212 protein-coding genes, 9 pseudogenes and 1 riboswitch (1 of these 222 running past the window's edge) are annotated in these 224,528 nt (G+C 70.9%); of the genes and pseudogenes, 101 read left to right on the top strand and 120 right to left on the bottom strand.

Features of this window, described 5'->3' with window-relative positions; all coding sequences use genetic code 11:
* Together ACWDEW_RS21170 and ACWDEW_RS21165 are read right to left on the bottom strand one after the other, a co-directional pair.
* On the bottom strand, positions 1-878 hold the 5' portion of the coding sequence (locus tag ACWDEW_RS21170; RefSeq protein ID WP_450514496.1) for a permease. The gene continues 298 nt to the left of window position 1, outside the view; only the first 878 of its 1,176 coding nucleotides appear in the window; it begins with the start codon at positions 876-878; the stop codon falls past the left edge of the window.
* A 73-nt stretch (positions 879-951) separates the two neighbouring features.
* Complete coding sequence (locus ACWDEW_RS21165; protein ID WP_450514495.1) at positions 952-1,299, bottom strand: DUF2218 domain-containing protein; 348 nt, start codon at positions 1,297-1,299, stop codon at positions 952-954.
* Between the two features lie 105 nt (positions 1,300-1,404).
* On the opposite strand from ACWDEW_RS21165, the gene ACWDEW_RS21160 reads away from it, so the two are divergent.
* Both ACWDEW_RS21160 and ACWDEW_RS21155 read left to right on the top strand, forming a co-directional pair.
* Positions 1,405-1,986, top strand: a complete 582-nt coding sequence (locus ACWDEW_RS21160) for a TetR/AcrR family transcriptional regulator (RefSeq protein ID WP_450514494.1) — start codon at positions 1,405-1,407, stop codon at positions 1,984-1,986.
* Entirely contained in the window at positions 1,983-2,729 is a 747-nt protein-coding gene (locus ACWDEW_RS21155) for a hypothetical protein (RefSeq protein ID WP_450514493.1), read from the top strand. The genes ACWDEW_RS21160 and ACWDEW_RS21155 overlap by 4 nt, the downstream gene beginning before the upstream one ends.
* Before the next feature lie 28 nt (positions 2,730-2,757).
* On the opposite strand, the gene ACWDEW_RS21150 is transcribed toward ACWDEW_RS21155, so the two are convergent.
* From ACWDEW_RS21150 to ACWDEW_RS21135, 4 genes are all read right to left on the bottom strand, one after another.
* Entirely contained in the window at positions 2,758-4,809 is a 2,052-nt protein-coding gene (locus ACWDEW_RS21150) for a beta-galactosidase (protein WP_450514492.1), read from the bottom strand.
* 135 nt (positions 4,810-4,944) lie between these two features.
* Positions 4,945-6,285, bottom strand: a complete 1,341-nt coding sequence (locus ACWDEW_RS21145) for an ABC transporter substrate-binding protein (RefSeq protein WP_450514491.1) — start codon at positions 6,283-6,285, stop codon at positions 4,945-4,947.
* A gap of 45 nt (positions 6,286-6,330) precedes the next feature.
* Positions 6,331-7,281 carry a carbohydrate ABC transporter permease gene (locus tag ACWDEW_RS21140; RefSeq protein WP_450514490.1) on the bottom strand — a complete coding sequence of 317 codons (951 nt, stop codon included), beginning with the start codon at positions 7,279-7,281 and terminating at the stop codon, positions 6,331-6,333.
* A gap of 2 nt (positions 7,282-7,283) precedes the next feature.
* Complete coding sequence (locus tag ACWDEW_RS21135) at positions 7,284-8,210, bottom strand: carbohydrate ABC transporter permease (protein ID WP_026178769.1); 927 nt, start codon at positions 8,208-8,210, stop codon at positions 7,284-7,286.
* 204 nt (positions 8,211-8,414) lie between these two features.
* Here ACWDEW_RS21135 and ACWDEW_RS21130 point away from each other — a divergent pair, with 204 nt between their 5' ends.
* Positions 8,415-9,503 (top strand): LacI family DNA-binding transcriptional regulator, encoded by a 1,089-nt coding sequence (locus tag ACWDEW_RS21130; protein ID WP_450514489.1) that lies wholly within the window; start codon positions 8,415-8,417, stop codon positions 9,501-9,503.
* 54 nt (positions 9,504-9,557) lie between these two features.
* On the opposite strand, the gene gndA is transcribed toward ACWDEW_RS21130, so the two are convergent.
* Positions 9,558-11,027 (bottom strand): NADP-dependent phosphogluconate dehydrogenase, encoded by a 1,470-nt coding sequence (gene gndA, locus ACWDEW_RS21125; RefSeq protein WP_450514488.1) that lies wholly within the window; start codon positions 11,025-11,027, stop codon positions 9,558-9,560.
* A 177-nt stretch (positions 11,028-11,204) separates the two neighbouring features.
* On the opposite strand from gndA, the gene ACWDEW_RS21120 reads away from it, so the two are divergent.
* Positions 11,205-12,065 (top strand): endonuclease/exonuclease/phosphatase family protein, encoded by an 861-nt coding sequence (locus ACWDEW_RS21120; protein ID WP_450514487.1) that lies wholly within the window; start codon positions 11,205-11,207, stop codon positions 12,063-12,065.
* A gap of 9 nt (positions 12,066-12,074) precedes the next feature.
* Here the strand turns inward: ACWDEW_RS21120 and ACWDEW_RS21115 are convergent, their stop codons facing one another.
* Both ACWDEW_RS21115 and ACWDEW_RS21110 read right to left on the bottom strand, forming a co-directional pair.
* Positions 12,075-12,539 carry a hypothetical protein gene (locus tag ACWDEW_RS21115; RefSeq protein WP_450514486.1) on the bottom strand — a complete coding sequence of 155 codons (465 nt, stop codon included), beginning with the start codon at positions 12,537-12,539 and terminating at the stop codon, positions 12,075-12,077.
* Positions 12,540-12,746: 207 nt separating this feature from the next.
* The gene (locus ACWDEW_RS21110; protein ID WP_450514485.1) at positions 12,747-14,402 is read right to left on the bottom strand and encodes an NlpC/P60 family protein; all 1,656 of its coding nucleotides are present in this window, start codon (positions 14,400-14,402) and stop codon (positions 12,747-12,749) included.
* Positions 14,403-14,455: 53 nt separating this feature from the next.
* Positions 14,456-14,629, bottom strand: a riboswitch (cyclic di-AMP (ydaO/yuaA leader).
* A 334-nt stretch (positions 14,630-14,963) separates the two neighbouring features.
* On the opposite strand from ACWDEW_RS21110, the gene ACWDEW_RS21105 reads away from it, so the two are divergent.
* Entirely contained in the window at positions 14,964-17,054 is a 2,091-nt protein-coding gene (locus ACWDEW_RS21105; protein ID WP_450514484.1) for a DUF1996 domain-containing protein, read from the top strand.
* 84 nt (positions 17,055-17,138) lie between these two features.
* Here the strand turns inward: ACWDEW_RS21105 and ACWDEW_RS21100 are convergent, their stop codons facing one another.
* From ACWDEW_RS21100 to ACWDEW_RS21080, 5 genes are all read right to left on the bottom strand, one after another.
* On the bottom strand, positions 17,139-18,584 hold the full coding sequence (locus ACWDEW_RS21100; RefSeq protein WP_450514483.1) for a glyceraldehyde-3-phosphate dehydrogenase: 1,446 nt from the start codon (positions 18,582-18,584) through the stop codon (positions 17,139-17,141).
* 147 nt (positions 18,585-18,731) lie between these two features.
* Positions 18,732-19,046 (bottom strand): SCO5918 family protein, encoded by a 315-nt coding sequence (locus ACWDEW_RS21095; RefSeq protein WP_450514482.1) that lies wholly within the window; start codon positions 19,044-19,046, stop codon positions 18,732-18,734.
* Positions 19,047-19,108: 62 nt separating this feature from the next.
* A complete protein-coding gene (locus ACWDEW_RS21090; RefSeq protein ID WP_450514481.1) occupies positions 19,109-20,677 on the bottom strand; it encodes a DEAD/DEAH box helicase in 1,569 nt (522 codons plus the stop codon).
* A 180-nt stretch (positions 20,678-20,857) separates the two neighbouring features.
* Entirely contained in the window at positions 20,858-21,061 is a 204-nt protein-coding gene (locus tag ACWDEW_RS21085) for a cold-shock protein (RefSeq protein WP_019056860.1), read from the bottom strand.
* A 253-nt stretch (positions 21,062-21,314) separates the two neighbouring features.
* On the bottom strand, positions 21,315-29,135 hold the full coding sequence (locus ACWDEW_RS21080) for an SDR family NAD(P)-dependent oxidoreductase (protein WP_450514480.1): 7,821 nt from the start codon (positions 29,133-29,135) through the stop codon (positions 21,315-21,317).
* An 83-nt stretch (positions 29,136-29,218) separates the two neighbouring features.
* Here ACWDEW_RS21080 and ACWDEW_RS21075 point away from each other — a divergent pair, with 83 nt between their 5' ends.
* The 6 genes and pseudogenes from ACWDEW_RS21075 (at position 29,219) to ACWDEW_RS21050 (ending at position 33,759) form a co-directional block, all read left to right on the top strand.
* A complete protein-coding gene (locus tag ACWDEW_RS21075) occupies positions 29,219-29,656 on the top strand; it encodes a hypothetical protein (RefSeq protein ID WP_450514479.1) in 438 nt (145 codons plus the stop codon).
* 180 nt (positions 29,657-29,836) lie between these two features.
* Positions 29,837-30,157 (top strand): annotated as a pseudogene (locus tag ACWDEW_RS21070) (alpha/beta fold hydrolase); the annotation flags it as partial.
* Between the two features lie 38 nt (positions 30,158-30,195).
* Positions 30,196-30,789, top strand: a complete 594-nt coding sequence (locus ACWDEW_RS21065) for a cupin domain-containing protein (RefSeq protein ID WP_450514478.1) — start codon at positions 30,196-30,198, stop codon at positions 30,787-30,789.
* Entirely contained in the window at positions 30,768-31,013 is a 246-nt protein-coding gene (locus ACWDEW_RS21060) for a RidA family protein (RefSeq protein WP_450514477.1), read from the top strand. The genes ACWDEW_RS21065 and ACWDEW_RS21060 overlap by 22 nt, the downstream gene beginning before the upstream one ends.
* 245 nt (positions 31,014-31,258) lie before the next feature.
* Positions 31,259-33,028, top strand: coding sequence for a sensor histidine kinase (locus ACWDEW_RS21055; protein WP_450514476.1), 1,770 nt, complete (start codon positions 31,259-31,261; stop codon positions 33,026-33,028).
* Complete coding sequence (locus tag ACWDEW_RS21050; protein WP_450514475.1) at positions 33,025-33,759, top strand: response regulator transcription factor; 735 nt, start codon at positions 33,025-33,027, stop codon at positions 33,757-33,759. Before ACWDEW_RS21055 ends, ACWDEW_RS21050 begins: the two co-directional genes overlap by 4 nt.
* A gap of 2 nt (positions 33,760-33,761) precedes the next feature.
* On the opposite strand, the gene ACWDEW_RS21045 is transcribed toward ACWDEW_RS21050, so the two are convergent.
* A complete protein-coding gene (locus tag ACWDEW_RS21045; RefSeq protein ID WP_450514474.1) occupies positions 33,762-34,139 on the bottom strand; it encodes a response regulator in 378 nt (125 codons plus the stop codon).
* A gap of 149 nt (positions 34,140-34,288) precedes the next feature.
* Between ACWDEW_RS21045 and ACWDEW_RS21040 the strand changes: the two genes are divergently transcribed.
* On the top strand, positions 34,289-35,545 hold the full coding sequence (locus ACWDEW_RS21040) for a hypothetical protein (RefSeq protein WP_450514473.1): 1,257 nt from the start codon (positions 34,289-34,291) through the stop codon (positions 35,543-35,545).
* Between the two features lie 99 nt (positions 35,546-35,644).
* Here the strand turns inward: ACWDEW_RS21040 and ACWDEW_RS21035 are convergent, their stop codons facing one another.
* Together ACWDEW_RS21035 and ACWDEW_RS21030 are read right to left on the bottom strand one after the other, a co-directional pair.
* Entirely contained in the window at positions 35,645-37,828 is a 2,184-nt protein-coding gene (locus ACWDEW_RS21035; protein ID WP_450514472.1) for an MMPL family transporter, read from the bottom strand.
* A gap of 214 nt (positions 37,829-38,042) precedes the next feature.
* On the bottom strand, positions 38,043-38,789 hold the full coding sequence (locus tag ACWDEW_RS21030) for an SDR family NAD(P)-dependent oxidoreductase (RefSeq protein ID WP_450514471.1): 747 nt from the start codon (positions 38,787-38,789) through the stop codon (positions 38,043-38,045).
* On the opposite strand from ACWDEW_RS21030, the gene ACWDEW_RS21025 reads away from it, so the two are divergent.
* On the top strand, positions 38,770-39,138 hold the full coding sequence (locus ACWDEW_RS21025; RefSeq protein WP_450514470.1) for a hypothetical protein: 369 nt from the start codon (positions 38,770-38,772) through the stop codon (positions 39,136-39,138). The genes ACWDEW_RS21030 and ACWDEW_RS21025 overlap by 20 nt on opposite strands.
* A gap of 60 nt (positions 39,139-39,198) precedes the next feature.
* Here the strand turns inward: ACWDEW_RS21025 and ACWDEW_RS21020 are convergent, their stop codons facing one another.
* The 4 genes from ACWDEW_RS21020 to ACWDEW_RS21005 all read right to left on the bottom strand — a co-directional run bounded on the left by ACWDEW_RS21020 (position 39,199) and on the right by ACWDEW_RS21005 (position 42,524).
* Positions 39,199-40,242, bottom strand: a complete 1,044-nt coding sequence (locus ACWDEW_RS21020; RefSeq protein WP_450514469.1) for a glycoside hydrolase family 5 protein — start codon at positions 40,240-40,242, stop codon at positions 39,199-39,201.
* A 254-nt stretch (positions 40,243-40,496) separates the two neighbouring features.
* Positions 40,497-41,324: an SAM-dependent methyltransferase gene (locus ACWDEW_RS21015; RefSeq protein ID WP_450514468.1), complete on the bottom strand. Its 828-nt coding sequence runs from the start codon at positions 41,322-41,324 to the stop codon at positions 40,497-40,499.
* Positions 41,325-41,409: 85 nt separating this feature from the next.
* Positions 41,410-41,661 carry a DUF397 domain-containing protein gene (locus tag ACWDEW_RS21010; RefSeq protein ID WP_093631185.1) on the bottom strand — a complete coding sequence of 84 codons (252 nt, stop codon included), beginning with the start codon at positions 41,659-41,661 and terminating at the stop codon, positions 41,410-41,412.
* A complete protein-coding gene (locus ACWDEW_RS21005) occupies positions 41,658-42,524 on the bottom strand; it encodes a helix-turn-helix domain-containing protein (protein ID WP_450514467.1) in 867 nt (288 codons plus the stop codon). The genes ACWDEW_RS21010 and ACWDEW_RS21005 overlap by 4 nt, the downstream gene beginning before the upstream one ends.
* Before the next feature lie 240 nt (positions 42,525-42,764).
* On the opposite strand from ACWDEW_RS21005, the gene ACWDEW_RS21000 reads away from it, so the two are divergent.
* Complete coding sequence (locus ACWDEW_RS21000; RefSeq protein WP_450514466.1) at positions 42,765-43,211, top strand: ATP-binding protein; 447 nt, start codon at positions 42,765-42,767, stop codon at positions 43,209-43,211.
* Between the two features lie 39 nt (positions 43,212-43,250).
* Here the strand turns inward: ACWDEW_RS21000 and ACWDEW_RS20995 are convergent, their stop codons facing one another.
* On the bottom strand, positions 43,251-44,699 hold the full coding sequence (locus tag ACWDEW_RS20995) for a PP2C family protein-serine/threonine phosphatase (RefSeq protein ID WP_450514465.1): 1,449 nt from the start codon (positions 44,697-44,699) through the stop codon (positions 43,251-43,253).
* A gap of 41 nt (positions 44,700-44,740) precedes the next feature.
* On the opposite strand from ACWDEW_RS20995, the gene ACWDEW_RS20990 reads away from it, so the two are divergent.
* The 4 genes from ACWDEW_RS20990 (at position 44,741) to ACWDEW_RS20975 (ending at position 48,047) form a co-directional block, all read left to right on the top strand.
* A complete protein-coding gene (locus tag ACWDEW_RS20990; RefSeq protein WP_450514464.1) occupies positions 44,741-45,553 on the top strand; it encodes an SAM-dependent methyltransferase in 813 nt (270 codons plus the stop codon).
* 132 nt (positions 45,554-45,685) lie between these two features.
* Positions 45,686-46,564: a SigB/SigF/SigG family RNA polymerase sigma factor gene (locus ACWDEW_RS20985; protein WP_450514463.1), complete on the top strand. Its 879-nt coding sequence runs from the start codon at positions 45,686-45,688 to the stop codon at positions 46,562-46,564.
* A 141-nt stretch (positions 46,565-46,705) separates the two neighbouring features.
* Entirely contained in the window at positions 46,706-47,281 is a 576-nt protein-coding gene (locus ACWDEW_RS20980) for a hypothetical protein (RefSeq protein WP_450514462.1), read from the top strand.
* Positions 47,282-47,399: 118 nt separating this feature from the next.
* Positions 47,400-48,047, top strand: a complete 648-nt coding sequence (locus tag ACWDEW_RS20975; RefSeq protein WP_450514461.1) for a TetR/AcrR family transcriptional regulator — start codon at positions 47,400-47,402, stop codon at positions 48,045-48,047.
* A 34-nt stretch (positions 48,048-48,081) separates the two neighbouring features.
* Here ACWDEW_RS20975 and ACWDEW_RS20970 read toward each other — a convergent pair whose 3' ends face one another.
* Positions 48,082-48,870, bottom strand: coding sequence for an LmeA family phospholipid-binding protein (locus tag ACWDEW_RS20970; protein WP_450514460.1), 789 nt, complete (start codon positions 48,868-48,870; stop codon positions 48,082-48,084).
* Positions 48,871-48,880: 10 nt separating this feature from the next.
* Positions 48,881-49,486 carry a TetR/AcrR family transcriptional regulator gene (locus tag ACWDEW_RS20965; RefSeq protein ID WP_450514459.1) on the bottom strand — a complete coding sequence of 202 codons (606 nt, stop codon included), beginning with the start codon at positions 49,484-49,486 and terminating at the stop codon, positions 48,881-48,883.
* Between the two features lie 111 nt (positions 49,487-49,597).
* Between ACWDEW_RS20965 and ACWDEW_RS20960 the strand changes: the two genes are divergently transcribed.
* From ACWDEW_RS20960 to ACWDEW_RS20950, 3 genes and pseudogenes are all read left to right on the top strand, one after another.
* The gene (locus tag ACWDEW_RS20960) at positions 49,598-51,208 is read left to right on the top strand and encodes an MFS transporter (RefSeq protein WP_450514458.1); all 1,611 of its coding nucleotides are present in this window, start codon (positions 49,598-49,600) and stop codon (positions 51,206-51,208) included.
* A gap of 73 nt (positions 51,209-51,281) precedes the next feature.
* Positions 51,282-51,407 (top strand): annotated as a pseudogene (locus ACWDEW_RS20955) (VOC family protein); the annotation flags it as partial.
* A gap of 31 nt (positions 51,408-51,438) precedes the next feature.
* Positions 51,439-52,563: a lysylphosphatidylglycerol synthase transmembrane domain-containing protein gene (locus tag ACWDEW_RS20950; RefSeq protein WP_450514457.1), complete on the top strand. Its 1,125-nt coding sequence runs from the start codon at positions 51,439-51,441 to the stop codon at positions 52,561-52,563.
* Here the strand turns inward: ACWDEW_RS20950 and ACWDEW_RS20945 are convergent.
* From ACWDEW_RS20945 to mhpD, 5 genes are all read right to left on the bottom strand, one after another.
* On the bottom strand, positions 52,560-53,786 hold the full coding sequence (locus tag ACWDEW_RS20945; RefSeq protein WP_450514456.1) for a carbohydrate binding domain-containing protein: 1,227 nt from the start codon (positions 53,784-53,786) through the stop codon (positions 52,560-52,562). The two genes, ACWDEW_RS20950 and ACWDEW_RS20945, sit on opposite strands and share 4 nt — an antisense overlap.
* On the bottom strand, positions 53,774-54,265 hold the full coding sequence (locus ACWDEW_RS20940; protein ID WP_450514455.1) for a hypothetical protein: 492 nt from the start codon (positions 54,263-54,265) through the stop codon (positions 53,774-53,776). Before ACWDEW_RS20940 ends, ACWDEW_RS20945 begins: the two co-directional genes overlap by 13 nt.
* A 204-nt stretch (positions 54,266-54,469) precedes the next feature.
* Entirely contained in the window at positions 54,470-55,492 is a 1,023-nt protein-coding gene (dmpG, locus tag ACWDEW_RS20935; RefSeq protein WP_450514454.1) for a 4-hydroxy-2-oxovalerate aldolase, read from the bottom strand.
* Positions 55,489-56,424: an acetaldehyde dehydrogenase (acetylating) gene (locus ACWDEW_RS20930; RefSeq protein ID WP_450514453.1), complete on the bottom strand. Its 936-nt coding sequence runs from the start codon at positions 56,422-56,424 to the stop codon at positions 55,489-55,491. The genes dmpG and ACWDEW_RS20930 overlap by 4 nt, the downstream gene beginning before the upstream one ends.
* Complete coding sequence (gene mhpD / locus ACWDEW_RS20925; protein ID WP_450514452.1) at positions 56,421-57,254, bottom strand: 2-keto-4-pentenoate hydratase; 834 nt, start codon at positions 57,252-57,254, stop codon at positions 56,421-56,423. The genes ACWDEW_RS20930 and mhpD overlap by 4 nt, the downstream gene beginning before the upstream one ends.
* A gap of 104 nt (positions 57,255-57,358) precedes the next feature.
* On the opposite strand from mhpD, the gene ACWDEW_RS20920 reads away from it, so the two are divergent.
* Positions 57,359-58,102 carry an IclR family transcriptional regulator gene (locus ACWDEW_RS20920; protein WP_450514524.1) on the top strand — a complete coding sequence of 248 codons (744 nt, stop codon included), beginning with the start codon at positions 57,359-57,361 and terminating at the stop codon, positions 58,100-58,102.
* 131 nt (positions 58,103-58,233) lie between these two features.
* Positions 58,234-59,742, top strand: a complete 1,509-nt coding sequence (locus tag ACWDEW_RS20915; protein WP_450514451.1) for a hypothetical protein — start codon at positions 58,234-58,236, stop codon at positions 59,740-59,742.
* A gap of 15 nt (positions 59,743-59,757) precedes the next feature.
* On the opposite strand, the gene ACWDEW_RS20910 is transcribed toward ACWDEW_RS20915, so the two are convergent.
* Complete coding sequence (locus ACWDEW_RS20910) at positions 59,758-60,783, bottom strand: Lrp/AsnC family transcriptional regulator (protein ID WP_450514450.1); 1,026 nt, start codon at positions 60,781-60,783, stop codon at positions 59,758-59,760.
* A 112-nt stretch (positions 60,784-60,895) separates the two neighbouring features.
* Between ACWDEW_RS20910 and ACWDEW_RS20905 the strand changes: the two genes are divergently transcribed.
* From ACWDEW_RS20905 to ACWDEW_RS20895, 3 genes are all read left to right on the top strand, one after another.
* Positions 60,896-62,455 (top strand): AbgT family transporter, encoded by a 1,560-nt coding sequence (locus tag ACWDEW_RS20905; RefSeq protein ID WP_450514449.1) that lies wholly within the window; start codon positions 60,896-60,898, stop codon positions 62,453-62,455.
* Between the two features lie 48 nt (positions 62,456-62,503).
* Positions 62,504-63,691 (top strand): M20 family metallopeptidase, encoded by a 1,188-nt coding sequence (locus ACWDEW_RS20900; RefSeq protein ID WP_450514448.1) that lies wholly within the window; start codon positions 62,504-62,506, stop codon positions 63,689-63,691.
* Positions 63,692-63,758: 67 nt separating this feature from the next.
* The gene (locus ACWDEW_RS20895; protein ID WP_450514447.1) at positions 63,759-64,493 is read left to right on the top strand and encodes a hypothetical protein; all 735 of its coding nucleotides are present in this window, start codon (positions 63,759-63,761) and stop codon (positions 64,491-64,493) included.
* Between the two features lie 99 nt (positions 64,494-64,592).
* Here the strand turns inward: ACWDEW_RS20895 and ACWDEW_RS20890 are convergent, their stop codons facing one another.
* Complete coding sequence (locus ACWDEW_RS20890; protein ID WP_450514446.1) at positions 64,593-65,810, bottom strand: chitinase; 1,218 nt, start codon at positions 65,808-65,810, stop codon at positions 64,593-64,595.
* Positions 65,811-66,045: 235 nt separating this feature from the next.
* On the opposite strand from ACWDEW_RS20890, the gene ACWDEW_RS20885 reads away from it, so the two are divergent.
* The 4 genes from ACWDEW_RS20885 (at position 66,046) to ACWDEW_RS20870 (ending at position 71,730) form a co-directional block, all read left to right on the top strand.
* Positions 66,046-69,420, top strand: a complete 3,375-nt coding sequence (locus tag ACWDEW_RS20885; protein ID WP_450514523.1) for a pyruvate carboxylase — start codon at positions 66,046-66,048, stop codon at positions 69,418-69,420.
* 102 nt (positions 69,421-69,522) lie between these two features.
* Positions 69,523-70,122, top strand: coding sequence for a cysteine hydrolase family protein (locus tag ACWDEW_RS20880; RefSeq protein ID WP_450514445.1), 600 nt, complete (start codon positions 69,523-69,525; stop codon positions 70,120-70,122).
* 10 nt (positions 70,123-70,132) lie between these two features.
* Positions 70,133-71,119, top strand: a complete 987-nt coding sequence (locus tag ACWDEW_RS20875; protein ID WP_450514444.1) for a GlxA family transcriptional regulator — start codon at positions 70,133-70,135, stop codon at positions 71,117-71,119.
* Positions 71,116-71,730, top strand: coding sequence for a DinB family protein (locus ACWDEW_RS20870; RefSeq protein ID WP_450514443.1), 615 nt, complete (start codon positions 71,116-71,118; stop codon positions 71,728-71,730). Before ACWDEW_RS20875 ends, ACWDEW_RS20870 begins: the two co-directional genes overlap by 4 nt.
* A gap of 3 nt (positions 71,731-71,733) precedes the next feature.
* On the opposite strand, the gene ACWDEW_RS20865 is transcribed toward ACWDEW_RS20870, so the two are convergent.
* Both ACWDEW_RS20865 and ACWDEW_RS20860 read right to left on the bottom strand, forming a co-directional pair.
* Positions 71,734-71,919 (bottom strand): hypothetical protein, encoded by a 186-nt coding sequence (locus ACWDEW_RS20865; protein WP_450514442.1) that lies wholly within the window; start codon positions 71,917-71,919, stop codon positions 71,734-71,736.
* Positions 71,920-72,399: 480 nt separating this feature from the next.
* Positions 72,400-73,143: a dienelactone hydrolase family protein gene (locus ACWDEW_RS20860; RefSeq protein WP_450514441.1), complete on the bottom strand. Its 744-nt coding sequence runs from the start codon at positions 73,141-73,143 to the stop codon at positions 72,400-72,402.
* Between the two features lie 360 nt (positions 73,144-73,503).
* On the opposite strand from ACWDEW_RS20860, the gene ACWDEW_RS20855 reads away from it, so the two are divergent.
* Positions 73,504-73,956, top strand: coding sequence for a MarR family winged helix-turn-helix transcriptional regulator (locus ACWDEW_RS20855; protein WP_450514440.1), 453 nt, complete (start codon positions 73,504-73,506; stop codon positions 73,954-73,956).
* Between the two features lie 25 nt (positions 73,957-73,981).
* Here ACWDEW_RS20855 and ACWDEW_RS20850 read toward each other — a convergent pair whose 3' ends face one another.
* Positions 73,982-74,395 carry an HdeD family acid-resistance protein gene (locus ACWDEW_RS20850; RefSeq protein ID WP_450514439.1) on the bottom strand — a complete coding sequence of 138 codons (414 nt, stop codon included), beginning with the start codon at positions 74,393-74,395 and terminating at the stop codon, positions 73,982-73,984.
* 101 nt (positions 74,396-74,496) lie between these two features.
* Between ACWDEW_RS20850 and ACWDEW_RS20845 the strand changes: the two genes are divergently transcribed.
* The gene (locus ACWDEW_RS20845) at positions 74,497-74,670 is read left to right on the top strand and encodes a helix-turn-helix domain-containing protein (protein ID WP_450514438.1); all 174 of its coding nucleotides are present in this window, start codon (positions 74,497-74,499) and stop codon (positions 74,668-74,670) included.
* A 41-nt stretch (positions 74,671-74,711) separates the two neighbouring features.
* Here the strand turns inward: ACWDEW_RS20845 and ACWDEW_RS20840 are convergent, their stop codons facing one another.
* Entirely contained in the window at positions 74,712-75,707 is a 996-nt protein-coding gene (locus ACWDEW_RS20840; protein ID WP_450514437.1) for a phospholipase D-like domain-containing protein, read from the bottom strand.
* Positions 75,708-75,992: 285 nt separating this feature from the next.
* Here ACWDEW_RS20840 and lpdA point away from each other — a divergent pair, with 285 nt between their 5' ends.
* Complete coding sequence (lpdA, locus tag ACWDEW_RS20835; RefSeq protein ID WP_450514436.1) at positions 75,993-77,414, top strand: dihydrolipoyl dehydrogenase; 1,422 nt, start codon at positions 75,993-75,995, stop codon at positions 77,412-77,414.
* A 108-nt stretch (positions 77,415-77,522) separates the two neighbouring features.
* Here lpdA and ACWDEW_RS20830 read toward each other — a convergent pair whose 3' ends face one another.
* A complete protein-coding gene (locus ACWDEW_RS20830) occupies positions 77,523-77,717 on the bottom strand; it encodes a hypothetical protein (RefSeq protein ID WP_450514435.1) in 195 nt (64 codons plus the stop codon).
* A 239-nt stretch (positions 77,718-77,956) separates the two neighbouring features.
* On the opposite strand from ACWDEW_RS20830, the gene ACWDEW_RS20825 reads away from it, so the two are divergent.
* A complete protein-coding gene (locus tag ACWDEW_RS20825; RefSeq protein ID WP_450514434.1) occupies positions 77,957-78,409 on the top strand; it encodes an SDR family NAD(P)-dependent oxidoreductase in 453 nt (150 codons plus the stop codon).
* A gap of 31 nt (positions 78,410-78,440) precedes the next feature.
* Here ACWDEW_RS20825 and ACWDEW_RS20820 read toward each other — a convergent pair.
* Positions 78,441-78,770 (bottom strand): annotated as a pseudogene (locus tag ACWDEW_RS20820) (SDR family NAD(P)-dependent oxidoreductase); the annotation flags it as partial.
* 131 nt (positions 78,771-78,901) lie between these two features.
* Positions 78,902-79,033, bottom strand: coding sequence for a hypothetical protein (locus tag ACWDEW_RS20815; RefSeq protein ID WP_450514433.1), 132 nt, complete (start codon positions 79,031-79,033; stop codon positions 78,902-78,904).
* A gap of 70 nt (positions 79,034-79,103) precedes the next feature.
* On the opposite strand from ACWDEW_RS20815, the gene ACWDEW_RS20810 reads away from it, so the two are divergent.
* The 3 genes from ACWDEW_RS20810 (at position 79,104) to ACWDEW_RS20800 (ending at position 81,296) form a co-directional block, all read left to right on the top strand.
* Complete coding sequence (locus tag ACWDEW_RS20810; RefSeq protein ID WP_450514432.1) at positions 79,104-80,075, top strand: threonine ammonia-lyase; 972 nt, start codon at positions 79,104-79,106, stop codon at positions 80,073-80,075.
* Between the two features lie 251 nt (positions 80,076-80,326).
* Complete coding sequence (locus tag ACWDEW_RS20805; protein WP_450514431.1) at positions 80,327-80,551, top strand: hypothetical protein; 225 nt, start codon at positions 80,327-80,329, stop codon at positions 80,549-80,551.
* A 187-nt stretch (positions 80,552-80,738) separates the two neighbouring features.
* Positions 80,739-81,296 carry an RICIN domain-containing protein gene (locus ACWDEW_RS20800; protein WP_450514430.1) on the top strand — a complete coding sequence of 186 codons (558 nt, stop codon included), beginning with the start codon at positions 80,739-80,741 and terminating at the stop codon, positions 81,294-81,296.
* Between the two features lie 342 nt (positions 81,297-81,638).
* Here ACWDEW_RS20800 and ACWDEW_RS20795 read toward each other — a convergent pair whose 3' ends face one another.
* On the bottom strand, positions 81,639-82,241 hold the full coding sequence (locus ACWDEW_RS20795) for a TetR/AcrR family transcriptional regulator (RefSeq protein ID WP_450514429.1): 603 nt from the start codon (positions 82,239-82,241) through the stop codon (positions 81,639-81,641).
* 72 nt (positions 82,242-82,313) lie between these two features.
* On the opposite strand from ACWDEW_RS20795, the gene ACWDEW_RS20790 reads away from it, so the two are divergent.
* From ACWDEW_RS20790 to ACWDEW_RS20780, 3 genes are all read left to right on the top strand, one after another.
* Complete coding sequence (locus tag ACWDEW_RS20790; RefSeq protein ID WP_450514428.1) at positions 82,314-83,147, top strand: class I SAM-dependent methyltransferase; 834 nt, start codon at positions 82,314-82,316, stop codon at positions 83,145-83,147.
* 172 nt (positions 83,148-83,319) lie between these two features.
* On the top strand, positions 83,320-84,717 hold the full coding sequence (locus tag ACWDEW_RS20785; protein ID WP_450514427.1) for a condensation domain-containing protein: 1,398 nt from the start codon (positions 83,320-83,322) through the stop codon (positions 84,715-84,717).
* A gap of 341 nt (positions 84,718-85,058) precedes the next feature.
* Positions 85,059-85,640, top strand: coding sequence for a hypothetical protein (locus tag ACWDEW_RS20780; protein ID WP_450514426.1), 582 nt, complete (start codon positions 85,059-85,061; stop codon positions 85,638-85,640).
* A 99-nt stretch (positions 85,641-85,739) separates the two neighbouring features.
* Here the strand turns inward: ACWDEW_RS20780 and ACWDEW_RS20775 are convergent, their stop codons facing one another.
* Positions 85,740-86,675: an ADP-ribosylglycohydrolase family protein gene (locus ACWDEW_RS20775; protein ID WP_450514425.1), complete on the bottom strand. Its 936-nt coding sequence runs from the start codon at positions 86,673-86,675 to the stop codon at positions 85,740-85,742.
* A gap of 56 nt (positions 86,676-86,731) precedes the next feature.
* Between ACWDEW_RS20775 and ACWDEW_RS20770 the strand changes: the two genes are divergently transcribed.
* A complete protein-coding gene (locus ACWDEW_RS20770) occupies positions 86,732-87,253 on the top strand; it encodes an adenylate kinase (protein WP_450514424.1) in 522 nt (173 codons plus the stop codon).
* Between the two features lie 4 nt (positions 87,254-87,257).
* Here the strand turns inward: ACWDEW_RS20770 and ACWDEW_RS20765 are convergent, their stop codons facing one another.
* From ACWDEW_RS20765 to ACWDEW_RS20715, 11 genes are all read right to left on the bottom strand, one after another.
* Positions 87,258-88,433, bottom strand: coding sequence for an acyl-CoA dehydrogenase family protein (locus ACWDEW_RS20765; protein ID WP_450514423.1), 1,176 nt, complete (start codon positions 88,431-88,433; stop codon positions 87,258-87,260).
* 53 nt (positions 88,434-88,486) lie between these two features.
* Complete coding sequence (locus ACWDEW_RS20760; protein WP_450514422.1) at positions 88,487-89,584, bottom strand: MSMEG_0565 family glycosyltransferase; 1,098 nt, start codon at positions 89,582-89,584, stop codon at positions 88,487-88,489.
* The gene (locus ACWDEW_RS20755; protein ID WP_450514421.1) at positions 89,581-90,417 is read right to left on the bottom strand and encodes a carbon-nitrogen hydrolase family protein; all 837 of its coding nucleotides are present in this window, start codon (positions 90,415-90,417) and stop codon (positions 89,581-89,583) included. The genes ACWDEW_RS20760 and ACWDEW_RS20755 overlap by 4 nt, the downstream gene beginning before the upstream one ends.
* A complete protein-coding gene (locus ACWDEW_RS20750; protein WP_450514420.1) occupies positions 90,414-91,262 on the bottom strand; it encodes a carbon-nitrogen hydrolase family protein in 849 nt (282 codons plus the stop codon). The genes ACWDEW_RS20755 and ACWDEW_RS20750 overlap by 4 nt, the downstream gene beginning before the upstream one ends.
* Positions 91,259-92,689: an MSMEG_0567/sll0787 family protein gene (locus ACWDEW_RS20745; protein ID WP_450514522.1), complete on the bottom strand. Its 1,431-nt coding sequence runs from the start codon at positions 92,687-92,689 to the stop codon at positions 91,259-91,261. Before ACWDEW_RS20745 ends, ACWDEW_RS20750 begins: the two co-directional genes overlap by 4 nt.
* A gap of 5 nt (positions 92,690-92,694) precedes the next feature.
* On the bottom strand, positions 92,695-93,777 hold the full coding sequence (locus ACWDEW_RS20740) for an MSMEG_0568 family radical SAM protein (RefSeq protein ID WP_450514419.1): 1,083 nt from the start codon (positions 93,775-93,777) through the stop codon (positions 92,695-92,697).
* Positions 93,778-93,787: 10 nt separating this feature from the next.
* Positions 93,788-94,309, bottom strand: coding sequence for an MSMEG_0572/Sll0783 family nitrogen starvation response protein (locus ACWDEW_RS20735; RefSeq protein WP_450514418.1), 522 nt, complete (start codon positions 94,307-94,309; stop codon positions 93,788-93,790).
* A 41-nt stretch (positions 94,310-94,350) separates the two neighbouring features.
* The gene (locus ACWDEW_RS20730) at positions 94,351-95,166 is read right to left on the bottom strand and encodes an amidohydrolase family protein (RefSeq protein WP_450514417.1); all 816 of its coding nucleotides are present in this window, start codon (positions 95,164-95,166) and stop codon (positions 94,351-94,353) included.
* 14 nt (positions 95,167-95,180) lie between these two features.
* The gene (locus ACWDEW_RS20725) at positions 95,181-96,497 is read right to left on the bottom strand and encodes an MSMEG_0569 family flavin-dependent oxidoreductase (protein ID WP_450514416.1); all 1,317 of its coding nucleotides are present in this window, start codon (positions 96,495-96,497) and stop codon (positions 95,181-95,183) included.
* Positions 96,494-96,664: a hypothetical protein gene (locus ACWDEW_RS20720; RefSeq protein ID WP_450514415.1), complete on the bottom strand. Its 171-nt coding sequence runs from the start codon at positions 96,662-96,664 to the stop codon at positions 96,494-96,496. The genes ACWDEW_RS20725 and ACWDEW_RS20720 overlap by 4 nt, the downstream gene beginning before the upstream one ends.
* 144 nt (positions 96,665-96,808) lie before the next feature.
* Entirely contained in the window at positions 96,809-97,300 is a 492-nt protein-coding gene (locus ACWDEW_RS20715) for a hypothetical protein (RefSeq protein ID WP_450514414.1), read from the bottom strand.
* Positions 97,301-97,499: 199 nt separating this feature from the next.
* Between ACWDEW_RS20715 and ACWDEW_RS20710 the strand changes: the two genes are divergently transcribed.
* Positions 97,500-99,647 carry an MMPL family transporter gene (locus ACWDEW_RS20710; RefSeq protein ID WP_450514413.1) on the top strand — a complete coding sequence of 716 codons (2,148 nt, stop codon included), beginning with the start codon at positions 97,500-97,502 and terminating at the stop codon, positions 99,645-99,647.
* 25 nt (positions 99,648-99,672) lie between these two features.
* Here ACWDEW_RS20710 and pepN read toward each other — a convergent pair whose 3' ends face one another.
* Positions 99,673-102,105, bottom strand: a complete 2,433-nt coding sequence (pepN, locus tag ACWDEW_RS20705) for an aminopeptidase N (RefSeq protein WP_450514412.1) — start codon at positions 102,103-102,105, stop codon at positions 99,673-99,675.
* 287 nt (positions 102,106-102,392) lie between these two features.
* Positions 102,393-103,064: an IclR family transcriptional regulator gene (locus ACWDEW_RS20700; RefSeq protein WP_450514411.1), complete on the bottom strand. Its 672-nt coding sequence runs from the start codon at positions 103,062-103,064 to the stop codon at positions 102,393-102,395.
* Between the two features lie 286 nt (positions 103,065-103,350).
* Between ACWDEW_RS20700 and ACWDEW_RS20695 the strand changes: the two genes are divergently transcribed.
* Positions 103,351-106,194: a BTAD domain-containing putative transcriptional regulator gene (locus tag ACWDEW_RS20695; protein ID WP_450514410.1), complete on the top strand. Its 2,844-nt coding sequence runs from the start codon at positions 103,351-103,353 to the stop codon at positions 106,192-106,194.
* Here the strand turns inward: ACWDEW_RS20695 and ACWDEW_RS20690 are convergent.
* Genes ACWDEW_RS20690 through ACWDEW_RS20665 form a run of 6 tightly spaced genes read right to left on the bottom strand, consistent with a single transcriptional unit; the run spans position 106,191 to position 114,121 of the window.
* Entirely contained in the window at positions 106,191-107,162 is a 972-nt protein-coding gene (locus ACWDEW_RS20690) for a PDR/VanB family oxidoreductase (RefSeq protein WP_450514409.1), read from the bottom strand. The genes ACWDEW_RS20695 and ACWDEW_RS20690 overlap by 4 nt on opposite strands.
* Positions 107,152-108,588, bottom strand: a complete 1,437-nt coding sequence (locus ACWDEW_RS20685; RefSeq protein WP_450514408.1) for a glutamine synthetase family protein — start codon at positions 108,586-108,588, stop codon at positions 107,152-107,154. Before ACWDEW_RS20685 ends, ACWDEW_RS20690 begins: the two co-directional genes overlap by 11 nt.
* A gap of 5 nt (positions 108,589-108,593) precedes the next feature.
* Positions 108,594-109,946, bottom strand: coding sequence for a Rieske 2Fe-2S domain-containing protein (locus ACWDEW_RS20680; protein WP_450514407.1), 1,353 nt, complete (start codon positions 109,944-109,946; stop codon positions 108,594-108,596).
* A 34-nt stretch (positions 109,947-109,980) separates the two neighbouring features.
* Positions 109,981-111,927 carry a primary-amine oxidase gene (locus ACWDEW_RS20675; RefSeq protein ID WP_450514406.1) on the bottom strand — a complete coding sequence of 649 codons (1,947 nt, stop codon included), beginning with the start codon at positions 111,925-111,927 and terminating at the stop codon, positions 109,981-109,983.
* Complete coding sequence (locus ACWDEW_RS20670) at positions 111,924-113,471, bottom strand: gamma-glutamyltransferase (protein WP_450514405.1); 1,548 nt, start codon at positions 113,469-113,471, stop codon at positions 111,924-111,926. The genes ACWDEW_RS20675 and ACWDEW_RS20670 overlap by 4 nt, the downstream gene beginning before the upstream one ends.
* Positions 113,468-114,121, bottom strand: coding sequence for a cyclase family protein (locus ACWDEW_RS20665; RefSeq protein WP_450514404.1), 654 nt, complete (start codon positions 114,119-114,121; stop codon positions 113,468-113,470). The genes ACWDEW_RS20670 and ACWDEW_RS20665 overlap by 4 nt, the downstream gene beginning before the upstream one ends.
* A gap of 137 nt (positions 114,122-114,258) precedes the next feature.
* On the opposite strand from ACWDEW_RS20665, the gene ACWDEW_RS20660 reads away from it, so the two are divergent.
* On the top strand, positions 114,259-114,963 hold the full coding sequence (locus ACWDEW_RS20660; protein ID WP_200711997.1) for a GntR family transcriptional regulator: 705 nt from the start codon (positions 114,259-114,261) through the stop codon (positions 114,961-114,963).
* 20 nt (positions 114,964-114,983) lie between these two features.
* Here the strand turns inward: ACWDEW_RS20660 and solA are convergent, their stop codons facing one another.
* From solA to ACWDEW_RS20595, 13 genes are all read right to left on the bottom strand, one after another.
* Positions 114,984-117,617, bottom strand: coding sequence for an N-methyl-L-tryptophan oxidase (solA, locus tag ACWDEW_RS20655; RefSeq protein ID WP_450514403.1), 2,634 nt, complete (start codon positions 117,615-117,617; stop codon positions 114,984-114,986).
* Positions 117,614-119,071 carry an aldehyde dehydrogenase family protein gene (locus tag ACWDEW_RS20650; protein ID WP_450514402.1) on the bottom strand — a complete coding sequence of 486 codons (1,458 nt, stop codon included), beginning with the start codon at positions 119,069-119,071 and terminating at the stop codon, positions 117,614-117,616. The genes solA and ACWDEW_RS20650 overlap by 4 nt, the downstream gene beginning before the upstream one ends.
* A gap of 11 nt (positions 119,072-119,082) precedes the next feature.
* Complete coding sequence (locus ACWDEW_RS20645; protein ID WP_450514401.1) at positions 119,083-119,934, bottom strand: creatininase family protein; 852 nt, start codon at positions 119,932-119,934, stop codon at positions 119,083-119,085.
* Positions 119,935-119,963: 29 nt separating this feature from the next.
* Positions 119,964-120,422, bottom strand: a complete 459-nt coding sequence (locus ACWDEW_RS20640; protein WP_450514400.1) for a cytidine deaminase — start codon at positions 120,420-120,422, stop codon at positions 119,964-119,966.
* On the bottom strand, positions 120,419-121,183 hold the full coding sequence (locus ACWDEW_RS20635; RefSeq protein WP_093631236.1) for an amidohydrolase family protein: 765 nt from the start codon (positions 121,181-121,183) through the stop codon (positions 120,419-120,421). Before ACWDEW_RS20635 ends, ACWDEW_RS20640 begins: the two co-directional genes overlap by 4 nt.
* A gap of 19 nt (positions 121,184-121,202) precedes the next feature.
* Positions 121,203-122,165, bottom strand: coding sequence for an ABC transporter ATP-binding protein (locus tag ACWDEW_RS20630; protein ID WP_450514399.1), 963 nt, complete (start codon positions 122,163-122,165; stop codon positions 121,203-121,205).
* Positions 122,162-123,175 (bottom strand): ABC transporter ATP-binding protein, encoded by a 1,014-nt coding sequence (locus ACWDEW_RS20625; RefSeq protein ID WP_450514398.1) that lies wholly within the window; start codon positions 123,173-123,175, stop codon positions 122,162-122,164. Before ACWDEW_RS20625 ends, ACWDEW_RS20630 begins: the two co-directional genes overlap by 4 nt.
* Positions 123,172-123,861 carry an alpha/beta hydrolase gene (locus tag ACWDEW_RS20620; protein WP_450514397.1) on the bottom strand — a complete coding sequence of 230 codons (690 nt, stop codon included), beginning with the start codon at positions 123,859-123,861 and terminating at the stop codon, positions 123,172-123,174. Before ACWDEW_RS20620 ends, ACWDEW_RS20625 begins: the two co-directional genes overlap by 4 nt.
* Positions 123,862-123,866: 5 nt before the next feature.
* Positions 123,867-124,937 (bottom strand): ABC transporter permease, encoded by a 1,071-nt coding sequence (locus tag ACWDEW_RS20615; RefSeq protein ID WP_450514396.1) that lies wholly within the window; start codon positions 124,935-124,937, stop codon positions 123,867-123,869.
* Complete coding sequence (locus tag ACWDEW_RS20610) at positions 124,934-125,722, bottom strand: ABC transporter permease (protein WP_450514395.1); 789 nt, start codon at positions 125,720-125,722, stop codon at positions 124,934-124,936. Before ACWDEW_RS20610 ends, ACWDEW_RS20615 begins: the two co-directional genes overlap by 4 nt.
* Before the next feature lie 115 nt (positions 125,723-125,837).
* A complete protein-coding gene (locus ACWDEW_RS20605) occupies positions 125,838-127,493 on the bottom strand; it encodes an ABC transporter substrate-binding protein (RefSeq protein WP_450514394.1) in 1,656 nt (551 codons plus the stop codon).
* Between the two features lie 152 nt (positions 127,494-127,645).
* On the bottom strand, positions 127,646-128,449 hold the full coding sequence (locus ACWDEW_RS20600) for an N-acyl homoserine lactonase family protein (protein WP_450514393.1): 804 nt from the start codon (positions 128,447-128,449) through the stop codon (positions 127,646-127,648).
* 167 nt (positions 128,450-128,616) lie between these two features.
* The gene (locus ACWDEW_RS20595; RefSeq protein ID WP_450514392.1) at positions 128,617-129,165 is read right to left on the bottom strand and encodes a CGNR zinc finger domain-containing protein; all 549 of its coding nucleotides are present in this window, start codon (positions 129,163-129,165) and stop codon (positions 128,617-128,619) included.
* Between the two features lie 100 nt (positions 129,166-129,265).
* On the opposite strand from ACWDEW_RS20595, the gene ACWDEW_RS20590 reads away from it, so the two are divergent.
* From ACWDEW_RS20590 to ACWDEW_RS20575, 4 genes are all read left to right on the top strand, one after another.
* Complete coding sequence (locus ACWDEW_RS20590) at positions 129,266-130,498, top strand: MFS transporter (protein WP_450514391.1); 1,233 nt, start codon at positions 129,266-129,268, stop codon at positions 130,496-130,498.
* 125 nt (positions 130,499-130,623) lie between these two features.
* Positions 130,624-133,014, top strand: a complete 2,391-nt coding sequence (locus ACWDEW_RS20585) for an ATP-binding cassette domain-containing protein (RefSeq protein WP_450514390.1) — start codon at positions 130,624-130,626, stop codon at positions 133,012-133,014.
* Positions 133,015-133,412: 398 nt separating this feature from the next.
* Positions 133,413-133,586 (top strand): hypothetical protein, encoded by a 174-nt coding sequence (locus ACWDEW_RS20580; RefSeq protein WP_450514389.1) that lies wholly within the window; start codon positions 133,413-133,415, stop codon positions 133,584-133,586.
* Between the two features lie 471 nt (positions 133,587-134,057).
* Positions 134,058-134,894 (top strand): MHYT domain-containing protein, encoded by an 837-nt coding sequence (locus tag ACWDEW_RS20575; RefSeq protein ID WP_450514388.1) that lies wholly within the window; start codon positions 134,058-134,060, stop codon positions 134,892-134,894.
* A gap of 39 nt (positions 134,895-134,933) precedes the next feature.
* Here ACWDEW_RS20575 and ACWDEW_RS20570 read toward each other — a convergent pair whose 3' ends face one another.
* On the bottom strand, positions 134,934-135,860 hold the full coding sequence (locus ACWDEW_RS20570) for an NAD(P)-dependent oxidoreductase (RefSeq protein ID WP_450514387.1): 927 nt from the start codon (positions 135,858-135,860) through the stop codon (positions 134,934-134,936).
* Between the two features lie 140 nt (positions 135,861-136,000).
* On the opposite strand from ACWDEW_RS20570, the gene ACWDEW_RS20565 reads away from it, so the two are divergent.
* The 6 genes from ACWDEW_RS20565 to ACWDEW_RS20540 all read left to right on the top strand — a co-directional run bounded on the left by ACWDEW_RS20565 (position 136,001) and on the right by ACWDEW_RS20540 (position 139,595).
* On the top strand, positions 136,001-136,606 hold the full coding sequence (locus ACWDEW_RS20565; protein ID WP_450514386.1) for a TetR/AcrR family transcriptional regulator: 606 nt from the start codon (positions 136,001-136,003) through the stop codon (positions 136,604-136,606).
* Positions 136,607-137,180: 574 nt separating this feature from the next.
* A complete protein-coding gene (locus ACWDEW_RS20560) occupies positions 137,181-137,399 on the top strand; it encodes a beta-galactosidase trimerization domain-containing protein (RefSeq protein ID WP_450514385.1) in 219 nt (72 codons plus the stop codon).
* Positions 137,339-137,677, top strand: a complete 339-nt coding sequence (locus ACWDEW_RS20555) for a hypothetical protein (RefSeq protein WP_450514526.1) — start codon at positions 137,339-137,341, stop codon at positions 137,675-137,677. The genes ACWDEW_RS20560 and ACWDEW_RS20555 overlap by 61 nt, the downstream gene beginning before the upstream one ends.
* 18 nt (positions 137,678-137,695) lie before the next feature.
* Positions 137,696-137,836 carry a hypothetical protein gene (locus ACWDEW_RS20550; RefSeq protein WP_450514384.1) on the top strand — a complete coding sequence of 47 codons (141 nt, stop codon included), beginning with the start codon at positions 137,696-137,698 and terminating at the stop codon, positions 137,834-137,836.
* A gap of 295 nt (positions 137,837-138,131) precedes the next feature.
* Positions 138,132-139,052, top strand: coding sequence for a DUF5829 family protein (locus ACWDEW_RS20545; protein WP_450514521.1), 921 nt, complete (start codon positions 138,132-138,134; stop codon positions 139,050-139,052).
* Between the two features lie 42 nt (positions 139,053-139,094).
* Entirely contained in the window at positions 139,095-139,595 is a 501-nt protein-coding gene (locus ACWDEW_RS20540; RefSeq protein ID WP_450514383.1) for a GNAT family N-acetyltransferase, read from the top strand.
* 22 nt (positions 139,596-139,617) lie between these two features.
* On the opposite strand, the gene ACWDEW_RS20535 is transcribed toward ACWDEW_RS20540, so the two are convergent.
* Together ACWDEW_RS20535 and ACWDEW_RS20530 are read right to left on the bottom strand one after the other, a co-directional pair.
* Positions 139,618-141,282, bottom strand: a complete 1,665-nt coding sequence (locus tag ACWDEW_RS20535) for an MFS transporter (RefSeq protein WP_450514520.1) — start codon at positions 141,280-141,282, stop codon at positions 139,618-139,620.
* Positions 141,283-141,449: 167 nt separating this feature from the next.
* Positions 141,450-141,890 carry a MarR family winged helix-turn-helix transcriptional regulator gene (locus ACWDEW_RS20530; RefSeq protein ID WP_450514382.1) on the bottom strand — a complete coding sequence of 147 codons (441 nt, stop codon included), beginning with the start codon at positions 141,888-141,890 and terminating at the stop codon, positions 141,450-141,452.
* A 72-nt stretch (positions 141,891-141,962) separates the two neighbouring features.
* Here ACWDEW_RS20530 and ACWDEW_RS20525 point away from each other — a divergent pair, with 72 nt between their 5' ends.
* From ACWDEW_RS20525 to ACWDEW_RS20515, 3 genes are read left to right on the top strand one after another with little or no spacing between them, the layout of a single operon-like run.
* Positions 141,963-142,862 carry a PfkB family carbohydrate kinase gene (locus ACWDEW_RS20525; protein ID WP_450514381.1) on the top strand — a complete coding sequence of 300 codons (900 nt, stop codon included), beginning with the start codon at positions 141,963-141,965 and terminating at the stop codon, positions 142,860-142,862.
* Between the two features lie 15 nt (positions 142,863-142,877).
* A complete protein-coding gene (locus ACWDEW_RS20520) occupies positions 142,878-143,456 on the top strand; it encodes an N-acetyltransferase family protein (RefSeq protein WP_450514380.1) in 579 nt (192 codons plus the stop codon).
* Positions 143,457-143,499: 43 nt separating this feature from the next.
* Entirely contained in the window at positions 143,500-144,966 is a 1,467-nt protein-coding gene (locus ACWDEW_RS20515; RefSeq protein ID WP_450514379.1) for an FAD-binding protein, read from the top strand.
* A 122-nt stretch (positions 144,967-145,088) separates the two neighbouring features.
* On the opposite strand, the gene ACWDEW_RS20510 is transcribed toward ACWDEW_RS20515, so the two are convergent.
* Together ACWDEW_RS20510 and ACWDEW_RS20505 are read right to left on the bottom strand one after the other, a co-directional pair.
* The gene (locus ACWDEW_RS20510) at positions 145,089-145,658 is read right to left on the bottom strand and encodes a hypothetical protein (RefSeq protein WP_450514378.1); all 570 of its coding nucleotides are present in this window, start codon (positions 145,656-145,658) and stop codon (positions 145,089-145,091) included.
* A 90-nt stretch (positions 145,659-145,748) separates the two neighbouring features.
* Positions 145,749-145,952, bottom strand: a complete 204-nt coding sequence (locus ACWDEW_RS20505; protein ID WP_450514377.1) for a hypothetical protein — start codon at positions 145,950-145,952, stop codon at positions 145,749-145,751.
* A 425-nt stretch (positions 145,953-146,377) separates the two neighbouring features.
* On the opposite strand from ACWDEW_RS20505, the gene ACWDEW_RS20500 reads away from it, so the two are divergent.
* The 6 genes from ACWDEW_RS20500 (at position 146,378) to ACWDEW_RS20475 (ending at position 152,373) form a co-directional block, all read left to right on the top strand.
* Complete coding sequence (locus ACWDEW_RS20500) at positions 146,378-147,151, top strand: cation-transporting P-type ATPase (protein ID WP_450514376.1); 774 nt, start codon at positions 146,378-146,380, stop codon at positions 147,149-147,151.
* A 201-nt stretch (positions 147,152-147,352) separates the two neighbouring features.
* Positions 147,353-149,275, top strand: coding sequence for a phosphatidylglycerol lysyltransferase domain-containing protein (locus tag ACWDEW_RS20495; RefSeq protein ID WP_450514375.1), 1,923 nt, complete (start codon positions 147,353-147,355; stop codon positions 149,273-149,275).
* Positions 149,276-149,469: 194 nt separating this feature from the next.
* Positions 149,470-149,658 (top strand): hypothetical protein, encoded by a 189-nt coding sequence (locus ACWDEW_RS20490; RefSeq protein ID WP_450514374.1) that lies wholly within the window; start codon positions 149,470-149,472, stop codon positions 149,656-149,658.
* A complete protein-coding gene (locus ACWDEW_RS20485; RefSeq protein WP_450514373.1) occupies positions 149,655-150,365 on the top strand; it encodes a cytochrome b N-terminal domain-containing protein in 711 nt (236 codons plus the stop codon). Before ACWDEW_RS20490 ends, ACWDEW_RS20485 begins: the two co-directional genes overlap by 4 nt.
* On the top strand, positions 150,362-151,330 hold the full coding sequence (locus tag ACWDEW_RS20480) for a hypothetical protein (protein WP_450514372.1): 969 nt from the start codon (positions 150,362-150,364) through the stop codon (positions 151,328-151,330). Before ACWDEW_RS20485 ends, ACWDEW_RS20480 begins: the two co-directional genes overlap by 4 nt.
* A gap of 326 nt (positions 151,331-151,656) precedes the next feature.
* A complete protein-coding gene (locus tag ACWDEW_RS20475) occupies positions 151,657-152,373 on the top strand; it encodes a GAF and ANTAR domain-containing protein (protein WP_450514519.1) in 717 nt (238 codons plus the stop codon).
* Between the two features lie 25 nt (positions 152,374-152,398).
* On the opposite strand, the gene ACWDEW_RS20470 is transcribed toward ACWDEW_RS20475, so the two are convergent.
* From ACWDEW_RS20470 to ACWDEW_RS20460, 3 genes are all read right to left on the bottom strand, one after another.
* A complete protein-coding gene (locus ACWDEW_RS20470) occupies positions 152,399-152,605 on the bottom strand; it encodes a DUF2180 family protein (RefSeq protein ID WP_450514371.1) in 207 nt (68 codons plus the stop codon).
* 608 nt (positions 152,606-153,213) lie between these two features.
* The gene (locus tag ACWDEW_RS20465) at positions 153,214-154,065 is read right to left on the bottom strand and encodes a slipin family protein (protein WP_450514370.1); all 852 of its coding nucleotides are present in this window, start codon (positions 154,063-154,065) and stop codon (positions 153,214-153,216) included.
* Positions 154,066-154,279: 214 nt separating this feature from the next.
* A complete protein-coding gene (locus ACWDEW_RS20460) occupies positions 154,280-154,822 on the bottom strand; it encodes a sensor histidine kinase (protein WP_450514369.1) in 543 nt (180 codons plus the stop codon).
* Between the two features lie 788 nt (positions 154,823-155,610).
* Between ACWDEW_RS20460 and ACWDEW_RS20455 the strand changes: the two genes are divergently transcribed.
* The 6 genes from ACWDEW_RS20455 (at position 155,611) to ACWDEW_RS20430 (ending at position 160,773) form a co-directional block, all read left to right on the top strand.
* The gene (locus ACWDEW_RS20455; protein WP_450514368.1) at positions 155,611-156,120 is read left to right on the top strand and encodes a hypothetical protein; all 510 of its coding nucleotides are present in this window, start codon (positions 155,611-155,613) and stop codon (positions 156,118-156,120) included.
* Positions 156,121-156,273: 153 nt separating this feature from the next.
* The gene (locus ACWDEW_RS20450) at positions 156,274-156,564 is read left to right on the top strand and encodes a hypothetical protein (protein ID WP_450514367.1); all 291 of its coding nucleotides are present in this window, start codon (positions 156,274-156,276) and stop codon (positions 156,562-156,564) included.
* A 109-nt stretch (positions 156,565-156,673) separates the two neighbouring features.
* Entirely contained in the window at positions 156,674-157,813 is a 1,140-nt protein-coding gene (locus ACWDEW_RS20445; protein ID WP_450514366.1) for a site-2 protease family protein, read from the top strand.
* Positions 157,814-157,871: 58 nt separating this feature from the next.
* A complete protein-coding gene (locus ACWDEW_RS20440; protein ID WP_450514365.1) occupies positions 157,872-158,333 on the top strand; it encodes an OsmC family protein in 462 nt (153 codons plus the stop codon).
* 262 nt (positions 158,334-158,595) lie between these two features.
* Positions 158,596-159,462 carry a universal stress protein gene (locus ACWDEW_RS20435; protein ID WP_450514364.1) on the top strand — a complete coding sequence of 289 codons (867 nt, stop codon included), beginning with the start codon at positions 158,596-158,598 and terminating at the stop codon, positions 159,460-159,462.
* A gap of 801 nt (positions 159,463-160,263) precedes the next feature.
* Positions 160,264-160,773: an FAD-dependent monooxygenase gene (locus ACWDEW_RS20430; protein ID WP_450514363.1), complete on the top strand. Its 510-nt coding sequence runs from the start codon at positions 160,264-160,266 to the stop codon at positions 160,771-160,773.
* A gap of 43 nt (positions 160,774-160,816) precedes the next feature.
* Here the strand turns inward: ACWDEW_RS20430 and ACWDEW_RS20425 are convergent, their stop codons facing one another.
* Positions 160,817-162,223 (bottom strand): DHA2 family efflux MFS transporter permease subunit, encoded by a 1,407-nt coding sequence (locus ACWDEW_RS20425; RefSeq protein ID WP_450514518.1) that lies wholly within the window; start codon positions 162,221-162,223, stop codon positions 160,817-160,819.
* A 205-nt stretch (positions 162,224-162,428) separates the two neighbouring features.
* On the opposite strand from ACWDEW_RS20425, the gene ACWDEW_RS20420 reads away from it, so the two are divergent.
* Positions 162,429-162,860, top strand: a complete 432-nt coding sequence (locus ACWDEW_RS20420) for a MarR family winged helix-turn-helix transcriptional regulator (protein ID WP_450514362.1) — start codon at positions 162,429-162,431, stop codon at positions 162,858-162,860.
* A gap of 16 nt (positions 162,861-162,876) precedes the next feature.
* On the opposite strand, the pseudogene ACWDEW_RS20415 reads toward ACWDEW_RS20420, so the two are convergent.
* From ACWDEW_RS20415 to ACWDEW_RS20405, 3 genes and pseudogenes are all read right to left on the bottom strand, one after another.
* A pseudogene (locus ACWDEW_RS20415) lies at positions 162,877-163,256 on the bottom strand (fic family toxin-antitoxin system, toxin component).
* Positions 163,253-163,528, bottom strand: a complete 276-nt coding sequence (locus tag ACWDEW_RS20410) for a hypothetical protein (protein ID WP_450514517.1) — start codon at positions 163,526-163,528, stop codon at positions 163,253-163,255. Before ACWDEW_RS20410 ends, ACWDEW_RS20415 begins: the two are co-directional and overlap by 4 nt.
* Entirely contained in the window at positions 163,515-163,883 is a 369-nt protein-coding gene (locus ACWDEW_RS20405; RefSeq protein ID WP_450514361.1) for an NUDIX domain-containing protein, read from the bottom strand. Before ACWDEW_RS20405 ends, ACWDEW_RS20410 begins: the two co-directional genes overlap by 14 nt.
* A 201-nt stretch (positions 163,884-164,084) precedes the next feature.
* Between ACWDEW_RS20405 and ACWDEW_RS20400 the strand changes: the two genes are divergently transcribed.
* The 3 genes from ACWDEW_RS20400 (at position 164,085) to ACWDEW_RS20390 (ending at position 167,349) form a co-directional block, all read left to right on the top strand.
* On the top strand, positions 164,085-164,771 hold the full coding sequence (locus ACWDEW_RS20400; RefSeq protein ID WP_450514360.1) for a response regulator transcription factor: 687 nt from the start codon (positions 164,085-164,087) through the stop codon (positions 164,769-164,771).
* Positions 164,768-166,147 carry a sensor histidine kinase gene (locus ACWDEW_RS20395; RefSeq protein WP_450514359.1) on the top strand — a complete coding sequence of 460 codons (1,380 nt, stop codon included), beginning with the start codon at positions 164,768-164,770 and terminating at the stop codon, positions 166,145-166,147. The genes ACWDEW_RS20400 and ACWDEW_RS20395 overlap by 4 nt, the downstream gene beginning before the upstream one ends.
* Positions 166,148-166,233: 86 nt before the next feature.
* Positions 166,234-167,349, top strand: coding sequence for a TDT family transporter (locus tag ACWDEW_RS20390; RefSeq protein ID WP_450514358.1), 1,116 nt, complete (start codon positions 166,234-166,236; stop codon positions 167,347-167,349).
* Between the two features lie 227 nt (positions 167,350-167,576).
* Here the strand turns inward: ACWDEW_RS20390 and ACWDEW_RS20385 are convergent, their stop codons facing one another.
* From ACWDEW_RS20385 to ACWDEW_RS20355, 7 genes are all read right to left on the bottom strand, one after another.
* Positions 167,577-168,230, bottom strand: coding sequence for a hypothetical protein (locus tag ACWDEW_RS20385; protein ID WP_450514357.1), 654 nt, complete (start codon positions 168,228-168,230; stop codon positions 167,577-167,579).
* A complete protein-coding gene (locus tag ACWDEW_RS20380) occupies positions 168,227-168,733 on the bottom strand; it encodes a hypothetical protein (RefSeq protein WP_450514516.1) in 507 nt (168 codons plus the stop codon). Before ACWDEW_RS20380 ends, ACWDEW_RS20385 begins: the two co-directional genes overlap by 4 nt.
* A gap of 85 nt (positions 168,734-168,818) precedes the next feature.
* Positions 168,819-169,874 (bottom strand): GlxA family transcriptional regulator, encoded by a 1,056-nt coding sequence (locus ACWDEW_RS20375; RefSeq protein WP_450514356.1) that lies wholly within the window; start codon positions 169,872-169,874, stop codon positions 168,819-168,821.
* Positions 169,875-170,058: 184 nt separating this feature from the next.
* Entirely contained in the window at positions 170,059-170,616 is a 558-nt protein-coding gene (locus ACWDEW_RS20370) for a YciI family protein (protein WP_450514355.1), read from the bottom strand.
* A gap of 4 nt (positions 170,617-170,620) precedes the next feature.
* Complete coding sequence (locus tag ACWDEW_RS20365) at positions 170,621-171,577, bottom strand: alpha/beta fold hydrolase (RefSeq protein WP_450514354.1); 957 nt, start codon at positions 171,575-171,577, stop codon at positions 170,621-170,623.
* A 73-nt stretch (positions 171,578-171,650) separates the two neighbouring features.
* Positions 171,651-172,295 (bottom strand): molybdopterin-dependent oxidoreductase, encoded by a 645-nt coding sequence (locus ACWDEW_RS20360; protein ID WP_450514353.1) that lies wholly within the window; start codon positions 172,293-172,295, stop codon positions 171,651-171,653.
* A 167-nt stretch (positions 172,296-172,462) separates the two neighbouring features.
* On the bottom strand, positions 172,463-172,882 hold the full coding sequence (locus ACWDEW_RS20355) for a TOBE domain-containing protein (RefSeq protein WP_450514352.1): 420 nt from the start codon (positions 172,880-172,882) through the stop codon (positions 172,463-172,465).
* Between the two features lie 322 nt (positions 172,883-173,204).
* Here ACWDEW_RS20355 and ACWDEW_RS20350 point away from each other — a divergent pair, with 322 nt between their 5' ends.
* From ACWDEW_RS20350 to ACWDEW_RS20335, 4 genes and pseudogenes are all read left to right on the top strand, one after another.
* The gene (locus ACWDEW_RS20350; RefSeq protein WP_450514351.1) at positions 173,205-174,539 is read left to right on the top strand and encodes a methyltransferase domain-containing protein; all 1,335 of its coding nucleotides are present in this window, start codon (positions 173,205-173,207) and stop codon (positions 174,537-174,539) included.
* Between the two features lie 22 nt (positions 174,540-174,561).
* Positions 174,562-175,251 (top strand): M24 family metallopeptidase, encoded by a 690-nt coding sequence (locus ACWDEW_RS20345; RefSeq protein WP_450514350.1) that lies wholly within the window; start codon positions 174,562-174,564, stop codon positions 175,249-175,251.
* Between the two features lie 13 nt (positions 175,252-175,264).
* Positions 175,265-175,450: pseudogene (locus ACWDEW_RS20340) on the top strand (MOSC N-terminal beta barrel domain-containing protein); the annotation flags it as partial.
* A gap of 314 nt (positions 175,451-175,764) precedes the next feature.
* Complete coding sequence (locus ACWDEW_RS20335; RefSeq protein WP_450514525.1) at positions 175,765-176,256, top strand: hypothetical protein; 492 nt, start codon at positions 175,765-175,767, stop codon at positions 176,254-176,256.
* A 5-nt stretch (positions 176,257-176,261) separates the two neighbouring features.
* Here ACWDEW_RS20335 and ACWDEW_RS20330 read toward each other — a convergent pair whose 3' ends face one another.
* The gene (locus tag ACWDEW_RS20330; RefSeq protein ID WP_450514349.1) at positions 176,262-177,164 is read right to left on the bottom strand and encodes a LysR family transcriptional regulator; all 903 of its coding nucleotides are present in this window, start codon (positions 177,162-177,164) and stop codon (positions 176,262-176,264) included.
* Positions 177,165-177,338: 174 nt separating this feature from the next.
* Here ACWDEW_RS20330 and ACWDEW_RS20325 point away from each other — a divergent pair, with 174 nt between their 5' ends.
* Positions 177,339-178,277 carry a family 2A encapsulin nanocompartment shell protein gene (locus ACWDEW_RS20325; RefSeq protein WP_450514348.1) on the top strand — a complete coding sequence of 313 codons (939 nt, stop codon included), beginning with the start codon at positions 177,339-177,341 and terminating at the stop codon, positions 178,275-178,277.
* A 416-nt stretch (positions 178,278-178,693) separates the two neighbouring features.
* Entirely contained in the window at positions 178,694-180,325 is a 1,632-nt protein-coding gene (locus ACWDEW_RS20320) for a family 2A encapsulin nanocompartment cargo protein cysteine desulfurase (protein ID WP_450514347.1), read from the top strand.
* Positions 180,326-180,512: 187 nt separating this feature from the next.
* Here ACWDEW_RS20320 and ACWDEW_RS20315 read toward each other — a convergent pair.
* Positions 180,513-180,608: pseudogene (locus tag ACWDEW_RS20315) on the bottom strand (LacI family DNA-binding transcriptional regulator); the annotation flags it as partial.
* Positions 180,609-180,663: 55 nt separating this feature from the next.
* Positions 180,664-181,269, bottom strand: coding sequence for a YdcF family protein (locus tag ACWDEW_RS20310; RefSeq protein WP_450514346.1), 606 nt, complete (start codon positions 181,267-181,269; stop codon positions 180,664-180,666).
* 55 nt (positions 181,270-181,324) lie between these two features.
* On the opposite strand from ACWDEW_RS20310, the gene ACWDEW_RS20305 reads away from it, so the two are divergent.
* On the top strand, positions 181,325-181,996 hold the full coding sequence (locus ACWDEW_RS20305) for a class I SAM-dependent methyltransferase (protein WP_450514345.1): 672 nt from the start codon (positions 181,325-181,327) through the stop codon (positions 181,994-181,996).
* Between the two features lie 12 nt (positions 181,997-182,008).
* Here the strand turns inward: ACWDEW_RS20305 and ACWDEW_RS20300 are convergent.
* Positions 182,009-182,974: pseudogene (locus tag ACWDEW_RS20300) on the bottom strand (NAD(P)H-dependent flavin oxidoreductase).
* Positions 182,975-183,049: 75 nt separating this feature from the next.
* Between ACWDEW_RS20300 and ACWDEW_RS20295 the strand changes: the two are divergent.
* From ACWDEW_RS20295 to ACWDEW_RS20280, 4 genes and pseudogenes are all read left to right on the top strand, one after another.
* Entirely contained in the window at positions 183,050-183,481 is a 432-nt protein-coding gene (locus ACWDEW_RS20295; protein ID WP_450514344.1) for an ankyrin repeat domain-containing protein, read from the top strand.
* A 47-nt stretch (positions 183,482-183,528) separates the two neighbouring features.
* On the top strand, positions 183,529-185,886 hold the full coding sequence (locus tag ACWDEW_RS20290; RefSeq protein ID WP_450514343.1) for an FUSC family protein: 2,358 nt from the start codon (positions 183,529-183,531) through the stop codon (positions 185,884-185,886).
* A gap of 181 nt (positions 185,887-186,067) precedes the next feature.
* A pseudogene (locus tag ACWDEW_RS20285) lies at positions 186,068-186,693 on the top strand (MFS transporter); the annotation flags it as partial.
* 37 nt (positions 186,694-186,730) lie between these two features.
* The gene (locus ACWDEW_RS20280) at positions 186,731-187,714 is read left to right on the top strand and encodes an NAD(P)-dependent alcohol dehydrogenase (protein WP_450514342.1); all 984 of its coding nucleotides are present in this window, start codon (positions 186,731-186,733) and stop codon (positions 187,712-187,714) included.
* On the opposite strand, the gene ACWDEW_RS20275 is transcribed toward ACWDEW_RS20280, so the two are convergent.
* Positions 187,689-188,498, bottom strand: a complete 810-nt coding sequence (locus tag ACWDEW_RS20275; RefSeq protein ID WP_450514341.1) for an inositol monophosphatase family protein — start codon at positions 188,496-188,498, stop codon at positions 187,689-187,691. The two genes, ACWDEW_RS20280 and ACWDEW_RS20275, sit on opposite strands and share 26 nt — an antisense overlap.
* Before the next feature lie 192 nt (positions 188,499-188,690).
* On the opposite strand from ACWDEW_RS20275, the gene ACWDEW_RS20270 reads away from it, so the two are divergent.
* Entirely contained in the window at positions 188,691-189,530 is an 840-nt protein-coding gene (locus tag ACWDEW_RS20270; protein ID WP_450514340.1) for a lysozyme, read from the top strand.
* 52 nt (positions 189,531-189,582) lie between these two features.
* Here ACWDEW_RS20270 and ACWDEW_RS20265 read toward each other — a convergent pair whose 3' ends face one another.
* From ACWDEW_RS20265 to ACWDEW_RS20245, 5 genes are all read right to left on the bottom strand, one after another.
* Entirely contained in the window at positions 189,583-191,190 is a 1,608-nt protein-coding gene (locus tag ACWDEW_RS20265) for a sodium/solute symporter (protein ID WP_450514339.1), read from the bottom strand.
* Positions 191,187-191,624: a DUF485 domain-containing protein gene (locus tag ACWDEW_RS20260; protein WP_450514338.1), complete on the bottom strand. Its 438-nt coding sequence runs from the start codon at positions 191,622-191,624 to the stop codon at positions 191,187-191,189. The genes ACWDEW_RS20265 and ACWDEW_RS20260 overlap by 4 nt, the downstream gene beginning before the upstream one ends.
* Positions 191,625-191,909: 285 nt before the next feature.
* A complete protein-coding gene (locus ACWDEW_RS20255) occupies positions 191,910-192,332 on the bottom strand; it encodes a hypothetical protein (protein WP_450514337.1) in 423 nt (140 codons plus the stop codon).
* A gap of 22 nt (positions 192,333-192,354) precedes the next feature.
* Positions 192,355-193,224 (bottom strand): class I SAM-dependent methyltransferase, encoded by an 870-nt coding sequence (locus ACWDEW_RS20250; protein ID WP_450514336.1) that lies wholly within the window; start codon positions 193,222-193,224, stop codon positions 192,355-192,357.
* 20 nt (positions 193,225-193,244) lie between these two features.
* Complete coding sequence (locus ACWDEW_RS20245) at positions 193,245-193,397, bottom strand: hypothetical protein (protein ID WP_450514335.1); 153 nt, start codon at positions 193,395-193,397, stop codon at positions 193,245-193,247.
* A gap of 174 nt (positions 193,398-193,571) precedes the next feature.
* On the opposite strand from ACWDEW_RS20245, the gene ACWDEW_RS20240 reads away from it, so the two are divergent.
* From ACWDEW_RS20240 to ACWDEW_RS20230, 3 genes are all read left to right on the top strand, one after another.
* Positions 193,572-194,939: a rhodanese-like domain-containing protein gene (locus ACWDEW_RS20240; protein WP_450514334.1), complete on the top strand. Its 1,368-nt coding sequence runs from the start codon at positions 193,572-193,574 to the stop codon at positions 194,937-194,939.
* A gap of 69 nt (positions 194,940-195,008) precedes the next feature.
* Complete coding sequence (locus tag ACWDEW_RS20235; RefSeq protein ID WP_450514333.1) at positions 195,009-195,404, top strand: rhodanese-like domain-containing protein; 396 nt, start codon at positions 195,009-195,011, stop codon at positions 195,402-195,404.
* Complete coding sequence (locus ACWDEW_RS20230; protein ID WP_450514332.1) at positions 195,401-196,147, top strand: sulfite exporter TauE/SafE family protein; 747 nt, start codon at positions 195,401-195,403, stop codon at positions 196,145-196,147. Before ACWDEW_RS20235 ends, ACWDEW_RS20230 begins: the two co-directional genes overlap by 4 nt.
* Positions 196,148-196,168: 21 nt before the next feature.
* Here ACWDEW_RS20230 and ACWDEW_RS20225 read toward each other — a convergent pair whose 3' ends face one another.
* Complete coding sequence (locus ACWDEW_RS20225) at positions 196,169-196,456, bottom strand: metal-sensitive transcriptional regulator (RefSeq protein ID WP_101403955.1); 288 nt, start codon at positions 196,454-196,456, stop codon at positions 196,169-196,171.
* 83 nt (positions 196,457-196,539) lie between these two features.
* Here ACWDEW_RS20225 and ACWDEW_RS20220 point away from each other — a divergent pair, with 83 nt between their 5' ends.
* A complete protein-coding gene (locus ACWDEW_RS20220; protein WP_450514331.1) occupies positions 196,540-197,127 on the top strand; it encodes a rhodanese-like domain-containing protein in 588 nt (195 codons plus the stop codon).
* A 47-nt stretch (positions 197,128-197,174) separates the two neighbouring features.
* Here the strand turns inward: ACWDEW_RS20220 and ACWDEW_RS20215 are convergent, their stop codons facing one another.
* From ACWDEW_RS20215 to ACWDEW_RS20205, 3 genes are read right to left on the bottom strand one after another with little or no spacing between them, the layout of a single operon-like run.
* Positions 197,175-197,546: a thioredoxin family protein gene (locus tag ACWDEW_RS20215; protein WP_450514330.1), complete on the bottom strand. Its 372-nt coding sequence runs from the start codon at positions 197,544-197,546 to the stop codon at positions 197,175-197,177.
* Between the two features lie 51 nt (positions 197,547-197,597).
* Positions 197,598-199,292, bottom strand: a complete 1,695-nt coding sequence (locus ACWDEW_RS20210; RefSeq protein WP_450514329.1) for an aminotransferase class V-fold PLP-dependent enzyme — start codon at positions 199,290-199,292, stop codon at positions 197,598-197,600.
* Positions 199,289-199,741: an OsmC family protein gene (locus ACWDEW_RS20205; RefSeq protein WP_450514328.1), complete on the bottom strand. Its 453-nt coding sequence runs from the start codon at positions 199,739-199,741 to the stop codon at positions 199,289-199,291. Before ACWDEW_RS20205 ends, ACWDEW_RS20210 begins: the two co-directional genes overlap by 4 nt.
* A 275-nt stretch (positions 199,742-200,016) precedes the next feature.
* Between ACWDEW_RS20205 and sqr the strand changes: the two genes are divergently transcribed.
* The 4 genes from sqr (at position 200,017) to ACWDEW_RS20185 (ending at position 202,836) form a co-directional block, all read left to right on the top strand.
* Entirely contained in the window at positions 200,017-201,258 is a 1,242-nt protein-coding gene (gene sqr / locus ACWDEW_RS20200) for a type III sulfide quinone reductase, selenoprotein subtype (protein ID WP_450514327.1), read from the top strand.
* Positions 201,259-201,301: 43 nt separating this feature from the next.
* A complete protein-coding gene (locus ACWDEW_RS20195) occupies positions 201,302-201,619 on the top strand; it encodes a TusE/DsrC/DsvC family sulfur relay protein (RefSeq protein WP_262063326.1) in 318 nt (105 codons plus the stop codon).
* Positions 201,620-201,683: 64 nt separating this feature from the next.
* Entirely contained in the window at positions 201,684-202,157 is a 474-nt protein-coding gene (locus tag ACWDEW_RS20190) for a DsrE/DsrF/DrsH-like family protein (RefSeq protein WP_450514326.1), read from the top strand.
* A gap of 1 nt (position 202,158) precedes the next feature.
* Positions 202,159-202,836 carry a PIG-L deacetylase family protein gene (locus ACWDEW_RS20185; RefSeq protein WP_450514325.1) on the top strand — a complete coding sequence of 226 codons (678 nt, stop codon included), beginning with the start codon at positions 202,159-202,161 and terminating at the stop codon, positions 202,834-202,836.
* A 17-nt stretch (positions 202,837-202,853) separates the two neighbouring features.
* Here the strand turns inward: ACWDEW_RS20185 and ACWDEW_RS20180 are convergent, their stop codons facing one another.
* Entirely contained in the window at positions 202,854-203,147 is a 294-nt protein-coding gene (locus tag ACWDEW_RS20180; protein ID WP_450514324.1) for a hypothetical protein, read from the bottom strand.
* Between the two features lie 278 nt (positions 203,148-203,425).
* On the opposite strand from ACWDEW_RS20180, the gene ACWDEW_RS20175 reads away from it, so the two are divergent.
* Positions 203,426-204,103 carry a peroxiredoxin gene (locus ACWDEW_RS20175; protein WP_450514323.1) on the top strand — a complete coding sequence of 226 codons (678 nt, stop codon included), beginning with the start codon at positions 203,426-203,428 and terminating at the stop codon, positions 204,101-204,103.
* 25 nt (positions 204,104-204,128) lie between these two features.
* Here the strand turns inward: ACWDEW_RS20175 and ACWDEW_RS20170 are convergent, their stop codons facing one another.
* The 10 genes from ACWDEW_RS20170 to ACWDEW_RS20125 all read right to left on the bottom strand — a co-directional run bounded on the left by ACWDEW_RS20170 (position 204,129) and on the right by ACWDEW_RS20125 (position 212,163).
* Positions 204,129-204,734 carry a class I SAM-dependent methyltransferase gene (locus tag ACWDEW_RS20170; protein WP_450514322.1) on the bottom strand — a complete coding sequence of 202 codons (606 nt, stop codon included), beginning with the start codon at positions 204,732-204,734 and terminating at the stop codon, positions 204,129-204,131.
* 10 nt (positions 204,735-204,744) lie between these two features.
* The gene (locus ACWDEW_RS20165; RefSeq protein WP_450514321.1) at positions 204,745-204,921 is read right to left on the bottom strand and encodes a hypothetical protein; all 177 of its coding nucleotides are present in this window, start codon (positions 204,919-204,921) and stop codon (positions 204,745-204,747) included.
* Entirely contained in the window at positions 204,918-205,118 is a 201-nt protein-coding gene (locus tag ACWDEW_RS20160) for a three-helix bundle dimerization domain-containing protein (protein WP_450514320.1), read from the bottom strand. Before ACWDEW_RS20160 ends, ACWDEW_RS20165 begins: the two co-directional genes overlap by 4 nt.
* 45 nt (positions 205,119-205,163) lie before the next feature.
* Entirely contained in the window at positions 205,164-206,129 is a 966-nt protein-coding gene (locus ACWDEW_RS20155; protein WP_450514319.1) for a sulfite exporter TauE/SafE family protein, read from the bottom strand.
* Entirely contained in the window at positions 206,126-206,707 is a 582-nt protein-coding gene (locus ACWDEW_RS20150) for a rhodanese-like domain-containing protein (protein WP_450514318.1), read from the bottom strand. Before ACWDEW_RS20150 ends, ACWDEW_RS20155 begins: the two co-directional genes overlap by 4 nt.
* Before the next feature lie 91 nt (positions 206,708-206,798).
* The gene (locus ACWDEW_RS20145; protein WP_450514317.1) at positions 206,799-208,184 is read right to left on the bottom strand and encodes an MBL fold metallo-hydrolase; all 1,386 of its coding nucleotides are present in this window, start codon (positions 208,182-208,184) and stop codon (positions 206,799-206,801) included.
* A 126-nt stretch (positions 208,185-208,310) separates the two neighbouring features.
* Positions 208,311-209,540: an FAD-dependent oxidoreductase gene (locus ACWDEW_RS20140; RefSeq protein ID WP_450514316.1), complete on the bottom strand. Its 1,230-nt coding sequence runs from the start codon at positions 209,538-209,540 to the stop codon at positions 208,311-208,313.
* A gap of 55 nt (positions 209,541-209,595) precedes the next feature.
* Positions 209,596-209,922 carry a rhodanese-like domain-containing protein gene (locus ACWDEW_RS20135; RefSeq protein ID WP_450514315.1) on the bottom strand — a complete coding sequence of 109 codons (327 nt, stop codon included), beginning with the start codon at positions 209,920-209,922 and terminating at the stop codon, positions 209,596-209,598.
* Between the two features lie 68 nt (positions 209,923-209,990).
* Positions 209,991-211,478, bottom strand: a complete 1,488-nt coding sequence (locus tag ACWDEW_RS20130) for a HAMP domain-containing sensor histidine kinase (RefSeq protein WP_450514314.1) — start codon at positions 211,476-211,478, stop codon at positions 209,991-209,993.
* Positions 211,468-212,163, bottom strand: a complete 696-nt coding sequence (locus ACWDEW_RS20125; RefSeq protein ID WP_450514313.1) for a response regulator transcription factor — start codon at positions 212,161-212,163, stop codon at positions 211,468-211,470. Before ACWDEW_RS20125 ends, ACWDEW_RS20130 begins: the two co-directional genes overlap by 11 nt.
* Before the next feature lie 173 nt (positions 212,164-212,336).
* Here ACWDEW_RS20125 and ACWDEW_RS20120 point away from each other — a divergent pair, with 173 nt between their 5' ends.
* The 3 genes from ACWDEW_RS20120 to ACWDEW_RS20110 all read left to right on the top strand — a co-directional run bounded on the left by ACWDEW_RS20120 (position 212,337) and on the right by ACWDEW_RS20110 (position 214,420).
* A complete protein-coding gene (locus ACWDEW_RS20120) occupies positions 212,337-213,017 on the top strand; it encodes a DUF2202 domain-containing protein (RefSeq protein ID WP_450514312.1) in 681 nt (226 codons plus the stop codon).
* Between the two features lie 142 nt (positions 213,018-213,159).
* Positions 213,160-213,306 carry a hypothetical protein gene (locus ACWDEW_RS20115; protein WP_450514311.1) on the top strand — a complete coding sequence of 49 codons (147 nt, stop codon included), beginning with the start codon at positions 213,160-213,162 and terminating at the stop codon, positions 213,304-213,306.
* Between the two features lie 220 nt (positions 213,307-213,526).
* Positions 213,527-214,420, top strand: coding sequence for a universal stress protein (locus ACWDEW_RS20110; RefSeq protein WP_450514310.1), 894 nt, complete (start codon positions 213,527-213,529; stop codon positions 214,418-214,420).
* Here ACWDEW_RS20110 and ACWDEW_RS20105 read toward each other — a convergent pair.
* Both ACWDEW_RS20105 and ACWDEW_RS20100 read right to left on the bottom strand, forming a co-directional pair.
* Positions 214,414-215,580, bottom strand: coding sequence for a cation:proton antiporter (locus ACWDEW_RS20105; RefSeq protein ID WP_450514309.1), 1,167 nt, complete (start codon positions 215,578-215,580; stop codon positions 214,414-214,416). The genes ACWDEW_RS20110 and ACWDEW_RS20105 overlap by 7 nt on opposite strands.
* A gap of 3 nt (positions 215,581-215,583) precedes the next feature.
* The gene (locus ACWDEW_RS20100; RefSeq protein ID WP_450514308.1) at positions 215,584-216,063 is read right to left on the bottom strand and encodes a cation:proton antiporter regulatory subunit; all 480 of its coding nucleotides are present in this window, start codon (positions 216,061-216,063) and stop codon (positions 215,584-215,586) included.
* Positions 216,064-216,349: 286 nt separating this feature from the next.
* On the opposite strand from ACWDEW_RS20100, the gene ACWDEW_RS20095 reads away from it, so the two are divergent.
* The 4 genes from ACWDEW_RS20095 to ACWDEW_RS20080 all read left to right on the top strand — a co-directional run bounded on the left by ACWDEW_RS20095 (position 216,350) and on the right by ACWDEW_RS20080 (position 222,902).
* Positions 216,350-216,784: a universal stress protein gene (locus ACWDEW_RS20095; RefSeq protein ID WP_450514307.1), complete on the top strand. Its 435-nt coding sequence runs from the start codon at positions 216,350-216,352 to the stop codon at positions 216,782-216,784.
* A 2-nt stretch (positions 216,785-216,786) separates the two neighbouring features.
* The gene (locus ACWDEW_RS20090) at positions 216,787-219,519 is read left to right on the top strand and encodes a cation-translocating P-type ATPase (protein WP_450514306.1); all 2,733 of its coding nucleotides are present in this window, start codon (positions 216,787-216,789) and stop codon (positions 219,517-219,519) included.
* Positions 219,520-219,688: 169 nt separating this feature from the next.
* A complete protein-coding gene (locus ACWDEW_RS20085; protein ID WP_450514305.1) occupies positions 219,689-220,438 on the top strand; it encodes an ABC transporter ATP-binding protein in 750 nt (249 codons plus the stop codon).
* A 19-nt stretch (positions 220,439-220,457) separates the two neighbouring features.
* Positions 220,458-222,902, top strand: coding sequence for an ABC transporter permease (locus ACWDEW_RS20080; protein WP_450514304.1), 2,445 nt, complete (start codon positions 220,458-220,460; stop codon positions 222,900-222,902).
* A 253-nt stretch (positions 222,903-223,155) separates the two neighbouring features.
* On the opposite strand, the gene ACWDEW_RS20075 is transcribed toward ACWDEW_RS20080, so the two are convergent.
* Both ACWDEW_RS20075 and ACWDEW_RS20070 read right to left on the bottom strand, forming a co-directional pair.
* Complete coding sequence (locus ACWDEW_RS20075; RefSeq protein ID WP_450514303.1) at positions 223,156-223,446, bottom strand: zinc-ribbon domain-containing protein; 291 nt, start codon at positions 223,444-223,446, stop codon at positions 223,156-223,158.
* A 234-nt stretch (positions 223,447-223,680) separates the two neighbouring features.
* Positions 223,681-223,884 (bottom strand): annotated as a pseudogene (locus tag ACWDEW_RS20070) (MSMEG_1061 family FMN-dependent PPOX-type flavoprotein); the annotation flags it as partial.
* Between the last annotated feature and the right edge of the window lie 644 nt (positions 223,885-224,528).

Below are 224,528 nucleotides of genomic sequence, written 5' to 3'. Positions count from 1 at the left end.
GCGCCGTAGTACTTCCGGTAGATGTTCAGGATCGGCAGGATCAGCAGGTCGGCGTAGATGAAGGCGATCACCCCGCCGAAGCTGATGCCGCCCTTCCAGAGGACCACCGCGAGGGGCACGTTGCCGATCGAGCAGACGAAGGTCGCGATGGCCACCAACGGGCCGACGAGCGGGCCGACCAGCTTCGCGGCGAGGGGGTGATCGGCGAGGAAGAACGTGTGCCAGAAGCTGTCCGGCACCCAGGCGGCGATCGCGCCCGCGATCAGCAGGCCGGCCACCAGGTCGCGCAGGATCGCGGCCCACTCCATCACGAAGATGTGCGAGACGGACGTGTAGCCGTCCCGCGAGAACAGCCGGCGGACGAAACTCCCCTCGCCCCCGATCGACATGTCCATCGCCGCGTGCCCCTCCATGGAGCCGGCCAGCCCGCGCTCCGCCTGCTCCTGCGCCCGGTGCAACAGGCGCTCGCGCAGGAAGAGGCGGAACAGCACCGCGAGCACCACGATCATGATCGGTCCGCCGACGAACTCGGCCGCGGTGAACTGCCAGCCCATCAACAGGGCCAGGATCACGCCGAGTTCGACGACCAGATTGGTGGAGGCGATCTCGAAGGCCATGGCCGCGGTGAAGTCGGCGCCCTTGCGGAACAGGGAACGCGCGAGTGCGACAGCGGCATAGGAGCAGGAGGACGAGGCCGCGCCGAACCCGGCGGACAGCGCCAGTGTGCGCGGCCGGTCGTCACCGAGCAGCCGTACGACAGTCGACCGGCGCACCACCGCCTGCACGACGGCGGACAGCGTGAAGCCGAGGATCAGCGCCCAGGTGACCTCCCAGGTCATCGAACCGGCAATGGACAACGCGTGCCCGATCGCTCCCATGAATCCGCCCCTCTCGGTGTGCGTCTGGCTGGACTATACCCCTAGGGGGTATCCAGCGCACGAAGGGTGGCGGCTACGGCGCCGGCCGCCATACCACCCGCAACGGATCGCGCCTGCTGAACCTGCCGATGTGCGTGGCGACGAGATCCTGAAGTCGCCCCAGGTTCTCCTGGTCCTCGGCCTCGACGCACACGCGCAGCAGGCCGGGGGCGGCCCGGAGGGTGCACTGTCCCCACGGCAGGTGGAGCACCCCGTCGCTGTCCGTCCACTCGACATGGATGTGGTCGGTGGGAACGTCCGGGAGCGCGTGGGCCCGCGGGCGGTGGATCAGGTGACGGCCCTTGTTGTCGAAGTGCTTGCAGAGTTGGACGAGATACCGGCTGGCGCGTTCGGTGGCTATGTGGGTTTCGGCGGTGAGCATCGGTCCCTCGGTTCGCTGTCGGCTGCGGCTCCGACAGGTTTATCGAGACACTCTGTCGCTGTCAATGCAATGCGTCTCGACAGCGGCGCGACGTATGCTTAGGCCGTGCCGAAGCTCTGGAACGACACCATCGACGAGCACCGCCGCGCCGTACGCGACGCGGTGCTGGAGAACACGGCGGTGCTGGTGACCGAGCACGGGCTGCGCTCGGTGACGATGTCGAAGATCGCCGAGGCGAGCGGGATCGGCCGGGCCACGCTCTACAAATACTTCCCGGACGTCGAGTCGATCATGACGGCGTGGCACGAGCAGCAGATCACCGGGCATCTGCGCGAACTCGCCGAACTCCGGGACGGCCCCGGCAGCGCGGGCGAGCGGCTGCGAGCGGTACTTGAGGCCTTCGCGCTCATCCAGCAGCGGCGCCACGGACACGGCCCCGAACTCGGCGCACTGCTGCACCGGGGCGACCACGTCGCCGGCGCCGAGCAGCACCTCCACCGCTTCCTGAGCGAGCTCCTGGCGGAGGGCGTGCGGGCCGGTGACATCCGTGATGACGTCTCCCCGGACGAACTGGCGACCTACTGCCTCCACGCCCTCGCCGCGGCGGGCGTCCTGCCGTCCAGGGCGGCGGCGCGGCGACTCGTCTCGGTCACCCTCTCGGGGCTGCGCCCGACGGCCGCGGAATGACGGGGCTTCCGGATTTCGACGTACTGCTGGCCCGGTTGGCGAGTCAGCGGCAGCTGGACATCGCCGGACTGGCGAGTTCGGCGGCGATCCCGGAACCCGAACTCCGCGCGGTGTACGAGGGAACGGCGCCGAGTCCTGCGCTTCTTCGGAGGCTCGCGCCGGTGTTGCGGCTGCACGCGGCCGACTTGTTCGTGATCGCGGGTCTGCCGATACCGGACGAACTCGCTCCGCTGGATGCGCGGGCGAGAGGATTGGTCGCGGGCCTCGTGACGGACGCTGTTGGCCTGCCTGCGGAGCACAGACGCCAGTTGATCCGGCTTGCGCGTTCGTTGCCGCAGGAGAGCCGCACGGAGCCGGTTCGGACGCCGCCGGTGTACGAACGGTTCAAGCGCGGTCCTGGTGGCGTGCTCATGCGCATGGTCGGCAACCGCAACCTGACCTGGACCGGGATCGCCCATACCTTTCTGAGCCTGACAGGCCGATACTGGTCCGCGGCCACGTACGGAGGAGTGGGCAACGGCCGTAAGGAACTCACGCCCGACCTGCTGACCGACTTCGCGACCGTCCTGGGCGTTCCCGTCGACACCCTCTCGGTCCTCACAGGTGTCGACGTCCCCGACGACCCGCCGCCCCCGAACCCGGCGGCCGTCGACGCGGCCGAACTGATGTGGGACGTCCGGCGCCTGACGGTCGATCAAGTACGTCAGGTCGCCGACGCGGCGCGGGTCGTGCCAGGCGCGTGACCGCTGCGCGCGGTCACGCGCCCCGTCGTCAGTTCGCGGGCCGGCGTACCACCGCCACGTCTCTGGCGGCGAGGACCGGGAAACCGTCCTCGCCCGCGGTGCCGACCAGCAGTTCCCCGGACAGGCCCGTCAACGGCACTGTCCCGTCCGTGCGGTTGACCAGGAACAGGTAGCGGCTGTCGGCGTTCCGGCGCACGGTCAGTTCGACGTCTCCCCTTGCGCCGTCCGGGAGTTCACTGTCGATACCGGCGGGTGCGAGCAACTGGGGGAGGAGGCCCGTGAGGCCGGCGCGGCCCAGCCGGGTGGAGACGTAGGCGGCCGAACCTCCGCCCACCGTACGGCGGGTGACAGCGGGGCGGCCGGTGTACGCGCCGCTGCGGTAGTGGGCGAGCACCTCCACCTCCGGGTCGGTCACCGTGATCCGGTCGGTCCACAGGGAGCCGGTGGCGGCGGTGTCGAGGTCCAGTTCGACCGCGTCGCCGTCGAGCAGCGGGCCGAACTCCTCGATGCGGATGCCCAGCAGGTCGCGCAGGGCGCCAGGGTAGCCGCCGAGCCAGATGTGGTCGTTCTCGTCGACGACACCGGAGAAGTAGGTGGAGACCAGGTGGCCGCCCTGCTCGACGTAGCGCGTGAGCTCCTTGGACAGGGCCGCCGGGATCATGTGCAGGACCGGCGTGATCACCACGTCGTAGCGGTCCAGGGCGGTCTGCGCCGTGACGATGTCGGCCCGCACGCCGAGGTCGAGGAGGGCGGAGTACCAGTCCAGCGCCTCCTGGCGGTAGTCGAGCCGGTCGGTGGGGTGCGAGTCCTGCTCGCTCGCCCACCACGACTCCCAGTCGAAGACGAGGCCGACCCGGGCGGACTCGCGCTCTGCGCCCGCGACGGGGGCCAACGTCCGCAGGGTGCGGCCGAGTTCGGCCACCGCGCGGAAGACCTCGCTGTCGGCACCGGCGTGCGGCACCATCGCGGAGTGGTACTTCTCGGCGCCGGCCGCCGACTGGCGCCACTGGAAGTAGCAGACGGCGTCGGCGCCGTGCGCGACGTGCAGCAGCGAGTCGCGGGCCAGGTCGCCGGGGCGCTTGGCCACGTTGACGGGCTGCCAGTTGACGGCGCTGGTGGAGTGCTCCATCAGGAACCACGGCCGGCCGGCGGAGATGCCGCTGACGAGGTTCGCGGAGAAGGACAGCTCGTCGCGGTCCTGCGAACCGGGCGTCACGTAGTGGTCGTTGGAGACGAAGTCGATCTCGGCGGCCCAGTCGGCGTAGTTCATGCCCTTGGTGTTGCCCATCACCATGAAGTTGGTGGTGATGGGCACGCCCGGGGTGATCTCGCGCAACAGGTCGCGCTCCGCGCGCAGATGCTCCTTGAGCGCGTCGGAGGAGAAGCGCTTGAAGTCGAGCTGCTGGGTCGGGTTCGGGAAGGACGCGGCCAGCCGGGGCGGCAGTATCTGCTCCCAGTCGCTGTACCGCTGCGACCAAAATGCCGTGCCCCAGGCCTGGTTGAGGTTCTCGACGGTCGAGTAACGGGCGCGCAGCCAGTCGCGGAAGGCGCGGGCCGCGTCGTCGGAGTAGTCGTAGACGTTGTGGCAGCCCAGCTCGTTCGAGACGTGCCAGGCCACGAGTGCGGGATGGTTCGCGTACCGCTCGGCCAACTTCCTTACCAGGCGCAGCGCGTGCTCGCGGAAGACCGGCGAGGTGGGGCGCCAGTGCTGGCGGCCGCCCGGCCACAGGGTCTCGCCGGCGGCGGTCACCGGGAGGATCTCCGGGTGTTCCGTGCTGAGCCACGGCGGCGGGGACGCGGTGGCGGTGGCCAGGTCGACGCCGATGCCGCCCGCGTGCAGCAGGTCCATGACCTCGTCGAGCCAGCCGAAGTCCCAGTCGTCCCGGGCCGGTTGGATGCGGGCCCAGGAGAAGATCCCCAGCGAGACGATGTTGACGCCGGCCTCGCGCATCAGCCGGATGTCCTCGTCCCACACCTCGCGAGGCCACTGCTCCGGGTTGTAGTCGGCGCCGTAGGCGAGACGGGGGGTGGCGTCACCGTCCGGTCCGTGCCGCAACTGGGACAGGAGGGTGGAGATCATGGAGGTCCTTCCGGCTACTGCACAGGTGGAACGAGATGCGTGGTGGATTCCGGGCGGGCCGCCGCCGGGCGGATGCTGCTCGGCGGCGGCTCCCGAGGAGGTGCCGGTCGCTTCGGACCGGCTACTTCGAGCGGGTCACTTGTTGACCGTGAAGCCCTGCTCGTTGCCGTACTTGACGGAGGCGTCCTGCCAGCTCTTCAGACCCTGGGCCAGCGTGGTGCCCGAGATGTAGGCCTTGCCGACCGTGTCGTTGAAGATCGAGTTGGCGTACTGCTGGAAGGGCAGGTACGACCAGTCGGAAGCGACCTCGGCCGCGGACTGCGCGAAGATCTGGTTGGCCTTCTGGCCGCCGAAGTACGGGAACTCCTTGTTCAGGAACGCGGAGGACTGGAGTTCCGCCTTGGTCGCCGGGAAGGCGCCCTGGTCGACACGGGTCTGGACACCGGCGCCGGCGTTGGCGTACTCGACGAACGCGTAGGCGAGTTCCTTGTTCTTGCCGAGCGCCGGCAGGGCGAGGGACGAACCGCCGTTCTCCGCGCTGGCCTTGGCACCGGCGGTCCACTGCGGCATCGGGGCCGCGCGCCAGTCGCCGGAGGCACCGGCCACACCGCTGACGAAGTTGGCGGGCATCCAGGCACCGGTGGTCAGGGTGGCGATGGTGCCGTCACCGAGGCCCTTGTACCAGTCGTCGGTCCAGCCGTTGATGGGCGAGACGAGCTTCTCGTCGAGGAGCTTCTGCCAGGTCTCCGTGTACTTCTTCGCGCCCGCATCCTCGAAGTTGACCGTCACCTTGGTGCCGTCGACCTTGTAGGGGCGCGAACCGGCCTGCCACAGCATGCTGGTGGTGAAGCCCGCGTCACCGGCGTCGTTGGCGATGTACGCCTTGGGGTCGGCCTTGTGCAGCTTGCGGGCGGCGTCGACGTACTCGTCCCAGGTGGTCGGGACGGCGATCTTGTACTTGTCGAAGACCTTCTTGTTGTAGAACATCGCCATCGGGCCCGAGTCCATCGGCAGGCCGTAGACCTTGGAGCCGTCGCTCACCGCGTTCCACGGACCGGCCGTGTACTTGGAGGCCAACTTGCTCGCGCCGTACGGCGCCAGGTCGCTGAGCCCCTTCGTCAGGGAGTACTGGCTGAGCGCGAAGTACTCGACCTGGGAGACGTCCGGGACGCCCTTCCCGGCCGCGATCGCGTTCGACAGCGCGGTGTAGTACTTGTCGCCGGACTTGTCGCTGACCAGGTTGATCTTGACCTTGGGGTACTTCTTCTCGAAGTCGGCCGCGACCTTCTTCAGGGTGGGCTCCCAGGCCCAGACCGTGACCGAGCCGCCCTTCTTGAGGGCCGCCTGGATGTCCGAGGCGGAGACAGCCTTGCTGCTGGAGCTGCTGTCGTCCGAACTGCCGCACGCCGTCGCCCCCAGGGAGAGGACGGAGAGGAGGGCGAGGCCGCGCAGCAGGCGGCCGGTGGTTCTGCGCATGGAGGTGCTTCCACTTCTTCGTGGGTGGGACTTCTTGAGGGTGGGTTATTCCTTGACGCTTCCGGCGGCGAGACCGGACTGCCAGTACTTCTGCAGCAGCAGGAACGCCGCGATCAGCGGCGCGATGGTGAGCAGCGAACCGGTGATCACCAGGTTGAAGATCACGTCACCGCCGATCGTCTGCGCCTGCGAGCTCCAGGCGCTCAGACCGAGGGTCAGCGGGTACCAGTTCGGATCCCTGAGCATGATCAGCGGGAGGAAGTAGTTGTTCCAGGTCGCGACCGTGGTGAACAGCAGCACGGTGACGACACCGGGGGCGAGCAGCGGCAGCGAGACCTGGAAGAAGGTGCGGATCTCACCGGCTCCGTCCATCCGGGCGGCTTCGAGGAGTTCGACGGGGATGGCCTCGGTCGCGAAGACCCACATCAGATAGAGGCCGAACGGCGAGATCAGCGAGGGGATGATCACCGCCCAGGGGGTGTCCGTCAGCCCGATCTTGCTGAACATCAGGAAGGTCGGCACCGCGAGGGCCGTGCCGGGGACGGCTACGGCGCCGATGACCACGGCGAAGATCGCGCGCTTCCCGGGGAAGTTGAACTTCGCCAGCGCGTAGCCGCCGAGGATCGCCAGGAAGGTGGCGCCGCCGGCGCCGAGCACGACGTAGAGCAGGGTGTTCAGCAGCCACCGGCCGAAGATGCCGTCGTGGTACGTGAACGTGTCATGGATGTTCGACCAGAGGGCGAAGCGGTGCGCGAACCACAGGCCGTTGGAGTCGGCGAGCCCCGACTGGGTCTTGGTGGCGCTGATGACCAGCCAGATCAGGGGCACCACGGTGTAGACCAGGATCAGACCGGTGAGCACGGTCAGCAGCACGCTGCGCTTGGGGCGACCGGGTGTGTGCTTCTTGCGGGGGGTGCGCAGCCGGGGCGCGCTCCGGGAGCCGCCGCCGGACGGTGCGGGCGCCGACGCCGAGGCGGTGGTGACGGGGGTGCTCATGGTCAGGCTCCCTTGCGCATGCCGCGAAGCTGCACGACATAGGCGATGACCATGGTGATCAGGCCCATGATGATCGCGACCGCCGCGGAGTAGTTGTGCTGCTGGCCGTTGAAGGACAGCGAGTACGTGTAGAAGTTCGGGGTGTAGTCCGTCGTGATCGCGTTGCGTGCCAGCGGTCGCAGGATGCTCGGCTCGTTGAAGAGCTGGAAGCTGCCGATGATCGAGAAGATCGTCGCGATGACCAGCGCGCCGCGGATCGCGGGGAGCTTGATGGCGGTGATGACGCGGAACTGCCCGGCACCGTCGATCTCCGCGGCCTCGTACAGCGAGGTCGGGATGACCCGCAGCGCGGAGTAGAAGATCAGCATGTTGTAGCCGACGAACTCCCAGGTCACGATGTTGCCGATCGACGCCAGCACCAGGTGCGTGGAGAGCGGGTCGGGCAACGTGACGCCGAAGGCGCTGTTGATGTCGCCCACCAGACCGAACTGGGTGCCGTACATGAAGCCCCACATCAGGGTGGCGACCACCGCGGGCACGGCGTACGGCAGGAAGATCGTGATCCGGAAGAAGTCCCGGCCGAAGAGCCGGCCGCTGTCCAGGGCGAGGGCCACGAACAGGGCGATGCCGAGCATGATCGGCACCTGGATCACCAGGAACAGCGAGACCCGCTCCAGCGAGGACCAGAACTGGTCGTCCTGGAAGGCCTGCGTGTAGTTGTCCAGGCCGACGAAGTGGTTTCCGCCGATGAGCTGGTTGCGGTACAGGCTGAGATAGACCGAGTACACGATCGGAGCCAGGAAGACGAAGGCGAAGACCACCGCGAAGGGGCCGATGAAACCCCACCCTGTCCAGGAACGGCGGTCCCGTTTGGCCGATGGCCGGACCGGGGGCCGATTCGCGGCCGCAGGGGGCTGAAGCGTCGTCATGTAGTTCCTCGCTCGTCCATCTCGGAACCGGCGTCACACGCCGTCGCGATGGTTGCGTAAACACCCAGGTCCGAGAGGGTCCCGGGCTGTTATGTTTACGTAAACATCTGATGGCGGCATGTCTACACTGCCCCAATGTCGGTGGTCAAGGGCCGTTTGGTGAAACGTGCCCCAGGCAATCGGATCGATAGGGGAAGGAGACGGGTGGACACAGCGCACGGTGCCTCGGCCGGCACCGAGGAGCCCCGTAGACGTGGCGGGAAACGGTTCGTGCAGCGCGCCCCGAGCGCGTCCATGGCCGATGTGGCACGCCTGGCCGGGGTCTCCTCGCAGACCGTTTCCCGGGTGTCCAACGGTTACGCGGGTGTGAACGAGGAGACCCGGCAACAGGTCCTCGCCGCCATGAAGGAACTGGGCTACCGGCCCAACAGCGCCGCCCGCGCGCTCAAGCGGGGTGAGTTCCGCACGATCGGTGTGATCACGTTCAACCTCTCCACCACGGGCAACATGCGCACCCTGGAGGCGATCGCCACCTCCGCCGCGCACGAGGGCTACGCCGTCACCCTGCTGCCGGTCGCCGTCCCGACCCAGGACGAGGTGCGCGGCGCCTTCTCCCGCCTCGGCGAACTCGCCGTGGACGCCGTCATCGCGATCATGGAGGTCCACCTCCTCGACGCGGCGACCATCTCGCTGCCGCCCCACGTCCAGGTCGTCGTGGCCGACTCCGACGCCGGCGACCGCTACAGCGTCGTCGACACCGACCAGAACGGCGGGGCACGGGCCGCCGTACGCCATCTCCTCGACCTCGGCCATCGCACCGTCTGGCACCTCGCCGGACCCGAGGAGTCCTTCGCAGCCCAGCGCCGCGCCGACGCCTGGCGCGCCGAGCTCACCGACGCGGGACGGCCCGTGCCCCCCGTGGTGCGCGGCGACTGGTCCGCTGAGTCCGGCTACCGCGTGGGACTGGAACTCGCCCAACAGGCCGACTGCACAGCGGTGTTCGCGGCCAACGACCAGATGGCACTCGGTCTCCTGCGGGCCCTGCACGAGCGCGGTCGGCGCATCCCCGAGGACGTCAGCGTGATCGGCTTCGACGACATCCCCGAGGCCGGCTCCTTCCTGCCGCCGCTGACCACCGTCCACCAGGACTTCGCCGAGGTCGGCCGCCTGTGCGTGCAGGGTGTCCTGCGGCGGATGCGGGACCGGGGCGACGAGCACGGCACCACCCTGGTGCCGACCGAACTCGTGGTGCGCGCGAGTACGGCGGCGCCCGCTCTCGCCGTGGACGAGTAGCGGGCGCGAGGACTTCCGGCCCGCCTCAACAGGCGGGCCGGGCAGGTGAGTTGGTCAGGCGGTCGTCTCCGGGCGGCCGGGCCGGGACCAGTGGGTGTGGAAGGTGCCGGAGCGGTCGGTACGCCCGTAGGTGTGGGCGCCGAAGAAGTCGCGCTGGCCCTGGAGCAGGGCGGCCGGCAGACGCTCGGCGCGCAGCGTGTCGTAGTGCGACAGCGCGGCGGAGAACGCCGGGACGGGGATACCTCGACGGGCCGCTGAGGCGACCACCTCGCGCCACGGGACCTGCGCGTCGCCGATCTCCCGCGCGAAGGTCTCCTCGCCCAGCAGGCTGACCAGACCCGGGTCGGCCGTGTAGGCGGCGCGGATCCGGTCGAGGAAGGAGGCGCGGATGATGCAGCCGCCGCGCCAGATCCCGGCGACCGCGGCGAGGTCGATCGACCAGTCGTACTCGGTGGCCGCGTCCTGGATCATCTTCCAGCCCTGGTCGTAGGCGATGACCTTCGAGGCGTACAGCGCCTGTTCCACCTGGGCGGTGAACCGGTCGGCCTCGGTGCGGCTGAGCGGGGGAGTGGTGCCACCGGGCAGCCCGCGGTAGGCCGCGCGCAGGTCCGCCTGGCTGGAGGAGGCGCGGGCGAAGGTGGCCTGGGCGATCGCGGTGACCGGCGAACCCAGCTCCAGCGCGGTCTGCACGGTCCAGCGCCCGGTACCCTTCTGGCCCGCCGCGTCCTTGACGACGTCGACGAACGCCCCGCCGGTCTCCGCGTCCGTGTGGGCGAGGACCTCGGCGGTGATCTCGATCAGGTAGGAGCCGAGCCGTCCCTCGTTCCAGCGGCGGAAGATGTCCGCGATCTCGGCGGGGGTGTAGCCGCCGACCTGGCGCAGCAGGTCGTAGGCCTCGGCGATGAGTTGCATGTCGGCGTACTCGATGCCGTTGTGCACCATCTTCACGAAGTGCCCGGCGCCGTCCGTGCCGATGTGCGTGGAGCAGGGCTCCCCGTCGACCTTCGCGCTGACGGACTCGAACATCGGCCCGAGCACGGCGTACGACTCCGCCGAGCCGCCGGGCATGATCGACGGCCCGTTCAGCGCGCCCTCCTCGCCGCCGGAGACCCCGGCGCCGACGAAGTGCAGGCCCTGTTCGCGCAGGGCGGCCTCGCGGCGGCGGGTGTCGGCGAAGTGCGCGTTGCCGCCGTCGATGATCATGTCGCCGGGCTCCATCAGCGCGGCGAACTCGTCGATGACGGCGTCGGTGGCCGGACCGGCCTGCACCATGATCATCAGCCGGCGGGGGCGTTCGAGGGCGGCCACGAACTCCTGTGCCGTCTCGGCCGGGACGAAGGCACCCTCGTCGCCGTACTCCTTCATCAACTCGTGGGTCCGGTGCGGCGACCGGTTGTGGACGGCGACCGTGTAGCCGTTGCGGGCGAAGTTGCGGGCCAGATTGCGGCCCATCACACCCAGGCCGGTGACGCCGATCTGCGCGGTGGCGTCGGCGGCTGGGCTGTTCGGTGCGGATGCGTTCATGGGGTGCCTGTTCTCCGAGTCGGTGACGTGGCGGGTCGGCGCGGGGCGCCCATGCCCGCTGGTACGTGCGCGATCGCGGATTGACTCGAAATTCCGCGTGATTGGGAGTGATCTTGCCGACCGCCGCACGGCGCGTCCCGCCGGATGCGAAGATCGCTCCCCTGGGAGGGAGCGGCCATGGGTGACATACGGGTACGGTGCGCGACGTTCAACGTGCTGCACGGCCAGCTGATCCGGCCGGACGGCCACCCGGCCGCCGCCCGCCCCGACGACGTCTCGGGACCCCTCGCCGAGGCCGTCGTGTCCCTGGACGTCGACGTACTGGCCCTCCAGGAGGTCGACCGCTTCCAGGAACGCTCCGGCCGCGTCGACCAGGCGGCGGTCGCCGCGGCCGCGCTGGGCGCCCTCGACTGGCGCTACGCGACCGCGCTGCACAGCCGTTTCGTGCCGGGCCGGGGCTGGGTCAACGATCCGGCCGACCCCGCACCGCGCGTCCACGGAACGGAGGCACTGGAGCCCGAAGTCCCGTCCCAGGGCGTCGCGTTGCTCTCCCGCCTGCCGGTCCGCGAGTGGCGGGCCCTACGGCTCTCTCCGGGGCCGTTGGCCGTGCCGCTGAAGGTGGCCGGGCGGACCGCTCCGGTGCTGGCCCGCGATCAGCCCAGGGCCGCCCTGGCCGCCGTACTGGAAGGACCGCGCGGTCCGTTCACCGCCGTGGCCCTCCATCTCTCCTTCGTACCGGGCTGGAACATCCGCCAGCTGCTCACCGTCCGCCGCTGGATCGCCGATCTGCCGCAACCCCAGCTGCTGCTGGGCGACTTCAACCTGATCGGCGCGCTGCCCCGGGTCGCCCTCAACACGACCGCGCGGCACGGCTGGCGGGGCCCGGCCGGGCGGGCGACCTACCCCTCGCACCGCCCGCGTGTCCAGCTCGACCACATCCTGGCGACGGGGCTCGACGTGGATGCGGTGGGGACGGCACACACACCGCGGACGGCGATCTCGGACCATCGGCCGCTGGTGGTGGAACTGTCGCTCTGAGCCGCCGGTTCAGTTCCACAGGGGATAGGTCACGACGTGCGCGAACCTGTCCGGCCTTCCGGCGGTGTACGTCAGGCTGATCCGGCCGTACTGCCGTACCCCCGGATGCCGCTTCCACGTCTGGGCGTTGTCGAGCCAGACCACGACCGGGTACGAGTGGAACTTGCCCGCCGCGCAATAGGGTTTGCAGTCGTTCACCCAGTTGACGCCCGTCGCCGTCGCGGAGTTGGCGTCCCAGTTGGTCCAACGCAGCGACGCCAGGCGGCTGTTGCCGTCGCCGCAGGCGAGCACGAAATCGGCGGGACGCACCTCGGGATGCCAGAGGCAGTCGACCAGCACGGGGACCGCGGGCTGCCGCTGGACGACCGGAGCCGCTTTCACCGTCGCCGGGGCCGCGGACGAGGTGCCCACGGCCGGAGCGAGCAGGGCGGCGGCACAGACCGTGACGAGTCCGACGATGGTGTGTTTGTACATGTCCGCTCCCGGCCGCCTGTTCGTACCCGTCGCTCCGCACCCGCACCGGCGGTGGGCCCGCCCGGCGAGACACGGTCGTCGTCGCTCTTCTCGTTCGACGCTACGACCGTGTCCTGGGTTCCACCACTCGTACAGACCAACGACGCGGGCCGCCGGGAGTGGCGGGGTGCACACGACCGGGGCCGGGAAACCCCGGCCCCGAGCGGCTCAGGCGGGCCGGACGGCGCCCCGGATGGCGGCGGAACCGGCGTAGAAGATCGACTCCTCGCGTATCGGCGTGCCGGGGCTCGGCGCGTGGATCATGAGGCCGTTGCCGGTGTAGAGACCGACGTGGTCGATGCTGTCGTAGAAGAAGATCAGGTCGCCGGCGCGGATGTCCGTGAGGGGGACGAGGGCGCCCGCGCCCGACTGTTCCTGGGCGGTGCGCGGGAGCAGGACGCCCGCTGCCTTCCAGGCGGCCTGGGTGAGGCTGGAGCAGTCGTACGCGTCCGGTCCCGCCGCACCCCACAGGCAGGGCCTGCCGATCTGTGCGCGGGCGAAGGCGAGGGCGGTGGCGGTCTTGCTCTGGGTGCCGGCGTCCGGTGCGGTGACGGCGGCAGGCGCCGGGCTCATGGCCGGGGCCGGCGGGAGTGTGACTTCCGGGGCCATGGCCGGAGGGGCGGAGGGTGCGAGCGTGGGGGCGACGGAGGGGGCCGCGGCGAAGGAGACCTCGGGGGCGGGGGCGGTCGGCTGCCACTCCTGCTGCGGCGGGCGCCAGGACGGTTCCGGTGCGGGTTGCCAGTCGGGCTGGGCCGTGGGCTGCTGGGGGATCAGAGGGATCTGCCCGGTGGACCAAGCAGGTTCCTCCGTCACCGCGGGCATCTGCCCTGTGGAATAGATCTGTTGCTCGGTCACTGCGGGCATCTGCCCGGTGGACCACATCTGTTGCTCGGTCACTGCCGGGAACTGGCCGGTGGACCAAGGCTGTTGCTGGGTCACCGCGGGCATCTGCCCTGTCGCCCAGGTCTGTTGCTCCACCACGGGCATCTGCCCGGTGGACCAAGTGGTCTCCGGGGCGGGCCAGGCCGTCTCCGGGGGCGGCCAGGTGGCGCCCGTCGGCGCGGTCTCGGTGCGCGGTGCGCCGATGGCCGGGAGCAGGTCCAGGCTCGCGGTGAGCGGGTCGAAGGCCGGTGCAGGTGCGGTCGCGAACTGCTGTGGTGCCATGACGCGCGCGGGCGGCATATCCACGGCCGGGGCGGGCGGTACCGGCGGCAGGTCGAGGACGGTCGCCGGAGGCGTCTGCGCCATCTGAGCCTGAGCCATCTGTGCGATCTGGGCGATCTGGGACATCTGCGGCACCTGAGCCTGAGGTGCCTGCGTCTGCGACATCTGCGGCATCACAGGGGACTGCTGTGTCTGCTGTGCGGCGGGAGGCAGGGCGGCGATGGGGGCTGCGGTCAACTCCGCTACGGGTGACGTGAATTGCGGGGCAGTGAGCTCCGGTGCGGCGATTGTCCCCGCGGTCAGTTCGGCCACGGCGCGGCCGGGCTGCGCTTCGAGCGCGAGGCCGGTGCCCTGGGGCTCGGGACGACGTTCGGACCGCTCGGGTCGGGACTCGGCCGGGCGGGCCGGGGTTCTGCCGGGCGGCAGGATCGCCGGTACGGTCGGGCCCAGTTGGGTGCGGGCGCGGTCGAACAGCTGCCGGGTGACGGCTTCGACGGCGGGGTCGGAAGGACGTGACGCGCCGGGGCGGGACTCGACACGCTTGCGCGGTTTCCCGGACATCGCACGCGTGGCGTTGTAGTTTCCGGTGGCCGTCTCGGCCCTGTCGTAAAGGGAGTTGATCCGCCGCTGGACTTCGTCGCGGCTGGGTCGGTCGTCCACGGTGGGGCCACTGCCTCCGGTGCGCGTGCGTCGTTCTGCCGGCATGGCAGACGTGCTCCTTCCGCTTCGCGCCTACCGGGTTAGCTGTCGGGTTCGGGCGTCGATCACGGAAGGTTTGCCCTACGGTCCGTGCCCTGAAGGGCGGTTGGACCGATTCACCCCAAGTTCGGTTGGGTCCCCGGCTCCGGCTGCCGCGAGCGGCACGCCGGACTCGGCGCAAGCCGTGCGGCCCGGCGCCGATCGCCGGAGTAGGTCGTACGGCCTGGACGTCAACTTAGCCAACGTGTGTGCCTCGTGTGAAGGTTGAAGCGCGATATGTCCGATACGTATTTGTGACCTTTACCTCGCCCTGGTGTGTCGAGGGGTCAGAGGCCCGCCGGGGCGGGTGATCCATAAGAGGTCGCTATGAATTTCTGGGACGGTTGAACACATCGGGACCGGGCTCCGTATTGGGTCGGGGGATTTCCATGCCGGAACGAGCCGGGCCGACCGATACGTGTAGGAGCAACTTCCTTGGCACGCAACACGCGCAGACGCCCCACAGGCGCACGACGCGCGACGATGGCAGCAGTCGCCCTGATGCTGGGCGGCGGAGGACTGGTGGCGGCGAACGTCTACGCGTCGGCGTCCGAAGGCGGTTGGGGCGGTGACTCCGCCCAACAAGGTTCTCCGGACGCGGCATCGCGAGGCGCGACGATCGACTGCCCGGACATCGGCACCCAGTTGACGACGGTGCCGGACGGGGCGAAGGCCGACGTCGACAAGGAACTCGCGAATCTGGACCAGCAGATAACCGAGGCCTACCAGAAACTCCGGGACTCGACGGAGTCCATACGGCAGGACGCCTCCTTCGCCGACAACGCGATCATGAATCCGTTGAAGGAGAAGCGGGCGGCGACGATCGGACGGATCGACGACGCCATCGCACGTGTCGGGGACCGCCCGGAGGGGCTCGACGCCCTCGCCGGCTGCACCCTGATCGCGCCCACGAACGAGACGGGCGACCAGGGCGGCAACGGCGACAACCAGAGTGCCAGTGCCAGCGCCAGCGCTTCCGGCCAGGGCGGTCAGGGCGGTCAGGGCCAGCAGACCACCAACGGGCCCGTCGCCTCGGACTACGCGGACATCACCTCCGTACAGCCGAACGTGAACGCTCCGCAGGAGCAGGCGGGCGCCTCCCGCGGCACGTTCGTCACCGCCTGCGGGGTGAACGAGAACGGCCTGTTCAACTCCGACAACGTGATCGTCGCCCCCGGAGTGAGCAACGGCGCCCACCACTTCCACGACTACATCGGCAACCAGTCCAACAACGCCTTCGCCAGCGACCAGGACCTCGCGAACGCCGACACGAGCTGCGAGAACCCGGGCGACAAGTCCACCTACTACTGGCCCGTGCTGCGCCTGCAGAACGGCAAGCAGGAGCGGGACGCCGACAAGCCCGGCGGCGGCACCGAGGGCAACACCGGTGAGATCGTCACGGCCAAGCAGGTCACCCTGACCTTCGAGGGCAACCCGCAGAGCAAGGTCGTCGCGATGCCGCGCCTCCTGCGCATCATCACCGGCGACGCCAAGGCCTTCGTCAACGGCCCGGCCAACGCCAACGCCTCCTGGAGCTGCACCGGGTTCGAGGACCGGCAGCTCAAGGACAAGTACCCGCTGTGCCCGGCGGGCAGCGACGTGGTGCGCACCTTCAAGTTCCAGAGCTGCTGGGACGGCCGCAACATCGACAGCGCCAACCACCGCACCCACGTGGCCTTCGAGGCCGCCGACGGCGCCTGCCCGGCGGGCTTCAAGGCCATCCCGCAGCTGGTGCAGCGGATCGTCTACGCCGTCAACGCGCCGAGCCTCCAGGACGGCGGCAAGACGAGCCCGCTGTTCGCGGTGGACTCCTTCCCCGAGCAGCAGCACAAGCCCGTCACCGACCACGGCGACTTCATCAACGTCTTCTCCGAGAGCCTGATGAACGACATGGTCACCTGCATCAACAGCGGTGAGAAGTGCGGCGCCGGCACGGACAACGACCCGGGAACGGGCGGCGGTTCGGGCTCCGGCGGCGGCACCGGCGGGGACAACGGCTCGGGTACGGCCGGTGGCTCGGGTTCGGGCGGCGGCTCCGGTTCTGACGGCGGTACGGGTCAGCCGCAGGAGTCTCCTACGGCCACAGAATCCGCCACGGCGACGCCCACCGAGACCGCGTCCGACGAGCCGGCCGGAAACGGTGGCGACGGCGGGAGCGGCGGAAACAGCGGCGACAACGCGGGCAGCGGCGACAACGGAGGGACCGGCGGCAACGACGACCAGCCCACCGCCGAGCCCGCGACCAGCGCCCCGGACACCCAGACCACCGACCCCGGAGACCTGACGACCGCCGTGTCGGTCCCCAAGGCCGACACGAAGACCGAAGGGTCCAAGTCGACCGAGGCGCAGGGAAGTTCGGGCAACAATGCCGGCGGTCAGGTCGGCAGTCCGGTGGCGACGCCGCCCGCGTCGTCCTCGGGCGGCGAGAGCTACGCCGCCGTAGGCCCGAACCAGCCGCAGGCACAGGGCGGCCTGGCGGAGACCGGTGCGAACCTGTGGCCGGCGGTGGCCGGCGCGCTGCTGCTCGTCGCCGGATTCGTCGTGCTGTATCGGGGTAAGCGCAGCACTCGCTGACGCCTCGCCCGGCTGCGACCGACAACGGCCCGGCCGCCCATACCGGGGCGGCCGGGCCGTCGTACGTTCAGCGTGTTCCGGTGGTCAGACGGCGGGTGCCGGGTATGTCGGGTACTCGACCCCGGAGACGTGCTGGACGACCCGGACGACCTGGCAGGAGTAGCCGAACTCGTTGTCGTACCAGAGGTAGAGGATGGCGTTGTCGCCGTCGACCTTGGTGGCGCCCGCGTCGATGATCGAGGCGTGGCGGGAGCCCATGAAGTCGCTCGACACGGCGTCGGGGGCGGTGGTGAAGTCGATCTGCCGTTTGAGCGGGGAGGTCAGCGAGACGTCGCGGAGGTGGTCGAGGACCTCGGCGCGGGTGGTCTCGCGGCCGAGCCGCAGGCTGAGGATCGCGATCGAGACGTCCGGCACCGGGACGCGGATCGAGCTGCCGGTGATCGGGGCCTTGAGGTCGGGCAGCGCCTTGGCCACGGCGGACGCGGCACCGGTCTCGGTGATCACCATGTTGAGCGGCGCCGAACGGCCGCGGCGGTCGGCCTTGTGGTAATTGTCCAGCAGGTTCTGGTCGTTGGTGAACGAGTGGACCGTCTCCACGTGCCCGCGCAGCACACCGTACTCGTCGGCCATCGCCTTCAGCGGCGGCACGATCGCGTTGGTGGTGCAGGACGCGCAGGACAGGATCTGCTCGTCCGGCTTGATGGTGTCGTGGTTGACGCCGTGCACGATGTTGGGGACGTCGCCCTTGCCGGGCGCGGTCAGCACGACCTTGTCGATGCCGGGCCGCAGATGCTGCGAAAGGCCTCCCCGGTCACGCCACTTGCCCGTGTTGTCGATGAGGATGGCGTCCTTGATGCCGTACGCCGTGTAGTCGACCTCGGAGGGGTCGCTCGCGTAGATGACCTTGATCTCGTTGCCGTTGGCGATGATCGTGTTGCTCGCCTCGTCGACGGTGATCGTGCCCTGGAACTGGCCGTGGATCGAGTCGCGGCGCAGCAGCGAGGCGCGCTTCACGATGTCCTGGTCCCCGCCCTGGCGTACGACGATGGCGCGCAGCCGCAGTCCGTTGCCCGAGCCGGCCTTCTCGATGAGCAGGCGGGCGACCAGGCGGCCGATGCGGCCGAAGCCGTAGAGCACGACGTCGCGGCCCTCGCGGAAAGCGATCTTGTTGCCGCCGGTGGCACCGGCGACGGCTTCGGCGGTGAACTCCTCGGCGGTCAGGCCGCGTTCGTCGGTGCGGTGGGTGGCGGCGAGCATGCCGATGTCGATCTGGGAGGGACCCAGGTCGAGCGCGGTGAGCGCCCGCAGATACGGCAGGGTCTCGGTGACGGAGAGTTCCTCGCCGTCGATCTGGCGGGCGAACCGGTGGGTCTTGAGGATGCTGACCACCGACTTGTTGACCAGGGAGCGGCTGTGCAGCAGGACGGTGACGTCCCGCTTGCGGTGCAGCTTCCCGATCATCGGGATCATCGACTCCGCGATTTCCTCGCGGTGCTTCCAGTTGGTGAACGAGTCCTCGTTGACAGGCACAGGTTTCTCTTTCGAGCTAGGCGGCGCTCATATGCTAACCCGCTGTTCATCTGCTCGTTCCGAGGGGTCCCTCCTGGGCCGCCGAACGCCGTGAGGGCCCTGCCGACGCGCGTCGGCAGGGCCCTCACGGTGGTACTGCTGTCGTTCCTACGCCTCCTGGGGCGCGCCGGTGCCCAGCAGCGCCGACGCGTTCTCCATCGGGGTGAGGACGTGCACGGGCACCGCCTCCGGCAGGCCGTGGCAGGTGAAGCCGAGCCGGGTCATGGCCCGGATGACCTCGCCGCTGTTGAAGTCGCGCGGGTCCTGCCGGGTGATGACCTGCCCCACCTGCTTGACGGGGTAGCGGCGCCGCCCGATGGTCACGGACTCACCCGTGACCAGTTCGGGCTTGATGCCCTTCATCGTCTCCAGGACTCCCAGCTTGGTGAGATCGAAGGGATACCGGGCGATGACACAACGCATGTTGCCTCACAGAGAGAAGGAGATGCCGTCCGAACAGGCCGCCGAAGAGGCCGAGTTGATCCCTAGGCCGCGGGGCCGAAGGACGAGCGTCGCTGTCCCCTGCCGCTTCCGCCGGCACCGCCGCTGCCGCCGCGTCGGGCCGTGCCGCCGCCGGTCCGGCCCTCGCCGGCCGGACGGCCACGACGGCCGCGCGACGACGAGGAGGAGGGGCTGCGGCGGGGGCGCTCGCGCTGCTCCACGACCGGGGCGGTGATGACGACCGGGACGCCGGAGGGGGCCTGGGCGCCGGTGATCCGGGTCAGCTCTTCCTCGCCCGACCGTACCGAGGTGACCTCGGCGGTCACGCCGGCCATGGTCATCAGGCGGGTGAAGTCACGGCGCTGGTCGGGGGTGACCAGCGTCACGACACTGCCGGACTCGCCCGCACGGGCCGTACGGCCGCCGCGGTGCAGATAGTCCTTGGGGTCGGTGGGCGGGTCGACGTTGACGACCAGGTCCAGGTTGTCGACGTGGATGCCGCGCGCCGCGACGTTGGTCGCCACCAGCGCCGTCACATGCCCGTCCTTGAACTGCGCGAGGGTGCGGGTGCGCTGCGGCTGGGACTTGCCGCCGTGCAGCCCGGCCGCACGGACGCCGTTGTTCAGCAGGTGCTTGACCAGCTTGTCCACCGCGTGCTTGGTGTCCAGGAACATGATGACCCGGCCGTCGCGCGCCGCGATCTCGGTGGTCGCCCGCTGCTTGTCCGTGCCGTGGACGTGCAGGACGTGGTGCTCCATCGTCGTGACCGCGCCCTGGGACGGGTCGACGGAGTGGACGACGGGGTCGGTCAGGTAGCGGCGGACCAGGAGGTCCACATTGCGGTCCAGGGTGGCCGAGAACAGCATCCGCTGGCCGCCCGTCTGCACCTGGTCCAGCAGGCCGGTGACCTGGGGCATGAAGCCCATGTCGGCCATCTGGTCGGCCTCGTCGAGGACGGTGATGGTGACGTTGTCCAGGCGGCAGTCGCCGCGGTCGATCAGGTCCTTGAGCCGTCCCGGCGTCGCGACCACGACCTCCGCGCCACCGCGCAGTGCCCCGGCCTGGCGGCCGATCGACATACCGCCGACGACGGTGGTCATCCGCACACTGACGGCGCGGGCGTACGGGGTGAGCGCGTCGGTGACCTGCTGGGCCAGCTCGCGGGTCGGGACGAGGACGAGTGCGAGCGGCTGACGCGGCTCGGCCCGGCGGCCCGCCGTACGGGCCAGCATCGCGAGGCCGAAGGCGAGGGTCTTGCCGGAGCCGGTACGGCCGCGGCCGAGAACGTCGCGCCCGGCAAGGGAGTTGGGGAGGGTGGTGGCCTGGATCGGGAACGGGACGGTGACGCCCTCGTGGCCGAGCGCGGCCAACAGCTTGGCGGGCATGTCGAGTTCGGCGAACGACTCCACGGCGGGAAGGCCGGGGGTCACCGTCTTCGGCAGCGCGAACTCGCCCTGCAGGGCGACCGGTCGGCCACCGCCGCCCTTGGAGCGGCGCGGGGCACTGGAGCGGTTGCCGGACGGGGCCGCCGAGCGGTAGCCGCCGCTCTTTCCGGATTCCGGATTTCCATTGCGCTTTCGCGAGAAACGGTCATTCGTACGTGCGCGGTTCAAAATGTGGAACCTTCCTTGATGTGGCACGTATCAAGGAATTCCCGCGGTGAATGAACGGCGCAGAGAATCGCAAGAACGAGCCGGTGGCTTCGGCGGAATATCGCCGAAAGCTTGGGAAATGCAGCGAGCTGGGGCCCGCACCCCAAGGTGCGGGCCCCAGCTGCGAAGTTAACGTCGGTGTTACGCAGGAACGATGTTCTCGGCCGTCGGGCCCTTCTGGCCCTGCGCGATGTCGAAGGTCACCTTCTGACCCTCCTGCAGCTCGCGGAAGCCCTGGGCGGCGATGTTCGAGTAGTGGGCGAAGACGTCAGCGCCGCCACCGTCCTGCTCGATGAAGCCGAAACCCTTTTCCGCGTTGAACCACTTCACTGTGCCACTGGCCATTTTGTTCTCCTTCGGGGCGGTCAGCGGAGTCCGCACTGTGCGGGCTCCGTGTCGCCGTGATGATCACCCCGCCGGAAGAAAAACCGGACACACAAAAAAATGCTCCACCGCCTCGGAGGGCGGTGCGGGCATCTGAAGGGTTTGGCAACCACAACTGCAACTGAGATCAATAGTAGCACGGCGCGATCGTGAGTGTGCGGCCGTGAATTCCGTTTCTCATGCCGCGAACACAGATATTCGATCTCCCGTCGGGCTATGCGAGGCCGTCGATCCAGTCGCGGACGGCCTTGGCGGTGGTCGGCGCGTCCTCTTCGAGCACGCTGAGATGAGTGCCGGGGGCATCCGCCGTGTGCCGCACGCCGGGCCAGGACGACCGCCACTGGGGCGGCATGTCCGCCAGTGGAGCGGAGGCCCGGACCAACAGGCTCGGCACCCGCGTGAGTTCGGGCTGCCAGCCGCGGAACATTCGCGTGTACGCGCCCAGCGACAGGAGCGTCAGATCGTCCACCAGTGTGTCGAATCCCTCGCCGGCCGCGAGTGGAATCCGGGCGGGCAGGGACAGCAGCCACGGCTCGGCCTCCCGGTCCGGAGTGATGTGGTACGAGTCGATCAGGACGAGCCCGGCCGGGGGAGCGCCGAGGCCCACCAGGTGGGTGGTGAGCGCGTGGGCGGCCGAACCGCCCATGGAATGGCCGACCACTACGTAGGGGCGATCCCCGAGCTGGTGGCGCACGGTCGCGGCGTGCGACGCGGTCAGCGTCTCCAGGTCCCGTGGCACCGCGTCCCCGTGATCGATCCCGGAGTGCCGCACCTCGAACACGTCCCGCTCGCCCTCGAAGCACGCGGCGAGGCCGGCGTACCAGGGGCGGCCCAGGTTGGAGGCGAAGCCCGGAACGCAGACCAGGGCCGGCCCCCGGGTGCCCGAGGCGAGCCGCAGCGGTGGCAGGGAGTGCCGGGCGGCCTCCTCGGGGCCGAAGGTGGCAGCGCCGATGGACGCGGTCACCAGCAGGTGCATGGCCGATACGACATCGCCGGTTTCGCACACCTGCCGGTACAGGACGGGCAGCGACTGCCCGGCTCCGCGACCGCGCCCACCGGACCGCACCGGTGCCGGGACGCTCGCAGCCGTGGGCCCGTCGGGCAGCGTGCCGCGCAGCTCGCTGTACAGGTGCCCGGCGAGCTGGTCGGTGTCCGGCCAGTCGTAGGCCACGGTGACCGCCAGCGGTGTTCCGGTCAGCAGGCTCAGCCGGTTGCAGAGCATGACCCGCATCAGGGAGTCGAGGCCCAGTTCCGCGAAGTCCCGGTCCACGGCGCCGACTTCCGTGTGTCCGAGCACGGCCGCGACCTCGATACGGACGAGTGACCGCAGGGCGGGCAATCGCTCGGCCGGGGCCAGCGCCGCGAGGCGGTCCCGCCATGATCCTGCGCTGTCGTCCGGCACTCCGCCGCCGCCCGTGCTCGCGGCGGCGGCCGAGGGGCGGCCCGTGCGCAGCAGCCCGCGCAGCGGTGGCGGGACGACCGTCCCGGCCGGGAACGCCCTCGGCGAGCGGTCCAACGGCAGTGGCGCCAGGACCGGTTCGGCGCTGCCCAGCGCGGCGTCGAAGAGCGCGAACGCCTGCTCCGGGGAGACCGCGCGCACCGGACCGTCGTGCGCTCGGCCGCTGCGGGCCGCCATGCCCTCCTCGTCCGCCCACGCGCCCCAGACCAATGACAGTGCGGGCAGGCCCAGCTGGGAGCGGTGGCGCGCGAGCGCGTCCAGGAAGGAGTTCGCCGCCGCGTAGTTGGCCTGCCCCGGATTGCCCAGCAGCCCCGCCGCCGACGAGAACAGCACGAAGCGCGCCAGCGGCAGGTCCTTCGTCGACTCGTGCAAGTGCCAGGCCGAATCGACCTTCGGCCGCAGCACCGCCGCCAGCCGCTCAGGTGTCATGGCCGCCAGCACGCCGTCGTCCAGTACCCCGGCCGCGTGCACTACGGCGGTCAGGTCGGGCCCGAACGCCTTGAGTACGGCGGCGAGTTGCTCCCGCTCGGTGATGTCGCAGGCCACCAGATCCACCTGGGCGCCCGTCTGTTGCAGATCCTCGCGCAACTCCCGTGCGCCCGGAGGCTGTTCACCGCGTCGGCTGAGGAGGACGAGCCGCCGCACACCGTGCCGGTCGACGAGGTGCCGGGCCAGCATCGCCCCCAGGGATCCCGTGCCGCCGGTGATCAGGACGGTGCCCCCGGTGAGCGAGTCCTCGACCTCGGAAGGGGGCGTGGCTGTCAGCCTGGGCACCATCAACACGCCGTCGTGTATCGCGATTTGGGGTTCGCCGGTGGCGAGCGCGATGGGCAGCTGTCGTAGGGACTCCGGGTGGCCGTCCACGTCCACGAGGGTGAGGCGACCGGGGTACTCGGACTGCGCGGTCCGCAGCAGGCCCCAGACCGTTGCGGCGGACAGGTTGGGCGACGGCGCGGCGGCGCCGCGCGTGACCACGGCCAGGCGTCCGGAACCGGCGAGGTGGGTTTGCAGCAACTGCATTGCCCGTACGGCGAGTTGGTGTGTCTCTGTGACCGGGTCCGTGTCCTGGGCGCCGGGAGCGGCCAGGGAGGCGACGATGGTCTCGGGTGTCTCCTCGGACCAGGTCGCCTCGTCGTCGGCGGAGGCGAGGAACGCGGCCAGGCCCAGGTCGTCCGTCTGTGACACCGCCACGGCGGGCACTTCGCCGGAAGCCGGCGCGTTCGTCCAGCGCAGCCGGTACAACTCGGCGGCCGAGGTAGGGCCGATCTCCGGTGCCGGCCGGGTCGTCATCGACTCCAGGCGGGCCACGGGCTTGCCGGTGGGGGTCGCGAGATCGAGGGTGATCGTGTCCGGGCCGGGCCTCGTCATCCGGACGCGCAGTGCCGTCGCGCCCGTGGCGTACAGGGTCAGACCCCGCCAGGCGAACGGCAGCCGGGCCGGGCCGGTGGGCGGTTCGGCGAGCAGACCCGGGTGCAGGGCGGCGTCCAGCAGGGCCGGGTGCAGGACATGGCGCCGGGCGTCCGTGACGGGCAATGGACCGATCTCGGCGAACAGTTCCTCGTCCCGCCGCCACAACGCGGTGACCCCCTGGAACGCCGGACCGTACGCCAACCCGGCCGCGGCCACCCGGTCGTACGCCTCGGACAGGTCCACCCGAGTGGCACCCGTCGGCGGCCACACGGTGAGCGGGACCGCGTCGGCCAGGACGCCCGGCACGGCCGGGCCGAGCCGGCCGGTCGCGTGCTGTGTCCAGGTGCCCAGCGCCCCGGACTCCTCGGGCCGTGCGTACACGTCCGCCGCGCGGCGCCCGGAGTCGTCCGGCTCGCCCAGCACGACCTGGATCTGGACGCCCTCGTCGTCGGGCAGGAACAGCGGGTTCAGCAGGGCGAGTTCTTCCAGAACGGCGAGCCCGCACAGGTCGCCCGCGTGCAGCACGAGGTCGGCGAAGGCCGCGCCCGGCACGAGGGTGTGTCCGCCCACGACGTGGTCCCGCAACCACGGCTGGTCCGCGCCGGACAACCGGCCGCCGCACAGCAGCCGTTCCGTACCCGGCACCGTGACCGCCTGCGTCACCAGCGGGTGCCCGGAACCGGCGGACGCGCCGCTGGTGGTGTCGGGGAGCCAGTAGCGCTGCCGCTGGAAGGGATAGGTCGGCAGGCCGTCCACCCGCCGGGCGCCGCTGCCCGCGTAGACCCCGCGCCAGTCCAACCCCGCGCCGTGCACGTGGAGTTGGCCGAGCGTGTTGAACAGCGTCCGTGACTCGGCGCTGTCCCGTCGGGCCGTCGCGGCGAAGAGGAGCTTCTTGCCGGCCCCGGCGGCCTGGGCCGTGAGATGGGCGTCCGGGCCGACCTCGGCGAACGCGGTCACCCGCCCGTCGTGCGCCAGCCAGTGGACGGCGTCCCCGAACCGCACGGCCTCACGGGCGTGCCGTACCCAGTAGGCGGCCGACCGCAGCTCCTCTCCGATGGCCGGAAGCCCGGTCAGGCCCGACAGCACCGGGATGTCGGGGGCGCCGTAAGCCAACTTGCCCGCGATACGGCCGAATTCGGCGAGCATCGGATCCATCAGTGGGGAGTGGAAGGCGTGGCTGACCCGTAGCCGGACGGTACGGCGGCCCCGTACGGCGAAGCGTTCCGCCAGCGCGAGGACCGGTTCCTCCGCGCCGGAGACGACGACCGCGCGCGGGCCGTTCACGGCCGCGATCGCGACGCCGTCGGGCAGCTCGGCCGTCACCTCCGCCTCGGTTGCGTCGAGCGCCACCATGGCGCCGCCCTCCGGAAGTTCCCGCATCAACCTTCCACGGGCCGCGACCAGTTCGGCGGCGTCGGCCTCGGACAGCACGCCCGCGCAGTGGGCCGCCGCCAGCTCGCCGACCGAGTGCCCGGCCAGGAAGTCCGGCCGTACACCCCAGGAACTGAGCAGTCGGAAGACGGACACCTCGTAGGTGAACAGGGCGGCCTGGGCGAAGTCCGTGCGGTCCAGGAGGGCGGCTTTGTCCGCGTCCCACAGCACCGGGCGCAGAGGGCGTTCCAGGTGGGCGTCGAAGCGGGCGCACAGAGCGTCGAAAGCGGTCGCGAACACCGGGAAGGAGTCGTACAACTCCGCGCCCATGCCGGTGCGTTGGGCGCCCTGGCCGGTGAACAGCAGGGCCAGGCGGGCTGTGGAGGCGGCGGTGTGCGGGGGAGCGGATTCCGTGAGGGCGTCGAGGGCGGTCAGTGTCGCAGCTCGGTCGTGGGTGGTGACGGCGGCTCGGTGGGGGAGTCCGGACCGGCTCGTGGCGTGGGTGAACGCCACGTCCAGCAGGGGGAGTTCGGGGTGCTCGCGGAGGAAGGTCGCGGTGCGTGCGGCCTGTGCTCGGAGGGCGGACGGGGTGGCGGCCGAGAGGAGCAACGGGGGTGTCACCTCGTTGCGCGGGGACGGTGGGGCGTCCGCTTCCGCCTCCTCCAGGATCACATGCGCGTTGGTCCCGCCGATGCCGAACGCCGAGACCGCCGCCCGCCTCGGCCGTCCGGCCTCGGGCGGCCACTCCTCGTCCCGGGTCAGCAGACGTACCGTGCCCGACGACCAGTCCACGTGCGGGGACGGCTCGTCGGAGTGCCGGGTGCGGGGGAGCCGGTCGTGGTGCATCGCCAGCACCGTCTTGATGACGCCACCGACCCCGGCCGCCGCCTGGGTGTGTCCGAGGTTGGACTTCAACGAGCCGAGCCACAGCGGGCGTTGGGCGGGACGGTCCTGGCCGTAGGTGGCAAGGAGCGCGTGTGCCTCGATCGGGTCGCCGAGCGCGGTGCCCGTGCCGTGTGCCTCCACGGTGTCGATGTCGGCCGGGGACAGCCCCGCGTCGGCCAGTGCCGCGTGGATCACCCGTTGCTGTGCGGGGCCGTTGGGCGCGGTGAGACCGTTGGACGCGCCGTCGGAGTTGACGGCCGAGCCGCGCAGCACGGCCAGTACGGGATGGCCGTTGCGGCGCGCGTCCGAGAGCCGTTCAAGCAGGACCAGGCCGACACCCTCGCCCCACGCGGTACCGTCGGCCGCCGCCGAGAAAGGCTTGCAACGGCCGTCCGGAGCCAGCCCGCGCAGTCTGCTGAACGCGATGAACGGTCCGGGCGACGACATGACCGTGACCCCGCCGGCCAGCGCGAGGGAGCACTCCCCGTCGCGCAGGGACCGTACGGCCGAATGCATGGCGACCAGCGACGACGAGCACGCGGTGTCCACGGTCACGGCGGGGCCGCGCAGCCCCAGCGTGTAGGCGATACGGCCGGAGGCCACGCTGCCGGCCGAGCCGAGGGCGAGATGCGCCTCCAACTCGTGGCCGCCGTGGTGCAGTCGGCTCGCGTAGGTGGCGTGCATGACGCCCACGAAGACGCCGGTGTCGCTGTCGCGCAGACCGGCCGGGTCCAGCCCCGCCCGCTCCAGCAGCTCCCAACTCGTCTCCAGGAGCAGCCGTTGCTGGGGGTCGGTGGCCAGGGCCTCGCGGGGTGACATGGCGAAGAAGGCCGCGTCGAAGTCGGCGGCGTCGTGCAGGAAACCGCCCCGTCGGGTGACCGACCTGCCGAGGCGGTCGGGGTCCGGGTCGTACAGGTCGGAAACGTTCCAGCCGCGGTCGGCGGGGAAGTCGGAGGTCGCGTCGGTGCCGTCGGCGACCAGTCGCCACAGGTCCTCCGGGGACTCCACTCCACCCGGATAGCGGCAGGCCATGGCGACGACGGCGATGGGCTCCCCGGGGTCGCCCGCGGAAGTGCGGGCGGGCCCCGGGCGGCTCTCGCCGTGGAGCGCGGCGCGCACCAGGTCCGTCACGGCGGTGGGCGTGGGATGGTCGAACACCAGCGTCGCGGGCAGTGCGAGGCCGGTGGCGGTGCCCAGCCGGTCGCGCAGCAGGACGGCGCCGAGCGAGGTCAACCCCTGCGCGCTGAAGGGTACGTCGGGGTCCAGCTCCGGGACGGGGACGTCGAGGGTCCGTGCCGTCACGTCGAGGACCAGGTCGAGCACGGCGTCGGACGCGGCGGCGAGCCGCTCGCGCAGCGCGGCCGAGGCGGCCGTACGTTCCGCGGCGAGGCGCTCGGGCAACTCCTCGACGAGCACGGCGCGGGCGATCTTCCCCGAAGCGGTGCGGGGAAGGGACGCGGTCGGATAGATCTCGTCCGGCACCTTGAATCCGGACAGCCGCTCCCGGCAGGCGGCGAGCGCGCGCTCCGTGTCGACCCCGTCCGGGCCGGGGACGACGAAGGCCACCGGAACCTCGCCCAGCACATCGTGGCGCCGGCCGACGACAGCGGCGTCGACGATGTCGGGGCGGGCCAGCAACACCCTTTCCACCTCAGGCGGGTTGATGTTCACACCGCCCCGGATGATGAGCTCCTTGACTCTGCCGGTGACATGGAGATGGCCGTTCGCGTCGCGTCGGCCGAGATCCCCGGTGCGGTACCAGCCGTCGGTGAACGCCGCGGCGGTCGCCTCCGGACGGTTGTGATAGCCGGCCATCAGCCCGGGACCGCGCACCCAGATCTCGCCCTCGTCCCCGTCGCCGGCCTCGGCACCGGTGGACGGATCGGTGATCCGGACGTCCAGCAGCAGCAGCGGGAAACCCCGCGCGAGGTCGTCACGCGGGCTGTCCAGCCGCTCGATCGCGATCTTCCCGCAGGTCTCCGTGGAGCCGTATCCGTCGAGCAGCGGAGCGCCCAGGACCCGTTCGGCCTCGGACCGCAACTCGGGCGAACAGGGCGCCCCTCCGCTGACACACACCCGCAGCGACGTGGGCACGGGACGTGCCGTCTCGCGCAGTGACTCCAGCAGGAGCCGGTAGGTGGCGGGCACCCCGCCCAGGACGGTGAACGGCTCTGCGGCCAGCGCCTCGGCGAGGTTCGAGCCCGGTCCGAGGACGCGTGCCGTCGCACCGACCGAGACGACCCCCAGCAGGCACACGGAGTGGCCGAGGGCGTGGAACATCGGCAACGGCCACAGCAGCAGGTCCTGTTGCTCCAGTTCGTACGCCGGTACGTAGGCCTTCGCCACCGACCACAGTGCGGAGCGCTGCGTGGAGACCACGCCCTTGCTCTGCCCGGTGGTGCCCGACGTGTAGTGGATCCAGGCCGGCTCGTCGAGCCCGAGGTCGTCACGGGCGGCCGTACCCGAATCCGTTGCGGCCAGCTCCTCGAAGTCGAGAATGCCGTCGGCCGGTTCCTCCTGTCCGACGACGATCACCCGTCGTACGGAGGCCGGTTGGGCGACCGACTGCTCCGTCACGATCGCGACGGCGCCGCTGTCGTCGAGGAAGTACGCCAACTCCTCCTCCGATGCCGCGGAGTTGAGCAGCACACCGATCGCGCCGGCACGCAGCACGCCGAGCCAGGCCTCGACCAGCTCCACCCGGTTGCCCAGATGGATCCCGACCCGGTCCCCGCGACCCACCCCGAGCCGTACCAGATGGCCTGCCAGCCGGGCGGTGCGCCGCTCCAACTCCCGGTAGGTGACGGCACGCCGGTCGTCCAGATAGGCGGTCTTCTCGCCGATCCGATCCGAGTGCTCCCGCAGAATGCCGGGCAGCGCGCGCGTCAACTCGTCGTCGGAAACGGCCATTTCCACCCCTATGTTAACGAACCCCGAGTGGCAACCGTACGACAGGCGCCCTCCGGAACCCGGGATCGGGCAGGATCAACGGCATGGCGATCTGCGACTACTACTCCGCCGAGAGCGACGAGGCCGCCCTAGGGGTCCTCGACGCACCGGGCGGACCGGATCCGTCGGTCTTCGACGGGCTGTCCCTGAAGGGCGTCGACCCGGTGGTCGTCATGGCGCGGCTCGAAGGCCTCCTCACGGACTGCGCCTACGACGAGGCACGCGCGCGTCCGCGCTCCGGACAACTGCTCTCGGACCCCGAGGCCGAAGCCGCCTTCGTCGTCAGCGTCTCCGACACACTCAGGGACGCGTTGGCCTCGGCAACGGATGACCAACTGGGCCTGGTGGCGGGGCCCTTCGCGGCCGTGGAGGAAGTGGGTCTGCCGCCCGCCGGGGCGCTGGAGCTGCTCCGGCCGCTGTCCGGGCTGGCCCGGCGGGCCGTGGCGGGGAACCGGAGGCTGTACTGCTGGTGGGCCCTCTGACACGACTCGTCGGCCCTACTCCAGTGCGTCGGGCTCTTCCTCCACCACGAGGTCGGCCAGGAGATTGAAGTTGTGCCGCGCCATGTTGGCGTTGCTGAACTGCCGGTGCGCCAGGGTCACTTCTTCCTCTGAGTCTCAGGAGGAGCGGGCTATGGCAACGTTCGTACTCGTACACGGTTCGTGGGGCGGTGGCTGGGTGTGGGACCGGTTGCGTCCCTTGCTGGAGAGCGCCGGTCACCGGGTTCTCACCCCCACCCTGACCGGCCTCGCGGAGCGTCGAGAGCTCTCCTCGCCTGGCGTCGGCCTGGGCGTCCACGCGCGAGACAGCGCCGAACTGCTCGAATCCGGGGGGTGCGGGACGCGATTCTGGTGGGGCACAGCTACGGCGGGATGGTGATCACCGGAGCCGCCGCGCTCGCCCCCGGCCGGATCGGACAGGTGGTCTACGCGGACGCCTTCGCTCCCGTGACCGGCGAGTCGGCGTTCGCGATGCTGCCCTGGCTGCGGCAGGCGTTCGCCGATCTGCCGGGGCCCGCCGAATGGCAGGTGGCACCGATCGCCCCGGGGGGGCGCTCGGCGCGGACGAGGAAGGGACGGCCTGGCTTGACGGCAGTCTGCTGCAGATCGCCCGCGTCCACGGCGTATCCATCAGTGAACTGGTGCAGGAACCCGACCAGGACGACTTCCATCTGGTGCGCGCGCACGAGGCGATGACGCGGGAGGGCCAGGACGGCCGCTACACCGTACTGAGCGGGCCGCGCGAAACGATGTCCGTCATCCGGGTCGAATTGGCGGCCGGCAAACACACCAAGACCGTGCGACATGTCGGCGAGGAATGGCTGCATGTCGTGTCGGGGGCGTTCACTCTCGACATCTCGGGTGTATCGCTGCAACTCAATGCCGGGGACTCGGTGCATTTCGACTCGTCGAAGGAGCATCGTCTCACCAGTAACGACGATGCCGACGCCACCGTACTGATCGCGTCGAGAGCGGCAACCGTGCCGATGCGACACCCCATTCCGGCGTCGCGTCGCAATGAGGCGAACACCCGCTGCGTATTGCGCGGGAACGACGGAACACCCATTCTCCCGGCAAGAGGGAAGGCCTCGCCATGTCTTCGACCATCGCGCTGAATCCCGCTGAACTCCCGCCCCTCACCGGTGTGATCTCCCACGGTTTGGCGGTCCCCGACCTCGGTCTCCTCTACACGTCCGGGCAGGTCGCGTGGGACGCCGAAGGGAAGCTCGTCGGCGGGGGCGACCTGGCCGCGCAGTTCACCAAGGCCTACGAGAACATCGACGCGGTACTGGCCGCCGGAGGTTCGAGCCGCAGCAGAATCATCAAGGAGACCCTGTGACCGACCCGTGCGGGCCGTCCGGCCTGCATTGAGCGGTGACCGAGCTGCTCCGGCGGCTGCGGCGCGCGAGTCTTTCCTTCAGTCAGCCTTGACCACCAAACCCGGTGCCGGATCCGGGAGTCGAGGGTGTGCGCACCGGCCCGCCCTGCGGCCGGAGTGACCCGTATTGCACGGATTCCGCCACAGGAAGCGTTGCTCCCGGCCTACGCTGAGTAGTCGCGTCGGTGGGGGAGGGGGCGGCGTACTTGTCCGGTGCCCTGGGCGTGCGACTGTCGGCCCGGCGTGAGGCCGTCGCGCTGGCCGTGTTCGGCGCGGGGTTCGGGACGTACGTCCTGATCGTGACCGCTCCCGGCCGGTACACCACCACGACCACGATCCCGTTCTCGGGAGCCGTCGGCGGGCTCTACCTGGTGGCCGGACTGCTGGCCCGGCTGCGACGGCCCGGCAACCGGGTCGGGCTGATGATGCTGCTGGTCGGGATCGGCTGGTTCGCGGAGGACCTGCAGATCAGCCTGGACCCGGTCGTGCACACCGTGGGCCTGCTCGTCCGTTCGGCCTCCAGCGGTTTCCTCATCCCGCTGCTGCTTATGTATCCGGACGGCCGGTCGACGTCCCGGACCGACCGCGTGCTCGCCGGTGCCGGATATCTGACGGCCTTCGTGCTGATGCCGCTGAGCGTGCCGTTCTCCACCTCGGTCGTGCCGAACCTGCTGCTGGTGCACCCGGTGGACCGGCTGCGCCAGGCGACCGACGTGGTTCAGTTCGTCATGAGCGGAGCCGTGGTCGCCGCCCTGCTGGCCCACTGGACGACCGCCACCCGCCCGGCCCGCCGCGTCCTCGCTCCGCTCTACGTCGTGGGCCTGGTCGGCGGTCTCGCCTCCGCGCTGGACGGGATGCTCGGGACCGGGCCCTCGTGGACCCACACCCCCCTCATCAACATCGCGCACGTGTCCGTGCTCCTGCTGCCGTTGGCGTTCCTGGCCGGTGTGTGGCGCGTCCGGCTGGGTCGCACCGCCGTGGCCGACCTGCTCCGCCGGATGCCGCTCGCCTCCAGGGAACAACTTCGGGACGCGCTCGCGAAAGCGCTCGGCGACACCTCCGTACAAGTGGGGTTCCCCGCCTCGGACGCGGTCGGCTACGTCGACAGTCGGGGCCGTACGCTCAAGGCGGCACCCGGACAGCAGGTCAGCCCCCTGGAACGGAACGGCCGGCGGGTCGGCGTCCTGCTGCACGACCCGGCACTGCGGGAGGACAGGTACGTGCTGGAGGCGGTCGTCTCGGCCGTGGCGCTCGAACTGGACAACCAACGGCTGGCCGCCGAGGTCCAGGCCCAGCTGGCCGAGGTACGGGCGTCCCGCGCCCGCATCGTCGAAGCGGGCGACGAGCAGCGCCGGCGGATCGAGCACGATCTGCACGACGGCGCGCAGTCCAGGTTCGTCACCGCGCTGGTGACGCTGCGGCTGGCACGCCGACGACTGGACACCCAGCGGGTGCCCGAGCCGACGGCCTCCGCCGAGCTGGCCGAACTCCTTGACCGCATCGCGGAGTTGATGGGCGAGGGCATGGACCAACTGCGCGACCTCGCCCACGGAATCCACCCGGCCGTCCTCAGCGAGACAGGGCTCGTGGCGGCCCTGGAGGCGATCGCCGCCCGGTCCCCCTGCCCGGTCAGGGTCAGTGCGACAGAGGTACCGGAACTGCCACGCCCCCTCGCGGCCACCGCGTACTTCATCGCGGCCGAGGCGGTCACCAACGCCCTGAAACACGCCCACGCCACGACCATCGACATCGACGTACGACACGAGGACGGCATCCTGCGGCTCGCGGTCACCGACGACGGCATCGGCGGTGCCGACCCGGACGGAGGCACCGGGCTGCTCGGGCTGCGGGACCGGGTGGCGGTGTTCGACGGGGAGATGACCGTCAGTAGCGCGCCGGGCCAAGGGACCGTGGTGGCGGCCACGTTGACGACCGGACGGGCCCGGTGTTCCGAGGAGGAGGACGGACGAGGATGACGGATTCGGGACGGACACCGGAGTGGACACCGCGCGGGGAGGGACCGGCGGCCGTACGGCGGACCGGCCCGCTGCGCATCGTGCTCGCCGATGACGAGCGGCTGTTCCGGTCCGCGCTGGCCGCACTGCTGGAGAGCCGGGGGCACCGGATCACCGCCCAGGTCGGCGACGCGGACTCCCTGCGCGCGGCGGTCGCCCGCACCGACCCCGACCTCGCGGTGATCGACATCAGGATGCCGCCGACGAAGCGTCTGGAGGGCCTGCGGGCCGCGGTCGACATCCGGCAGTCCCATCCCGGTGTGGGGATTCTCCTGCTGTCCCAGAGCATTCAGGTAACCCATCTCACCGAACTGACGGGTTCCGGTGTCAGAGGCGTCGGCTATCTCCTCAAGGAGCGGGTCGCCGACGAACACTTCCTCGACACGGTGCGCCGAATCGCCGAAGGGGAGTGCGAGTTCGACCAGGAGGTTCTACGGCTGCTGTTCAACGGCCCTCACCGGCAAGGACGTTTGGCCAGACTCAGCGCCCGGGAACTGGAGGTGCTGAAGCTCATGGCGCAGGGGCTGACCAACCCCGCCATCGCGAGCCACCTCGTGGTCACCGTCAAGACGGTCGAGACCCATGTCGGCAGTGTTTTCAAGCGACTTGGCCTCCCCGACGAGAGCGAGGGCGAGTACCACCGGCGTGTGCTCGCCGTCCTCACGTATCTGCAGTCCGATCGAACCGTGTGACCTCAGCCCTCGTCCGAGTCGTCCGCCGCGATGAAGCGGGAGAGCGCGGCGGCCGACAGCCGTGCCTTCGTGAGGAAGCCGGCCGCCGGGCAGTGGGCGATCCGCCCGCCGAACTCGTCGGCCTCACGCACCGAACAGAGGACCACCACCACTCCTGGCGCCAGCGCGCTCAACTCCCGGGCGGCGGCGAACACATCCTCGCCCGGGAGCCCGAGGTCCAGGAGGACGAGGTCGGGACGGTTCCCCCGGACGATCGCCGTGACGGCCGCCGACGCCGAAGCCGCCTCCGACACGGTGTACTCGCCGTCGACCTCCAACAAGGCCCGTACGGCGGCTCGGTAGCCGGGATCGTCGTCCACGATCAGCACGCTGCGGCCCATGTGCCCATGCTGGCGGACGCTCGGGGCGGTGGCATCAGGGCCAGCACCGAGAACACCGGTCAGGAGACCGGTGGTTGCCCCGAAGACCCCGGCCCGCCGCGAACTCACACTGGTGGGACAGCCCATTGCGGGGTCATCGGGGGGAACGTATGTGGGGTTGTCGGGGGAGGCTGCTCGCGCCGGCGCTGCTCGCGGCGCTGCTGGCCACGGGGTGCAAGGACCCGACAGGGGGTACGACGGTCTCCGTCAAACCCGCTTTCCTGCCGGTGACGTTCACGATCGACTCGTCGGGAAACATCAGCGTCTCCGCCGACGTGTCGATCGTGACCCCGCTGGGTGAGGTGTCGGTGTCGGGACTCCAGCGAGAGCTGGGCAACCCCAGGCCGTATCTCGTGGCGGCCATCCGTCATCTGGAGGGGAGCACGACATCCGGCGCGAACGCGGCCGTGGACCGGACCACGGGGGCGGTCCACTCCGCGTACGCGCCGGATCTCGGGTCCGCCGAGTTCGCCGAGAGCTCGCGCACGGTCTACTCCCTGTACCGGATCGAGTCCAAGGGCCGCCATGTCCGGCCCGCGTTGAACGGGCAGCCCCTCGCCCTGGCGAAGAGCGGCACGATAGTCGTCGACGCCACGGACACCCAGCCCGGCCGGGTGACCCAGCTGCGGATCGCCGACGCCCCGGAGCAGCAGCGTTCGCCGGTGCCGACGAGTACGGCGTCCTCCTGCGCGGGAACCGACGCCATCGGGATCACCCTGCCCGAGGTGTCCGCGGGGGCCGATGTCACCGGCACCGTCACGGAGTTGGCGGCCGACTGTCTTCAGGTCCAGTACGCGGCGGAACCTGCGGACGGGGTGGCGGAGGGCACGGTCGCGCGGGTCGTGATCCCGGTCGACGGCGCGGCCGGCACGGTGCAGTTGCCTCGCGTCGACGAGGGTGCGCCGGGGCCGGGGGACCGGGTGACGGCGAGCCGTCGAACGCCGGCCACGGTGTATGTCGCGGCGTCGGCGCCCTCGCCCTCGGCCTCGCCTTCGCCGAGCGGTAGCGGCGAGACTTCGGGTCAGCCGTCGGTGGGGCCCTCGGTGCCCGGCACCACATCGGTGGAAGGCGCCGCGTACGCGCCCGTCCGCACGAGCCCGGGCACGGCCGGTGAACGGACCAGTCACGTCGAGGCGGGCGGCAACTACTTGGCACTGTGCGTGACGCACGGAGAGACGGTGCAGGCCCACGGCTACACCAGTGACCTGTGGGTCGAGTTGGCCCTCAGCGCCGGTGGCACCGGCTGGGTCACGGCCACCGCGCTCACCGGAGGTCCTGACGGACTCTCGCTCCCGGAGTGCGCCGACACCGGGAGCGGGTCCGGCACTCCGTCGCCGACGGCCTCGGATGCCGTACCGACCGGCTGACGACTGCGAAGTCCGGGGAACTCGGCGTCGCCGTACGGGAGTCGAGCGAGGGCCTGTCCGCCGGATGTCGGTCCGGCGGACAGGCCCTCGGTGTCGTGACTAACCGCGTCGGCCGGCCGGATCGTGGGCGACCGAGTCCTGATCCCCACTGCCGGAGATCTCGGAACCGGTGCCCGGAGCAGGCGTCGCCTCCCGGGCGCGGTCGGCGTGGCCGGGCCACCAGGCCGCGTGGCCGATGAGAGCCGTGAGGCTGGGCGTGAAGAACATCGCCATCACGAACGCGGCGACGGCGATCCCGAAGGAGACGGCGAAACCCATCTCCGTGAGCAGCGCGTTGCCCGCCAGCATCATCGTCGCGAAGGTCGCCGCGAGGATGAAACCGGCCGCCGCGACGGTCGGCCCCGCGTGCCGCAGCGCCATACCCGCCGCCTCACGCGGATCGCGACCCTCGCGGGCCTCCTCGCGCAGCCGGGCGATCATCAGGATGTTGTAGTCCGTACCGATGGCGACCACGAAGAGATACATGATCACCGGGAGCATGAACATCAGCCCAGGGTGCCCCTGCGCGTCCTGGAAGATCCAGACGGTGGCGCCCAGTGTGGCGCCGAAGCCGAGACCCACCGACGCCATGAGGTAGAGCGGCGCGACGACACTGCGCAGCACCAGTCCCAGGATCAGCATGATCAGCAGGGCGGCGACGGGGAAGACGGTCCGGTAGTCGTGGTTGACCGCGGCGTTGATGTCCTTGTAGATCGAGGACATTCCGCCGACCAGGGCCTCCGTACCGTCGGGAGCGGCGGAGTGCGCGACCTCGCGCACCCGGCCCACGGTGTCGATCGCCTTCTCCGTCGAGGCCTCGTACTTCAGCGTCACGGTGAAGTCCGCCGTGGTCCCGCCCTTGTTGACCTGGCTCATCCGGGCGCTCGCGACACCGTCCACGGCCCCGAGCTTCTCGGCGTAGGAGGCGAAGGTGCTGCGGTCGAGCGCCCGGCCGTCGGCGCTGGAGAGATAGACGTCGGTGGGCGCGGCGGCACCCGCCGAGTACGCCTTCTGCATCTCGTCCTGGACGACCATCGACTCCTTGGTCTTCGGCATGGAACCCGAGGCCAGGTCGAAGGTGGCCTTGTAACCGAGGGTGCCGAGCGACAGGGCGACGAGTACGAGGCCGGAGAGCGCGGCGGTCAGCGCGGGACGGCTGCGCACACCGCGGCCGAGCGCGGCGAACCGGGCGTTCTCCGGCTCCCGCTGCCACGACTTGGAAGGCCAGAAGACCTTCGGCCCGATCAGCGAGACCACGGCCGGGATCAGGGTCAGGCCCGCGACCAGGGTGACGCTGACCGCGATCGCCAGCGCCGGACCCATCTGCTTGAGGAAACCCAGCGTGGACAGCACCAGCGCGAGGAACGCGATGATGACCGCGCCGGCCGCCGACGCGATGGCCTCACCGACCCGGGCGACCGCGTTGATCATCGCCTGCTTCGGTTCGTCACCTGCCCGCAGCCGTTCCCGGTAACGGAACATCAGGAACAGGAAGTAGTCCGTGCCCACACCGAACAGCACGACGATCAGGATCGACGAGACGGAACTGTTGGCCTGCAGACCGAACAGCTTGGTGGCGTAGGCGATCAGCCCGTTGGCGATGGCCGCCACCACACCGATCAGCAGCAGGGGCAGGAAAGCGAGGATCGGCGCCCGGAAGATGATCAGGAGCGTCACCAGGATGATGACGAAGGTCCCGATGCCGATCAGCGCCTCGCCGCGCTTGGAGGAGTCCTGCTGATCGAGGGCCTGCGCGGCGGAACCGCCGAGCCTCACCTCCAGGTCTGTGCCCTTGACCAGTTGTTTGACGTCGTCGCGCAGCACCTTGGCGGCGTCCGCCTGGACGGGCTGGCCGGCGTTCTTGCTGTCCATCTGGACCAGGGACATGGTGTACCGGCCGTCTTTGGACGGCTGGCCGGGGACCACCTTCTGTACCTGGTCTATGTGCTTCGCGCCCAGTTCGGTGGTGATGCGGGCGACGTCCTTCTTGTCGGCGGCGGTCAGTGTGCCGCCGTCGGTGCGCTGGTACAGCGCGATGGCGGACGGGGTGAAGGCGCTGGGGAACGCCTTCACCTGCAGATCCGCGGCTTTGATCGATTCGTAGCTCTTGGGCAGGAAGCTGCTCTCGTCACTGTTGGAGGGCAGGCCCGGAGCGGTGGCGACAATCGCCACCGCCGCGATCAGCCACGCGACGATCGTCCAGACGGGATGTCGGACGACCGTATTGCCAATACGTCGGAACATGCGGGAGGTCCTCCTGATGCAGGAAGATCACCGCAGCCCGGGGAGCGGACCCCGGCATCGGCGACCCCGACCGGCCCTCACCCGTTGGCCGGTCGAATGGTTGTCTGTCTTTTTGCCATATCGGTCAGGCGTGAAGATTCATAACACACGCATGGTTGGCGACGCGGGTGAGTTTTCGGGCGGAGCCGGGGTGCGGGACCGACGCCGTGGTGTCCTAGGCTCCGAACGCGAGCTTCGAGACGTCGTCCCACTTCCGCCGTTCGTCCAGCCGTGCCTCGTACTCCTTGGTGACCATGTCCAGGGGTCCCTCCCCGAAGAAGATCCGCAGGGGCGGCTGCTCCGCGTCGACCACGGTGAGGATCGCCGCCCGCGTCGCACTCGGATCGCCGCGCCGTGCGGAGATCCGTGTCATGGCGGCACGGAAGTCGTCGTAGGCGGGCAGGTGTCGGGCCTGTACCGCGGAGGGCCCGGCCCATCCGGTCGCGTACCCGGCGGGTTCGACCAGGGTGACCTTGATGCCGAAGTCCCTCACCTCGGCGGCGAGGCTCGCGGTGAAGCCCTCCAGGACGAACTTGGAGGCGTGGTAGAGGCCGAGGCCGGGCAGTGAGACGACGCCGCCGATGGAGGACACCTGGATGATGTGGCCGGATCCGCGGGCGCGCAGGTGTGGCAGTACCGCCTGGGTGACCCAGAGCGCACCGAACAGAATGACGTCGATCTGCTCGCGGGCCTGCTGCTCGGTCCCCTCCTCGGTCATCCCGAACAGGCCGTAGCCCGCGTTGTTGATGACGACGTCGAGTTTCAGGGGCAGTACCGCGTCGCCGTACTTCGCAACCAGGTCGTCGAACGCGGATTCCGAGCGACTGGTCACGGCGACCTGGTCGCCGCGTTCGAGCGCGGCTTCCGCCCGCTCCAGGCCGAACCCCTTCGAGGCTCCGGTGATGAACCGCGTCTTCGGCATGTACTGGGCGGAGGACGGACGGATCGTCACCTTCGGTCGGGTCAAGGCGGCCGGCATCGAGGCGCTGCGGAAGCACTTCGAGGTCTTTCCCGAGCTGTACGAGAAGGTGGAGGCCCGTGAGCCGTTCTACACGTATCTGGAAGTGGGGGACAGGGTCGTCATCGAGCACGACATCCTGATCCGTACGCGAGACGGCGACCACGCCGTCATCGCCTGGGAGGTCGGTCCTTCGAGTGGGCGACGAGCTCATGGTCGTCGTCACCCAAGTCGATCTTGCACGACGCGGGTTGGCGCTCTCCCCGGCGCACCGGCAGTGAACTTCCGCACCCGGCCGCGCTGTTCGCCATGAGTCGGGTGCCGGGATCCGCCCCCGCGTCGCCCTTTCGCGGAGACGGATCAGGCAGCCGCCTCAGGACTTGACCGGACGCCCCCGACCCCACGCCCAGGCGAGGCGGTCCGCGCCGGACTGGTTGGTCGTGGCCAGCCAGGGGCGGGCCGCGTCGCCGATGAGCTTCTGGATCGAGTACGTGTCGTCCGTGCGCAGGCCGGGCCAGTAGACGGATCCCATGCCGAGCTTGCGGAAGGTGTCGGTGTCGGCCTGGATGAAGTTGACCGAATTGTCGTCGGGAGTGGGCACGTTGTAGTTCAGGCCCGTGGTCATCGGGGCGCCGAACTCGTCGGCCACCGTGCGGTTCGCACAGTCCCCGAGGCGTACCTTGAGGTCGCTCACCCACTGGTCGTAGGTGGCGTAGTCCTTCCAGAAGCCGTAGTGGTGCAGAGAGAGGTACGTGCCCTTCAGGCGCGGGTCGGCGCAGACCGTGGTGACGTGGTCGTTGTAGCCGGCGCCGCTGACGAACACCCGGTTGCGCGGCACACGGGAGTAGGTGTCGAGCCACTTGGCGGCGAGGTCGGCCCACTCGGCGTCGGTGTAGCCGTGCGGCTCGTTCATCGGCTCGAAGTAGACGCGCTGGTTGTGCTGGTAGGCCTTCACCACGGTGTCCCACATGGGCCAGTACGTGGCGGGGTCGTCGATGAAGCCGTCCTTGTTGGCGCCCGTCCCCTCCCAGTAGGAGACGATGACCTTGAAGCCCTGCGCCGTCGCCGCGTCGATGACACCGCGGTACGACTTCCAGTAACTGCCGTTCACCGTGTACGGGTTGATGGGCAGCCGCACCGTGTTGGCGCCGAGGTTGGCGCGGAAGGCCGCGATGACACGGGTCGCCTTGGTGTACGTCTGGGCGTAGGTGTCGGTGAGCGACAGGCCGGACAGGACGACCGGGTCGTCGGCGTAATTGTCGCGCGGGTCGGCCCAGTTGACGCCCTTGAACTGGGAGGTGTTCGTGCTGGGCGCGGCGGAGGCGGGGCTGCCGGCCAGCGTGGTGCCGGTGACCGCGGCGATGGCGACGGCCACGAAGGTGGCCCGCAGACGGGTTCTGGCGGAGTTGGTGCGCATCGACTTGCCCTTTCAGGAATGGCGGCTCGGCGCATGGCGGGGCCAGCGCGCGGCTGAGCGGCCGTTGGAACAGGTACCGGGCGGGACGGGATGTCGGCTCGCCGTCTCCGGACCCGGTGGGCTCGGCGGGAGGGAATGGAGGGAGGGAATGGAGGGGATGTTTACGCAAACATGGCGGCGCCGGAATCGTGGCATCCGGCACCGCCATCGTCAAGGTTTCCCGCACGTAACGTCGTTGGCGTCCTACGACGGCGCTACGGCTTGATGCCCACCCCGGTCCACAGGCTGACCTCGGCGTCCGTGGGCGGCTCCGCCGTTACGGTGTCCTCGTCGGCGGCGTCGGGGCGCCAGCGGTGGCCGACCGCGATGCCGGGGTCCAGCAGGTCGAGTCCGGTGAAGAAGCGGGAGACGTCCTTCTGGGAGCGGAACTGCACGGGTGTCCCGGCGTTGGTGTAGATCGACGTCACCTTCTCCCAGGTGGCGGGGTCGAAGTCGGGCGTGCAGTGGCTGATGGCCAGGGCGCTGCCCGAGGGGAGAACCGACAGCAGGCGCTCCACGAGCCCGTACGGGTCCTGGGAGTCGGTGACGAAGTGCAGGAGGGCGTTGAGGGACAGCGCGACCGGCTGGCCCAGGTCCAGTACCTCGGCCAGTTCCGGGGCGTTGAGCAGCGTCTCGGGGGCGTTGACGTCAGCCTGCACATAGGTGGTGCGGCCCTGCCGGGTGCTGCGCATCAGCCGCTCGGCGTACTTGAGGACCAGCGGGTCGTTGTCGGCATAGACCACCCGGGCCTCGGGGACCACGGACTGGGCGACCTGGTGCAGGTTCGGTTCGGTCGGGATGCCGGTGCCGATGTCGAGCCACTGCCGGATGCCGTGCTCCCGGGCCAGGACACGGGTGGCCCGGTGCATGAACGCACGGTTCTCACGGGCGCAGACGAAGATGGCCGGGTAGGCCGCCGCGACCGTCTCGGCGGCCTGCTTGTCGACCTCGAAGTGGTCCTTGCCGCCCAGGTAGTAGTCGTACATGCGGGCGGAGTGCGGCCTGCTGGTGTCGATGTCCCGCGCGGCGTGGGGGTTGGTCATGCTGTCCCTCTCAAGTGGTGTGCATCGGCGTCTCGGGCAGGTCGCAGCCGGGCCGGCTCCAGTTCCTCACGCCCGTGGTTCTGGTTCAGCCGGCCATCAGATGGTCGGCCAGGCCGCGCTTGACCCCGGCGACGAACGCGGCCATCTCCTGCGGCGTGTAGATCAGCGCGGGGCCTGCGGGATCGGTCGACTGGCGCAACGCGACGCGGCCGTCGGCGAGTTGCTTGGTCTCCACGCACTGACCGCCGTTGGGACCGCTCCAGGGGCATTCCCAGCCCTGCTCGCCGAGGTTCGACGCGGGCATCCCGTTGTAGACCGTGTTGTCGGTGGTGGTCATGAGTACTCCTTGCGCATGCGGTTCAAGAGCGCCTTGCTGTCCGCGGACGAGGTCAGCAGCGACATCCTGTTGTGCGCCTCCAGATGGGCCGCGACGTCGGATCGCTGGTCCAGATACATGGAGGCGGAGAGGATCTCGCTGTAGACGATGTCGGGCAGCTCCGGTTCCTCGAACCGGAAATAGGTGAAGGGTGCGCACGCCCCCACGTGGGCACCCGCCGAGAACGGGACGATGTCGACACTGACGTGGTCCAGTTCCGAGACCTCGAGGAGCCGGTCTATCTGGTCCCGCATGACCGCGGGACCGCCCACCACCCGGTGGAGCACGGCTTCTTCCAGCACCGCCCACAGTGTGGGCGAGTCCGGCCTCTCCAGCAGACTCTGGCGGCGCAGACGTAACTGCACCCGCCGTTCAAGGTCTTCGTCGTTGTCGTTCGGGAAGCCGCCGCTCAGTACGGCACGCGCGTAGTCGTACGTCTGGAGGAGTCCCGTGACGTAGTGGGGTTCATAGGTGCGCAGGGTCTTGGCGCCGGTCTCCAGGCTCACGTAGGCGGTGAACCAGCCGGGCAGCACATCCCGGAAGTCGTGCCACCAGCCGGGCCGGTTGGCGCGCTCGGCGAGGGTGACGAACTCCTCTATCTCCTGCTGCTCGGCGCCGTAGGTCTCCAGCAGCTTCTCGACGTAGAGCGGCTTGAGGCCGACCTCGGCCTTCTCCAGGCGGCGGATGGTCAGGGATGTCACCCGCAGGGCCCTGGCGGCGTCCTCCAGGGACACGCCGGCTTCCTGCCGCCGGTCCTGCAGCCGTCGGCCGAGGATCATGCGCAGGACCGTGGGTGCACCGGCGCCCGAACGAGCTTCGCTCACGCCCAACCTCCTGAGGGACTGTCACCGGCGCCAGTCTGACAGCGACTTGCTGATGCCGCCAGACAGAAATCGGCGTTCTGTAATTATCAGGGAGCCGGTTGCAGCTTGAACTGACCTATGGGCATAGTTACTTGTGTCAGTGATCTAGGCCCCCCGCCGGAACACCCCAACTCCGGCACGCCTGTTGCCGACGACTCGCGTCTCCCGCCTGCGCACGCCCCCGATGGAAGGCGAACCACCGTGTCCCCCCACACGACTCCCTCCCCGCAGCTCTTAGACGTCGCCAGCCCCGACTTGGCGCACTGGCTGGAACTTCCCGCGCACCGCTCCGGCGTCCGGGTCGCCCGCCACGTCATGGGCGCGCAACTGGCCAAGTGGGGCCTGCCCGAGAGCGTGTGCGACGACGCGGTGCTCCTTGTCTCGGAGTTGGCCACCAACGGTGTGTGTCACACCCCCAGCGCGCGGCTTCTGTGCGGGGTCGGGATCGTCGACGACCACTGTCTGCGCATCGAGGTGCACGACCACGACTACACCGGCGGCGGGCTCTCCCGCTGCGAGCCCTGTGTCGACGACGAGAGCGGGCGCGGCCTGTTCATCGTGCAGGCGCTCGCGGACACCTGGGGGGTCGACCGCTCGGCGCTCACCGGCGGCAAGGCCGTGTGGGCCATGCTGCCGACCGGACGCTGATCCAGGACGATGCAGGGGGCGAGGGCGCCCGCGGCCTGTTCAGGTGGTCGCGGGCGTCAACTCGGCCAGCAGCAGCGTGCGGTCGTCGGCTCCGGGCGCCGCGCCGGGGGAGCGGAGCAGCCGCTCGCACAGCGCGGGGAACGCGTCCGTGCCGCCGGAGGGCGCGGGTTCAGTGGCGGCCGTGTCGAGGGCCGCAGCCAGCCGGGCGATCTCCTGGTCGATGTCCGCGTGCCGGGACTCCACCAGCCCGTCGCTGTAGAGCAGGAGCAGGGACGGCTCGGAGACGGTCAGCACCGTGGTCTCGTAGTTGCCGGTGCCGAGTCCCAGCGGCAGTCCCGCACTGGCGAGGATCACTGGTGCGGTCGGCCCTTCGGGTGCGCGCAGCAGTGGGGGAGGGTGCCCGGCGCCGACCAGGGTGCAGGTGTGCGAGGCGGCGTCCCACTCGGCGTAGATGCAGGTGGCGAAGGACGCGCCCGGGGTGTCGTAGGCCAACTCGTCGAGGCGGCGCAAGAGTTCGGCCGGTTCCATGTCGAGCCGGGCCAACGTGCGTACGGCGGTGCGCAGTTGGATCATGGCGACGGCGGAGTCGGGGCCGTGGCCCATCGCGTCGCCGACGACCAGGCCGACCCGGCCGCCGGGGCGGGGCAGCACGTCGAACCAGTCGCCGCCGATGATGTTGGCCTGGCCGGCGGGGAGATAGCCGTGGGCGATACGGCAGCCGGGGAACTGCCGGGCCGGGTCCGGGAGGAGGCTGTTGCGGATGGCGAGCGCGGTGCGTCGCTCGCGTTCGTAGCGGCGCGCGTTGTCCAGGGCCACACAGGCGCGGGCCGCCAGTGACTCCACGGCCACGGCCTCGCCGGGCAGGAACGGTTCGCGCTCCGGACCGCGGGTGCAGGCGACGAAACCGATGACGGAGCCGCGCAGTTGGAGCGGCACCACGAGGAAGGACGTCGTCTTCAGCAGGTCGTCTATGCGCTGCGCGTCCCCGCCCGCGGAGGCCAGCAGCCGCTGCGAGGTGTGCGCGTCCACCCCGTCGAGCACCTGGGTGTGCCCGGTGGCGAGGGCGCGCGCGTACGGCGTCTCGCGCGGGAAGACGATCACCTCACCGACCGGCAGCACACCGTCCCAGGACTCCTGCGCCTCCGTGCCCACCCGCACCGCGAGCCTGCGCGCCTCGATCTGGGCCGGATCGACGGAGGGCGTCGCGTTCTCCTCCCGCACCCACCGCTCCAGCAGATACACCGAGGCCGCGTCGCAGAACCCCGGTGTGAGCGCGTGCACGACATGGGTGCCGGTCAGCCGCAGATCGAGCTCGGAGCCGATCATGTCCGCCGCGGGGGCGAAGACCTGCCTGCGGCGTGGGGGCCCGGCAGGGAGTGCGTCACCGTGGTGACTTCGCGGTTCGTTCCGCAGGGTCGTGCCTTTCCGGGTGGGGACCGGCCGCGTGGCGTGGGGCATGCGGTCTGCCGTGCGTTCGACGGCAATCATATGATGACTCGTCAAGGATCTTCGGGCGAAGAGGAGTTGCAGTGCCGGACAGCGCAGGTCTGCCGCAGGGGATCGATCCGGACAAGGCGAGCGTCGCCCGAATGTACGACGCGATGCTGGGCGGTGAACACAATTTCGCCATAGACCGCGAGGCGTTGGCGGCGTTCACCGCGATCGACCCCCAGGTCCGCACCCTGGCCCGGGCCAACCGCGACTTCCTCGGCCGGGCCGTGCGCTTCCTGGTCGCCTCCGGGGTACGGCAGTTCATCGACCTCGGCTCGGGCATCCCCACCCAGGGCAACGTCCACGAGGTCGCGCAGGCCGTCAGCCCCGGTGCCCGTGTGGTCTACGTCGACAACGACCCGGTGGCCGTCGCGCACAGCACCTCGCTCCTCGCCGACAACCCGGACGCGGACATCGTCGACGGCGACATCAGGCGGCCGGCCGAGGTCCTGTCCGCCCCGCAGGTAAGGAAGTTGATCGACTTCGAGCAGCCGGTCGCCGTCCTGATGATCACGATCCTGCACTTCATCACGCCCGCGGAGGAACCGGCAGGCATCGTCGCCGCGTTCCGCGACGCGCTGCCCGACGGCAGCTGGCTGGCGCTGAGCCACGCGACGAACCAGGACCGCCCGGACACCGCCGCGGCCGTCGGCCGGTTGTACCGCTCCAAGGCCACCTCGCCCGTCACCGCTCGCTCCCACGACGAGATCCTCGGCCTGTTCGACGGCTTCGACCTCGTCGAACCCGGTCTGACCTATGTCCCCCTGTGGCGCCCGGACGACGGGGACGAGATCCCGGAGAACCCGTCGGAGTACTGGGTCTACGCGGGCGTCGGCCGCAAGGGCGCGTGAGCGGTCGGGCCGGGCTGCGCACCGAAAGACAGGCGCCCGCCCCGGATTTGACCGAACGAGGGGGAGTGAGACGGGCGAACCGGGGCAGGGGCCTTTTGACGGAAGTTCGTTCGAACGAATGGGGTGGGCGTTATGGGAGCCGTGACGGCAGCGAAGGCAGCGGCCACGGCAGGGCTGCGGGTGGCGGCCGACGAGTCGCTCCCGTTGATCGCGGAGCCGTCGAAGGTGAGCCCGAAGGACGCGCGTGAGCTGTCGCGCCAGTTCTTCGACCGGCTGACCTCGCTGGAGGAGGGCACCCACGAGTTCCAGTACGTGCGCAACACCCTGATCGAGATGAACCTCTCCCTCGTGCGCTACGCGGCGGCGCGCTTCCGCAGCCGCAGCAACAACGAGATGGAGGACATCGTCCAGGTCGGCACGATCGGACTCATCAAGGCGATCGACCGCTTCGAACTCACCCGCCAGGTCGAGTTCACCTCCTTCGCCGTCCCCTACATCGTCGGTGAGATCAAGCGCTTCTTCCGCGACACCAGCTGGGCCGTCCATGTGCCGCGTCGGCTGCAGGAGGCCCGCGTCGAACTCGCCAAGGCGACCGAGGAACTCCGCTCCCGCCTCGGCCGTACGCCCACCACCCGGGAACTGTCCGAGCTGATGTGCCTGACCGAGGAAGAGGTCATCGAGGCCCGCAAGGCGTCCAACGGCTACACCTCCTCCTCGCTCGACGCCGCGCTCAGCTCCGACGCCGGCGCCGAGGGCGAGACCGTGCTCGCCGACGTCATCGGCGCGGACGACCCGGGTCTCGAACTGGTCGACGACCTCAGCTCCTTGGCCCCCCTGATTGCCCAACTCGACGAGCGGGAGCGGAAGATCATCCACATGCGCTACGTCGAGGAGCGCACCCAGGCCGAGATCGGCGAGGAACTCGGCGTCTCCCAGATGCACGTCTCCCGCCTCATCAGCCGCATGCTCCGGCGGCTGCGCGCGGGGCTGCTCGATCCCGCGGTCGCCTGACGGGCCATCCTGCCCGACAATCCGGCCTGTTGGGTGAAATCGCCCTCGCCGGATCTCCGTTCCGCGGGACTCTCGTACTGTGACCGGTCCGGCACCCAGGGTGCCGGACCGGCCGTGACAGGGTTGCCGGAAGGGGGAGTTGTGGCGTGGCGGAGTGAGGAGTTCGGGGAGTCCCACGAGGGCATCGTGGGGGCGACCCTCGCCGACGGCAGTGAGCCCAAACCCGTGTATCTGGACGTGGGCAGTGGCACCAACGGATTCCAGACGCGTGAGTGGTGGGCGTACAACGGCTGGCTCGGCAGGCCCAAGGCGGCGGCCTGGCGAGCCTCCTGCGCGTGCGGTTGGCGCGGCGAGAGCCATCCCATCGACTGGGACCAGGTGGAGGACCACGACCTGGACGACCTGGACACGTCCGACGCATATGAGGACTGGTGGGAGCACATCAGCGCGGTCGAACGCCGTACGGTCCCGCTGCCGGAGGAACTCTCCGATCTGATGGAGCAGGTGGAGGAGCGGCTCGACGCACTCGCGGAGACGGCGCCGGTGGCCGCGCTGAAGGCGGTGGCCATGCTGGAACGCATGGCCGGCCGGGTCGGCCGGGAGGCCGCGTACGGGGTGCGGGCCGACGACGTGTCGGGCGAGGCGCTCGGCACGGCACTGGGACTCAGCGTGAACAGGGCGCGTTCCCGGCTCGACCGTTACCTTCGGTCCTACTGAGTACCTCGGCCCTACTGGGCGGACGGTCGGGGCGCCGGACGGCCGCCGCCGGGCCGTGCCAGACTGGACGTACCACTGGTCCCCGCTCCGCCGTTCCCGCACTTCACCGAGGTTGTCCGTGACCAAGCCCCCGGCCCGAGTCCCCCAGCGAAGCAACGCGCGCTCCAACCGGGAACGCATCCTGGCCACGGCCCGCCGGGAACTCGGCCGGAATCCCGACATCACCCTGGAGGAACTCGCCCGCGCCTCCGGTGTGGTCCGGCGCACCCTGTTCGGGCACTTCCCCGGCCGGGAGGCGCTGTTGGAGGCGCTGGCGGCGGAGGCCGCGGAGGCGTTGAAGGCCGCGCTGCCCGCCGACCCGGAACCGGCGGAGCCCGAGTCGGCCGACCGGGCGTTCGTGCGCTTCGTCCTGTCGATGTGGACCGTGGGCGACCGCTACCGGCTCCTGCTGGCCCTGGCCCGCCGTGACCTGGGCGTCGAGCGGGTGGCCGAGGTCCTGGCACCGGCCCGCCGCGCCGCCACCACCATCCTGGACCGCGGCCAGCGCGACGGCGTCTTCCACACCCAGCTGCCTCCCGCCGTACTGAGCGCCGGACTTGAGGCGCTGACGATCGCGCTGCTCGAAGAGCTCAACACCGGCGAGCTGGAGGACGACGGCACGCACGCGGCCGTCGCCGCGCTGATCGCGACCGGTGTCCCGGAGAAGCAGGCGCGTGACGTGGTGGACGAGATCGCGGGCGCGGATCGCCCGGCCACGGCCGACTGAGCGCTCGAACACCCTCCTCGTACGGCGAGTCGACTCATGCCGAACCGCTGCCCGCGCTGCCGTCGGACCGGAAGGTGACCGACTCGCCCGACAGCCGGGCGCTGAGCCCGTTCTCCGTCGCGGTGACGGACCGCAGCCGCAGTCCCTCGGGGATGTTCCGCAGCTGTATCGGCCGCTCGAAGACCCTGGTGAGCGCCGCTCGCCCCACTTCGGGCAGCAGGCCGCCGGTGACCTGGAAGTCCTTGAAGGCGATGCGGTTTCCGGACAGTACGGAGACGGTCGCCGCCACGGTGACGGCGGTGCCGGGAGCGAGCAGGACCTGTGCGTGTACCTGGTCGGGACCGGTGCCCCGCGTGATCTCCAGTCCGAGGGCGTCGGACACGTCCCGGTAGGACAGCAGGGCGGTCGCCTGCGCCGAGCGGGCCAGCGCCTCCTTGTCGTCGTCCGACTTCCTCAACCCGGCGAGATGGAGCGAGAGTTGGCTCACCGGCAGCGGGCCGGTGGTGTCGCTCGCCGGTATGTCGTGAGCGGTGATGTCCACGTGCCGCAGGGTGCCGGCGGCCGGCTGGGTCGGTACGGGGAAGCCCCGGACATGGACCTCCGGCACCGAGGGCGTGTGCATGCCCTCCTGGAACGCCCTGGCGGTACGGGACTCGACCCGTGCCGTCGCGAAGCGGTCGACGGCGACGGGCACGACGAGCAGCGCGACCAGCGCGCCGACCGCGACGACGACCGGACGCCGACTCCCGCGGGGCGGTCGCGTGTCGTCGGGCTCGTACGCGCCGTACGTGAAGTCGGCGTATTCGTACGGGTGTTGGTCCATGAGATCTCCTTCAGTCGGACGGTCGCAGATGGTGAACCGCGGCGGCGGCGCAGTCGCGTCCGACGCCCGCGGTGATGAGGGCGGCGATGGCGGCGGCCGTGCCGTCGTCGTTCCAGAGGCCGGAGTTGACGCATTCCAGCAGCGCCAGCATCTGTGCCTCCAGGGCTCGGTTGAGCGGTCCCGGCGGGACGGCGGTGTGGAAGACGCCCTGTTGCTGGCCCTGGGCGAGGATTCCGCTGACGGCCGCGCGGGCCGGGCGCAGGAGCGCGTCGGTCGCGTCGGGGCTCAGGTCGTGGTGGGCGAGTCCGAGGAGTGTGCGGTAGCGGTCGCCGACCGGCCACAGGGCCAGGACGAAGCGGGCCAGCGCGGTCACGGCGTCCGGCGTCGGCGCGTGCGTGTCGGCGCTCGCCCGCCGTACCGCCTCCCCGGCGTCCGCGGCGAGGCCCTGGATGAGCGCGGCCCGCCCGGTGAAGTGCCCGTAGATGGTGCGCCGGGCCACGCCCGCGGCTCCGGCGATGTCGCCGAGGCTGCAGTCGGGGTCGCGGCCCAGTTCACGCAGGGCCGCTTCCAGGATGCGGGCGCGGGTGGCGTGCGCCCTGGCGCTGCTGCGGCTCATCACGTCGACACCTCCTGGAGAGGCCGCCTCTTCCCGGCATAGTTGCACATCGGTGAGCAATAAAATAGCCTGCACATCAGTGAGCAATTAACGCGTCCCCAGGAGTCCCCGATGCCGCTCTTCGTCACCACCCCCGTCGACCGGATGGCCGGGCCCTACGCGCGCCGCTGGTCCGCCCTGATCGTGCTGTGCCTGAGCCTGTTGATCGTCGTCATGGCGAACACCTCGCTGATCGTGGCCGCGCCGGCCATGACCACGGACCTCGGCCTGAGCAGCAGTGATCTGCAGTGGGTCATCGACGGCTACACCGTCCCGTACGCCGCGCTGATGCTCGTCCTGGGCTCGATCGGCGACAAGTACAGCCGCCGCGGCGCCCTCGTCACCGGCCTGGTGGTCTTCGCCGCGGGATCGGTGACGGGCAGCCTCGTCCACGAGACCGGACTCGTCATCGCGGCCCGCGCGATCATGGGGGTGGGCGCGGCCGTGGTCATGCCGGCCACCCTGTCCCTGCTGGTCGCGATCTTCCCGAAGCACGAGCGGGCACGGGCCATCACGGCCTGGACCGCCACCTCGGGCCTCGCTATCGCCGTCGGCCCGCTGGTCGCGGGCTGGCTCCTTGAGGACCACGCCTGGGGCTCCACGTTCCTGATCAACGTCCCCATCGCCGTTCTCGCGGTGCTCGGCGCCCTGGTCCTCGTTCCGCCGTCCAAGGCGGACACGACGTTCCGCATCGACTACGTGGGCGGCCTGCTCTCCATCGTCTCGGTCGGCAGCCTCGTCTACGCCATCATCGAGGGCCCGCACTTCGGCTGGGGCGCGGGACCGGTCACCGCGGCCGTCGTCGCCGCCGTAGGACTGCCCGCCTTCGTGGCCTGGGAGCTGCGCCACCCGCACCCCATGCTCGACGTCCGCAAGTTCGCCCACCGCCCCTTCAGCGGCTCGATGACGGCGGTGCTGTTCTTCTTCTTCGGCACCTTCGGCTCGATCTACTACGCCACGCAGTTCCTGCAGTTCGTCCTCGGCTACGACGCGCTGGAGACCGGCGTACGACTGCTGCCGCTGGCCGGAGCCGTGTTCCTCGGCGCCGCGGTCACCGGACGGCTCACCCCGAAGCTGGGCATGAAGCCGATGGTGGTGACCGGCATGGTGCTCGGCACCGTGGCCGTCCTCCTGCTCACCCAGGTCGACAAGACCTCCACCTACGGCGACTTCCTGCCCACGTTGATGCTGCTCGGCTTCGCGGTCGGACTGAGCGTCTCGCCCGCGACGGACACGATCATGGGTTCCTTCCCGGAGAACGAGCTCGGTGTCGGCGGCGGCGCCAACGACACCGCGCTGGAACTGGGCGGCTCGCTGGGCATCGCCATCCTCGGCTCGCTGCTGGGCACCGTCTACAAGGACGAGCTGACCGACCTGGTCGGCGGCCATCTCCCCGCCGCCGCCCTCGACACCGCCAAGGACTCGGTCGGCGGCGGCCTGGCGGTCGCCCAGGAGATCGCGAGGACCCCGTCCGCCGGACCGCAGCAGGCACAGGCCCTGGTCGACGCCGTGCACGAGGCCTTCGCCCACGGTGTCGCGCAGACCAGCCTGGTCGGCGGGATCATCATGGCCGCCGGCACGCTGATCGTCCTCGCGGTCCTGCCCGGCCGCCGCGCGGGCGGCGAGCCGGAGCCGGAGGCGGCGGAGACCAGTCGCGACCAGGAGCACGCCGACTCGGTCTGAACTCCGGTGCGATGCGGGCCCCTTCGTGCAGCGGGGGCCCGCACGACGGCGTACGCGCGCAACGAACGAACGGGGGCACACTCCGGCCCGCCGGGCCATCGTGCATAAACTGGCACAGTTCCGCCTCGGCGCCCGCTCCCTCGTCCGCTCGGAGAACACCGTCCCCGCACTGAGCGGCGCCGGGATCGCCGACGGTTGAAGCTCACTTCACGAAATCGACGGTCCTGCCTGTGCACGCTCCGGACACCACCGCCATCACCCCCGAACCGGCCGACACGGCATCGCATCGCACCCGACGCTGGGTGCGCCCGGTGGTGATCACGGTCCTGCTCGCGCTGTTCAGCACCGAACTGGTGCTGGGCTGGCCGTCGCTGGCCGCCGCCCTGTCACAGCTGCGCGCACCCCGGCTGAACTGGTTCGCCGTCGCGCTCGTCGCCGAGATTGCCGCCATGGGCTGCTACGCGCGCATGCAGCGCCGGCTGCTGCGCTCGGCCGGAGTGATCGTGCCGATCCAGAAGCACGTCGCCCTGGCCTACGCCGCCCACTCGCTCAGCGTCACGCTGCCCGGCGGACCGGCCTTCTCCACCCACTTCAACTACCAGCAGATGCGCCGCTTCGGAGCCACACCCGCCGTCGCCTCCTGGTGCATCGCGCTCTCCGGCATACTCTCCGCGGCGGCCCTGGCCGTCGTCACCGCGATCTCCGCGATCGCCTCCGACGGCAGCCTGCAGTGGCACAGCCTCGTCACCCTCGGCCTGGCCGTCCTGCTGCTCACCGTCGGCATCCGGCGCATCACCCGCCACCCGGAGAAGGTCGAACCGGCGACCCGGGCCGCGCTCGCCAAGGTCAACAAGCTGCGGCACCTTCCCGAGGCCCAGGGCCTCGACCGGATCCGCAGCTTCGTCGACCAACTCCGCACCGCCCGGCTGCAGCCCCGGCATGCCGTCGCCGCCGCCGTCTTCGCCGTGCTCAACTGGCTGCTCGACGCGGGCTGTCTGTGGCTGTGCTTCCACGCCATAAGCGACACGCAGATCAGCAACGCCCAACTGCTGCTCGCCTTCTGCGCGGGCATGGCCGCCGGCACCCTCACGATCATCCCGGGCGGACTCGGAATCATCGACAGCGCGCTCGTCCTCGGCCTGGTCACGGGTGGCGTGGCGACCAGCACCGCCATCGCGACGGTCGTGCTCTACCGGATCATCAGCTTCGGGTTCATCATCGGCGTCGGCTGGATCACGTGGCTGGTCATCCGCCGCCACAACCGCCGTGAGCCGGCCGTCCCGGTGGGCGCGGACGGTGCCCAGGAGGACAGGGGTCCCCTGGGCACCGGCGCCGATACGTCGGCGAGTCGCTAGCTGAGCGTGAAGTCGTCGGCCGTGACGTTGGACTGGCCGTACCAGCCGTGGACGTAGACGGTGACCGTGCCGCTGCTGCCGGTGGTGAAGGCGACGGACAGCTGGTTCCAGCTCGTGCTGTTGGACCAGGTGCTCGCGGAGGCGCCGCCGCTCACCCCGAGGTAGGCGTACGGTCCCTGGACCCAGGCGGTGAGCGTGTAGCTCTTGTTCGGGGACAGGGTGACGGTCTGGTCGCATTCGCCGGTGGCACTGGCACTCGGCGCGACCTGGAGGCTGTGGCTTCCACTGTGCACGGGACTGGAGACCACCGCGCTGCCGCCCGTGCAGGTCCACGGACTCAGACTGCCGGTCTCGAAGCCCGCGTTGGTCAGCGAGCTTTCGCCGCCTCCTCCAGTGCTGCTGGTGACGGTGAGCGTGTACGTGGCGCTGTGGCTGCCTGTCGCGGCGGTGCCGGTGACGGTGATCGGGTAGTTGCCTGCGGCCACGGACGAGCCGACCGTCGCCGTGAGCGTCGAACTGCCACCGGATGTAACGGAGTTGGGGCTGAACGAGACGCTGACGCCGGAGGGTGCGCCGGAGGCGGAGAGGCTGACGGACTCGGCGCTGCCGGAGGTGACGGCGGTGGAGACGGTAGAGGTCGCCGAACCGCCCTGGGCGACCGAGGCCGAGCCCGGCGACAGGGACACCGAGAAGTCGCTGGTGGTGCCTCCTCCGCCGCCCGTGCCCGTGCCCGTGTAGGGCACGAACGCGTCGGTGAACGCGAGGCTGTTCTGGCTGATCTGACTGCACGTGGGCAGGGAGTTGGCGCTGCCGCCGCACGCCTGGTCCCGGGTGATCGCCCAGAACGCCAGCCGGCCGACGCTGTTCTGCGCGGCGAAGCTCTCCACTGTCTGGGCGTCGGCCGGCGTGAAGGTGGAGCCGTCGTCGTTCTTGCCGATCATCGGGGTGATGCCGAGGTTGGCGTAGGTGTAGCTGGAGTCGACCGACTGCATCTGCGTCAGCGTGGCCCTGGCCGCGGAGACGGCGGCCTGACCCATCTCGGTGCCGGTGCCCGCGTAGTAGTCCATGGCCATGATGTTGAGGACGTCGATCTTGATGCCCGCGGTCTTGGCGGCCTTGACGATGTTGACGCCGTCGCCGGTCAGCCCGCTCGTCAGCACCGGCAGGGTCATGGAGAACTTCAGGTTCGGGTTGGCCGCCTTGAGGTCCTTCATCGCCTGCATCTGGCGGGCCACCGCGGCGGTGTCCGCGATGGCGGCGCCCTCGATGTCGAAGTCGAGCTGGTGACGCCGTAGTCGTTGATGATGGCCTGGTACCCGGCGTCGATGCTGCTCTGCGTCGAGCACGTCCAGGCCAGCGGCTCGCCGCTCGCGCCGCCGGAGGAGATGATGACCGACGCGCCCTCGGACTTCGCCTTGGCGATCAGGGGGTCGGTGTAGGAGTCGTTGCCGATGGGGAGGGTGTCGCCCCAGATCTGGTTGCAGCCGACGCCGAGCACGAAGGCCGCTGTGTACGCCTTGAGCTGGTGTCCGGTGATGGCGGTGTCGAGCAGTCCTTCCTGACTGTTCGACATGTCGACGTAGGGGGCCACGGAGTAGACGCTGCTTCCCGCGGCGCTGCTCGTGGGGGCCAGGGCGACGGTGACGCCGGTGACCGAGAGCGCGAGGGTGCACACGGAAGCCGCGAGTCTTGCCAGGCGCATGACAGATCCCCTTTCGGGGGTGCCTATAAGGGGGGAGTGGTGGGGGGTGGCGCGTGAAGGGTTTGGTATATACCAAAGCGCTCGCACGACCCTCCGTCAAGAGGACTAGACCAACTCGATACCGTCGGGTCGGTCCGCCTCAACTCCCCACGGGTGTCGGTGTCATGCGGCGCCGACACCCGTGTCCTCGCGGCCGGTCCCGGCTCAGGCCGTCTTTGCCGCGCGGGCTACCAGGTCCAGCGCGATGTCCGTGATCATGTCCTCCTGGCCGCCGACCATCGCCCGCCGCCCCGCCTCGACCAGGATGCTGCGCGTGTCGAGGCCGTAGCGGGCGGCAGCCGTCTCGGCGTGGCGCAGGAAGCTGGAGTACACGCCCGCGTAGCCGAGGCTGAGGGTCTCGCGGTCCACCCGTACCTCGCGGTCCTGCAGCGGTCGTACGAGATCGTCGGCCGCGTCCATCAGCGGGAACAGGTCGCAGCCGTGCTTCCAGCCCATCAGGTCGGCGACCGCTACGAACGCCTCCAGCGGACAGTTGCCCGCGCCCGCGCCCTGGCCCGCGAGGGAGGCGTCGACGCGGATCGCGCCGCCCTCCACCGCGACGACCGTGTTGGCCACGCCGAGCGCGAGGTTGTGGTGGGCGTGGATGCCCAACTCGGTCTCCGGGGCGAGGACTTCGCGGTAGGCGCGGAAGCGGTCCCGGACGCCGTCCATCGTCAACCGGCCGCCGGAGTCCGTGACGTAGACGCAGTGGGCGCCGTAGGACTCCATGAGCTTTGCCTGGCGGGCGAGTTCGGCGGGCTCGGCCATGTGGGACATCATGAGGAACCCGGCCACGTCCATGCCCAACTCCCGCGCTGCCGCGATGTGCTGGGCGGAGATGTCGGCCTCGGTGCAGTGCGTGGCGACCCGTACCGAGCGGATGCCCAGCGCGTGGGCCTGCTTGAGGTCGTGGACGGTTCCGATACCCGGCAGGAGGAGGGTGGTCGGGATCGACTGCCGTACGACGTCGGTGACGGCCTCGATCCACTCCCAGTCGGTGTGGGCGCCGACGCCGTAGTTGATGCTGGAGCCCGACAGTCCGTCGCCGTGGGCGATCTCGATGGCGGCAACCCCGGCCGCGTCCAGGGCGGCGGCGATCGCGCGGGCCTGGTCGACGGTGTAGCGGTGGCGCACGGCGTGCATGCCGTCCCGCAGGGTGACGTCCTGGACGTAGAGGGACGGGGTCACTTGGCTGTCTCCTTGGCGGTGCGGGCGGCCATGCGTTCCGCTGTGCGCAGGGCTGCCGAGGTCATGATGTCGAGGTTTCCGGCGTAGGCGGGGAGGTAGTGGGCGGCGCCCTCGACCTCCAGGAACACCGACACCTTCAGCAGCTCGCCCGTGCCCGGCGCCAGGGTGCGCAGCGGGTCGTCGGCCGCCACCTTGTCGTACTGCACCTGCTGCTTGAGGCGGTAGCCGGGCACGTACGCCTGGACGCGGGCGACCATCTCCTCGACGGACGCGGTGAGTTCCTCGGTCGCGCAGTCGGAGACCAGGCAGTGCACGGTGTCGCGCATGATCAGCGGGGGTTCGGCCGGGTTGAGGACGATGATCGCCTTGCCGCGCGCGGCGCCTCCGACCGCCTCGACGGCCCGGGAGGTGGTCTCGGTGAACTCGTCGATGTTCGCGCGGGTGCCGGGGCCGGCCGAGCGGGAGGCGATGGACGCGACGATCTCGCCGTAGTGGACCGGCGAGACGGCGCCCACCGCGGCGACGATCGGGATCGTGGCCTGGCCGCCGCAGGTGACCATGTTGACGTTCGGGGCGTCGAGGTGGGCCTCGCCGTTGACCGGCGGGACGACGTACGGGCCGAGGGCGGCCGGGGTGAGGTCGACGAGGGTGCGGCCGAGGGGCCGTAGGACTTCGTCGTGGTGGCGGTGGGCGCCGGCGGAGGTCGCGTCGAAGACGATGTCGACGTCGGCGAACTCGTCCAGCTTGACCAGTCCTTCGACACCCTCGTGGGTGGTGGCGACCTTGAGGCGGCGGGCGCGGGCCAGGCCGTCGGAGTCCGGGTCGATGCCGGCCAGCGCGGCGATCTCCAGGGTCTCGGAGAGGCGCAGGACCTTGATCAGGAGGTCGGTGCCTATGTTGCCGGAGCCGATGATGGCGACCTTGGTCGTCACTTGCCGTTCCTTTCCGTGGCGAAACGGACCCGTACCGAGCCCAGGTCCGAGATGTGCGCCTCGAAGGTGTCCCCGGGGGCGGCCGGGGTCATCGGACCGAGGGCGCCGGTCAGCACGAGGTCGCCCGCGCGCAGCGGGTCGCCGCGCTCGGCGAGGGCCGAGGCGAGCCAGACCGCTGCGGTGAGGGGGCTGCCGAGACAGTCGGCGCCGGTGCCCTCGGAGACGGTCTCGCTGTCCCGGTTCATGGTCATCGTGACCGCACGCAGGTCCACGGCCGTCAGCGGTACGGGTGTGCCGCCGAGGACGTACAGGCCGCAGGAGGCGTTGTCGGCGACGGTGTCGACGAGGGAGATGTCCCAGTCGCGCACCCGGCTGTCGACGATCTCCAGCGCGGGCAGCGCGAAGTCGACCGCGCGCAGCACGTCGACGATCGTGCACTGCGGGTGCGGCAGGTCCCTGCCGACGACCAGCGCGACCTCGGCCTCCACCTTCGGCTGGAGCAGTCGGCCCACGGGCACCTCGCCGCCGTCCGGCACCGCCATGTCGGCGAACAGCGCGCCGAAGTCCGGCCGGTCCACACCGAGTTGGCGCTGCACGGCGGGGGAGGTCAGACCGATCTTGCGGCCGACGATGCGGCGGCCGGTGTCCAGACCGCGGCGGACGTTGAGCTGCTGCACGGCGTAGGCGGTCTCCAGATCGCCGCCGTCGAGCAGGTCGCGCACCGGCGGACAGGCGACCCCGGTACGGGTGGCCTCCGCCAGCAGGTCGGCGGCCTTGACCACGGGCGGGGACACGGCGTCCGGGCGGGCGCCGTCGGGCACGGTGGGCACGGGTTACCTCCTGGGAGAGCAGTGCGGGTACACCCTCGGTATAGACAGCATCCCCGCCAAGGGACAATGTTTGTTCCGTGACACGGAACAATGTGGGCGGCAGCATGCTGGAGAAGGCCGCGCTCATCCTCGACTGCTTCAGTCCGAGCGGCGGACCGTACCGCCTGTCGGAACTTTCGGAGCGCACCGGACTGCCCAAGCCCACGGTCCACCGGCTGGCGGCCGACCTGGTCGGGCTGGGCTGGCTGGAGCGTTCGGGCCCGCGCTATCTGCTCGGCGCGAAGCTGTTCGAGCTGGGCTCGCTGGTCCCGCACCGGCGTGATCTGCGCGAGACGGCCCTGCCCTTCCTCCAGGACCTGTTCGAGGCCACCCGGGAGACCATCCACCTCGGTGTCCGCGAGGGCATGGAGGTGGTCTACCTGGAGCGCATCCATGGCCACGAGGCCCTGCGGCTGCCCTCCCGCATCGGCGGTAGCCTGCCCCTGACCTGCACGGCGGTGGGCAAGGCCCTACTGGCCTTCTCCGGCGGGGAGTTGACGGAGGAGGTGCTGTCCCGCCCGCTGCCGAGTCTCACCCCGCACTCGATCACCGACCCGGGCCGGCTGCGTATGACCCTGGAGAAGATCCAGGTCTCCGGCCTCGCCTACGAGGAGCAGGAGGCGGCCGCGGGGGTGAGCTGCATCGCGGCCCCGGTGTTCGCCGGGGGCACCGCGGTGGCCGCGCTCTCGGTCGCCGTGCCGCGCACCCGTTTCCGCCCCGCCCAACTCGCCCCGGCGGTACGGACGGCGGCGCTCGGGCTGTCCAGAGTGCTGAGGAGCGGAGGTGCCGCGAGGCCTGCCCTGTCCTAGCGGCGAACCCGACCGTACACTGACAAGTCACGGTAACGGGGGCGTTGTTGAGCGGGGGGAGAACCATGTCCGGGGACCAGTACGGCGGTTATCAGGGAAATCAGGGGTATCAGGGCTTCGCCGTTCCGCCCATGCCCACGTCACCTCCACCCGCCCCGCCGGACCGACTCAGATCCGTCGCGGTCGGCCTCCTCAACCTCAGTGGCCTCGGCCTCGGTTACGCGCTGACGCGCCGCTGGCTGCTGATGGCCGTGTGCTGGGTCGCGACCGTTGTCCTGCTGCTGGTGGCACTGCCCGCCGACCCTGACGGCGTCTCGGGCCCGCTCGTCGTGCTGTACGTCGTGTTCCTCGTGTTCGCCGCCGTCCACGGCGCGTTGGTCGGTCTGCGCACCCGGCTCGCCTGGCCCGCGCCCACACCGCTCGCCATCGTGCTGGGCCTGGTACTGCTCGCCGTACCCGCCGGGGGAGTCGTGCTGTACGACAACGCCCGTGACGAGGCGACGCAACAGATGCTCCTGGACCGGTTGGAGAAGGCCGACCAACTCGTGGCGGACAGCGGGAGGTTGTCGTTCTCCGCGGCCGAACCCCACTACCGCCAGGCGCTGGCGGTGTACGACAACCTCACCACCGCGCACTCCGGTTCGCGGGCCGCCGGCAAGGTGCCCGACCGGCTGAAGACGTTCTACACGACGGTCGCCGGGGCCTACGCGCAGAAGAACTACTGTGACGCGATACCCCAGTTGAAGTATCTGCGGACCGTCCCCGGCACCATCGGCAAGAAGCAGCTGGGCACGCTCACCACCTGGCCGGACGACCGGCTGGCCACCTCCCTCTACGAATGCGCCTCCGCCTCGCTGGCGACGCAGAGTGCCGACTGGCCGACGGACTTCGGGGATCTGCTGTCCACGTTCCCGCAGTCGTCCCAGGCGGGCCAGGTCGAACCGGCCGTCAAGTCGGCCGTCACCAAGGCGGCGCAGGGCGTGAGCGGCAGCCAACCGTGCGCGGCCGTCGAGCAGTTGAACAGTCTCTCCTCCCAGATCGGGACCCTGGAGGGCGGACAGGCGGGCGTGGCCGACGCGCTGAGCGCCGACGCCACACGGGCCGGCAACCAGGCCGACTCCGGGGCCTACCAGTGCGGTGTCTCGCAATACAAGAGCGGCGACTTCGACTCCGCGCTCACCACGATGAACGACTTCGTGAAGAACAACACGCACGACAAGAACCGGGCCCGCGCCAAGAAGATCGCGATCGCCGCCGAGGTGGCCCAGACCATCCCCGCCGCGGGCAAGAAGCTGCCGACCACCGCGTCCGGCGGCAGCATCTCCGTCACGGTCAAGAACGACAGCCCCGACGACATCACCGTCCTCTACACCGGGCCGGTCACCGGCAGCTTCACGCTCAAGGCCTGCGGCAGCTGCACGACGTACTCCCTGACCACCACCCTGCTGTCCGGGTTCAAGCCGTGCAGCGGTGGCAAGAACTACCCGCAGAAGACGATCAGTCTGCCGACCGGCACCACGTACTTCGTGCACCGTCCGGACAGTTCGACCGCGAGCCCGGCCTCGGACACGGCCAAGCTCAGGTCGGGCTACATCTACACGGAGTGCGCCTACGCCACCGGGTCCTTCGGCACCGGCTGACGCACGGGGAAACGCTCACAGCAGCGCCGGTGCGTGGAAGGTGCCGAGGCCGGTGGTCAGGTCGCGGTCCAGCCAGTAGCGGCGCGGCTCGGTGAGCACGACGGCGACGCTGACGCCGAGCAGGCCGGGGATCCTGGCCAGCTCGTCGTCGACGAAGCGCGCCAGGGCGGAGCGGTCGGTCACCAACCCGGTGGCGAGGACCGGCATGTCGCTGGCCACATGCGCGGCGAGCCGGGTCTGCGGGAGCCGGTCGATGCGGTGCATGACCTCGGGGGTCGCGCCCGGCGCCACCCGCAGGCGCAGGATGAACGCGGTCTGGAAGCCGAGCCACTCCGACACGATCTCCAGGCGCGGCTTGACCCATCCCTCGTCCAGGACCCGGCGGACGACGCGGTGCGCGGTGGAGGTGGGCAGACCGGTGGCCCGCGACACGCTCGCGGCGGACGCACGGCTGTCCCGGAGCAGTTCGGCGATGACACCGCGCTCCGCCTCGCTCAGCGGCTTCGCCGGGGGTGTCGCGGTCGCGGTGCCCTCGGGGCGGGCGCCGGCCAGCTTCAGCAGCTCGGCGCGCTCGGTGTCCGCCAGGAACTGCGGGTCCCAGGTCCGGCCCCGGCGCAGTGTGCTGAGCGCGGGCAGCGCGTTGACGCGGCGGACACCGGGCACGGAGAACATCCGGTCGATCGCCTCGCTGGTCGCCGCCTCCGACGGGGCGTGCACGACGGCGTAGAGCGGGTAGTCGCCCGAGATCTGTGCCAGCAGCTGGAGATGGGGCAGGTCCCGGAGCCGGTGGAGGACGGCCAGCGGGCTCTCGCCGGTGATGTCGAGGAAGACGTGGACCGGCATCGCCGTGGAGTGGATGCCCCAGTCGGCCTGCCCGATCACCCGCACCATACGGGCCTCGTGCAGGCGGTCGTAGCGCCGTTTGAGCGTGCTGGCGTCGGCGGCCAGGATCTCGCCGATGTCGTCCCAGGTGGCCCGGGGCGCCAGGTGCAGCGCGCCGATGAGGCGCCGGTCGAGCTCGTCGAGGAGAGGGCGGGTCATGGGTCACACTCTAGATGCCGATTAATCCCACCGTTACGTCAAGGTGATGGAGAATCTCTCATTGGGATGCCATTGTTCGCAGGAACATCCCCCCATGTGTGAAGAGGTACCGATGAGTGTCACCTCGGCCCAGCCTCAGCCGCAGTCCACCGAGCCTCGGTCGAGGGCCCTGCGCACCGCGTTCCGGGGCCTGGCGGCGATAGAGAAGATCGGGAACCGACTCCCCAACCCCTTCTGGCTGTTCTGGATCCTCGCGGGTGTCGTCGCCGTCCTCAGCGCCGTCCTGGCGGCGACCGGTCTGAGCGCCGTGCACCCCGGCACGCACGAGACCGTCGAGGTGCAGAACCTGCTCAGCAAGGACGGCCTCACCATGGCCGTCGAAGGGGCGGTCGACAACTACGCGGCCTTCCCGCCGCTGGCCACCATCCTCACCGTGATGTTCGGCATCGCCGTCGCCGAGAAGAGCGGACTCTTCTCCGCGCTGCTGCGCCGCATGGTCGCCCGGGTGCCGGGCCGGTACCTCACCTTCGCCCTGTCGATGACGGCCATGGTCGGCCATGTCGCGGGCGACGCCGCCTACGTCACCCTCATCCCGCTCGGCGCCCTGGTCTTCCGCGCGGCCGGCCGCAGCCCGGTCCTCGGCTGTGTGGTCGCCTACGTCTCGATCGCCGCCGGATACGACGCCTCCCCGTCACTCACCACCACCGACGTCCTGCTGTCCGGGATCTCCACGGCCGCCGCCCACACCATCGACGCGCACTACGTCGTCACCCCGGTCGCCAACTACCTCTTTGGCCTCGGCTCGTCCATCCTGGTCGCCCTGGTGATCACCCTCGTCGTCGACAAGGTTCTCGCCCGCCGCTCCGACCTGGAGCCCGACGAGCCGGTAGCCGCGCCCGACGCGGAGGAACTGGCCGAGATCGAGATCACCGCACGGCAGCAACGCGCCCTGCGTGTTACCGGGCTGGTCGCCGTCGGCTTCCTCGTGTTCCTCGCGGCGGCCGCGATGCCCGCCTCCTCACCCCTGCGCGGCGAGGGCGGCGGCATCGTCGACTCCCCGCTCATCGGCGGGATGGCGCTCGTCCTGGGCGTGTTCTTCGCCGTGCTCGGCACCGTCTACGGCCGGCTGGCCGGCACCTTCACCGCCGCCCGCGACAGCATCGGCGCGATGGTGGACGGCACCCGTTCCATGGCGCCGATCCTCGTCCTGTTCTTCGCGATCGCCCAGTTCCTCGCCTACTTCAAGTGGACGAACATCGGCAACATCCTCGCCATCAAGGGCGCCGAGACGCTGCGCGACCTGCACCTGAACGGCTGGACGGTGCTCGTCGGCATCGCCGTGCTGATCACCTTCATGAACCTCGTCATCACCAGCGGCTCCGCGCTGTGGGCGCTGGCCGCGCCGGTCCTCGTGCCCATGCTGATGCTCATCGGCATCGAGCCCGAGACCACCCAGGCCGTCTACCGCGTCGCCGACTCGGTCACCAACTGCGTGACCCCGATGAGCCCCTACTTCGTCATGGCCCTGGGCTTCATCCAGCAGTACCGCAAGTCGGCGGGCATCGGCACCCTGGCCTCCTTCACGATCCCCATCGCCGCCGTCGTCTGGGTCGTCTGGGTCGCGTTCTTCGTGGCCTGGTACCTGCTGGGCATCCCGCTCGGCATCGGCTGAACCCCGACTGAGCAACGTCACCCGCCGGTTCGGAAAAGAAAGCAGACCATGACCGCCTCACCCGCACCCGCCGCCACCCTCACCCCCCGCGCCCAGGACGCCTCGTCGTGGATCGTCGACGACATCCTGACTCTCGTCCGCCACGAGACCAGCAGCTACGACCTTCCCGCCCTCGCGACCGGCCTGGACCTGCTGCGCGAACTGACCGTGGAGCGGCTCGGCCGCCCCGACCACGAACAGCGGCACCCGGGCGGCGAGTGCGGCGACACCCTCACCCTGACCTACGCGGGCTCCGGCGCCGGCCATGTGGCGCTCGTCGGCCACTACGACACCGTGTGGCCGACCGGAACCCTCGCCGGATGGGAGCAGCCCGGGGCGTCCGAGGACGGGCGGGCGAGGTTGAGCGGGCCGGGCATCTTCGACATGAAGACCGGTCTGGCGCAAGGTATCTGGGCCCTGAAGCTGGCCAGGGAGAGCGGGGCGCCGCTGCCCACCGTCACCTTCCTCTTCAACGGCGACGAGGAGATCGGTTCCCTGTCCTCGCGGCCGGTGATCGAGGAACTCGCGCGGAAGGTGGACGCGACGTTGGTCCTGGAGCCGAGTGCCCACGGCGCCGTGAAGACCGCCCGCAAGGGCACCGGGATCTTCCAGGTCACGGCCACCGGCGTCGAGTCCCACGCGGGGCTCGCACCACAGGACGGGGCGAGCGCGATCACCGCGCTGTCCGAGTTCGTCGTGGCCGCCGTGGCCGTGGCCGCCCCGGAGAAGGGCACCACCATCAACACCGGGCTGATCAGGGGTGGTTCGGCCATCAACGTCGTCGCCGGGCAGGCGACCGCGGGCGTCGACATCCGGGTCGGCAGCGCCGCCGAACAGGACCGGGTCGACGCCGAGCTGGACGCCATCAAGGTCAGCGACCCGAGGGTCCGCATCGAGATCGACCACGCCTGGAACCGGCCGCCCATGACCCTCAACGCGGCCTCCGCCCCGCTGCTCGACCTGGCCCGCGAGGTCGCCGGCGAGCAGGGCCGTGCCCCCCTGCGCGACACCGCCGTCGGCGGCGCCAGCGACGCCAACTTCGTCGCCGCGCTCGGCCTGCCGGTGCTGTGCGGGATGGGCGCGGTCGGCGACGGGGCGCATGCACAGGGCGAGTTCATCCATCCGGACACGGTGCCGGGGCAGACCGCGCTGGTCGCGGGGTTGTTGGGGCGTCTGGCGCAACCGCTGCGGGGTTGACCGCGATCGTCCCGTCCAGGGTGGGGCGCGTCATGGAACCGACCCCGGGCCGGGGACAATCGGTGTCATGACGGACGACAGAGACGACCCCGACAACCGCCTGGTCAGGATCGAGCGGCTGCTGGAGGACAGCAGGCGCGATGTGGTGCCCGCGTGGCGGCGGGTGACGCACGGGGAGACGCGGCTGGCCGTGTCGGCCGTGATCCTGGTGGCGGTCGCCGTGCAGCTGATGCTGCCGCACCGGTTCGCCTTCCAGCCGTACTGGCTGCTGCCGACTCTGGAACTCGTGCTCATGGTCGGTCTGTTCGTCGCCAACCCCCGGCGGATCGAGCCCGGCACACGGTGGCTGCGCTGGCCGAGTCTGGTGCTGACGGGGGTCATCAGTCTGGCCAACAGCTGGGCGGCGGCCCGGCTGGTGGTGGGCCTGGTCAGGGGCACCGAGGGACTGGACGCCGGACCGCTGCTGCTGACCGGTGGGGGCATCTGGCTGACGAACGTCATCGTGTTCGCCCTCTGGTACTGGGAGTGGGACCGGGGCGGGCCCATGGCGCGGGTCATGGGCGACCACCAGTACGCCGACTTCCTCTTCGTCCAGATGCAGAGCCCGGAGACCGCTCCACCCGACTGGGAACCGGCGTTCCTGGACTACCTGTACCTGTCCTTCACCAACTCCACGGCCTTCAGTCCGACCGACGTGATGCCGCTCTCGCGCTGGGCCAAGATGCTGATGATGGGCCAGTCCTCGGTCTCCGTGTCGATCGTCGTCCTGGTGGTCGCGCGGGCGGTCAACATCCTTCGCTAGCAACGGACTCCGGGCAGCGGACATCGGACAGCGACGTCGAGCACGCCCTTCCCAAGGCCTACTCGACGCCGCGGCCCGTCTCCTACTGATCCCGCCGGATCAGCAGGCGCCCTCGTCCTGCCAGGGGCCCCACTGGGAGGCGCCGGGCACCTCGTTCTGGGTCCACCACTTGGCGACCCAGTTGTGGTTGCCGTACGACACCTCGTTGCCCTGGGTGTAGACGGCGGTGGAACTCCACGCCGTCCTGCAGGTGCCGGGGGTCGGTGTGGGAGTCGGCGTCGGTGTCGTGGTCGGCGGGGTCACGCCCGCGAACTGGACCGAGTACTTCGCGAAGTCCCACGCGTTCTGCGCCACGCTGGAGCAAGTGCCGGACGTCGTACCGCCGTTGTCGACCGGACTGCACTGGCGGTCGCGGTTGAGGGACCAGAAGGTGAAGCGGTCCATGTTGTGGCTGGTGGCGTAGTTCAGGACCGTCTGGAAGTCGGCCTGGGTGAAGTACTCGCCGGTGTCGCTGCGGCCGTTCATGCCCGAGAAGCCCTCGTGGGCGTACGCGGTCGCCTGGTCCCAGCCGAACGTGGACTGCAGGATGGAGTTGAAGTTGGTGAGCGCGCTGGTCTGGGAGGCCGCGCCGTTGAAGCCGCCGTCGAACGGCATGATGGAGAAGTTGTTCGGGGTGAACCCCTGCGACTTCGCCTCCAGCAGCATCTGCTTGCCGAACCAGCCGGTGCCGTCCGCCGTGCCGGCCGTGGTCACGGAGACGTACAGACCCGCGTTGTTCTGCTGGAGGATCTTGGCCGCGCCGATCTCGTTGTGGACGGCCGCGGTGTTCTCGTACTCCGGCTCCTCCAGGTCGAAGTCGATCGCGTGCAGCCCGTACTTGGTGATGACCTGCTGGTAGGCCGCGGCCGTCGAGGCCGGGTCGGAGCAGGCCTGGCCGAGCTTGGTGCCGCCGTAGCCGCCGATCGAGACGGAGACGTCGCCGCCCTTGGCGCGGATCGTGTTGATGACCGACTGGACGGCGGTGTCCGAGGAGACCGGTGAGGTGCCTCCCCAGGTGGGGGTGCAGCCACCGCCGTTGGGGGCGAGGACGAAGGCGAGCTGGAAGGCCTTGAGGCCGGTGGCGTCCATGATGGTGCCGACGTCGGGCGGGTTGTTGTCCGTCGGCATCAGGTAGGGGGCCGCGGCGTACCAGCGGTTGCTCAGTGCGGTGGTCGAGTTGGTCGCGCCCTGGGCGTTGGTCGCGACGAGAGCGGTCGTGCCCGCGGCGGCGAGCGTCACGGCGGCCGCCGCGCCGAGACATGCGCGAAGACGTGTCACGTTGTGCCTCCGGTGGGAGTGGGGGAGGCACTCAGCTTCTGGCGATGTCGCGACCACGTCAATGGATTGGACTGGACCAAATTGCCCTTTGGACTAGACCATACGATTTCTTTACTGTCGGCGCCGTCGTGCGCACCGCGCGACACGTTTGCGGCTAGTGTCCCGGCTCACATGGCGTTATAGGGGTGACGCCGACACCATGGTGCACGTCACCGGCAGGCTGAAGGGATCGGGAATGTTCCGCAAGGTGCTGGTCGCCAACCGTGGCGAGATCGCGATCAGGGCGTTCCGCGCCGGCTATGAGCTGGGCGCGCGCACGGTCGCCGTCTTCCCCCACGAGGACCGCAATTCGCTGCACCGGCTCAAGGCTGACGAGGCCTACGAGATCGGCCAGCCCGGGCATCCGGTCCGCGCCTATCTCTCGGTCGACGAGATCGTGCGCGCGGCCCAGCGTGCGGGGGCGGACGCGGTGTACCCGGGCTACGGGTTCCTCTCCGAGAACCCCGAACTCGCCCGCGCCTGCGAGGAAGCGGGCATCACCTTCGTCGGCCCCAGCGCCCACATCCTGGAGCTGACCGGCAACAAGGCCACCGCCGTCGCCGCCGCCCGCGCGGCCGGCGTACCGGTGCTCGGCTCCTCGGCGCCCTCCACCGACGTCGACGAACTGGTGCGCGCCGCCGAGGAGATCGGCTTCCCGGTCTTCGTGAAAGCCGTCGCCGGTGGTGGCGGCCGCGGTATGCGTCGGGTGGAGGACCCGGCCACCCTGCGTGAGTCCATCGAGGCCGCCGCCCGCGAGGCCATGTCCGCGTTCGGCGACGCCACCGTGTTCCTGGAGAAGGCCGTCGTCGACCCCCGGCACATCGAGGTGCAGATCCTCGCCGACGGCGAGGGCAACGTCATCCACCTCTTCGAGCGCGACTGTTCGCTGCAGCGCCGCCACCAGAAGGTCGTCGAGCTGGCCCCCGCGCCCAACCTCGACCCCGAACTGCGCGACCGCATCTGCGCCGACGCCGTCCGCTTCGCCCGCGAGATCGGCTACCGCAACGCGGGCACCGTCGAGTTCCTCCTCGACCCGCAGGGCAACCACGTCTTCATCGAGATGAACCCGCGCATCCAGGTCGAGCACACGGTGACCGAGGAGGTCACCGATGTCGACCTCGTCCAGTCCCAGTTGCGGATCGCCTCCGGGGAGACCCTCGCCGACCTCGGCCTCTCCCAGGAGACGGTCACCCTGCACGGCGCGGCCCTCCAGTGTCGTATCACCACCGAGGACCCCGCCAACGGCTTCCGCCCCGACACCGGCCGCATCAGCGCCTACCGCTCGCCCGGCGGCTCCGGCATCCGGCTCGACGGCGGAACCACCCACGCGGGTACGGAGATCAGCGCGCACTTCGACTCCATGCTCGTCAAACTCACCTGCCGGGGACGCGACTTCACCACCGCCGTCAACCGCGCCCGGCGCGCGGTCGCCGAGTTCCGCATCCGCGGTGTGGCCACCAACATCCCCTTCCTGCAAGCGGTGCTGGACGACCCCGACTTCCAGGCCGGGCGCATCACCACGTCGTTCATCGAGCAGCGCCCGCAGCTGCTGACGGCCCGTCAGTCCGCCGACCGCGGCACCAAGTTGCTGACCTACCTGGCCGACGTCACGGTCAACAAGCCGCACGGCGAACGCCCCGACCTGATCGACCCCACCACCAAGCTGCCGCCCGTCCCGGCCGGTGAACCCCCGGCCGGATCACGGCAGTTGCTCGCCGAACTAGGCCCCGAGGGCTTCGCCCGCCACCTGCGCGAATCACCGACGATCGGCGTCACCGACACCACCTTCCGTGACGCCCACCAGTCGCTCCTGGCCACCCGAGTCCGCACCAAGGACCTCCTCGCGGTCGCCCCGGTCGTCGCCCACACCGTTCCGCAACTCCTCTCCCTGGAATGCTGGGGCGGCGCCACTTACGACGTCGCGCTGCGCTTCCTCGCCGAGGACCCCTGGGACCGGCTGGCCGCCCTGCGCGAGGCCGTTCCCAACATCTGCCTCCAGATGCTGCTGCGCGGCCGCAACACCGTGGGCTACACGCCGTATCCGACCCAGGTGACCGACGCCTTCGTCCAGGAGGCCGCCGCCACCGGCATCGACATCTTCCGCATCTTCGACGCGCTGAACGACGTGGGCCAGATGCGCCCGGCCATCGACGCCGTACGCGCCACCGGAACGTCGATCGCCGAGGTCGCCCTCTGCTACACCTCGGACCTGTCCGACCCGGGCGAGCGCCTGTACACGCTCGACTACTACCTCCGCCTGGCCGAGCAGATCGTCGAGGCGGGTGCTCATGTCCTCGCCGTCAAGGACATGGCGGGCCTGCTGCGCGCACCCGCCGCCGCGACGCTCGTGTCCGCCCTGCGCCGCGAGTTCGGGCTCCCGGTTCACCTGCACACCCACGACACGGCGGGCGGCCAGCTCGCCACCTACCTCGCCGCGATCCAGGCCGGCGCGGACGCCGTCGACGGCGCCGTGGCCTCCATGGCGGGCACCACCTCGCAGCCGTCCCTCTCCGCGATCGTCGCCGCCACCGACTACTCCGACCGTCCCACCGGCCTCGACCTCCAGGCCATCGGCGACCTGGAGCCGTACTGGGAGAGCGTCCGCAAGATCTACGCACCCTTCGAGGCGGGCCTCGCCTCACCCACGGGCCGCGTCTACCACCACGAGATCCCCGGCGGCCAGCTCTCCAACCTGCGCACCCAGGCCATCGCGCTCGGCCTCGGCGACCGCTTCGAGGACATCGAGGCGATGTACGCCGCCGCCGACCGCATCCTCGGGCACCTGGTGAAGGTCACCCCGTCCTCGAAGGTCGTCGGCGACCTCGCCCTGCACCTGGTCGGCGCCGGAGTCAGCCCGGCCGACTTCGAGGCGTCCCCCGACCGCTACGACATCCCCGACTCCGTGATCGGCTTCCTGCGCGGCGAGTTGGGCACCCCGCCCGGCGGCTGGCCCGAGCCGTTCCGCACCAAGGCACTCCAGGGCCGCGCCGCCCCCAAGCCCGTACAGGACCTGACCCCCGAGGACCGCACCGCCCTCGACAAGGATCGCCGCGCCACCCTCAACCGCCTGCTGTTCCCCGGCCCGACCCGCGAGTTCGAGACGCACCGCCAGACCTACGGCGACACCAGCGTCCTCGACAGCAAGGACTTCTTCTACGGCATCCGCCCGGGCAAGGAGTACACGGTCGACCTGGAACCGGGCGTCCGGCTCCTCATCGAGCTGGAGGCCGTCGGCGAGGCCGACGAGCGCGGGATGCGCACCGTGATGTCCGCACTCAACGGCCAGCTCCGCCCGATCCAGGTCCGCGACTCCGCCGCGGCCTCCGACATCCCCGTCACCGAGAAGGCCGACCGCGCCAACTCCGGCCATGTGGCAGCCCCGTTCGCGGGCGTCGTCACCCTCGCGGTCGAGGAGGGCGACGAGGTGGAGGCCGGAGTCACCGTCGCCACCATTGAGGCCATGAAGATGGAGGCGGCGATCACCGCCCCCAAGTCCGGCCGGGTCTCCCGTCTCGCCATCAACCGTATCCAGCAGGTGGAGGGCGGCGATCTGCTCGTCGAGCTGAGGTAGGCGGACGACGGCGGCAGGTTGCCTCGCCGGTGACCGGATCGGTCCGGTCCTGGACCCGATGCGGCCTGTCGCCGCCCCACCCGCACGGCGCAGTCTTGGGACATGAACCGAGCACTGATCGTCATCGATGTCCAGGAATCCTTCCGCGCCCGCCCGCTCTGGGAGACCATCTCCGACCCGAAGATCGCCGAGCAGGCCGACCGCCTGGTGCGGCTCGCCCGCCGGGCGGGCGACCTGGTCGTGTGGGTGCTGCACTCCGAGCCCGGCAGCGGCGACGTCTTCGACCCGGCCCTCGGCCACGTCCGCCTCATCGACGGACTGAAGCGCGAGGAGGGCGAACCTCTCCTCCACAAGACCTCGCACAACGCCTTCACCACCACCAACCTGCAGCAGATCCTCACCGAGCACGGCGTCCGCGAGCTCACCGTCTGCGGTATCCGCACCGAGCAGTGCGTCGAGACCACCACCCGCGTCGCGAGCGACTTCGGCTACCAGGTCACCTTCGTCACCGACGCGACCGCCACCAACCCCATCGCGCACCGCGACGCCCCCGCCGACCAGACCGTCGCCGAACTCCTGGCCGACCCCCGCACCCTCCCCGCCGACGAGATCATCCGCCGCACCGAGTACGCCCTCGCCGGCCGCTTCGCCACCATCGCGACGGTCGCCGAACTGGAAGCCGCCGCGGCCGATCAGGCATGATGACCGGATCGTGAGCCACGTCGTCTTCTTCCTGGTACCCGGAGTCCATCTGCTGGACCTGGCCGGCCCCGCGCAGGTCTTCTCCACGGCGGCCGACTTCGGGCACCCGTACACGCTCTCCTACGTCGCCGAGCAGCCCCAGGTCACCAGCGCCCAGGGGCTGCCGCTGACGGCCGGGCTCGACTGGCCCGAACTCGCCCCCGAGGACCTGATCGTGGTACCCGGCTGGCGTGCGCTCCGGCTCGCCCAGGGGCCCTCCATCGGCCCCACACCCTTGCAGGCCCTACGGGAGCACCACGCCCGCGGCGGAACGGTGGCCAGCGTCTGCGCCGGAGCCGAAGCGCTCGGCAGGGCCGGACTCCTCGACGGCCGCCACTGCACCACCCACCACGACGTGCAGGACGAACTCGCGCTGCGCCACCCCAGGGCGACCGTCGTCCGAGACGTCCTGTTCACGACCGACGACCGGGTCATCACCTCGGCCGGCATCGCCAGCGGCATCGACCTCGCCCTGCACATCGTCGCCACCCGGCACGGCCCCGCCGTGGCCGCCCAGATCGCCAGGGACATGGTCGTCTACGCCCGCCGCAACGGCCACGAACCGCAGTCCAGCGCGATGCTCCGGCACCGCTCCCACCTGGACGACACCGTCCACCGCGCCCAGGACCTCATCGACACCCGCTTCGACGAGGCGCTGCCACTGCCCGCCCTCGCCTCGGCCGTCGGCGTCAGCGAACGCACCCTCACCCGCCTCTTCACCCGGGCCACCGGACTCACCCCGCTGCGCTACCAGCAGACTCTCCGCCTCGAACGCGCCGAGCACCTCATCAGCCACGGCACCACGATCGACGCAGCCGCCCGCTCGGTCGGCTTCGAGGACCCGCGCATGCTGCGCCGACTGCGGGCCCGCGGCCAGCAATTGAAGGCCGGTTCGGCAGCGACGCTGTTGGGTTTTCGGGCCGAGGACAGCCCGACGCGCCACAGGAGCGCCCAGTGATCCCACCCCGTCCGGCTCCGCTACTCGACCAGTTCGACTTCGCGCGCGAACGCCGCACCGCCCGGAGGACAGGCCCCGTCATGGACAGCGGCGACGGCACGGACACCCGGGTCGGGCCGATGACCGACGAGGAGTACCTCTGGGAGCCGGTGCCCGGTTGCTGGTCGGTGCGGCGCCGCTCGGACGGCCCGGGACCGCGTGCAACTGCCCTTGAGGGACAGGGGGATTGGGGCCGTGACTCCGCCGCCTACCCGCACCCTTGGCCGCCGCCCTTCACCACCCTCGCCTGGCGCCTGAGCCACCTCACCGAACTGCTGCCCCTGCGCGCCCACCACACGGCCGGCAGCCACACGCTGACCCGCGACGACTACACCGTCAGCGGCGACGCGGCCGGTGCGGCAGCCGCCTTCGACGCCGGTGCCGAGACCTGGCGCAAGGCTCTGCTGAGCGTCGACGACACCGCGCTCGACACCGTCGGGTACTGCACCTGTCCGCACGGCAGCGACGCGGAGGAGCCGTTCATCGACATCGTGTGGTGGGTCAACCAGGAACTACTGCACCACGGAGCCGAGATCGCCATGCTGCGCGACCTGTACCGAGAGCGCGGCTGACCCTCACAGGACCGCTCCCATACGCCAGGGCACGATCTCCCCGGTCGCGAACCCGAGCGCCTCGGACTTGCTCTCCGCACCGGAGGCCAGGTCCATCAGAGTCTCGAACAGGGCGGTGCCGTAGGCGACTTGATCGGTGTGGCTCATGGCGGGCCCGGCGTCGAAGCCGATGTCGATGTCGCCGCGCATCCTTCGTACAGGTCGCCGGTGGTGCTGATCTTCAGACACGGCACGGGACGGGAGCCGAACAGTGAGCCGCGCGGCCGGTCGTGAAGGCGGCGCAGGGCGTGGACCTCACGATCTTCACCAAAATGCTCAAGAACAAGGAACCCTACCCCTACCCGGACTTCCGCAACGGCGCGACCCTCCAGGACGCCCGCCCCTCCGGCGCACTGAGGCGGGCCGGAGCTTGTAGGGCGGGGAGCACCACGCAAGTCCCCGCCGCCGTCGAGGAGTTCCTGTCGTCCTGCCCGGATCGGTGCCCGCCACCGCCGGGCTGCCGATGCCCACCCTCAACCCTGAACAGGAACTGCTCATCGAAGTCCGCCGCCAGGACTGAAGTCGCCGTGTTTCAGCGCGCGTTGGTGTCGCGGGAGACCGTGACCTTGACGGGAAGGCGCCTCACTCCGTGCATCAGCAGCCCTGGGGACCACTCCAACTCGGTCTCGTTCACGGCCAGTTCCAGGGATCCTCCGTCACGGGCAGGCACTCGGTGAGCAGGTCGACGACGTCGCGCCAGGCTCGCTGCGCGTGCTGTGGGTGGTAGCCGACGCCGGGGACCGTGGGGTGGTCGACCGGCGGGTGGTGGAAGGCGTGCAGGGCGCCGCCGTAGAGCGTGAGGCGCCAGTCGACGCCCGCGGCCTGCATCTCGGCGGTGAACGCCTCGCGTTGCGCGGGCGGCATGATCGGGTCTTCCGAACCGACCCCGGCCCACACCGGGCACCGAATGCGCGCAGCTTCGCCCGGTCGGCCCGTGGTCAGTGCGTTGACCGTCCCGATCGCGCGTAACTCGACGCCGTCGCGCCCGAGTTCCAGCCCGACGGCGCCCCCGGTGCCGTAGCCGACGGCGGCGATCCGGTCGGGGTCGGTCCGCGGTTCGGTGCGCAACACGTCGAGCGCCGCACGGCCGATGCCTCGCATCCGCCCGGAATCGGCGAGCAGCGGCAGGCAACGGGCCAGCATCTCCTCGGGGTCGCCCAAATAGCGCCCGCCATGAAGGTCGAAGGCCAGCGCTACGTATCCCAGCTCGGCGAGAACATCGGCCCGGCGGCGCTCGACGTCGCTGAGCCCCATGCCCTCTGGGCCGAGCAGCACCGCGGGCCGGCGGTCGACACCGGCCGGGAGCGCGAGGTGTCCGACCATCGTCAGCCCGTCGGCCGGATACTCGACCGTACGCGTCGTAATCGCCGTCATGGGACCGGACTGTATTGATCGTCGAGCCCGGTCCGGCCGGTGTTCTGCCGCTGGCAGAACGGTGCGGGTGTCCCTCTGAAATACGGCGAGGGTCCGCAAGAACCGTCGCAAACCCTGCCCCCACGGCAGCGCCACCGGATCACCTGCCCGGGCCACGGTGTCGGAGGGTCGGGTACGGCGAGACGTGCGCCAGGTCTTCCAGGGCGGACGAGCCCGGCGCCGACCGTGCGGACCTGGCTCCCGTGCGTACCGGCGCCGGGTTCCGCGCCTCGATGTCCTACAGGGTGACGGACGTACGGCGGCTGGACGTGTAGCGGGCCGCCGTTGAGGTTCCTTGCTTGAGCACGTTAACCTGCGAGGATGACCGGCGAAGAGCCCCTCACCGCGCAGGAAGAGCGCTTCTGGCGCGCGCTGATGCGTGTCATCGTCGCGCTGCCGCGCTCGCTCGACGACGATCTACTGCGCGCCACCGGTCTGACGCTCACCGAGTACGTCGTCCTGATGAGTCTGTCCGAGGCCGAGAACCAGGAACTCCGGATGGCGGACCTGGCCTCGGCCACCGCCCTCTCGGCGAGCCGCATCACCCGTGTCGTGGACGCGCTGCAGAGCCGGGGCCAGGTCGTCAAACGGCGCTACGAGGCGGATGCCCGGGGAAACGTGGCGACGCTCACCCCGGACGGGATGAAACGGCTCCAGGCCGCGTATCCGGTCCACCTCGCCAGTGCTCGCAAGCGGGTCATGGACCATCTGGACGGCCGGTCACTGTCGGCCTTGGTGCGGCAGTTCGAGACGGTGGTCGAGAAGTTCGACTGAGGGCCGCGCCCCCTGGGCGACTGCCTTACGCCTGCCGGACCGCGCCGGTGCGGTGGCGCCGCTCCTCGAACGAGGCGAAGACCGCCGAGACGCCGTAGACGAGGCTGAACAGGCCGAAGACCGTGGCTAGGGAGACCGCGCCGATGTCCGGGTGGACGAACGGCGAGAACGCGAACACGATCGCCACCGCGCCGGTCAGCAGGAACAAGGTGCGTTCCCCCGCCGTCTCGCCGCGCTGGAAGGCCAGGCCGATCTCCATGGCGCCGGTCGTCAGGGCCCACGCGGCGATCCAGATCGTGAGCGCGAGCGCCGTGATGCCGGGCCAGGCGAGGGCGACCACCCCGCCGGCGAGTGAGAGCAGGGAGAGCAGCAGCCAGCCGAGGACGGGTCCCACCCGGTCGCTCGCGAAGGCGCGGGCGGCGTCCGTCGCCGCGATCATGAACGCGTAGACGGCGAAGATGTCATGGCCCGGGTCGCCGCCCAGGTCCTCGGGCCCGTCGATGCCTGCCCGAGGACGAACGCGCCCTGCTGCGCGACACGTTGGAGGCCTGGTTCGACTCCGGCGGCTCGGCCGAGGAGGCCGCCAAGATGGTGCACGTCCACCCCAACACCGTCCGCACCCGCCTCCGCCGGATCGCCGAACGCATCGGCCGCTCACTGACCGACCCCCGCGGCATCACCGAACTCTCCCTCGCGCTGCGCGCCGTCCGGTAGACCCCGAGGCCCCCGACCTCGGAGTCGACCGGTGCGGAGGATTAGGCGGCCGTGCCGCCGGCGTAGTCGCTCTTGAAGGTGGTCTCGATGGTGGTGGCGACGGACTGGGCCACTCCCGTGCCGGTGAGGATGATGCCCAACTCCCGGTTGTTGGAGAGGGAGTTGCTGCTGATGTTCATCGAGCCCGCCTCCACCTCCTGGGTGGACAGACCGTAGTCGGCGACCATCGCCTTGGCGTGGATGTAGAAGCCGTTCGGGTCGGAGTACCCGACGACCGTGCCGCCGGCCGCCTTGATCGCGGACACCTCACTGGCGTAGCTCGACGGGGTCTCCAGCACCACCCGCACGGTCACGCCCGCCTTCGCCCTGGCCACGATCGCGTTGACCACCGTGCTGTCGCTGAACTCCAGTTCCTCGACGTCGAGCGTCGTGGTGGCCGCGTTGATCACGGTGAGGAGGCGGCTGCGGGAGTCCGTGGGGGACCAGAGCAGATGGTCGCCGTCGGTCGGGGTGATCGAGGTTCCGGCGTAGTCGGCGTTGAAGACCTTCTCGATCGCGGCGACGTCCCGGGTGTCGTCGGTGAAGACCCCGTAGTCGCGGCCGGTCGTGTAGTACTGCGAGGTCAGATTGCCGGTCAGGACAAGGGACTTGGTGGCGTCGACCGTGATCGTCTTCTGGTGGGTGTAGACGAAGCTGGACGGCGACCACACCACGCCGACGCCCGCGTTCGTCAGCGCCGTGTACGCCGAGCTGTTGGCGGACTGGTGCGCGGTGTCGAGGACCACCCGCACGGTGACGCCCTTCTTCTCCAGCGCTATGAGGTCATTGACGGCGGTGGTGTCCTCCAGCTCGTACATGGTCATGTCGAGCGAGGTGGTGGCCGAGTTGATGAAGTCGTAGATGGTCGGCTGGGTGGTGCCGGACTGCGAGAAGGCGAAGGCGGTGTAGGTCGCGGCGTTGGCGGGGACGGCCGTGACGAAGAGGGTGGCGCCGGCTGCCAGCGCGACACCCGCGCGGCCGAGGAACGTCCTCAACATGCGTGACTCCTAGTCGAGTTGATGCCCACGTGGGGGGTGGTGAGCGTGGGCATGACACCACGCGCGTAGAACGATGAGGAAGAGAACCTCGGTGAACTCGGGATTACCGCCGCCGTGCTGGAGCGGACAAAGGGGACTTCGAGCAGGTGGGGGCCGGTTCATGGGGTCCCCGCGAGTTCGCAAAAACTTCGTTGTCCGCCGGTTACCGGGCATCCTGCACACTGTTAGAGGATCTACAGAGGACGCCTGCTCGACCATGCCCTTCCCGTGGTAAAGGATCTTTCGATGAGCCAGCAGAACACGCAGGACGACCGGTTCGACGTCGTGGTACTCGGCGCGGGCCCCGGCGGCTATGTCGCCGCCATCCGCGCCGCGCAACTCGGCAAGCGGGTCGCGGTGGTCGAGGAGAGGTACTGGGGCGGCGTCTGCCTCAACGTGGGCTGCATCCCGACCAAGGCGCTGCTGCGCAACGCCGAACTGGCGCACATCTTCACCCGCGAGGCGAAGACCTTCGGTATCAAGGTCGAGGGGGAGGTCTCCTTCGACTACGGGGAGGCGTTCCGCCGCAGCCGCCGGGTCGCGGACGGCCGGGTCAAGGGCGTCCACTACCTGATGAAGAAGAACAAGATCACGGAGATCGACGGCCGAGGCACCTTCCTGGATGCGCACACCCTCCAGGTGGCCGGATACGACGGCGACACCCGCACCATCGCCTTCGAACACTGCATCATCGCCACCGGCGCCACCCCGAGGCTGCTGCCCGGCACCAAGCGCAGCGCGCGCGTCGTGACGTACGAGGAGCAGATCCTCGCCGACGACCTCCCGCAGTCGATCGTCATCGCGGGCGCCGGAGCCATCGGCATCGAGTTCGCCTACGTCCTGCACAACTACGGCGTGAAGGTCACGATCGTCGAGTTCCTGGACCGCGTCGCACCCCTGGAGGACGTCGAGGTATCCACTGAACTCGCCAAGCAGTACCGCAAGTTGGGCATCGACGTCCTCACCTCCACCCGCGTCGAGTCGATCGACGAGTCCGGCCCCCAGGTCCGCGTCACGGTCACCGGCAAGGACGGCACCCAGCAGGTCCTGGAGGCCGACAAGGTCCTCCAGGCGATCGGCTTCGCGCCGAACGTGACCGGCTACGGTCTGGAGAACACGGGCGTACGGCTCACCGAGCGCGGCGCGATCGACGTCGACGGCCGGTGCCGCACCTCCGTCCCGCACATCTACGCCATCGGCGACGTCACCGCGAAGCTGATGCTCGCCCACGCGGCCGAGGCGATGGGCGTCATCGCCGCCGAGACCCTCGCGGACGCGGAGACGATGGAACTGGACTACGCGATGATCCCGCGCGCCACCTACTGCCAGCCGCAGATCGCCAGCTTCGGCTACACCGAGGCGCAGGCACGGGAGTTGGGCCACGACATCAAGGTCGCGAAGTTCCCGTTCACCGCGAACGGCAAGTCGCACGGCCTCGGCGACACCACCGGCTTCGTGAAGCTGATCAGCGACACCAAGTACGGCGAACTCCTCGGCGGCCACCTCATCGGCCCCGACGTCACCGAACTCCTCCCCGAACTGACCCTGGCCCAGCAGTGGGACCTCACCGTCCACGAGGTCGCCCGCAACGTCCACGCCCACCCGACCCTGGGCGAGGCGGTGAAGGAAGCGGTGCACGGCCTGGCCGGACACATGATCAACATGTGACCGTCCCCTCCCGTGCGTGGTGACCGAAGGTCCCGCAGGACGTCGCAGAGCCCGGCCGGGCACCGCACAGCTCGGCCGGGCTCCGGGTTTTCGTGAACCCGAGGTTCTTCAGGGCCGAGCGTCCGGCGCGACGCCCCGCAGGATGAAAGCGATCACCTCGTACAGGCCCCGTTCCGCGGCCTCCGGAGTGAGCATGCCGGTCGCGGCCAGGTCGGTGTAACCGTGGAGTGTCGAGAAGACCGGGACGCCGATGCTGTCGAGAGGGCACTCGCGCACCTCTCCCTGGCGCTGCCCCTCCAGCATCAGCCGCTCGATGAACTCGGACCAGCGCCAAGGTGGCGTCCACCAGGTGGGCGGACGCCTGAGGGTCGTGCTAGATCGAGTACATCAGGCCGAGCAGCGCGGCGGCCCCCTCCTCCCGGAGTGTCTCCTCGGCGCGGGCCGGCGGGGCGGCGCGCAGGTCTCCGTGGTGACAGGGGCGGGGCGGGTCTCCATGGAGGGCTGTGTATCGGCGATGTGTGCGCAGCCCACAACGGCTGCCCGTGACCACTGCACCCGGCACCGCAGCCGGCGCGTGGACCACCACCGACATCCACGACCAGAGCGGCCGTACGGCCGTCGTCACCGGCGGCGACAGCGGGCTCGGCATCGCCACCGTCGAGGCGCTGGCCGCCGCGGGCGCCCATGTGGTGCCCGCCGTACAGGATCCCGGGGCGGGGCGAGGCTGCCGCCAGGGGCGTGAACGGCAGCGTGGAGGTACGCCGCTCGACCTCGCCTCCATGCGCGCGTTCGCCGCCGACTGGCGAGGTGGGCAGGACCTGCTCATCAACAACGCCGGCGTCATGAACTCGCCGGAGTCGCGCACCACGGACGGCTTCGAGACCCGGTTCGGGACCAATCGCCCTCCGGCCGACCGCTGGTCAGGACGTGCCGGACGTCACCAGGAGACCATGGGCTTGGCCTCGCCCCGTCGACGTCGAGGACCGCGCAGTTGACGTATCCGGGCGCCGGTGAGGCCAGGAAGGCGACCGTCTCGGCGACGTCCTCCGGCCGGCACACACGCCCCAGCGCCAGCATGTCCGCGAACCGCTGCCACTGCTCCTCGTCGAAGATCTCCCGCACCCCTTCGGCCAGCACGAACCCGGGCCGTACGACGTTGCTGCGGATGCCGTCCGCGCCGTGCTGCGCGCCGATGTACAGGGAGAACGTCTCCAGCGCCGATTTGCAGGCGCCGTAGGCCGCCTTCGTCGCGGTGGCGCAGCGGACGGCGCCGGACGAGATGTGGACGATCGACCCGCCGCCGCCGCTCGCCGGCATCGCCGGAATCGCGTGCCGCGCACCCCAGACGGCGGCCATGACGGTGACGTCGAAGGTGCGCTGCCAGGCCTCGTCGCTGGAGGTGGACGAGCCGGTGTCCTCGGGTATCTAGACGGCGGCGTTGTTGTCCAGGACGTCGAGGCGCCCGAACGAGTCCAGCGCCGCCTGTATCAGGCTCCGCACCCTTCCTCCCGGCTGACGTCGGCGTGCACCCCGACCGCGCTGTCACCCAGGTCCACCAACAGCTTGTCCAGGGCCCCGTCGTTGATGTCGCCCAGGACCACCCGGGCGCCCTCACCCACACGTGGATGTCCGGTGACCACCGGCCGCACTGGGACGGGAACCGCAGCCGTGGCGCTACGCTGCCGTGTCGTGCAGCAGACACGCCTCGACACCAGTCGGATCAGGGCGGCCCGCCGGGTGATCGACCCGATGTTCCTCGACACTCCGCTGTACCGCTGCGAGGCGCTGGAGCCCGGACTCGGGTGCGCGGTCAGCATCAAGCTCGAAACGGCGAACCCGGTCCGCAGCTTCAAGGCGCGCGGCACCGAGCTCGTCGCGAGCCGACTCGCCGACAACGGTGAGCGGGCCGCTGTGTGTGCCAGCGCGGGCAACCTCGGCCAGGCGCTGGCGTGGTCCGGTCGCGGCCGGGGGCTCGATGTCACCGTGGTGGCGTCCCGTTTCGCGACCGCGGCCAAGCTCGACCGCATCCGCGCGTTGGGCGCGCGGCTGGAACTGGTGGACGGGGACCACGAGTTGGCCCGCGAGCGGGCGGCGGCCGTCGCACGGTCCGAGGGCATCCGGCTGGTCGAGGACAGCCTGGACATCGAGACGTGCGAGGGCGCGGCGACCATCGGCCTGGAACTGGCGGACGCGGCGCGGCCGTTCGACACCGTGCTGATCGCTCTCGGCGGCGGGGCGCTGGCCACCGGAGTGGGGCATGTGCTGAAGTCCCTGGCGCCCGGGGCGGAGGTGATCTGCGTCCAGCCGCTGGGCGCACCGGCGTTGACGCTCTCGTGGCGCGCGCGGCGGGTCGTCACCACCGACTCGGCGGACACCATCGCCGACGGTGTCGCGGGCCGGTTTCCCATCCCGGCCGTCCTGGACGACCTCCTCCTGGTCGCCGACGACGCCCTCCTGGTCCGGGAGGAGTCGATCATCACCGGTATGCGGATGCTCTTCGACCGCGCCGGCCTCGTCGTCGAACCGTCGGCCGCGCTCGGTGTCGCGGCGATCCTTGAGAACCGCGAGCGGTTCGCCGGCCGCCATGTGGTCACCGTCGTGTGTGGCGGCAACGTCGACGCCGACGCGTTTCGCCGCTGGATCGGCGTGGCTCCGTTGTAGGGGTTCCTCCCGTACGGCGTCCCGGGCACGCTCGTCACGTGCCCGGGATGTCCCGCCGCGGTGGCCGCTTTCCCTTCACCACGGCGGTGTCCACCGGTGTGTGGGACCAGAGTTGCCGCTGTGCGGCGTCAGGTGAAGGGTTCGGGGGGCCGTGTCAGACTCTCGTAAGATCCACTTCGCGCAATCTCTTATGGGGCACGGGAGTTGGCGACGGCGGCGGACTGGGTGAGGGCGCCTTCCGTGAGCTTCGCATGTGCGGCGTCCGCGGGTTGATCGGCGACGCCGGTGGTGCCTGGGACCTCGGCCTCGGCGTGGGTGCCGTGTCGCGCCTGGAGGACCCGCCGGGCGCGCCGGATCCCGTCGTCCGTTCCCCTCCGATGTCCCCCTCCGACGGCCGTGACGCGCTCCGCCCAGCAGCGCTACGGATGTTCGTCTTCGCGAAGAGAAACGCCGTCAACGACACCGAGGACGGCTGATCGGTTGTACTTCGAGGGGCGGTCGATCGGGAGGTGACCTCGTTCCGCTGATCGGAACAGCAAACGACAGGCGTGTTAAGAGAGTTCAGACTCTGGCGTGTACTTCGGCAACCACGCCGATACCCAGGGGGCGGAAGATCCACGGCTTCTGGCTCGGTGTCCGAACTCGAAGGAGCACATCGACATCATGCGCCTGACTTTGCGAAGAAAAACAGTCGGTCTCGTCTCGACACTGCTGATGGCCGGAGCCTGTCTGGCTGCGACGACGACAGGGGCCGACGCGCAACCGTCGTCGGCCACCTCCGTCAAGCCGTTGGCGGGCCTCTTCCACCCCGTCAAGAACGTCGGCGACAACCTGTGCCTCCAGCCCGAGGGCGCATCGACGGCACTGTTCGCGAGGATCGTCCAGAAGCCGTGCGACGGCAGTATCGCGCAGGGCTGGCAGTACCTGCAGGTCGCGACCAACCACTACCGCCTGGAAAACCAGCTGAGCGGCTACTGCGTATGGGCCTGGGACGGGGCCTTCAACGGCGGACGCGTCCTCCAGGACGAGTGCCATTCGAGCAACAGCGAGATCAACACAGGGGCAACGCTGCCGGACGTCGTCAAGCTGGAGTCCAGGGTCGGATTCCGCGACACGGGCTTCTGCATCGACGTGCCGGGGGGAGCCGGCACCGACGGGCTGGCCATGCAGATCTACCAGTGCAACGGCACCCTCGCGCAGCGCTGGGTCGTCGGCTTCTAGGAGCCGTGCAGTGCCGTCAGCGCTTCGCGATACACGTCGTGGCGCACGGCGAGGTCCGGACCCGACCGCCGACATGTTCCTCATCCCCGTGGATCCTCTTCCACGAGCGGCGGGTCGGCACACGTTGTTCCCCCGGCAGGCGGCTCATTCGCCTGTCGGCGGGCACGCATCAGGACCTTCTCGACCGACTGGACGCCCCTCTCGTCCACCAGGGCCTTACTGCCGGCCGACCGCCGGTGAGGCGGACGCCTGTCATCGGCTCCCCGGCCAGGGGGGTCGCCCGCATGCTTGTCCACTCGGCGTCGGCCGGCTCTCACCGACACGCAGCGCTGCGAGGCGGGTTCAGCGTGGCCGCCGCTGTACGACGTCGGCGAGCACCGTGGTCACCAGCTTGCCGACCGTCGACGTGGTCGGCGGGTCCGAGGCGCGGTCGGCGAACAAGAGGTGTCCGCCTCCGACCAGGGAGAGGGTGAGCGAGTCGATGTCGGCGTCGGTCGCGATGCGGCCCCTGGCGCGCTCGTCGGTCAGGTAGGCCGAGACCGCCGTCGTCATCTCGGCGAGGATGGCGATGCCGCCTCCGGGCCGGGCCTGCCGCAACCGCGCCCGCAACTCGTCCCGGAAGGTGATGAGCGGGATGATGGCCACCGGCACGGGCCCGAACAGAGTGGTCAGCGCGTCGGTGAGGTTGTCGGCGACGGTGCCGTTTCCGGCGGAGTCGCGCAGTGCCTGCGCCTGCGTCTCCAACTGCGCGGCCCGGTCGAGGACGAGCTCGGCGAGGAAGGCGTCGAAGTCGCTGAAGTGCCGGTGCAGAACGCCCTTGGCGCAGCCCGCCTCGTCGGTGACGGCCCGGCTGGTCAGCCCGTTCGGGCCGTCCCGCAACAGCACGCGCTCGGCGGCGTCGAACAACTGCTGCCGCGCATCACGAAGGTGCACCCCGGTCGGCACGTGTGGTTCCTCTCGTACGCCGGCGCGCCGGCGCCTCTTGGTGCGTGGGCGCTTGCCCACTAAGGTGAACGCATGCCCACTTTACCGCGAGAGCAGCCAGGACCCGCCCCTTCGCATCAGGCCCGGCAGATGGCCGAGTCCTTCGGCACGGACGCCCGACGCTACGACCAGGCCCGCCCCGGCTACCCCGACGAACTGGTGGCACGCATCGTCGCCGGGAGTCCGGGGACCCAAGCACCCGAGGTGCTCGACGTGGGCACCGGCACCGGCATCGCGGCCCGTCAGTTCCAGGCCGCCGGCTGCGCCGTGCTCGGCGTCGAACCGGACGCACGGATGGCCGACTTCGCGCGGGACCGCGGCCTGCCGGTCGAGGTGGCGACCTTCGAGGACTGGGAACCGGGCGGCCGGACGTTCGACGCGGTGACCGCCGCCCAGTCCTGGCACTGGGTGGATCCCCTTGCCGGTGCCGTGAAAGCGGCCCAAGTGCTGCGCCCCGACGGCCTCCTGGCGATCTTCGGGCACGTGTACGAGCCGCCCGCCGAGGTGGCCGAGCCCTTCGTCGCTGCCTACCGGCGAGTGGTGCCCGACTCGCCGTTCGGCGGTGGATCGGCCCGCCGCCCCCTGGAGATGTACCAGGCGGCATACGCGAAGGTCGCCGACAGGATTCGCGAGATCGGGCAGTTCCATGAACCGGAACAGTCGTGTTTCGACTGGGAGCGGTCCTACGCGCGCGACCAGTGGCTGGACCTCCTCCCCACGACCGGCGGCCTCACCCGCCTCGACCCCGGTCAACTGGCCGAGATACTGGGCGAGGTGGGCCGAGCCATCGACGCCCTGGGAGGCGGCTTCATGATGCCCTACACCACCCTCGCGGTCATCGCCGCGCGCGCCGACACCCCTCTCTGACCCCCTGTGATCCACTCCCTTTCGGAACGGCGGGTTCCAGAGCGTTGCTTTCCGAATGGCCCGCTCGTTGATCTCCGCATGCAGTGAGCGGTGCCCGAGCGGCATGGAGGCGTGGATCGACAGTGGTGCCCGGCGGCCTCCCGTGGGCAGGCGAACGGAGAGCCCTGTGCGCATGAGTGACCTTCAGCGGTGCGAGATCCGTCCCGGACGACTCGTCGAGTGGACGCTGCATCCGGCGGCCGTAGGAGCGGCGCGGGCCCTTCCCGACGACGTGCGGCCACCGGCGTATGTGCAGGAGTCCCATATCCGTACGGCGCGTTCGGTGCGCGAGGACGGGCTGTTCGTGCCGACCTGGCTCGGGACCGCCTTCGACATGCCGGGAAGGATCGAACTCGACGTGCTCCAGGGCGCGTTGCGGGACTGGATGCTCCGGCACGAGACGCTGCGCAGCGGATTCCGGTGGGCCGGTGACGAGATGCGCCGCTTCACACTGGACGCCGACGCTGTGGCCCTGCACCGCGAGGACATCGGCGAGTTCGCGGACGCGGGGACCCTGACCCGGTATCTGCAGGACCGTTTCGATGTCACGGCGGATGCGCTCACCTGGCCGAACTTCCTCTTCGCGGCGGTCGTTCGCCAAGACTGCACGAGCGTGTACCTGGCGTTCGACCACAGCAACGTCGACGCGTACTCGCTCCATCGCATCGCGGGGGAGGTGCACGAGCTGTACGCGGCCGGTCTCGCCGGGAGGACGGTCGAAGTGGCGCCAGTCGCCAGCTACATCGACTTCTGCGTGGGCGAACGCACGGACGCCGACCAGATCGACGACACGCACACCGTCGTCTCCCGCTGGCGCGAGTTCATCGCCCGCTGCGACGGCAGACTGCCGAACTTCCCTGTCGACCTCGGCCTCGACCCCCAAGGGCCGCTGCCCACACAGAAGTTCCTCCAGGAGATGCTGACCGACGACACGGACGCGGCGGCCTTCGAGGCCTACTGCCGACCGTACGGCGGAAGCCTCGTCGGCGTCCTGGCGGCCGTGGCCCTCGCCGCCCGCGAGATCAGCGGCCTCGACGTGTACCGCACCGTCGTGCCCTTCCACACCCGGGCCAAGTCCCGCTGGGCCGACTCCGTCGGCTGGTACGTGGGCGGCGCGCCGATCGAGATCCCGATCGAGCACGCGAGGGACTTCGACGACGCCCTGCGGATGGTCCGCGCCACGCTCCGCGAGAACCGCCCACTGGCCCGCATGCCCATCGCCCGCGTACTGCGCCTGCTGGGCGCCGACTTCCGGCCCACGTCCCCCGACCTGTACTCGATCGTCTCCTACGTCGACTCGCGCGCCCTGCCCGGCTCGGACCGCTGGCAGGAGCTGAAGGCGTACGGGCTGATCCGGGTGTCGTACGGCGATCAGGTGTGCGCGTGGGTGACCCGGGTCCACGAGGGCCTGCAGTTCGCCTGCCGTATCCCGGACAACGACATCGCGGACAAGAACATGCGGCTGTGCATGGAGTTGGTGGGGGAGCGGATGGTCTCGGTGGCCCGGCGGGCGTTGGCCGTGCGTCTCTAGCCTCTCCGCGTACGCAGTTGAGACCGACTCCGGCATGGGGCACGGGTACCGACCGTGGTACTCGCGCCCCATGTCCGAACAAACATGTGCTGCAGCACCGTTGACCGACCGGACGGACGGGATCTACGTTCGGGAGCAGGCGAAAGCGCTTGCCATACCCCCGCCGTTCATCCGGCCCACCCCCCTGGGCCGCGCTCCCGGTAATCCGTCCCCCCACCGTCCGCCGGACCGGGCAACCACTCCTGACCTCAGACAACGATGTCCACGCCCCACTCAGGAGGCATCGCCATGACACCCCCAGTATCCGGAGACGAGATATCCTCGGCGCCGCCGCGGGCGCCGTGTTCGCCCCGCTCCTCGCCGGCTGTTCCGGCGGCGGAGGAGGAGGCACCGCGATCGGCATGGCGGCGGCGGTCGCCTCTCTCCCACTGATCACGGCCCCTACGGCACTGGCTGCGGCCTGCGCAGTCCTGCGCCGAGCGATCCGCGAGGACCGTCCGGTCACCCTGGGGGAGTACGTCGCCGAGTTCCGCGGCCACGGACTGCGCCGCTCGGTGCTGTCCGGCGTGTCGGCCTTCACCGCTCTGACACTGGTCGCGCTCGACCTCGCGCTCGCGCGGGCGGGCCTTCCGGGCGCCGGTCCGATGTTATGGGCGCTGACTGGTCTGGCAGCGGCGGGACTTGTCCTCGCCCTGCGCGCGGCGGCGGACCCGGCGGTCGCACACGGCTGGATTCCGGCCCTGAACCGGGCCGCAACCCGTTCCGCCGGGGATCCCGTGGACTGCGCCCTGATCGCGGCGGCGATCGGTCTGTGCGTCGCGTTCCTGTGGATGCTGCCCCTGCTCGCCCTGCTGCTGCCCGGGCCGCTGGCTTTCGCGATCACGGCCGTGGAACTCCGTGCCGAACCCGCACACAACAGGTGATACACGGCCACGCCAGGTACCCGCTCGTCGATGGACTCCTGCGCACCATCGTCGACCGGACCGAGAACGGTGAGTCCTGGGCCGACGTCCGCCGCCGCCCTACACGGAGGTTCGGCGGACCGCGGCGAGCGCGTCCCAACCACTCCAGGCCGGGATCGCCTCCAGCGCCTCCCGCCACGCCGACGGGATGCCCCCGGTGCCGGTGCGGGCCGCGACGACGCCGCCCACGATCGCGCAGGTCGTGTCCCGGTCGCCCCACCCGGCGACGGTCTGCCACAACGCCTCCGGCAGATCGTCCGGGTGTCCGGCCGCCGACCACAGGGCGAACGGCACGGTGTCCGGAGCCGAGATCAGCGTCCCCGAACCCAGCACGGACGCCGCGTGCCGCACCGACGTCCGCTCGGAGAAGCCCGCGGCGACCAGCAGCCGGGAGCGGACATCGCCGTCCGGGACGTGCGAGGCGACCTCGTGCAGGAACTCGGCGCGCGGGAGGGCCGGTTGATCCGCGCCGGCGGCGGCCAGCGCTGCGGCGACGGCCACGGCCACCGCGCCCGCGACGGCCTCCGGGTGGGCGTGGGTGGTCAGCGCGGAGAGCCGGGCCTGCTCGGCGGCGGCAGCGACGTCGTCGTGGAACCAGGCGCCCAGCGGGGCGACCCGCATCGCGGCGCCGTTGCCGTAGGACCCCTGCCCGCCGAACTGCCCTGTGGTGACAGCCCGCCAGTCCTCGCCCTCGCCGACCCGGCGCAGCACGCCGTGCATGGACGGGCCGTACTTGCGCCCCGGCTCCCGTTCGTACTCGGCGGCGAACTCCCGTGCCAGCGCGTCCGGTTGCACCTCTCCGTGGGCCACCAGATGCGCGAACAGGACGAACGCCATCGCCGAGTCGTCCGTCCACAGCCACGGAGCGGTTCGCAGTTCGCGCGTGGCCCACAGCTTCTCGGCGGGCTCGTCGGACCGCGTGAACCAGCTGTCCCCGAAAGCATCACCCGTCACCAGGCCGTCCAGCGAGGCGTGGGCCTGTTGCGGACTGCTCATGAGGGGGCTCCTGTCAATAATCGGCGGGCCTGGCACATCGTAGTTAAGGTGCCGGGATGGAGCGGATCCTGGTGGTTGGGGCGACCGGCGCGGGCAAGTCCACGCTGGCCCGGGGTGTGGGCGAGCGGCTGAAGCTGCCGTACCACGAGATGGACGCCCTGTACTTCACCGGCCCCGACTGGGCCGTCAACGAGACCCTGACCGACGACGTGCTACGGCTCACCGCCGAACCCCGCTGGATCATCGACTCGATCGGCTATCCCGAAGTCCGCGATCTGCTCTGGGAGCTGGCGGACACGGTGCTCTGGCTGGACTACGGGAGAGGCGTGATCATGCCGCGTGTCCTGCGCCGTTCCCTGCGGCGTACGGTCACCCGCGAGCGTATCTTCGGCGGCAACAGGGAGACCTGGGCGGGCTGGTTGAGCCGCGAGCACCCGGCCTGGTGGGCCTGGTCCCAGCACGCGGGCAGGCGCCGCGAGATCGAGGACCGTACGAACGACCCGCGCTTCGCTCCGCTCACCACGCTGCGGTTCGCCCGGCCTCGCGAGACCGCGGCCTGGTTGGCGTCCCTGGGCTGAGCCGTCAGAGGAAGGGCGTGCCCGCGTCGAGACCGGAGAGGACCCGGCCGTACAGCTCCAGGTTGGTGCTGGGGTTGACGAAGGAGTGCAGGCTCAGCGCGTGCAGATCGCGTACCGCCCGCTGGACGGGCACGTCCAGGTGCAGCGAGGACGCGCCCGAAGCGGACGCGATCAGATCCACGGCCTCCTTGCAGAGCCGGGTCGTATAGCCGCTCTGCGCACGGATCCTGGCGCGGTCCGCCTGTGTGTACCGTTCGTCGTTGTCGGCCGCCGACTCGATCCGGGCGACGAACTCGGCGGTCAGCAGTTCGGCGCAGGAGATCTTCAACGCGGCCTCGGCGATCTGGAGATGGGTGACGCCCGCCTCGTACTGCCGCTCGTGGAAGGTGTACGTGATGCCCCGCCGGTGGATGCGCTCGGTGAACTCGGCGAGGGCCGCCCGCGCCAGGCCCAGCGCGTTCGGCGCCGTCCAGGCGCAGAACAGCATCAGGACCGGCATCCGGTAGAAAGGGTCGTCGGCGTTGGCCTTGGAGGGGAAGCCGCCGGCCAGCAACTGCCCCACGGGCAGGATGCGGTGCGCGGGCACGAACACGTCCCGTGCGACCACGCTGTTGCTGCCGCTGCCCGCCAGGCCGGACACGTACCAGTCGTCGAGGATCTCCAGATCCGACATCGGAACGGCGGTCCACAGCACCTCGGGCGGACCGCCGTCGGACTCGACCCGGGCCGTCAGCAGATGCCAGTCGGCGTTCTGACAGCCGGTGGCGAAGCCCGAGGTGCCGTTGACCACGTATCCGCCGTCCGTCGCCACCGCGACGGCGTCCGGGATGAGCGTGCCGCCGACCCGCACATCGGGGCCGGTGAAGATCTCGTCCTGCGCCTCGTCCGGGAACAGCGCGGCGATGTAGGAACACCCCGCCTGGATCAGCGCCATGAAACCGGTCGAACCACACCCGGCGGCGATCTCGCCCAGCACCTCGACCTGTGTGCTCAGCCGGCTCTGGTAACCCCCGTACCGGCGTGGGACGTTCATCCGGTACACCCCGGCGTCCGTCAGCGCGGCCACCACCTCAGCCGGCACCCGCCGCTCCTGCTCGGTGCGCAACGCGCTGTCGCGGAGCAGGGGTTGCACCTCCCGCACGCGTGCGACGAGACCGGCATCGGACGGGAGCGGAGCCATGGGCGACCTCCGAGCGCTACGGGCCCTCACCGTGGCGCGGAACGCGCGAGGTGTCAACGCCCCTGCTCAGTCGCAGAGTTGAGGGACCGATAGAAGTCGAGGTGGTCACGGGCCGCGGTGTCCCAGGTATGGCGGGCGGCCAGCTTCCGCCCGGCGTTTCGTCGCACCGGGTCCTCGACGACGAGGGCCTGACCGAGTTCCGTGCCCAACTCCCCAGGCGTGGCGGCGAAACGGGCGGCGCCCCCGAACACCTCACGCAGCACCGGCAGATCCCGCACGACCAACGGCACTCCGGCGGCCAGCGCCTCCATCGCGGCCAGCCCGAAGCCCTCCTTGAGCGACGGGAAGGCGAACACGTCCGCCGCGGCGACCAGCGACGGCAGCTCGTCCTCCGGGACCTGCCCCAACACGACCGGTTCCACCGCGAGTTCCGCGGCCCGCGCCTCCCAGCGCGCCCGGTAGTCACGGTAGTCGAAGAGGGTCTCGCCACCCGCGACCACCAGCCGGACGTCGGGACGGGCGGCGCGCAGCAGGGCGTAGGCCTCCAGGAGGTCCAGCGAGCCCTTGCGGGGCTCGATGCCGCCCACGGTGAGGACGTACGGGCCGAGACGGGAACGCCAACTCGCCCGCGCTACCGGGTCGGTGACGGCGAAGCGGTCGTACGAGACCCCGTTGGGAATGACCCCCGCCTCGATGCCCCAGCCCTCCGCCAGCTCCCGCGCGACCGCCTCCGACACGCACAGGTGTGCGTACGGCTCGACGATCGCCCGCTCGTGGCAGGCGGCCAGCTCGGGGGTGGTGAAGTGGTCGAGGTGGTGGACCGTGCGGACACAGCGGCCGGCCGCGTTGGCGCTGATGCAGTCCTGGGCGTGGACGACGTCGTAGGGCGTGGCGTCGAAGGCGGTGCGGAGGATGGAGATGGAGCGCAGGACGCGTGCGCCGACCGTCTCTTCGGGCGGGCCGTCGGGGAACGGCACGATCTCGACCCGCACCGCCGGGGCCACCGGGCGGTAGAAGCCCGCGTCGCCGCCCCGGCCCAGGGTCCACACCGTGACGTCCTCGCCCAGTGCCGCGAGGGCCTCCGCGAGCGCGAGGGTGTGGACGACTCCACCGCGCGGCCTGGTGGAGTAGCTGAGCAGAGCGATCTTCACGTCCGGGACTCCCGGTAGGCGTCGGGGCGGCGTTCGTCGAGGTGGCGCAGGACGCGGCGGGCGCGGTCGGTCTCGGCGGCGACGTCGATCTCGGCGACGGCGAGACCGGCCTTGGACCAGGTGCGGGCGAGGATGTCGCCGCCGGGGCCGACCACCTTGGCCTGGCCGAGGAAGCGCATGCCGCCCATCGCGCCGGTCTGGTTGGAGGAGGCGAGGACGACCTGGTTCTCGGCGGCGCGGGACTGGTCGTACAGGTCGAAGAGCCGGGCCTGGCGGTCCTGTGCCATGCGCGGGGCGCGGTTGGTGATGGACGTGGGCCAGGCGGACAGACAGGCGAGGATCTCGGCGCCGTCCAGGGCCAGCGAACGGGCCGACTCCGGGAAGGTCTTGTCGTAGTCGATGAGCATGCCCAGGCGGCCGACTGGGGTGTCGAAGGCGTCGAAGCGGTCCCCCGCGGTGTACGCGTCGACCTCACCGGCCGGTAGGTGCACCTTGCGGTGGCGGCCGAGGATCCCGTCGCCACTGACGCAGACGGCCGCGTTGTAGCGTTCGTCGCCCGCGTCCTCGCAGTAGCCGACGCACACCACCAGCTCGGCGGCCAGCTTGGCGACTTGAAGAATCAGCGGGTCGTCGGGCTTGAGGGCCGGGGGCAGCGACTCGGGGTCGGGGTGGCGCAGGTCGGCGAGGTAGCCGCCGAGGGCGGCGTCGGGCAGCACGAGGAGTCCGGCCCCGGCGGTACGCGCGTCGTCGACGAGTTTGGCGATGCGGGCCAGGTCGAACTCCAGGTCGCGGCCGAAGTGGGCGGCCACGGCCGCGATCCGGATGGTGCTCATGCGCTGACCGCTCCTGCTGGCGTGTAGGTCTCGGGCCGCCGGTCGCGCAGGTGCCCCATCGACCGGCGGGCGGTCTGAAGGGCCTGTGCAACGTCGAGTTCGGCGACGGCGATGCCGGCCGTGACACCCGTGTCGGCGAGGATCTCGCCGCCGGGGTCGACGACCTTGGCGCTGCCGACGAAGCGTAGCGACCCGAAGGTGCCCGCCTGGTTGGCGGACAGCCACACGATCTGGTTCTCCAGGGCACGGGCCCGGTCGAACAGGTCGAAACGCCGCTTCCAGCGGTCCTTCTCCAGGTCCGCGCTCGCGTTGGTGCGCGCACCGGGCCACGCCGACACGCATACGCCGATCTCGGCACCGTCGAGGGCCAGCGCACGTGCCGACTCCGGGAAAGCCTTGTCGTAGCAGATCATCATGCCGATCCGGCCGACCGGCGTGTCGAAGGCGTGGAAGCGGTCGCCGGAGGAATAGCTGGCATCCTCGCTCAGCGGCTGATGGACCTTGCGGTGGTTGCCGAGGACGCCGTCGCCGGTGACGCACACGACGCTGTTGTAGCGGGTGTCCCCAGCGGCTTCGCAGTACCCCGCCACGACCGTCAACTCCCCGGCAAGAGCGGCCAGTCGGCGGATCTCCGGGCCGTCGAGGGCCAGCGCGGGCGGCCCTTCGTCCAAGGCGCTGTCGTCGTCCAGACTGAGCAGATATCCGCCGAGGCACGCCTCCGGCAGCGCGAGGAGCCGTACGCCCTGTTCCCGGGCCTCCTTGACCAGCCGTTCGGCGATCGCGAAGTCCTCCTCCAGGTCGCGGCCGAACTCGGCGGCCACGGCCGCCATCCGCAGCGTGCTCATGCCGTCCCCATTCCGGTCACCGTCGAGGTGACCGCCTCGGTGATCTCTCCGTCCGGCCAGCGCAGCCCGACCCCCTGCCCCGCGGTCAACTCCCCGCACACGGCGCCAGTCGCCGGCCCGGCGGGCAGCGGCGGTGCGTGCGGCCCGTCGGCGGTCAGCATCGCGAAGCCGGGGAAGCAGGTCAGCCAGTCGCCCATGGACGCGCCCACCGGACGGGGCACGGCGGCGACGTCGAGTACCGCCCCGCAGCCGCTCGCCTCGGCGAGCATGCCCAGTGTCCCGGCGATCCCGGCCATCGACACGTCCTTCGCGGCGGCGGGCCGCGCGGCGGCCACCGCGCTTGTCATCGTGCGGAGTTCGTCCGTGCGACGACGGGTGGTCGAGTCCCACTGGCGGCCCCGGTAGCCCGCGCGCCAGCTGCCGCCGAGGTCGGCCGTCAGCCGTACGGCGTGTCCGGGACGACCGCCACCACCCGGTACCGGCCGGTCGGTGCGGCCGAGCGCGGTCACCGACAGGGCGGCGGGGACGCCGAGTTGGGTGTGCCCGCCGAGCACCGGGACGCCGTAGGCGTGTGCCGCCCGGGTCAGCCCGGTCAGGATCACGGCGGCATGCGCCGTGTCACGCGCGCCGATCGCGTCAAGGAGCCCGACCGGTGAAGCACCCATCGCCGCAATATCGTTGACGTTCACCAGGACCGCGCACCAGCCTGCCCATTCCGGATCCCGCTCCACCATGGACGGCACGATCGCGTCGCACGCGGCGATCACATCGGTGCCGGGCACGGGCGCGCCGTCGTCGCCGACGAAGCCGGGCGGAGCAGGCAGTCCGGCGAGCAAAGGCCCCAACGCGGTTTTCGTCGCAGCGACTTGGGCCGCGACGCGGCCGATGGGCCAGCGCATCAGGACGTGCGGGGCGCCGACGACCTTCGTCGCGCGTACCGATCGCCAGCCGAGCCGCCGGAACAGCACCTCGTTGCGTGCCTGCACGGTCGCGTCGAACCGCAGCGCACCCTCCGCCTCCGCCCGTGCGCAGGCGGCCCGGACCAGTGCCGCGCCGATGCCGTGCGGGCCGCGCGCCTTCGGGGCGACGACCAGCCGGCCGCCCTGCCACCAGCCCAGGTCGGGCCCGTCGTCGACCGGACCCAGCCGGACCCCGCCGATCACCGTGCCGTCCATGGCCCTGGCGACCAGCACGACGGTACGGGTGTCGGCGTCACGGTCGTCGAGGTCGTCGCCGCTGAAGAGACGCTGTTCGTGGACGAAGGTGTCGGCGCGAAGTCGTCTGTAGGCGGCCAACTCGGTCTGGTCGGTGGCCTGTTGGATGTGGAACGCGGGGCGGCGGGCGAGAGTGCTGCGGTCGCCGAGCAGCGCCAGGATGTCCACCGGCCAGTCCGCCACGAGCGGTGCCGTCGAGCCGTCGAGGTACATGGCGGTCACCCGCCCGCGGTGCGCAGCACACTGCACGCGCCGCAGGCCGCGCAGCCCGCCTGCTGGTCGGCACCGCTCATCCCGGCCGCCCGCAGCCTGGCGGCGACGCCCTCGGTGACGTACCGCAGGAGTTCCGCCCCGGGCGGCCGGATGCCGTCGCGGGCGGCAAGCGTGCCGCGCATCGGACGGAAGGGGACGATGAAGGGGTACACCCCTCGGTCGATCAACTGCCCGGCGCCCGCCATGAGTTCGTCGGGGTCCTCGCCGAGGCCGACGAGCAGGTAGGTGGAGACGCGGTTCGGTCCGAAGACCCGCACCGCCTCGTCCCAGGCGGCCTCGTACTCGGCCATGGGGACCGTCGACTTGCCAGGCATCCAACGCCGACGTACTTCGTCGTCGAGGGACTCGACGTGAATGCCGATGGCGGTGGCGCCGGCGTCGTACAACTCACGGATCCAGGTGAGGTCGCCGGGTGGCTCGCACTGCACCTGGACCGGCAGGCCGGGCACGGCTTCGAGGACGGCGCGCACGGAGCGTACGAGATTCCGGGCTCCCCGGTCCGGGCCCGTCGTCGTGCCCGTCGTCATCACCATCTGCTTGATGCCGTCCAACCGGACGGCCGCCTCGGCGACTTCGGCGAGCTGGGCCGCAGTCTTCGCGGCGACCGTGGCGCCGGAGCGCAGTGACTCCTCGATGGTGCAGAAGCGGCAGCGGTCCGGCTCGGCGTAGCGGATGCAGGTCTGGACGACGGTGGTGGCGAGGACGTCGGCGCCGTGCAGGCGGGCGATGTGCTCGTAGGGGACGCCGTCGGCGGTGGTGAGGTCGTAGAACTTCGGGCGGTCCACGGCGGTCAGGGTCAGGCCGGTGTCGTCCTCGCCGAGCCAGACCCTGCCGTCCCGTACGGAGTAGGGGCTGTCGGGGTTGGTGGGCAGCGCGGCGTTGGCACCGTCGACGAGGACATGACCGTCGTCGCTCGGTCCCGCGCCGTCCGGCCTCCGCACCGGAGCGTCCGACCGGACTCCGTGGAGGGCGAGTTCGGCACGGGTCATGATCCGCACGTCCACCGCTGTGTTGGTGCCAATGCTCACGGCCCGCCCCTTACAGCTGGTAGGTGGAGTTGATGATGGCGCCCTTGCGGGCGTAGTGGATCAGCGCGTCCTGGACGTCGAGCGGGTGGGTCGGGATGACACCCTCGATGAGGTCCTCCTCGCGGGCGCCGTGCAGGGAGAGGCCGAAGCGGCAGCAGAAGACCTTGCCGCCTTCGGAGATGAACGTCTTGAGCTGGTTGTTGATGTTGTGCTCGCCGGGGAAGGCCGAGTTGCCGACGGTGGGGAATCCGCGGGTGGCAAGGCAGTTGAGTGAGCCGGGGCCGTAGAAGTAGATGGCCGTCTCGAAGCCCTTGCGCAGGGCGCGGGTCGCCTGGAGGACGGCGACGAAGGAGACCGACGACTCGTGGGCGATGCCGTGCACGAGGGTGAAGTATGTCTCCCCGTCCTCGGCCTTGTAGTCGGGGAACACCTTCGTGGAGCCGTAGATGCTGGTGCCCTCGGGGAGGGACGGGTGGGGGATCTCGGTGAGGGACTTCTGTTCGATCTCGCTGAGTTCGACGGTTTCGGACATGGCTGTCTCCTTGTACGTACCGGACTTGAGAGGGAGGTCGGTCAGTCGTAGAGCGCGGCGAACGTGTCCCTGAAGACCAGCTCGCCGAGTGCGCCGCCGCCGGTCGCCTCGGCGAGGCGGGCGTACTCGCCCGTGAAGTCGCCCCACGGCTGGTCGCTGGCGAAGAGCACCCGGTCGTGGCCGATACCGCGGCGCTCGATCTCCTTGGCCAACCAGCGGGGAGTGAAGCCGATGGCCCAGGAGAGGTCCGTGTAGACGTGCTTGCCGGCGGTGATCCAGTCGAAGAACCGGGAACCGGCCAGCTTGATGTGGCCGCTCATCCCGCCGCCGAAGTGCACGAGATGGACGGGGACCTGATCGGCGTACCAGTCGACCAGGTGGCCGACCTCGTCGATGTCGGAGGCGGCTCCCGGGGAGGTGTGAACGTGCACCACCAGCCCGTGCCGGGCCGCCACGGCGAAGATGCGGTCGAGGTGCGGGCGGCAGGCCGGGTCGGTCGGGCGCCCGCCGAGCAGGAAGCTCAGCTTCAGTGCCTTCACGCCCCGCTCGCCCGCCAACTCCAGTGCGTGGGCGGTGCGTTGCTCGTCCTCGGGGCGCGGGGAGACCCACAGTCCGGCCCGGATGCGGTCGTCGGTCTGGGCGGCCTCGATGACCAACTCGTTGAAGGAGAAGGCGATCGCGGGGTCGGGCACGCCGTAGTTGGGGATGACCAGGGCGCGTTCGGTGCCCTCCGCGTCCAGGTCGGCGATGAGCTGCTTGACGGTGGCGCGGGCGGTGGTGTCGGGGTTGACGGGCGGGCCGCCGTAGAAGGGGTAGGCGGGCAGGACGCCGATGTGGCGATGTGCGTCGAAGACCATGGCGTGGTGTCCCCTCACCCGATCGGCAGGGCGGAGGCGAGGTCGGTGGGGGCGCCGGTGAGGGTGCCGCACACATCGGCCAGGCGGCGCGAGGCGTCGATGTGGCCGGCGAGGAACTCCGCGTCCCTGCCCACCGCCTCGAAGCGTCCCGAGCCCCATGAGTGCTGCCAGGGCAGACCCAGGAAGTACAGACCGGGGACGCTGGTGGCGCCGCGCCAGTGCATCGGGTAGCCACGGCCGTCGAAGACCGGTGCCTCGATCCAGCGGTGGTCGCGGCGGAACCCGGTCGACCAGACGACGGAGGTGATGCCGGCCCGCTCCAGGTCGAGTTCGCGCGGCTGGTCGTCGGGCTCCCACACGGGTACGTACCGGGGCTCGTCCGGTGCGGCGATGCCCCGCGCGGTGATGTGGGCGTCGATGGCGTCCTTGATGCCCTCGGCGACGGCGTCGGCGTGGTCGAGGTTCAGCTTGAGGTCGTCGGCGAACTCCAGTGCCGTACCGCCGACTTCGGTGAGTCTGCCGTACAGCCGCATACCGTCGCGGGCGAAGGCGCGCAGGTCGATGTCGCGGCCTCCGTCGCGTCCGGTGACGTAGTGGTTGACGCGCATCCGGACCGCGCCGGCGTCGTCGAAGTCGTCGATGCTCTTCGCGTAGTGGCCCATGTCGTCGAGCCAGGCCACACAGTCACGGCCTCGGTAGAAGCGGGCCACGCGGGGCGCGCTGCCGACGGACAGGTGGACCTGGCGTCCGGCGAGGTGCAGGTCCTCGGCTATCTGGCAGCCGGACTGGCCGGTGCCGACCACCAGGACCGCGCCCGGGGGGAGCTGGGCGGGGTTGCGGTAGCGGGAGGAGTGGACCTGGGTGACGGAGTCGGGGAGTCGCTGGGCCATCGGAGGCAGGGAGGGGGTGTGGTAGGGGCCGGTCGCGATCACCACCTGGTCGGCGGTGAAGTCCCCCTCGGTGGTGGACAGTTCGAAGACTCCGCCGGGGGAGCGGCGCAGCCTGGTGACCGTCACGCCCTCGACCAGCGGCGGCCGGAACCTCGCGACGTAGCCCTCCAGGTACCGCACGATGTCCTCGCGGACCATGAACCCGTCGGGATCGTCGCCAGGGTAGGGGTAACCGGGCAGTCTGCACTGCCAGTTGGGGGTCACCAGGCAGAAGGAGTCCCAGCGGCGCTCGCGCCACTCGTGCCCGACCCGGTGGGCCTCGACGACGACGTGGTCGACACCGCGTTCGCGCAGCTCGTGGCTGACGGAGAGACCCGCCTGACCGCCACCCACCACGGCGACCGGGAAGTGCGCGCCGGCCAGTTGGGTCGCGGAGTTCATCGCGTGCTCCCGTCGGCACGAAGGAGTGCCTCGACCGTGACCTCGGCGCCGCTGACGTCGCCGTACGCGACGCCCGGGACGAAGTAGTTCTCGGCTGTCGTGGAGGGGGAACAGTAGCGCTGGGTCAGACCGTCGGGCCGACGCACATCGAAATACATCTCGGGCATGACATCCTCCATGCCGCGCGCCGAGGTCTTGCCACCTCGTCGCTCTCCATGGCGACCAACTTCAGCCCTGTGGATTTCCGAGCGAAGTCATCCGGAACAAAGGGGAGTTGCGAAAAACTCACCGTTGCCGGAGAGGCAAACCGGCTATTCGACCATCCTTGGGACCGCTTCCATGTTCGGCCACCGCGCGAGCGAGATCATCGCCGTCACCCGGTGGATCAGATAGCCGGCCAGCGGCAGTTCGGCGAAGACCGCGAGGGCCGCGGCCGACCAGACGTCGTCGGTGCCGAAGGCCAGCGACACGTCGAACCACGCGTCGCAGATCAACAGCGCGGCCGAGAAGAGCGCCGCCACGATGACCGCCCGGTGCCGCCGCCAGCCGAGCAGCGCGGTGGCCGCCATCGCGAGCACGAGCAGGACGTCGAAGCCGACCCAGGTCGCCCGCCACTGGTGCACCTCGTAGGCGGACGGCAGCGTCACCGCCAGCAGAACCGTCCACGGGACCAGACCCACGGCGCAGACGGTGAGCAGTTCCAGGGTGTGCCGCCGGTGCCGCCGCGCCCGCTCCAGGATGTCGGGCGGCGGAGCCGGGGTGTCTGTCACCTGCCGTATGTCGGCCTTCGACGTGTCGTTCACCTTGACTGCTCCGTTCTCAGGAGTCCGGTCATGATCCGGTACCTAAGGCTGAAACAGCCCTGGACCGCGCTCTCTTCCCGAGGTGCGCAAAGGCGGATTCTGTGCTTCCGGATCAGGTCAAACCGGATGGATTGTCCCGATAGCGGATGAACGGGGCGGCGGGCTAGACTCGCGCAACCTACGACGCGGGGAGTCCGGCATGCGACGGTGGGCCGAATTCGTACTGCGGCATCGCAAGGCGGTCGTGGCGTTCTGGGGTCTCGTGCTGATCGCCGGCATCGCGCTGGCCGGCCGGACCACGGACCGCCTCACGATCGACTTCTCGCTGCCCGGCCAGCCCGGCACCGTGACCGCGCACAAGATCGAGAAGGCATTCGGCAGCGGCGGCGACACCAATCCGTATCTCCTGGCGGTCACCCTGCCCGCCGGGCAGACCGTCACCGGCCACGAGGCGGACGTCGGGCGCGTGTTCACCGCCGCCGGCACGGCCGCACCGGGACTGCGGGTGATCGACGAGGCGAACACCGGCGACAAGGCGTTCCGGACGAAGGACGACCGCACCGCCTTCGCGCTGGTCTTCTACCGGTTCAACCCGTCACCCGGCCAGACCCTGCTGACCGATCCGATCAGGACGGCCGCCGAGAAGGCCGCGCCGGCGGGCGCGAAGGTCGGCGTGACGGGCGAGGACCCCCTCGCCTCCGGTGGCGACAACGGGGGCGGCCCCGGAGTAGTCGGCGAGACCCTCCTCGGTGCCGTCGGCGCACTCGCCGTCCTCGCCTTCGTGTTCGCGTCCTTCCTGGCCTTGCTGCCGCTCCTGGTGGCCGCGGTGTCGATCCTCGCGACCTTCGTGATGCTGCTGCCGCTCACCTACGCCACCGACGTGTCGTTCATCGTGCAGTTCCTGGTCGCCCTCATCGGCCTGGGCGTCGCGATCGACTACTCGCTGCTCTTCGTCACCCGCTGGCGCGAGGAGCGCGACCGCGGCCGGGACAACCACGACGCGGTCGTCGTCGCGATGCAGCACGCCGGGCACGCGATCGTGTTCAGCGGCGTCACGGTCGCCATCGGCCTGCTCTCCCTGGTCGTCCTGCCCGTCCCGTTCCTGAGAAGCATGGGGTACGGCGGAGCGCTCATCCCGCTCGCCAGCGTGCTGACGACGCTCACCCTGACCCCCGCGATCCTCGGCGGCATCGGACCCAAGGTCGACTGGCCCAAGATCCGGCACGAGAACCGGGCGAGCCGCTTCTGGAGCCGCTGGACCACCGCCGTCGTACGGCGCCGCTGGATCGCGGCCGGCGCCGCGCTGGCCGCGCTCGCGGCCCTGGTCGGCGTCTTCCTCGGCATCAAGATCGGCCTCGCCTCCTCGGAGTCCCTCGCCAAGAACGGCCCGGCCTACGACACCCTCCAGACCCTGGAACGCGGCGGCGTCCCGACCGGAGCGCTCACCCCGATGGAGGTCCTGGTCAGCACCGACCAGGCCAAACCCGTCGCCGCCGCACTCGCCAAGGTCGACGGCGTGAGCAGCGTGCTCGTCCCCACCGGGCCGGCGGGCAACCGGGGCGGTCAGAGCATCGTCGTCGTCATCCCCGACACCGAGACGGTCAACTCGAAGAGCATCGACGTCGTCAAACGGGTCAAGACCGCCACCGAACACCTGCCCGGCGCCGTAGGCGTCGCCGGTGTCGGCGCGGCCCAGATCGACTTCCTGCACGCCGTGTACGGCAACTTCCCGCTGATGCTCACGATCATCGCGCTGCTGACGTACGTCCTGCTCGTGCGCGCTTTCCGCTCGCTGCTGCTGCCGCTGAAGGCGGTGCTGCTCAACCTGATCTCACTGGCCGCGACCCTCGGCCTGATGGTCCTCTTCTGGCAGGACGGTCACGGCTCCAACGCGATCTTCGGCATCGCCGCCACCGGGGCCGTCACCTTCTGGATCCCGATCATGATCTTCGCGTTCCTGTTCGGACTGTCCATGGACTACGAGGTGTTCATCCTCACCCGCATCCGCGAGGAGTACGACGCCGGCCTCTCGACCGACGAGGCGGTGGTCGAGGGCATCGGCCGCACCGGCCGCCTCGTCACCAGCGCCGCACTCATCCTCTTCCTCGCCTTCGCCGCACTCGCCTCCGGACCGGGCACCGACCTCAAGACCCTGGCGACCGGCCTCGGCATCGGCATCCTGCTGGACGCGACCATCGTGCGGATGCTGCTCGTGCCGTCCCTGGTCTCCCTCTTCGGTGGCTGGAACTGGCACCTGCCCGCCTGGGCGGCCCGGCCGCTGCGCGTACAGCCGTCGTACCCGCACCCGGAACGGCCCGCAGCCGAGGCGACGCCACCCGGGAAGTGACCCACCGCCCGGAACAGGGGGCGGGTCAGGCGCCGCCGGCCCGCGCGCGGAGCATGCGGCCCACCTCGTCCGAGCGCTCCAGGAGCGTGGTGCGGATCACCGGCACCGCGTCCAGGGACGCCTGCCGGGCCCGCTCGATGTACTCCGGGTCGATGGCGTGCAGCGGGAAGAGGTGGTGCGTGTAGCCCATCGCCGGCAGCATGCCGCCCTGGTGCAGCTTCGGGATCGCCTCCAGATAGCGCTCGGCGTAGGGGGCCAGCAGCTCGTCCTGTTCCGGCCGCCAGAAGGCCGCCGCCACCACGCCGACGGAGTTGATGGGGACGGCGCGGTCCACGGCAAGCTGCTGCCAGACCTCCGCCTTCGCGGCCGCGTCGGGCAGCGCGGCCCGGACGGTGAGGGCGCGGGTCCACGCGTCGGGGTCCGGGTCCCGGGCGAGCAGGAGCTCCGACTCGGAGGTGACGTCCCCGCCCAGTTCCGCGTCGCGGACCAGCGCACGCCAGAGCAAGTCGACGTCGGCACCCGCCCGTTCGCGGAGCCGGTCGAGATCGTCCCGGGTCGTCGCGGTACGGGCCAGTCCGCGCAGCGCGACCTGACGGCGGCCGGGGTCGTCGGCGAGCCGGAGACAGGCCGCCGCCACCGCCGCCGCCAACTCGGCCCGCTCGGCGGCCGGCGCCCACAGTTCCGCGATGGTCGCGGCGAGGTTCAGATACGGCTCGATCACCGCGTCGGACGTCTCGGCCGACAGCAGCGCGGTGAGGCTCCGCCCGGCCTCCGAGGCCGTGGCCTCGCCGGTCGTCAGCATGTCCCACACGGTGGCCGCGGCCACGCCCCGCGAGATCGCCGTGGGCAACCGCGCCGCCGTACGGAACAGCGCGTCCCTGGTGGCGGGATCCGGGCGGGTCGTCGCGAAGGTCAGGTCGTCGTCGTTGATCAACAGCACGTCGGCGGGCGGGAGTCCGGTCACCGGGGTCCGGGTCTCGGTCACCTCGACCCGCACCAGCGCCCGGCGCTCCAGCGCGTCGCCGTCCTCCCCGTACGCGCCCACCGCCAGCACCTGCGGACGAGGGCTGCCGTCGGCCACCAGCGTGAGGGTGTCGCCGTCGCGCTCCAGTGTGAAGCGGTCGGTGCCCGCGGTCGCCAGCCAGGCCGTGCGCCAGGTGTCCAGGTCGCGGCCACTGGCCTCCGACAGCGAGTCGATCAGGTCCTGGAGCGTGGTGTTGCCCCACGCGTGGCGGGCGAAGTAGGCGGCCATGCCGGTCCTGAAGTGCTCTTCGCCGACGTACGTCTTGAGCTGCTGGAGGACGGAGGCGCCCTTGGGATAGGTGATGTTGTCGAAGATCGACGCGGCCTCGGCGACATCGTGGATGGGCTGGTGGATCGGGTGCGAGGCGGGCCCCTGGTCGGACAGATACGCGCTGATCTTGCCGATCATCAGATGGCTCGCCCACGCGTCCGTGTGCCGGGTGGCCTGCTCGGCGGCCCAGTGACAGGCGAACTCCGCGAACGCCTCGTTCAGCCAGAGGTCGTCCCACCAGCGCATGGTGACGATGTTGCCGAACCACATGTGCGCCATCTCGTGCAGCAACACCCGTGCCAGCAGCCCGTGTTCGGCCGGAGTCGGCGCGGCCCGCCGCAGGAACGCGTCCGACCACGTCACACAGCCGTAGTTCTCCATCGCCCCGCCGAACTCCGGCACGAACACCTGGTCGTACCTGTGCTGCGGGAACGGCATCGCGAAGGCCTCGGCGTAGAAGGCGAGGCCCTGGCGGGTGAGGGTGAACATCTCGTCGGCGTCCCGCTCCAGGACCCGGGCCAGCGAACGGCGGGCGTACAGACCCAGGCTGTGGCCGTCCACCTCGCGGCGGACCTCGTGGAAGGGGCCCGCGTTGATGACCGTGTTGTACGTCGACAGGGGCGGGGTGTCCGGGAACGTCCACCGGCGGGCCGCGCCCAGCTCCTCCACCTCCGCGTCACCGGAGTTGCTGGTGACGGTCCACGCGGCCGGGGCCGTGACGGTGAAGGCGTGCGGGGCCTTGAGGTCGGGCTGGTCGAAGCAGGCCCATACGAAGCGGGCCTCGTCCGGTTCGAAGCTCATCCACACGTACACCTCGCCGTCGCCGGGGTCCGTCGCCCGGTGCACGCCCTGGCCGGCGGTGGTGTCGGCCTGCACGCTCTCCACGCGCAGCACGTTGTGCGCCGCGAGACCGGAGAGCTGGATCCGCCCGTCCGCGCCGGGGCCGACCTCGACCCCGTTCAGCGTCGCGCTCAGGACCCGGGCCGCGCAGTCGACGAAGGTCGTCGCGCCCGGCTCGCGACAGGTGAACGCCACGGTGGAGACGGAGCGGACCTCCGGCCCGTCGGGCAGCGCGGTCAGATCGACGTCCACGTCGTACCGCTCGACCGCGATCAGCGCGGCCCGGAGCTCGGCTTCGGTACGGGTCAGGCTTCGGATCCCCATGTGTCCTCCCTCGGCAGACAGCGGCCGTCAGCCTATGACGGAGATCGCCGGGCCGGTGCAGGGTTTTCGGCGCCCCACGGACGCGTCGGCGACAGTTGTACGACGGTGACGGTGACGGCGACGTGCCGCGACCGCCCGCGCGGATCGGTACGCGGGGCGCTCGCTCCCGCCCGGGCGCCCGGCGTACCAGGGCCTGTCCGTCGGACAGGCCCTGGCGGACGGGGCCGTCGGCGTGTCCGGTGCTCATCCCCGCACGAGCGCCGAACACCGCCGCCGGCCCCGCCGTGTCACCGCCCCCGCAGACCCGTGCCGATCACCCGGGCGGTACGGCGGGCGGTCTCGGCGAGCCGCTCCAAGTGGTGTGCCGGATCGGTCAGCACACAGAGCGCGGCCAGCGGTGTGGCACCCGAGCCGAACAGCGGAACCGCCGCACAGCACACCCCGCTCACCACTTCCTCCCGGTCGAACGCGACACCCCGCTCCCGGATCACGGCGGCATCCCTCGCCCAGGACGCGGGAAGCGGCCCGAGCAGCGGTGCCGGGGCAGCCGTGGCCACCAGGACCTTGCCCGCCGCGGTGAACCACGGCCAGGTCATACGGGTCTGCAGCGGATCGAGCTGTTCGATGTCGTCGGGACACCACTCGACCATCAGCGTCTCGCCCTTCCACAGCACGGCGATCCCCGCCGTCGTACCCGTGAGCTGCGCCAGCCGGCGCATCGGTTCCCGCGCCGCGGCCCGCAGCCGGGGATGCGGCTGCCAGGCCCGCCCGAGGCGGAACATCCGTCGGCCCACCCGGTAACTCCCGCCGCACCGCTCGACCGCGCCCAGGTCCGCCAGCTGCTCCAGCAGCCGGTACGCGGTCGTCTTGGGCAGCCCGCAGTCGGACGCCAGTCTCGTCGGCCCCGCCTCCACGGCCTGCTCCACCGCCTCCAGCAACGCGAACGCGCCCTCCAGCACACTCCTTCCGCCTGCGTTTCCCGTGGTGGCCGGTAACGCCTCCGGCCGCTGTACCGGCACCCGAGTCCCGGGTGCCATCACTTCCCCTGCGATCACACTTCTCGCCCCCGTTTGCCTGTTGCGCAGCCGCCAGGCGACGGCCCTGCCGTCATGCGTCGACGGGGAGCGGTCGGCACCCCGTCCGTTCCCCAGCAGATTCGCACCGGTGTGTGACCGGAAACCTTGTCGAAGGCTTGTCGCGCCGCGTACACGTCCGTGAAAGAAAGGAGGAGGCTTTGTGCAGGGGGTGGCGCACACCATGGTGGACGTGCAGTTGCTGGGGCCGGTGGAACTGTCGGCGGCGGGCCGCGCGGTGGAGGTGGGTCCGCCCCAACGCCGCACCGTGATGGCCGCGTTGGCCGTGGACGTCGGCCGGCCCGTAGCGGTGGACGTGGTCATGGAGCGGGTCTGGGGCACGCGCGCGCCGGACGGGGCGCGCGGCGCCGTGCACGCCCATGTCGCCCGGATCCGGCGGATGTGCGAGCAGGCCGCGGAGACCGCGCGGGAACCGTTGTCCGTGGTGAGGCGCTCCGGCGGCTACCTCCTGGAGGCCGGCCCGGACCAGGTGGACGTGTACCGCTTCCGGCAGTTGGTCGACCAGGCGCGGACCGCGGGCCCGGCCGAGGCGGAGCGGGCCCGGCTGCTGCGCGAGGCGCTGGACCTGTGGCGCGGGGAGCCGCTGTCCGGTCTGCGCGGACAGTGGGCGGCCCGGATGCGCGAGGCCTGGCGGCGCCAGCACCAGGACGCCGCCGTCGGCTGGGCCCGCGCGGAACTGGGCCACAGCGATCCCGCCTCCGTCATCGACCCGTTGACCGGCCTGCTCGCCGAGTACCCGCTCGCCGAACCCCTCGCCGAGGCCCTGATGCGGGCCCTGCACGAGTCCGGCCGCAGCGCGGAGGCCCTGGACTGCTACGCGGCCGTCCGCAAACGCCTCGCGGAGGAACTGGGCACCGACACCGGACCGGCACTGCGCCAGCTGCACCAGACGATCCTGCGCGGCCACCGCCACGGCCCCGCCAAGCGGCCCAAACCGTCCGAGGGGGCCCGGCCGACCGAACTGCCCGCGCAACTCCCCATGGCGGTACGGGGATTCACCGGCCGCGACGAGGAACTGACCCGGCTGGAGGAGATCCGCGCCTCGGCGCAGGGCGAGTTCGCCACCGTGGTGATCTCGGCAGTCTCCGGCATGGCGGGCGTGGGCAAGACCGCCCTCGCGGTGCACTGGGCCCGCCGGGCCGAAAGCGCCTTCCCCGACGGACAGTTGTACGTCAACCTGCGCGGCTTCGATCCGCAGGGCGCGGTGATGCCGCCGACCGAGGCGGTCCGGGGGTTCCTGGACGCACTGGGCGTACGGCCGGACCGGGTGCCGCCGGGCCTGGAGGCCCAAGTCGGCCTCTACCGAAGCCTGTTGACGGGACGTCGGATACTGGTCGTGCTCGACAACGCCCGCGACGAGGAGCAAGTACGCCCGCTGCTGCCGGGGGCGGTCGGCTGCATGGCGCTGGTGACCAGCCGGAACCGGCTCACCGGGCTGGCCGCGACCGAGGGCGCCCATCTGCTCGCGGTCGACCCGCTGACCCCGGACGCGGCACGGAACGTTCTCGCGGAGCGGCTCGGTACGGGCCGGGTGGCGGCCGAACCGGAGGCCGTCGCGGACGTCGTCACCTGGTGCGCGGGACTGCCGCTGGCCCTGGCGGTCGTGTCGGCCCGCGCCGCGGCCCAGCCCCGGCGGCCGCTCGGCATGCTCGCCGAGGAACTCCGCGAGGCGGGCGGCCGGCTGGACGCGCTCGACGGCGGCGAGGAGGCCAGCCAGGTACGGGCCGTGTTCTCGTGGTCCTACAGCGCGCTCAGCCCGGCCGCCGCTCGGCTGTTCCGGCTGCTCGCACTGCACCCGGGCCCGGACCTCTCACGGAACGCGGCAGCCGCCCTGGCCGGTGCTCCGCCGGAGCGCGTCCGAGGATTGCTCGCCGAACTCATCGCCGGGCACCTGCTGGTCGAACAAGCCCCGGGACGATACGCGTTCCACGACCTTTTACGCGTCTACGCGAGGGAGTTGGTGGCCACGTACGACGACGAATGGGAACGACGGGCGGCGCTGCACCGGATGATGGACCACTACCTGCACTCGGCACGGGCGGCCGACATCCTGGTGACCCCGCAGCCCAACCCGGTCGCCTCCCCGGCGCCCAGAGCGGGCGCGAACCCGGTGGAGCCCGAGGACTACGGCAGGGCGCTCGCCTGGCTCGTCGCCGAACATCCGGTGCTCCTGGAGATCGTGCGCCAGCCGCCGCCCGGCTTCGACGGCCATGTGTGGCGACTGGTCACGGTGCTGACCACCTTCCTGGACCGGCACGGCCACTGGGAGGTGCTGCTGAGTGCCGGCCACAGCGCGCTCGCGGCGGCCGAACGGGACGGCGACCTGGTCGGCAGAGCGGGCGCCCACCGCGGACTCGGCCTGGCCCTGGACCGGCTCAAGAGCCCGGAACCGGCCAGGGAGCACTACTTACGGGCTTTGGAACTCTTCGCCGAGCTGGGCAGCGACGCTGGGCAGGCCCGTACCCATCAGCATCTCGCGCGGATGTCGGGAGCCCAGGGCAACCCCGGACTGGCACTGGAACACGCCTACCGGAGCCTGGAGCACTACCGCAGGGCCGACGACCCGGCGGGACAGGCTGCGGCGCTCAACCACATCGGCTGGCGGGAGGCCCATCTCGGCGAACACCACAGCGCGCTGGCGCACTGCGAGCAGGCACTCGAACTCGCCCGGGCGGCCGGCGACGTGGACGGACAGGCCCACACCTCCGACAGCCTCGGCTACATTCACCACCAACTCGGGCACCACCAACAGGCCGTGGAACACTATCGAGAAGCGGCGGCCTTGTTCCGCGCCACCGGGGAACGCCGCAGCGAGGCCGCCTGTCTCCTCTGTCTCGGCGACACCCACCGCAGCGCCGGCTGGCCCGCCGCCGCCCACGAGGTCTGGGCCCGCGCCCTCACCCTCGCCAACGAACTCGGCCTGCCCGACGACGATCCCCTGCGCACCGATCTCCACGACCGCATCAGCGAACTGCCCACGAAAAGCGGTACTTAGAGGTCCAGCTCCAGCACCGGGGAGTCGCAGCGGCTCACGCAGATCATCATCGTGGTGGCGGTGGGGCGTTCGGACGGCTCGATCACCGTGTCGCGGTGGTCCGGAAGCCCGGCCATGACCGGCGTCTCGCAGCTGCCGCAGTAACCCTCCTCGCAGGAGTAGGGCACATCTGGCAGCTTCTCCCGTACGACGTCCAGCACGGAACGGTCGGAGGGCACGGTCAGCCGCAGCCCCGAACGGCTCAACACCACCTCGAACTCCCCGGCAGCTGTACCGAGTTGCTCGGCGCCGGTGAATCGCTCCAGGTGAAGCACCCGCGCGGAGTCAGGTGTCCGGCACAGCTCCGTCAGCGCGTCGAGCATCGGCTGCGGGCCGCAGGCGTAGACGACGTGCGTGGGCGGGGCGGCGGCGAGTTCGGCGGCCAGGTCCGGCAGACCGACCTCGTCCTGCGCTACGAGCAGTACCCGGTCGCCGCCCAACGCCATCAACTCCTCGGCGTACACGAGCCGGGACCGGGTTCGGGCACCTAGAACCAGCCGCCAGGGGAGGCCACGCGCAGTGAGCTCGCGGGCCATCGGCAGCAGCGGGGTGACACCGATGCCGCCGGCCAGCAGCAGATAGCCCTCCGCAGGCACCAGTGGGAAGCGGTTGACCGGCCCGCTCACCTCCAACTCCCTTCCCACCAGGGCGGTTTCGTGAATCTCCCGGGAACCGCCATGCCCTCCCGGCACGTGATGCACGGCTACCGTCCATGCCTCCGTGTCCGTCACCTCTCCGCACAGCGAGTAGGCCCGCCGCAGTCCCGAGGGCAGGGTCAACTCCACGTGCGCTCCCGGCTCCCAGACCGGCAGGGCGCCGCCGGTGGCCCGGGTCAGCCGCAGTTCCACCACGTCATGGGTGATCCAGCGGACCTGCCGGACCAGGAGCCGTTGGGGCGTCGTTCGAGGGGAGTCGAGGTCAGAAGACACGGAAGTACTCCCGCTGTTCCCAGTCGGTCACCTCTTGGCCGAAGCGGTCGATCTCGGCCCGTTTGATGCTCGTGTAGTACGCCACGAAGTCCTTGCCGAGCCGGTCGGCGAGCATCCGGTCGGACTCCAGCGCGTCCAGGGCCTCGCCCAGCGAGCGGGGGAGCGGTTCGGCGCGGGCCGCGTACGGCTCGTCGGCGGCCGGTCCGGGTTCCAGTCCTCCCGCCACGCCCTCCAGCCCGGCGGCCAGTTGGGAGGCGAGGTAGAGGTAGGGGTTGGCGGCCGGCTCGCCGATCCGGTTCTCCAGCCGGGTGGACGACGGCCCGTCGCCCAGCACCCGCACCATCGCCCCGCGATTGTCCCGCCCCCACACCGCACGGTCCGGTGCCAGCGACAGTGAGCGAAAGCGCTTGAAACCATTGAGAGTCGGGGTTGAGAACGCGCTCGTGGCGCGTGCGTGCCGCAGCAGCCCGCCGAGGAAGGCGGTGCCGTACGGCGACAACGGCGGCCCGGACGCGGTGAGTTCGCCGTCCTCCGGCGCGAAGATCCCCACGCCGTCCCGCAGCACGCTCTGGTGGAGATGCCAGCCGCTGGAGAAGACGCCGGGGAGATGGGGGCGGCACATGAAGGTGGCGTGGTGGCCGTGACGGGCGGCGACCTGCTTGACGGCGCTGCGCAGCAGGACCATCGCGTCGGCCGTGCCGAGCCCGTCGGCGGGCTGGAGGGTCAACTCGACCTGGCTCGGCCCGAATTCGACCTCCAGGCTGCGCAACGGCAGCCCCAGCCCCTCGATGTTCGCGCGCAGCACGTCGAGGATGGGGTCGAGTTCGTCGTAGCGCAGCTCGCTGAGGTACTGGTAGCCGTGGTTGAGCATGCCGACCTCGGGTGCTGCGCCGGGCTGGCCCTGGTCGCCCGGGCCCAGCCGGGGATCGTCGAGCCGGAAGAGGTGGAACTCCACCTCCAGGCCGGTGCGGTAGGTCAGCCCGTCGGCCTGGTCGAGGACCGAGCGCAGCAGTCCGCGCGTGCACAGCGGGACAGGCGCGCCCGAGGTGAAACGCAGGTCGCACAGCAGCCAGCCCGATCCCGGCGACCACGGCAGCATCCGGAAGGTCGACGGGTCGGGCACCATCACCATGTCGGCGGCGCCCCGCAGTTCGGGCAGCCCGAGCGGCGTCTCCTTGGTGAAGAGAGGGAACACGGTCCGCCCGGACGTGTCCTTGGCGAGCAGGGACGAGGCGATGCCGGTGCCGTCGCGCAGTACATTGGGCAACTCGCCCACGGTGACGGTCTTGCCGCGCAGCAGACCGTGCTGGTCGGCGAAGACCAGCCGTACCACCGTCATCCCGCCGCTCTCGGCGCGCGCCTGTATCTCCCGTGCGGCGGCGGCCTGTTCGGGGTCCCACAGGCCGTGGCGTTCGATGAATCCCACGCGGCTCAGCCGTCCGTTCCCAGCGGACGCGCCCAACTGCTGTCGGCACGCTGCTTGTCGGTGACGGCCGTCCAGTGCTCCAGCCAGCCCTCGGTCGGCCCGATCCCGTCCAGCGCGACCGGCCCGTGCAACCGCCCCGCCTCCTCGGCCGTCAGCACCAGCGGCGGATCCTCACCGCGCTCGACCGCGCCGATGGCCTCGCCGAGCATTCGGCGGTACATCACGATGGCCTTGTCGGAGCGGCCCAGATGTTCGCGCGTACGGTCCTGGACGGACCCCTGCCCCTCCACTGCCCACTGGTCGTGCACATTGATGTCGAAGCCGAGCCCGGTGTACGTCGTCGTCCGCTGCTCCACCGGGTCGTAGCCGTAGCCGTTCGCGCGGCCGAAGCGCGGCCGGTAGTCGGGCAGGGTGACCGCGCCGACCCGCTGCCGGCGCATCTTCGCCTGGTCGACCGGGCCGCCGACACTGGTGAACAGGGCGTACCAGTAACTGGAGTTGTCGTCGATCGGAACATGCCACTGGGTGATCGCCGTCTCCGCGTCCAGGGGGATGTGGAAGGCGTGCGGGAACACCTGGTGGGTGATGCGGACATGGGTACGGCTGCCGTCCATCGGCAGACCCTGCGTGTCCGTGCCGTCGAGCGTGCGCCGCGCGGTGATGCGGATGCCGTACGGGGTGCGGGCGGCGTCGATGTCGGGGCGGCCGTACTCGCGCAGGATCTTCGTCATCGGGAGGTCGGTGCCCTGGGAGGCGGCGCGGAACTGTTTGCCGTAGCTGTCGGCGGGGTCCTCGTCCTGGAAGAAACGGTGGAGGTAGGAGGCGTGGGCGGGGTCGATGCCGACCTCCAGGGCCTGGAGCCAGTTGCACTCCAGCAGCCCCTTCCAGGCGAAGGCGTGGTCGGCGGGGGCCTGGAAGCAGTCCAGGGCGGGGAGTTCGGGCGGCTCGCCTGGGCCGAGATAGCCCCAGATGATGCCGTTGATCTCGCGGACCGGGTAACTGCCGAGGCGGACACGGGACTTGAGCGGGCTGTCGACGGGCTCGGCGGGGGTGTCGAGACACGAGCCGTCGCGGGCGAACAGCCAGCCGTGGAAGCAGCAGCGCAGCCCGCCGTCCTCCAGCCGGCCGAGCGCCAGGTCGGCGCCCCGGTGCGGGCAGCCGCGGTCGACGAGACCGAGTTCGCCGTCCTCGTCGCGGAACAGGACCAGGTCCTGACCCATCACCTTGGGCGCCACCAGCGGCCGTACGCCGTCGAGTTCCTCGCCGAGGGCGATCGGCTGCCAGTAGCGGCGCATCCACTCACCGGCCGGGGTGCCGGGCCCGGTCCAGGTGAGCCGGGTGTTCTCTTCCTCGCGCATGGGACGCCTTTCTGATGAGGGGGAGGGGGCGCGGTCAGCCGCAGCAGTGGTCCGGGGCTGTGGGGCTCGGGATGTGGCAGGAGACGGGGGCGGGCACGTCCAGGGCCGGATTGCGGTCGAAGAAGCCGTCGGGCTCCAGGCGCAGCCGCGCCTTCGCCACCGGCATCACCGGCCACTCCTCGGGACGCGGGAAGTGGTGCGAGCCGACCGTGGCCCACAGCACCAGGTCCGTGCCGTCCAACGACCGGTTCTCCTCCTGCCACTTGTGGACGCCGTCCGCACCCGGCTCGGCCTGGTTCGGGTACTCGCCGCCCACGAACCGCCGCTCCGCGTCGTAGGCCGTCGCCCACAATTGCCGCCCCACGAACGGCGCTCGGCGCGCGCAGACACTGTCCTCGCGTACCGGCAGCACCGCCGTGTTCTCCAAGTGCACGCGGTACGCGGTCGGTTCGCCCATCCGGTTGCGGGACTCGGTGCTCTCCACCCGCCAGTGCAGCGCGCGGGACGGGTCGGTGCGCCGGGCGCCCTCCGACTCGCTGAGGATCGGCCGCAGCACGGTCCTGGCCGCGTTGCCGTACGGGTCGAGGACCGGGTCGGGCTCGTGCTCGGCGGTGACCTCGACCAGTCGGTTGGGATCGCCGTCCACCGCCATGTCGAGGCGGACGCTGAAGAAGTGCTGGTGGTTGGTGACCGCGACGTTCGGCGCGACCCGGCGCGCGTACGGTGTCGCCTCGTCCTCCTCGACACCGGTGGCCGAGAGGATGCCGGTCATCTTGATCTCCAGCATCACCGAACCGTCCTGGTACAGCGACCAGTAGAAGCCGTAGTCGTAGTTGGCGACGGTCGCGAACGCCGAGATGATCAGCCGGCGCGAACGCCGCACCTCCGTACGGCCGGTGCGGCCGTCGTGGTGCTTCCAGAGGATGCCGTCGTCCTCCTCGTGCACGCATACGGCGTTGGGTATGCGCCGGGGCACGCCGTCGCCGCCGAGTACCGCCGCGTCGAAGTACTGGATGACACCGAGGCAATCGCAGCCGAGAGCAAGGGAGTTGGTGAGCGGACCGGCGCCGTACTCGCCCCAGTCGAAGAAGTTCTTCCGGTACTGGGTGGACGCGGTGTCGAAGTACGGGACGTACATCTCGTTGACGGCCGCACGCCGGATCACCTGCCGGGGACCTTTCCCGGCCGCGGCGAAGGACAGGTCGTGCAGCACCAGCCCCTCGCGATGGCTGAAGCCGACCCGCACCGACCACCCCTGCCAGTCGATCCGCTGCCCGGTGACGGTGAAGCTGGGACCTCCCGGCTGGACGACCTCCAGCGGCTTCAGCCCCGGGCGCTCGGCCACCGTCCCGGCCGCGAACACACCCGACTCCTCCGACAGCGGGATCACCCCGTGGTCCTCGATGTGCAGGATCTCCATTGTCTCCATGTCGATGATGGGCACGACTCCCTGGACGGGACGGGCGTAACCGTTGTCGTCCTCGTCGGTGCGATGCCAGACACTGCCCCAGGTCAGCCGGCGGCCCGCGTACTCGGGCGGCTCGAAACCGCCGATCGACTCCGGGTCCACCATCACCAGCGACACGTCGTGGATACCGCGCAGCGAGAGCGCGTCGCGGAAGCGCGGATCGGCGCGGCACGCGGCAGCGGCCTGGCGCGCCTCCTCCGAGGAACAGCCCGGACTGCGGACGTCCAACTCCCGCCAGGCGGTGGCCTGCGGCTTGTCGCCGAGTTCGAGGTCGACCTCGAAGGCATGGCGGGAGGAGGGGGAGAACACCACCGCGCGGGCCCGCCGGGCGTCCCCGGGCGCGGCACGGCGGGCGTGGTCCTCGTCGAGCGCCACACCCCAGAACCGCGCGTCGTCGGGGACCCGGGTGTCGGCCCTCAATACCCCTACGGCCGTGGCGAGTTCGGTGACGGTGAGGGGGTCCAGCGGATGCGGTGCGTCGGCCGGTACGGGTTCGGGGGCGAGAGTGCTCACAGGGAACTTCCTTCCAAGGTGGTGCCGCCGTCGGCGCGCGGATCGGAGGCGCCGTCCAGCCGGCCGCCGGCGGACAGCCGTACGGCCTGGGTGTGACCGCACAGATCGGTACGGCCCGGCGTCACGACGACCGGAACCGCCGACGGGAACGCGCTGGTGGCCGCCGGGACGGACCCGGGCTCGGCCAGCAGTGTCTGCGTCTCATGACCGATGTCGCGGGCGCCGACCACCCAGCGCGGACGGTCCAGTACGGCGGCCGGATCGGCGGCCGGGTCCATCAGCTCGGGCACGGTCTGGGCGAGGATCTGCGGCTGCGCCCGGCCGCCCTGACAGCCCGCCGCGAGCAGCAGGTCGGCGGACCGGCCGAGCACGGGACAGAGGGTGTGCGGCGGCCGCAGACCGGGGCCGACGAGGGCCGGATGACCGGGCAGCAGGCTGAAGGCCGAGCCGCGGTTGTGCAGCACGATGCCCGTCTCCGGGTCGCAGATCCCGGAACCGAAGGTCTGGTACACGCTCTGGATCAGCGAGACGGCCAGTCCGGACGCGTCCACGGCGGTGATCGCGACGGTGTCCCCGGCGGGCCGGAAGGGCGGCTCGGGCGGTCGCGCACCGGCGAGCGGCGCCGGGCGCAGCAGCCCGTCCAGGTCGACGGGCGAGGGGCCGAGCGGATCACCCAGCAGCAAGTCCTGTGCGGCGGAGGCGTCTTGGCAGCGGGTGGCCAGCACACCGGTGCGCTCCGGTTCGGGCAGCTTCGCCACCGAGGCGGCGGTCTCCAGCACGGCCAGCAGGCTCGCCCCCTGGCTCGGCGGCGGCGCGGTCCACCACCGCGTACCGGCCACGTCCAGCGTCAACGGCTCGCGGTACTCCGCCCGATGGGCCGCGAGATCGCTCGCGGTGAGTGGACTCCCGGCCCAACGCAGGCCGTTCGCCAACGCCTCGGCGACCGCACCCCGGTAGAAGGACGACGGATCGTCGGCGAGCGTGCGCAGTACGGCGGCCAGCCGGGGCTGGGGGAGCGGTGCGCCCTCGTCGAGCGGTGCGCCGCTGGGTCCGGTCAGCAGCGCGGTGAGGCCGGGGTCCGCGGCGATCTGCGGGGCCCGTTCACGGATGGCGCGCGCCAGACCCGCCGATACCGTGGCCCCGTCCTCGGCGAGTGCGGCGGCGTCCCGCAGTGCGGCGGCCAGGGCACCGGGAGTGCCGTGAGCCTCGGCGAGCGCGGTCCAGCCAGCCACCACACCGGGCACGGTCACCGTGTGCGGGCCTTGGGCGGGCATCCGCTCGTCGGCCGCGCGCAATGCGTCGACGTCTACGGCCTGTGCGGCGGCCCCCGCCGAGATCAGCGCGCGCACCGAGCCGCCGGGGGCGTGGACGAGGGCGATCAAGTCGCCGCCCAGGGAACACTGGTGGGGGTAGACGACGGTCAGAGCGGCGGCTGCCGCCAGCGCCGCGTCCACGGCGTTGCCGCCCCGCTCCGCCGCACGCCGGGCGGCCGTCAGCGCCGCCGGGTGCGGTGCGGCGAGGATCAGCGGGCAGGCGGCTGTCATGCCTCGTCCCTGGGGAACAGGACGGTTCGGGAGGGGGCGGCCTCGGCGCCCTGCAGCGGCAGGGGGAGGGAGATCATGTCGTAGACCCCTGCCGGTGTGTGCAGGAGGTCCACCACTTCCAGGATCAACACCTCGGCCGCGCACAGGAGTTGGTGGGTCTCCCAGTGGGTGGTGTAGGCGACCGCCTCGATGCTCAGGTAGTCGATGCCCGCGGTGCGTACGCCGGCCTCGATGAGCCGTTCGGCGCCGTCCGGGGCCAGTCCGACCCACTGCCGGGCCTTCCACGGGCTGCGCAGGACGCCTTCCGAATTGCTGGTGCGCAGCAGCACGCGTTCCTCGGTGCCGAGGCCGGCCGCGTCCAGATCGGCGGCGGTGATCTGTTCCTTGACGTGGGTGAGATCGAGGACCCGGGCGGTGCCGCTGAGGGCGGACAGGTCGAGCCGGTCGACCGTCTTTCCGCCGTCGATGAAGTGGGCCGGAGCGTCGATGTGGGTGCCGGTGTGGGCGCCGATCCGCCAGCGGCTCACATTGGAGGCATCCCCGGCGGTGCGGGACTCGACGATCTCCACCTCGGGTCGGCGGCCCCAGTGCAGCATGCCGGGATGGATGGGAACGGACACGTCGATCGCCTTGGCGAAGTCCAGATTCATGCGGCCCTCCTATTGGATGCGGATATCATGGAAGTGGATCCAAAAATGTGTGGCTGTGGACGCCCCGGGCCGCGTGGGAAACTGCTCCACCACCGCGCACCCCCCGACCGCCCCCGAGAAGGGTTTGACCGACTCCCATGACCCCCCAGACTGACGACGAACCCCTCGTCGACGACATCGCGGCCCGCATCCGCGCGCGGATCATGAACGGCGAGCTGGCGATCGGCAAACCGCTGCGCCAGGCGGCGCTGGCCACCGAGTTCGGGGTCAGCCGTACACCGGTGCGCGAGGCGCTGCGTCAGCTCCAGAACGGCGGACTGATCGAGATGCAGCCGAACCGCGGCGCGGTGGTCCGGGTGCCCGCGCCCTGGGAGGTGCGCCAGGCGTACGAGGTGCGCGCCGAGCTGGAGGGCATGGCCGCCCGGCGCGCCGCCTCCCGCATCACGGAACGCGGACTCGCCGCACTGCGCGAGCACAACGCCGTGCTGTGCGAGGCGGTGGCGCGGGCCGCGGGTGAGGGGACGGGGGGCGGGAGCGCCGCGACCACGGCGGCGAACGACTGCTTCCACACGGTCATCTGCGAGGCGGCCGACAACCCCTGGCTGACCCGGATGATCGACCGGATCAACGAGAGCTTCCCGCGCAACGTCTCCTCGCTCGCCCTCGCCGGCGACGAACGCCACCGGCAGTTGAACATCCGTGAACACGAGGCTGTGATCGAGGCGTTGGCCGCGCATGACGCCGACCGCGCGGACGCGTTGATGCGCGAGCACGTCATCAGTTCCGGCGAGCATCTGACGGCCTGGTACGAGCGCCGGTCCCAGACGGTGTTCCACGGCTGAGCGGGCGCGGTGGCGCCGCCTCACGAGATACCGCCGGGGAAGAGTCGGGCCGGGGACAGGAAGTCCAGGTCCGGCCGGCCGATCCCGCACACGAGGTCGGCCAGCGCCTCGCCGATCGCCGGTCCGAACTTGAACCCGTGCCCCGAACACGCCGAGCCCAGCAACACCTGCGGCACGCCCGGCAGTTCACCGACCACGAAGCGGCGGTCGGCGGTCATGGTGTAAAGGCACGTCAGGCTCTCCGTCACCGGCCCGGCACCGGGCAGCACCTGTGCCACCGCCTCGGCGAGCAGGGCGAGTTCCTCGGCGGTGGCCGGGGGGCGAGGGGCCTGCGGGTCCCAGGTCGGGCCGTTGTCCAGCCCGGCCTTGAGTCCGTGACCGTCGGTCGCCGGGAAGCCGTACAGCAGGCCCTGCGGCAGATCGACGGAGAAACTGCCCAGACCGGAGGGACCGAGCGGGCCCGCCGGATCGGCGGCGAAGTAGGCGTTGACGATCCGAGTGACCGTCAGGTGCGGGCCGAGGGCAGGGACTTGGGCTGCGGTCCAAGGACCGGTGCACAGCACCAGGCGGCGCGTGCGCAGGACGGCCTGACCGGTGCGTACCAGGACTTCGTCGCCGTCCGGTTCCCAGCCGAGGACGGGGGAGTTGTCCTCGACGCGCGCTCCGGACCGTTCGGCCAGTGCCAGTTGGGCGCGGAGCGTCTCCTCCGCGTCGATGATCCCGGCCCGCGGGTCGTGCACTGCGGTGAATCCGGTGGGCAGTCGCAGCCCCGGGAAGATCCGTGCCGCTTCCTCGGCGTCGACCTCCCGGCAGCCGGGGCCGCGCAAGGGGTCCGGGCGGTCGTACGGCGCCGCGTACAACCCACCGGTGATGTCGAGCAGTTGGGCCTTCGAGGCGCCCTCCAGCTCCGTCCACGCCTGGTAGGCGGTGTCGACGAGCGCGTCCCAGTCCGGGTGGGGGTACGCGCGGCGGATCATCCGGGTCGCCCCGTGCGAGGAGCCCAAGTCATGGCCCAGGCCGTACTGTTCGAGCCCCAGGACGTCGAGTCCGCGGGCGGCGAGGTGACGCAGGGTGGCGGTGCCGTGGACGCCGAGGCCGACCACGATCGCGTCGTGAGTGTGGTGGGAGGTGCGCGTGTGCGTGGCCGCTGGCGAGGGATGGAGCCCGATGGTCGGCGCCGGGACCTGAGGACTCGCGGGCGAGGGCGCCGCGTGTTCGCCGCCCGGCACCCGGGCCTGAGAGTGCGTGAGCGGGGGTGTGCCGTGGGAAGCCTCGGGGACCGGGACGGGTGTTGTGGGGCCGGCGCCGTGCTCCACGCCCTGTCCGGAATCGGCCTCCGGCCGGGCGTCGCCCCGCCGCGCGCCACCCGCCCCCGGTTCCGGTCGGCCCGCACCGGACGCCGTACCGCGCCCCTGCAAGCAGACTATCTCCCGTACCGCCTCCACCAGGGCGTCCAGATCGTCCGCGTCGTTGTAGACATGGACGGACGCCCGGACCACCTTGGTGAGGCCCCGGTGGTCCATGTCCCAGCGGCCGTGTCCCGCGGGCACGGCGATCAAGTGGACGCGACGATAGGCGAGTTGGTGCTGGACGTCCGAGGCGTCCAGTCCGTCCACGACGAAGGTGACGATCGCGCCGCCCGCGGCCGGCGGATCGGTCACGTGGACACCGGGCAGTGCGGAGAGGCGTTCCCGCAGTGCGGCGGCGAGGGCCGCCAGGTGCCGGGCGACGGTGTCGACGCCGAGCGCGCCGAGGTCGGTCAGCGCGGCGCCGAGGCCGAGGCGCAGGGCGTGTGCGGCCTCCCAGAGTTCGAAGCGTTTGGCGTCCGGCACCAGTTCCCAGCTGCGTTCGGCGGTCCACCGGGCGCCCCGGACATCGGGGGCCTCCGGGGCGAGCCGGTCCAGGAGCGGGCGCCGGACCGCGAGCAGGCCTGTGCCGCGCGGACCGCGCAGGAACTTGCGGCCGGTGCCGATGAGCAGGTCGCAGCCGATGGCGCCCATGTCCACCGGCAACTGGCCGAGGGACTGGGTCGCGTCCAGGAGGAAGGGCACGCCGTGGGCACCGGCCAACGCGCCGATCTGGGCGGCGGGTTCGACCAGTCCCGAGGAGGTCGGCACATGGGCGGCCGTCACCAGAGCCGCGGGTCCGGCCCGCAGCGCCGTCTCCAGAGCCTCCAAGTCCACAGCCCCGTCAGGGCCGTTGGGCAGCAGTTCCACCCGGACGCCATGGTCGCGCTCGACGGACAGCAGGTGCAGCGCACTGCTGACGTAACTGGAGCGGGCCGCCAACACCCGGTCGCCGGGGCGCAGTCGCAGCGCCGACACGGCACGCTGCCAGCCGGCCGTCGCGCTCTCGACGAGGGCGACCTCCTCCAGCCGGGCGCCGAGGAGCTCGGCGGTACGCGCGTAGACGGTCTCCAGGGCGGGAGCCGCGTGCTTCGCGGCCTCGTAGCCGCCGGACAGGCTCTCCGCACGGAGGTGGTCGATGACCGCCTCGACGGTGCCGTTGGCGAGCAGGGCCGCACCGGCCGAGTTGAAGTGGTGACCGGTGAACGAACCCGGTGTGCGGGCACGTTCGGCCGCGACGTTCAGGGTGCGTGGGGGTGGGGGACTCGGGTGCGAAGCGGCCGTACCGGCCGTCACGGGCGCGCTCACAGGGCGATCGTCACGCTCTTGAGCTCGGTGAAACCGTCGACGGCGGCGTCGCCGAGGTCCCTGCCGAGGCCTGACTGCTTCATCCCGCCGAAGGCCACGGCGGGGTCGAACTCGTTGTACGTGTTGACCCACACGGTTCCCGCCTCCAGCGCGGCGGCGGTGCGGTGGGCACGGGCCAGACTGCCGGTCCACACCCCGGCGGCGAGTCCGTACTCGCTGTCGTTGGCCAGGGCGATCGCCTCCTCCTCGGTGTCGAAGGGCAGGATCGTGGCCACCGGACCGAAGATCTCCTCACGGGCGATGCGCATGTCGGGGGTCACCTCGGTGAAAACCGTCGGCGGCACGAACCAGCCCGGCCCCGGCAGCGGTTCACCGCCCACGGCCACCCCGGCGCCCTCGGCGCGGCCCAGTTCGACGTAACCGGTGACGCGGTCGTACTGCTCCTGCGACACCAGCGGACCGATGTTGATGCCGCCCGCCAGCCCCGGCCCGATCCGCAGCGCCTCCACGGCCGGGACCAGCCGGTCCAGGAACTCCTTGACGATTCCGCGCTCCACCAGCAGCCTGCTGCCCGCCGTGCACATCTGCCCGGAGTGCCCGAACACCGCACGCACGGAGTTCGGTACGGCCGCGTCGAGATCCGCGTCGGCGAAGACGATGTTGGGGGACTTGCCGCCCAGTTCGAGCGTGAGCCGCTTCAACGACGGTGCCGCCGCGGCCATGATGTGGCGCCCGACCTCCGTCGACCCGGTGAAGGACACCTTGGCCACGCCGGGATGAGCGACCAGTTCCGCGCCCGTACGACCGTCACCGGTCAGCACGTTGACCACACCCTCGGGCACGCCCGCCTCCAGGCAGAGCGCGGCCAGCCGCAGCGCGGTGAGCGGGGTCTGTTCGGCCGGTTTCACGACGACCGTGCAACCGGCCGCCAGGGCCGGGGCGAGCTTCCAGGCGGTGATCATGAACGGGAAGTTCCACGGCAGTACGGCGGCCACCACGCCCACCGGTTCGCGGACGCTGTAGACGTGCCGGTCGGGACCGGCCGCGTGCGCGGTGCCCTCCAACCGCGTCGGGGTTCCCGCGAAGTGGCGGATGGCCTGCAGCCCCAACTCCACATCTCCGCGGGCGCGTTCGATCGCCTTGCCGTTGTCCAGGGTGTCCAGCACCGCCAGTTGCTCGGCGTCGCGCTCCACCAGGTCGGCGAGGCGCAGGAGAACATCACGGCGCTGCCGAGGCGGAAGCCCGCGCCAACGGCGGTCCCGGTGGGCCGCGTCGGCGGCCGAGACAGCCGCCGACACCTCGGCCGGGCCCGCCTGGGCGACCGTGGTGAGCTGCTCCCGCGTGGCGGGGTCGAGCACCGGTATCCGCTCCGTCGCGGTGCCGGTGGTCCACTCGCCGCCGATGAGCATGGGCTCGCAGTCCGGCAGCCGGGGGATCACGATGCTGGGGTCCACCTTGTTCTCCTTCACGCCTGGCGTCCGGGACGGTGAGTGGGGTCGGGCCACGGTTCGCGGACCGCCGTGGACACCGCCCGTGCTGTGGTCAGGACGCAGCGGTCGAACTCCGCCTCGCCGTGCTTGGAGTTGGCGTCGGCCACGTCCCGGCCCCAGACCCCGGTCTCGCTGACCTGGTCCATGCGGTAGTCCCAGAAGGAGTCCACGTCGACATGCGAGGTGGCCCGTTCCATCCGCACAAGCTCGGGCGCGAGGTGCAGCATCACGGACGTCTCGAAGAAGTTGGCGTGCATCAACGCCCGCCCGTAGGTGACGTGTCCGTCCACCTCCGGACCCGGGTACATCGTCACGTACCCCAACGCCCTCACCCGTGCGTCTTTGTGACGGACTCTCAGTTTCTCGGCCGACACATCGAGCGCGCCGTTGTTCCAGATGTGCCCGTTGAGCAGCACGAACTGCCGTACTCCGGAGGCGTAGAGCGAGTCGATGACGTCCTCGACGACGGCGATCATCGTCTCCGGCCGTAGTGCCACCGTCCCCGCGAATTCACCGTGCGACGCCGACACGCCGAAGCTGAGCGGCGGTACGACGGGCACGCCGGTCAGGGCGGAGACGCCGAGGGCGACCGCCTCGCAGATCCGGGTGTCCACGGCGAGGGGGAGATGGGGGCCGTGCTGCTCGGTGGCGCCGACCGGGATGATGACGGCGTCCTGGACCGCGGCCGTCGACTCGGCCTCCGGCCAGGTCAGTTCCTCCCACAGCACCGGCGTCCCGGATCCGCCCAACTGTGCGGCGAGTTCGGGGACATCGAGCCCGGTGGGGACGGTCCGTCCGGACGGACCGGTGACGAAGGCGGACGACATGGCTCTCCTCTCCTCGGGGCCGGTGGCGCTCACCACCGGCGTCGGCTCTTCTCGGGCAGCAGGTCCAGGGCGCGCAGCGGAACGGGCTCGTCCCCGTCGACCGTGGTGACCCACACGGTGGCGTCCGGGCAGTAGTCGCTGATCAGCTCTCGGCACACCCCGCACGGGGCGATGATCCGGAACCAGCCCGCCGGTTTGATCTGCACCGACACCACCGACGTGATGCTCAACTCCGCCCCGGCGGGCAGCGCGCCCCGGGCGGTGCCCATGGCCACCCCCTCGGCACAGATCGAACTGCGCCGGCAGGAACCCTCCACATGGACCCCGGTGTGGACCCGGCCGTCCGCCGTGCGCAGCGCGGTCGCGACCTCGTGCCGGCCCGACTGCCACACCCGCGCCAGCAAGTGCTGTGCGGTGGCGAGGAGTTCGACGTCGTCCTCGTGCATCGACGGAGGTACGGCCACCGGTCGCACGTTCACGGCGCTCATACCGTCAGCCCCAGGAGCCGGGCCATGTTGCCGCCTTCGACCAGCGCGCGGTCCTTCTCGTCCTCGACCGCCTTGGCGATCTTCATGCGTTCCAGGTCGAAGTCGGAGCCGGGCCACTCGCTGCCCATCAGGATCTTCTCCGGCCCGAGCCTTGCGTAGGCACGCTTCACGTCGCTCATCAGCGTCGCGGACGTCTCCAGGTACACGTGCGGCTGCCGCTCGGCCACGATGATCGCCTCCGGAACGTTCCACACCGCCCCCATGTGCGCGATGATCGTGGGTACTTGGGGGTGGTCCCGCGCGATCTCCTCGATGGCCAGCGGCGCGCAGAACGCGTCGTCGAGAGCGTTGATCAGCACCAGCAGACCGCGCCGCGCGCACGCCTCGAAGACCGGGTCCAGCAGGCCGTGGTCGGCGACGTGATAGCCGTGCAGGCTCGGGTGCAGCTTCAGGCCCACCAGACCCGCGTCGGCCATCCGGTCGATCTCGTCGAGCGCGTCGTCGGCCTGCGGCATCACCTGCCCGAAGCCGAAGAACCGGTCCGGGTACGTGGCCACCAGTGAGGCGATGAAGTCGTTCTCGATGCGCTGCGCGAGCGAGCACACCATCGCCATGTCCACCCCGGCCGCGTCCATCCGGTCGAGGATGCGGCGCGGTTCGAAGGGTGTGTACGGCGGCGGGGCCTGGCCCTTGCGGGCGCCGGTGAGGTAGTCGGAACGGCCGCGGACGTCCTGGGTGGTGTTGTACGCGTCGATGATCAAGGCGGTTCGTCCTTACTCGCTACTCGCTGGTGACCAGGGGGAGGTGGCAGCGCACACTGCGGCCCGGCGTGATCTCGCGCAGCTCGGGGGCCGCGGTGCGGCACTCCTCCGTGGCGATGGGGCACCGGGTGCGGAACAGACAGCCCTCGGGCGGATTCGCCGGATCGGGCAACTCGCCCTCCAGTACCTCCTGTTCACGTTTCCCGCCGGGGCGCAGCACCGGCACGGAGGACAGCAGTGCCCGGCTGTAGGGGTGTGCGGGGGCGGCGAAGAAGGCGTCGCGGGAGGCGACCTCGATGATCTGGCCGAGGTACATGACCGCGATCCGGTCGGCGATGTGCCGTACGACGCCCAGGTCGTGCGAGATGAACAGCATCGTCAGACCCCGGTCGCGGACCAGGTCGGAGAGCAGGTTCAGCACCTGCGCCTGGATCGACACGTCCAGCGCCGAGACCGCCTCGTCGGCCACCACGAACTGCGGCGACGAAGCCAACGCCCTGGCGATGCCGATGCGTTGCCGCTGTCCGCCGGAGAACTCGTGCGGCCTGCGCGCGCCGGCGTCCGAGCCCAGACCGACCAGGTCGAGCAGCTCGGCCACCGTCTTCGTGGCCTCCGCGCGGGTGGCGCCGCGTGCCCGCAACAAGGGTTCGGCGACGATGTCCGCGATCCGGCGGCGGGGATTCAGTGAACCGAACGGGTCCTGGAAGACCATCTGCAACTCGGCGCGCGTACGCCGCAGTTGGCGCCCGCGCAGCCGGGTGAGGTCGGTGCCGTCGAACTCGATGCGGCCCGAGGCGGGTTCGATCACCCGCAACAGGGCCCGGCCCAGTGTGGACTTCCCGCAGCCCGACTCGCCGACCAGGCCGAGGGTCTCGCCCTGGAGGATGTCGAGGTCGACGTCCCGCAGCGCCCTGACCCGGCCGCCCGCGCGGCCCGGGTACTCGACCCGCAGTTCGCGGGCCTGGATCAGTGCGGCGGTCATGCGAGGCCTCCCTGGGAGCGGGCCGTGGCACGGGCGGGGGAGGGCAGCATGCAGGCGTCGAGATGCCCGTCGTCGCCGTGCCGCTGCCGCAGCACCGGCCGCTCGGCACACGCGTCGTGGACGAAGGGGCAGCGCGGCGCGAACGCGCAGCCGGCCGGCCGGTCCACCCCGGTCAGCGGGCTGCCCGCGATGGTCGGCAGCCGTCGTACGACAGGACCGTCGATCGGCGGGACGGACCCCAACAGCCCCATGGTGTAGGGGTGTTGGGGGTGGAACAGCACATCGTCGCGCGTCCCCTGCTCCACGATCCGGCCCGCGTACATCACCGCCACCCGGTCCGCGACCTCGGCCACGACGCCCAGGTCATGGGTGATCAGCAGGACGGACGTGCCGTGGTCGCGCTGGACGCGTTTGAGTACGGCCAGCACCTGGGCCTGGATCGTGACGTCGAGGGCCGTGGTGGGTTCGTCGGCGATCAGTACCGTCGGATCGTTCGCCAGGCCCATCGCGATCATCACGCGTTGGCGCATGCCCCCGGAGAGCTGGTGCGGGTAGGCACGTGCCGTGCGGTCGGGACCCGCTATGCCGACCTCGCCGAGCAACTCCACTGCCCGGGAAGTCGCCTGACCCCGCGTCACCTCACGGTGGGCGCGGATCATCTCGGAGACCTGGGCGCCCGCCCGGTGCAGCGGGTTGAGCGCGGCCAGCGCGTCCTGGAAGACGACCGAGATGTCCTTGCCGCGCACATCGCGCAACTCCCGCTCCGGCGCGGCGACCAGGTCGCGGCCCTTGAAGACCGCCTCGCCGCTGATGTGGGTGCGCGGACCGCGGTTCAGCCCGACCAGGCTCATCGACAGGGCGGACTTGCCGGATCCCGACTCGCCCACCAGCGCCAGGACTTCGCCCTGCCGGAGGATCAGGTCCACGCCGTCCACGGCGGGCAGCCGGCCCGCCGGCACGTCGAACTGGACGCGCAGGTCCCGGACTTCGAGCACGGGCGCGGACGTCATGAACCCTCGCCCACGGCCACCGCCGCCGCGTGGATCAGATCGGCGACGCGCTCGGGCCACACCAGGGTCGTGTAGTGGCTGCCCGGTACGTGCTCGACGGTGGCCTTCATGCGGGCCGCCATGTCGTTCTGGATCTCCGGGCGCAGGGTGCGGTCGTCGTCGGCGACCAGGTACCAGCTGGGCAGCGTGCGCCAGGCCGGTGTGCCGGTCGGCTGGGTGAAGATGAGGTTCTCCGCCTTGCGGCCCTCCGCCTCCACCACGGCCCGCTGTTCGGGGGAGAGGTCGGGACCGATCTCCGCCCAGAACTCCTCGCTCGTCTCGGACTTCCACTCGCCGTTGGGGCCGCGCCGCATGTACTTGGAGATCTCGGCCTCCTCGTACCGTTCGACGATCTCGTTGACCGTCTCGCCCTCGTCCGGCCCGAACGCGGCTATGTAGACAAGCCCCTTGACCCGCGGATCGCGCCCGACGTTGCTGATCACCGCGCCGCCGTAGGAGTGCCCGGCCAGCAGCACCGGGCCCGTCGTCTCCGCCAACAGGGCCGCCGTGTTGGCGACATCGTCCTCCAGGGAGGTCATCGGGTTGGTGACGACGAACAGCCGGTGACCGCGGGCTGCCAGCAGGGGCTGGACGGCCGACCAGGTTGTCGGCCGTCCGCCGGCACCGTGGACGAGCACGATGTCCATGCGGGTCATCCTTTCCGTAGCCGCGGATCGAGGACCGTGTAGAGCACGTCCACCGCGTGGTTGACCAGGGTGAAGAGGAGCGCGATGGCGAGGGCCGCGCCCTGCACGACGGGGTAGTCCCGTTGCAGGACGCCCTGCACGAGCAGGCGGCCGACACCGGCGTACGAGAAGACCGTCTCGGTGATCACCGAACCACCCAGCAGAGAACCGAACTGGAGCCCCAGGACCGTCACGATGGGCAGCCACGAGTTGCGCAGCACGTGGCGGCGGATCACCACGCCCTCGCTCAGGCCCTTCATGCGGGCGGTCCTGACGAAGTCGTCGTCGAGGACCTCCAGCACCGAGGCGCGCACGATGCGGGTGATGAACCCGGCCATCGACAGCGCCAACGTGACGGCGGGCAGGATCAGATGCTGGATCCAGGGCCACACCAGCTCGGGGCGGTTCTGCAGAATCGCGTCCAGGAGAACGAAGTTGGTGGTCGGGTTGTAGTCGAGCGAGCTGGGCAGCCGGCCGAGGACCGGGAGCCAGCGCAGCCACACACCGAACACGACGATGCCGAGCACACCGAGCGCGAACCACGGCAGTGAGAAGCTGACCGTGGCTACGGCCCGGGTCGAGTGGTCGATCCAACTCCCTTTGCGCAGCGCGGCGATGACCCCGCTGACGACACCGAGCAGCACCGCGATCGTCATCGCCGCGAGCGTCAGCTCGATCGTGGCGGGGAGCGCGTCGCCCAGCAGACCCAGGACGCTGTTGGAACCGTAGAACGAGGTGCCGAGGCGTAGGTGCACCAAGTCGTCGAGGAAGCTGCCGTATTGGACGATCAGTGGTCGGTCGAGGCCGAGGGCCTTGTTGACGCGTGCCTCGTTCGCCGCCAGGTCGGACGCGGACAGGGTGTTGCCGCCGGCCGCGAGCGAGGTCGCCGGTGAGCCGGGCAGCAGCCGCATCGCCAGGAACACCAGGCTGGCCAGCGCGAACAGCACGACGGGGACGACCGCGAGCCGGCGTAGGACCAACAGGGTTGGTCCCGCTGCCCATTTGGGCCTGCGGAGGGGGAGCAGTGCGGTGGTCACGCGGGCCCCTTCACGTCGAGCGCGTCGCGCAGGTCGTCGCCCACGAAGTTGCAGGCGACGACGAACAGCAGCGTGAACGTCGCGGGCAGGACGACCAGTCGGGGCGCCGTGTAGAGGAACTCCTGGCCCGCCTGGACCATGTAGCCCCAGTCGGGCTGCGGGGGTTGGATTCCGAGACCGAGATAGGACAGGCCGGCGGCGAAGCCCGCGGCGATCGACAGCGTCATCACGACCTGCGCGAGCATCGGTCCGGCGATGTTCGGGAGGAGTTCGCGGGCGAGGATGCGCGAGGTGCGGGTGCCGCCCAACTTCGCGGCGACGACGTAGTCATGGGCCGCCTCGCGCGCGGTCAGGGCACGCGCCAGCCGGGCCAGACCGGGCGCGAGGGACACCCCGATGCCGAAGACCAGACTGACCGTGCCGGGTCCCGCGGCCGCCACGAGGAGGATGACGAGCAGGATGGAGGGGAAGGCGAGGGCGAGGTCGACGATCCGCATCAGGACCTGCTCGACGACGCCGCCCGCATACCCGGCGACGAGCCCGATGCCGGTTCCCGCGACGGCCGCCAGCGCCGTTGCCGAGAACGCCACCAGCAGCAACGGGCGTGCGCCGTGCACCAGTCGGGCCAGTTCGTCACGGCCCAGGTCGTCCGTGCCGAACAGATGGCCGGACGAGCCCATGGGCAGCAGCGCCGACGAGGTCTGACGCAACGGGTCCGCCTGGACGAACAGCGGCCCTACGACGGCCACCAGCACCAGTGCGACCAGTACCAGCCACGACAGCACGGCCGGCCAGGACCGTCCCAACCGGCGCCGACCCCATACAGCGAGGACACTCCGCCCGGTGAAGGGCGACGAAGGGGGTCGTGCGGTCGCGACGGGTGGTGGAGCGGTCGTGGTGTCAGACACTGGCCTTCTCCATGTAACAGCGGTGGTTGGCCAGCGCCGCCGTGTTCATGTGCTTCACGTGCGAGCCACTGACCACCAGGTTGGCGAAGCAGGCCAGCATCGACAGGACCATGTAGTCCTCGGCCCAACGGCGTTGGATCTTCGTGTAGGCGGCCGTGCGCTGCGCGCCGAGGGGCAGGTTCTTGGCCGTCTCCAGTTCCGCGGCGAGCGAGGCGGAGCCCTTCAGCGTGTCCATGCCGGTGATGGTCGCGCCGTAGAGGCCGGTGGGACTGGCCATGGCGCCGACCATGTCGTTGGCGTCCGGGACGTAGGTGTTGCGCTCCCAGATCATCAGGTCGTGGTAGTCGTCCTTGCCGTCGAGGAGCCGGGTGAAGTAGGTGGCCGGGTCGACCGAGGTGGTCACCACCTTGAAGCCGACGTCGGTGAGGTTCTGGGCGACGATCTGCGCGGCCTTCGGGTGCCAGGAGTCGCTGGCCGCCATGAGCCGGATGCGCCGGCCACCGGCACCGGCCTCGGCGACGAGTTGTTTGGCCTTCGCCGTGTCCTGGGTGCTGAGGTCGGCGAGGCTGGTGTCGTAGCCGCTCTGCGCGGGCGGGATGGCATAGCCGGCGGGCAGCGCGCCGACGCCGTAGAAGGCCTGGTCGAGGATGGCCTTGCGGTCTATCGCGAGGTTGATCGCCTGGCGGACCTTGAGCTCGGGGACCCGGCGGGCGTCGATCATCAGGATCGCGTTGGCGTTGTACGGCGTCTTGTAGACCGTCACCGAGTCGTCCTTGCGCAGCTGCGCGGCGGCCGAGTACGGGGTGAACTGGGTGGCCGAGATGTCGCCGCTGAGCAGCGAGCTGACGATCGTCGACGGGTCCTGGACCTGGCGCAGCACCAGCCGGTCGACGGGCGGTCTGCCGAGGCGGAAGTCGTCGAAGGCCGTGAGGGTGATGGACTGGCCGGAGGTGGCGGCGGAGAAGGCGAACGGGCCGGTGCCCACGAGGTGCTTGCCGATGTCCGCGCCGTACTTCTTCAGCGCGGCCTTGGAGATGATGCGGCCGCCGATGTCGGACAGCTGCCCCAGGGCGGTCCGGTCCGGCTTCTTCAGGACCATCTTCACGGTCAGGTCGTCCGGAGCGGTGAGCGAGGCGACGTTCGCGCCGAGGTCGGACAGCGGGCGGGTGGCGCCCTTGGGCAGCGTCGGGTCCTTCTCGTCGAACTGCCGCCCCAGACTGGCCAGTACGTCCGCCGAGGTCAGCGTCGTACCGTCGTGGAACTTGACGCCCTCGCGCAGCGCGAACGTGTAGGTGAGCTGGTCGTCGGAGATCGTCCAGCTCTTGGCCAGGTCGGGCGTGGGCTCGTTGGTCTCGAAGGAGATGAAGGTCAGGCCCCGGCAGATGCAGTCGACGGCCATCCAGTCGCCCAACGAGGTGTAGAACGACGGGTCGTTGACCGCGCTCGTCGCGTCGATGGCGAGGGTCAGCGTGCCGCCCTTGCTGCTCCCCTTCGCGTCGTCGGCCGCCGCGCCGCAGGCACTGAGCAGGGCGGGGAGCCCGAAGCCGACGCCCACTCCCAGGAGTCCCGCGCCCCGGAGCATGGTGCGGCGCGACGCCGTCGACGGGGTGGAGCCGGGTGAGGACGATCCAGCTGACTGGTCCGGCATGTGGGCCTCCTTGGGCACCGATCCTCGGATAATGGATCTCAAAGTGTCAAGATTGGATCCAATAACATGTTCACGGGCCACAGAGTCCCTCTCGTGTCCCGGGTGTTAAAGGCGTGTGAACCGGGCTGTGGGTGCGTTCCGGCCAGTGCCGGCTAGGCGCCCGGCGTGCCCCGGCGGCGGATCAACTCGGGCCAGACCACGGGGTCATGACCGGGAACGAGTTCGTAGCCGCGTTCGGCGGCGATGCGCTTGAGTCGGCGGATGGGCTCCACCGTGCTCTCCGGGTCGACACCGATCGAGGCCCCGATCGGACGCTCGTGCTCGATGTTCTCGGTGAGGTCGGCCGCGTCGAAGGCGAACACGAAACCGCCGCCGTCCGCGAGGTCGACGACGAAGCTCTGGTGACCGGGAGTGTGCCCCGCGGTCAGTACGGCGGTCACGCCCGGGGCGATCTCGGTGTCCCCCTCGGCCTGTCGCCAGTCCATGCGCGGGTCGTCGAAGTCGACGCGGAAGATGGAATGGCGCTCGACCTCGGGCCGCCCGGACAGGCCGTAGGCCAGCTCCCCGCGCTGTACGTGCACCGGTACCCGGCCCGCGAAGTGCTTGAGTCCGCCCGCGTGGTCGGCGTGCAGATGACTGACGGCCACCGCGTGGATCGCGTCCATCGCGATGCCGGCCGCGTCGAGCGCCTCCTCCAGGGGTTCGCCCGGACCCGGCAGGATCGGCCGGTAGTTGGGGGAGCCGTAGAAGCGGCGGCGCAGGGCCGGGTCGCGGATCAGCGCCGTGTTGAAGCCCGTGTCGAGCAGCAGCCAGCCGCCGTCGCACTCCAGGAGGACCGCCGGTACGGGTTCACGCAGCCGTTCCTCGTACGGGGCGCCGTGCACGGAGACGGACTTGGGGAGCTCCTCCCAGCCCAGCAGCAGGGGCACGATCCTGCGTACGCCGTGGCGTGTCATGGGGTGTGCGGGTGGGGTGGGAGGCGCATGCGGGATCCGTTCCGGGGGTGCGAGGGGCTAGGTTCGGGGGATCGGGATCAGGTCTTCGAGATGGGGATCCACACTTTAAGTATCTGGATCCCAAAGGCGGTTGCGGAGAGGTGAACAAGTTCTCTCTGGTGCGCTGATCAGGCAGTCCTGCCGCGCAGAGTCTCCTTCTTGGCCCGGTTTCCGCAGGTGCCCATGGAGCACCAACGGCGGTTTCCCGGGCGTGAGACGTCGAGGAACAGGGCGCCGCAGGTCGGGCCCGCGCAGTCGCGGACGCGGGTGAGCGACGGGGAGGTCGCGAGGTCAAGGGCGTCACGGGCGACGAGGGCGAGAGTGGCCCGGACGGGATCCTCGGCCCGCCAGTCGAGCCGCCCCGCCCGGTTCAGACGCGGTACCGGGACGGGGTGTGCGGCGGCCTCGTTGACCAGGGCGAGCGAGTGCGCGTCGGGCATCCGGCCGGCCCGGGCGGCGGTGATCAGCGCGTGGACGGCCTCGCGCAGGTCGCGTGCCCCGGCCGCATCGGCGCTCCCGCCCGCCGTGCAGGGGCCGCACTGCCGCACCCATGCCGACAGGGCCCCGGCGTCGGGGAGTTCCTCCACCACGTCGGGCGAACCACGGTGGCGCAGGGTGCGGATGAAGTCCAGGCAGAGGCGCCCGGCGCCCTGGCGGAAGCGCGGAGTCGACGACACGCGCCCACCCTACTCCCAGGGAACCGGTTTAAGTGGTGCCAGGAGAGCGGCTCTCCTGCTACCGTCACCCGAACCAGTCAAACCGGTTCTCGCGTGAGGTGTGTCCGTGCCCCGCTGGGTGATCCTCGTCCTGTCCCTCGCCTGCGGTGTGGGCGTCTCGACCATCTACTTCCCGCAGGCGATCAGCTCGCTCGTCGCCGCCGACCTGGGCGTCTCCGCCGCCTCGGCCGCCCTCGTCGTCACGGCGGCCCAATTCGGGTACGCGGCCGGGATCTTCCTGCTCGTCCCGCTCGGCGACCGGCTCCCGCACCGCCCTCTGATCGTCACCCTGCTGGTGCTCACCGCCGCCGGACTGCTCGCCGCGAGCGCCGCGCCCTCGCTCCCGCTGCTCGTCGCCGCGAGCGCGGTCACCGGCGTGACGACCGTCGTGCCCCAGATCATCATCCCGATGGCCGCCGGACTCGTACCCGCCGAACGCCGCGGAGCCGTCACCGGCACCCTCCTCAGCGGCCTGATCGGCGGCATCCTCCTGGCCCGTACCTTCAGCGGCACCCTCGGCGAACGGTTCGGCTGGCGGGCGCCGTACCTCGTGGCGGCGGTCGTCGTCCTGGTGCTGGCCGCGGTCCTCTCCCGTGCCGTCCCACTGACGACACCCTCCACCCGGCACGGCTACCCGGCCCTGATAGCCGCCCCGCTGCGCCTGCTGCGCACCGAACCGGACCTCCGCCGCTCCTGCCTCTACCAGGCCATGGTCTTCGGCGGCTTCAGCGCCGCCTGGACCACGCTGACCCTGCTCGTCACCGGACCGACGTACGGCATGGGCGCCCAGGCCGTCGGCATCCTCGGGCTGGTCGGCGCGGCCAGCATGTTCAGCACCCCCCTCGCCGGGCGGCTGGCCGACCGCAGGGGCCCCGACACGGTCAGCCTCCTTGCCATGCTCGGCACGATCGCCTCGGCGGCGCTGCTCGTGCCGGCCGCCGGGGGCGGCGCGGCAGGTCTGCTCACCCTGGCCGCGGGCATGCTGCTGCTGGACGTCGCAGTCCAGTCCGGCCAGGTCGCCAACCAGGCCCGCATCTTCGCGCTACGGCCGGAGGCCCGGGCCCGTATCAACACCGCGTACATGACCTGTGCGTTCCTCGGCGGCAGCGCGGGTTCCTGGCTGGGGGTGCGGACGTACGACCGGTTCGGCTGGCGGGGGGTGACGGGTCTGGTCGCCGCCCTGGCCGTGGTGGCACTGGGCCGGCATCTGCAGCACGTACGCCGGGCGCGGCACGGTGAGCCGCGACCGGACCGGTCAGGATTCGAGAAGCGCGAGGCCACGCCCTCCCCCTAGCGTGACTGCCAGGTGCGGCACCGTGTACCGGAAGCGGACGTACCGCTCGAAGCCTGGTTGGATCGAGCCGGGCGATGACCGCCGAGCGACTCTCGGCGGCCCGGCGCAAACGGAGGGAACGCACGATGAGCAAGGCCACGAGAACGGACGCGCAGTCGTCCGGGCTGCACGCTGCCGACAGCCACGACCTGATCCGGGTGCACGGGGCGCGCGAGAACAACCTCAAGGACGTCAGCATCGAGATCCCGAAGCGTCGGCTGACGGTGTTCACCGGTGTCTCCGGCTCGGGCAAGAGCTCACTCGTGTTCGACACCATCGCCGCGGAGTCGCAGCGGCTGATCAACGAGACGTACAGCGCCTTCGTGCAGGGCTTCATGCCGACGCTGGCCCGCCCCGAGGTCGACGTCCTCGACGGGCTGACCACCGCGATCATCGTCGACCAGCAGCGGCTGGGCGCCGACCCCCGCTCCACCGTCGGCACCGCCACCGACGCCAACGCGATGCTGCGCATCCTCTTCAGCCGCCTCGGGAAGCCGTACCTCGGCTCGCCCAAGGCGTTCTCCTTCAACGTCGCCTCGATCAGCGGCGCGGGCGCGGTCACCATGGAGCGCGGCGGACAGAAGGTCAAGGAGCGCCGCAGCTTCAGCATCACCGGCGGCATGTGTCCGCGCTGCGAGGGCCGCGGGTCGGTCACCGACCTCGACCTCACCCAGCTCTACGACGACTCCAAGTCCCTTGCGGAGGGCGCCATCACGGTGCCCGGCTACACGGGCGGCGGCTGGAACTCGCGCCTCTACATCGAGTCCGGCTTCTTCGACCCCGACAAGCCCATCAGCAAGTTCACGAAGAAGGAACTCCAGGACTTCCTCCACCGCGAGCCGACCCGCATGAAGATCGCGGGCATCAACATGACCTACGAAGGTCTGATCCCGCGCATCCAGAAGTCGATGCTCGCCAAGGACCGGGAGGGCATGCAGCCGCACATCCGCGAGTTCGTGGACCGCGCGGTCACCTTCACCACCTGCCCCGACTGCGACGGCACCCGCCTCAACGAGGGCGCCCGGTCCTCGAAGATCAAGGGCATCAGCATCGCGGACGCCTGCGCGATGCAGATCAGCGACCTGGCCGAGTGGGTGCGCGGCCTCGACGAGCCGTCGGTCGCGCCGCTGCTCACCGCACTGCGGCAGGCCCTCGACTCGTTCGTCGAGATCGGCCTCGGCTACCTCTCGCTCAACCGGTCGGCCGGCACGCTGTCGGGCGGTGAGGCACAGCGCGTCAAGATGATCCGCCACCTCGGCTCCTCCCTCACCGACGTCACCTACGTCTTCGACGAGCCGACCATCGGCCTGCACCCGCACGACATCCAGCGCATGAACGACCTGCTGGTGCGCCTGCGCGACAAGGGCAACACGGTGCTCGTCGTCGAGCACAAGCCGGAGACCATCGCGATCGCCGACCACGTCGTCGATCTCGGCCCGGGCGCCGGTACGGCGGGCGGCACCGTCTGCTTCGAGGGCACCGTCGAGGGGCTGCGCACCGGCGGCACCATCACCGGCCGGCACTTCGACGACCGGGCCAAGCTCAAGGAGTCGACCCGCAAGCCCACCGGCACCCTGGAGATCCGGGGCGCCGCGACCAACAACCTCCAGGACGTCGACGTCGACATCCCGCTCGGCGTCCTCGCCGTCATCACCGGTGTCGCGGGCTCCGGCAAGAGCTCGCTGGTACACGGGTCGATCCCGGCCGGCGAGAACGTGGTGTCGGTCGACCAGGGCGCGATCCGGGGCTCACGCCGCAGCAACCCGGCGACGTACACCGGACTCCTCGAACCGATCCGCAAGGCCTTCGCCAAGGCCAACGGCGTGAAGCCGGCCCTGTTCAGCGCCAACTCCGAGGGCGCCTGCCCCACGTGCAACGGCGCGGGCGTCATCTACACCGACCTGGCGATGATGGCGGGCGTGGCCACCACGTGCGAGGAGTGCGAGGGGAAGCGGTTCGACGCGTCGGTGCTGGAGTACCACTTCGGCGGGCGTGACATCAGCGAGGTGCTCGCGATGTCGGTGACCGAGGCCGAGGAGTTCTTCGGCGCGGGCGACGCGGCAACTCCGGCCGCGCACAAGATCCTTACCCGCCTCGCCGACGTGGGCCTCGGCTACCTCAGCCTCGGCCAGCCGCTCACCACCCTCTCCGGCGGCGAACGCCAGCGCCTCAAGCTGGCCACCCACATGTCCGAGAAGGGCGGCGTCTACGTCCTCGACGAACCCACCGCGGGCCTCCACCTCGCCGACGTCGAGCAACTCCTCGGCCTGCTGGACCGGTTGGTCGACTCCGGCAAGTCCGTCATCGTCGTGGAGCACCACCAGGCCGTCATGGCCCACGCCGACTGGATCATCGACCTCGGCCCCGGCGCCGGACACGACGGCGGCAAGATCGTCTTCGAGGGGACCCCGGCCGACCTGGTCGACGCGCGCTCGACGCTCACGGGGGAGCACCTGGCGGCGTACGTGGGCGCGTGACCTCGTGCAACTCCCTTGATAGCAAAGGGAGTTGCATGACGGCTCATGTCTCCTTGTCGATTCTCCTTTCCGATGTCGGCGGACCCCGCCACGCAACGGGCGGCTCCGCCGGTCGCCCGGAACAGGAACCCTCCGCCGTCCTCGCCGGCCTGTAAGAACTGCGTGGAGGCGTCGAAGCTCATGCGGCGTGTGATGCCCTGCCAGGGGCGGCGCAGGAATTCCGAGCGCAGGGCGGGACGCCTGTCGTCGCCGACGGAGGCCGGCCCGTGGGCGGCGAACCGGACGGGCGTCGTACGCCTCGGCCGCCCAGGGCACGGCGTGTGCCCCTGGCGAGCGCGGAACGCGGCGGCGAACGCCTTGGTAGGCGGGCGGCGTTCTTGTCGGGGTAGCCCGTAGTGATGCACGCAGCCCGGCGCGAAGACGTCGCTCGCGGACGTGGCGGGCTGCCCCTCGGCCTGCTCCGGGGCGAGGAACCCCGCGCCGCCGACATCGCCCCGGACGCGGTGGGTGTGAAGGCCCACGAGCACGGCATTCGGGTCGACTCGCCCCTGCGGGCAGCCGAGCGGCTGTGAGTCGCCGGGCGGCTGTGGGTCGTCGGCGACGCAGTCCGCCGGAGGGTGAACTCGCCCTGTTAGTGGGCTTTATGGGCAGTGGTGGCGAAGTATCGATTCGGCTAACACCTTTCCAGGTTGTGCAGGAAATGTGTGCAGGCCGTGATTGAATCATGCACAACTCGGCCTGGTGGCTTGAACTCGACCGTTCGGTTCCCCGTGTCCTGTCTCCGTTCGCAGGATGTCCGCGCGTTCGTGCATGTCCACCCGGCCGAGCCGGTACGAACGTGCGGCAGGAGCGGGAGTGGTCGATCCGCGCGCGCCCCTGCCGTGGCGCACCCCGTGTCACCGCGTGACTCCCGACCGGAGGCCCGCGCCCGGCGCGGCCCGGCGGTCGCCGTGGCCCGCCGGACGGGAGCGTGCGCACATCACCGTGCCGGCGCACCGCGACTGCGGTGCCGCCCGCCGTCACGTACGTGAAGGGAACCCTCGATGACCGCCACCGTCTCCGACTTCTACTACGGCGCAGTGACACCTGTCGCCGCCTACCTGATGGCCTGCCTGGGGGCGGCCCTCGGGCTGCGCTGCACGACCCGTTCGCTGCGCCGCCCGCAGCACAGAGCCCGGTGGCTGGCCATGGGTGCGGTGTCGATCGGCTGCGGCATATGGACCATGCACTTCATCGCCATGATCGGCTTCAGCGTCCAGGGCGCGCTGGTCAACTACGACACGACGAAGACGCTCCTCAGCCTCCTCGTGGCGATCGTGGTGGTCGCCGTAGGAGTGTTCCTGGTCGGCTACCGGGGTGGCTCACCACTGAACCTCGCCGTCGCGGGCACGGTCACCGGGCTCGGCGTGGCGGCCATGCACTACCTCGGCATGGCCGCGATCGAAACGAACGGCACCCTTCACTACGACGCGCTGACCGTCGTGCTGTCCGTGGTGATCGCCGTGGGGGCGGCCACCGCGGCGCTGTGGGCGGCGGTCTCCATCCACGCGCTGTGGGCGAGCCTCGGCGCGAGCCTGGTCATGGGTGTGGCCGTGACCGGAATGCACTACACCGGCATGGCCGCGGTCTCCGTGCACCTCACCCACCAGGCTGCGTCCGCACAGTCCTCGGCCGACCTGGTCGCGTTCCTCCTGGTCATGCTTGCCGGCCCGCTCGTCGTCCTGCTGATCGCCGCCGTCATCGTCATGTTCGACCCGGACATGATGCTCGGCGACGACGAGCAAAGCGCTCAGGCACCCGCCCCCGCACCGCTGTTCGGCGGTGACTCCGTGTTCCCCGCGCCGCAGCAGGCTCAGCAGTCGCACACCTCCGCATGGTGACCTGACGGCGGAACCCCCGGTACACACGGCCGTCCGCGCTCACACGCCGTTCTCCGCAGGGCGCGTGTGAGCGCCGGACGGTGCCGTGTCCTCGGTCCTGGCCTCCAGCGCGCGCACTACGGCGACCATGTCCTCGCCGCCGTGACCCCGTGCCACGGTCTCGTCGTAGAGGGCGTGGCAGATGTCGAGGAGCGGGGAGGCCAGCCCGGCCCGGCGGGCGGCCTCCGCGATCAGGCGGTTGTTCTTCAGCACGTCCGTGGCCGCCGCCTGCACACCGAAGTCGCGGGTCACCAACTTGGGCGCCTTCATCCGGGAGACGGAACTGGCCATCGGTCCCGCGTCCAGGACCTCCCGCAGCAGGCGCTGGTCGAGCCCGTGCCGGTCGGCGAAGTGGAACGCCTCCGCGAGCCCGGTGACCAGCGTGATCAGGAACAGGTTCACCGAGAACTTCATCAGCAGGGCGCCCGGAACCGCACCGCAGCCGAACGTCTCGTGGCACATCGGCGCGAGCAGCGGTCGTACGGCCGCCACGGCAGCGGCGTCCCCGGCCAGCATGCCCACCAACTTGCCCTGCTCCGCCGGGGCTCGGGACCCGGAGACCGGAGCCTCCACGTATCTCCCGCCCGCGCTCCCGATGTCGTCCTGGAGGCTGCCCGAGTACTCGGCCGAGGTCGTGCCCATGTGGACGACGGTGTGTCCGGCGACCCGTGCGGCGAAGTCCGGGGTGCCACGGCCCAGCACCGCGTCGACTGCCGTCTCGTCGGCCAGCATGAGGAACACGACGTCGTCGGCGCGGTCGAAGACCTCGGCGGGGCCCGCCGCGACCTCGGCCCCGGCGGTACACAGGGGTTCGGACCGGCCGGGCGTGCGGTTCCACACCACGAGGGGTGTTCCGGCACGGGCGAGGTTGAGTGCCATGGGCTGCCCCATGACCCCGAGGCCGACGAAACCCACGTACGCCACCATGCACCGCCGTTTCCGTCCCCCGGCGAAGCCGGACCGCCACCATCGCCGTTGTCTATGACAGCGGTCATAGTAGTTCACTCCATGACGGCGGTCATAGAGTGAGGGCAGCAGAGCCCGTGCGACGGTGACGGAGGTCGGGGATGGCGGCGGCAGAAGCGTCACGGTACGGGGCGCGCGAGCGGATGGTCTTCAGTGCGGCGCAGCTGATCCGGCGCGACGGGGTCGCCGCCACCGGGATGCGCGAGGTCGCCGTCCACGCACACGCGCCGCGCGGCTCGCTCCAGCACTACTTCCCCGGCGGCAAGGAGCAGTTGGTCAACGAGGCCGTCGGCTGGGCGGGTCGGTACGCGGGCAGGCGCGTCGACCGTTTCCTCGCCGCACTGCCCGAGCCGACGCCGAGCGGGCTGTTCGGCGAGATGGTCCGCCAGTGGACCGACGAGTACGCGGCCGTCGGCTTCGCGGGCGGGTGTCCGGTGGCCGCCGCCACGGTGGACTGCGCGGAGACCAGCGCGGCCACGCGTGAGGCCGCCTCCGCGGCATTCACCGTCTGGAGCGGATCGGTCGCCCGCGCCCTCACCGGGATGGGCGTTCCGGAGGGGCGGGCCGGCGCACTGGCCACCCTCATGATCAGCGCTCTGGAGGGTGCGATCCTCGTGGCCCGGGCCGAGCGGGACGTCCGTGCCCTGACGGCCGTGGCCCTGGAACTGGGCCCCCTCCTCGACGCGGCGGTGCCCGAGGACGGCTGATCCGGGGCCGTCGGACACCCTGCGTCGCCCTCGGCCGACAGGGCCTGGACATCTCCGCCGCCGGCCGGCCCCTCGACGTTGCCAACATCTACCACTCCGCACAGGACGGACTGGCCCTGCCGGGCCCCGACGAGCCCACCGGTGGACTGCGCCCGTTCTTCGTCCCTGGTCGGGGGCCGCCTGGCCGTGTGGAACATGGTCGCGCGCGGCACCCGAATGATCGAGTACTGGCACTGTCACTCCCTGCACTTCGGTGCCGAGACCTACTGGGGCGGCATCCTCGTCCACAGCCTGGAACCAGGCCGGACGTACGAGGAACTCTCGGTGATCGCAGGGGAATTGCAGCAGACGGACGCGACGATGGAGAGCCTGCCCCTCCGCAGCGACGCTGCTGTCCGCCGACAGCCGCTGGGCCATGGAGTCCATGGCACCGCTCCGGGGCGGCACCTCTTCCTGGTTCGGCGACCCGCAGTCCTACGGCCGGATCGTCGCCGCCCACTAGCGGGGGCTGTTCGACGCCCGACTCTCCGTCGACATCGTTGCCCCGGAACAACTGCCGTCCAGTCCGGAGGAGTTGGCGGACCACTGGCCGGTGCTGGTCGTCCCGGCGCTGTACATCGCGGACGACACGACGTTCGACCTGCTGCGCCGGTACGCCGAAGCCGGCGGACATCTCGTCCTCGCTTCCCGCACCGGCTACGCCGACACGGAGGACGTCGCCCGGCATACGTCATGCCCGGAGTGCTGCGCCCCGTCGCGGGCGCGTACTACCAGGAGTTCACCAATGTGCTGACCCCGGTCACGGTCACCAGGAGCGAGGGAACACCGGACCGCCCCGCCCTGCACGGGCAGGCCACCGCCTGGGCCGACGGGCTGATCCCGGACGGCGCGACCGTCCTCGCCGGGCACGACCATCCGCACCTGGGCGAGTTCGCCGCCGTCACCACCCATGAGTACGGCACCGTCCCGGACCGCGAACTCTCGCACAGCCTCGCCGATTGGATCGCCGCGACCTCGCTGCCGCCCGATGCATGGCGCGCGGCCCGGCCGGCGTCCGTCACCTGCACCTAGGCCACCACCGCAGACGGCGTGATCCTGCGCTTGGTCCGCATCCTCGACGGCCTCCCGCTCACGGACGTGCGCCCGCACTGGCGCTCCACCCTGGCACCTCGGGGCCTGTCCGTCCCCGTCGAGCTGTACCTCTGCTACGCGGAGGAGGGCGCCCCCTGATCATCGCCGATCAGCAGAACGTCCCGCTTCCCTACCGCGTCGTGGACCCCCGCACCGGAGCCACCGTCCGCGAGGGCGTACGCGCCACGGCCGGGGATCCCGTACCCGACGAGGGAGGTGCGCCGAGGACGTACATCTGCCATGGCCCGAGAGGGAGTTGCCCCCCGGGGAGGGCTGCCGTGCGGCAACGCGTCGAAAGCCGTGTGTCAAGCGTTTCGACCTCGTTCACAAAGCACGGCAGCCGTCCCCGGGCCGCTTTACGATCGCGCGCATGCTGATACGACGGACATTTCGGTTGATCATCGTGCTCGCCGTGGCCCTGGCCGGGGCGATCGGGGGTGCGGTCGGGACGGCACAGGCCGAGGGAGGCCGGTCCTCGTACGATCGGCAGCTGCTGTTCTACAACCACTCCTACGGCGTCTTCGACCGGGAGACCGCCGACGCCATCGAACACTCCGACTACCTGCGGGACTTCGCCAACTTCCAGGTCCGCACCACGACCGGCACCGGCGGACAGACCTGGACCGGCCGCTACCTGATGGGCCGCGAGACCTACTTGGAACTGTTCGGAGTCGGTGACGTCGCCGGCCAGGACGGCACCCTCGGCTCAGCCGGGCTGGGTCTGTCGACCGAGCGGGAGGAGGACCTTTCGACGGTCACCGCACGGCTGAAGGACGAAGGAGTCACGGACCCGGTCGAGTTCCTACAGACGCGGGACTTCGGCGACGGTGTGCCCGTGCCGTGGTTCGACGCCGTCCTCACCACCACCGAGTACGACGCCTTCGGCGCCTGGGCGATGGAGTACCGGCCGGAGTACTTCGCCGACCCCCGCAGCAACACCGAGCCGCCGAGTTATCCGGGTGACGTCGGCCGGGAGCGCTACCTGTCCGACGACTACCGCACCCACCTCATGCGTGACGTGACCTCCGTCCGCATCGCGGTCACCGAGGGGGATCTCGCCGACACCGTGCCGCTGCTGCGGGCCGGCGGGTTCACCGTCCAGACCGTGGCGGGCGGCGGCGTCGTCGCCGAGGGCGGCGGCACGACGATCCGCCTCGATGTCGTACCGCGCGAGAACGCCGGGATGCAGCGGGTCGACTTCGCACTCAACCGGCCTGTGAAGGACCGGCATGTGGAGCAGATCGGCCACTCGACCCTGACCGTCGGCCCCGGCAGCCGGGCCGTGTGGACGTTCGCCCACAACGGCACCCCGTAGAGGCCCGGACGGTGCCCGGCCGTGCCGTGTGATGCTGGCGTCATGACTGCTCAGGACCAGATTTCCGTCGTTCGCCGACAGGCAGGAGACCTCGCCCCCGAGGACGGCACGGCCGCGCTGCTGACGGCCTACCACCTGCAAACAGAGGCCGAGAAGGGCCGCGCCGTCGCCGACGCGGACGGCCTCCCGGACCGCTACCGCGCGGAGATCTCGGACCCGCGGACCGCGTTCGCCGACGACGTGGTGCTGCTCGCGCTGAGCGGCACCACCTCCGTGGGCTGTGTGGTGGTGACCGCCCCCGCCGACGGACCGTCGGAGATCAAGAGGCTCTGGACGGACCCGGCGTTCCGTGGCCGGGGCATCGCGTCGGACCTGCTCCGCGCCGCACTCGCACATGCCGCGGAGAGCGACGCGGGCACCGTGCGGCTGTCGGTGTGGACATGGCGGACCGGTGCCATCGCCCTGTACGAACGGTTCGGCTTCACCGTCACCGAGTCATGGGACGACCGCGATCAACTGGTGTGCATGGAGCGCGCCGTGTGAGTGGCCTCCCGCAACCTGCACGCTACGACGGCCCGTTCGGGCTCGCCTGCGTGGTTTCTGGTGTCTCGGTGGGAGCGGGCGGCAGGCCGGCCGGTGCCGGTTCGGACTGGTGGCCGCCGCGCAGGGCCGAGGCGATCGCCGAGACCAGGGCCATGCCCGCCGCCACGCCGAAGACGATGGTCAGGCCGTGGTGGAAGGGGCCGGAGACCAGCCGGGGGAAGAAGGAGTGGCCGGTCAGGACGGCACGCTGGGCCGCCGAGAGCTGGTCGAGGACGCCGTTGGTCGAGAGCAGGTGCTGGATGGGGTTGTTGCCGAGGAACGTGGCGAACAGCGTGCTCACCGGTGGCAGCGACGCGGCCTGCTCCGCCGCGCCCGCCGGTACGCCGTGCGCCTGCAGCCCCTTGCTCAGCGTCCCGGGCAGCGAGGAGGCGAGGCCGGAAACCATCAGGGAGAAGAACACGCCGATGGACAGGGCGGTGCCCGAGTTCTGGAAGGTGGAGCGCATGCCCGAGGCGACACCCCGGTACTCGCTCGGCACACTGCCCATGATCGAGGAGGTGTTCGGCGCGGAGAACATGCCCTGCCCCAGCCCGTTGAGCAGCAACAGCGCCGCGAACATCCCGTAGTCGAAGTCGATGGGCAGTGCCAGCAGACCGACGAACGACAGCGCTACGACGACCAGTCCGACCGTCGAGAACATCCGGGCGCCGAACCGGTCCGACAGATATCCGGACACGGGCCCGGCGATGAGGAAGCCGACCGTGAGCGGAAGCATGAAGATACCCGCCCACAATGGGGTGTCCTCGTAGTCGTAGCCGTGCAACGGCAGCCAGATGCCCTGCAGCCAGATGATCAGCATGAACTGCAGCCCGCCGCGCGCGATCGCCGTCAGCAGCGCGGCCAGGTTGCCCGCCGCGAAGGTCCGCACCTTGAACAGGGCCAGGTTGAACATCGGTTCGGCGATGTGCGTCTCGATGCAGCAGAAGACCAGCAGCAGTACGGCGCCGCCGATCAGACCGCCGAGCACCCACGGGTTCCCCCAGCCGGTGGCGCTGCCGCCGTAGGGCTGGATGCCGTAGGTGATGCCCGCGAGGAGGATTCCGGCGCCCGCCGCGAAGGTGAGGTTGCCCAGCCAGTCGATGCGGCCGGGGTGGCCCGCCGAGGTCTCGCGCAGGCTCAGGTACGACCAGATCGTGCCGGTGATACTGATCGGGACGCTCACCCAGAACACCGCGCGCCAGTCGACGACGGCCAGCAGCCCACCGGCGAGTAGACCCAGGAACTGCCCGGCGAGGGCGGTGATCTGGTTGACGCCCAGCGCCATTCCGCGTTGCCGGGCGGGGAACGCGTCGGTGAGGATGGCGGCCGAGTTGGCGGTGAGCATCGAGCCGCCGAAGGCCTGCACGATCCGCCAGAGGATCAGCCACATCGCGCCCGCCCCCGCACGGAACGGGTCCAGGGACAGCGCGACGGACGCGCACGCGAAGATCAGGAAGCCGATGTTGTAGATCTTCACCCGGCCGAACATGTCACCGAGCCGGCCGAGCACGACCACGAGCACGGCCGACACCAGCAGATACCCCAGGATCATCCAGAGCAGATAGCCGATGTTGCCCGGCGCGAGCGGATCGAGGCCGATGCCCCGGAAGATCGCGGGCAGCGAGATGATCACGATGGAGGCGTCCATCGTGGCGATCAGCACCCCGAGCGTGGTGTTCGACAGTGCGACCCACTTGTAGTTCGGCTCCGGGGGAGTGTCCCTACGACGTCCCGAGCGCACGGCACCGAGCAGCGAGGACCGCCCGGGACGAGGACCGTCACCTTGTCCGTCGCCGGGTATGTGGGCGCTCGCGGTCACAGGCGCTCCGCAAGCCGGTCGAGGAGGGGGAGGGCGGATGCCAGCGCAGCGCGCTCCGCCTCGGTGAACCCGTCGAGGACGGCGGCGAGGCGCTGCACGGACTCCGAGCGCCGCTCGGCCAGCATGGCGCGGCCCTCGTCCGTGATCGCCAGGATGCTCCGCCGTCGGTCCGCGGCGTCGGGGCTGCGGTGGACGAGCCCGCGCTGTTCGAGCAGCGCGAGCGTGCTCGCCATCGCCTGCGGGCGCACCCGCTCCAGCTCGGCGAGGGACGTGGGCGACTCCGATCCGTCCCGTGCGAGCCGGGCCAGCACCGAGACCCCGGAGAGCGACACGTCTCCCACTGCGCGCGCCTGACGCAGGCGCCGGGTCACCCGCCCGACCGCGAGCCGTAGATCGGACGCGAGCCGGGCAGTGTTGTTCGGACTGTCCACCTTCATGGTTGCTCACACTAGATTTATCAGTCTGGACTGCTCAACCAATTGTTAGTAAATGGCGCGAGGAGGTCGCTGATGGTGAGAGAGCGTCCCGCAGGACTGTTCGTCGGACTGTGCACCCTCGATGTCATCCAGCTCGTGGACCATGCACCGGGTGCCAACGAGAAACTGACCGCCCGGGACCAGGAGGTCGCGGCGGGCGGCCCGGCGGCGAACGCGGCCGTGACATTCGCCCACCTCGGCGGCGCGGCCGGCCTGGTGACGGCAATCGGCCGCCACCCGTTGGGAGTTGTGGCCACAGCGGACCTGCACGCACTGGGCGTGACAGTGACCGACCTCGCCGCCGCCTCGACGCAGCCGCCCGCCGTGTCCTCCGTCCTGGTGACCGCGTCCACCGGCGAACGCGCCGTAGCCTCCACCAACGCGACCCGCCACCGGCTCACCCCGCCCGACGACCTCGACGCGCTGGTCGCGGCCTGCGACATCGTCGAGTTCGACGGCCACCACATGGAACTGGCCGTGGCCGCAGCCCGCGCCGCGCGTACCGCCGGCCGTACGACCGTGTTCGACGGCGGCAGCTGGAAACCGGGCACCGAGGACCTGCTTCCGCTGATCGACGTGGCCGTCTGCTCGTCCGACTTCCACCCGCCCGGCACGCACACACCGACGGAGACCTTGCGGTTCCTGCGGGAACACGGGGTCGCCTGGTCGGCGGTCAGCGGGGGAGCGGACCCCATTGCCTGGGCGGCTCGGGACGTCGAAGGCACGGTGGAGGTGCCCCCGGTCCGGGTGGCGGACACCCTGGGCGCGGGCGACGTCCTGCACGGTGTCCTCGCCCATCACCTCGCACGCCGGGGCGGTGGCCCGACAACGGAGGCATGCGTCTCCGCACTCCGCTCGGCGGCCGCGGTCGCCTCCCGGGCCTGCGCGTCCTTCGGCACCCGGGCGTGGATGGGGAACCAGGGCCCGACGTGACCGTGTCACGTGATCGTGACGACTTCTCAGACGCATCTGCGCACCGCGCACCTCGACGACGTGGACGAGATCACCGACCTCCACACCCTGGCCCGCACGGCGTACTACAGCGTGGGCGGAGTGCCGGACGCGGAACTCACTTCTCCCGACGCACGCGCCCGCCGACGGGAGAGCTGGGCTCGTGCCGTCCGTTCCGCCGACAGGACGGTCCTGTGCGCGGAACGAGGAGGCGAGCTGGTGGGCATCCTCGCGATGGGCCCGCCCTACGAAGCGGACGTCGACGCCACGACCACGGGCCAGCTCTACCAGATCCACGTCCGCCCCGGCCGCTGGGGCGAAGGCCTCGGCAGCCGGCTCCACGCGGCCTTCGTACAGTTCCTCCGCGACGCCTCACTGACCACCGGCGTGCTGGAGGCATGGGAGAGCAACAGCCGGGCCCAGGCCTTCTACGCCCGGCACGGCTGGCGGCCGGACGGGCACCGGCGGCCCGGTCCGGGCGGCGGCGACTACGTGCGGATGCGCCTCGGACTGGATCACCAGTCCCGCGACCGTCGCGTCGCAACCTCTTCCCGGACCCCAACATGCCTAGACTGAGCTGCCGTTGATCGTCACATCCGGCCGGTCTCGGGAGGACCGTATGACCCGCACGCCGTCTCGACGTACTGCTTTGCGCGGCCTGGTTGGTGCCTCGGCCGTGGTCGTCGGGTTCGACCCCTTCACCCGCAGTTGGGCGGTGACCGACTCCGGACGAACGTCGAGCGCTGTGCCGCGGCTCGACGGGACGCTGCTCACCGACGACGCATTGCTCACCGCCGACGCCGACGACTTCGGGCACATCGTGCACCGCAGACCGGCCGCGGTACTGCGGCCCGGCTCCGTGCGGGACGTCGTCGCGATGGTGCGGTTCTGCAATCGGCACGGCCTTCGCGTGGCGCCGCGCGGACAGGGACATGGCACGAACGGGCAGGCGCAGGTCGAGGGCGGGCTCATCATCGAGACCCAGCCGCTCGCCTCCATCGGGCCCGTACAGGCGGACGGTTCACGGGTCACGGTCGGGGCGGGCGCGAAGTGGAGCGACGTCGCCAAGGCCACCCTCGCCCACGGCCTGACCCCGCCCGTCTTCACGGACTACCTGGAACTCTCCGTCGGCGGCACCCTGTCCGTCGGCGGCCTGGGCGGCCAGACCCACCGGCACGGCGCACAGGTCGACAACGTCCTGGAACTCGAAGTCGTCACCGGCGCGGGGGAGTTGCTCCGCTGTTCCCCCACCCGGCGCCCCGACCTGTTCCACGCCGTGCTCGCCGGACTCGGCCAGTGCGCCGTGATCGTCGGCGCCACCCTGCGCCTGGTGCGCGCCCCGGAGACCGTACGGCACTACCTCCTGCCCTACACCGACCTGCGGACCTTCCTCGGCGACCAGCGCCTCCTCGCCACCGAGGGACGGTTCGCGTACGTCGAGGGCCAGGTCGCTGCGGACACCGCCGGAGCGTTCGACCAGTTCACCATCGAGGCCGTTGCCTACGGACCGCCCGTGGGGGACACCCCCGACGACACCACGCTCCTGAGAGGCCTGCGGCACACCGCGTCCGGCGTCCAGATCACCGACCTCGGCTACTACGACTTCCTCGACCGGCTGGCCCCCTCCGTCGCCGCCCTGAAGGAAGCGGGCCTGTGGGCCTACGCCCACCCCTGGCTCAACCTCCTGCTGCCCGGCCGCAGCACCGCAGACCTCGCCACCACCCTCCTCGACGCGCTCACCCCGGCCGACCTGGGACCGGGCGTCGTACTCCTCTACCCGCTGCTGCGCGAGCGCCTGCACACCCCGCTGCTGCGGATGCCCGACGACCCGGTGCCGTACCTCTTCGCCGTCCTGCGCACCACACCGCCCGAGGACACGGCCACGGTGCAGCGGCTGCTGGGCGCCAACCGGTCCGCCTACGACACGGTCGGCGCGGCCGGTGGCACGCAGTACCCGGTCGGCTCGATCCCCTTCCGACACGCCGACTGGAGACGGCACTTCGGCCCGGTCTGGCACCGGTTCACCGAGGCCAGGAGGACGTACGACCCGAAGGGCATCCTGGTACCGGGGCAGGGCATCTTCTGATCGCCGCTTCCGCTCTACCCGGGCGGCAGGTCCGCCGGCGCGTCGCGCAGTGCGGCACGTGAGGCCACGCCCAGCTTGGGAAACAGCTGCCGCCAGGAGGGCGATCTCCCGTTGCTGCGGTGTCAGTGACGCCGGGCCGGCCACGCCGGCGCCGACAGACAGGCCGGTCGCCCGCAGTTCGTTGCCCGCCCGGGCCGTCCAGGGCGGCCGCCGAGCCGTTCGAAGGTGTCGATCGCGTCGGCGAGTTGGGTGCGTGCCTCCGTCGTGGACTTCACACGGCGGAGGCGTTCGCCGTACGCGAGACGGACCCGGGCCAGTTCGAAGGGCCAGCGGTCCGTGGCGGGTACCGCGAGTGCCTCCTCGAACAGGCCGATCGCCTCGTGGTCGACGGCTGCGATGGCCTCCGACGCCTTCACCAGCAGGGCGAGCCGTGGCGAGATCGCGGCGATGCCGGCCTCGCGCGCCGCCGTCGCTTCCGCCGCCCGTCCCGTTCGGACCGACGCCTGGACGAGATCCATGACGACGAGCAGGGCGGCCGGAACATGCGAGGCGAGCTCCCCCGCGCGGCTGATGGCGCACGTGTGCCGGTACGCGTCCTCGACCCTGCCCTTGCCGAGCGCGGCGAGGGCCCGCGCGTGCGAGGCGCACGACAGGTAGGAACCCACCCCGCGCGATGTCGCCCACAGGGTCATCTCGTCCGTGAGGGTCCGGGTGGCGGCCTCGTCGCCTCGGGCGGCGGCGACCAGCGCCCGCTGGTAGAGGAACTCCGTCGGCAGGAGCTGCTAGCTGTGGGCTTCCCCCAGGTCCCGGCCCTGCGCGGCCTGTGCCTCCAGTTCGTCCCATTGGCCGGCCGCGAAATGATCCCGGCCCAGGTACGCCAGCCCCTGGATCTCCACGGTGAGCGAGCTGTTGTCCCGCCCGTCGCGCAGCACCCGCCGCAACGCCGTGCGGCACGCCGGGAGCCGGTCCACGTACAGCGACGTCATGGCGATCCGGATGACCCGGACCGGGTCGGCCTCCCGGTCGACGAGGTGATCGACTGGTCGAGCTTCCAGCAGGAGACCGGACCTCAGAAACAGCCCCAGCACCAGGAGTTCAACCGCAGTAACGGCAACGCGCTCAGGATCACGATCTACAGCTGCCGTAACAGAGGGCGGCTGGCATCACCTGGTGCACAGGCACGCGGGAATTCAGCCGGTTCTTCCTCCTCGGGGCGGCGCAGACCCGGCGTTGGACAGTGATGAGTGCGATGCTGGACGGACGGAGTATTCCCGGCCTTTGAGCCCGAGTCCTCACCGGGCAATATGCTCAGGGCGGCGACGCGTATGACCCAGCAGCGGTGCCGGCAGCGGTGGAGCGGCCGGTTTGCAACATCAGAGTGCGGCGACCCGGGCCCCGGAAGCGGGCCCGCGTGAGTGTCTCCGCTCCCGCGCAGTCGTCTGTCCTCGCGCCGGGCGTGCTGTCGGCGGCGGCTTCGCCAGGGGGCGACGTCCTTCGTGCGCTGGGTGTCGTCGCCGGTGAGGGGTTGGGGGGCGCGGAGGTTTTGCGTCGCCAGGCGCAGTTCGGCCCCAACGCGGTGGCCACACACCGGGCCAGAGTGTTCCCCGTGCTGTGGCATCAGCTGCGCTCGCCGCTGCTGGGTCTGCTGGTAGGGGCTGCTGTGGCGTCCTTCCTGGTCGGGCAGCGAAGCGACGCGGTGATCATCGGGCTGATCGTGGGCGCGTCCGTGGGCATGGGCTTCGTCAACGAGTACCGGGCCGAGAAGGCGGCCGAGGCACTGCACTCACAGATCCATCACCAGACCGTGGCGGTACGCGGGGGCAGGGCCGCTCTGGTGGATGTCACAGCGCTGGTCCCCGGCGATGTGGTGGAACTGCGGCTCGGTGACATCGTGCCGGCCGATCTTCGACTCGTGGAGGTCACCGGCCTGGAGTGCGACGACGTCGCCGCCTGCGCCGCCGCGCCGCCCGCTTCAGCACTGCCGTGCACCACACACCGGGCGCGCCTACCTGACGGCCCAGCCTCACATTGGGTGGTGACAGATCATCCCGCAGCCCGAGACAGATGTGGCGACCGGAGGAAGCACGGGAGAGATCCCGGTCGGCAGGGCACCGCAGTGCTGTCCGAGGCTGCGGAGCCGGGAGACGCTCGTACTGGGCGTGGCCCGTCGGTTCGAGCCATTTGATGAATCGCCGAGGTACTGCGGCCACACGACGCTCTCTGCGCGCGCGAGGGCCTCGATGCGTCGATGGTGGCAGCGAACGGCCCGCCTGTTCCGGGACGTTCGGTCAGGAGCGGACGGCGTTCGGCAGGAGCGCGGCACGCGACTGTGGTGCACTTCCTGCGTACAGTCCCAGTGCCTGTGAACGTAGAAGGGTTCACTGTCATGGCTGCACGGCGATCGGAACCGGTGTCCCGGGGGCGAGACGGCGGGGAGCGGGTTGCGGGTCCGGCCGGTCGGCCCGGGCTTCGCGTACGGCTGCGGTCGTGGGCGGCCGGGGCCACGGTCTGGTACCTGCGGGTGGTCGCGTTGCTGAACCTGGTGGCGGTGGTTTCGCTGCCGTTCCGGGAAGAGGTGCGTGAGCACAACGCAGGTGGTTTCTTCACTCCCTATCTCGCCACCGCGGGTCTGGTCTCGGCGGCGTTGGCGATGTTCCTGGCCGTGGTGATGCGGCGCCGCAAGCGCGCCGCGTGGATGTTCAACATGCTGCTGGCCGGTCCGCTCTTCACGCTCTACGTCCTGGCGTTGACCCAGGTCCAGTACCAACGGCACGGCCTCAACTGGTTGTCGGCCCTGTTCACCGGCCTCTTCGTGATTGCACTGCTGCTCGGGCATGGGGAGTTCCAGGCTGTCGGGGACCGCTCCAACCCTCGCCTCGCGCTGGCCGTGGCGGTCGGCGGGGTGGTGGTGAGCGGCACTCTGGGCACGCTGCTCGTGAGCGCCACCAACCGGGTCTCCGGCGCACCGCTGGGCGACCGGATCGCCTACACCCTGCTGCGGAGTGTCAGTGTCGGCCCGCTCGCCGACCACCTCGACTCCGTGGTGGCGCCCCGCTGGGTGGACGCTCTGATCAACGTCCTGGCGGCCGTCACCTTCCTCCTCGTGCTCTACGCCTGCTTCCGTGCCCCGCGCGGTCGTGAACTCCTGGGCGAGGACGACGAGAAGCGGCTGCGCGCGCTGCTGGCCCGGCACGGTGAGCGGGACTCGCTCGGCTATTTCGCGCTGCGCCGCGACAAGGCCGTCATCTGGTCCCCGAGCGGGAAGGCAGCGATCACCTACCGGGTCGTGGGCGGTGTGGTCCTGGCCTCCGGCGACCCCATCGGTGATCCCGAGGCGTGGCCCGGCGCGATCGAGGTGTGGCTGCGTGAGGCGCGCCGGCACGCGTGGACGCCGGCCGTGATGGGTGCGAGCGAGGAGGCCGGCACGATCTATGCCCGGCACGGTCTGGACGCCCTGGAGCTGGGCGACGAGGCCATCGTGGACCGTGTCGGCTTCACCCTGGAGGGGCGCGCGATGCGTGGCGTCCGTCAGGCGCACAACCGCGTGAGGCGGGCCGGGTACACCGTGCGTATCCGCCGCCACGAGGACATCCCGGAGTCCGACATGGTCACCTTGGTCGACAGGGCGGACCACTGGCGGGACGGGGAGACGGAGCGCGGCTTCTCGATGGCACTGGGGCGGCTCGGCGATCCGCTGGACGGCCGTTGCGTCATGCTGGAGTGCCACGACAGCGCGGCGCGACCGCGGGCCCTCCTCAGCTTCGTACCGTGGGGCAAAAAGGGGCTGTCGCTGGATCTGATGCGCCGGGACCGCAGCTCCGAGAACGGTCTGATCGAGTTCATGGTCATCGAACTGCTCCTGCGTGCCCGGGAGTTCGGCGTGGAGCGGGTGTCGCTGAACTTCGCGATGTTCCGGGCGGTCTTCGAGCGCGGCTCCCGGCTGGGTGCCGGTCCCGTGCTGCGGCTGTGGTGTTCCGTGCTGACCTTCCTGTCCCGGTGGTGGCAGCTGGAATCGCTCTACCGGGCCAACGCCAAGTACCGGCCCGTGTGGGAGCCGCGCTATCTCCTGTTCGAGACGGGCGGCGAACTGCCCCGCATCGTGTTCGCCGCCGCCCGCGCCGAGGGCTTCCTCGCCCTGCCCGCCCTGCCGAAGCTCGGCCGCCGCCGCGGGCATCGGGAATCCGGTGAGAGCCCCCAACCAGCTCTCGGGAAAGTCTGTTTGCCGGGGAGGCCAGGGGGCCACCCGAGTGGCGGGACGGTGCCGGACCCCCGTGACGGAGCGCAGAGGGACGCACCGTCAGTCGACTGAGGCGCGCACGATGCAGAAATCCGTGCCAGGTCGGATCCCCCTCCGCCAGCGGAGTGCACCATCCACCCTCACACGCTTCACACGGAATGATTTCCCGGAGGACGGGCCTTTCGGCCCATGGCACGGCTCCTCCCGGGGGAGCCACCGTGGGCACGACAGAAGCCCCTCGGCTCGTAAGCCCATTGGAGCGCCTCATGACTCCCCTTCTGTGGCAAGGAAGTCCTCTGCTCGCGGCCCCTGTTGATCTCGGCGGTCACGGCCACTACGTCCACTGGGGCGTGATCCAGGTGTCCGTAGCCAATCTCGTGGTGATCGGCGTCATGGTGCTGGTCTTCGTCGCCGCGGTCCTTGTGCCGTTCCCGCGCGGACGGAGCCGACGGTGAGTGCCACCGCAGGGCAGGACGGCCGGGATGGGCGAGTGCGGGTGGACGAGGGCTGGACCGCGGCCCTGCGCAGGCGCGGGATGCGGGCTCTGCCTCCGGAGAAGCTGCTGCCCGACACCCAGCCCGCGTACATGGCGTCGTGGGTCTACGTCTTCGGCGTCCTGACCGTGGCCGCGCTGATCGTCGTCCTGGTCACCGGAGGACTGCTGGCGCTGGAAGGGCCCGCCTGGTGGCACGTCTCGGGCGCGGGAAGGTACGTCAACAGCCTGCATCTGTGGAGCGTCGAACTGTTCATGTTCTTCATGGTGGTTCACCTGTGGGGCAAGTTCTTCATGGCCGCCTGGCGCGGTGGCCGGGCCATGACCTGGGCCACGGGCGCGGTGGCTTTCCTCGCCTCCGTCGGCACCTGCTTCACCGGCTACCTGATACAGCAGAACTTCGACGCCCAGTGGATCGCGGTCCAGGCCAAGGACGGACTCAACTCGGTCGGCATCGGGGCGTACTTCAACGTCCTGGACTTCGGGCAGATGCTCATGTGGCACATCGTGGTGCTGCCCCTGGCGCTGGGCCTGCTGACGGTCTGGCACATCCTGCTGGTACGGCGGCGCGGCATCGTCCCTCCCATCGGTGCGCACACGCCCGAAGGCGGGGCCCCGCGAACCGCAGAGACGGAAGCCGAGCCCGAGCCGAGCGAGGTGCAGCCGTGAACGGGAGCCGGCGCGAGAGCGCCACACCGGATCCTGCCGCATTCCCCACCAGGCCCTACGACCTGGTCAAGGAGTTCACGATCGCGCTGCTGGCGGTCGTGCTGCTCACCGCCGGACTGGCGGCGCTCTTCTCCTCACCGGACGACAAGCCCGTCACCCTGGCCTCCTGGTCACGTGCCGACGGGGCCGACTTCACGGTGACCGCGGTGGCCGAACTCGGTGGCACCAGTGCCACCGCCCAGTACGGAGCGCCGTACAGCCACACCCCGGGAGCCGCCCAGAAGCTCGGTCCGATCGGTCTGCAGAGCGCCGGCGGCGTGCGGATTCCGATCGACACCGCACACGACTTCGTACTGAACCCGCTGCGCCACGCGCCGGCGGCCCCTGCGGTCAACGCCGCACTGGACACCTGGACCAGTGCCCCCGTCACCCGCCAGCAGTCCTGGACCGCGGCCTACACGGATGCCCTGGGGAAGGCCCCGGGCGGCGACCCCGGCAAGGTCCAAGCGGGTTCCTACGGTCCGGTGCCGGTACTCACCGCCCGCCTCCTGACCCTGGCACGCTCGGGGGCATTGGACGGTCAGCTCCTGGCGGAGGGCGGTTTCTACCAGACCGACTACACGCGGCCTCTGCTGTTCCTCAACGACGGTTCCTACCTGGAATCACTGGCCCGTGCACAGCACCTCGGCGGCGACCAGTGGGGAATGACGAACGAGACCGGGAACTATCCGGGACAGGCGTGGCTGTGGTTGTACACGTTCTGGTACCAGATCAAACCGTTCAGCACGTCCGGCAACGCCGACGCCCTGGTCTGGGGCGTCATGGCGCTGCTCAGTCTCGCTCTGGTCCTGGTCCCGTTCATCCCCGGCGTCCGCTCGATTCCTCGATGGACCAGGGTGTACCGGCTGATCTGGCGTGACCACTACCGACGGGAGGCAGCGTCACACCACGACGGCGGCACCTGAACCGTTCGTCGCCCACGGGCAAGGCCGCCTCCCCGGGCAGCCGTCGCACAACCGTGCCGGACCGACTGGTGACAGGTGCCTTCGTGTCTCTCTCCCAGCATCGTGCCGGGCACCGGACATACGCGTGCCACTGCCCCTTGGCGCCCGCAACATCCCGGGTCTGGGGGGCTTCGGGTCCCGGCGTGGTGGTTCACCGGCAACGCCGGTCCCCGCATGCGGAACCCGCCCGGACCGACCAGCGAACCTGATGCACCGGTGCCGGCCGGTGAAGGTGCCGCGCGTCCCGCGTCCTCCCGGCGAGACCGGTCCCCAACGAGGTGTTCATGCTGAATCAGCAGCTCCTGGCCAAGACCTTCGTCGAGCTGGCCGACAACCTGGTCGCCGACTTCGACCTGATCGACTTCCTGCGCCTGCTCACCGACCGCTGCGTCGGCATCCTCGGCGTAAGTGCCGCCGGGGTCATGCTCGCCGACCGCGACGGCCAACTGCGCGTGATGGCCGCGTCCGACGAACAGGCACGCCTGCTGGAGCTCTTCCAGCTCCAGAACGACGAAGGCCCCTGCCTGGAAGCCTTCCGCAGCGGCGCACCTGTGATTGCCCCCGACCTGGGTGCTGAAGGCGTACGTTGGCCCCGCTTTGCGGAGGCCGCCCAGCGCAGTGGTTTCAGCGCGGTCCATGCGCTGCCCATGCGGCTGCGGGACGAGGCCGTCGGTGTCCTGAACCTCTTCCGCGCCGATCCCGGCTCCTTCGACTCTGCAGTCGCATCTGTTGCTCAGGCGCTGGCGGACGTCGCCACCATCAACCTCCTGCAACAACGGGTGGTTCATCGCAGTATGGTGCTCAACGAACAGCTGCAGACCGCGTTGAACAGCCGCATCCTGATCGAGCAGGCCAAGGGGAAACTCGCCGAACGCCGGAGCGTCGACATGGAACAGGCTTTCACCATCCTGCGCGGCTACGCCCGCTCCCACAACCGGCGCTTGTCCGACCTGGCCCGCGCCTTCATCGACGACTCCGAGTCACTTCCCGGGCTTGTGGCCTGACGCTGTCGCCGATGGCGCGGCCAGGTCAGAACTGGTGCTCCGCGTCATGACAGGTGAGGCACGTGATGCGGCGAGCAGGTTCTTTGAGGGTGGTCACACCCATGCCTTCCGGCCGCTCCAGATGCTGCGGGTTGACCTTGATGTGAGCGGGGCAGAGGGCGGCTCCGCAGTTCCGGCAGACGGCGACGGCAGCGGTGGTCGTCCCGGTCTGGTGACAGTCGTAGCAGTTCATGCTTCCCCCTCCTATCGGGGTGGTCGGCTGATGCGGCGGGGTGCGCAGGCACGCCAGGTTGAGGAGAGTCCCGGAGCAGGTGCACGCTCAAGCGGCGTGTGAGCCGCCGCTGCAGCGTGTTCTTCGAGCTGCCGTGGTGCGATCAGGGAGTAGTCCCACGAGGACAGCCCGATCATCGTGCCGAGCAACGCGAACCGGGACACTGCGGGGAGGAGCAGTACGTCCATCAGCACCGCCAGGGCTTCGATGGCCTGCCGAAGAAGGGCGGGGCGGGAGGAGATCCCCGCTGGACGCATCGAATCACCCAGGTGCACCGTGTGGAGGAATCGAGACACCGACTCTGCGACAGGTGAGCGGAGCGATCGGGTGCGACATCGCGGTGAAAGCGGCGCGGCCGGGGACCAGGGCGGCACCGCCCACAATAGTCCCCGGATTCGGGCCTGCACAGCAGTCCGCCGGAGACGCGGGAACCGGACCCCATGGTCCGACGGCAGTGCCGGCGTTCACGAACTCCCCGCCGACGCGCCCGGTACACCTCCTGGAAGTCCGCTCTCCCTGCCACAGCCGTGCCGACTACCGTACGGATCGGGCCGGCTCGGCGTGTGCTCTCAGAGGCTCTCCTGCACCCCGGTCGTCAGCGGACGGAGGTCAGGCTTGACGAGGTCGGCGGCCGGCGCCGGGGAGGCGGCGGCCGCCGTTTCCCGGGCGAGGAAGGAGCCGAGTTCGCCGATGGTGCTCATAAGGGGGGCGGGGAAGACGACGGTGGTGTTCTTGTCGACGCCGATCTCCACCAGGCTCTGGAGATTGCGGAGTTGGAGGGCGAGGGGGTGGGCCATCATCGTGTCGGAGGCGTCCCCGAGTGCGGCGGCGGCCAGGGACTCGCCCTCCGCGTTGATGATCTTCGCTCGCTTCTCCCGCTCGGCCTCGGCCTGGCGGGCCATGGCGCGCTTCATGGTGTCGGGGAGCTGGATGTCCTTCAGCTCGACGAGAGTGACCTGGACGCCCCATTCCACGGTCGCGACGTCGAGGATCTCACGAATGTCGAGGTTGATGCGGTCGGTCTCGGAGAGGGTCTCGTCGAGTGTGTGCTGTCCGACGACCTTCCGCAGGGTGGTCTGGGCGATCTGGTTGATCGCCGCGTGGACGTTCTCGACAGCGATGACCGACTTTACTGCGTCGACCACCCGGAAGTAGGCGACCGCGGACACGTCCACACTCACGTTGTCCCGGGTGATGATGCCCTGGGACTGGATGGGCATGGTCACGATCCGCAGGGACACCCGGTGCAGGACGTCGACGAACGGGATGATGATCCGCAGCCCCGGATCGCGGGTTCCGACCAGGCGGCCGAAGCGGAACAGCACACCGTTCTCGTACTGCTTGACGATTTTCACGGCCATCGCGAGTGCCAGGACGGCAAGCACTGCGACGACGACCAGAAGGAAGACCAGGACTCCCATGAGCTGCTCCTCAGAATGAGGACCACGTCGTTGTCGCGAGGTCCCGGGGACGGGCGGATCGTGCGGCGGTGCGCAAGCTACGAGGCACCGGCACACCGCGTGTCACCTGGGCTCGGCGCGGGCCGCAAGGCCGCCCTGTGTCCAGCATCGTGTGCCGCGTGTGCCTGCCGCTTGGGCCGAACGGTCCCCGGCACAGGGACGTTTGCCAGAAGGTTCAGCCGTGGCCGGCGGGAAGGGGGACGGTCCGCTCAAGGGTGGTGCCGGTGGGATGGCGGGGCGCGAGGGTGAGGGTGCCGTCGAGTTCGTTGGCAGAGGTGTGGAGGGTGGCCGGTCCGCCGTAGCGAGTGCGGGTGGGGTCGGTGCCGCGGCCGTTGTCGGTAGCCTGCAGCGTCAGGTGTGTGGCGGAGGCCTCGGTGCTGATCTCCATGGCGGTGGCGTGGGCTTGCCGGGCGACGTTGGCGAGGGCCTCACGGAGCACGGCGAGCAACCGGTCGGCGATCCTGTCGGCGACCAGGGTGTGCAGCAGACCGGTCATCCGTGGCGCGGGGCTGAAGCCCAGGATGGCGGAGGCGCGACCGGTCTCGGCCGCCGGCCGGGCCCGGAGGCCGGTATCGCCGGCGGCCCCGCGCCGCCCGAGGGCGTAGATCGTGGAGCGGATGATCTCGATGGCTTCGTCGAGGTCGTCCCCGACCTGTTGGATGCGTTCGACGGCCTGTGGGCGGTCGGTGAACTGCGTGAGGAGCGATTGCGGGGACATCCCCTCCGCTCGTACCCGCCGCCTCGCCGGCCTGGCAGCCGGTTGCACACGACGACGGAGCCGGTCCCCCGGGAACCCGGGCGGCCCCTCCGGCGGCATGCGACTCCACCGCACGCCAGACGGTCACCCGCGGCTCAGGACCGAAATCCGCTGGAGGCAACCTCCCCCGTCCGCGTGATCCGCGGAGGGCCGGAACGCGCTGCTCCGCGAGCCGTCACGCGTGAACGGGCCGGGTGAGAGTGATCAGCACGGGAAAATCCGCGCGCCATCCGGTACCTGCGGACCGACCCGGCCACCGGGCCCACGGCGTCGACATCCGCGCGATCGTCTCCCGAGGCGGGCGCCCCGAACCGGCCACCCCCGCCGTCCTGGCGCGAGTGGAGGCGCCAACCCTGTTCATCGTGGGCAGCCGGGACTCCCAGGGCCTCAGTCGCAGCCGTCTCGCCGCCGACCGGACGCACTGCGAACACGGACTCGCCGTCGTCCCGGGTGCCACACGCCTTCGCTGAGCCCGACGCCCTCGACATCGTCGCCGAACTGGCCCGGACCTCCTCACGGCTCATGTCGCCCGTCCAGGGACGCACGTACCGCCACGTCGCCCGGTATGACGACCACCGAAGCCCCGGGCCACGGCCGGGCGCCTCGAAGACGGCCCACAGGGGATGCCGAACGGCCCTCTTCGCAGGGCCACTTGGCCCCCGGCCTCCCTCGCGCCGAAGGGGTGTATTGAAGATGAGGAATGAATGCCTCTGGCCCCCGCACGGACGAGAAGAGGAGAGGAGAGGGCCATGCCCACATCCCGTGCGTTTCACCATGTCTTCCTGGGCGCCGCGGTGCTGGCGGTCGGACTGATCGCACCGGCGACCCTTATCGGTGTCAGGGCGGACACCCCGGCAGCCACCACGGTCACTACACCCACCTCTGCCGATCTGAGCCGCAGCGGCAGCCCGCAGTCCACCGTCGACCACGTCGCCGACTTCTACGGTGCCTACACCGACGCCCTCAACGACTCCGGCCACGGACGCCTGACCAACGCCCTCCGCAGCCACTATCTGACCGCCGATCTGCGTCGCGGTCTCGCCCGCTGGGAGGCGGTCCATCACATGGACGGCGTGCTGCGCGGCACGAGCGTTCCGACCGGGTGGAAGGTCGTCTACAACGACAGCGGTATGGGGCACTGCTGGACCCGGGCCACACTCACCTGGCAGGACTCCGCCCACAAGGTTCACCACACCCGCCTGATGATCCAATCCGACCTTGCCACACGGCGTATCTCGGACATCCGGACCGACCCGTGATCGCACCCGATGATGGGCCGGTCGGCCGGGTGACGGCCCGGTCGGCCTCTGCCGAAGCCTGCGCCCGGCGGGCAGAGTGACGACACGCCCGGCCGTACGACAGCACGACGCACCACACGGGCACCGCGGGGAGGACGTCTGGAGGAGGTCACCATGAGCACGATCCCCTGGCGCCGGTCGCGCAGGCGCCCGACGGCCGTTCTGGCCCTGCGGTGCGCGCAGCGCATCGTCGGAGTGGAGGCAGCGCTCCGGCTTCCCAGCGTGATGGTGCTGGTCGTCGAGGACACCTGCACCGCCGTCGCGCTGGAGGACTGGCGCAGGCGTGAGCCGCCGCGCCGGCGTCTCCAGGCTCGTCGCGCCTGGCAGACGGAGGGCCGGCGACTGCGGGCCAAGGAGGAGCGGCTGAGGGAGCTGGCCGCCCAGTGGCTGGACACGCCGGAGTGAGCGGATCGCGTTCGTCCCGCCCGGCCATGCGAGGCGAGGCGCTCGGCCTCGCGGCCGACGGCGGGGGACCCGGGCTTCCGGGACCGGGCGTGGAGAGGCGGAACCACCGATGAAGGAGACCTTTTCCCTGGGGCGGATCGCCGGAGTCCGCATCGGCCTGCACTGGAGTGTGCTCGTCATCGTCATGCTGGTGACCGTCACACTCGCGGCCGGCCGTTTCCCCGACGCCCATCCCGGACGTCCTGCCTGGGTGTACTGGTCCCTCGGCCTGCTGGCCGCGGTGGTGTTCCTGGCCTCGCTGCTGGCCCACGAACTCGCGCACGCAATAGGGGCCCGCCGCAACGGCGTCCAGGTCGACGGCATCACCCTGTGGATGCTCGGCGGCGTCGCACGGCTGCGCGGCGAGGCACCCACGCCCGGCGCGGAGCTGCGCATCGCCGCGGTCGGGCCGCTGACCAGCGCTGTGGTCGGCGGGCTGTTCACCGGGGTGGCGTTGTGGCTGGAGGCCCTGCACACATCAGAACTGGTGGTCGAGGCGGTGGCATGGCTGGCCGCGATCAACATCGTGCTGGCCGTCTTCAACGCCCTGCCCGCCGCCCCGCTGGACGGAGGCCGGCTGCTGCGCGCGTTCCTGTGGCACCGCACCGGGGACCCGGTCCGCGCCACCCGCGGTGCTGCCGCGGCGGGCCGGGTGCTGGGCTGGTTCATGATCCTCACCGGTTTCGCGGCGCTGCTCTTCGGAGGTGATCTGTCCGGACTGTGGCCCGCGTTGATCGGCTGGTTCCTGATCGCCACCGCGACCGCCGAGGAACGGCAGGCCCAACTGCGCGGCGTCCTGGACGAGATGTCCGTGAGCCGTGTGATGACCCACGACCCGGTCACTGTCCCGGCCACGGTGTCCGTCGCCGGGTTCCTGGCCGAGGGCCCCTTCGGCCGCTACCGGCACTCCGCCTTCCCCGTCCTCGCCCCGGACGGCTCGACGGTCGGCCTGGTAACGGTCGCGCTAGTCAACCGGGTGCCGTTCCAGGCCCGTTCGACCACGCTGATCGGTGACGTGATGCGCGCCCTGTCCGACGTGACCACGGCCGGACCGGACGACCTGGTCGTGGACCTGCTGCCCCGCCTGGAGGCAAGCAGGGACCGCAGGGCCCTGGTCCTCGACGACGGACATCTCGTCGGCATCGTCACCCTGGCCGACATCAGCCGCGCCCTGTCCTGGCTCACCCCGGCCACCCGGCCCCGGACCTGATTCCCCCTGATCCCGGCGTGCGCCGGGCACGGGGCAGCCCTGGCGAAGGAGATACGAGATGACCACCATCTCACCGACCCGCGACTCCCACGTCCCGCACACCGTCCACGCCACTGCGGCGCCACCCGGGCGGATCGAGGTCGCGCACGTCGCAGACCACGCGTTCGCGGCCCTGGTACGCGGGCACGAACTCACCCTCGACGAGCCGGTCGAGGCAGGTGGGAACAACGACGGCCCCACAGTGGTGGAACTGTTCGTCACCTCCCTCGCCTCCTGCGTCGCGTGTGACGCGGTCCGGTTCCTTCGGCTCCTCCACCTGCCGTACGACCACCTACGCGTCAAGGCAGAGTTCGCGACGGCGCAGGACGCGGCACCTCGCCTCTCCTCCGTCCGCATACGCCTCCTGCTGCCTGCCCCGCTCAACCCGGTCCTGCGCGAGACCCTGTGCGCGGTGGTCGGCCGCTGCGCCGTCCACAACACCCCGCACGTTTCGCCCGAGGTCACGGTCGAGTTCGGCTGACAAGCGGCAAACGCCCAGCCGGACGCCCGAGCAGCGGAACGCCCCGGCCTCGGTCACGCCGGTTCGGTCCGCACCGGGACTCCCCCGACATGCCGTGCGCAGTGGGGCCGTTCGGCCCTACCGGGAGAGCCGGGAAGCCCTGCTGCCCAGCACCGCGCTCCCGCAAAGGTGGAAGCAGCCCCCCCTCCCTCACAGGTGGGGATCGAGCCCACGGCTCCCCTCCGGGAACTCCGTCCGCACCACCGATCGGAGATGCGCGATCATGAGCCGACCCGTCACCGCCGGAATCGACGGCAGCGCCGCCAGCCTCGCCGCCGCAGCCTGGGCAGCCCGTGAAGCCGAACTCCGCAACAGCCCACTGCACCTGGTCGCCGCCTGGCCCGCGTCCGCGGGTACGGCACCCGACGCACCCGAGGCGTCCGCGCGCCGGCGTTGGGCCACTCGCTCCCTCGACCTGGCGGTCGACCGGCTGCGCAATCACCATCCGGTGCTCGACATCGACACCGAACTCCTCAACGCACCGCCCCACGAGGCCCTGCTGACCGCCGGCGCCGAAGCGGAACTCCTCGCCCTCGGCGCTCACGGCCTGGGCACCACGTCCAGCCTCCTCCTGGGGTCCACCAGTGCCAGGACCGCCGCTCTGGCCGACTTCCCGGTCATCCTCGTACGCCCCGCCGGCCCGGCACCCGAGTCACCGGACGGCCCCGTCCTGCTCGCGCTCGACGCCGGTCACCACCCGCGGGACAGCGTCATCTCCCTCGCCTTCGAGGAAGCGGCCCTGCGCGACGTCCCCGTGCGCGCCCTGTATGCCTGGCTGCCGCCCGGCCTCCTCCCCGCCTACCCGGTCATGCCAGGGCGTCACAGCCGTTCGCCCCGTGCTCGGCGGGCCGAGAACCTGCTGACCCGGGCCCTGCTGCCGTGGAGGCAGAAGTTCCCGGACGTGCGGGTGGAGGAGGTCTGTGTGGAGGACGTCCCCGCCGGCGCCGTGGTCGCCGCAGCCCGGCAGTCGTGTCTCACCGTGCTCGGCCACGGCCTGCGGACCGTCGCCACCGGACCTCGGCTGGGCGCGGTCGCACACGCCGCCGTACGCGACGCGGCAGGTCCCGTGGTGCTGGTCCCGGACGCGTGAGCCCGTCGGTGTCGGCTGTGCACATCCGGCCGTCGCCCCTGTCGGCCCGGCAGGGGTGAGCCGGGACAACCCGGCCCACCCCCTCCCGAGGTGCCGCCACGGGCGGCCGACGCCGGTCCCCAAACCGGCGCGTGAGTGGCTTCTTCCCCACCCTCACACCGCAAGCGGTTGCCGGAGCAGGGGCCGAAAGACGCCTTCCAGGGACCGACCGGCCCCCTGGTAGGAGCCCTTCCCTTCACGGTCACCCACCACGACTGTCCTGCAGGCTGCCCGGCGAAACCGGTGAGGAGTCTTTCTGTCAGGGGTCGTTCGGCCTCCGGAACGGGCCATCCGGTCCCTGCCGGAGCCCGCTCCCGGGGTACATGCTCGACAGTGCACCCGTGAGGCGGCCGTACGGACTCTCCCGAGCCCTCACCAGAAGTTCGCGCGCGACACGTATCCGATGGGCCCGTTCTCGCACGACGGACCTGGACGTGTCTTCCGCCTCACGGGCCCGCACTCCCACAGGCGCTCCCCCCCATCTGGACACGGCGGACGAACCCGGCGACAGAACTGCGCGGACACGCCCGCCACGAAGGCGCGGAACTCTGCACCACCCTGACCCGCACGGCGGACCTACACCAGCTCGCCGGCCTCATCCGCGCCGCGGAATCCGTACGGCGGACCCACCCCGTCCTCACCACCGAGCTCGCCAACCGGGCCCCGCCGAGAGGCAGTCGCCGCCGCGACGGCATCCCGGCCGGCGCGTAACCACGCAGCCCCGACACCACCGCCTTCGCCGAGCGCGCCGCGATCTTGGCGGTGCACTGGCAGGACAAATGCCTCGGCAAGGACGTCGACCTGGAGAAGGTGGCACGCGGCACGCCGGGGTTCTCCGGTGCGGACCTGGCCGACGAGGCTGCCGTCGTCGCCGTGATCCGCGACTCCACCGGCATCCACGAGTACCCGATGGTGGACCGCGACCCGCTGCCGCGCTGGAGCTTGGGCCGGGTGACGCTGGTCGGGGACGCCGTCCACCGCATGTATCCCGTGGGCATGGACGGCGGCTCCCAGTCCATCGTCGATGTTCCGGTCCTGGCCTGGGCCCTCGCCCACCACGACGATCCGGTACGGGCGTTGGCCCGGTACGAGGGCGTGCGCCGCGAACCCCTGAACCAGCTGATGCCGGCCAACCGCGAGTTGGGCCCGGAGAAGATCATTGTCCTGGTCGAGGAGGCCGGCGGCCCGGTGCCCGAGGAGCGCGTGACGGCAGTCTCCAAGGGCTACGGACAGCTGGCCGGGTATTACGACCGCCGTACTCAACTCCCGTGATTCCTGGTCGGTTTCACCAGTGAGTCCCTGAGGGCGCCGGCGGTTAGTGCGCCTCCTCATGCCGGCGTCGCGGCGAACCGGTCCCGCCCGACGCGGTGGTCCCGCGGGCGGCGGCGCGGGCCGGGCCGTCGGGGATGGTGAAGGCGAAGAGGGAGGTCGCCGCGGCGAGGGCGGCCAGGGCGAGATAGGCGTGCTGGTAGGCGGTGATGGGCGGATCCGCCGCGGCCGAGGCGGGCGTACTCAGCACCAGGGCCGTGGTCACCGCCGCCGGGGCGAAGGCGCCGCCGGTCTGCCGTACGACCGTGTTGAGAGTCGACGCCTGCGCCAGGTCCCTGCGGGAGACGGTCGCCAGCGAGGCCACCGTGGTCGGCATGAAGACGCCGCCCATGCCGACGCCGAGCAGGAACATGTACGTACGGAAGGTCCACAGACCGGTGTCCTGGTCGCAGGTGGCGAAGAGCAGCAGGACCCCGCTCACCATGGCCAGGCCGGCGCCGATGATGATCCGGGGGCCGACTCTGGAGTACAGGACGCCGACGACCTGGACGGTCAGCAGCACACCGAAGGCTTCGGGGAAGGTGCTGGTGCCGGACTCCAGTGCCGAACGGCCCTGCCCCTGCTGGAGGAAGAGCGGGCCGAGGTACATGGCGCCCAGGATCGGCACCAGGCCCACCAGATTGATCAGGTTGGTGTCACGGAAGAGCCGGTCCGCGAAGAGCCGGAGCCTCAACAGCGGTTCGGCGGTGCGGAGTTCGAAGAGGACGGCGGCGGTGAGCAGGACCGCGCCGAGCATGAGGGCGGTGACGACGGCGGGGGAGGACCAGCCCCGGTTGGGGCCCTCGCAGACCCCGAACATCACGGAACCCAGGGCCGCCGCGCTCAGCAGCAGCCCGGTGAGGTCGAAACGGCCTGGCCGGTGACCGCGGTGCTCGGCCAGGAAGACCGCTCCGAACACCACGGCGGGCACACCCAGCGGCAGGTTGACGTAGAACACCCAGCGCCAGGACAGGTGGTCCACCAACAGGCCGCCGAGGATCGGCGCGACGGCCGGGGCCATCTGCTGCGGGACGATCATGTACCGCGAGATCCGCACCTGTTCCCACGAGTTGAAGGTGCTGTAGAGCAGCGAGGACGCGGCGGGGAAGAGCAGTCCGGCGGAGAGCCCCTGCACTGCGCGGAAGGCGACGAGTTGGGCGAGGTCGGCCGCAGCGCCGCACAGCAGTGACGAGCCGAGGAAGGCGCCGAGAGCGGTGAGCAGCACGCGCTTGGCGCCGAACCGCTCCACCAGCCAGGCCGAGGCGGGGATGGCCATGGCCAGACAGACCGGGTAGACCACGACCACACCGTCCAGGGCGGCCGTGGTCAGCTGGAACGTGCGGGCGATGGAGGGCAGCGCCACGGTCGTGATCGCTCCGTCGACGATCGCGATGAACGTCACGCAGACACACATGACCGGCACGACCAGACGCTGGCCCGGGCGCGGGCCGAGGCGTATTCGGGAGGCGAGGGGGACGGGGGAAACGGGGGAGACGGGACGGCGTCGGAACAGCAGCACATGCTGAGCATACTCACTATGTGAGTGCTCATAGGTCGCGGTCGAGGAACGTAGAATCGGTCCTCATCGCGAAAACGGGGAACGGGGAACGGGGAACGTCATGGCAGTGCACGGCAGCAGCGACATCCTGATCGACGAGCTCTACGAGACGACCCACCGGCTACGGCAGTTCGTGGAGACCCGGCTGCGCGCCAACGGCGCCTCGGTCGCCCGGCTGCGCGCCCTGCGAATGCTCGCCCACGCCGAACAGCCGCTGCGCATGCGGGACTTGAGCGAGATGACCGGTGTCTCGGCCCGCACCACTACCAGCATTGTCGACAGCCTGGAGCGCGACGGGCTGGTGGAGCGTGTACGCCATCCGCACGACCGGCGCGCGTTCCTTCTCCGCCTCACCGACAAGGGCCGGGAGTGCCATCGTGAGGCCGAGGAGGTCGACGGCCTCGCGCTCGCGGAGGCGACGGCCGAACTGGACGCCGACGACCGCGAACAACTGCGTACCCTGCTCGCGCGCATCCGGAAGGCGACGTCCTGAAGCCCGTCCGGGAGGCTCAGGCGCTGGTCCACTCGCGCGGCCGGCGCGCGATCCTGGGCACGCCCAGTTCCCCGGAAGGCACGTCGCGGACGAGCGCCACGGCCGCCTTGGGCGGGTAGTCGAGGCGGCGCTCGTTGAGGATCGGGCAGGCCTCGGTGGCGTGCCGAAGGCCTCGTGGGAGTGTTCCAGGCAGGGCAACTTGGCGAGGTTCTGGAGCAGCGCCGCCTTGAGGTGCAGGGAGCCGTAGATGTCGCGCTCCATCGAGAGGGCGTCGACGCGCGGGGCGGCGGCGTGGAGCGGGCCGTAGTCGTCGACCTGGGGATCACGGTCGAGCAGCCCGGCGGCGTGCAGCAGGAGCGTGACGTCCAGCGGGTGCGGCGGTTCGTGCTGGGTCACGCGGCGTGCCCCTGCTCCCCGCGCTCTGGTTCGCGCAGTGCCTCCGCCTCGGCCGCCCGCTGCTCCGCACTGAAATCCGCAGTCCCCGGCTCGGCCGCGAACGCCGTGCCGCTGCGCGCCCTGGACTCCTCGAATCCCGCGAGGAACCGCTCTTCTACGGCCGTCGCCCGCGCGTAGGCGGCCGAGAGGATGTACTCCTGCAGGCTGACGCCGGCCTGCTCGGCCGCCGCCTCGATTGTGGCGTGCTGGCGGGGGTTCCTACACGGGCGTATGACCCTCCAGGTAGGTGCGCACGGGTGCGGGCAGCCCGCCGGCGACGGCCTCGGCGAACGGTGCCCAGCGGAGCTGCCCGGCCGTGAGCTGAGCCTCCCCGGACGGGTCGTCGCTCAACAGGTGACACACCACGGCCGATCCGCCCTCCGTCCGGGGTTCCAGAAGGCTTGAGCCGTCCACGAGGTAACCCGTGAGTTCGTACACCACGCGCGCAGCGGTGGCCTGTGCGGTCTCGGCCTCCTCGGGGACACCGGACGGGAGGCTCCAGCCGCCCTGCACGTTCACCAGCAGCAGGCGTGCGTCGTCCACGACGACCGCTTCCACCACGTCCTGGGCAGCCTGCTCCAACGTCATGTCCCAACCGTCCCTTCGTTCACACAGGGAGCGACCGTCCGGCCGCGTCCGACCCGGTTTCCTACCCGGAGCACGTCGGTTCACGCGGGACGAACGCCGTCGGAGGCGTTGCCCCGGCATCCGAACCCGCTCATCCACCTGCGCACCTTGAGCGGGCCGCCTTCAGGTTGCCCACAGGGCGGAGGGGCCATTCTGATGGGCATGCGGATACTCGTGGTCGAGGACGACCTGCGCCTGGCGGCGCTGCTCCACCGTGGACTTGTGGGCGAGGGGTACGCGGTCGACGTCGCGTACGACGGGCTGCGTGGCCTGGAGATGGCGCGGGAGAACGCGTACGACGCACTGGTACTCGATGTGATGCTGCCGAAGCTGAACGGCTTCGGCGTGTGCGAGCGTCTGCGCCGCGCGGGGATGTGGGTGCCGGTGCTGATGCTCACCGCCCTGGACGGCGAGTACGACCAGGCCGAGGGGCTCGACCTCGGCGCCGACGACTACGTCACCAAGCCGTTCTCCTTCGTCGCGCTGGCCGCCCGGCTGCGCGCCCTGATCCGCCGGGGCCGACCGGAACGGCCGGCCGTGCTGCGGATCGGCGACCTGGAGATCGATCCGGCCGCCCGCCGCTGCCGACGCGGCGGCACGGACGTCGTACTGACGGCACGTGAGTTCGCCGTCCTGGAATACCTGGCCCGCCGCGGCGGGGAGACCGTGTCCAAGGGCGAGGTCCTCGAACACGTCTGGGACGACCGCTTCGACGGCGACGTCAACATCGTCGAGGTCTACGTCAGCGCACTGCGCCGCAAGATCGACACGCCCTTCCGGCGGCACACCATCCGCACTGTCCGCGGGGCCGGCTACCGGCTCGACGCGCCGGAAGGGAGCCGGCCGTGACCTGGAACCGCGCCCGTCACCTGCCGCGGCTGCTCCGCCGCCTACGGCCCGCCACCATCCGGCTGAGACTGGCCCTTCTGGCGGCCGTCATCACCCTGGTCCCGCTGAGCGCAGCCGTGGTGCCCATCGCTTTCACGGAGCGCACGTCCCTGCTGCAGAGCGCCGCCCGCCGTACATCCGCCGCCGAGCTGGACGCCTACACGCTGCTGAACACCGTCATGGACCCGCCCGACTGCACCCGGTCCTTCCAGCGGATCCAACGCTTCAGGAACACCCACATCAGTCTGTGCCGACCCACGCGGCAGGCGGGGCAGAGCAAGGGAAAGCTGTCACTGCTTCCGTGGGCCGACCCGGCCGGCGCGCCCGTACCGATCCGCGTCATCGTCGACCGGTCGTCCATGGCCATGGGCCTGTCCCCCAACAGCGTCGTCCTCACTCAGTCTCTTGAGGCCGAACAGGCTCGCCTGAACGCCGTCGTCCGGGCCCTTCTCGGCGGCGTCGCGGGGATCACGCTGCTGGTGGCGGGCGCCACGTGGTTCGCGGCGGGCCGGGTGCTGCGCCCCGTCGAGGCCATCCGCGCCGACTTCGCCGAGTTCAGCGCACGCCACCTCGACCGGCGCGTCCCCGTCCCGCGTACCGGCAACGAGATCGCCCGGCTGGCCGTCACCATGAACGCCACGCTGGACCAGTTGCAGACCGCGGTCGACCGCCAGCGCCGGTTCACCGCGGACGCCTCCCACGAACTGCGCACCCCGCTCGCCTGCCTGCGCACGGAACTCGAACTCGCCCTCAACAGACCCGAGTCCGCGGACTGGCCGCAGGTCGTCGGCGCCGCGCACGACGACACCATCCGGCTGCAGACCCTGACGGAGAACCTCCTCCTGCTGGCCCGCCTCGACGCCGAACACGCCGAAGGCCGCGCCTGGCCCGGCGCACCCGTCGATCTCACCGACCTCGTCCGGGAGGAGATCGCCCGCCGCCCGCCGACCCGCCCGACCCTGCACGTCGTGACGGACGCCGGCCCACTACTCGTGCCGGGCCGGCACGCCCTGATCGCCCGTGTGCTGGCCAACCTCCTGGACAACGCGGAACGGCACGCGAGCAGCACCGTCACCGTCCGTCTGAGCCAGGACGCCGGGTGCCGTGAAGCCGTCCTCGATGTCGAGGACGACGGGCCCGGCATCCCGGCCCCGGACCGCGCCCGCATCTTCGAGCGCTTCACCCGCCTCGACGACGCCCGCGCCCGCGACACCGGCGGCTTCGGACTCGGCCTGGCCATCGCCCACGACGTCGCCACCCTCCACAACGGAACCCTCACGCTCGCCCCGCCGGACGGCAGCACTCGTTTCACACTGCGGCTCCCGCTGCACCACTGACACGAACGCGCTCGATATCTGCCACGACGCCCTTGCATCAGGACATTGCCTGCGGCGCTGCCCCACCCCCGGCCTACGTTCGGGTCATGTTCCCCTCCTCACCCACCCGTTCCCTGTCGCCCACGGCCCCCAGGGCCACGCGTCCGCCGCTCAGTCCCAGTTGGTTCGCGGCCGTGATGGGCACCGGCATCGTCGCCGACGCGGCGGTCACCCTGCCGCGTGGCTTCCCCGGGCTGCGGACCGCCGCCACGGTGGTGTGGCTGGGTGCCGTACTGCTGCTGGTCCTGTTGACCGCCAGGTATCTGCGGCAGCGGGCCCTGCGGTCGCACGCGGCTGATCCGGTCCTGGCGCAGTTCTTGGGCGCGCCGCCGATGGCACTGCTCACGGTGGGTGCCGGGGCGTTGCTGCTCGGCCGGCGGGCGATCGGCCTCCACGCGGCGCTGGACGTGGACTGGGTGCTGTGGTCGCTCGGCACCGCACTCGGCCTCGCCGCCGCCTGCACGGTGCCCTGTCTGATGGTCACCCGGCACCGCTTCGCGCCGGACGCGGCGTTCGGCGGCTGGCTGATGCCGGTGGTACCGCCCATGGTCTCCGCCGCGACGGGCGCCCTGCTCGTCCCCCACGCACCGGCCGGCCAACTCCGCCTCGCCCTTCTCCTGGGCTGCTACGCGATGCTCGGACTCGGCCTAGTCGCCGCGCTTCTGGTCCTCGCGATGATCTACGGCCGCCTCGTGCACCACGACGTCCCCACCGGCGCGATCGTGCCCACGGTGTGGATCGGCCTGGGGGCCCTGGGGCAAGCGGTGACGGCACTCGGCGCGCTGGCCGTGGCGGCACCGAGCGCCCTGCCTGGGCTCTACGCCCGGGGCGCCGAGGTCCTCGCGCTGCTGGGCGGAGTCGTGGTGTGGGGCTTCGCCCTGCTGTGGCTGGCGCTCGCCACCGGGCTCACCGCACGGACGATCCGGACCGGGCTGCCGTTCGCGCCCACCTGGTGGTCGTTCATCTTCCCGGTCGGCGCGCTCGTCACCGCGACCAGCACGCTCGCGGCGCGGACCGGCTCGGTCCTGTTCGCCTGGGCCGCCGTCGTGTTCTACGTGCTGCTCGTCCTGGCCTGGATCGTCGTGGCCGGCCGGTCTCTGGGCCATGTCGCCACCCCGACCGCCCTTTCGATGCGACGGAAACCGATCAACTCCCCGAGCTGACAAGGCCCTTGGGTGGACGGAGCGGACGAGGCCGTCGTCGAGTCCGAGCAGCCCGTGGCGCGAGGAGAGGATCAGCAGCCGGTCGGCTCCCAGTGCCTCGGCCGTCCTGCGGCACGCGCGGTGGCAGAAACCGATGTACGGGTCCGCGGCTCGCGCGGGCCGGTCCAGCCTCGCCGTGGCTTAGGGGCTTCGGCTTCCCGAGCGTTCGCCGTGCCGCGTCCGAGTGGCTATCTCGCGGGCCGGTGTGGGTTCGGCGTGCCGTCATCGCTCATGTGCGCCCGCTGCCAGATCTCCTTCCAGCCGAACGGGAGCTCCGGCACGAGCCGGTGGCGCTGACCGCACGGACACGGCGACGGCACCCACGCACACCCACGGCACAGTTCGACCCAGCCGTGCCCGGTCGAGCTCGGCTCCAGCGGTCCCTCGTCCCCGCAAGCCGGGCAGCCGGGCAGATCGACACCGTCCAGAAGCGCGTTCTGCCGCCGGACGTACTCGGACAGCCGCAGCGACGGGTGTCGAAACGGGTCTTCGAACCAGGCACGGTCCGGGCTCTCCCACCAGCTCCGCAGCCACCACGGCCGAGGGTTCGGCACAGCCCGCCGTCCGGCCTGCTTCTCCGCCCGACGCCGCACCGCGTACTCCTCTGCCCGCACGAGCCACAGCACCCGCGCCTCGTGCAGTTCCTCCACCGCCCGCGCCGGCGCGTCCGGGTCCGCCTCCAGCCGTCGGGGGATCCCGGCGCTGAGCGTGAGGTGGTGGTGTGTCGCCCGGAGGCCGTATGGAGCAAAAACGGTGAGGCAGGTGCGCAGCGCGCTGTGCCGCCGGTGAAGGGGGAGTCGGGCGTCGTGCACGCGCGCCCGGTGGGTCAGAAAGCTGGTCACTTTGTGAGCTCTGGGTCCATTGCCCGCGTCAAGGCGGCCGTGACGGCGGCGGCGTGTGTCGGCAGGTGGGGTCCGGCCCGGGTTCCGGCGAGGCGGAGGAAGTCCCGCAAGTCCGCCTGGGTGCCGGTGACGAGCACGCGCAGCTGGTCCAGCGGCAGTTCGATCACCGGGCCGCCGTCCTCCGCCTGGGCGTCGAGGGTCAGCCGCACGGCGTCGCCGACACGTTCGGCCGCCGGGGAAGGGGCGTGACAGAGGGAGGAGCAGCCGGTGCCGTCCAGCACCTCCCGCCGGTCCCGCCAGGTCTCCGGGCCGTTGCAGCTGCCCGCCTCGACGAAGACGGTGTCGGTGGCTGTGTCGGTCGCCCGGGACCTGCCGGGGGCGAACAGGTCGGGCATGGTCAGCGGCCCGTTCAGGAACGCGCCGAGCGGGTCGGTCGGGCACGGTCCGTGGTCCTCCTCCGGCGGGAAGTCGTCGGCAGCGAAGATCTCCAGTACGGGTCGCATCACAGTCACACAGGGATGATGCCGGACCCGCTGCCACACCACCACGGGCTTCAGCTACGGCACCGGGCTCGGCGGCCGCTCGATATCAACGGCCGCGGGAACCCGCGTACTCCATCAATGACGACGACTTCCGGCTTGCGGAGGTCGAGTCGGTCGTGCCCGCGCCGGTCGTCCGGAAGCTCGTCCGGAACGCCCCCGGTGTCACGCCCAAGTGCCGTACCAACGCCCTGCGGAGCGACTCGGCCGAACCGAACCCGGCGCGGCGCGCCACCACCGGCAGTGAATCGTCACCCGTCTCCAGCAACACCTGGGCGGCCTCCAGCCGGACCTGTTCCACATACCGGGCCGAGGTTGTCCCCAACTCTTCGTCGAAGAGCCGGCTGATGTGCCGGACGCTGACGCCCGCCCGGCGTGACATGGCGGTCAGCGTGTGGTCGGCGCCGGGGTTCGCGGCGACCTCGTCCAGGGCCCGGCGGAGCACCGCATGCCGGGAGTGCGGGAGCTGGGAGCGGACGCTGAACTGGGACTGTCCGCCCGGCCGTTGCATGAAGACGACCATGTCCTTGGCGACCGCCCGGGCGACCTGGGCACCGTGGTGCTCCTCGACGAGCGCCAAGGACAGATCGATACCGGCACTGACGCCCGCCGAGGTCATCATCGGCCCGTCCCTGACGAAGATGGCGTCCGGTTCGACCCGCACGGACGGGAAACGCACGGCCAGTTGCCGGGACTGCCGCCAGTGCGTCACGGCGCGGCGCCCCCGCAGCAGTCCGGCCGCGGCCAGCAGGAACGCGCCGGTGCACACCGACGCCGTACGACGGGCTGTGCCGTGCAGTCGCCGGACCACATCCAGGAGCGCGTCGTCCTTGATCAAGGTCTCCCATTCCGGACTGCCCGGCACCACCAACACGTCGTACGGCTCGTGCACGTCGTCGACGGCGAGGTCGGCGCTGATACGGGTCCCGGCGGAGGTGATCACCGGCGCCCCGTCCGCCGAGGCGATGCGAACCCGGTAACGCCCGCCGAATGCGTTGGCCGACGCGAACACCTCGATCGGGCCGGTCACGTCGAGCAGCCGTACGCCGGGGAAGACGAGGACGGTGACGGTGAGCGGGCCTGAGGCGGTGCGGTTGTGGTTCATCGGACAGCCAGAGTGCGTCCGTCACCCGTGCTGGTGCCACGACCGGCTTCCTCTCTGCTGGGAGGCAGTGCCTCCCAGCAGGCTTGAGGATGAGGGTGAACGGCTTCCCGGCCCTTGGCGGCTGGTTCGCGCGGGGGCACGGTGTCGGCCAAGGCGCCGTGCAATGGCCGACCCTGACGTGCCGTCAGGACGGTCGGCCGCCGAACTGCCAGTTGTGCACCTCGATGTCCGCGTACCGCTCCTCGGTCAGGACCGCACGTGCACTCGCCGGGTCCGGCGCGCGCAGCAACGCCGCCGTGCCCAGCCAGTTGGCGCCGTCGTCGGACAACAGTGGTCCGTACGCGATGAGTTCGTCCCGGCGCGGCGGTACGGCGAGGTCTGCCACGGACTGCGGCCCGGTGCCGAGGCCGATCACCAGGTACCGGTTGCCCCCGGTCCTGCCTCCGGGAAAGTCCCACATGGTGCGCCCCAGCGTGTTGCGCCACCGGCGCAGCAGTACGTCCCGGTAGACGCCTGCCTGGTAGTTCGGCTCGTCGAAGGCGAACGCGCGGGCGGCGGCCGGATCGGGCAGGCGGAGGATGTGGACGCTGCCGGTGGGGGTGTCGCCGTCGTCGCTCAGGGTGGGGCCCCGGGCGATCATCTCCTTCGCGTACCCGTCCATGTAGGACCAGTGCTCCTGCAGCAACTCGTGGCGCAGGGCAAGGGAGTTGGGCCGGTCGCGGTGGTAGCAGAGAAACTCCATGGCCTCAGGCCCTGAGGAAGTCGATGAGTGCCGCGTTCACCTCGTCGGGCCGTTCCTGCTGGGTCCAGTGCCCGCAGTCGGCCAGTTCGACGGGCTTGCGATGCAGGTTCGGCATGAAGTCGGGCAGCTGCTCGATGAGGTCGCGGGCACCGGGGAACGCGGGGACGAGGTCGCGGTCGCCGTAGATGTACAGGGAGGGCCGGGTGACCACGGCGTTGTCCCACGGCGCGGTCAGTTCCCAGTTGCGGTCGAGGTTGCGATACCAGTTCAGGGCGCCGGTGAAGCCCCCGGAGAAACTCTCGGCGAGCGCGTCCAGATCGTCCTCGGTGAGCCACTCCGGCAGCACCTCGGGGTCCTCCATGTCCGCGAGCCAGCCTCGCTCGGGGTCGACCATCGGCTGCGCGATCTCACCGGAGGGGGACGCCGAAGCGGACGCGTAGTAGAGGAACTTGCGGAGCGTGGCACGGGTGTCCCTGGCGAACTCCGCGTCGGCGACACCGGGACGCTCGAAGTAGTTCCAGTAGAACCGCCCCCCGAACAGTTCCCGCATCATGGCCAACGGACGGTGCGGCCCCCGGAACGGCGGCGGCACGCTCAGACCGGCCACTCCGAGCACCATGTCCGGCCGCAGCAGCGCGGTGTGCCAGGCGACCGGCGCGCCCCAGTCGTGGCCGACGACATACGCCTTCTCCTCGCCCAACTCCTTGATCAGGCCGACGACATCGCCGACCAGGTGGAGGATGGTGTACGCGTCGACGTCGTCGGGATGGTCACTGCTGCCGTATCCACGCTGGTCGGGGGCGACCACGCGGAAGCCCGCGTCGACCAGGGGGCCGAACTGGCGGTGCCAGGAGTGCCACGACTCGGGGAAGCCGTGCAGGAGCACCACCAGGGGGCCCTCGCCCTGCTCGGCGATGTGCAGCCGAATGCCGTTCACGTCAACCATGCGATGCGCAACCATGGGAACGAGCGTACGTGCCGTGATCGTCGGGCAGCAGGGCGGGTTTTGGATCCCGGGCGGAGACCTCGGACCCTCAGTTGTTCGGGCCCGAGCCGTCCCCGTCCTGCTCCTGGTAGGAGTAGCGCTGCTCTTTCCACGGGTCGGCGATGTTGTGGTAGCCGCGTTCCTCCCAGAAACCGCGGCGGTCCTCGGTGAGGTACTCGACGGCACGCAGCCACTTGGGGCTCTTGTAGCCGTACAGGTGCGGTACGACCAGGCGCAGCGGGAAGCCGTGTTCGGCGGTGAGGGGCTCGCCGTTGTGGTGGGTGGCCAGCAGGGTCTGCGATGCCGTGAAGTCGGCCAGCCGGAGGTTGGCCGAATAGCCGTACTCCGCCCAGGCCATGACGTGCGCGACCTCCGGCGCGGGCGGGACCAGGTCCAGGAGGGCGGTGGCGGGGATGCCGTACCACTCGTGGTCGGTGGAGGTCGGGCCGGACGCGCAGTGCAGATCGGCGACGACCGTGACATGCGGCAGGGGCGCCAGTTCGCCGAAGGTCCAGCTGTGCTCGGCGCCGTCGGCGGTGGCGCCGTGGACCCGCAGGTTCCAGCGGTCTGGGCGGAAGCGGGGGACGGGCCCGTAGTGCGAGACCGGCCAGCCGTGCACATGGCGCTGGCCGGGCGGGATGCGGCGGGCAGGGTCGGCGGCCGCCTCGGCCGTGTCCTGTCGGTCGCTTGCCACGCGGGACGTACCTTCCTCGCCGGTGACCTGGTTGCGGCTGCCTCTCCAGAGCAGCGTAGGCGCTCCCGTCCGACGCGACCGAGTCCGGGTCGGGGTGCGCCTGCACGCTTCGCCACTCTGCGAGGTGCGAGCTGGGATCGACGCCGGGCCGGCACGTCCCGAGCAGGTCAGACGGTCGCCAGGGACACCTCGGTCGACTTGATCAGCGCGACGACCGGTGAACCGGCCGTCAGACCCAGGTCGCCGACCGCGTCCTTGGTGATCGCCGCGGTCAGCTCGCCCCCGTCGACCGTGATCTTGACGACGGCCATCGCCCCGCCGGTGGCGACCTCGCTGACCGTGCCGGGCAGCTGGTTGCGGATGGACAGCCCCGCCACCCGGCCGGTGGCGAGCGCGACCTCGGTGGACTTCATCATGGCGCGTACGGCCGTACCCTCGGCGAGCCCCAGGTCCTTCACGGCCTCCAGCGTGATCGCCGCCGTGAGGTCCTGGCCGCCGTCGAGGCGCACCTTCACGGTCGCCATCACCGCGCCCGGCGTGACGGCCGTGACGGTGCCGGGAATCTGGTTGCGGATGCTCAAGGTCATGACGGAACGCCTCACAGAGAAAAGTTATGGATTGCCTGATTTGTCGCCGACTGTGCGTCCATAAGCTAGCCGCTCCGGACGTGCCCGTCGCAGACCTCGTCGCATCCGCCACCTGGGAGTTTTCCGGTCCTGGCAAATCGGAGCAACCCGCGAACGGGGAGGGTGGCCACCGGAATTCCGTCGCCCCGGCGCGGGTTTTCGCCCGCGGCTGGGCAATGGGCGGAATGTCCTGGCAATTGCGAGGCAGGACGGGCTCTACATCTCGTATCCGCGTTTGGTCTCGGCCGTCGGCCGGGTACGGTCGCGCCGGAGGTGGTCGCCCGTGATCCAGATTGCGGAACACGCACCGCACGAAGGCCCCTACGCCATCGGTGCGGCGTTGGACGCGGCCGGACTGCCGACCCGGGCCTGCCGGACCTGGGCGGGCGACCCGGTGCTGGACACGGCCGACGATCTGGTGGGCCTGGTGGTGATGGGCGGGGCGATGGCCGCCTACGAGGACTTCCCCGGCCGGGACGCCGAACTGGCGCTGCTGCGCGCCGCGTTGGACGCGGAGATCCCCGTACTGGGTGTGTGCCTCGGCGCGCAGTTGTTGGCCGTCGCGGCGGGCGGTGCCGGACGGCCCGGCGACGGCGCGCAGATCGGCTGGGCCGGCGTACGGATGACGGAGGCCGCGCGCAACGACGCCCTCTTCGCGGGGATTCCCGAGCGGCTGCGGCTGCGGGTGCCGCACTGGCACGGCGACACGACGGACCTGCCGGCCGGGGCGACCGTGCTCGCCTCCTGCGAGCGGTACCCGGTGCAGGCGTTCCGGATCGGTGGCTCGGCGTGGGGAACGCAGTTCCACCTGGAGGTGGACGAGACGGCGGCCGGCGCCTTCCCGGACGAAGCCGCCACCGCCCCCGGCCTGGTGGAGTCCGCGCCCGCCGAACTGGCCGCACTGGCCCGGCACCGCGACGGTGTGTTCGAGCGCTTCGTCGCCTTCGTCGCGGCGCGCGCCGAGCGGACCGCGACTCGCGCCTTCTTCACCCGGCGGGCGGCCACCTGGGAGGAACGATTCGCGGGCGACGGCCCCCGGTACGCGGAAGCCGTCGAGCGGATGGAACTGCGCCCCGGCGCCCGCGTCCTGGACCTCGGCTGCGGCACCGGCCGCGCGCTGCCCGCGCTGCGCGCACACGTCGGCGACGCGGGCCTCGTCCTCCGCATCGACCTCACGCCCGCGATGCTCGGCGCGGCCCTGCGGGAGGGCCGCGACAAGGACGGGCACCTGCTGCTGGCCGACGCTTGCCGACTGCCCCTGCCGACCGCCGCGCTGGACGCCGTCTTCAGCGCGGGCCTGATCAATCACGTACCCGACCCCGCGACCGCCCTGCGCGAATGGGCCCGGGGCATCGCACCCGACGGCACCCTGCTGCTCTACCACCCCTCCGGCCGCGCCGAACGCGCCGCCCGCCACGGCCGCCCCTCGACCCGGACGACCCCCTCGCGGAGCACCAGCTGCGCCCCGCCCTGCGCACGGTGGGCTGGAAGCTGTCCCGCTACGAGGAAGCCCCGCACCACTTCCTGGCCCGCGCCTCCCGCGTCACAGGATGAACACGCCGTCCCGTGCCACAGGGTGGGACGAGCCCGGCATGCGGAATCCCGTTGCCGACGATGATCGGGCTGGCTAGGTTCGGCCCATGGCTGACGACGAACCCACGCGGGCCGCACGCCTGCTCGATGCCCAGGCCAAGGCCGCGGTGCTCTTCGCGGAGATCGAGGAGCGCGGGCTCGTCGCGCCCGGCGCGGGGGAGCGCGCGGTCAGCGACCGGATCCGCGACCTCGCCAACGAGATGTTCGGCACCACCCGGCACTGGCACAAGCGGATCGTGCGCTCGGGACCGAACACCCTCAAGCCGTACAAGGAGAACCCGCCGGACCGGGTGATCGGCGCGGACGACATCGTGTTCGCCGACTTCGGGCCGATCTTCGAGGAGTACGAGGCCGACTTCGGCCGCACCTTCGTCCTCGGCGACGACCCGGTCAAGCACCGGCTGCGCGACGACCTGCCCAAGGTGTTCGCGGCCGGCCGGAATTTCTTCGAGAACACCCCGGACATCACCGGCGAGCACCTCTACGCCGAGGTCGTCCGCCTCGCCGAGAAGGCGGGCTGGGAGCTGGGCGGCTGGCACGCCGGACACCTGGTCGGCGAGTTCCCGCACGAGACGATCGAGGGCGCGCACGTCGAGTCGTACGTGACTCCGGAGAACGTCACACCCATGCGCCGCACAGACAAGGCCGGCCGCGCCTGCCACTGGATCCTGGAGATCCATCTCATCGACGAGGAAAGGCAGTTCGGCGGTTTCTACGAGGAACTGCTCACTCTCTGACGGGGATTGCTCCATGGGGACTGTCGCGGCGCTGTACCGCTATCCGGTGAAGTCGATGGCGGGCGAGGCCGTGATCGCCGCAGCGGTCACGGAGCGCGGACTCTCCGGGGACCGGGTCTACGCCGTCCTCGACGGGACGGGCGCGGTGGGCAGCGCCAAACACCCGCGCAAGTGGGGCGAGTTGCTGCGCTGCCGCGGTCGTCTCGACGACTCCGGAGTGGTGCGGGTCGTACTGCCCGACGGCACCGCTCTCCCGGTGGAAGACCCGGACCTGGAAGGGGAGTTGTCCAAAATGCTGGGCCGCCAGGTCTTCCTGTCGGCGGTCGTACCGGAGGACGGCAGGCTGGAGCGCGCTGTGCCCGCGTACGAGGGCGGGGTTCCGGACTCCGTCAGGCAGTCGGCGACCGTCGACGTCACTGGGGAGAGCATCACGACGGGCGGTGTCCGCCCCGGGGACGTTCTTCGACTTCGGCCGGGTCCATCTCGTCACCACCGCGGCCCTGGACCGGATGCGTGCCGTCCACCCCGCGGGGGACTTCGACGCCCGCCGCTTCCGGCCGAACCTGGTGGTGGACACCGCAGGGGGACCCGGATTCCCGGAGGACGCCTGGGTCGGGTCGTGCCTGCGGGTGGGGGAGGCCCGACTCGCTCGGCGCGCTGGACAGCGCCCGCCTGGCCGCCGATCCGGGAGCAGGGCTCGTCATCGAGCGCATCCTCGCCCTGTTGTACGACCTGGCCGCCGCCATCAACCGGGCCGCGCTACCGGGTCGACAACCGGGAACACCGGCCGACTCGTTCGGCGCGGCCGAGCGGGCCGGAATGATCGACGCCGAACTGGCCGACGCGCTCGCCCCGGCGGACGGCCCGCACCACGTCCTCGTACAGCTGTGTCTGGACACCGAACCCGAGAAGGTCCCCGCGATCGTGGCTGCCGCGCGGTCCGGATACCGGGAGTACGTACGGCAGGTGACCGACTGGATCACCACTGGTCCCGGGAAGAACTGAACCGGTCAGGATGGCCATTCCGGTTCGGTGACGGTCACGGCGAGGGCGTCGAGGAGTACCTGGGCGGGCTGGGACGCGGGCGGCTTGCCGTGGACGGCGGCCACGACCTGGCGGCGCATGCCGGGGATGCGGTGGAGGCTGACCCCGGGGTGCCGGTTGGCGAGGAGGGTGAGTCCCGGCAGCAGGCTCACGCCGAGTCCGGCCGCGACGAGCGCCTGTACGGCGACGTAGTCGTCGGTCTCGAACTCGACCACCGGCTCGAACCCGGCCCGCCCGCAGGCGGCGACGAGATGCTCGCGGCAGCGTTCGCACCCGGCGATCCAGCGCGCGTCGGCATAGGTGGCCAGCTCCGCCCGGGGCCCGTCCCAAGAGCGGTCCGCCGGGGTGACCACGTACAACGGCTCGTCGAGCAGCGGTGTCATCGTGGTGTCGCGGCGGTCGCGCTGGGGCGGATCGCCGTGCTCGAAGATCAGCGCCACGTCCACGTCGTTGTTGCGCAGGGCGTTGAGCGCGTCGGGCGGCTCGGCCTCCCGCAGGGTCAGTTCGATCGCGGGATGCTCGGCGGACACACGGGCGGCGGCGAGCGGCACCAGGGTCGCCAGTGCCGAGGGAAACGCGGCCAGCCGGACCCGGCCGGTGCGCAGCCCGGCCAGCTCGTCCAGTTCGGCGTGCACGGACTCGACCTGCGCGAGGATCGACTCGGCCCGGTCCACCAGCAGCCGGCCGGCCTCGGTGAGCCGGATACCGCGCCCCATCCGCTGCAGCAGCGGAACCCCGACCTCGGCCTCCAGCTTGGCGAGTTGATGACTCACCGACGGCTGGGCGTAGTGCAGTGCCTCGGCGGCCGCCGTGACGGAACCCTCGCGGGCGACGGCGACCAGGACGCGCAACCGACTCAAGTCGATCATTTGTGAATCATAGACCGCGTCGATGAAAGCCTCGAAAACACGCATTGGACCATTACCGGGCTCACTGCGACGGTGAATCGATAGTGGGTGCGAGAGATCTCGGCCGCATCTGTCCTGTCGGCGATCTCACCCCTCACGCCTGCCCGGATCCCGGGCGCCGAAAGGAGATGGCGCATGACCACGGCTGTGAATCCACCGTCGCGATCGATGTCGGTGAGCGACAGCGCGGCGCGGACTCTCGCGAACGCCACCAAGACCGTTCCCCAGATGGCCTCCATCACGCCTCGCTGGCTGGTGCATCTGATGTCCTGGGTCCCGGTCGAGGCCGGCATCTACCGGGTGAACAAGGTCGTCCACCCCGAGTCGGTGCGCATCGAGTGCGACAACTACGACGAGTCGCCGCTGCCGGACACCTTCGTCGACTACGAACGCGAGCCCCGCGAGTACCGGCTCAAGGCCGTCCAGACGGTCCTGGACCTCCACACCCGCATCTCCGACCTGTACTCCAGCCCGCACAACCAGACCGCGCAGCAACTGCGGCTGACCATCGAGGCGGTGAAAGAACACCAGGAGGGCGAGCTGATCAACAGCCCGGAGTACGGGATGCTGGCCAGCGTGGTGGACAGCCAGCGGATCTCCACGATGGCGGGCCCGCCGACCCCGGACGACCTCGACGCCCTCATCACGAAGGTCTGGAAGCAGCCCGCTTTCTTCCTCACCCACCCCGAGGGGATCGCCGCGTTCGGCAGGGAGTGCACCCGGCGAGGCGTACCGCCGGCCACGGTCAGCATGTTCGGCTCGCAGTTCATCACCTGGCGCGGCCTGCCGATCATCCCGTCGGACAAGGTCCCGCTGGAGAACGGCAGGACGAAGTTCATCCTTCTCCGCACCGGTGAGTCGCGCCAGGGCGTGGTCGGACTGTTCCAGCCCGGGCTCTCCGGCGAACAGGGAATGGGCCTGTCGGTGCGCTTCATGCAGATCGACCGCAGCGCCATCGCCTCCTACCTCATCTCCCTGTACTGCTCGCTCGCAGTCCTCACCGACGACGCGCTTGCCGTGCTCGACGACGTCGAGGTGGACAAGTTCCATGACTACGCCCCGAGTTACCGGTAGCCATGACCACGCCCCCAACCACCGGTAACGAAGCCGCCCCGGCGTGGCTGCCGGACGAGGAGACGCTGAGCCGGATGGCCGGGGAGTTCTTCCGAGCACTCCCCGGGCAGTCGGCGGACACCGAGTCGGACACGGAGGCGCCGACTCCGGCCTCCGACGGCCGGCCGGAATGGCCGACGCCCACCGGCCTGCCGCGCGCGGACTCCTCTCCTACGGCGCCTGCGGGGCCGTCGGCCGCGCAGTCCGCCCCCGCTGTGCCCACCGGTCCGCCGGCCCCGGGCCCAGGCCCGTTCCCAGCCCAGCCGGCCGGTCCGCAGACGGCGGATTTCGCAGCTGGGGTGCCAACTGGCCTGCCTGCTGCGGGATCCGCGCCCACGGTGTTCACCGGGACGCCGGCCGCGAACCCGTTTCCTCCGATGCCCACCGGCATCCCCTCCATGGACCCGCCGCCCCCGGCACCGACCGCCGGAATGAGCCCGCCGTCCGGGCCGCCACCGACCAGCGCCCCCGCCACGTTCATGGCGAGCCCCTACGCGGTGGGCGCGCCCGGCAGCGCCACCCCGGAGGCATCGGCCTCGCCCGTAGCCCCGGGACCACCGCCCGTCCCCTCACCGGCCGCACCGGCCCACCTCCCGGACCCCGGGCCGTACTACTTCCTCACCGAGGCCGCCGGGTACCCCGCCCGGGCACCGGAACTTCCCGGCTTCGGGCACCTCGGACTGCCGCCGCTGCCCGCGATGACGGCACCGACGGCGACGACCGCGCCGTACTACTTCGTCCAGGAACCCGACGTATCCGCCGCGCCGTCGAACCTGCCGCTCGACCCGCACCCGGCCTTCGACGTGCAGGCGGTGCGCCGGGACTTCCCGATCCTGTCCGAGCTGGTGAACGGCCGTCCGCTGATCTGGCTGGACAACGCCGCCACCACGCAGAAGCCGCAGGCGGTGATCGACCGGCTGGTGGAGTTCTACTCGCGGGAGAACTCCAACATCCACCGCGCGGCACACGAACTGGCAGCCCGGGCCACGGATGCCTACGAGGGCGCCAGGAAGACCGTCGCCCGGTTCATCGGGGCCGGTTCCGCCGAGGAGATCGTGTTCGTCCGGGGCACCACCGAGGCGATCAACCTGGTCGCCAAGGCATGGGGCCCGGCGCACATCCGCGCGGGTGACGAGATCGTGCTCTCCCACCTGGAGCACCACGCCAACATCGTGCCCTGGCAGATGCTGGCGGAGCAGACCGGTGCGGTGATCAAGGTGATCCCGGTCGACGACAGCGGCCAGCTGCTGCTCGACCAGTACACCGCCCTCCTGTCGGACCGCACCAAGCTCGTCGCGGTCACCCAGATGTCCAACGCGCTCGGCACCGTCGTACCGGTCGAGCAGATCATCGAGATCGGGCACCGGGCCGGGGCACGCGTTCTGGTCGACGCGGCGCAGTCGGTCCCGCATCTCCCGATCGACGTAAGGGAGTTGGACGCGGACTTCCTGGTCTTCTCCGGGCACAAGCTGTTCGGACCGACCGGCATCGGGGTGCTCTACGGCAAACGGGAGGTCCTGGAGGACATGCCTCCGTGGGAGGGCGGCGGCAACATGATCACCGACGTCACCTTCGAGAAGTCCACCTTCCAGCCGCCGCCGGGCCGTTTCGAGGCCGGCACCGGCAACATCGCCGACGCGGTGGGGCTGGCCGCCGCCATCGACTACGTCGAGCGCATCGGCCTGCCGAACATCGCCGCCTACGAACACACCCTGGTCGAGCACGCCACCGAAGGCCTGCGGTGCGTGCCCGGGCTGCGGTTGGTCGGTACGGCCCCGAACAAGGCGAGCATCGTGTCGTTCGTCCTGGACGGCTACGAGCCGGCCGAGGTGGGCACCGCGCTCAACGAGGAAGGAATCGCGGTCCGTTCAGGCCACCACTGCGCGCAGCCGATCCTGCGCCGGTACGGCCTGGAGGCCACCGTCCGGCCGTCGTTCGCCTTCTACAACACGCACGCCGAGGTGGACACGCTGGTCTCGGCGGTCCGCCGGCTCGCGGACCGCCGCTAGCCGAACGTGCCACCAGAACGGGTACGGCGGAAACCTGTCCGAGGTTTCCGCCGTACCCGTCGGTTCAGACCGTTTCCGGCCAACGTCCCGCCCGGTCCCGGCGTCGAAGGTTCCTCGACGACGCGGGCCCGCAGCCGGATGAGATCCGCCTGCACACGTCCCCCGGCGACTACATCTTCGTCCCCCTCGACTCCGACACACCGGGCCTGCCGTTGAGCACCCGGCTGACGGTGGCCTCGCTGACCCCGACCCTCCTGGCTACCTCGGCAAGTCGTCGCGTCATCTCTGCAAGCCTGGTGCGGCACCCGGTCATCGGCGGGTTCGCGGAAGGCGGGGCGTCAGTGCAGCCGTCCACGGCGTTCATCGGCTCTGAGACGACGGAGCCTCCAAAGCCCGTACAGAGCCAGCAGCGGTTTGACGATCAGCCACTCGCCTAGGCGGTAGTCGTCCGCGCGCACGAGCCTCTCCGCGAGATCGGGGCGCTGCCGCCCCAGGTACTCGCGGGCCTTGAGGGCGTGGGCCGGCTGGGAGACGATCTTGATGCGGTCGGCGTTCTCCAGGAGCGGGATCACGTTGGTGACATTCTCCCATGTCGTGGTGCTTTCCTCTTCGAGGAGTACTGTGCCGGTGAATTTGAGCACCGATCGCGCGTAGTCGGCCATCACCCGGGCCTCGGAGGCACCACCACTGGTCGTCGTGCCGCCGCTGAAGATCACGCGAGTGTCGTGCGTGCTGTCATCGGTGATGGAGCGAATTCCGGCCCGGACCCGCCAACGGTTGATGAGATTCGCCGTCGCCTGAGGGTTCCGGTATCCCAGCACGACCACGGCCTCGGTCTCACCCTCGTTGTCTCCCACGAGAGCTCGGGACCAGCGCCGGTTCAGCCACTCGCCCCAGGCAAGGACCACCACGGCAGCCGCCGCCACGCCTGTCCTTTGTCGCATTCGGTGACTCTAGGCCACCCTGGTGTCCCTGCCGTTCCGCAGAGAGGGATCCACCGTGTCCGACCGTCTCGACACCCAGATCTCCTACTGGGACGCCGCCGCGGCCACGAAGACCTTCACCCACCCGCTCCATCTGCCGTGGCTGGCGGGGATCGGCAGGCAGGCCGCGATTCTCGACTACGGATGCGGCTACGGCCGCACGCTGGACGAACTCGAACAGCACGGCTTCCGCGGGCTGACAGGCGCCGACATCTCACCGGCGATGATCGAACGCGCCCAACACCTGCACCCCACCCTGCACTTCACCACCCTGGACACACCCCCGTCCATGCCCTCCCCGGACGCCGTCTTCGACGTGGTCCTGCTCTTCGCCGTACTGACCTGTGTACCCGGCGACGAGGCCCAGCAACGACTGATCGCCGAGCTGAACCGCGTCCTCAAGCCCGGCGGAGTCCTCTACGTCAGCGACCTCCTGCTGCAGGACGACGAGCGCAACCGCAGCCGCTACGACGGCTACGCCACCCTCAACGGCGGCCACGGTGACGCCAGTTACGGCGTGTTCCGGACCGGCGACGGCGCGGTGTGCCGCCATCACTCCCGTGAGTGGCTCACCACGCTCCTCGCCGACTTCGAAGGCATCGACAGCCGGAAGGTGACGGTGTCCACGATGAACGGCCACGAGTCGACGGGGATCCAGCTCCTCGCCCGCAAGGCTGCCCTGACGTGACGTCAGGTGGAATCAGGTTCCTTTTCCGGCCCGGGCGAGTGCCACCTCGGCCTGTGTGGCAAGGGAGTCGACGAGGTCGGCGGCCGACGGCAGGTCGTTGATGAGGTCGACGGCTTCGCCGGCCCACACGGGCAGGGCCGGTATGTCGCCCCGGGACAGGGCGACTTGGTAGGCGTGCCGGGCGTGCGGGTCGGTGGTGAGTTCCGCCTCCCGGTCGCGCCACTGGTCGAGGAACGGGTGGCCGAGCGTGCGGGCGGTGTACTTCGAGGGCCAGTTGGAGCCCCGGGCGATGTCGAGGATCCTGTTGCGCTCGGTGTCCGCGCCGTGGCCCTCGACGATGGCCGTCTTGGTCGAGGCAGGGACCAGCGCTTCGGCGGTCGCCTGGAAGCGGGTGCCGACGAGTGCTCCTGCGGCTCCCAGGGCGAGAGCGGCGGCCAGTCCACGGCCGTCGGCGATGCCACCGGCGGCGAGTACCGGTGTCGGAGCGGCCAGGTCGACGACGACCGGCACGAACGGCAGCGTGGAGCGACCGTGCCGGGCGCCGTGTCCACCGCTCTCGGACCCCTGCGCCACGATCACGTCGGCGCCCAGGTCCACCGCCCGCCGCGCTTCCTCCAGATCGGTGACCTGAAGGACAAGTGGCGTACCCGTACGGCGAATTCATTCGGCGAACGGGCTCGGATCCCCGAACGACAGCATGACCGCCCGGGGTCGGTGTTCCAGGGCGTGCTCCACCGCGGCGACATCTGTCTGCCAGGTGAGGAAGCCGATACCCCACGGGTTCGTGGTGTTCTCGGTGACGATGGCCAACTCCCGTGCCAGCCAGTCGCGTTCGCCGTTGCCACTGCCCAGCAGGCCGAGCCCGCCCCCACGGGACACGGCCGCGGTCAGCGCACCACCGGCCGATCCGCCCATCGGCGCCAGTGCGATGGGGTGTTGCACTCCGAAGAGCTTTGTGAACGCCGTCGTCAAAGCCATGCTCCTCATCATCACCCGATGGCCCGCGCGCGGAAATGGGCGGCCCGGCCACGCACCCGCCCCTAATCTCGGCCCATGAAGCAGCGGCAGCAGAAGAAGCTCTCCCGACGGCTCTTCGGGGCGGTGGTGGTGGGTGATGCCGGTGCGGTGAGGGCGGTGCTGCGCGCCGGTGCCGACCCCGGGCGGCCCGACAGCGAGGGCACCACGCCGCTCTACGCCGCTTCCGTGAACGGACAGGCCGCGATCGTCCGCCTGCTCCTGTCGGCCGGCGCCTTCCCCGACACCGAGAGCAGCGGCATCGGCGCGCAGGGCCTGCCCTTGTGCGCCGCCGCGTGCTGGGGGCACACCGACACCGTCCGCGAACTGCTGGCTCACGGTGCCGATCCGAACGTACGGGAAGACCACGGCACCGGCCGGAGCCCGCTGGAGTGGGCGAACAACGGTCCTCATCCCGCGACGGCCGCCCTCCTCACCGAGGCGGGCGCGACGGCAGCCACCGTCGGGTGAGGGGCCTTCCGCGCCTTGGCCCGGCCCGGCATGGACGATCGGCGGGCATGGCGGATACTCGGGTATGGCGGGGCACACGGGTGCTGCGCGGGCTGGAGGTGCGCCGGCGTATGGAGAGAACTCGGCGCGGCCTGCCCGGGCGGGTTCCGGCGTGGTTGCGGGACCATGATCCGGGGCTCGCGGCGACGCGCAGGGCCGCACGCACCGCGCTGGTGATGCCCGCGTTGTTCGCCCTGTGCGGCCAACTGCTGAAATCCTCGACGATGGCGACCTATGCGGCGTTCGGGTCGTTCTCGATGCTCCTGCTGGTGGAGTTCACCGGCCCGATGGTGCAGCGCCTGCGGGCGCACGTGGGGCTCGCGCTCGGCTGGGCGGCGCTCATCTGCCTCGGCACACTGGTGGCGCGCACGAACTGGCTGGCGGTCGCCACCATGGTCGTGGTGGGCTTCCTGGTGCTCTTCTCGGGCGTCGTCAGCTCCGTCCTCGCGGGTGCCACGACCGCGCTGCTGCTGGCCTTCATCCTCCCCGTGACCTCGCCGGCCCCGCTGTCGCAGCTGCCCGACCGGCTCACGGGAGCGGGCCTCGCCGCGGTCGCCGCCATGCTCGCGATCTCCCTGCTGTGGCCCCGGTCCACCGTGGACCCGCTCAGCGCGCCCGCCGCCCGGGTCTGCCGTGCGGCGGCGGCCCAGCTGCGCACCGACGCCTCCTGGCTGGACGGCGGGCCGCAGGCGCCGACCGTCCGCCAGTGCGCGGTCGCCGCCGACCGCGCCACCGCCGCGGCCGCGGACCTGCGCGCCGCCTTCGACGCCACTCCCTACCGGCCCACAGGTCTGTCCGTCGGCTCCCGCGCTCTGGTCCGCCTGGTCGACGAACTCACCTGGCTCAGCGCCATCGTGGAGGACAGCGGTCCCGTGTCGGACGAACGCCGGGTCTGCGACGCCGACGCACGCACCGTACGGCGGGCGGCGGCCACGGCCCTGGACGAGGCCGCCGTACTCCTCGACACCCCGCGCGCATCGCCCGACGCCCTCCGCGCCGCTCTCGTCGACCTGCGCGCGGCGATGGACGGCATGGAGGACGGCGCCACCCACCGGCTGCCCGTGGAACAGCCGAAGCCGCGCACGGAGTCGGAGGTCCGCGCCTTCATCGAGACCCTCGATCTCTCCTTCCGCGCCCAGGAGTTGGGCTTCGCCACCCTGCAGATCGCCGGCAACGTGGATCTCGCCGCGGCCGCCGAGCGGCGCAGCTGGCCGGAGCGGCTGCTCGGCGGGGAACCCGGCGCCCTGGCCCAGCCGCTGGGGTCGGCCGTCGAGCGCGCCGCCGCCCACCTGCAGCCGCGCTCGGTCTGGCTGCACAACAGCCTCCGGGGCGCCCTCGGTCTCGGCATCGCCGTGGCCCTGGCGAACGCGACGGGTGTCCAGCACTCCTTCTGGGTCCTGCTCGGAACCCTGTCGGTGCTGCGCTCCAACGCGCTCAACACCGGGCAGAACGCACTGCGCGCCCTCGGCGGCACCCTGGTCGGCTCGCTCGTGGGGGTCGGGCTGCTCCAGCTCATCGGCCACCACGGCACCCTGCTCTGGTTCCTGCTCCCCGTCGCCGTGCTCTTCGCCGGTATCGCCCCCGCCGCGATCTCCTTCGCGGCCGGACAGGCGGCCTTCACCGTCGCCCTGGTCATCCTGTTCAACGTCGGCCAGGACCCCGACTGGCACATCGTGCTGCTGCGGATCCAGGACATCGCCCTGGGCTGCGCGGTGAGTGTGCTGGTAGGTCTGTTCTTCTGGCCGCGAGGTGCCGGGGCCGCCGTGGACCGGGCGCTGTCCGCGGCGTACGACGCCAGTGCCCGCTATCTCGCGGACGCGGTGGAGTACGCGGCCAGCCGTTGCAGCATCGGCTGCCTGCCGACCGACGCACCGCTGGAGGCGGGCCGACAGGCGGCCGCCGCGGCCCGCCGACTCGACGACGCCTTCCGCAGCTACCTCGCCGAACGGGGAGCCAAGCCGGTACGGCTCTCCGACATGACCACCCTGGTCACCGGGATCGTGGGACTGCGCCTGGCCGCGGACGCGGTGCTGGAACTGTGGCAGCGCAACGGCGGCGACGAACAGATCCAGCCCGACCGCTCCGAGGCCCGGCTGATCCTCCTCGACACCGTCGTCCGGCTCGCCGACTGGTACCGCGACCTGGCCGCAGGCCTCGGCCAACACACCGCCGTACCGGACCCGTTGGCGCGCAACACCGAAGAAGAGGCGCGTCTCGTCGACTCCCTGCGCCGCGACCTGCGCGACGACGACGGACGCGCCACGGCCACCGCCGTCCGCATCATCTGGACCGCGGACCATCTCAACGCGGCCCGCCGCCTCCAGTACGTCCTGACCGCGGCGGCGAAGCCGAGCGCGTCGGGCTGATGCCCGATCCCGGGAGCACGGGGATCAAATACGTTGGCCATAGCCCGAGTTGGTGCATACCTGTCTGCCCGTGACCCGACGTCGCCGTGCCGCACCCGTCGCGCCCGTTCCTCCGCGTCCGTCTCCGTCAGGGCTGTTCTCCCGGACGCATCTGGCCGCGACCGCGAGCTTCGCGGCGGTGATGTTCCTGAGCGGGTTCGCCGCGCCGGCGGTGATGCCGTTGCTGCCGGTGGCCGCCGGGGACCTCGACGGGGTGGTGCTGTATCCGCTGGTGGCGGGGGCGTTCGTCGCCGCGGGCCTGCTCGGCGAGGTGCTGGGCGGACCGTGCCGGGCCGCGTCGGCCGCTGATGGCCGGGGTGGTCCTGACCGTCGTCACACTGCTCGTCTCCGCGACGAGTACGACCATCTGGCAGCTGGCCCTGGGACGGCATCGCGGCCGGACTGGTGGCCGTGTCGATCAACGTGGCCATCGGACAGGCCTACCCGGATCACCTGCGGGCCCGAGCCCTGGCCCTGATGAGCGCCTGCTGGATCGTGCCGTCACTGGCCGGTCCGCCGCTCGCCGGGCTCGTGGCCGCGTGGTGGTCCTGGCGTGCGGTGTTCTTCGGCCTCGCGGGTCTCACCCTGATTCCGGCGGTGACAGCGGTGCTGCTGCTGCACGGGCGGGAGAGGGAGCGCGGAGGAGAAGCCACGCAGGCAGCGGGACCGGTGCGACGGCAGGCTCTGTCCGCCGGGCTGGCGGTGAGCGTGGCGGCCTCGCTCACTCAGTACGGCGTCTCCGCCTGGGACGTACGGCTCGCGGGATGCTGGGTGGGTGCCCCGATCCGAACGGGAGGCAACCACCTTGAAAGCCATCGTGCAGGATGTCTACGGCCCGGCGGACGTACTGGAGTTGCGGGACATCGACCGCCCGGTGCCCGGCCCCGACGAGGTGCTGATCCGCGTGCGGGCCGCCGGTGCCGGGCCCGACGTGTGGCACCTGATGACCGGCCTGCCCTATCCCGCTCGGCTCGTCTTCGGGCTGCGCAGGCCGAAGAACCCCGTCCCGGGCTGGGACGGCGCGGGGGTGGTCGAGGCGGTCGGCCCCGGCGTGACCGACCTCGCACCGGGAGACGCCGTCCTCGGCGAATGCCGGGGCTCCTTCGCCGAGTTCGCCCTCGCCAAGGCCGGCCGGATCGCACGCAAACCCGACGGCATCACCTTCGAGCAGGCCGCCGCCGTCCCGTGCTCCGGTGTCACCGCCTTCCAGGCGCTGCACACCAAGGCCGGTCTGCGGCCGGGCCAGCAGGTCCTGGTCATCGGCGCCTCGGGCGGAGTGGGCAGTTTCGCCGTCCAGCTCGCCACCGCCCACGGCGCCGAGGTGACCGCCGTCTGCGGTACGGACGCGGCGGACTTCGTCCGTTCCCTGGGCGCCGTCGACGTCGTCGACTACACCCGCGAGGAGATCACCGACCACCCGCGCCGGTACGACGTCGTCCTCGACGCCGCCGGCAACCGCAGCGTCTCGCTCCTGCGCAGCGTCCTCACTCCGCACGGAACCCTGGTCCGCGTCGGCGGCGAAGGCGGGAGCCAGTGGTTCGCCGACGCGGGCATCCGCCTGGAGATGGGGCTGCGTTCGCTGCTCGGGGGCCGCAAGCTCCGGGGCATGCTCGCGGTCGTACGCCGTGCGGATCTCCAGACTCTCGACGCGATCATCGACAAGGGCGAGCTCACTCCCGTGGTCGACCGCACCTTTCCGCTGGCCGAAGCCGCCGACGCCGTACGCCACTTGGAGAACGGCCACCCGCAGGGCAAGGTCGTCGTCACGGTCGCGGGACCGGGGGACTGACCGTCGACTGCCACAACTCCCGCGCCTCCGCCGTGACTCCGGGCGCGGCCAGCAACAACGGCGTGTCGTAGGCGGGGAGTTGGGGCACCGCGACCGCCCCCGCCTCCGTCGCGATCAGAAGCGCCGGGAGACCGTCCACCGGGTGGAACTCGCCGATCGCGGCGGCGGCAGCCCGGCCCGCCGCGACCTGCACCAGGGACAGTGCCGTCGAGCCCATCACACGTACCGTGCAGTGCCGGTCGGCCAGTTGGGCCATCAGCGCGTCCAGACCCGGCCAGTGCGCGTGCGCGGCCCACTCCGTCATGAACACATGCCCGGTCAGCGTCGTATGGTCCGCCGCGTGGATCGGGACGCCGTTCAGGTGCGCGCCCCCGCCGCGTACGGCCGTGAACACCTCGCCCCGCCACGGGTCCGCGACCAGGCCCAGCAGCGGGGAGCCGTCCGGCCGCGCGAGGCCCAGCGAGAAGGAGCACCAGCCCAGCCCGTGGGCGTAGTTGGTGGTTCCGTCCACCGGGTCGATCACCCAGTGCGGGCCGTCCGAGGCGCCCTCCTCGACGCCGTACTCCTCGCCGTCGATCCCCCAGCCGGGGAACTCGCGCCGCAGCACCGACCGTACGTGCCGCTCCACCGCCTCGTCCGTGTCCGTCACGATGTCGGCCGGGCTCGCCTTCTGCCGGACCGGGCCCGATGCTCCGGCGTTCCCGCTGCGGATCGTCTGAGAGGCCCACTCGGCCAGCTCCACGGCCACGCGCAGCGCGGCGTCCAGGTCATGCTCGTTCGTCACTGCTCTTCCCCACTCCAGTCATGTGCGGGCGAACCTTCCCGGGTCGGCCTCGGTCCAGGAGATCACGTCGTCGTGCGGCTTCGACGGCGGTGTCACCCGTCGGGGCCCGCGGACGCCCCGCGGCACGGGGGGTGGGCGTGGTTGGCGGTACATGACGTGCGATGCGGCACGGTTGCGGTTCGTATAGGCGGTATGCGACGACGAATATCAACCTGGGACGGGCTTTCCCGTCTGCGCGTGGCCGTGGTGGTGTCCGGCCTTCTTCTCACCGTGACCGGTATGGCCCCCGCGCCGACCACGGCCGAACCCGGACCCGCGCGGGGCAGCGCCTACATGGGCATCGGCGTCCTGGCCCACGACGGGACGAGCGGCAGGACCGGCGCGGTGTCCCCGGAGGAACGGGCCGGGCAGACCGAGGGTGTGGACGTCTCCAGCTATCAGCGTGATGTGGCGTGGCCCAATCTGTGGAGCGCCGGTACCAGGTGGGCCTATACGAAGGCCACGGAAGGTACGTCCTACCGGAACCCGTACTTCGAGGACCAGTACGAGGGTGCGTACGACGTCGGCATGGTCCGCGGGGCCTACCACTTCGCCACACCGGACGGGGGCGGCGGAGCCGCGCAGGCCGACTACTTCGTGGACCACGGCGGGGGCTGGTCGGGCGACGGCCGGACGCTCCCGGGGGCACTCGACATCGAGTGGAATCCCTACGGCGACTCCTGCTACGGCAAGTCCACGAGCGGCATGGTCACCTGGATCGGCGATTTCCTGAGCCGCTACAAGGCCCGTACCGGTCGCAATGCCGTGATCTACACGTCCACCAGCTGGTGGAGCAGCTGCACCGGCGGCTACCGGGGATTCGGTGCCACGAACCCCCTGTGGGTGGCCCGGTACGCCTCGTCGGTGGGGGCGCTTCCGGCGGGCTGGTCGGCGTACACGATGTGGCAGTACACGTCGTCCGGGCAGACGGTCGGTGACCACGACCGGTTCAACGGTGCCCAGGACGCGTTGCGCCAGTTCGCCGCCGGCTGAGCGGCGGGTGCCGGGGGCTGCGGCCCCCGGACCCGACCTCGGAGGCGGGTTGTCAGCCGTTCTTGGGGTACGCCGGTCCGGCCAGCAGGACGGGCTCGATGGACTCGTAGCGGTTGCGTGCGCGGGCGGCGGACCTTCTGCGGGACAGGACGGTGGCGACGAGACCGCAGAGGAACCCGGCCGGGACGGAGACCAGGGCGGTCGTGGTGAAGGGGAACCAGTTGAAGTCGGCGTCGGGGAAGGCCGATTGGGGGGTGCCGGAGACGAGGCTGGTGCCGGGCAGGAGGACGAGGACGCTGACGGTGCCGCCGATGAGTGTGGCCAGCAGACCGGCGCGGGTGTAGCGGCGCCAGAAGAGGCTGTAGAGGAGCGCCGGGGCGATCGCCGAGGCGCCCAGGCAGAAGGAGAGGATGGCGAGCGGCTGGAGACTGCGGTGCTGGGCGAGTACGGCCAGGCCGATCACGGGGATGCCCACGGCCAGGGCGGACAGGCGGGCCAGCGCCATTTCGCGCAGCGGCGGTGTGTCGGGGCGGGCGGCGATGTCGTGGGCCAGGGAGTTGGCGCAGGCCAGGGTCATGCTGGCCACGGAGGCCAGCAGGGTCAGGAAGATGGCCGTGGTGACGGTGGTGAACAGCAGGCTCTCCGGACGGGAGAGGTCGGTGCCGAACGCGGCGCGCGCTCCGAGGAGATAGGCGGTGGAGCCGCGCGGATCCGCGGCTGTGATGGTCTTCGCGCCGATGAGAGCGGTGGCGCCGACCGCGACGACGGTCATGACGGCGATGAACAGCGCGACCGCCGACACGGCCCAGGACATCGCACGGCGCACCTGCCGGGTGCTGCCGGCGGTGTACATGCGCATGGTGACGTGGGGGAGGGACGCACCGCCGAGCACGATGGCGCACTGCGTGCTGACCATGTCGAGAGCGGGGTGCTTTCCGCCGGTGAACTGGAGCCCGTAGCGCAGGTAGTTGTGGCCGGCCCCACTGTTGTGTGCGGCGGTCCGGAACAGGGTCGGGGGGCTCCAGCCGAAGGTGTTCAGGACGAGTGCGGCGACGACCAGGCCCGAGCCGAGGAGGATCACGGTCTTCAGGATCTGGATCAGGGCCGTGCCGCGCATGCCACCGAGCGCCGCGTACGTGATCATCAGCCCTCCGGCGCCGACGACGCAGCCGGTGCGCATGGTGCTGTCGGAGAAGCCGAGGACATACGCCAACAGCTGCCCCACGCCCGCGAGTTGGACGACCATCATGGGTACGAGCGCGGCGAGGGTGACGGCGCACGCGGTGATGCGTACCGCGCGGCCGGGCATCCGGCGGGCGAGTACGTCGCCCATGGTGAACCTGCCGGTGTGGTGCAGCGGTTCGGCCAGCAGGAACATCAGTAGGAGCAGGGAGAGCAGGGTGCTCAGGGCCAGGACGACACCGTCGTAGCCGCAGAGCGCGATGATGCCGCCGACGGTCAGGACGGTGGCCGCGGAGATGTAGTCGCCGGCGATGGCCAGGCCGTTGCGGAGCGGGGAGAGGAACCGGTAGCCGGTGTAGAACTCGTCGAGGTCGTCGCGGTCGGGGCCGGTGACCACGCACAGCAGCAGGGTGAGGGTGACGACGCTGAAGAACGCCACGAGTGACCAGGACTGTGCGGCGCCCTTGAAGTCGGTCACGGCCTGACCTGCCCGTCGCGGGGGTGCGGCGTCTGGTGGCGCACCCGGCGGGCGAGGGGGTCGACGTGGCGTCGCGCGGTGTACTCGTAGAAGAGCACGGCCAGCCAGGTGACGGGGAGTTGGACCAGTGCCAGGCAGAGGCCGGCGGGCAGGCCGCCGAGGGCGGGAGCCGTCATCACCGAGGGGAGTGCGACGGTGAGGGTGAGGAAGACGGCGAAGTAGCCGAGCGCGGCGAACGCGGCGACGCGTCGCTGCCGGCGGCAGGCCCGGCGCAGGAGTCGTAGATCGCGGTGGGGTCCGGTCCATGAACGGGCCCGTACCGACCGCCAGTTGCTGTTGCCGAGCGGGGCGGGTGGCGGTGAGGGCGGGATGGGGGAGGCGTGTCGTGCGGGCCGGTGGCGCAGCGGGTGTAACTCGGAGCTGTCGGCGGACATTCCAAGATCTCCTAGTGGGTCGTGGGCCCCAACAGGTGCCGACCGCTGGAACGCGGGAGACGGTCCTGGTCATCGCACGCTATGCGGGCGCCGGAGCCCGCGCAGGACTTCCGGTGAACTCCCTGGTGAGGGCCGCTGCACCGTGCTGACCTCGGATGTTGTGGGTGTGGGGGGTGGGATGGAACACCACGGGAGTGGGGTGTGAGTCGTCCGGGCGCCGAGTGGATCGACGCGGCGGTGCTCGGTGGTGCTCGGTCCTGGGAGGGGTGAACAAGGGTGCCTGGATCACCTCTTGGACCACTCGCGGGCTCCCGCCTGACGCATCAACTCCTCGGCGGTATCGGGGTCGGCGAGGAACGGATCGACGAGCTGGGCATAGTCGCCGTGCCCCTGGAGGGACTTCCGTAGTTGCTTCTGGTTCTTGGCGCTGAAGGAGATGCCGCCACGCCTCTCAACGACTCCGATGGTCATAGCCAGCTCTTCGATGTCCACCGACAGGTAGTACGTGTCCCTGTGCAGTTCGGCTTCGCCGTCGATGGTCCCTCCCCTGCGGTCGAGAGTGATCCGATACCCGACAACAGGGCCTGTGTAGCATGCACTTGGCACCACTAGTTCGCTCTCCTCAGGGCCGGTGAGCCCCAGGGCCGCCGCGACGGGGGCATAGACCGTCCGTACTTCGGTGAAGAAGACTTTCGCCGACGGAACCATGTGCGCCTCCTGTCTGGACTGCTCACGCCACCCGGCCCACGAGCACGGAGACCTGGACGCTTTCGCGATACGGGCCGGACGGGAGCGACCGGTGAATCCGCTCGGCGAACGCGGGCCGATCCTCCTGCCCGGGGAGCTTGTCCGCGGGGATCGCCGAGTAGACGCCGCCGATGATCTCGTCGATGCTCAGCTCGTCGGTATAGTCGATCGCCGTTTCCCGCACATCCGTGAACCCGGCGGCACGGAGCGCTTCCGCGTAGCGGCGCCGGTCGTGCGCGGCGGTACCGCACGTCGCCTCCAGCCTCCTGCCGAAGTGGTCCTCCAGACAGGCCCGCAGGGCGTGTGACCAGGCGCGGTCCTGCTGCCACAACGGTGTGCCGTTGGCCACCACGGCGACACCTCCGCCCGCGCGGAACAAGGGCGCCAGGGTACGGAAGAGCTCCTCGTGCCGCATCCAGTGCAGGGCCTGCCCGATCACCGTCATCGCCAGGGATCCCGGCCCGAGCAGTGTCCCCACCGCGGGGATGTCGCTGTCGGCGCCCAGCACCCATGTCGCATTGCGCACGCGCTGCCCCGCGGCCGCTTCCGCGGCGAGCCGCAACATGTCCGGTTCCGGGTCCATCCCGATGACGGAACGGACCTGGGACGAGAGTGGAAGAGCGAGCTGGCCTGTGCCGCATCCGAGGTCGAGCACGATGTCATCGGCGGTGAGCGCGAAGGCTGCCCCCAGGGCCTCGATGACCGCAGGCGGATAGCCACGACGGTACTTCGCGTAGAACTCGGCGACCTCACCACTGAAACCCACACCCGCAGCCATGCCTCTCACCCTGGCAAGAGCGGGCCGATCAGAACAGCTCGACAGTGCGCGGATCGCTACCAGCAGAAAGCTCAACTCCCGTGATCCCCTCGCGCCTACTGAAGGACTCCGACGGCGGACCAGGCGTCGAGCGCCGCGCGATGCTCCTCGCCCTCGCCGTAGAGGCGGAGAGCCGCGGTCGCCGTCAGACGGGCGAAGTCGGCGAACTGTACGTTCGCGTCGAGTTCGGCGCTGGTCAGGGCCGCCATGGCGAAGACCTTTCTCGTCGGTTCGCGTGGCGTGGGACGGGTGTCCGGCCGGCTGCGAGGTACTCGTGAAGCGTTTCCCGGACTTCCCTGCCCTTGGAAATACCCCCCGGGGTACTAGTGTTACGGTCGTAAGCATACCCCCAGGGGTAATTCTTCGTTGGAAGGGAGTACCGCGTGTTCTTCGTCGACACGATCGAGGTGTCAGGGCTCGGCAACCGCAGCTATCTCGCGGGCGGTGAGCGGACGGCGGTGGCGGTCGACCCGCCCCGCGACGTCGACCAGGTGATCGCGGCGGCGGCGCGGCGGGGCGTGCGGATCTCGCACGTCGTCGAGACCCACGTCCACAACGACTACGTCACCGGCGGCCTGGAACTGGCCCGGATCACGGGCGCCGCCTACCTCGTCCCTGCCGGGGCCAGGGTCTCCTTCGCACGGATACCGGTACAGGACGGCGACCGCACGGAGATCGACGCCGATTCCGGGCTGACCCTGCGCGCCGTGGCGACGCCCGGCCATACCCCGCACCACACCTCCTATGCGCTGGAGGGGAACGGCACGGCGGTCGCGGTGTTCACCGGCGGTTCGCTGCTGATCGGCACGGTGGGCCGCCCGGATCTCGTGGAGCCTCGGCTGACCGAGCAGCTCGCCCGCGCCCAGCACGCCTCCGCACACCGTCTCGCCGCCGAACTGCCGGACGAGACCGAGGTGCTGCCCACGCACGGCTTCGGCAGCTTCTGCTCGTCCTCGCAGGCGGAGGGCAGTGCCACGACGATCGGCAAGGAGAAGGCGTCCAACGAGGCCCTGACCCGGGACGTGGACGACTTTGTCGCCGGTCTGCTGGCCGGTCTGGACGACATCCCCGCCTACTACACACACATGGGCCCGGCCAACGCCGCCGGACCCGCGCCCGTCGACCTCACCCCGCCCGCTGTCGCGAACGCCGAGGAGATAGCCGCCCGGCTGGCGGCGGGGGAGTGGGTGGTGGACCTGCGCAACCGTGTCGCCTTCGCCGAAGGGCACGTGTCCGGCTCGTTCAACTTCGAGGCCGAGGGGCAACTCGCCACCTATCTGGCCTGGTTGATCCCGTGGGGCAGGCCCCTGACGCTGCTGGCCGAGTCGCCCGCGCAACTCGCCGCCGCCCAGCGCGAGCTGGTCCGGGTCGGCATCGACCGCCCGGCCGCCGCGGCCACCGGCGCACCGGCCGACTGGGTGCCCGAGGGCGCGGCACCGGCCTCCTTCCGGCGGGCGACGTTCGCCGACCTCGCGGTTCGGCGTCCCGTGGAGGGTGTCGTCGTCCTCGATGTGCGACGCGGCTCAGAGCGGGCGGCCGGGTACATCGAGGGCTCGGTCCACATCCCGGTCCACGCCCTGCACCGCCGCCTCGGCGAAGTCCCCGCCGGCGAGGTGTGGGTGCACTGCGCGGGCGGCATGCGCGCCGCGATCGCCGCCTCGCTGCTGGACGCGGCCGGTCGCGAGGTCGTCGCCGTGGACGACTCCTTCGACGCGGCGGCGAAGGCGGGACTCACCGTACGGACGCCCTGACGACATCGGATGCCGTAGGCGTTCCACCGATCTTCACTGCCGACATGGAAACAGGAGCGAGAAACCGACATGAGCATCTTCCGACGAGAGCGGGGTGGCGCGGGCCGCGTGAGCGTGCAGGAGGCGGCCATACGCACCGGGCACGGCAACGCCGCCGGCAGCGGTAGCGGCGGTGACGCCGTACTGCTCGATGTGCGCGAGCCGTACGAGTGGCAGGCGGGCCACGCACCCCGCGCTGTGCGTCTGCCGCTGTCGGCGCTGGCTGCCGGGGCGGGGCTGCCGGCTCACGCGCAGGCGCGGCCCCTGGTCGTGATCTGCCGCTCCGGCAACCGCTCCCGGCAGGCCGCGGAACTGTTGGCCACTCGCGGCGCGGAGGCCGTGGACGTGATCGGCGGCATGCGCGACTGGGCGGGGGAGGGGCTGCCGGTGGTGGACGCGAGCGGCGGGAACGGCACCGTCGCGTGAGCACTCTCATACTCGCCCTGACCGCCGGCGCGGTCATCGGTCTCGCGCTCGGCGCGCTCGGGGGCGGCGGCAGTGTCCTCGCCGTGCCCGCCCTGATCTATCTGCTCGGTTTCACCTCGGTCGCGGCCACCACCGCGAGCCTGGTCATCGTCACGCTCACCTCGGTCACCGCGATGGTCGCGCACGCTCGCGACGGGAACGTCCGCTGGCGTACGGGGCTGCTGTTCGCGGCGGCCGGGATCGGCCCGGCGATGCTGGGCGGCGCGCTCGCCGGACGCATCCCGGCCGCAGTGCTGACAGCGGCCTTCGCCGTGGTCGCGGGAGCGGCCGCCCTGCGCATGCTGCGGTCCCGGCCGACCGCGGAGGGCACCGTGACGGTGCGGCCAGTGCGGGTAGCGGCAGCCGGTGGCGGGCTCGGTGCGGTCACCGGCGTCCTCGGTGTCGGCGGCGGCTTCCTCGCCGTACCGGCGCTGGTGAGTGTGCTGGGCCTGCGCATGCGGAACGCGGTGGGCACCAGCCTGCTGGTCATCACCGTCAACTCCCTGGCCGCGTTGGCGATGCGCGCCGGTACGGTCGAGGGGCTGGACTGGGCGGTCGTCGGGCCGTTCGTCGCGTCGGCGATCCTCGGGGCATGGGACGGCAAGCGGCTGTCCGTGAAGGTCTCGGGACATACGCTTCAGCGGATCTTCGCGCTGGTGCTGCTGGCGGTGGCGGTCTTCATGCTGATCGACGCGGTGCTGTGACGGCCGCCGCGTCTGGAGCCCTCACGCCAGGGACAGGAACAGCTTCTCCAGGCGGGCGCGCATCTGCTGGGCGTCCTCGCCGTTCTTACGGCCGGACTCGATGTCGGTCATGCACTGCTGCATCCCGGTCGCGATGATCGCGAAACCGGCACGGTCCAGTGCGCGGGAGGCGGCGGCGAGCTGCGTGACGACGTCCTCGCAGTCGCGTCCCTCCTCGATCATCCGGATCACGCCGGAGATCTGACCCTGCGCACGGCGCAGGCGGTTCAGCACGGACTTCAGGTCCGCACCCTCAAGCTCCAGCTCCACGACCACTCCTCAAAGAAAATACCCCTAGGGGTACTGTACGTCCCGGTTCGGGACGGCGTCGACCATTAAGGATCACACCTGACATGACCAGTTCTTCCGCCCCCGTCATCCTCGCCGCCGAGCAGGCCCGCACCCGACTGCACGAGCTCACCGTCATCGACGTGCGCACGCCCGCCGAGTACGCCTCCGGTCATCTGCCCGGCGCCCTGAACATCCCCCTGGACCACGTCCGCCGCGCCCTGCCGGAGATACGCCACGCTTCCGAGCAGGGTGACATCCTCGTCGTCTGCGCCTCCGGCGCCCGATCGGAGAACGCCTGCCAGCTGCTGGCCGATCAGGGCATACCGACCGCCACCCTCGCCGGCGGCACCGGCGCCTGGGCTGCCGAGGGACACGACCTGCACACCCCGGCCGCATGCGACACGCGGGCCGGTTGGAGCATGGAACGTCAAGTGCGCTTCACCGCCGGCACGGTGGTGCTCCTGGGCCTCCTCCTCGGCCTGCTCGTGCACCCGGCCCTCCTGCTGATCTCGGCCGGTATCGCGGGCGGTCTGGTCTTCTCTGCCCTCACGAACACCTGTGGCATGGCGGCCGTGCTCGGCAAGCTGCCGCACAACCGCCCGCGCGCGGCCGATCTCGACGCCGCGTTGGCCGTTCTGCGCAGCCGCTGAACCCGTGTTCCAGGGCGCCCGTGAAGACTCCATGGGCGCCCTGGGCGTCAGTTCGCTCCCGTCGAGCCCGCGGCGGTCTTCCGTCGTACGTCGTCCATGTCGACGACCCTGATCTTTCCGATGAGTTCCTCCAGGGCCTGCGGCGGCAGGGCGCCCGGCTCGGCGTACAGGACGGTCCGGTCGCGGACGGCCATCAGGGTGGGGATGGAGGAGATGCGGAAGCCCGCGGCGAGTTCGGGCTGTGCTTCGGTGTCGACCTTGCCGAAGACGATGTCCGGATGCCGCTCAGCCGCCTTGTCGTAGACGGGGGCGAAACGGCGGCACGGTCCGCACCAGGCGGCCCAGAAGTCGATCAGCACGATCTCCGAACCGGTGACGGTCTCCTCGAAGTTGTCCTTGGTCAGTTCCACGGTGGGCATGGTTTCCGGTCTCCTTTCATATACCCGGTGGGGTATCTGCATCCCTTCGGTTCAACCGGTGCCGGTCCGGGTTTGTTCCAGGCAGACGGGCGGCAGCGGGAACCAGCGCATCCGCTCGAAGTCGGCCGGCAGCCCGGTGGGGCCGTCGTCGAGGGAATCCGCACGGCAGGTCAACACCTCGCGCGCACGGTCGAGCTGGCCCGACAACACTTCCTCGCCCAGCCGGTGGTGGCGGACCGTCGACGCGGTGATCCGTCCGTCGGCGGCGAAGCGCACGTCGGTCAGCCGCAGCGGAGGAGAGGCCGGGCCGGTGCGGTGGCGCCACAGGCCGGTGTGCGGGTCGAAGCGGTAGTCGGGAAGCAGCCGGTGGCCGTACGCGGCGATCAGCTCGACCGCGTCGATGAGGTAGTCGCGGACGGTGTCGCTGATGAAGTAGTTGAAGTTCAGGCGGATCCAGCCGGGTTTGATGCCGTCGCAGCCGTGGACGACCTCGTCGAGCAGGGCATGGGAGGTGGCGGCGTCGATGGCGAGCAGGCGGTGCCCATAGGGCCCGGCACAGGAGCAGCCGCCGCGGGCCTGGATGCCGAAGAGGTCGTTGAGCAGGGCAACGACGTAGTTGTGATGAAGGTAGGCGTGGCCGCCGTGCCGGATGCGGAACGAGATGATGGACAGGCGGCGGGCGTGGTGGTTGCCGAGGATCTCGATGCCGGGGTTGCGGTCCCACCGGGTGAGTGCACGTTTCCAGTGCCGTTCCTCGGCGGCCTGGATGGTGTCGGTGCCGACGGCCTGCTTGAGGGCGAAGACCAGCCCGGCGCGGATGGACTCCACGATCGCCGGGGTGCCGCCCTCCTCGCGGGCGACCGGGTCGCCCAGATAGCGGTGGCCGGTCGGGTCGACGAAGGCGACCGTGCCGCCGCCCGGCGCGGTGGGCACTCGGTTGCGGACCAGTTCGCGGCGGACGACGAGGACGCCGGGGGTCTGCGGGCCGCCGACGAACTTGTGCGGGGACAGGAAGACCGCGTCCTTGTGGTCGGCCGCGCCGGGGGCGCTCTCGGAGACCCGGACGGGGACGTACGGGGCGGCGGCCGCGTAGTCCCAGAAGGACAGTGCGCCGTGTGCGTGCAGCAGGCGGGCGATGCGGTCGGTGTCGGTGAGGATGCCGGTGACGTTGGAGGCGGCGGAGAAGCTGCCGATGCGCAGCGGCCGGCCGGCGTGGCGGACCAACTGCGCCTCCAGCTCGCCGAGATCGATGTGACCGTCCGCGTCCTCGCCGATGACCACGACGTCGGCGGCCGACTCCCGCCAGGGCAGTTCGTTCGAGTGGTGCTCGTACGGGCCGACGAACACGACCGGGCGTACGGCCCGCGGCAGCGGGTCGGGCCGGCGCAGCTCCAGGATGCCCACCAGTTTGTTGACCGCCGCGGTCGCTCCCGAGCCGCAGAAGATGACGAGGTCGTCCTCGGTGCCGCCGACCGCGTCGCGGATGATCTGCCGGGCGTCCTCGCGCAGCCGGGTCGTCTGCAGCCCGGTGCTGGAGCTCTCCGTGTGCGTGTTGCCGTAGAGGGGCAGCACATGCTCGCGCACGAAGTCCTCGACGAAGTCCAGGGAGCGGCCGGAGGCGGTGTAGTCGGCGTAGACGAGGCGCCGGGGGCCGTAGGGGCCCTCCAGTACCTCGCCGTCGCCGATGAGGCCGCGGCGGATGCGGTCCAGAAGAGGAGAGGCGGGCGGCGCCAGGTGCGTGCTCATGGTGCCAGCCCGATGCCGATCTCGGGTGGCTGCTGCAGTGTGTTGTGGACCGTGCAGCGCGAGGCGACGGCGAGCAGGGCCGCGCGGCGCTGCTCGGACAGGCCGGGCGGCGGGACGATCGTGACGTGCACGGAGGCCACGCGGGCGGGCCGGTCGGTGGCCATGGTGAATTCTGTACGGACGCGCAGTCCGGCCTGGTCCAGGCCGTGGCGGTGCAGGAAACGGCCCGCGTAGAAGGCGACGCAGGTGGCCAGGGAGGCGGCGAACAGCTCGGTGGGGGTGGGTGCGATGTCGGTGCCGCCCGCCTCGACGGGCTGGTCGACATGCAAACGGTGGCCGCGGATGTCCACGGTGTAGATGTCGCCTTCGGCGTGGGTCACCTCGAAGCGGTGCACGTCCGCGTCCTGCGGCTGGTTCGTGGGGAGGGTCTGCGGTGCGGTGCCGGTCATGACCGGGCCTCTCTCGTCGGCGTCGACTGCTGCCAGTTCCAGTCGACCGCGAACCGTGCCACTGATCGAGAGGCCGACGGGGTGCGCCAGGGGCCGTTCGGCCCTCGCGCCGACGGCCGTCGAGACATACCCTGGTAGGTATTTTTTCAGGTGGTTCATGGAGGGTGGGCGGCGCGCCGGGCCTGCGGGGGCGGGGCGAAGACATACCCGGGTGGGTACCGGATGGGGACCTGTGGCCCATGCCCGGGCCTCATCTCCCCCACGACAGTGGGGACATGGGCACACACATCGTGATACTCGGAGGCGGCACCGGAGGCACGCTGACGGCCAACCGGCTGCGCCGCAAGTACGACGAGGACGACTGCCGGATCACCGTGGTCGACCAGGACGACGACCACGTCTACCAGCCTGGCCTGCTGTTCGTCCCCTTCGGGGCGGCCCAGCCGCACCACCTCGTCCGCTCCCGCCCGCAGCAGCTGCACGCCGCTGTCGACTACAAACAGGCACGCATCGAGCGGGTCGACCTGGACGCACGGACGGTGCACCTCAGCGGCGGCATACGGATGACCTACGACGTCCTCGTCGTCGCCACCGGCGCCACCCTCCTGCCGGAGGAGACCGAGGGGCTCACCGGTCCCGGCTGGGGCGAGAAGGTCTTCACCTTCTACGACCTGCCCGGCGCCGTCGGCCTGCACCACGCCCTGGAGCACTTCGAGGGCGGGCGCGTCGTGGTGAACGTGGCCGACCTGCCCATCAAGTGCCCGGTCGCACCATTGGAGTTCGCCTTCCTCGCCGACTGGTACTTCCAGCGCCGCGGCATCCGCGACAAGGTCCAGCTGACGTACGCCACCCCGCTGGACGGCGCCTTCACCAAGCCCGTCGCCGCCGAGGCGCTGGGCGGGCTGCTGGCGGCCAAGGGCATCGAACTGGTCACCGAGTTCACCCTCGGCGAGGTCGACGGCGAGGGCGGTCGGCTGCTGTCGTACGACGAACGCGAGGTGCCCTTCGACCTGGCGGTGGTCGTGCCGCTGCACGGGGGCGCCGAGTACGTCGAACGCTCCCCGGGCCTCGGCGACGAACTGGGCTTCATCCCTGTCGACCAGCACACCCTCCAACACCCCCGGCATCCCGAGGTGTTCGCGATCGGCGACGCGGCCGGACTGCCGGCGTCCAAGGCCGGTTCGGTGGCCCACTTCGCGGGCGAGACACTCACCCACAACATCGGCCGCTTCCTGGCCGGACAGCCACTGGACGCAACCTTCGACGGACACACCAACTGCTTCGTCGAAACCGGCTTCCACAAGGCCCTGCTGATCGACTTCAACTACGACACCGAGCCGCTGCCCGGCCACTTCCCGGCCGCTCTCGGCCTGCCGTTGCTGAAGGAGTCGCACGCCAACCACCTCGGCAAGCTCGCGTTCGAGTGGCTGTACTGGCACAGCCTCCTGCCCGGCCGGGAACTGCCCGGCATCGACTCGGCGATGCCCGAGCACGGCAAGCACCACGTCCACGCCTGAACGTCTGCACACCTGAACCGTCTGAGCGAAGGAGAACGCCGCCATGCCCACCGCCACCTACGGCTCCACAGCCGTCCCCGTCGACGACGAGGGCTTCTTCACCGATCCCGACCGCTGGACCGAGCCCATGGCCGAGCAGATCGCCCACGAGGCGGGCATCGAGGCGCTGACCGACCGGCACTGGACGGTCATCCACTTCATGCGCGCCGAATACGCCGCCAAGGGCACCGGCCCCACGGTCCGCGTCCTCGGTAAGACGTCCGGCGTGAGCGTCAAGGAGCTCTACCAGCTCTTTCCGAAGGGGCCCGCCAAGACCGCGGCGAAGATCGCCGGAATTCCCAAGCCGCGCGGCTGCATCTGACCTCCCGGTCACCGCCTCCGTCATCACCTCCGCCACCGTCTCTGTCATCGAGGAGCATGCCGTCATGGCCGACACCGCCACGGTCGAGAAGGTCTCGATCATCGTCTCCAAGGGATCCCTGGAAGGGATCTACCCGGCCCTGATCCTGGCCAACGGCGCGCGCGCCGAAGGCATCGAGGCCGACCTGTTCTTCACCTTCTTCGGCCTCGACGCCATCACGAAGAAGCGCTGGGAGCACATCAAGCTGGCCACCGTCGGCAACCCGGGCCTCCACCTGCCCACCCTCCTGGGCGGCATGCCCGGCGTCCCCGACCTGGTCACCCGGTACATGGAACGCAAGATGGACAAGCTCGACATCCCGCCGATCCCCGAGTTCATCGAGATGATCGCCGACACCGGCGCCTGCATCTACGCCTGCAAGGCGTCGGTCGACCTCTTCGAACTCGACAAGGACGACCTCGTCGAACACGTCCAGGACATCATCACGGTCGGCGAGTTCTACGAGCACGCGGCCGGCGGCCAGATCATCTACACCTGAGATGACCGCTACTGGCTCGGGGCGCGGTCTGCCGGACGGAGTGCGGCGCGTGCTGGCGGTGGTCGCCCATCCCGACGACGAGTCGTTCGGGCTGGGTGCACTGCTGGCCCTGCTGTCCGACGGCGGCGTGCCCACGACGGTCCTCTGCTTCACCCACGGTGAGGCGTCCACCCTGCACGGCAGGCCCGGCGACCTGCACACCGTCCGCGCGGGCGAACTCGCCCGCGCCGCACGGGAACTGGGCGTCCAGCGCGTGGAACTGGCCGGACATCCGGACGGCGGCCTGGGCGACATCCCGTCGTACCGGCTCACCGCGCACGTCACCCGCCTCATCGGCGAGGAGCGCCCCAGCCACCTGCTCGTGTTCGACACGGGAGGCGTCACAGGACACCGGGACCACCGACGAGCCACCGAGGCTGCACTGTCGGCCGCCCGCCGGGCCGGTGTCGGGGTGCTGGGCTGGACGCTGCCCCAGGAGGTGGCGGACCGGTTGAACGCCGAGTTCGGCACGTCCTTCGCGGGCCGTGACCCGACCGAGTGCCGAGTCGTCGAACCGGTGTCACGGCAGCGGCAGCGCCGCGCGATTGCCAGTCACGCCAGCCAGTCGTCGGACAATCCGGTGCTCTGGCGCCGTCTGGAACTCCTCGGCGACCGCGAATACCTGCGGATCCTGGAGTGACGTGCCCGTCGCCGAAGTCAGAAGGAAGGGCCGCTTTTCGGCGGCGGCCCGAGGGTATCGGTGCCGCGCTCGGCCAGGCCGGCGTGCAGGAGGAGCAGGCGGGCCAGGTCGCGGGCCTCGTCGGCGGTCAGCGCCGCCCACACTCCCGGCTCGCCGCCCTGGTCCTGGCCCACGTCCAGGGTGACCCGGGTGATGGGTCGGTGTGCGGGAGCGAGCCGCAGACACCGCACCGCGATCCTGCGCCCGCAGGTCGTCACAAGACAGGTGTCCTCGGTTGTCCTGGCAGGTCCGTCATGTCCTGCTGTCGCCATCGGGCTCACGCTCCTTCGCCGGGTCCGGTCGCGGTCTCCGGGCGCCGACTACGACTTGCATACCCGGAGGGGTATAAGGAACAGCACGGTGCGAAGCCGAATTGTTCCGCCCCGCCCCCGCCCGGGTGTTCCCGTGCGATGCGGGGGAAGCCTTGTCGGACAGCAGACGCAAGGGCCGATGGGGGTGAATGTCAGGCCGTGTGGTCCTCCACCGACCGGGGTCGTGAAAATACCCTGGGGAGTATCCGAATCCGTGATCGTCCGGGAGGGATCCTCCGATGACCGTCTCTGACCAACTGGCCGAGCCCGCCGAGTACGCCCGTCTGCCCCTCATCGGCGACAGGGCGCCGGGCTTCGAGGCCGAGTCCACCCACGGCCCGGTCAGCCTGACCGACTACGCCGGGCACTGGCTGGTGCTCTTCAGCCACCCGGCCGACTTCACCCCGGTGTGCACCACCGAGTTCGTCGCCTTCACCGAACTCGCCGACGAGTTCGCCGCGCGTAACACCGCCCTGCTCGGCAACTCCGTGGACTCCGTCCACAGCCACCTCGCCTGGACCCGCGCTATCGAGGAGAAGCTGGGAGTGCGGATCCCGTTCCCGATCATCGCCGACCTGGACATGCGCGTCTCGCACGCCTACGGCATGCTCCACCCGAACACGTCCGGCACCGCCGCCGTACGCGCCGTCTTCGTCATCGACCCGGAGCAGACCGTACGGGCGGTGCTGTACTACCCGATGAACGTCGGGCGGATGATCCCCGAGATCCTGCGGCTCGTGGACGCCCTGCAGACCTCCGACCGCGACGGCGTCTCCTGCCCCGCCAACTGGCATCTCGGCGAGGATGTCGTCCTGGGCGCCCCGCGCACCCAGGCGGAACTGGAGGCCCGGCTGGCCGACGACAGCGTCAAGCTCACCGACTGGTACCTGGCGACGAAGCCCGGCACGCCGTCCTGACCCGATATGGCCTCGTCGGACGGTCTCATCGCCGTACGGCGTGGACGAGCGCGTCGAGGGCCGTACGGCTTCCGCCCTCGGCGTCGGTCACCGGCCGGGTGACCGTCTCGGCCCGCAGGATGTCGGCGTACGGCCGCCACAGATCGGCGACCTGCCCGGCGCTGTAGAGCACGCGCGGATCCTGCGGGCCGCCGTGACCGTGCTCGGGATTGGCCGCGTCGTGGCCGACGAGCAGCAGGGTTCCGCCCTTGCGTACGGCAGTGGCGGCCCGCGCCAGTACCTGGGACATCTCCGGCCACGGCAGGTGCAGATAGGCGATCAGCGCCAGGTCGTACGTCGCCTCGCGGGGAGCCCAGTCGGTGAGATCGGTGCGGACGGTGTGCAGCCGCACGCCGTGGCCGGCGGCCATCTGCTCGGCCTTCTCCAGCGCGACGGCGGAGAAGTCGACGGCGTCCACCTCCCAGCCCCTTTCCGCGAGCCAGACCGCGTTGCGTCCCTCACCGGCGGCGATATCCACGGCCCGCCCGGACGGCTCCAGACCGGCCAGCTCCTCCTCGACGAACCGGTTGGGCTCGGCCTTCCACACCAGCTCGCTGCCCCGGTACCGCTCGTCCCAGCCCGCTGCGTCCATCGTGCGTACCTCATTCCTCCGGTCGTTCCGGGTCAGTGGAATCCTCGTCCGTACTGTTGCCGTCGTCCGGGTCTTCCGCGTCGTCCCCGGCGAGCAGATACGGGTAGGGGCAGCTGCTGGGATCCGGGGCGATGCAGGCGTTGCAGGGACGAGAGCGGTCGATGACGCACTTCGGTGCCGGTCTCATGCCGCGCCGCCTGCGTCGTCCCGGGTGTCGAAGCCGGCGGAAAGCTGGCGTGAGGCGCGCTTTAAGGCCAGAACGGGAACGTAGTGCCGGACACGCGCGTCCGCGAAGTACGTGAACGCCTCTGCCGCTGCCGTCGCCAGTGTCTCCGCCGGGACATGCGAGTCGTCCACCTCGTTCACGAGGACCGTGTCCTTCACGGGACATCTCCTTGGGGCGTGTTCGTCGGAGGCGGGGCTGCGCCGCTACGTGTCGAGTGGTGACCGGGAGGCGTGGCTGGACGTCGTGTCCTGGTGTGAGGGATGTGGGTACGGGCGTCCGTCCTCCCCGACTGCGGGCCCTGACGCGTCGTCGGCCCGGTCCCGGGTCCGACCGGAGCGGCGTAGCACGTACCAGCTGAACAGGGCCCCGGCGGTCGCGGCCGTCATGGACCAGACCCATGGATTCGTCACGAGGGCGTGGCGCACGCCCGAGGGCATCTGCTGGACCAGCACGAAGACGCCCATGGCGGCGACGAACCAGCCGAAGGCCCTGCGCAGCGCGTCCTGCGGGATGCGCCCGGCGAGACGGCCGCCGACCAGGCTGCCGACGACGGCGGTCGACGTGACGACGGCCGCCAGTGTCCAGTCGATGTGCACACCGGAGAGATGACCGGCGAACCCCGCGAACGACTGGAGGGCGATCACCTGCAGCGACGTGGCGGCGGCTACGGACATCGGCAACCCGCCGAACAGGGCCAGCGCGGGGACGATGAGGAAACCGCCGCCCGCCCCGATCAGCCCGGTGACGAGGCCGACGGCGACGCCGTTCAACAGGACGGGCCCCACGGGAAGTTCGTGGCGGATCTGCTGCGGCTTCCGACGGCCGCGGATCATGACGACGGCGGTGGCGATCATCATGAGGGCGAACAGGAGAAGCAGCATGGTGCCGGGAACGAACGCCGCCAGCCGGCCGCCCGCGTATGCGCCGCTCATGCCGGCCGCACCGAACATCAGCCCGGTGCGCCACCGCACCCGCCCGGCGCGGGCATGCGGGACGACTCCGGCCGCGCTGGTCACGCCGACGACGAACAGGGAGGTGGCGATGGCCTCCTTGGTCTCCATCCCGGCCAGGTAGACGAGGACCGGCACGGTCAGGATGGACCCGCCCCCGCCCAGGACGCCCAGGCCGGCCCCGATCAGCAGGGACGCGGCGACGACCAGGGCGATCACGACGGGCCCCGCAGGGCGGCGACGACCGTGTCGAGGTCGGTGCGCGGGCCGCGGTTGTAGGGCAGCTTCGCCAGCAGCATGCCCAGCGCGCAGGTGTTGGTGAGCGCGGCGACGGTCAGTCCGGCCCCGACGGCCGTGCCGATCAGGTGCAGTCCGGGCAGGAACAGGCCCGCGATGCCGGTGACCACCACGATGGATCCGGCGACCAGGCGCACCTGGCGCTCCAGGTCCCAGCGTTCGGGGCCGCGGGTGAGTGGGCCTCCGGCGGTCTTCCACGCCATGACGCCGCCGTCGAGGACGCGCAGGTTGGGCAGTCCGGCTTCGGCCAGGGCCTGTTCGGCCTGGGCGGCGCGGGCGCCGGAGCGGCAGATGAGTATGACGTCCTCGTCGAGGTGGTGCAGCAGTTCGCCGCGGTGCTCGCGCAGGGTGTTGAGGGGCACGTTGTAGGAGCCGGGGATGTGGGCGGTACGGAACTCGCCGGGCGTACGCACGTCCAGCAGGCGCGGGCCTTCGCCCTCCTGGGTCAGGTCGCGCAGGGTCGCGGGATCGAGTCGGGCTTTGTCGGCACTGGTGGTCATCGGGGGTCCCTGCTGTCCGTGAAGCGTTCTTCTTGCGAGGGGGACCGGGCGGCGGCCGACGGGTTCGGCCGCCGCCCGGGAGCGGGGTGGATCACACGTCGGCCGATGCGGACAGGGCGAGCCAGGCGCCGTAGCCGCCGAGCAGGTCGGAGACGTCGGTGCGGCCCTGGTGGCGCAGCAGGCTGGCGGCGATGGAGGAGCGGTGGCCGCCGGCGCAGTGGACGACCAGGGGCCGGCCGGCCGGGATCTCGTCGATACGGCGGGCGAGTTCGGCGAGCGGGATGTGCAGGGAGCCCTCGATGAAGCCTTCTTCGCGTTCGGCGGTGTTGCGCACGTCCAGGACCAGCGGTGGTTCGTCGCCGTCGAGGAGGCAGCGCAGTTCGTCGGCGGTCAGGCGGCTGGCCTGTTCCATCTCGTCGGCCAGGGCGGGGAAAGCTCCCTCGGGCTCGCGCAGGTAGCCGCCGACCTTGTCGAAGCCGATCCGGGCGAGCCGGGTGACGACCTCCTCCTCGCGGTCCTGGGGCGCGATGACGACGACGTCCTGCTCGGGGGCGACGACCATGCCGGCCTGTTCGGCGAAGCGGCCGTCCGCGGGCACGTTGACCGAGCCGCGCAGATACCCGGGCGCGAAGTCCTGCGGCGAGCGGGCGTCGAGGACGGCAGCCCCCGCCGCGCGCCGCTGCATGAACTCCTCGACGGACAGCGGCCGGGGCGCGGAGGCCGCGTCGAACAGGCCGTGCTCCTTGCGGTTGAGGATGGCGTCGTAGACGAAGTACGCGGGCGCGGACGGCTGGCCCTCGGTCACCAGCGAGACAAACTTCGCCTCGCTCATCGGGCGGCAGGCGTAGTTGGTGGCGCGCTGTTCGCCGATGGTGGACTGGCGCTGGGTGGAGAGGTTCTTGCCGCAGGCGGATCCGGCGCCGTGTGCGGGGAAGACCCGCACCGCGTCCGGGAGGGCCATCAGTTTGTGCTGGATGGTGTCGTAGAGCATCTTGCCGAGTTCGTCGGCGGTGACGCCGATGGAGGCGAGCAGGTCGGGCCGGCCCACGTCGCCGATGAACAGCGCGTCGCCGGTCAGCACGCCGTAGGGGATGGTGTCGCCGGCGTGCTCGTACATCAGGACGCTGATCGACTCCGGGGTGTGGCCGGGGGTTTCGAGGATCTGCAGATGGACGTCGCCGAGGCTGATGCGCTCGCCGTCGGTCAGTTTGCGGATGGGGTACTCGGCCTCGGCACGCTGCCCGTAGCCGATCCAGGCGCCGGTACGGTCGGCCAGCTCCAGGTGACCGGCGAGGAAGTCCGCGTGGAAGTGGGTGTTGAGAACGGCCTCGATGGTGAAACCGTGCTCGGCGGCGTCCGTGAGGTATTCGGAGACGTCGCGGCGCGGGTCGACGACGACGGCCTTGCCGGTGGTCTCGTCGGCGATCATGTACGACGCCTGGGAGAGGCAGTCGAGGTAGTACTGGGCGAAGAACATGGGCGGGTGACCTCCGTGTCAGAAGGGTTTGAATACCCCAGGGGGTATGCGGAAGGGTCTGGTCCGCCCATGTCGGAGGGCGGGGACGGTGGTCGGCCCGGGCCGGGGGATGCCCGGGCCGACCGGTCAGAGGCGGCCGGTGAGCATGCCGTGCCAGTACACCGGCGGCAGGCCGTACCGCTTGAACACCCACATCGTGCGCCGCTCCGTGAAGGGATCGAGCAGCGGGAACGAGGGTGCGGGGTTGAGGTCGTAGTCGAACTCGGCGAGCAGCATCCGGTCGCGGGCGGTCACCAGCGGACAGGACGTGTAGCCGTCGTAACGGCGCGACGGAGCCCGGCCGTTCATCACGTCAAGCAGATTGCCGGCCACGACCGGGGCCTGCTTGCGCACCGCGGCACCGGTCTTCGAGGTGGGCAGGTTCGCCACGTCACCGAGCGCGAAGACATTGTCGTAGGAGGGGTGTTGGAGCGTGTGCTTGTCCGCGGTGACGAACCCCTGCGGGCTTGCCGGGTCGGCGAGCGGGCCCGTCTTGATCCAGTCGGGGGCGCTCTGCGGCGGCACGGCGTGCAGGAGGTCGTAGCCGATGATCTCCTTCGTGCCGTTCGCATGGTCGGTGACGGTGACCTCGCGGGCGTCGCCGTCGACGGCGGTCATCTCGGAGCGCAGCCGCACCTCGATCCCGTAGCGGGCGGCCACCTTCTCCAGGACCTGTGACCAGGCGGGCACCTTGAACATCGCCGCGTCCGGGATGACGAGGATGACGCGGATGTCGCCGAGAACCTTTTGCCTGCGCCAGTAGTCCGCGGCCAGGTAGGCGATCTTCTGCGGGGCGCCGCCGCACTTCAGCGGGGTCGCCGGGTGGGTGAAGACCGCGGTGCCCGAGCGCATCTTCTTGATCAGCTCCCAGGTGCGCGGGGCGTACTCGGGTGCGTAGTTGCTGCTCACCCGGTCGTGTCCGATCGCCTCGGCCAGGCCCGGCACGCCGTCCCAGTCGAGCTGGAGACCGGGCGCCAACACCAGGTACTCGTAGGTGAGTTCGGCGCCGTCGGACAGGGTCACCGTGCGGGTGTCGGGGTCGACGGCCAGGGCGCGCCGGCGGATCCAGCGCACGCCGTCGGGTATCACGGACGCTTCGGGGCGGCGGGTGGCATGCAATGGGGCCTGGCCGCCGCCGACCAGAGTCCACAGGGGCTGGTACCAGTGGGTGTCGGACGGTTCGATCAGGGTGATGTCACTGACGCCGGCGCGGCGCAGGCGGGCGGCGACGCTGATGCCGGCGCTGCCGCCGCCGATGACGGCGACGCGATGGCGACCGGAGATCGGTGCGTCGGTGGGGGAGGGGGTGGCGGCCAAGGCGGTGCTCCTTTCCAACTGCTCCAACTGGCCGTTGTGCGGGTGTCGGCCGGAGTCAGGCGGCGTGCTCGTGCGAACCGGCCGCGACGGGACGCCCGCCACGGGCCCAGGCGCCGGTGCCGCCCGCTACGGAGTAGGCGTCGAGGCCGCGGGAGGTCATCCGGTCGGCGGCGGTCCTGCTGCGGTTGCCGCCGGCGCAGATCACGAACACCGGCCGGTCGGCGGGCAGTTCGCCGCATCGGACGGGCACGGTCCGCAGCGGCATCAGCCGTGCGCCCGGTACGTGCCCGGCCGCGTACTCGTGCGCTTCCCGTACGTCGACCACGAGCGCGCCGTCGGCCCAGGCCGCCGCGAACGCTTCCTGTGTCACTTCACGAGCCACTTCGTTGCCTCCTCAATTACCCCTAGGGGTATCTCTCCGGCGAGAGTACGGCGGCCCGGAGGGGAGCGTCAAATACCCCTGGGGGTATTTGCCTGGGAGGTAAGGCGCGGCTCGACGCCGGGGGCGGAAACGAGCCGTGAGCCGTGTGGCGCGGACCTGGGCAGCCGCAGCGTCATCCGCGTCCCGCCGCCCGGTCCGGAGTCCGCCGTGACCGTGCCGCCGTGGGCGGTGACCAGCTCCTTGACCACGGCCAGACCGATGCCGCTGCCGCCCGCGGAACGAGCGCGGGCCCCGCGCCACAGACGGTCGAAGACGTGCGGCAGCTCGTCGGCGGGGATGCCCGGACCGGTGTCCGCCACCTCCACGAGTGCCTCGGAGGGCGTGGCGGAGGTGGTGACCGTGGCGGTGTCGCCGGGACGGCAGTGGCGGGCGACGTTGCTCAGCAGGTTGCCGAGGGCCTGGTGCAGGCGGTCGGCGTCCCCGCGGACCAGTAGGGGAGCGGGGCCGGGGGCGGTGCGTACGGTCAGCCCCGCCGTGCGCAGCTCGGCCTCGCGCTCGGCCACGGCGGCGGCGGCCAGGGCGGTCAGATCCACCTCGGCCAGGTGCAGGGACAGCCGGGCCGATTCAGCCTCCGCGAGTTCCCCGAGGTCACCGACGATGCGGCCCAGCCGCAGGGCCTGGTCGTGCAGGGAGGCCAGGCGCTCGGCCGACGGGTCGGCGTAGCCGTCGCGCAGTTCTTCCAGCCCCGCTTGCAACGAGGTCAGGGGCGTACGCAGTTCGTGGGCGACGTCCGCTGCGAGCCGGTGGCGGGCCTGCTCGACGTGGTTGACGTCGTCGGCCATGGCGTCGAAGGCGCGAGAGAGGTCGCCGAGTTCCCCGGGCGCGTCGACGCGGGCCCTCGCGGTGCGGTCTCCGCCGGCGAGCGCGCGGGCGGTGGCCGCGACCCGGACCACGGGAGCGGTCAGACGCCGGGTGACGAACCAGCTCACGGCCAGCGCCAGGGCGAGCGCGCCGACGGCAGCCGCGGCCACCCAGCCCCAGGCGACGGAACGGCCCGCCGACCCGGAGCCGGCCGAGAAGACGAGATGTACGGAGCCGACGGTGCTGCCGTCGACCACCACGGGCGCGCTCGCGCCGGGCCCCGAGCCGGTGCCCTGCCCGTGATGCCCGGATCCTGAGCCGGACATGCCGTGCCCGTCCTCCGACCCGGCACCGGAGCCACCGGACATCATCTCGTCGTCCGCGTCCCGCACGGTGAGCACCGCTCCAGCGCCGGTTGCGATGGAGCGCGCGGCCGACAGGTCGGCCGATGCCCAGCTGCCCGCAGTCCGGTAGGCGTCGGCGGCGGCTGCGGCCACCCGGGAGGCGGTGCGCTGACGGTCCGCCTGGTGGGCACTGCTGAGCCCGCGGTCGGTTCCGACGAGCGCAGCGACCGTCAGCAGGGCCACGGACGCCAGCGCCACCACGGCGAACGCGGCGAACAGCCGTCGGCCAAGCGGGCCGAGCCCATCGGACGGCCGAATGCCGGAGCGCGGCGAACGCGGCTCACGCGTCATGGGCCCACCCCAGCCGGTAGCCCACGCCCAGCACCGTCTCCACGAGGTCGGGGCCGGCGCTCCCGAGCTTGTGGCGCAGGTTCTTCACATGCGAGTCGATCGTCCGCTCGTACCCGGCGAACTCATAGCCGCGCACCCGGTTGACCAGCTCATAGCGCGAGTACACCCGCCCCGGCACGGACGCGAGCGTGGTCAGCAGACCCCACTCGGTGGGCGTCAACTCCAGGGAACAGCCGTCCAACACCACCTCGTGCCGGGCCTCGTCGATCCGCAGCCGTCCTTCGCCGTACGACGCGACGGGCGCCGCCCCCGTCGCCGTACCCCGGGCGCGCTGCAGCACCGCACCCACCCGCAGTACCACCTCGGTGGGACTGAACGGCTTGGTCACGTAGTCGTCGGCGCCCAGCCGCAGCCCGTGGATGCGGTCCTCGACGGTGCTGCGCGCGGTCAGCACCACCACCGGCACCCGTCCGCGCTCACGGGCCTCGCGCAGCACCTCGTCCCCGTCCACGTCCGGCAGCCCGAGATCCAGGAGCGTCAGGTCGATCCCACGCTCGCCGAGCAGCCGTACGGCCTCGGCGCCCGAGCCGGTCGTCAGCACGCCGTATCCGGCGCGCTCAAGGTAGCGGCGCAACAGCTCGCGGATCTCCCTCTCGTCCTCGACGACGAGCACGGTCGTGGTCATGTCCCACACCTACGCGCCTTGCGCACGCCCCAGGGAGGGGCCGAACAGCCCCAACCCACCCGGCCGATGTCTCCATCCCGTCTCCACACGTACCGCACGGCGACTGCAGGGCCCGGCGCGACGGTGACGGTGTGGGAACGGGAGACGCTCCCACGGAACCGAGGAGGTTCGCCATGAGGCGCAACATCAAGATCGCGACAGCGGTCACCGCAGGCGCTCTCGCCATCGGCGGCGTGCTGGCGGTGGGCCCGGTGATCGCGGACCCCGGTAGCGGCGGGCCGGTGGCCGGGCAGACCACGTCCCAGAGCATGATGACGGATGCTCAGCACCAGGCGCGTCACCGTGGCGGCACCACGGACGGCATGCGGCAGCACGACGGAACCTGCAACGGAGCCGCCCTGGCCGAGCAGGGCACCCTGACGGCCGCTCAGAAGGTCACGCTGGCGGGCATGGCCGATGAGGAGAAGCTCGCGCACGACCTCTACACGGCGTTCGCCGAACGCTACGACGTGCGCGTCTTCGAGCGGATCGCGTTGGCCGAGACCCAGCACCTGACCGCCGTGCGCACCCTGCTGGACCGCTACGACGTCACCGACCCGACCGCCGGAAAGCCAGCCGGTGAGTTCACCGACCCGGGCGTCCAGGCCACCTACGACCGGCTGCTCGGGCAGGGCGAGGGCAGCCTGTCCGGAGCCCTGAAGGCGGGCCGCACGGTCGAGACCGACGACATCGCCGCACTGAACAAGGCGCTGTCCGGACTCACCGCCCCGGACACGCGCCAGGTGTACACCAACCTGCTTGCCGCCTCCGAGAGGCACCTGACGGCATTCGAGCACTGGATCGCCGACGAGTAGGACGAGCGAAGGGAGACGGTCCCGGCCTGTACCTGGCCGGGACCGTCTGGGTTCGTCGGAGAGAGGCCGTGGGGCCTGCACGGCCGCCGTCGGGGTCCCCGCGCGCGCCCTGCGGCGGCGCAGCGCGAACACGGTGGTCATCGTGCCGGCGGTCAGCAGGCCGGCGCCGAGGGCGATCGGCAGGGCCGGGGAGGCGGAGCTGCTGTCGGCGGCGTTCTGCGCCTTGAAGTCCTGGACGTACGCCGGGTACGGGGCGTGCGCGGAGGCGGACGACGCCGTCTGGGCGTAGTGGTGCGGGATCGGCCTCACCGACTGCACTGAGCCGTTCGTGTTCAGCAGCACCAGCTTGTCGTTCGGGTCCTTGAAGTGGGCGGCGTCGGCGTCGAGGTCCTTCTGCCTTGCGGGGAAGCGACGGTCGGCCCGGGTAGGGCCATCAGGCCCCATGGCAGGGAGGGGTCGGCGGGGCGAACCTGAAGGTGGAGGGGCATTGGCGTCCGGAGGTGGGAGACATGGTGACGAGCGGGTTGGTGGTCGTGGGCGTGGACGGCTCGGCCTCGAGTCTTGCCGCGGTGGACGTGGCGGCACGCGAGGCACGGCTGCGCGAGGCGGGCCTGCGGGTCGTCCATGCGTTCCTGTGGCCGGCGACGCACGTGCCCGTGGGGCCGTGGCCGCTGGGCCCGCCCGAGGGCGGGGTCCGGAACATGGTCGAACACCTGGTGGCCGAGGCGGTGGAGCGTGCCCGGAAGACGGCACCGGAGGTCGATGTCAGTCACGTCGTGGTGACCGGTGAGCCGCTGACGGTCCTGGAGGCCCAGTCGCGTGCCGCAGAGGTGGTCGTGGTCGGCTCCCGGGGAATGGGCGGGTTCGTAGGGCTGCTGGTGGGGTCGACGGCGGTGCATCTGGTCGCGCACGGGCGGTGTCCGGTGCTGGTGGTGCGTGAGCAGCCGAGTGTCGAGGGGCCGATCGTGCTGGGTGTGGACGGCTCGCCCGCCGGTGAGCGGGCGGTGGACTTCGCCTTCGCCGAGGCAGCGTTCCGCAAGACCGGCTTGACCGCCCTGCACGCCTGGACCACGTGGAACGCCCCGCTGCCTGCGCCGCAGGACCCGTCCTTGCCCTACGCCAGCCCGCCGGGCGCGCTGGCCGCGGAGGAGGGCCGCCTGCTTTCCGAGGCGTTGGCCGGGCACCAGGAGCGGTATCCGGAGGTGGCCGTGGAGCACAGGGTGGTGCACGGCAGGACGCGGGAGGCGTTGATCGAGGCGAGCCGGTCCGCCCAACTGATGGTGGTCGGGGCGCGGGGGCGTGACGGTTTCGCGGGCCTCGTGCTGGGGTCGGTCAGCCAGGCCCTGCTGCATCATGCGCACTGTCCGGTGGTGGTGGTGAGAGGAGCGGGCGAGTATCACTGACCGCCGTGAGCTGCAGGAACGGGGGCTGTGGGGCGGGTCGGTGTGAACCGGGCCAGCACGGGTCCGCACACGGCGAGGATCAGCACGTATGCGGTGACGAGGGCCCCGAGGCGCTGTTGTGCGGTACCGGCGAGGCCGACGATGACGACGGAGAACTCGCCGCGGGCGATGAGGGCGGTTCCGGCCCGCAGCCGACCCCGTCGGCCGGCGCCGTCGCGGCCGGCGGCGTACCAGCCGGCGGCCAGTTTGGTGGCCGCTCCGGCCACGGCCAGCGCGGTGGCAGCGGGCAGCATGGGCAACAGGGCACCGGGATCGACGGACAGGCCGAGGGCGAGGAAGAACACGGCCGCGAACAGGTCGCGCAGCGGGCTGAGCACGGCGCGTGCCCGTTCGGCGGCGGTCCCGGTGAGAGCAAGTCCGATGAGGAAGGCGCCGACGGCTGCGGATACGTGGATGATCTCGGCCAGCGCGGCGACGACGAGGGTGATGCCGAGGACGCGAAGGAGTACCTGCTCGGGGTCGGGATGGGTAAGGATCCGGCCGACACGGTGGCTCCAGCGGGCTGAGGCGACGATCGCGGTGGCGACGGCTGCCGTGGCCGCCAGGACGGCCAGCAGCGCCTGCCACCAAGCGCCGCCGGAGGTGACGACGGCGAGCAGAGGCAGGTAGGCGGCCATGGCGAAGTCCTCCACCACCAGCACGGACAGGACCGCCGGGGTCTCCCGGTTGCCCAGGCGGTGCAGGTCGCCGAGCAGGCGGGCGATGATGCCGGAGGAGGAGACGTAGGTGGCGCCGGCCAGCGCCAGGATTCCCGCGGTGTCCAGGCCGAGCAGCCATCCCGCGAGGGCGCCGGGGCCGGCGTTGAGGACGAGGTCGACGGCCGCGGAGGCACGGTGGCGCCGAAGGCCGGCGGTGAACTCCCGGACGGTGAAGTCCAGGCCGAGGATGAACAGCAGGAGGATCACACCGATGGAGGCACCGGTGTCGACGAACTGCCGGGCGGCCGGGACCGGGGCGAGGCCGCCGTCGCCCAGGGCCAGTCCTGCCAGCAGGTACAACGGTACGGGGGAAAGGGCGAAGCGCCGGGCGAGCGTGCCGAGCAGGCTCAGCGCGGTCAGGATCGCCCCGAGTACCAGCAGCAGCGCGACGGGGGTGTGCACCGGTCAGCCTCGAACGATGCGCTGCACGCCGGCGATGCCCTCGCGGGTCCCGATGACCACCAGGACGTCGCCGGCCCGAAGGATCCGGTCCGGTCCGGGCGAGGCGATGACCTCCTCGCCGCGGACGACGGCCACGATCGAGGCGCCGGTGCGGGTCCTGGCCCGGGTGTCGCCCAGGGCGCGACCGGCGCACGGGCTTTCGGGACGCACCTCGACCTGACCGGCACTCAGGCCCGGCACCTCGCGGGTCAGGTCGGCGAACCGTTCCGCGATACGCGGCGCGCCGAGGATCTCGGTGAGGGCGTCGGCCTCCTCCCGGGTGAGCCGGAACACCGGCTGCGCCTCGTCGGGGTCGTCGCCGGGATACACCACCACTTCGAAATCGCCCGAGCGCTGTGCGACGACGCCGATCCGGTCGCCCTCGCGGTTGACGAACTCGTAGCGCAGTCCCACGCCGGGCAGCAGCACCTCGTTGACATCCACACCCGATCACCCTCGTCAGCCATGCTCCGGTACGTGTACGAACCCGTACCGCCGGTTCGCCGTGTGCAGACGGGCGGCAGGTCCCGATGGGCCCCGGGCCGGCGGTTGCGGTGCCCGGTCTGATCGGTACGGCGTGCTGTCAGTGTCGGCGCCGTTCACGGGGAACAGGCAGGGCCGAGCGGTCCCACGTGCGGCCGGACGGCCCCTGTCGTCGCGAAAGGGCCGCATCGATCGTGGGTGTTGAAAGCCGCTGCGGCCAGTGACGCCACGTAGACGGGAGTGCGTCATGAGCGATCCGGTGATCGTCGGAGTGGACGGTTCCGCCTCAGGTCTTGACGCGGTCGATCTCGCGGCCCGTGAGGTGCACCTGCGCGAAGTGCCGCTGCGGATCGTGCATGCCCTCGGCCGTCCCTCGGCGAGTCTGCAGACGGGTGCGGCCCCGGGGAGCCCGGGGGACCACGGCCTGGAGGCGATGGTGCACGGGGTGCTGGCCCGCGCAGAGGAAAGGGCGCACCAGGTGGCGCCGGGAATCGGGATCACCCGGTCCGTGGTGGCCGGTGAGGCGTTCGAGGTGCTGGAGACCGAGTCGCGCTCGGCGGCGCTGGCGGTGGTCGGCAACCGGGGCCTCTCCACCTTCACGGGGCTACTGCTCGGCTCGGTCAGCCAGGCCCTGCTGCACCACGCCCACTGCCCCGTCACCGTCGTCCGCCGCAAGGAGTGACCATGCCTCGACAGATCCCCACCGCCGGGCCCGAGGCGCCCACCGGCCAGACGGAACCGGTGGCGGACGCCTACCAGTGGGAGGTCGCCGAGGTGGCGGACCTGCTCGGTGTGGCACCGGCCACGGGCTTGACCACGGACGACGCTCAGCGGCGGACCGACACCTGGGGAGCCAACGAACTGGCCGAACCGACCCGTCGACCGCAGTGGCTGCGCCTGCTGGACCAGTTCCGCAACTGGCTGATCGGCATGCTGCTGGTTGCCGCCGTCGTCGCCGGGATCATCGGCGACATCAAGGACGCCTTCGTCATCACCGTCGTCCTCACCGTCAACGCCGTCCTCGGCTACCTGCAGGAACGCCGTGCCGAGCGCAGCCTGGAAGCGCTGCGCCAGATGCTCGTGCCCACCGCCCGCGTGCGCCGCGACGGTGAGGTGACGGTCGTGCCGGCCCGGGAGCTGGTGCCCGGCGACGTGGTCCTGCTGGAAGCCGGCGACCGTGTACCGGCCGACGGACGTCTGGTGGTCGCCGCCTCGGTCGAGGCCGCCGAAGCCGCGCTGACCGGCGAGTCCCAGCCGGTCGCCAAGACGACCGAACCCAGCGCCGCTGACGGCGGCGAGCCCGTGCCCGTCGCTGAGCGCACCGGCATGCTCTTCATGAACACCGCGCTCACCCGCGGCCGCGCCGAGATGATCGTCACTGCCACCGGCACGCGCACCGAGGTCGGCGCGATCGCCGAGGCGCTGCGCACCGGATCCGAACCGCCCAGCCCACTGGCGGTCCAGATGGACAGCCTGGGCCGGCGGCTGGCCCTGGTCAGCGGCATCGCCGTGGCCGCCTACGCGCTCGTCGCCCTCATCCGCGGCGAGAACCTGGCCGACCTGGCACTACGGGCCGTGGCCCTGGCGGTCGCCGCGATCCCCGAAGGACTGCCCGCCGTCCTCGCCCTCACCCTGGCCCTGGGCGTCCACCGCATGGCCCACCGCGGCACCATCGTCAAACGCCTGGCCTCCGTGGAGGCGCTGGGCTCGGCAACCGTGATCTGCAGTGACAAGACCGGCACCCTGACCCTGAACGAGATGACCGCCCGCGCCCTGTGGAGTGCCGGGCGCCTGTACGAGGTGACCGGTGAGGGCTACGACACCGCTGGCACCGTACGCTCCACCGACGGCGACAACACCACACAACTGCACGACGCGCTACGGCCGTTCGTGCTGTGCAACGACGCCCGCCTCACCCCGGACGGCATCATCGGCGATCCCACCGAGGCGGCCCTGCTCGTACTCGCCGCCAAGACGGGCCTCGACACCGAGGCCCAGCGCCTCCGCGTGCAGCGTGACGGCGAGGTGCCCTTCGACCCGGCCGCCAAGTACATGGCCACCTTCCACACCGACGCCGACGGATCCACCCGCATCCATGCCAAGGGCGCCGTCGATGTCCTGCTGGGCCGCTGCACCCACCTCCTGACCGGCCAAGGCCCTGCACTGCTCACTACCGAGCGCCGTCGGGAGGTCACCGAGGCCGCCCGGCGGATGGGCAGCCAGGGCCTGCGCGTCCTCGGCGCCGCCACCGCGGTCACCGGCCAACCGCACCCTGACGACGTGACGGGCCTGACTCTGACCGCGATCGCCGGAATCGCCGACCCGCCCCGCCCCCAGGCCCGCGATGCCGTCGCCCTCGCCCGGGCCGCCGGCGTCACCGTCAAGATGGTCACCGGGGACCATGCCGACACCGCCACCGCCATCGCCCGCGAACTCGATATCACCGGCGAGGCCGTCACAGGCGCCGAACTGGACCGGATGAGCGAGCACGACCTCGCCCGCCGCATCGACGGTATCGGTGTCTTCGCCCGCGTCGCCCCGGAACACAAGGTCGCTATCGTGCGAGCCCTGTCCAAGGGCGGCCACATCGTGGCCATGACCGGCGACGGCGTCAACGACGCCGCCGCACTGCGCGCCGCCCACATCGGTGTCGCCATGGGCATCACCGGTACCGACGTCGCCAAAGAGGCGGCCGACATGGTGCTCACCGACGACGACTTCTCCACCATCGTCCGTGCGGTGCGCGAGGGCCGCTCCATCTACGACAACATCGTCACCTTCGTCCGCTTCCAGCTGTCCACGAACATCGGTGCGATCCTCACCCTGCTCGTGACCGTGCTGGCCGGACTGCCCGCCCCCCTGTCCGCGATCCAGCTGCTGTGGGTGAACATCATCATGGACGGGCCGCCCGCCATGGCTCTGGGAGTCGATCCCCCGCGGGGCAACGTGATGCACCGCCCGCCCCGCTTGCCCGACGAACGCATCCTGAACCCCCGCCGCCTGACCGCCATCACCCGTTCTGGCGCAGTCATGGCCACAGGCACCGTGGCCGTCTTCGCCGCCGCCCGTCAGCTCACCGATGCCGCGACCGCGGCCACGATGGCCTTCACGACCTTCGTCCTGTTCCAGCTGTTCAACGCCCTGGTCGCCCGTAGCGAAGACGATCCCGTCCTGGGCCGGTACCAGCTGCACAACCGCACCCTGTGGACTTCCCTGGCCGCAGTCCTCGTCCTCCAGGTCGTCGCCGTGCAGGCGCCGTTCGCCCAGGGCGTCTTCGACACCGTCCACCTCGGCGCCGCGCAGTGGGCGATCTGCCTGGCGACCGCCTCCACGGTGGTCCTGACCGAACATGCCTGGCGGGCTGGGCGGGCGTGGCTCTCGCGCACCCCTCGCGCCCAACGCCCGCCCCGGGGGTGACAACCTCCGGCCGACGGTCCATGGGCCCACCGGCAGGATGTGAGGGCCTAATGGCACTGGGCGGCGTAGCAGTGGGCGGCTTAGCGTCAGCCTGGACGCACGGATGGAGGCTGGAGGGCGTCACAGTGCCGCGGGAGCGGCCGCGCACCGAGCTCAGGAGGTGGCCGACATGGACACCGTGGTCGGCACGGCCGACCGTGCGGCGACGGGCACCCAGATCGACCTGGACGACGTGTGCCGCCGATACCGGGTGGGGCAGGCCACCGTCACCGCGCTGGACGGCGTCAACCTGCACGTGGACGAGAACGCCTTCGTCGTGGTGCTCGGCCCCTCCGGCTCGGGCAAGACCACGCTGCTCAACCTGATCGGAGCGCTCGACGCGCCGAGCGCGGGCCGGATCCGCATCGCCGGACAGGACATCACGGCCGCCACGCCCCGGGACCTGCAGCGCTTCCGCCGCCACACCGTGAGTTTCGTCTTCCAGAGCTTCAACCTCTTCCCCGGCCTCAGCGCCCTGGAGAACGTGCAGTTCGGCGCCGATGTCGCCGGCCGGGAGAACGCGGTACGACTGGCAGCGGATACCCTGGGACAGGTCGGCCTGGGCGACCGGGTACGGCACTTCCCCCACGAACTGTCCGGCGGAGAACAGCAGCGGGTCGCTATCGCGAGGGCGTTGGCCACCGGCAACCCGGTGCTGCTGGCGGACGAGCCGACAGGCGAACTGGACTTCCGCACGGGAGTGCAGATCCTGGGGCTGCTGCGGGAACAGGCACAGGCAGGCAAGACAGTGCTGGTGGTCACGCACAACCGGGAGATCTCCCGGGTCGCCGACCGAGTCGTCGAGCTCTCCAGCGGCCGCGTCGTCAGCGACGGACCACCCTCGGCAGGCCGCGCCGACGTCGACGAACTCCACTGGTAGCGGGGGCGGCGATGTGCTGATGAGCAGTCGGCTGATCTGGCTTCGCTGGTCCTGGCGGGATCTGCGGCAGCGCTGGGTGCTGGTGCTGGCCATCGCCCTCACCATCGCCCTGGGCACCGGCGCCTACGCGGGCTTCACCGGCACCGCCGACTGGCGCACCCGGTCCTACGACGCCAGCTACGCGAAGCTGGACATGCACGACGTACGCCTGACACTCACCAAGGGCACGACGGCGCCCGCGGGGACGCTGGAGCACCTGGTCGCTCGCATACCGTCGGCCGACCGCGTGAGCGGGGTCACCGAACGCCTCACGGTCCCCACCCAGGTCGACGCGTCACACGGCGGGCGCGAGGTGCTGGTGGCGGGCCGTCTGGTGGGCACGTCCGCCGATACGGCGGTGGACCGCGTCCACGTCTACGCGGGCAGGCAAGTCGCGGCCGGCGAGAGCGGCAGGCCGGTCGCGGTGCTGGAGCGTGCCTTCGCCCGTTACTACGACCTGCCGTCCTCCGGCACTGTACTAATCTCGGGCGGCACCCGTGTGCGGTACGTGGGCCAGGGCACCGCGCCCGACTACTTCAGCCCGGCCGCAGACAGCGGCATCCCGATGATCGGCGAGTCCGGCTTCGCGGTGCTGTTCGTTCCGCTCGCCACCGCACAGCGGCTGGGCGACGCGCAGGGGCAGGTCAACGAGCTCGTACTGACCCTGGCCCCCGGCACCGACCAGAAGACGGTCGCGGGCCAGTTGGAGAAGGCACTCGGCCGCGGTCCCACCCCGCTGTCCGGCACCGTGACCGTACGCGACGACGAGATCGGCTACCACGCGCTGTACGAGGACATCAACGGCGACGCCAGGTTCTTCGACATCATCGCCCTGCTGTTGCTGCTGGGCGCGGCGTTCGGCGCGTTCAACCTCACCAGCAGGGTCGTGGAGGCACAGCGCCGGGAGATCGGCATCGGTATGGCGCTGGGGGTACCGCGGTCCCGCATCGCCGCCCGGCCGCTGCTGCTGGGCGTCCAGGTCGCGCTGCTCGGTGTCGCCCTCGGGCTGGGCGTCGGCGTGATCGTCAGCCGGGCCATGGCCGGGCTGCTGACCGGCCTGCTTCCCCTGCCCGTCTGGGACACCCCCTTCCAGTACCGCACCTTCCTGTACGCCGCCCTGCTCGGCTTCGCCCTGCCACTGCTGGCCGTGGCCTGGCCCGTGTGGCGGGCGGTCCGCGTCCGCCCCGTCGACGCCATCCGGGTCGGCCACCTGGCCGCACGGGGCGGCGGTCTGGCCCCGCTGCTGCGCCGGCTGCCCGTCCCCGGACGCGGCTACCGGCAGATGCCGCTGCGCAATGTGCTGCGCACACCGCGCCGGACGGCGCTCACCTCACTCGGGATCGGCGCGGCCGTCGCCATCATGATCACCGTCTTCGGCATGCTGGACTCCTTCGCGACGATGCTCGGCGACAGCACACAGGAAGCGACCCGGGGCGGCGGCGGTCGCGTCATCGCTCAGCTCGACGGCTACCACGCGGACAGCTCCGCCCAAGTGCGGGCCGTGGCCGCCGCGAACGGCGGGGACCACGCCACGCCCTTGCTGACCCTGCCCGTCACCGCCCGCCACGGCGACCGCAAGACCGTCACCCTGTTGGTCGAGTCGCGTGACCTCGGCGGCGGGCCGTGGCGGCCCACGCTTACCGCGGGAAGCCTCACAGACCACCCCGGCGGCCTGGTGCTCTCCGAGAAGGCCGCGCACGACCTCGGCGTCGGGCCCGGCGACTCCCTCGTCCTCCACCACCCCCGGCGGTCGGCGCAGGGCACGTTCACCCTCGCCGACAGCCGGGTCACGGTCGCCGCCCTGCATCCCAACCCACTGCGCACGGTGGCCTACCTCGACCGGTCCCGCGCCGACCTGTTCGGACTCACGGGCACTGCCAACGCGGTCGAGGTGGTCCCCACCCCCGGAACCGAGCCCGACCACCTCAAGCGGACCCTGTCCGCCACGCCCGGTGTGACCGGAGTGCAGACGGCCACCGAGACCGTGGACGCGCTGCGCAAGGGCGTCGAGGAGTTCACCGGCATCCTCGACATCGCCGCCGGCGTGACCCTTGCCCTGGCGGTACTCATCGCCTTCAACGCCGCGAGCATCTCCGCCGACGAACGCTCCCGGGAGAACGCCACCATGTTCGCCTTCGGACTGCCCGTCCGCACCGTCCTGACCATGGCTGTGGCCGAGAGCGCCCTCCTCGGCGCGCTCGGCACCGCCGCCGGAATCCTGCTCGGCCAGGGCATCGACCGTTGGATGGTCCAGGTCCAACTCGCCCGCACCATGCCGGAGATCGGCTTCGACGTCACCCTGGCCCCCGGCACCTACCTGACCGCACTCCTGCTCGGCATCGGAGCCGTGGCACTCACCCCGCTGCTCACCACCCGCCGCCTGCGCCGCATGAACATCCCAGCGACCCTCCGAGTCGTCGAATGACCGCGCGGCGGTCACCGGGGTCCGGGTGCGGTCACGGCGGGAGAGGGACCGTGAAGGCAGGCCTCACGAGGAGGGACGAGCACACCCGCCCGCGCCCCGACTCTTGCGGCATCGTGCCTGGTGAGGAGCCGAACGCGCACATGGCCACCAGCCGGCCTCCGACACATGAAGGCGCCCGGCTGCTCCACCCCCCTGCCTTCGGGCCACACCGCACGCTGCCACACGGTGATCTACGGCAGTTCCTCGACCTTGTTCAGGACTGGTACGGCTGCTGCTGCGGTTCCCCGTACGCCTGACCGTAGTGACCGCTCGCGGCCTGGGCCTGCAGTTCTTCGGCCTGCTCCTTGGTCACCTTCTGCTCCGCTCCGCAGAAGGTGCACTGCGTCGCGTACTTCGTCGAGAACGGGAACAACGGCACGAAGAACAGCGTGAACTTGGTGACGCGCTTCCTGAGCGTGTGCGCGGCGGGATTACCGCAGCGACCGCACACCAGTGTCAATATCGCGAGCTGGTAGAGGTATCCCTTGGTGCCGAAAACAATCATGCGGTGCGCTCTTTCTGAAGGTGACTGCTCATGGACGTCTGGATTTCGTCCAAGAACAATGCCACGACAGGGGCGCCTGGCAGGCCCCGACCAAGATCTTCCCTCAGATCCCCCAAGCGGCCGCCGGGAACGGGTGAAGGACCCGCCCCGGTAACAAACCAACCCGCGATTGGTCTTGGTGTGCTGGCCCGGGGGTTCGGGCGGCCGGTGGTTCAGCGGTCGCGGGTCGGTCCGTTACGCGTAGCGGTATTTCAGCGAGTCCTCCTCCGCCTGCTCGATGTCGGCGATCGTCAGCTCGGGCATCCACAGTTGGGCCTCCTCGACCCCCACCACCGGCGCGCCGGCGGGTGGCTTGCCGACGGCTGTCAGCTGCGACAGCAGCTCCGGGCGGGTGGAGACGCAGGCCTGGCCGTTGACCCTGAGTGTCGTGGTGCGGCCCGTCCAGGAGGCCGACGAACCCGGCGGGGCCGAAACGCGGAGGAGACGTCACGGTTGCCCTGGACGACATTCGCCTTCGGGTAGGACAGGCCCAGCAGCATGAAGGTCTTCGGGTGCGCGGCGATGTTGCCGACGAAGCAGTGGACGGCCTCGTCTGCGGTGAACATGCGGTCGAACCGGCGCTCCAGCAGCTTGTCGAGGACAGCGCTTTCGCCGTACTCAGGCAGGAACTTGCGAGTCGAAAGGGAACAGGCAAGAGGCGCACGTGCCGCGGCGGCCCTTGGTCGAGCCGTACGCCAGCCACCCTCGACCTTCTCGGCTACCACCTGAAGAGCCTCCGCGCGGCGGACCGGGTCACCTGCCGCCGCCGCGGCCGTTGGATCGACTACACCCTGACCACTGACGCCCTCACACGACTTCACGCAGCTTTCCCCGCCACGCCAACCCGCCCGGCCCGGGCCAGTGAGGCCGCCACCTCGCAGCAGTACACTGCGGCCTGCTCGCCCCAGTGCGCTGATCGGATCCATTGACATCCTCCCCCAGCTGAAGCTGGGGGATTCCTGGCTCAGGCTGCCTTCGGGAGCGGCGTTCCCGGAGGGCTTCCGCCATCAGCACCAGCCGGGTTGAGACCAGCCCGGACGAGC

Source organism: Streptomyces sp. NPDC001100 (genome assembly GCF_053598575.1).
Note: the sequence above shows the minus strand (reverse complement) of the source record. Positions and strands in the feature narration are given on the sequence as shown.

Coding starts and splice junctions, on each gene's coding strand:
- ACWDEW_RS21165 (WP_450514495.1), bottom strand. CDS start 1,299: ATGCTCACCGCCGAAACCCACATAGCCACCGAACGCGCCAGCCGGTAT.
- ACWDEW_RS21155 (WP_450514493.1), top strand. CDS start 1,983: ATGACGGGGCTTCCGGATTTCGACGTACTGCTGGCCCGGTTGGCGAGT.
- ACWDEW_RS21150 (WP_450514492.1), bottom strand. CDS start 4,809: ATGATCTCCACCCTCCTGTCCCAGTTGCGGCACGGACCGGACGGTGAC.
- ACWDEW_RS21145 (WP_450514491.1), bottom strand. CDS start 6,285: ATGCGCAGAACCACCGGCCGCCTGCTGCGCGGCCTCGCCCTCCTCTCC.
- ACWDEW_RS21140 (WP_450514490.1), bottom strand. CDS start 7,281: ATGAGCACCCCCGTCACCACCGCCTCGGCGTCGGCGCCCGCACCGTCC.
- ACWDEW_RS21135 (WP_026178769.1), bottom strand. CDS start 8,210: ATGACGACGCTTCAGCCCCCTGCGGCCGCGAATCGGCCCCCGGTCCGG.
- gndA (WP_450514488.1), bottom strand. CDS start 11,027: ATGAACGCATCCGCACCGAACAGCCCAGCCGCCGACGCCACCGCGCAG.
- ACWDEW_RS21120 (WP_450514487.1), top strand. CDS start 11,205: ATGGGTGACATACGGGTACGGTGCGCGACGTTCAACGTGCTGCACGGC.
- ACWDEW_RS21115 (WP_450514486.1), bottom strand. CDS start 12,539: ATGTACAAACACACCATCGTCGGACTCGTCACGGTCTGTGCCGCCGCC.
- ACWDEW_RS21105 (WP_450514484.1), top strand. CDS start 14,964: ATGGCAGCAGTCGCCCTGATGCTGGGCGGCGGAGGACTGGTGGCGGCG.
- ACWDEW_RS21095 (WP_450514482.1), bottom strand. CDS start 19,046: ATGCGTTGTGTCATCGCCCGGTATCCCTTCGATCTCACCAAGCTGGGA.
- ACWDEW_RS21085 (WP_019056860.1), bottom strand. CDS start 21,061: ATGGCCAGTGGCACAGTGAAGTGGTTCAACGCGGAAAAGGGTTTCGGC.
- ACWDEW_RS21080 (WP_450514480.1), bottom strand. CDS start 29,135: ATGGCCGTTTCCGACGACGAGTTGACGCGCGCGCTGCCCGGCATTCTG.
- ACWDEW_RS21075 (WP_450514479.1), top strand. CDS start 29,219: ATGGCGATCTGCGACTACTACTCCGCCGAGAGCGACGAGGCCGCCCTA.
- ACWDEW_RS21065 (WP_450514478.1), top strand. CDS start 30,196: ATGGCAGGTGGCACCGATCGCCCCGGGGGGGCGCTCGGCGCGGACGAG.
- ACWDEW_RS21060 (WP_450514477.1), top strand. CDS start 30,768: ATGTCTTCGACCATCGCGCTGAATCCCGCTGAACTCCCGCCCCTCACC.
- ACWDEW_RS21050 (WP_450514475.1), top strand. CDS start 33,025: ATGACGGATTCGGGACGGACACCGGAGTGGACACCGCGCGGGGAGGGA.
- ACWDEW_RS21045 (WP_450514474.1), bottom strand. CDS start 34,139: ATGGGCCGCAGCGTGCTGATCGTGGACGACGATCCCGGCTACCGAGCC.
- ACWDEW_RS21040 (WP_450514473.1), top strand. CDS start 34,289: ATGTGGGGTTGTCGGGGGAGGCTGCTCGCGCCGGCGCTGCTCGCGGCG.
- ACWDEW_RS21035 (WP_450514472.1), bottom strand. CDS start 37,828: ATGTTCCGACGTATTGGCAATACGGTCGTCCGACATCCCGTCTGGACG.
- ACWDEW_RS21025 (WP_450514470.1), top strand. CDS start 38,770: ATGAACCGCGTCTTCGGCATGTACTGGGCGGAGGACGGACGGATCGTC.
- ACWDEW_RS21030 (WP_450514471.1), bottom strand. CDS start 38,789: ATGCCGAAGACGCGGTTCATCACCGGAGCCTCGAAGGGGTTCGGCCTG.
- ACWDEW_RS21020 (WP_450514469.1), bottom strand. CDS start 40,242: ATGCGCACCAACTCCGCCAGAACCCGTCTGCGGGCCACCTTCGTGGCC.
- ACWDEW_RS21015 (WP_450514468.1), bottom strand. CDS start 41,324: ATGACCAACCCCCACGCCGCGCGGGACATCGACACCAGCAGGCCGCAC.
- ACWDEW_RS21010 (WP_093631185.1), bottom strand. CDS start 41,661: ATGACCACCACCGACAACACGGTCTACAACGGGATGCCCGCGTCGAAC.
- ACWDEW_RS20995 (WP_450514465.1), bottom strand. CDS start 44,699: ATGATTGCCGTCGAACGCACGGCAGACCGCATGCCCCACGCCACGCGG.
- ACWDEW_RS20985 (WP_450514463.1), top strand. CDS start 45,686: ATGGGAGCCGTGACGGCAGCGAAGGCAGCGGCCACGGCAGGGCTGCGG.
- ACWDEW_RS20970 (WP_450514460.1), bottom strand. CDS start 48,870: ATGGACCAACACCCGTACGAATACGCCGACTTCACGTACGGCGCGTAC.
- ACWDEW_RS20965 (WP_450514459.1), bottom strand. CDS start 49,486: ATGAGCCGCAGCAGCGCCAGGGCGCACGCCACCCGCGCCCGCATCCTG.
- ACWDEW_RS20960 (WP_450514458.1), top strand. CDS start 49,598: ATGCCGCTCTTCGTCACCACCCCCGTCGACCGGATGGCCGGGCCCTAC.
- ACWDEW_RS20945 (WP_450514456.1), bottom strand. CDS start 53,786: ATGCAGGCGATGAAGGACCTCAAGGCGGCCAACCCGAACCTGAAGTTC.
- ACWDEW_RS20940 (WP_450514455.1), bottom strand. CDS start 54,265: ATGCGCCTGGCAAGACTCGCGGCTTCCGTGTGCACCCTCGCGCTCTCG.
- ACWDEW_RS20920 (WP_450514524.1), top strand. CDS start 57,359: ATGCTGGAGAAGGCCGCGCTCATCCTCGACTGCTTCAGTCCGAGCGGC.
- ACWDEW_RS20915 (WP_450514451.1), top strand. CDS start 58,234: ATGCCCACGTCACCTCCACCCGCCCCGCCGGACCGACTCAGATCCGTC.
- ACWDEW_RS20910 (WP_450514450.1), bottom strand. CDS start 60,783: ATGACCCGCCCTCTCCTCGACGAGCTCGACCGGCGCCTCATCGGCGCG.
- ACWDEW_RS20905 (WP_450514449.1), top strand. CDS start 60,896: ATGAGTGTCACCTCGGCCCAGCCTCAGCCGCAGTCCACCGAGCCTCGG.
- ACWDEW_RS20900 (WP_450514448.1), top strand. CDS start 62,504: ATGACCGCCTCACCCGCACCCGCCGCCACCCTCACCCCCCGCGCCCAG.
- ACWDEW_RS20895 (WP_450514447.1), top strand. CDS start 63,759: ATGACGGACGACAGAGACGACCCCGACAACCGCCTGGTCAGGATCGAG.
- ACWDEW_RS20885 (WP_450514523.1), top strand. CDS start 66,046: ATGTTCCGCAAGGTGCTGGTCGCCAACCGTGGCGAGATCGCGATCAGG.
- ACWDEW_RS20880 (WP_450514445.1), top strand. CDS start 69,523: ATGAACCGAGCACTGATCGTCATCGATGTCCAGGAATCCTTCCGCGCC.
- ACWDEW_RS20865 (WP_450514442.1), bottom strand. CDS start 71,919: ATGCGCGGCGACATCGACATCGGCTTCGACGCCGGGCCCGCCATGAGC.
- ACWDEW_RS20860 (WP_450514441.1), bottom strand. CDS start 73,143: ATGACGGCGATTACGACGCGTACGGTCGAGTATCCGGCCGACGGGCTG.
- ACWDEW_RS20855 (WP_450514440.1), top strand. CDS start 73,504: ATGACCGGCGAAGAGCCCCTCACCGCGCAGGAAGAGCGCTTCTGGCGC.
- ACWDEW_RS20850 (WP_450514439.1), bottom strand. CDS start 74,395: ATGATCGCGGCGACGGACGCCGCCCGCGCCTTCGCGAGCGACCGGGTG.
- ACWDEW_RS20840 (WP_450514437.1), bottom strand. CDS start 75,707: ATGTTGAGGACGTTCCTCGGCCGCGCGGGTGTCGCGCTGGCAGCCGGC.
- lpdA (WP_450514436.1), top strand. CDS start 75,993: ATGAGCCAGCAGAACACGCAGGACGACCGGTTCGACGTCGTGGTACTC.
- ACWDEW_RS20830 (WP_450514435.1), bottom strand. CDS start 77,717: ATGCTGGAGGGGCAGCGCCAGGGAGAGGTGCGCGAGTGCCCTCTCGAC.
- ACWDEW_RS20805 (WP_450514431.1), top strand. CDS start 80,327: ATGTGCGGCGTCCGCGGGTTGATCGGCGACGCCGGTGGTGCCTGGGAC.
- ACWDEW_RS20800 (WP_450514430.1), top strand. CDS start 80,739: ATGCGCCTGACTTTGCGAAGAAAAACAGTCGGTCTCGTCTCGACACTG.
- ACWDEW_RS20790 (WP_450514428.1), top strand. CDS start 82,314: ATGCCCACTTTACCGCGAGAGCAGCCAGGACCCGCCCCTTCGCATCAG.
- ACWDEW_RS20785 (WP_450514427.1), top strand. CDS start 83,320: ATGAGTGACCTTCAGCGGTGCGAGATCCGTCCCGGACGACTCGTCGAG.
- ACWDEW_RS20775 (WP_450514425.1), bottom strand. CDS start 86,675: ATGAGCAGTCCGCAACAGGCCCACGCCTCGCTGGACGGCCTGGTGACG.
- ACWDEW_RS20770 (WP_450514424.1), top strand. CDS start 86,732: ATGGAGCGGATCCTGGTGGTTGGGGCGACCGGCGCGGGCAAGTCCACG.
- ACWDEW_RS20765 (WP_450514423.1), bottom strand. CDS start 88,433: ATGGCTCCGCTCCCGTCCGATGCCGGTCTCGTCGCACGCGTGCGGGAG.
- ACWDEW_RS20755 (WP_450514421.1), bottom strand. CDS start 90,417: ATGAGCACCATCCGGATCGCGGCCGTGGCCGCCCACTTCGGCCGCGAC.
- ACWDEW_RS20750 (WP_450514420.1), bottom strand. CDS start 91,262: ATGAGCACGCTGCGGATGGCGGCCGTGGCCGCCGAGTTCGGCCGCGAC.
- ACWDEW_RS20745 (WP_450514522.1), bottom strand. CDS start 92,689: ATGTACCTCGACGGCTCGACGGCACCGCTCGTGGCGGACTGGCCGGTG.
- ACWDEW_RS20735 (WP_450514418.1), bottom strand. CDS start 94,309: ATGTCCGAAACCGTCGAACTCAGCGAGATCGAACAGAAGTCCCTCACC.
- ACWDEW_RS20730 (WP_450514417.1), bottom strand. CDS start 95,166: ATGGTCTTCGACGCACATCGCCACATCGGCGTCCTGCCCGCCTACCCC.
- ACWDEW_RS20725 (WP_450514416.1), bottom strand. CDS start 96,497: ATGAACTCCGCGACCCAACTGGCCGGCGCGCACTTCCCGGTCGCCGTG.
- ACWDEW_RS20720 (WP_450514415.1), bottom strand. CDS start 96,664: ATGCCCGAGATGTATTTCGATGTGCGTCGGCCCGACGGTCTGACCCAG.
- ACWDEW_RS20710 (WP_450514413.1), top strand. CDS start 97,500: ATGCGACGGTGGGCCGAATTCGTACTGCGGCATCGCAAGGCGGTCGTG.
- pepN (WP_450514412.1), bottom strand. CDS start 102,105: ATGGGGATCCGAAGCCTGACCCGTACCGAAGCCGAGCTCCGGGCCGCG.
- ACWDEW_RS20680 (WP_450514407.1), bottom strand. CDS start 109,946: ATGCGCGAGGAAGAGAACACCCGGCTCACCTGGACCGGGCCCGGCACC.
- ACWDEW_RS20670 (WP_450514405.1), bottom strand. CDS start 113,471: ATGACAGCCGCCTGCCCGCTGATCCTCGCCGCACCGCACCCGGCGGCG.
- ACWDEW_RS20665 (WP_450514404.1), bottom strand. CDS start 114,121: ATGAATCTGGACTTCGCCAAGGCGATCGACGTGTCCGTTCCCATCCAT.
- ACWDEW_RS20660 (WP_200711997.1), top strand. CDS start 114,259: ATGACCCCCCAGACTGACGACGAACCCCTCGTCGACGACATCGCGGCC.
- ACWDEW_RS20645 (WP_450514401.1), bottom strand. CDS start 119,934: ATGTCGTCCGCCTTCGTCACCGGTCCGTCCGGACGGACCGTCCCCACC.
- ACWDEW_RS20640 (WP_450514400.1), bottom strand. CDS start 120,422: ATGAGCGCCGTGAACGTGCGACCGGTGGCCGTACCTCCGTCGATGCAC.
- ACWDEW_RS20630 (WP_450514399.1), bottom strand. CDS start 122,165: ATGACCGCCGCACTGATCCAGGCCCGCGAACTGCGGGTCGAGTACCCG.
- ACWDEW_RS20625 (WP_450514398.1), bottom strand. CDS start 123,175: ATGACGTCCGCGCCCGTGCTCGAAGTCCGGGACCTGCGCGTCCAGTTC.
- ACWDEW_RS20620 (WP_450514397.1), bottom strand. CDS start 123,861: ATGGACATCGTGCTCGTCCACGGTGCCGGCGGACGGCCGACAACCTGG.
- ACWDEW_RS20605 (WP_450514394.1), bottom strand. CDS start 127,493: ATGCCGGACCAGTCAGCTGGATCGTCCTCACCCGGCTCCACCCCGTCG.
- ACWDEW_RS20600 (WP_450514393.1), bottom strand. CDS start 128,449: ATGACACGCCACGGCGTACGCAGGATCGTGCCCCTGCTGCTGGGCTGG.
- ACWDEW_RS20585 (WP_450514390.1), top strand. CDS start 130,624: ATGAGCAAGGCCACGAGAACGGACGCGCAGTCGTCCGGGCTGCACGCT.
- ACWDEW_RS20580 (WP_450514389.1), top strand. CDS start 133,413: ATGCACGCAGCCCGGCGCGAAGACGTCGCTCGCGGACGTGGCGGGCTG.
- ACWDEW_RS20575 (WP_450514388.1), top strand. CDS start 134,058: ATGACCGCCACCGTCTCCGACTTCTACTACGGCGCAGTGACACCTGTC.
- ACWDEW_RS20570 (WP_450514387.1), bottom strand. CDS start 135,860: ATGGTGGCGTACGTGGGTTTCGTCGGCCTCGGGGTCATGGGGCAGCCC.
- ACWDEW_RS20565 (WP_450514386.1), top strand. CDS start 136,001: ATGGCGGCGGCAGAAGCGTCACGGTACGGGGCGCGCGAGCGGATGGTC.
- ACWDEW_RS20555 (WP_450514526.1), top strand. CDS start 137,339: ATGCCCGGAGTGCTGCGCCCCGTCGCGGGCGCGTACTACCAGGAGTTC.
- ACWDEW_RS20540 (WP_450514383.1), top strand. CDS start 139,095: ATGACTGCTCAGGACCAGATTTCCGTCGTTCGCCGACAGGCAGGAGAC.
- ACWDEW_RS20535 (WP_450514520.1), bottom strand. CDS start 141,282: ATGGACGCCTCCATCGTGATCATCTCGCTGCCCGCGATCTTCCGGGGC.
- ACWDEW_RS20530 (WP_450514382.1), bottom strand. CDS start 141,890: ATGAAGGTGGACAGTCCGAACAACACTGCCCGGCTCGCGTCCGATCTA.
- ACWDEW_RS20525 (WP_450514381.1), top strand. CDS start 141,963: ATGGTGAGAGAGCGTCCCGCAGGACTGTTCGTCGGACTGTGCACCCTC.
- ACWDEW_RS20515 (WP_450514379.1), top strand. CDS start 143,500: ATGACCCGCACGCCGTCTCGACGTACTGCTTTGCGCGGCCTGGTTGGT.
- ACWDEW_RS20510 (WP_450514378.1), bottom strand. CDS start 145,658: ATGACCCTGTGGGCGACATCGCGCGGGGTGGGTTCCTACCTGTCGTGC.
- ACWDEW_RS20505 (WP_450514377.1), bottom strand. CDS start 145,952: ATGACGTCGCTGTACGTGGACCGGCTCCCGGCGTGCCGCACGGCGTTG.
- ACWDEW_RS20495 (WP_450514375.1), top strand. CDS start 147,353: ATGGCTGCACGGCGATCGGAACCGGTGTCCCGGGGGCGAGACGGCGGG.
- ACWDEW_RS20490 (WP_450514374.1), top strand. CDS start 149,470: ATGACTCCCCTTCTGTGGCAAGGAAGTCCTCTGCTCGCGGCCCCTGTT.
- ACWDEW_RS20470 (WP_450514371.1), bottom strand. CDS start 152,605: ATGAACTGCTACGACTGTCACCAGACCGGGACGACCACCGCTGCCGTC.
- ACWDEW_RS20465 (WP_450514370.1), bottom strand. CDS start 154,065: ATGGGAGTCCTGGTCTTCCTTCTGGTCGTCGTCGCAGTGCTTGCCGTC.
- ACWDEW_RS20460 (WP_450514369.1), bottom strand. CDS start 154,822: ATGTCCCCGCAATCGCTCCTCACGCAGTTCACCGACCGCCCACAGGCC.
- ACWDEW_RS20455 (WP_450514368.1), top strand. CDS start 155,611: ATGCCCACATCCCGTGCGTTTCACCATGTCTTCCTGGGCGCCGCGGTG.
- ACWDEW_RS20450 (WP_450514367.1), top strand. CDS start 156,274: ATGAGCACGATCCCCTGGCGCCGGTCGCGCAGGCGCCCGACGGCCGTT.
- ACWDEW_RS20445 (WP_450514366.1), top strand. CDS start 156,674: ATGAAGGAGACCTTTTCCCTGGGGCGGATCGCCGGAGTCCGCATCGGC.
- ACWDEW_RS20440 (WP_450514365.1), top strand. CDS start 157,872: ATGACCACCATCTCACCGACCCGCGACTCCCACGTCCCGCACACCGTC.
- ACWDEW_RS20435 (WP_450514364.1), top strand. CDS start 158,596: ATGAGCCGACCCGTCACCGCCGGAATCGACGGCAGCGCCGCCAGCCTC.
- ACWDEW_RS20425 (WP_450514518.1), bottom strand. CDS start 162,223: ATGTGTGTCTGCGTGACGTTCATCGCGATCGTCGACGGAGCGATCACG.
- ACWDEW_RS20420 (WP_450514362.1), top strand. CDS start 162,429: ATGGCAGTGCACGGCAGCAGCGACATCCTGATCGACGAGCTCTACGAG.
- ACWDEW_RS20405 (WP_450514361.1), bottom strand. CDS start 163,883: ATGACGTTGGAGCAGGCTGCCCAGGACGTGGTGGAAGCGGTCGTCGTG.
- ACWDEW_RS20400 (WP_450514360.1), top strand. CDS start 164,085: ATGCGGATACTCGTGGTCGAGGACGACCTGCGCCTGGCGGCGCTGCTC.
- ACWDEW_RS20390 (WP_450514358.1), top strand. CDS start 166,234: ATGTTCCCCTCCTCACCCACCCGTTCCCTGTCGCCCACGGCCCCCAGG.
- ACWDEW_RS20380 (WP_450514516.1), bottom strand. CDS start 168,733: ATGCGACCCGTACTGGAGATCTTCGCTGCCGACGACTTCCCGCCGGAG.
- ACWDEW_RS20375 (WP_450514356.1), bottom strand. CDS start 169,874: ATGAACCACAACCGCACCGCCTCAGGCCCGCTCACCGTCACCGTCCTC.
- ACWDEW_RS20370 (WP_450514355.1), bottom strand. CDS start 170,616: ATGGAGTTTCTCTGCTACCACCGCGACCGGCCCAACTCCCTTGCCCTG.
- ACWDEW_RS20365 (WP_450514354.1), bottom strand. CDS start 171,577: ATGGTTGCGCATCGCATGGTTGACGTGAACGGCATTCGGCTGCACATC.
- ACWDEW_RS20355 (WP_450514352.1), bottom strand. CDS start 172,882: ATGACCTTGAGCATCCGCAACCAGATTCCCGGCACCGTCACGGCCGTC.
- ACWDEW_RS20345 (WP_450514350.1), top strand. CDS start 174,562: ATGGCTGACGACGAACCCACGCGGGCCGCACGCCTGCTCGATGCCCAG.
- ACWDEW_RS20330 (WP_450514349.1), bottom strand. CDS start 177,164: ATGATCGACTTGAGTCGGTTGCGCGTCCTGGTCGCCGTCGCCCGCGAG.
- ACWDEW_RS20325 (WP_450514348.1), top strand. CDS start 177,339: ATGACCACGGCTGTGAATCCACCGTCGCGATCGATGTCGGTGAGCGAC.
- ACWDEW_RS20320 (WP_450514347.1), top strand. CDS start 178,694: ATGCCCACCGGCATCCCCTCCATGGACCCGCCGCCCCCGGCACCGACC.
- ACWDEW_RS20310 (WP_450514346.1), bottom strand. CDS start 181,269: ATGCGACAAAGGACAGGCGTGGCGGCGGCTGCCGTGGTGGTCCTTGCC.
- ACWDEW_RS20295 (WP_450514344.1), top strand. CDS start 183,050: ATGAAGCAGCGGCAGCAGAAGAAGCTCTCCCGACGGCTCTTCGGGGCG.
- ACWDEW_RS20290 (WP_450514343.1), top strand. CDS start 183,529: ATGGCGGATACTCGGGTATGGCGGGGCACACGGGTGCTGCGCGGGCTG.
- ACWDEW_RS20270 (WP_450514340.1), top strand. CDS start 188,691: ATGCGACGACGAATATCAACCTGGGACGGGCTTTCCCGTCTGCGCGTG.
- ACWDEW_RS20260 (WP_450514338.1), bottom strand. CDS start 191,624: ATGTCCGCCGACAGCTCCGAGTTACACCCGCTGCGCCACCGGCCCGCA.
- ACWDEW_RS20255 (WP_450514337.1), bottom strand. CDS start 192,332: ATGGTTCCGTCGGCGAAAGTCTTCTTCACCGAAGTACGGACGGTCTAT.
- ACWDEW_RS20245 (WP_450514335.1), bottom strand. CDS start 193,397: ATGGCGGCCCTGACCAGCGCCGAACTCGACGCGAACGTACAGTTCGCC.
- ACWDEW_RS20235 (WP_450514333.1), top strand. CDS start 195,009: ATGAGCATCTTCCGACGAGAGCGGGGTGGCGCGGGCCGCGTGAGCGTG.
- ACWDEW_RS20220 (WP_450514331.1), top strand. CDS start 196,540: ATGACCAGTTCTTCCGCCCCCGTCATCCTCGCCGCCGAGCAGGCCCGC.
- ACWDEW_RS20215 (WP_450514330.1), bottom strand. CDS start 197,546: ATGCCCACCGTGGAACTGACCAAGGACAACTTCGAGGAGACCGTCACC.
- ACWDEW_RS20210 (WP_450514329.1), bottom strand. CDS start 199,292: ATGAGCACGCACCTGGCGCCGCCCGCCTCTCCTCTTCTGGACCGCATC.
- ACWDEW_RS20205 (WP_450514328.1), bottom strand. CDS start 199,741: ATGACCGGCACCGCACCGCAGACCCTCCCCACGAACCAGCCGCAGGAC.
- sqr (WP_450514327.1), top strand. CDS start 200,017: ATGGGCACACACATCGTGATACTCGGAGGCGGCACCGGAGGCACGCTG.
- ACWDEW_RS20195 (WP_262063326.1), top strand. CDS start 201,302: ATGCCCACCGCCACCTACGGCTCCACAGCCGTCCCCGTCGACGACGAG.
- ACWDEW_RS20190 (WP_450514326.1), top strand. CDS start 201,684: ATGGCCGACACCGCCACGGTCGAGAAGGTCTCGATCATCGTCTCCAAG.
- ACWDEW_RS20185 (WP_450514325.1), top strand. CDS start 202,159: ATGACCGCTACTGGCTCGGGGCGCGGTCTGCCGGACGGAGTGCGGCGC.
- ACWDEW_RS20180 (WP_450514324.1), bottom strand. CDS start 203,147: ATGGCGACAGCAGGACATGACGGACCTGCCAGGACAACCGAGGACACC.
- ACWDEW_RS20175 (WP_450514323.1), top strand. CDS start 203,426: ATGACCGTCTCTGACCAACTGGCCGAGCCCGCCGAGTACGCCCGTCTG.
- ACWDEW_RS20170 (WP_450514322.1), bottom strand. CDS start 204,734: ATGGACGCAGCGGGCTGGGACGAGCGGTACCGGGGCAGCGAGCTGGTG.
- ACWDEW_RS20165 (WP_450514321.1), bottom strand. CDS start 204,921: ATGAGACCGGCACCGAAGTGCGTCATCGACCGCTCTCGTCCCTGCAAC.
- ACWDEW_RS20150 (WP_450514318.1), bottom strand. CDS start 206,707: ATGACCACCAGTGCCGACAAAGCCCGACTCGATCCCGCGACCCTGCGC.
- ACWDEW_RS20145 (WP_450514317.1), bottom strand. CDS start 208,184: ATGTTCTTCGCCCAGTACTACCTCGACTGCCTCTCCCAGGCGTCGTAC.
- ACWDEW_RS20130 (WP_450514314.1), bottom strand. CDS start 211,478: ATGACGCGTGAGCCGCGTTCGCCGCGCTCCGGCATTCGGCCGTCCGAT.
- ACWDEW_RS20125 (WP_450514313.1), bottom strand. CDS start 212,163: ATGACCACGACCGTGCTCGTCGTCGAGGACGAGAGGGAGATCCGCGAG.
- ACWDEW_RS20120 (WP_450514312.1), top strand. CDS start 212,337: ATGAGGCGCAACATCAAGATCGCGACAGCGGTCACCGCAGGCGCTCTC.
- ACWDEW_RS20110 (WP_450514310.1), top strand. CDS start 213,527: ATGGTGACGAGCGGGTTGGTGGTCGTGGGCGTGGACGGCTCGGCCTCG.
- ACWDEW_RS20095 (WP_450514307.1), top strand. CDS start 216,350: ATGAGCGATCCGGTGATCGTCGGAGTGGACGGTTCCGCCTCAGGTCTT.
- ACWDEW_RS20090 (WP_450514306.1), top strand. CDS start 216,787: ATGCCTCGACAGATCCCCACCGCCGGGCCCGAGGCGCCCACCGGCCAG.
- ACWDEW_RS20085 (WP_450514305.1), top strand. CDS start 219,689: ATGGACACCGTGGTCGGCACGGCCGACCGTGCGGCGACGGGCACCCAG.
- ACWDEW_RS20080 (WP_450514304.1), top strand. CDS start 220,458: ATGAGCAGTCGGCTGATCTGGCTTCGCTGGTCCTGGCGGGATCTGCGG.
- ACWDEW_RS20075 (WP_450514303.1), bottom strand. CDS start 223,446: ATGATTGTTTTCGGCACCAAGGGATACCTCTACCAGCTCGCGATATTG.